The sequence below is a fragment of the Sphingomonas sp. Leaf34 genome (genome assembly GCF_001421805.1).
Taxonomy (GTDB): domain Bacteria; phylum Pseudomonadota; class Alphaproteobacteria; order Sphingomonadales; family Sphingomonadaceae; genus Sphingomonas.
Window position 1 is genome coordinate 55,938 of sequence record NZ_LMLC01000003.1, and the last position, 230,686, is coordinate 286,623.

At 64.6% G+C, this 230,686-nt stretch carries 204 protein-coding genes and 3 tRNA genes (2 of these 207 only partly in view); 93 read left to right on the plus strand and 114 right to left on the minus strand.

Going from position 1 to position 230,686, the window contains the following annotated elements; translation table 11 throughout:
- Window positions 1-781, minus strand: the start of a protein-coding gene (gene recG, locus ASF00_RS08740; RefSeq protein WP_055877423.1) for an ATP-dependent DNA helicase RecG. Its footprint begins 1,271 nt before the window's first position; only the first 781 of its 2,052 coding nucleotides appear in the window; its start codon is at window positions 779-781; its stop codon lies off the left edge, out of view.
- Between the two features lie 72 nt (window positions 782-853).
- Between recG and ASF00_RS08745 the strand changes: the two genes are divergently transcribed.
- Window positions 854-1,120 (plus strand): FAD assembly factor SdhE, encoded by a 267-nt coding sequence (locus ASF00_RS08745; RefSeq protein WP_055877427.1) that lies wholly within the window; start codon window positions 854-856, stop codon window positions 1,118-1,120.
- Window positions 1,121-1,240: 120 nt separating this feature from the next.
- Complete coding sequence (gene mfd, locus ASF00_RS08750; protein ID WP_055877430.1) at window positions 1,241-4,711, plus strand: transcription-repair coupling factor; 3,471 nt, start codon at window positions 1,241-1,243, stop codon at window positions 4,709-4,711.
- A 170-nt stretch (window positions 4,712-4,881) separates the two neighbouring features.
- Here the strand turns inward: mfd and ASF00_RS08755 are convergent, their stop codons facing one another.
- Both ASF00_RS08755 and ASF00_RS08760 read right to left on the minus strand, forming a co-directional pair.
- Window positions 4,882-5,508, minus strand: coding sequence for a CC0125/CC1285 family lipoprotein (locus ASF00_RS08755; RefSeq protein WP_055877433.1), 627 nt, complete (start codon window positions 5,506-5,508; stop codon window positions 4,882-4,884).
- 123 nt (window positions 5,509-5,631) lie between these two features.
- A complete protein-coding gene (locus ASF00_RS08760) occupies window positions 5,632-6,048 on the minus strand; it encodes a secondary thiamine-phosphate synthase enzyme YjbQ (protein WP_055877435.1) in 417 nt (138 codons plus the stop codon).
- Window positions 6,049-6,249: 201 nt separating this feature from the next.
- Here ASF00_RS08760 and ASF00_RS08765 point away from each other — a divergent pair, with 201 nt between their 5' ends.
- A complete protein-coding gene (locus ASF00_RS08765; RefSeq protein WP_055877438.1) occupies window positions 6,250-7,131 on the plus strand; it encodes a polysaccharide deacetylase family protein in 882 nt (293 codons plus the stop codon).
- A 16-nt stretch (window positions 7,132-7,147) separates the two neighbouring features.
- Here the strand turns inward: ASF00_RS08765 and ASF00_RS08770 are convergent, their stop codons facing one another.
- On the minus strand, window positions 7,148-7,618 hold the full coding sequence (locus ASF00_RS08770) for a nucleoside deaminase (protein ID WP_055877441.1): 471 nt from the start codon (window positions 7,616-7,618) through the stop codon (window positions 7,148-7,150).
- Window positions 7,619-7,924: 306 nt separating this feature from the next.
- Here ASF00_RS08770 and ASF00_RS08775 point away from each other — a divergent pair, with 306 nt between their 5' ends.
- A complete protein-coding gene (locus ASF00_RS08775; RefSeq protein ID WP_055877445.1) occupies window positions 7,925-9,208 on the plus strand; it encodes a DEAD/DEAH box helicase in 1,284 nt (427 codons plus the stop codon).
- Window positions 9,209-9,478: 270 nt separating this feature from the next.
- Here ASF00_RS08775 and ASF00_RS08780 read toward each other — a convergent pair whose 3' ends face one another.
- Entirely contained in the window at window positions 9,479-10,492 is a 1,014-nt protein-coding gene (locus ASF00_RS08780; RefSeq protein WP_055877450.1) for a zinc-dependent alcohol dehydrogenase family protein, read from the minus strand.
- 37 nt (window positions 10,493-10,529) lie between these two features.
- Window positions 10,530-11,732 (minus strand): MFS transporter, encoded by a 1,203-nt coding sequence (locus tag ASF00_RS08785; protein ID WP_235525705.1) that lies wholly within the window; start codon window positions 11,730-11,732, stop codon window positions 10,530-10,532.
- Window positions 11,733-11,837: 105 nt separating this feature from the next.
- Between ASF00_RS08785 and ASF00_RS08790 the strand changes: the two genes are divergently transcribed.
- The gene (locus ASF00_RS08790) at window positions 11,838-12,533 is read left to right on the plus strand and encodes a TetR/AcrR family transcriptional regulator (protein WP_082463339.1); all 696 of its coding nucleotides are present in this window, start codon (window positions 11,838-11,840) and stop codon (window positions 12,531-12,533) included.
- 139 nt (window positions 12,534-12,672) lie between these two features.
- Here ASF00_RS08790 and ASF00_RS08795 read toward each other — a convergent pair whose 3' ends face one another.
- Together ASF00_RS08795 and ASF00_RS08800 are read right to left on the minus strand one after the other, a co-directional pair.
- Window positions 12,673-13,407, minus strand: coding sequence for a SapC family protein (locus ASF00_RS08795; protein WP_055877453.1), 735 nt, complete (start codon window positions 13,405-13,407; stop codon window positions 12,673-12,675).
- The gene (locus tag ASF00_RS08800; protein WP_055877457.1) at window positions 13,404-14,978 is read right to left on the minus strand and encodes a tryptophan halogenase family protein; all 1,575 of its coding nucleotides are present in this window, start codon (window positions 14,976-14,978) and stop codon (window positions 13,404-13,406) included. Before ASF00_RS08800 ends, ASF00_RS08795 begins: the two co-directional genes overlap by 4 nt.
- Before the next feature lie 124 nt (window positions 14,979-15,102).
- Here ASF00_RS08800 and ASF00_RS08805 point away from each other — a divergent pair, with 124 nt between their 5' ends.
- Entirely contained in the window at window positions 15,103-17,949 is a 2,847-nt protein-coding gene (locus tag ASF00_RS08805) for a TonB-dependent receptor (RefSeq protein ID WP_082463340.1), read from the plus strand.
- Between the two features lie 97 nt (window positions 17,950-18,046).
- Window positions 18,047-21,328, plus strand: a complete 3,282-nt coding sequence (locus tag ASF00_RS08810; RefSeq protein ID WP_055877463.1) for a glycoside hydrolase family 2 TIM barrel-domain containing protein — start codon at window positions 18,047-18,049, stop codon at window positions 21,326-21,328.
- A 124-nt stretch (window positions 21,329-21,452) separates the two neighbouring features.
- Here the strand turns inward: ASF00_RS08810 and ASF00_RS08815 are convergent, their stop codons facing one another.
- The 4 genes from ASF00_RS08815 to ASF00_RS08830 are packed head-to-tail and all read right to left on the minus strand — an operon-like array spanning window position 21,453 to window position 27,038.
- Window positions 21,453-23,471, minus strand: coding sequence for an MGH1-like glycoside hydrolase domain-containing protein (locus ASF00_RS08815; protein ID WP_055877466.1), 2,019 nt, complete (start codon window positions 23,469-23,471; stop codon window positions 21,453-21,455).
- 35 nt (window positions 23,472-23,506) lie between these two features.
- Window positions 23,507-24,433 (minus strand): Gfo/Idh/MocA family protein, encoded by a 927-nt coding sequence (locus tag ASF00_RS08820; protein ID WP_055877471.1) that lies wholly within the window; start codon window positions 24,431-24,433, stop codon window positions 23,507-23,509.
- Window positions 24,434-24,435: 2 nt separating this feature from the next.
- Window positions 24,436-25,428: an AraD1 family protein gene (gene araD1 / locus ASF00_RS08825; RefSeq protein WP_055877474.1), complete on the minus strand. Its 993-nt coding sequence runs from the start codon at window positions 25,426-25,428 to the stop codon at window positions 24,436-24,438.
- Window positions 25,429-25,484: 56 nt separating this feature from the next.
- Window positions 25,485-27,038, minus strand: coding sequence for an aldehyde dehydrogenase (NADP(+)) (locus ASF00_RS08830; RefSeq protein WP_055877481.1), 1,554 nt, complete (start codon window positions 27,036-27,038; stop codon window positions 25,485-25,487).
- 184 nt (window positions 27,039-27,222) lie between these two features.
- Here ASF00_RS08830 and ASF00_RS08835 point away from each other — a divergent pair, with 184 nt between their 5' ends.
- Complete coding sequence (locus tag ASF00_RS08835; RefSeq protein WP_235525706.1) at window positions 27,223-29,481, plus strand: alpha-galactosidase; 2,259 nt, start codon at window positions 27,223-27,225, stop codon at window positions 29,479-29,481.
- Between the two features lie 117 nt (window positions 29,482-29,598).
- Here ASF00_RS08835 and ASF00_RS08840 read toward each other — a convergent pair whose 3' ends face one another.
- The 6 genes from ASF00_RS08840 to ASF00_RS08865 all read right to left on the minus strand — a co-directional run bounded on the left by ASF00_RS08840 (window position 29,599) and on the right by ASF00_RS08865 (window position 38,527).
- A complete protein-coding gene (locus ASF00_RS08840; protein WP_055878705.1) occupies window positions 29,599-30,051 on the minus strand; it encodes an SRPBCC domain-containing protein in 453 nt (150 codons plus the stop codon).
- A 119-nt stretch (window positions 30,052-30,170) separates the two neighbouring features.
- Entirely contained in the window at window positions 30,171-30,782 is a 612-nt protein-coding gene (locus ASF00_RS08845) for an ATP-binding cassette domain-containing protein (RefSeq protein ID WP_055877484.1), read from the minus strand.
- The gene (gene modB, locus ASF00_RS08850) at window positions 30,772-31,461 is read right to left on the minus strand and encodes a molybdate ABC transporter permease subunit (protein ID WP_055877486.1); all 690 of its coding nucleotides are present in this window, start codon (window positions 31,459-31,461) and stop codon (window positions 30,772-30,774) included. Before modB ends, ASF00_RS08845 begins: the two co-directional genes overlap by 11 nt.
- A complete protein-coding gene (gene modA / locus ASF00_RS08855; RefSeq protein WP_055877490.1) occupies window positions 31,462-32,217 on the minus strand; it encodes a molybdate ABC transporter substrate-binding protein in 756 nt (251 codons plus the stop codon).
- A 163-nt stretch (window positions 32,218-32,380) separates the two neighbouring features.
- Complete coding sequence (locus tag ASF00_RS08860; protein WP_055877495.1) at window positions 32,381-35,749, minus strand: polysaccharide deacetylase family protein; 3,369 nt, start codon at window positions 35,747-35,749, stop codon at window positions 32,381-32,383.
- 471 nt (window positions 35,750-36,220) lie between these two features.
- Complete coding sequence (locus tag ASF00_RS08865; RefSeq protein ID WP_082463388.1) at window positions 36,221-38,527, minus strand: TonB-dependent receptor; 2,307 nt, start codon at window positions 38,525-38,527, stop codon at window positions 36,221-36,223.
- Between the two features lie 294 nt (window positions 38,528-38,821).
- Here ASF00_RS08865 and ASF00_RS08870 point away from each other — a divergent pair, with 294 nt between their 5' ends.
- Window positions 38,822-39,052 (plus strand): hypothetical protein, encoded by a 231-nt coding sequence (locus ASF00_RS08870; RefSeq protein WP_055877497.1) that lies wholly within the window; start codon window positions 38,822-38,824, stop codon window positions 39,050-39,052.
- A gap of 154 nt (window positions 39,053-39,206) precedes the next feature.
- Here ASF00_RS08870 and lepA read toward each other — a convergent pair whose 3' ends face one another.
- The 4 genes from lepA to ASF00_RS18440 all read right to left on the minus strand — a co-directional run bounded on the left by lepA (window position 39,207) and on the right by ASF00_RS18440 (window position 43,562).
- Entirely contained in the window at window positions 39,207-41,027 is a 1,821-nt protein-coding gene (gene lepA / locus ASF00_RS08875) for a translation elongation factor 4 (protein WP_055877500.1), read from the minus strand.
- 45 nt (window positions 41,028-41,072) lie between these two features.
- Window positions 41,073-41,864, minus strand: coding sequence for a class I SAM-dependent methyltransferase (locus tag ASF00_RS08880; RefSeq protein ID WP_055877502.1), 792 nt, complete (start codon window positions 41,862-41,864; stop codon window positions 41,073-41,075).
- Window positions 41,837-42,847 carry an aminopeptidase gene (locus tag ASF00_RS18435; RefSeq protein WP_156348269.1) on the minus strand — a complete coding sequence of 337 codons (1,011 nt, stop codon included), beginning with the start codon at window positions 42,845-42,847 and terminating at the stop codon, window positions 41,837-41,839. Before ASF00_RS18435 ends, ASF00_RS08880 begins: the two co-directional genes overlap by 28 nt.
- Window positions 42,848-42,986: 139 nt before the next feature.
- Window positions 42,987-43,562, minus strand: a complete 576-nt coding sequence (locus ASF00_RS18440) for a hypothetical protein (RefSeq protein WP_156348270.1) — start codon at window positions 43,560-43,562, stop codon at window positions 42,987-42,989.
- 12 nt (window positions 43,563-43,574) lie between these two features.
- Here ASF00_RS18440 and ASF00_RS08895 point away from each other — a divergent pair.
- Window positions 43,575-43,651, plus strand: a tRNA-Pro gene (locus tag ASF00_RS08895).
- Window positions 43,652-43,821: 170 nt separating this feature from the next.
- Here ASF00_RS08895 and ASF00_RS08900 read toward each other — a convergent pair.
- On the minus strand, window positions 43,822-45,498 hold the full coding sequence (locus tag ASF00_RS08900) for an alkaline phosphatase D family protein (protein ID WP_055877516.1): 1,677 nt from the start codon (window positions 45,496-45,498) through the stop codon (window positions 43,822-43,824).
- Between the two features lie 169 nt (window positions 45,499-45,667).
- Here ASF00_RS08900 and ASF00_RS08905 point away from each other — a divergent pair, with 169 nt between their 5' ends.
- Together ASF00_RS08905 and ASF00_RS08910 are read left to right on the plus strand one after the other, a co-directional pair.
- On the plus strand, window positions 45,668-48,094 hold the full coding sequence (locus tag ASF00_RS08905; RefSeq protein WP_055877519.1) for a TonB-dependent receptor: 2,427 nt from the start codon (window positions 45,668-45,670) through the stop codon (window positions 48,092-48,094).
- Between the two features lie 50 nt (window positions 48,095-48,144).
- Window positions 48,145-50,616, plus strand: coding sequence for a PhoX family protein (locus ASF00_RS08910; protein ID WP_055877524.1), 2,472 nt, complete (start codon window positions 48,145-48,147; stop codon window positions 50,614-50,616).
- A gap of 132 nt (window positions 50,617-50,748) precedes the next feature.
- Here the strand turns inward: ASF00_RS08910 and ASF00_RS08915 are convergent, their stop codons facing one another.
- Window positions 50,749-51,141 (minus strand): MerR family transcriptional regulator, encoded by a 393-nt coding sequence (locus ASF00_RS08915; protein ID WP_055877527.1) that lies wholly within the window; start codon window positions 51,139-51,141, stop codon window positions 50,749-50,751.
- Window positions 51,138-52,823 (minus strand): long-chain-fatty-acid--CoA ligase, encoded by a 1,686-nt coding sequence (locus ASF00_RS08920; protein ID WP_055878711.1) that lies wholly within the window; start codon window positions 52,821-52,823, stop codon window positions 51,138-51,140. Before ASF00_RS08920 ends, ASF00_RS08915 begins: the two co-directional genes overlap by 4 nt.
- Window positions 52,824-52,955: 132 nt before the next feature.
- Between ASF00_RS08920 and ASF00_RS08925 the strand changes: the two genes are divergently transcribed.
- From ASF00_RS08925 to ASF00_RS08940, 4 genes are all read left to right on the plus strand, one after another.
- Complete coding sequence (locus ASF00_RS08925) at window positions 52,956-54,092, plus strand: thiolase family protein (protein ID WP_055877530.1); 1,137 nt, start codon at window positions 52,956-52,958, stop codon at window positions 54,090-54,092.
- Window positions 54,092-56,410, plus strand: coding sequence for a 3-hydroxyacyl-CoA dehydrogenase/enoyl-CoA hydratase family protein (locus ASF00_RS08930; protein ID WP_055878714.1), 2,319 nt, complete (start codon window positions 54,092-54,094; stop codon window positions 56,408-56,410). The genes ASF00_RS08925 and ASF00_RS08930 overlap by 1 nt, the downstream gene beginning before the upstream one ends.
- A 268-nt stretch (window positions 56,411-56,678) precedes the next feature.
- On the plus strand, window positions 56,679-57,089 hold the full coding sequence (locus tag ASF00_RS08935; RefSeq protein ID WP_055877533.1) for a DUF2147 domain-containing protein: 411 nt from the start codon (window positions 56,679-56,681) through the stop codon (window positions 57,087-57,089).
- A 56-nt stretch (window positions 57,090-57,145) separates the two neighbouring features.
- The gene (locus tag ASF00_RS08940) at window positions 57,146-58,480 is read left to right on the plus strand and encodes an OmpP1/FadL family transporter (protein ID WP_055877536.1); all 1,335 of its coding nucleotides are present in this window, start codon (window positions 57,146-57,148) and stop codon (window positions 58,478-58,480) included.
- 345 nt (window positions 58,481-58,825) lie between these two features.
- On the opposite strand, the gene secA is transcribed toward ASF00_RS08940, so the two are convergent.
- The 3 genes from secA to ASF00_RS08955 form a co-directional block, all read right to left on the minus strand.
- Window positions 58,826-61,564 (minus strand): preprotein translocase subunit SecA, encoded by a 2,739-nt coding sequence (gene secA, locus ASF00_RS08945; RefSeq protein WP_055877539.1) that lies wholly within the window; start codon window positions 61,562-61,564, stop codon window positions 58,826-58,828.
- A 98-nt stretch (window positions 61,565-61,662) separates the two neighbouring features.
- Window positions 61,663-61,914, minus strand: coding sequence for a hypothetical protein (locus ASF00_RS08950; RefSeq protein WP_055877542.1), 252 nt, complete (start codon window positions 61,912-61,914; stop codon window positions 61,663-61,665).
- A 63-nt stretch (window positions 61,915-61,977) separates the two neighbouring features.
- A complete protein-coding gene (locus ASF00_RS08955) occupies window positions 61,978-62,592 on the minus strand; it encodes an energy transducer TonB (protein WP_162233580.1) in 615 nt (204 codons plus the stop codon).
- A gap of 46 nt (window positions 62,593-62,638) precedes the next feature.
- On the opposite strand from ASF00_RS08955, the gene argJ reads away from it, so the two are divergent.
- Window positions 62,639-63,856, plus strand: a complete 1,218-nt coding sequence (gene argJ / locus ASF00_RS08960) for a bifunctional glutamate N-acetyltransferase/amino-acid acetyltransferase ArgJ (protein WP_055877549.1) — start codon at window positions 62,639-62,641, stop codon at window positions 63,854-63,856.
- A gap of 9 nt (window positions 63,857-63,865) precedes the next feature.
- Here argJ and ASF00_RS08965 read toward each other — a convergent pair whose 3' ends face one another.
- The 10 genes from ASF00_RS08965 to ASF00_RS09010 all read right to left on the minus strand — a co-directional run bounded on the left by ASF00_RS08965 (window position 63,866) and on the right by ASF00_RS09010 (window position 78,439).
- Window positions 63,866-64,297, minus strand: coding sequence for an avidin/streptavidin family protein (locus ASF00_RS08965; protein WP_055877553.1), 432 nt, complete (start codon window positions 64,295-64,297; stop codon window positions 63,866-63,868).
- A gap of 98 nt (window positions 64,298-64,395) precedes the next feature.
- Window positions 64,396-64,719: a thioredoxin TrxA gene (gene trxA / locus ASF00_RS08970; protein ID WP_055877560.1), complete on the minus strand. Its 324-nt coding sequence runs from the start codon at window positions 64,717-64,719 to the stop codon at window positions 64,396-64,398.
- A 64-nt stretch (window positions 64,720-64,783) separates the two neighbouring features.
- Complete coding sequence (addA, locus tag ASF00_RS08975; protein WP_055877564.1) at window positions 64,784-68,227, minus strand: double-strand break repair helicase AddA; 3,444 nt, start codon at window positions 68,225-68,227, stop codon at window positions 64,784-64,786.
- Complete coding sequence (gene addB, locus ASF00_RS08980) at window positions 68,211-71,171, minus strand: double-strand break repair protein AddB (protein ID WP_055877568.1); 2,961 nt, start codon at window positions 71,169-71,171, stop codon at window positions 68,211-68,213. Before addB ends, addA begins: the two co-directional genes overlap by 17 nt.
- Window positions 71,164-71,919 (minus strand): nucleotidyltransferase family protein, encoded by a 756-nt coding sequence (locus ASF00_RS08985; protein ID WP_055877571.1) that lies wholly within the window; start codon window positions 71,917-71,919, stop codon window positions 71,164-71,166. The genes addB and ASF00_RS08985 overlap by 8 nt, the downstream gene beginning before the upstream one ends.
- Window positions 71,916-72,896 (minus strand): aminoglycoside phosphotransferase family protein, encoded by a 981-nt coding sequence (locus ASF00_RS08990; protein WP_200910523.1) that lies wholly within the window; start codon window positions 72,894-72,896, stop codon window positions 71,916-71,918. Before ASF00_RS08990 ends, ASF00_RS08985 begins: the two co-directional genes overlap by 4 nt.
- Complete coding sequence (gene tsaE, locus ASF00_RS08995) at window positions 72,893-73,342, minus strand: tRNA (adenosine(37)-N6)-threonylcarbamoyltransferase complex ATPase subunit type 1 TsaE (protein WP_055877581.1); 450 nt, start codon at window positions 73,340-73,342, stop codon at window positions 72,893-72,895. Before tsaE ends, ASF00_RS08990 begins: the two co-directional genes overlap by 4 nt.
- 118 nt (window positions 73,343-73,460) lie before the next feature.
- The gene (locus tag ASF00_RS09000) at window positions 73,461-75,836 is read right to left on the minus strand and encodes a PAS domain-containing sensor histidine kinase (RefSeq protein WP_055877584.1); all 2,376 of its coding nucleotides are present in this window, start codon (window positions 75,834-75,836) and stop codon (window positions 73,461-73,463) included.
- A gap of 343 nt (window positions 75,837-76,179) precedes the next feature.
- Complete coding sequence (gene ahcY / locus ASF00_RS09005) at window positions 76,180-77,601, minus strand: adenosylhomocysteinase (protein ID WP_055877589.1); 1,422 nt, start codon at window positions 77,599-77,601, stop codon at window positions 76,180-76,182.
- 277 nt (window positions 77,602-77,878) lie between these two features.
- Window positions 77,879-78,439 (minus strand): YqgE/AlgH family protein, encoded by a 561-nt coding sequence (locus ASF00_RS09010; RefSeq protein WP_055878717.1) that lies wholly within the window; start codon window positions 78,437-78,439, stop codon window positions 77,879-77,881.
- A gap of 109 nt (window positions 78,440-78,548) precedes the next feature.
- On the opposite strand from ASF00_RS09010, the gene ASF00_RS09015 reads away from it, so the two are divergent.
- The 3 genes from ASF00_RS09015 (at window position 78,549) to ASF00_RS18010 (ending at window position 81,251) form a co-directional block, all read left to right on the plus strand.
- The gene (locus ASF00_RS09015; RefSeq protein WP_055877594.1) at window positions 78,549-79,028 is read left to right on the plus strand and encodes a peroxiredoxin; all 480 of its coding nucleotides are present in this window, start codon (window positions 78,549-78,551) and stop codon (window positions 79,026-79,028) included.
- A gap of 199 nt (window positions 79,029-79,227) precedes the next feature.
- Window positions 79,228-80,664, plus strand: a complete 1,437-nt coding sequence (locus ASF00_RS09020) for an AMP nucleosidase (protein WP_055877597.1) — start codon at window positions 79,228-79,230, stop codon at window positions 80,662-80,664.
- A gap of 71 nt (window positions 80,665-80,735) precedes the next feature.
- Window positions 80,736-81,251, plus strand: coding sequence for a hypothetical protein (locus ASF00_RS18010; RefSeq protein WP_082463342.1), 516 nt, complete (start codon window positions 80,736-80,738; stop codon window positions 81,249-81,251).
- Window positions 81,252-81,548: 297 nt separating this feature from the next.
- On the opposite strand, the gene ASF00_RS09030 is transcribed toward ASF00_RS18010, so the two are convergent.
- From ASF00_RS09030 to ASF00_RS09055, 6 genes are all read right to left on the minus strand, one after another.
- The gene (locus tag ASF00_RS09030) at window positions 81,549-83,396 is read right to left on the minus strand and encodes a M2 family metallopeptidase (RefSeq protein WP_055878725.1); all 1,848 of its coding nucleotides are present in this window, start codon (window positions 83,394-83,396) and stop codon (window positions 81,549-81,551) included.
- A gap of 163 nt (window positions 83,397-83,559) precedes the next feature.
- Entirely contained in the window at window positions 83,560-84,321 is a 762-nt protein-coding gene (locus ASF00_RS09035) for an alpha/beta fold hydrolase (protein ID WP_055877601.1), read from the minus strand.
- A gap of 115 nt (window positions 84,322-84,436) precedes the next feature.
- Window positions 84,437-89,149 carry a YadA-like family protein gene (locus ASF00_RS09040; RefSeq protein WP_082463343.1) on the minus strand — a complete coding sequence of 1,571 codons (4,713 nt, stop codon included), beginning with the start codon at window positions 89,147-89,149 and terminating at the stop codon, window positions 84,437-84,439.
- 461 nt (window positions 89,150-89,610) lie between these two features.
- On the minus strand, window positions 89,611-90,636 hold the full coding sequence (locus ASF00_RS09045; protein WP_055877609.1) for an aspartate-semialdehyde dehydrogenase: 1,026 nt from the start codon (window positions 90,634-90,636) through the stop codon (window positions 89,611-89,613).
- Window positions 90,637-90,954: 318 nt separating this feature from the next.
- A complete protein-coding gene (locus tag ASF00_RS09050; RefSeq protein ID WP_055877612.1) occupies window positions 90,955-91,671 on the minus strand; it encodes an MgtC/SapB family protein in 717 nt (238 codons plus the stop codon).
- Between the two features lie 6 nt (window positions 91,672-91,677).
- On the minus strand, window positions 91,678-93,951 hold the full coding sequence (locus ASF00_RS09055) for a S9 family peptidase (protein WP_443024396.1): 2,274 nt from the start codon (window positions 93,949-93,951) through the stop codon (window positions 91,678-91,680).
- A 314-nt stretch (window positions 93,952-94,265) separates the two neighbouring features.
- Here ASF00_RS09055 and ASF00_RS09060 point away from each other — a divergent pair, with 314 nt between their 5' ends.
- The 7 genes from ASF00_RS09060 to ASF00_RS09090 all read left to right on the plus strand — a co-directional run bounded on the left by ASF00_RS09060 (window position 94,266) and on the right by ASF00_RS09090 (window position 101,767).
- Window positions 94,266-94,946, plus strand: coding sequence for a DUF6975 family protein (locus ASF00_RS09060; RefSeq protein ID WP_235525707.1), 681 nt, complete (start codon window positions 94,266-94,268; stop codon window positions 94,944-94,946).
- A gap of 67 nt (window positions 94,947-95,013) precedes the next feature.
- Complete coding sequence (locus ASF00_RS09065) at window positions 95,014-95,868, plus strand: AAA family ATPase (RefSeq protein ID WP_055877619.1); 855 nt, start codon at window positions 95,014-95,016, stop codon at window positions 95,866-95,868.
- A gap of 230 nt (window positions 95,869-96,098) precedes the next feature.
- Window positions 96,099-97,517, plus strand: a complete 1,419-nt coding sequence (locus ASF00_RS09070; protein ID WP_055877622.1) for a hypothetical protein — start codon at window positions 96,099-96,101, stop codon at window positions 97,515-97,517.
- Window positions 97,518-97,566: 49 nt separating this feature from the next.
- Window positions 97,567-98,133 carry a CHAP domain-containing protein gene (locus ASF00_RS09075; RefSeq protein ID WP_055877625.1) on the plus strand — a complete coding sequence of 189 codons (567 nt, stop codon included), beginning with the start codon at window positions 97,567-97,569 and terminating at the stop codon, window positions 98,131-98,133.
- 110 nt (window positions 98,134-98,243) lie between these two features.
- A complete protein-coding gene (locus tag ASF00_RS09080; protein WP_055877630.1) occupies window positions 98,244-100,157 on the plus strand; it encodes a CocE/NonD family hydrolase in 1,914 nt (637 codons plus the stop codon).
- A gap of 12 nt (window positions 100,158-100,169) precedes the next feature.
- Entirely contained in the window at window positions 100,170-101,348 is a 1,179-nt protein-coding gene (locus tag ASF00_RS09085) for a vWA domain-containing protein (protein WP_055877633.1), read from the plus strand.
- A gap of 74 nt (window positions 101,349-101,422) precedes the next feature.
- Window positions 101,423-101,767 (plus strand): hypothetical protein, encoded by a 345-nt coding sequence (locus tag ASF00_RS09090; protein ID WP_156348271.1) that lies wholly within the window; start codon window positions 101,423-101,425, stop codon window positions 101,765-101,767.
- 282 nt (window positions 101,768-102,049) lie between these two features.
- On the opposite strand, the gene ASF00_RS09095 is transcribed toward ASF00_RS09090, so the two are convergent.
- Window positions 102,050-103,165, minus strand: coding sequence for an anhydro-N-acetylmuramic acid kinase (locus tag ASF00_RS09095; protein ID WP_055877639.1), 1,116 nt, complete (start codon window positions 103,163-103,165; stop codon window positions 102,050-102,052).
- A gap of 106 nt (window positions 103,166-103,271) precedes the next feature.
- Between ASF00_RS09095 and rimO the strand changes: the two genes are divergently transcribed.
- Window positions 103,272-104,624, plus strand: a complete 1,353-nt coding sequence (gene rimO, locus ASF00_RS09100; protein WP_055878732.1) for a 30S ribosomal protein S12 methylthiotransferase RimO — start codon at window positions 103,272-103,274, stop codon at window positions 104,622-104,624.
- Between the two features lie 50 nt (window positions 104,625-104,674).
- Here rimO and ASF00_RS18445 read toward each other — a convergent pair whose 3' ends face one another.
- Complete coding sequence (locus tag ASF00_RS18445; protein ID WP_131585347.1) at window positions 104,675-104,821, minus strand: lmo0937 family membrane protein; 147 nt, start codon at window positions 104,819-104,821, stop codon at window positions 104,675-104,677.
- 164 nt (window positions 104,822-104,985) lie between these two features.
- On the opposite strand from ASF00_RS18445, the gene ASF00_RS09105 reads away from it, so the two are divergent.
- Both ASF00_RS09105 and ASF00_RS09110 read left to right on the plus strand, forming a co-directional pair.
- Entirely contained in the window at window positions 104,986-106,377 is a 1,392-nt protein-coding gene (locus ASF00_RS09105; protein WP_055878734.1) for a serine hydrolase domain-containing protein, read from the plus strand.
- Complete coding sequence (locus ASF00_RS09110) at window positions 106,374-107,756, plus strand: leucyl aminopeptidase family protein (protein ID WP_055877642.1); 1,383 nt, start codon at window positions 106,374-106,376, stop codon at window positions 107,754-107,756. Before ASF00_RS09105 ends, ASF00_RS09110 begins: the two co-directional genes overlap by 4 nt.
- A 120-nt stretch (window positions 107,757-107,876) precedes the next feature.
- Here the strand turns inward: ASF00_RS09110 and ASF00_RS09115 are convergent, their stop codons facing one another.
- Both ASF00_RS09115 and tpiA read right to left on the minus strand, forming a co-directional pair.
- Window positions 107,877-108,575, minus strand: a complete 699-nt coding sequence (locus ASF00_RS09115; RefSeq protein WP_055877645.1) for a hypothetical protein — start codon at window positions 108,573-108,575, stop codon at window positions 107,877-107,879.
- A gap of 103 nt (window positions 108,576-108,678) precedes the next feature.
- Window positions 108,679-109,422, minus strand: a complete 744-nt coding sequence (tpiA, locus tag ASF00_RS09120) for a triose-phosphate isomerase (protein ID WP_443024397.1) — start codon at window positions 109,420-109,422, stop codon at window positions 108,679-108,681.
- Window positions 109,423-109,584: 162 nt separating this feature from the next.
- Between tpiA and ASF00_RS09125 the strand changes: the two genes are divergently transcribed.
- Together ASF00_RS09125 and trpE are read left to right on the plus strand one after the other, a co-directional pair.
- On the plus strand, window positions 109,585-111,540 hold the full coding sequence (locus ASF00_RS09125; protein WP_055877649.1) for a peptidylprolyl isomerase: 1,956 nt from the start codon (window positions 109,585-109,587) through the stop codon (window positions 111,538-111,540).
- 4 nt (window positions 111,541-111,544) lie between these two features.
- Window positions 111,545-113,035 carry an anthranilate synthase component I gene (gene trpE, locus ASF00_RS09130; RefSeq protein ID WP_055877652.1) on the plus strand — a complete coding sequence of 497 codons (1,491 nt, stop codon included), beginning with the start codon at window positions 111,545-111,547 and terminating at the stop codon, window positions 113,033-113,035.
- 107 nt (window positions 113,036-113,142) lie between these two features.
- Here the strand turns inward: trpE and ASF00_RS09135 are convergent, their stop codons facing one another.
- A complete protein-coding gene (locus ASF00_RS09135; RefSeq protein ID WP_055877656.1) occupies window positions 113,143-113,547 on the minus strand; it encodes a hypothetical protein in 405 nt (134 codons plus the stop codon).
- Between the two features lie 180 nt (window positions 113,548-113,727).
- On the opposite strand from ASF00_RS09135, the gene ASF00_RS09140 reads away from it, so the two are divergent.
- The 4 genes from ASF00_RS09140 to moaC are packed head-to-tail and all read left to right on the plus strand — an operon-like array spanning window position 113,728 to window position 116,555.
- A complete protein-coding gene (locus ASF00_RS09140; RefSeq protein WP_055878740.1) occupies window positions 113,728-114,324 on the plus strand; it encodes an anthranilate synthase component II in 597 nt (198 codons plus the stop codon).
- Window positions 114,321-115,313 carry an anthranilate phosphoribosyltransferase gene (trpD, locus tag ASF00_RS09145; protein ID WP_055877659.1) on the plus strand — a complete coding sequence of 331 codons (993 nt, stop codon included), beginning with the start codon at window positions 114,321-114,323 and terminating at the stop codon, window positions 115,311-115,313. Before ASF00_RS09140 ends, trpD begins: the two co-directional genes overlap by 4 nt.
- Before the next feature lies 1 nt (window position 115,314).
- Complete coding sequence (gene trpC, locus ASF00_RS09150; RefSeq protein WP_055877662.1) at window positions 115,315-116,091, plus strand: indole-3-glycerol phosphate synthase TrpC; 777 nt, start codon at window positions 115,315-115,317, stop codon at window positions 116,089-116,091.
- Window positions 116,088-116,555: a cyclic pyranopterin monophosphate synthase MoaC gene (gene moaC, locus ASF00_RS09155; RefSeq protein ID WP_055877665.1), complete on the plus strand. Its 468-nt coding sequence runs from the start codon at window positions 116,088-116,090 to the stop codon at window positions 116,553-116,555. Before trpC ends, moaC begins: the two co-directional genes overlap by 4 nt.
- 80 nt (window positions 116,556-116,635) lie before the next feature.
- On the opposite strand, the gene ASF00_RS09160 is transcribed toward moaC, so the two are convergent.
- Complete coding sequence (locus ASF00_RS09160) at window positions 116,636-117,391, minus strand: energy transducer TonB (protein WP_235525709.1); 756 nt, start codon at window positions 117,389-117,391, stop codon at window positions 116,636-116,638.
- Window positions 117,392-117,792: 401 nt separating this feature from the next.
- Here ASF00_RS09160 and ASF00_RS09165 point away from each other — a divergent pair, with 401 nt between their 5' ends.
- Both ASF00_RS09165 and lexA read left to right on the plus strand, forming a co-directional pair.
- Entirely contained in the window at window positions 117,793-118,974 is a 1,182-nt protein-coding gene (locus tag ASF00_RS09165; RefSeq protein ID WP_055877670.1) for a molybdopterin molybdotransferase MoeA, read from the plus strand.
- Window positions 118,975-119,042: 68 nt separating this feature from the next.
- Entirely contained in the window at window positions 119,043-119,714 is a 672-nt protein-coding gene (lexA, locus tag ASF00_RS09170; RefSeq protein ID WP_055877674.1) for a transcriptional repressor LexA, read from the plus strand.
- A 181-nt stretch (window positions 119,715-119,895) separates the two neighbouring features.
- On the opposite strand, the gene ASF00_RS09175 is transcribed toward lexA, so the two are convergent.
- A complete protein-coding gene (locus ASF00_RS09175; protein ID WP_055877678.1) occupies window positions 119,896-121,155 on the minus strand; it encodes a ComEC/Rec2 family competence protein in 1,260 nt (419 codons plus the stop codon).
- Window positions 121,156-121,207: 52 nt separating this feature from the next.
- On the opposite strand from ASF00_RS09175, the gene ASF00_RS09180 reads away from it, so the two are divergent.
- Entirely contained in the window at window positions 121,208-122,989 is a 1,782-nt protein-coding gene (locus ASF00_RS09180; protein WP_055877680.1) for a recombinase family protein, read from the plus strand.
- Window positions 122,990-123,057: 68 nt separating this feature from the next.
- Here the strand turns inward: ASF00_RS09180 and ASF00_RS09185 are convergent, their stop codons facing one another.
- Complete coding sequence (locus tag ASF00_RS09185; protein ID WP_055877682.1) at window positions 123,058-123,246, minus strand: hypothetical protein; 189 nt, start codon at window positions 123,244-123,246, stop codon at window positions 123,058-123,060.
- Window positions 123,247-123,442: 196 nt separating this feature from the next.
- Here ASF00_RS09185 and ASF00_RS09190 point away from each other — a divergent pair, with 196 nt between their 5' ends.
- The gene (locus ASF00_RS09190; protein ID WP_055877684.1) at window positions 123,443-123,784 is read left to right on the plus strand and encodes a hypothetical protein; all 342 of its coding nucleotides are present in this window, start codon (window positions 123,443-123,445) and stop codon (window positions 123,782-123,784) included.
- 139 nt (window positions 123,785-123,923) lie between these two features.
- On the plus strand, window positions 123,924-124,325 hold the full coding sequence (locus ASF00_RS09195; RefSeq protein ID WP_055877686.1) for a DUF2958 domain-containing protein: 402 nt from the start codon (window positions 123,924-123,926) through the stop codon (window positions 124,323-124,325).
- Between the two features lie 107 nt (window positions 124,326-124,432).
- Here ASF00_RS09195 and ASF00_RS09200 read toward each other — a convergent pair whose 3' ends face one another.
- Entirely contained in the window at window positions 124,433-124,990 is a 558-nt protein-coding gene (locus ASF00_RS09200; protein WP_055877690.1) for a hypothetical protein, read from the minus strand.
- A 106-nt stretch (window positions 124,991-125,096) separates the two neighbouring features.
- The gene (locus ASF00_RS09205) at window positions 125,097-125,507 is read right to left on the minus strand and encodes a hypothetical protein (protein ID WP_156348272.1); all 411 of its coding nucleotides are present in this window, start codon (window positions 125,505-125,507) and stop codon (window positions 125,097-125,099) included.
- Between the two features lie 221 nt (window positions 125,508-125,728).
- Between ASF00_RS09205 and ASF00_RS18450 the strand changes: the two genes are divergently transcribed.
- From ASF00_RS18450 to ASF00_RS09225, 3 genes are all read left to right on the plus strand, one after another.
- Window positions 125,729-125,950: a hypothetical protein gene (locus ASF00_RS18450; RefSeq protein ID WP_156348273.1), complete on the plus strand. Its 222-nt coding sequence runs from the start codon at window positions 125,729-125,731 to the stop codon at window positions 125,948-125,950.
- A 58-nt stretch (window positions 125,951-126,008) separates the two neighbouring features.
- A complete protein-coding gene (locus tag ASF00_RS09215) occupies window positions 126,009-126,218 on the plus strand; it encodes a hypothetical protein (protein ID WP_055877702.1) in 210 nt (69 codons plus the stop codon).
- Window positions 126,219-126,551: 333 nt separating this feature from the next.
- Complete coding sequence (locus ASF00_RS09225; RefSeq protein ID WP_055877708.1) at window positions 126,552-127,436, plus strand: hypothetical protein; 885 nt, start codon at window positions 126,552-126,554, stop codon at window positions 127,434-127,436.
- A gap of 124 nt (window positions 127,437-127,560) precedes the next feature.
- Here ASF00_RS09225 and ASF00_RS09230 read toward each other — a convergent pair whose 3' ends face one another.
- The 5 genes from ASF00_RS09230 to ASF00_RS09250 all read right to left on the minus strand — a co-directional run bounded on the left by ASF00_RS09230 (window position 127,561) and on the right by ASF00_RS09250 (window position 130,806).
- Window positions 127,561-127,878, minus strand: a complete 318-nt coding sequence (locus ASF00_RS09230; protein WP_055877711.1) for a hypothetical protein — start codon at window positions 127,876-127,878, stop codon at window positions 127,561-127,563.
- 213 nt (window positions 127,879-128,091) lie between these two features.
- Window positions 128,092-128,559 (minus strand): hypothetical protein, encoded by a 468-nt coding sequence (locus ASF00_RS09235; RefSeq protein WP_156348274.1) that lies wholly within the window; start codon window positions 128,557-128,559, stop codon window positions 128,092-128,094.
- Window positions 128,560-128,639: 80 nt separating this feature from the next.
- On the minus strand, window positions 128,640-128,921 hold the full coding sequence (locus tag ASF00_RS18455; RefSeq protein WP_156348275.1) for a hypothetical protein: 282 nt from the start codon (window positions 128,919-128,921) through the stop codon (window positions 128,640-128,642).
- 52 nt (window positions 128,922-128,973) lie between these two features.
- Window positions 128,974-130,026: an AbiJ-NTD4 domain-containing protein gene (locus ASF00_RS09245; protein WP_055877717.1), complete on the minus strand. Its 1,053-nt coding sequence runs from the start codon at window positions 130,024-130,026 to the stop codon at window positions 128,974-128,976.
- Window positions 130,027-130,107: 81 nt separating this feature from the next.
- Window positions 130,108-130,806, minus strand: a complete 699-nt coding sequence (locus ASF00_RS09250; RefSeq protein WP_055877720.1) for a hypothetical protein — start codon at window positions 130,804-130,806, stop codon at window positions 130,108-130,110.
- A gap of 50 nt (window positions 130,807-130,856) precedes the next feature.
- Between ASF00_RS09250 and ASF00_RS09255 the strand changes: the two genes are divergently transcribed.
- Window positions 130,857-131,450: a hypothetical protein gene (locus ASF00_RS09255; protein WP_055877723.1), complete on the plus strand. Its 594-nt coding sequence runs from the start codon at window positions 130,857-130,859 to the stop codon at window positions 131,448-131,450.
- On the opposite strand, the gene ASF00_RS09260 is transcribed toward ASF00_RS09255, so the two are convergent.
- The gene (locus ASF00_RS09260) at window positions 131,443-132,096 is read right to left on the minus strand and encodes a recombinase family protein (RefSeq protein ID WP_055878747.1); all 654 of its coding nucleotides are present in this window, start codon (window positions 132,094-132,096) and stop codon (window positions 131,443-131,445) included. The genes ASF00_RS09255 and ASF00_RS09260 overlap by 8 nt on opposite strands.
- A gap of 224 nt (window positions 132,097-132,320) precedes the next feature.
- Here ASF00_RS09260 and ASF00_RS18015 point away from each other — a divergent pair, with 224 nt between their 5' ends.
- Both ASF00_RS18015 and ASF00_RS09270 read left to right on the plus strand, forming a co-directional pair.
- On the plus strand, window positions 132,321-133,163 hold the full coding sequence (locus ASF00_RS18015) for a DUF4145 domain-containing protein (protein WP_162233581.1): 843 nt from the start codon (window positions 132,321-132,323) through the stop codon (window positions 133,161-133,163).
- Window positions 133,164-133,270: 107 nt separating this feature from the next.
- A complete protein-coding gene (locus ASF00_RS09270) occupies window positions 133,271-133,534 on the plus strand; it encodes a hypothetical protein (protein WP_055877730.1) in 264 nt (87 codons plus the stop codon).
- 24 nt (window positions 133,535-133,558) lie between these two features.
- Here ASF00_RS09270 and ASF00_RS09275 read toward each other — a convergent pair whose 3' ends face one another.
- Genes ASF00_RS09275 through ASF00_RS18020 form a run of 3 tightly spaced genes read right to left on the minus strand, consistent with a single transcriptional unit; the run spans window position 133,559 to window position 135,529 of the window.
- The gene (locus ASF00_RS09275; RefSeq protein WP_055877734.1) at window positions 133,559-134,359 is read right to left on the minus strand and encodes a hypothetical protein; all 801 of its coding nucleotides are present in this window, start codon (window positions 134,357-134,359) and stop codon (window positions 133,559-133,561) included.
- Window positions 134,352-134,975 (minus strand): hypothetical protein, encoded by a 624-nt coding sequence (locus tag ASF00_RS09280; RefSeq protein ID WP_055877738.1) that lies wholly within the window; start codon window positions 134,973-134,975, stop codon window positions 134,352-134,354. Before ASF00_RS09280 ends, ASF00_RS09275 begins: the two co-directional genes overlap by 8 nt.
- Complete coding sequence (locus ASF00_RS18020) at window positions 134,975-135,529, minus strand: SHOCT domain-containing protein (protein WP_235525710.1); 555 nt, start codon at window positions 135,527-135,529, stop codon at window positions 134,975-134,977. The genes ASF00_RS09280 and ASF00_RS18020 overlap by 1 nt, the downstream gene beginning before the upstream one ends.
- Before the next feature lie 88 nt (window positions 135,530-135,617).
- Here ASF00_RS18020 and ASF00_RS09290 point away from each other — a divergent pair, with 88 nt between their 5' ends.
- The 19 genes from ASF00_RS09290 (at window position 135,618) to ASF00_RS09370 (ending at window position 156,165) form a co-directional block, all read left to right on the plus strand.
- On the plus strand, window positions 135,618-136,994 hold the full coding sequence (locus ASF00_RS09290) for a phage terminase large subunit (RefSeq protein WP_082463349.1): 1,377 nt from the start codon (window positions 135,618-135,620) through the stop codon (window positions 136,992-136,994).
- A gap of 20 nt (window positions 136,995-137,014) precedes the next feature.
- The gene (locus ASF00_RS09295; protein ID WP_055877750.1) at window positions 137,015-138,397 is read left to right on the plus strand and encodes a DUF4055 domain-containing protein; all 1,383 of its coding nucleotides are present in this window, start codon (window positions 137,015-137,017) and stop codon (window positions 138,395-138,397) included.
- 3 nt (window positions 138,398-138,400) lie between these two features.
- Window positions 138,401-139,477, plus strand: coding sequence for a minor capsid protein (locus ASF00_RS09300; protein WP_055877754.1), 1,077 nt, complete (start codon window positions 138,401-138,403; stop codon window positions 139,475-139,477).
- Between the two features lie 60 nt (window positions 139,478-139,537).
- Window positions 139,538-140,167, plus strand: a complete 630-nt coding sequence (locus ASF00_RS09305) for a hypothetical protein (RefSeq protein WP_055877757.1) — start codon at window positions 139,538-139,540, stop codon at window positions 140,165-140,167.
- 131 nt (window positions 140,168-140,298) lie between these two features.
- On the plus strand, window positions 140,299-141,255 hold the full coding sequence (locus ASF00_RS09310) for a hypothetical protein (RefSeq protein ID WP_156348276.1): 957 nt from the start codon (window positions 140,299-140,301) through the stop codon (window positions 141,253-141,255).
- Between the two features lie 72 nt (window positions 141,256-141,327).
- Entirely contained in the window at window positions 141,328-141,714 is a 387-nt protein-coding gene (locus ASF00_RS09315) for a hypothetical protein (protein WP_055877765.1), read from the plus strand.
- The gene (locus tag ASF00_RS09320) at window positions 141,711-142,067 is read left to right on the plus strand and encodes a hypothetical protein (RefSeq protein WP_055877767.1); all 357 of its coding nucleotides are present in this window, start codon (window positions 141,711-141,713) and stop codon (window positions 142,065-142,067) included. Before ASF00_RS09315 ends, ASF00_RS09320 begins: the two co-directional genes overlap by 4 nt.
- Window positions 142,067-142,375: a hypothetical protein gene (locus ASF00_RS18460; protein WP_156348277.1), complete on the plus strand. Its 309-nt coding sequence runs from the start codon at window positions 142,067-142,069 to the stop codon at window positions 142,373-142,375. The genes ASF00_RS09320 and ASF00_RS18460 overlap by 1 nt, the downstream gene beginning before the upstream one ends.
- On the plus strand, window positions 142,375-142,770 hold the full coding sequence (locus ASF00_RS09325) for a hypothetical protein (RefSeq protein ID WP_055877772.1): 396 nt from the start codon (window positions 142,375-142,377) through the stop codon (window positions 142,768-142,770). Before ASF00_RS18460 ends, ASF00_RS09325 begins: the two co-directional genes overlap by 1 nt.
- Window positions 142,771-142,848: 78 nt before the next feature.
- The gene (locus ASF00_RS09330) at window positions 142,849-143,760 is read left to right on the plus strand and encodes a phage tail tube protein (protein ID WP_156348278.1); all 912 of its coding nucleotides are present in this window, start codon (window positions 142,849-142,851) and stop codon (window positions 143,758-143,760) included.
- A gap of 129 nt (window positions 143,761-143,889) precedes the next feature.
- On the plus strand, window positions 143,890-144,321 hold the full coding sequence (locus ASF00_RS09335) for a hypothetical protein (protein ID WP_055877778.1): 432 nt from the start codon (window positions 143,890-143,892) through the stop codon (window positions 144,319-144,321).
- A gap of 80 nt (window positions 144,322-144,401) precedes the next feature.
- On the plus strand, window positions 144,402-144,638 hold the full coding sequence (locus ASF00_RS19335; protein WP_443024404.1) for a phage tail assembly chaperone: 237 nt from the start codon (window positions 144,402-144,404) through the stop codon (window positions 144,636-144,638).
- Between the two features lie 52 nt (window positions 144,639-144,690).
- On the plus strand, window positions 144,691-149,196 hold the full coding sequence (locus tag ASF00_RS09340) for a phage tail tape measure protein (protein WP_156348279.1): 4,506 nt from the start codon (window positions 144,691-144,693) through the stop codon (window positions 149,194-149,196).
- Between the two features lie 20 nt (window positions 149,197-149,216).
- A complete protein-coding gene (locus tag ASF00_RS09345; protein WP_055877787.1) occupies window positions 149,217-149,570 on the plus strand; it encodes a hypothetical protein in 354 nt (117 codons plus the stop codon).
- On the plus strand, window positions 149,570-150,325 hold the full coding sequence (locus ASF00_RS09350; protein WP_156348280.1) for a hypothetical protein: 756 nt from the start codon (window positions 149,570-149,572) through the stop codon (window positions 150,323-150,325). The genes ASF00_RS09345 and ASF00_RS09350 overlap by 1 nt, the downstream gene beginning before the upstream one ends.
- Before the next feature lie 246 nt (window positions 150,326-150,571).
- The gene (locus tag ASF00_RS09355) at window positions 150,572-153,757 is read left to right on the plus strand and encodes a gp53-like domain-containing protein (RefSeq protein WP_156348281.1); all 3,186 of its coding nucleotides are present in this window, start codon (window positions 150,572-150,574) and stop codon (window positions 153,755-153,757) included.
- 20 nt (window positions 153,758-153,777) lie between these two features.
- A complete protein-coding gene (locus tag ASF00_RS09360; RefSeq protein ID WP_156348282.1) occupies window positions 153,778-155,292 on the plus strand; it encodes a hypothetical protein in 1,515 nt (504 codons plus the stop codon).
- Window positions 155,293-155,461: 169 nt separating this feature from the next.
- Window positions 155,462-155,707, plus strand: a complete 246-nt coding sequence (locus ASF00_RS09365) for a hypothetical protein (protein ID WP_055877800.1) — start codon at window positions 155,462-155,464, stop codon at window positions 155,705-155,707.
- Window positions 155,707-156,165, plus strand: coding sequence for a hypothetical protein (locus tag ASF00_RS09370; protein WP_055877805.1), 459 nt, complete (start codon window positions 155,707-155,709; stop codon window positions 156,163-156,165). Before ASF00_RS09365 ends, ASF00_RS09370 begins: the two co-directional genes overlap by 1 nt.
- A 202-nt stretch (window positions 156,166-156,367) precedes the next feature.
- Here ASF00_RS09370 and ASF00_RS09375 read toward each other — a convergent pair whose 3' ends face one another.
- Together ASF00_RS09375 and ASF00_RS09380 are read right to left on the minus strand one after the other, a co-directional pair.
- Window positions 156,368-156,682 carry a hypothetical protein gene (locus tag ASF00_RS09375; protein ID WP_055877808.1) on the minus strand — a complete coding sequence of 105 codons (315 nt, stop codon included), beginning with the start codon at window positions 156,680-156,682 and terminating at the stop codon, window positions 156,368-156,370.
- Between the two features lie 78 nt (window positions 156,683-156,760).
- A complete protein-coding gene (locus tag ASF00_RS09380; protein WP_055877810.1) occupies window positions 156,761-157,000 on the minus strand; it encodes a hypothetical protein in 240 nt (79 codons plus the stop codon).
- Window positions 157,001-157,479: 479 nt separating this feature from the next.
- Here ASF00_RS09380 and ASF00_RS18465 point away from each other — a divergent pair, with 479 nt between their 5' ends.
- From ASF00_RS18465 to ASF00_RS09385, 3 genes are all read left to right on the plus strand, one after another.
- The gene (locus tag ASF00_RS18465) at window positions 157,480-157,965 is read left to right on the plus strand and encodes a hypothetical protein (RefSeq protein ID WP_156348283.1); all 486 of its coding nucleotides are present in this window, start codon (window positions 157,480-157,482) and stop codon (window positions 157,963-157,965) included.
- Window positions 157,966-158,004: 39 nt separating this feature from the next.
- Entirely contained in the window at window positions 158,005-158,280 is a 276-nt protein-coding gene (locus ASF00_RS18470) for a hypothetical protein (RefSeq protein WP_156348284.1), read from the plus strand.
- 311 nt (window positions 158,281-158,591) lie between these two features.
- The gene (locus ASF00_RS09385) at window positions 158,592-159,065 is read left to right on the plus strand and encodes a hypothetical protein (protein ID WP_156348285.1); all 474 of its coding nucleotides are present in this window, start codon (window positions 158,592-158,594) and stop codon (window positions 159,063-159,065) included.
- A gap of 289 nt (window positions 159,066-159,354) precedes the next feature.
- On the opposite strand, the gene ASF00_RS09395 is transcribed toward ASF00_RS09385, so the two are convergent.
- The 3 genes from ASF00_RS09395 to ASF00_RS09405 all read right to left on the minus strand — a co-directional run bounded on the left by ASF00_RS09395 (window position 159,355) and on the right by ASF00_RS09405 (window position 161,464).
- On the minus strand, window positions 159,355-160,323 hold the full coding sequence (locus ASF00_RS09395; protein ID WP_156348286.1) for a hypothetical protein: 969 nt from the start codon (window positions 160,321-160,323) through the stop codon (window positions 159,355-159,357).
- Window positions 160,324-160,694: 371 nt separating this feature from the next.
- Window positions 160,695-161,027, minus strand: coding sequence for an endodeoxyribonuclease (locus ASF00_RS09400; protein ID WP_055877823.1), 333 nt, complete (start codon window positions 161,025-161,027; stop codon window positions 160,695-160,697).
- Window positions 161,024-161,464: a lysozyme gene (locus tag ASF00_RS09405; RefSeq protein WP_055877827.1), complete on the minus strand. Its 441-nt coding sequence runs from the start codon at window positions 161,462-161,464 to the stop codon at window positions 161,024-161,026. Before ASF00_RS09405 ends, ASF00_RS09400 begins: the two co-directional genes overlap by 4 nt.
- 106 nt (window positions 161,465-161,570) lie before the next feature.
- Here ASF00_RS09405 and ASF00_RS18475 point away from each other — a divergent pair, with 106 nt between their 5' ends.
- Window positions 161,571-162,128: a hypothetical protein gene (locus ASF00_RS18475; protein ID WP_156348287.1), complete on the plus strand. Its 558-nt coding sequence runs from the start codon at window positions 161,571-161,573 to the stop codon at window positions 162,126-162,128.
- 22 nt (window positions 162,129-162,150) lie between these two features.
- Complete coding sequence (locus ASF00_RS09410) at window positions 162,151-162,378, plus strand: hypothetical protein (protein ID WP_055877830.1); 228 nt, start codon at window positions 162,151-162,153, stop codon at window positions 162,376-162,378.
- A gap of 168 nt (window positions 162,379-162,546) precedes the next feature.
- Here ASF00_RS09410 and ASF00_RS18480 read toward each other — a convergent pair whose 3' ends face one another.
- Window positions 162,547-162,762, minus strand: a complete 216-nt coding sequence (locus ASF00_RS18480) for a hypothetical protein (protein ID WP_156348288.1) — start codon at window positions 162,760-162,762, stop codon at window positions 162,547-162,549.
- Window positions 162,763-163,063: 301 nt separating this feature from the next.
- Between ASF00_RS18480 and ASF00_RS09420 the strand changes: the two genes are divergently transcribed.
- Together ASF00_RS09420 and ASF00_RS18835 are read left to right on the plus strand one after the other, a co-directional pair.
- Window positions 163,064-163,924 (plus strand): hypothetical protein, encoded by an 861-nt coding sequence (locus tag ASF00_RS09420; protein ID WP_082463351.1) that lies wholly within the window; start codon window positions 163,064-163,066, stop codon window positions 163,922-163,924.
- Complete coding sequence (locus ASF00_RS18835; protein ID WP_055877838.1) at window positions 163,925-166,333, plus strand: collagen-like protein; 2,409 nt, start codon at window positions 163,925-163,927, stop codon at window positions 166,331-166,333.
- A 137-nt stretch (window positions 166,334-166,470) separates the two neighbouring features.
- On the opposite strand, the gene ASF00_RS18490 is transcribed toward ASF00_RS18835, so the two are convergent.
- Entirely contained in the window at window positions 166,471-166,797 is a 327-nt protein-coding gene (locus tag ASF00_RS18490; RefSeq protein WP_156348289.1) for a hypothetical protein, read from the minus strand.
- A gap of 120 nt (window positions 166,798-166,917) precedes the next feature.
- Between ASF00_RS18490 and ASF00_RS18495 the strand changes: the two genes are divergently transcribed.
- Window positions 166,918-167,127: a hypothetical protein gene (locus ASF00_RS18495; protein WP_156348290.1), complete on the plus strand. Its 210-nt coding sequence runs from the start codon at window positions 166,918-166,920 to the stop codon at window positions 167,125-167,127.
- Between the two features lie 80 nt (window positions 167,128-167,207).
- Here the strand turns inward: ASF00_RS18495 and ASF00_RS09430 are convergent, their stop codons facing one another.
- Window positions 167,208-167,924 carry a hypothetical protein gene (locus ASF00_RS09430; protein WP_156348291.1) on the minus strand — a complete coding sequence of 239 codons (717 nt, stop codon included), beginning with the start codon at window positions 167,922-167,924 and terminating at the stop codon, window positions 167,208-167,210.
- Window positions 167,925-168,032: 108 nt separating this feature from the next.
- Window positions 168,033-169,004, minus strand: coding sequence for an HNH endonuclease (locus tag ASF00_RS09435; RefSeq protein ID WP_055877844.1), 972 nt, complete (start codon window positions 169,002-169,004; stop codon window positions 168,033-168,035).
- Between the two features lie 345 nt (window positions 169,005-169,349).
- Here ASF00_RS09435 and ASF00_RS09440 point away from each other — a divergent pair, with 345 nt between their 5' ends.
- Window positions 169,350-169,748, plus strand: coding sequence for a VOC family protein (locus ASF00_RS09440; protein WP_055877846.1), 399 nt, complete (start codon window positions 169,350-169,352; stop codon window positions 169,746-169,748).
- 127 nt (window positions 169,749-169,875) lie between these two features.
- Here the strand turns inward: ASF00_RS09440 and ASF00_RS09445 are convergent, their stop codons facing one another.
- Window positions 169,876-170,901 carry a ComEC/Rec2 family competence protein gene (locus ASF00_RS09445; RefSeq protein ID WP_235525713.1) on the minus strand — a complete coding sequence of 342 codons (1,026 nt, stop codon included), beginning with the start codon at window positions 170,899-170,901 and terminating at the stop codon, window positions 169,876-169,878.
- A gap of 39 nt (window positions 170,902-170,940) precedes the next feature.
- Here ASF00_RS09445 and gltX point away from each other — a divergent pair, with 39 nt between their 5' ends.
- The 3 genes from gltX to ASF00_RS09460 are packed head-to-tail and all read left to right on the plus strand — an operon-like array spanning window position 170,941 to window position 173,885.
- Window positions 170,941-172,371, plus strand: a complete 1,431-nt coding sequence (gltX, locus tag ASF00_RS09450; RefSeq protein WP_055877852.1) for a glutamate--tRNA ligase — start codon at window positions 170,941-170,943, stop codon at window positions 172,369-172,371.
- A 25-nt stretch (window positions 172,372-172,396) separates the two neighbouring features.
- On the plus strand, window positions 172,397-173,680 hold the full coding sequence (locus ASF00_RS09455; protein ID WP_055877856.1) for a citrate synthase: 1,284 nt from the start codon (window positions 172,397-172,399) through the stop codon (window positions 173,678-173,680).
- A 1-nt stretch (window position 173,681) separates the two neighbouring features.
- Window positions 173,682-173,885, plus strand: coding sequence for a hypothetical protein (locus tag ASF00_RS09460; RefSeq protein ID WP_055877859.1), 204 nt, complete (start codon window positions 173,682-173,684; stop codon window positions 173,883-173,885).
- On the opposite strand, the gene ASF00_RS09465 is transcribed toward ASF00_RS09460, so the two are convergent.
- From ASF00_RS09465 to ASF00_RS09475, 3 genes are read right to left on the minus strand one after another with little or no spacing between them, the layout of a single operon-like run.
- Complete coding sequence (locus ASF00_RS09465; RefSeq protein WP_055877862.1) at window positions 173,859-175,238, minus strand: sensor histidine kinase; 1,380 nt, start codon at window positions 175,236-175,238, stop codon at window positions 173,859-173,861. The genes ASF00_RS09460 and ASF00_RS09465 overlap by 27 nt on opposite strands.
- Window positions 175,235-176,329: a DUF2336 domain-containing protein gene (locus ASF00_RS09470; RefSeq protein WP_055877866.1), complete on the minus strand. Its 1,095-nt coding sequence runs from the start codon at window positions 176,327-176,329 to the stop codon at window positions 175,235-175,237. Before ASF00_RS09470 ends, ASF00_RS09465 begins: the two co-directional genes overlap by 4 nt.
- A 35-nt stretch (window positions 176,330-176,364) precedes the next feature.
- A complete protein-coding gene (locus tag ASF00_RS09475) occupies window positions 176,365-177,546 on the minus strand; it encodes a hypothetical protein (RefSeq protein WP_055877869.1) in 1,182 nt (393 codons plus the stop codon).
- 261 nt (window positions 177,547-177,807) lie between these two features.
- Here ASF00_RS09475 and ASF00_RS09480 point away from each other — a divergent pair, with 261 nt between their 5' ends.
- On the plus strand, window positions 177,808-180,093 hold the full coding sequence (locus ASF00_RS09480) for a hypothetical protein (protein WP_082463353.1): 2,286 nt from the start codon (window positions 177,808-177,810) through the stop codon (window positions 180,091-180,093).
- Between the two features lie 101 nt (window positions 180,094-180,194).
- Window positions 180,195-180,974 carry an SDR family oxidoreductase gene (locus ASF00_RS09485; RefSeq protein ID WP_055877872.1) on the plus strand — a complete coding sequence of 260 codons (780 nt, stop codon included), beginning with the start codon at window positions 180,195-180,197 and terminating at the stop codon, window positions 180,972-180,974.
- Window positions 180,975-181,112: 138 nt separating this feature from the next.
- On the opposite strand, the gene ASF00_RS09490 is transcribed toward ASF00_RS09485, so the two are convergent.
- From ASF00_RS09490 to relB, 26 genes are all read right to left on the minus strand, one after another.
- Window positions 181,113-181,394, minus strand: coding sequence for a DUF1467 family protein (locus ASF00_RS09490; protein WP_055877875.1), 282 nt, complete (start codon window positions 181,392-181,394; stop codon window positions 181,113-181,115).
- A gap of 4 nt (window positions 181,395-181,398) precedes the next feature.
- Complete coding sequence (locus ASF00_RS09495) at window positions 181,399-183,036, minus strand: ribonuclease J (RefSeq protein WP_055877878.1); 1,638 nt, start codon at window positions 183,034-183,036, stop codon at window positions 181,399-181,401.
- A gap of 62 nt (window positions 183,037-183,098) precedes the next feature.
- Window positions 183,099-183,875, minus strand: coding sequence for a type III pantothenate kinase (locus ASF00_RS09500; RefSeq protein ID WP_055877881.1), 777 nt, complete (start codon window positions 183,873-183,875; stop codon window positions 183,099-183,101).
- Between the two features lie 10 nt (window positions 183,876-183,885).
- Complete coding sequence (locus tag ASF00_RS09505; RefSeq protein ID WP_235525768.1) at window positions 183,886-184,572, minus strand: biotin--[acetyl-CoA-carboxylase] ligase; 687 nt, start codon at window positions 184,570-184,572, stop codon at window positions 183,886-183,888.
- Between the two features lie 47 nt (window positions 184,573-184,619).
- On the minus strand, window positions 184,620-186,065 hold the full coding sequence (gene nuoN, locus ASF00_RS09510; RefSeq protein ID WP_055877884.1) for an NADH-quinone oxidoreductase subunit NuoN: 1,446 nt from the start codon (window positions 186,063-186,065) through the stop codon (window positions 184,620-184,622).
- Window positions 186,065-187,597 (minus strand): NADH-quinone oxidoreductase subunit M, encoded by a 1,533-nt coding sequence (locus tag ASF00_RS09515; RefSeq protein WP_055877887.1) that lies wholly within the window; start codon window positions 187,595-187,597, stop codon window positions 186,065-186,067. The genes nuoN and ASF00_RS09515 overlap by 1 nt, the downstream gene beginning before the upstream one ends.
- Window positions 187,597-189,705 (minus strand): NADH-quinone oxidoreductase subunit L, encoded by a 2,109-nt coding sequence (gene nuoL, locus ASF00_RS09520; RefSeq protein ID WP_055877890.1) that lies wholly within the window; start codon window positions 189,703-189,705, stop codon window positions 187,597-187,599. Before nuoL ends, ASF00_RS09515 begins: the two co-directional genes overlap by 1 nt.
- A 5-nt stretch (window positions 189,706-189,710) precedes the next feature.
- Window positions 189,711-190,019 carry an NADH-quinone oxidoreductase subunit NuoK gene (gene nuoK / locus ASF00_RS09525; RefSeq protein WP_082441002.1) on the minus strand — a complete coding sequence of 103 codons (309 nt, stop codon included), beginning with the start codon at window positions 190,017-190,019 and terminating at the stop codon, window positions 189,711-189,713.
- On the minus strand, window positions 190,016-190,627 hold the full coding sequence (locus ASF00_RS09530; RefSeq protein WP_055877893.1) for an NADH-quinone oxidoreductase subunit J: 612 nt from the start codon (window positions 190,625-190,627) through the stop codon (window positions 190,016-190,018). The genes nuoK and ASF00_RS09530 overlap by 4 nt, the downstream gene beginning before the upstream one ends.
- 125 nt (window positions 190,628-190,752) lie before the next feature.
- Window positions 190,753-191,238, minus strand: a complete 486-nt coding sequence (gene nuoI / locus ASF00_RS09535; protein ID WP_055877898.1) for an NADH-quinone oxidoreductase subunit NuoI — start codon at window positions 191,236-191,238, stop codon at window positions 190,753-190,755.
- Entirely contained in the window at window positions 191,235-192,281 is a 1,047-nt protein-coding gene (gene nuoH, locus ASF00_RS09540; protein ID WP_055877901.1) for an NADH-quinone oxidoreductase subunit NuoH, read from the minus strand. The genes nuoI and nuoH overlap by 4 nt, the downstream gene beginning before the upstream one ends.
- On the minus strand, window positions 192,278-194,272 hold the full coding sequence (gene nuoG, locus ASF00_RS09545) for an NADH-quinone oxidoreductase subunit NuoG (protein WP_055877904.1): 1,995 nt from the start codon (window positions 194,270-194,272) through the stop codon (window positions 192,278-192,280). Before nuoG ends, nuoH begins: the two co-directional genes overlap by 4 nt.
- Window positions 194,272-195,573 carry an NADH-quinone oxidoreductase subunit NuoF gene (gene nuoF / locus ASF00_RS09550; RefSeq protein WP_055878758.1) on the minus strand — a complete coding sequence of 434 codons (1,302 nt, stop codon included), beginning with the start codon at window positions 195,571-195,573 and terminating at the stop codon, window positions 194,272-194,274. Before nuoF ends, nuoG begins: the two co-directional genes overlap by 1 nt.
- Window positions 195,573-196,241 (minus strand): complex I 24 kDa subunit family protein, encoded by a 669-nt coding sequence (locus tag ASF00_RS09555; protein WP_055877907.1) that lies wholly within the window; start codon window positions 196,239-196,241, stop codon window positions 195,573-195,575. The genes nuoF and ASF00_RS09555 overlap by 1 nt, the downstream gene beginning before the upstream one ends.
- Entirely contained in the window at window positions 196,241-197,452 is a 1,212-nt protein-coding gene (locus ASF00_RS09560) for an NADH-quinone oxidoreductase subunit D (protein ID WP_443024405.1), read from the minus strand. The genes ASF00_RS09555 and ASF00_RS09560 overlap by 1 nt, the downstream gene beginning before the upstream one ends.
- 20 nt (window positions 197,453-197,472) lie before the next feature.
- Complete coding sequence (locus ASF00_RS09565; RefSeq protein WP_055877913.1) at window positions 197,473-198,297, minus strand: NADH-quinone oxidoreductase subunit C; 825 nt, start codon at window positions 198,295-198,297, stop codon at window positions 197,473-197,475.
- Entirely contained in the window at window positions 198,294-198,857 is a 564-nt protein-coding gene (locus tag ASF00_RS09570) for a NuoB/complex I 20 kDa subunit family protein (RefSeq protein WP_056478875.1), read from the minus strand. Before ASF00_RS09570 ends, ASF00_RS09565 begins: the two co-directional genes overlap by 4 nt.
- Entirely contained in the window at window positions 198,848-199,222 is a 375-nt protein-coding gene (locus ASF00_RS09575; RefSeq protein ID WP_055877915.1) for an NADH-quinone oxidoreductase subunit A, read from the minus strand. Before ASF00_RS09575 ends, ASF00_RS09570 begins: the two co-directional genes overlap by 10 nt.
- A 446-nt stretch (window positions 199,223-199,668) precedes the next feature.
- Window positions 199,669-200,481, minus strand: coding sequence for an inositol monophosphatase family protein (locus tag ASF00_RS09580; protein ID WP_055877919.1), 813 nt, complete (start codon window positions 200,479-200,481; stop codon window positions 199,669-199,671).
- Between the two features lie 123 nt (window positions 200,482-200,604).
- Window positions 200,605-201,168 (minus strand): elongation factor P, encoded by a 564-nt coding sequence (gene efp, locus ASF00_RS09585; RefSeq protein ID WP_055877924.1) that lies wholly within the window; start codon window positions 201,166-201,168, stop codon window positions 200,605-200,607.
- A gap of 73 nt (window positions 201,169-201,241) precedes the next feature.
- Window positions 201,242-201,847 carry a M23 family metallopeptidase gene (locus ASF00_RS09590; RefSeq protein WP_055877926.1) on the minus strand — a complete coding sequence of 202 codons (606 nt, stop codon included), beginning with the start codon at window positions 201,845-201,847 and terminating at the stop codon, window positions 201,242-201,244.
- A gap of 4 nt (window positions 201,848-201,851) precedes the next feature.
- Complete coding sequence (locus ASF00_RS09595; RefSeq protein WP_055878760.1) at window positions 201,852-202,865, minus strand: L,D-transpeptidase family protein; 1,014 nt, start codon at window positions 202,863-202,865, stop codon at window positions 201,852-201,854.
- 65 nt (window positions 202,866-202,930) lie between these two features.
- Window positions 202,931-203,620: a thiamine phosphate synthase gene (gene thiE / locus ASF00_RS09600; RefSeq protein WP_055877930.1), complete on the minus strand. Its 690-nt coding sequence runs from the start codon at window positions 203,618-203,620 to the stop codon at window positions 202,931-202,933.
- A 75-nt stretch (window positions 203,621-203,695) separates the two neighbouring features.
- On the minus strand, window positions 203,696-204,616 hold the full coding sequence (locus ASF00_RS09605) for a class I fructose-bisphosphate aldolase (RefSeq protein ID WP_055877933.1): 921 nt from the start codon (window positions 204,614-204,616) through the stop codon (window positions 203,696-203,698).
- A 10-nt stretch (window positions 204,617-204,626) separates the two neighbouring features.
- Complete coding sequence (locus ASF00_RS09610) at window positions 204,627-204,938, minus strand: type II toxin-antitoxin system PemK/MazF family toxin (RefSeq protein ID WP_055877936.1); 312 nt, start codon at window positions 204,936-204,938, stop codon at window positions 204,627-204,629.
- A gap of 14 nt (window positions 204,939-204,952) precedes the next feature.
- Window positions 204,953-205,183: a type II toxin-antitoxin system RelB family antitoxin gene (gene relB, locus ASF00_RS09615; RefSeq protein ID WP_055877941.1), complete on the minus strand. Its 231-nt coding sequence runs from the start codon at window positions 205,181-205,183 to the stop codon at window positions 204,953-204,955.
- Between the two features lie 130 nt (window positions 205,184-205,313).
- Between relB and ASF00_RS09620 the strand changes: the two genes are divergently transcribed.
- Window positions 205,314-205,802 (plus strand): TlpA family protein disulfide reductase, encoded by a 489-nt coding sequence (locus tag ASF00_RS09620; protein ID WP_055877946.1) that lies wholly within the window; start codon window positions 205,314-205,316, stop codon window positions 205,800-205,802.
- Here the strand turns inward: ASF00_RS09620 and ASF00_RS09625 are convergent.
- From ASF00_RS09625 to gap, 3 genes are all read right to left on the minus strand, one after another.
- Window positions 205,799-206,989, minus strand: coding sequence for a phosphoglycerate kinase (locus ASF00_RS09625; protein WP_055877949.1), 1,191 nt, complete (start codon window positions 206,987-206,989; stop codon window positions 205,799-205,801). The two genes, ASF00_RS09620 and ASF00_RS09625, sit on opposite strands and share 4 nt — an antisense overlap.
- A complete protein-coding gene (locus ASF00_RS09630; RefSeq protein WP_055877953.1) occupies window positions 206,986-207,396 on the minus strand; it encodes an MOSC domain-containing protein in 411 nt (136 codons plus the stop codon). Before ASF00_RS09630 ends, ASF00_RS09625 begins: the two co-directional genes overlap by 4 nt.
- Window positions 207,397-207,574: 178 nt before the next feature.
- Window positions 207,575-208,585 carry a type I glyceraldehyde-3-phosphate dehydrogenase gene (gene gap, locus ASF00_RS09635; protein ID WP_055877956.1) on the minus strand — a complete coding sequence of 337 codons (1,011 nt, stop codon included), beginning with the start codon at window positions 208,583-208,585 and terminating at the stop codon, window positions 207,575-207,577.
- A 144-nt stretch (window positions 208,586-208,729) separates the two neighbouring features.
- Here gap and ASF00_RS09640 point away from each other — a divergent pair, with 144 nt between their 5' ends.
- The 4 genes from ASF00_RS09640 (at window position 208,730) to ASF00_RS09655 (ending at window position 210,224) form a co-directional block, all read left to right on the plus strand.
- Complete coding sequence (locus ASF00_RS09640) at window positions 208,730-208,990, plus strand: hypothetical protein (protein ID WP_235525717.1); 261 nt, start codon at window positions 208,730-208,732, stop codon at window positions 208,988-208,990.
- The gene (locus ASF00_RS09645) at window positions 208,990-209,298 is read left to right on the plus strand and encodes a cell division protein ZapA (RefSeq protein ID WP_055877962.1); all 309 of its coding nucleotides are present in this window, start codon (window positions 208,990-208,992) and stop codon (window positions 209,296-209,298) included. Before ASF00_RS09640 ends, ASF00_RS09645 begins: the two co-directional genes overlap by 1 nt.
- A 195-nt stretch (window positions 209,299-209,493) precedes the next feature.
- Window positions 209,494-210,027, plus strand: a complete 534-nt coding sequence (locus ASF00_RS09650) for a 5-formyltetrahydrofolate cyclo-ligase (RefSeq protein ID WP_055877964.1) — start codon at window positions 209,494-209,496, stop codon at window positions 210,025-210,027.
- A complete protein-coding gene (locus ASF00_RS09655; RefSeq protein ID WP_055877967.1) occupies window positions 210,024-210,224 on the plus strand; it encodes a DUF2842 domain-containing protein in 201 nt (66 codons plus the stop codon). The genes ASF00_RS09650 and ASF00_RS09655 overlap by 4 nt, the downstream gene beginning before the upstream one ends.
- A 211-nt stretch (window positions 210,225-210,435) precedes the next feature.
- Here ASF00_RS09655 and ASF00_RS09660 read toward each other — a convergent pair.
- From ASF00_RS09660 to ASF00_RS09675, 4 genes are all read right to left on the minus strand, one after another.
- Window positions 210,436-210,512: transfer RNA gene (locus tag ASF00_RS09660), tRNA-Asp, on the minus strand.
- 85 nt (window positions 210,513-210,597) lie between these two features.
- Window positions 210,598-210,674 (minus strand) — tRNA-Asp (locus ASF00_RS09665).
- A gap of 56 nt (window positions 210,675-210,730) precedes the next feature.
- Window positions 210,731-211,879, minus strand: coding sequence for an AI-2E family transporter (locus ASF00_RS09670; protein ID WP_156348316.1), 1,149 nt, complete (start codon window positions 211,877-211,879; stop codon window positions 210,731-210,733).
- A gap of 311 nt (window positions 211,880-212,190) precedes the next feature.
- Complete coding sequence (locus tag ASF00_RS09675) at window positions 212,191-213,897, minus strand: class I adenylate-forming enzyme family protein (protein WP_055878764.1); 1,707 nt, start codon at window positions 213,895-213,897, stop codon at window positions 212,191-212,193.
- Between the two features lie 193 nt (window positions 213,898-214,090).
- Here ASF00_RS09675 and ASF00_RS09680 point away from each other — a divergent pair, with 193 nt between their 5' ends.
- From ASF00_RS09680 to ASF00_RS09705, 6 genes are all read left to right on the plus strand, one after another.
- Complete coding sequence (locus ASF00_RS09680) at window positions 214,091-215,311, plus strand: serine hydrolase domain-containing protein (RefSeq protein WP_055877972.1); 1,221 nt, start codon at window positions 214,091-214,093, stop codon at window positions 215,309-215,311.
- A 115-nt stretch (window positions 215,312-215,426) separates the two neighbouring features.
- Window positions 215,427-217,457, plus strand: a complete 2,031-nt coding sequence (locus ASF00_RS09685; RefSeq protein ID WP_055878767.1) for a 3-hydroxyacyl-CoA dehydrogenase NAD-binding domain-containing protein — start codon at window positions 215,427-215,429, stop codon at window positions 217,455-217,457.
- Window positions 217,458-217,494: 37 nt separating this feature from the next.
- Window positions 217,495-218,799, plus strand: a complete 1,305-nt coding sequence (locus ASF00_RS09690) for an amidase family protein (RefSeq protein WP_055877975.1) — start codon at window positions 217,495-217,497, stop codon at window positions 218,797-218,799.
- Window positions 218,800-218,803: 4 nt separating this feature from the next.
- Entirely contained in the window at window positions 218,804-219,985 is a 1,182-nt protein-coding gene (locus tag ASF00_RS09695) for an acyl-CoA dehydrogenase family protein (RefSeq protein WP_055877978.1), read from the plus strand.
- Window positions 219,986-220,076: 91 nt separating this feature from the next.
- Window positions 220,077-221,204 (plus strand): acyl-CoA dehydrogenase family protein, encoded by a 1,128-nt coding sequence (locus ASF00_RS09700; protein WP_055877980.1) that lies wholly within the window; start codon window positions 220,077-220,079, stop codon window positions 221,202-221,204.
- A 72-nt stretch (window positions 221,205-221,276) separates the two neighbouring features.
- The gene (locus ASF00_RS09705; RefSeq protein WP_055877983.1) at window positions 221,277-222,164 is read left to right on the plus strand and encodes an acyl-CoA thioesterase; all 888 of its coding nucleotides are present in this window, start codon (window positions 221,277-221,279) and stop codon (window positions 222,162-222,164) included.
- A gap of 19 nt (window positions 222,165-222,183) precedes the next feature.
- Here the strand turns inward: ASF00_RS09705 and ASF00_RS09710 are convergent, their stop codons facing one another.
- Window positions 222,184-223,866 (minus strand): amidohydrolase, encoded by a 1,683-nt coding sequence (locus ASF00_RS09710; protein WP_055877985.1) that lies wholly within the window; start codon window positions 223,864-223,866, stop codon window positions 222,184-222,186.
- A gap of 239 nt (window positions 223,867-224,105) precedes the next feature.
- Between ASF00_RS09710 and ASF00_RS09715 the strand changes: the two genes are divergently transcribed.
- Window positions 224,106-225,365 carry a threonine ammonia-lyase gene (locus ASF00_RS09715; RefSeq protein WP_055877988.1) on the plus strand — a complete coding sequence of 420 codons (1,260 nt, stop codon included), beginning with the start codon at window positions 224,106-224,108 and terminating at the stop codon, window positions 225,363-225,365.
- Between the two features lie 130 nt (window positions 225,366-225,495).
- On the plus strand, window positions 225,496-226,272 hold the full coding sequence (locus tag ASF00_RS09720; RefSeq protein WP_055877990.1) for an arginyltransferase: 777 nt from the start codon (window positions 225,496-225,498) through the stop codon (window positions 226,270-226,272).
- A 58-nt stretch (window positions 226,273-226,330) separates the two neighbouring features.
- Here the strand turns inward: ASF00_RS09720 and ASF00_RS09725 are convergent, their stop codons facing one another.
- The 4 genes from ASF00_RS09725 to ASF00_RS09740 all read right to left on the minus strand — a co-directional run.
- The gene (locus ASF00_RS09725) at window positions 226,331-227,140 is read right to left on the minus strand and encodes a transglutaminase family protein (protein ID WP_055877993.1); all 810 of its coding nucleotides are present in this window, start codon (window positions 227,138-227,140) and stop codon (window positions 226,331-226,333) included.
- Window positions 227,140-228,075 (minus strand): alpha-E domain-containing protein, encoded by a 936-nt coding sequence (locus tag ASF00_RS09730; protein ID WP_055877995.1) that lies wholly within the window; start codon window positions 228,073-228,075, stop codon window positions 227,140-227,142. The genes ASF00_RS09725 and ASF00_RS09730 overlap by 1 nt, the downstream gene beginning before the upstream one ends.
- The gene (locus tag ASF00_RS09735; protein ID WP_055877997.1) at window positions 228,075-229,601 is read right to left on the minus strand and encodes a circularly permuted type 2 ATP-grasp protein; all 1,527 of its coding nucleotides are present in this window, start codon (window positions 229,599-229,601) and stop codon (window positions 228,075-228,077) included. The genes ASF00_RS09730 and ASF00_RS09735 overlap by 1 nt, the downstream gene beginning before the upstream one ends.
- A gap of 137 nt (window positions 229,602-229,738) precedes the next feature.
- A protein-coding gene (locus tag ASF00_RS09740) for a protein-disulfide reductase DsbD domain-containing protein (protein WP_200910516.1) crosses the window boundary here: on the minus strand, window positions 229,739-230,686 show its end. The gene runs 1,104 nt beyond the window's last position; 948 of the gene's 2,052 nt are visible here — the last part of the coding sequence; its start codon lies beyond the right edge, outside the window; it ends in the stop codon at window positions 229,739-229,741.

Below are 230,686 nucleotides of genomic sequence, written 5' to 3' on the forward strand. Positions count from 1 at the left end.
GCGATTGCGCGCCGGTCAGCGTGTAGGGCAGCTTAAGCATGTTCCGCAGCCGTCCGTCGCCGTGCAGCGCCCGCCCCCGCCGCTTGCGCGTGTCGGCGCGGACGAGCGTCATCGCGAGCTGGTTGGCGAACACCTCGTCATAGGCCAGTCGCTCGCGTGCCTTCGCGTCCGACGGGTCGGCATGGATCCGCGCGAGCGATTCGTGCCAGCCGGGCCATTCGCGTTTCGCCTTCAGTCCCGGCTCGATCCATTCGGCGAGGTCGGGCGCACGCGCGACCGCCTGAGTCGTCAGCGCCGCCAGCCGCCGCGAGGTGAGCCCCTCCGACAGCGGATAGATCGGCTCGCGCTCGCGCAACTCCTCGTCCTGCTCGACGATGTCGGGATGGACGATCTGAAGTTCCTGGCCGTACTCATCGAGCCGCCCCGACACGCGCTTGGCCTCGCCGATCGGCAGCAGCTTCTTCGCCCAGCCCGAGCTGCCGCCGAAGAAGACGAGGCTGACATAGTTGCCATGCTCGTCGGTCGCCTGCACGCGTGTCGGGCCTCGGCCCGCGCTCACGCGGTGCTCGCGCGCGGTCAGCGTGATCACGATGATCCGCCCGGCGTCGCTCGCCATCAGCTCGGTGCGGGGTAGCCGATCGACATAGCCGGTGGGCAGATGGAAGGCGACGTCGACGACGCGCGCGAGCCCCAGCCGGTCGAGCGGCTTGGCGAGCGCAGGCCCCACCCCTTTCAGGACGAGGGTTTCGGCGAACAGCGGATTGAGGATTTCGGGTCGCATGACTATCTGCTCCCTATAGCCCAGCCGACGCCCGCCGCCAGCGGTCGCCGGTCAATCGGCGTTGGAGATATCATGGACCACGAAACCCGCCTCAAGCGCCTCGGCTTCCGCAGCTCGCACCGCGGCACGCGCGAAGCCGACATGATGATCGGCGGCTTCTTCGAAACCTATGGCCAGACCTGGACGCCCGAGCAGCTCGACTGGTTCGAGGCGCTGCTGGAGGAGCAGGACGTCGACATCATGGGCTGGGCGATCGGCTCGATTCCGTGCCCACCCGAATGGAACGGCCCGATGATGCAGGCGATGCGCGACATCAATTACGTCACGGTCGTGAAGTAACGCCGCGTAGCACCTCCCCGGCGAAGGCCGGGGCCCAAATGGTGGGCGATCGTAATTGACCGCAGTCCGCCGTTACGACCACCTCTCCAATTGGACCCCGGCCTTCGCCGGGGAGGTAATATGCCAGATCTGAACAGTATTCTCTCCGCGACGACCCCGCTGACGCTGTCGGGCGTGCCGTCGGGGTTCCAGCCGTCGCTGCTCGCCGATCTCGCGCGCGCCGCGAAGACGCGCGCGGTGTTCATCGCGCCCGACGATGCGGCGATGCGCGCGATCGCTTCGACCGCGGCGTTCTTCGCGCCCGATCTCGAGGTGCTGAGCTTCCCCGCCTGGGATTGCCTCCCCTATGACCGCGCCTCGCCCACGCTCCGCGTCATGGCCGAGCGTGTCGCCGCGCTGCAACGCCTGCAAGGCAAACCCAAGGGCCCGCAGCTCCTCCTCACCACCGCGAACGCCGCGACGCAGCGCGTCCTCACCCCGTTCCGCATCCGCCAGCTCGTCGCGCGGCTCGCGCCCGGCGAGCGGATCGGTCGCGACAAGCTCGCCACGCTGCTCCAGGCGAACGGCTATGTCCGCACCGACACCGTCCACGACCAGGGCGAATATGCGGTGCGCGGCGGGATCGTCGATCTCTATCCGTCGGGCGAGGACCACGCGCTGCGTCTCGATTTCTTCGGCGACGAGATCGAAAGCGTCCGCACCTTCGATGCCGCCGATCAGCGCACCACCGGCCGGATCGACGGCTTCGTCCTGCTCCCCGCCTCCGAAGCGCTGCTCGACGAGGACTCGATCAAGCGCTTCCGCACGCGGTACCGCGACGCGTTCGGCGCGACCGCGACGGGCGATCCGATGTACCAGGCGATCTCCGAAGGCCGGCGGATCGCGGGCATGGAGCATTGGCTGCCGCTGTTCGAAGAGAAGATGGCGACGCTGTTCGACCATCTCGGCTCGGATGACGTGCTGGTCCGTGACAGCGGCATCGCGGCGGCGGCGGAGAGCCGGTTCGAGGCGATCACCGACTATTATGCGAACCGCCGCCGTGCGGAGGCCGCGCAACCCGGCAGCTATCGCCCGCTCGCGGCGAAATCGCTCTATCTCGACGAACAGGAATGGTCGGGCGCGCTCGAGGGGTTCGCCGCACATATCGCCACGCCGTTCCACGAGCCGGAAAGCGCGACCGTGCTCGACTTCGCGGTCGACGGCCCGCGCGACTTCGGCCCCGAGCGCGCCGCACAGGCGAACATCTACGAAGCCGTCGCCGACCATGTCGAGAAGCTCCGAAAGCAGGGCCGCAAGCCGATCCTCGCCAGCTACTCGATCGGCGCGCGCGAACGTCTGGGCAGCCTGCTCGCCGACCACGGACTGAAGGGCGGCAAGCACGCCGAGACCTGGCAGGAGGCGCTCGGCGTCGCCGACACCGCCAAGAGCTTCGGCGTCGCACTGATCGTCCTGCCGCTCGATCACGGCTTCACTGCGCCGGGCGTCGCCGTCCTCACCGAGCAGGACATGCTCGGCGACCGGCTGGTCCACCGCAAGAAGCGCAAGAAGTCCGCCGACGCGTTCCTCGCCGAACTCGCCACGCTGACGCCCGGAGATCTGGTCGTCCATACCGAACACGGCATCGGCCGCTACGAGGGGCTCACCTCGATCCCCGTCGGCCAGAGCCCGCACGACTGTGTCGCGCTGAGCTATGCCGGCGGCGACAAGCTCTACGTGCCCGTCGAGAATATCGACGTCCTGTCGCGCTACGGCTCGTCGGAAGAGGGCGCATCGCTCGACAAGCTCGGCGGTGAAGGCTGGCAGCGTCGCAAGTCGAAGATGAAGGAGCGGATCCGCGAGATCGCGGGCGAGCTCATCGCGACCGCCGCCGAACGCGCGCTGCACCCCGGCGACGTGCTCGAACCCGATTCGAGCGGCTACCCCAGCTTCGTCGATCGCTTCCCCTATGAGGAAACCGAGGATCAGGACCGCGCGATCGAGGAGGTTCTCGCCGATCTGTCCGCGGGCAAGCCGATGGACCGGCTCGTCGTCGGCGATGTCGGCTTCGGCAAGACCGAGGTCGCGCTGCGCGCCGCGTTCGTCGCGGCGATGGGCGGCAAGCAGGTCGCGATCGTCTGCCCGACGACGCTGCTCGCGCGCCAGCACTACAACAACTTCGTCAGCCGCTTCGAAGGCTTCCCGATGAACATGGGCCGCCTCTCGCGGCTCGTCACCGCGGGCGAGGCGAAGGCGACCAAGGAGGGGCTGGCGAACGGCACGATCGACGTCGTCATCGGCACGCACGCGCTGCTCGCGAAGAACATCGACTTCAAGCGGCTCGGCCTCGTCGTCGTCGACGAGGAGCAGCGGTTCGGCGTCACGCACAAGGAGCGGCTGAAGGCGCTTCGGGCCGACGTCCACATGCTCACGCTGACCGCGACGCCGATCCCGCGCACGCTGCAGATGGCGATGTCGGGAATCCGCGAGCTGTCGGTGATCCAGACCCCGCCGGTCGATCGCCTCGCGGTACGGACCTACATCATGCCGTTCGACCCGGTCGTCCTGCGCGAGGCGCTGCTGCGCGAACATTATCGCGGCGGCCAGAGCTTCGTCGTGACCCCGCGCGTCGCCGACCTGCCCGAGATCGAGGAGTTCCTGCGCGAACAGGTGCCCGAGATCCGCTTCGTCGTCGCGCACGGCCAGATGTCGCCGACCGAGGTCGAGGAGCGCATGTCCGCCTTCTACGACAAGAAGTTCGAGGTGCTCGTCTCGACCACGATCATCGAGAGCGGGATCGACATCGCGTCCGCCAACACGATGATCGTCCACCGCGCCGACCGCTTCGGCCTCGCCCAGCTCTACCAGCTGCGCGGCCGCGTCGGCCGCTCGAAGACGCGCGCCTATGCCTATCTGGTGACGCCACCCGAGCGGCAGATGACGGTGACCGCCGAGAAGCGGCTGAAGGTGCTGTCCGATCTCGATTCGCTCGGCGCCGGGTTCCAGCTGGCGAGCCACGATCTCGACATCCGCGGGGCCGGCAACATGCTCGGCGACGAGCAGACCGGGCATATCAAGGAGGTCGGCTTCGAACTCTACCAGGCGATGCTCGAGGAGGCGATCATGGACGCCAAGTCGGGCGGCCTCGCGTCCGCGCGCCCGAAGGACTTCTCGCCGCAGATCACGGTCGATGCGCCGATCCTCATTCCCGAGGACTATGTCCCCGATCTCGACCTCAGGATGGGGCTGTATCGCCGCCTGAACGAACTCGACGAGAGCCAGGAGATCGAGGCGTTCGCCGCCGAGATGATCGACCGCTTTGGCCCGCTGCCCGACGCGACCGAGAATCTGATCAAGGTCATCGAGATCAAGCTGAACGCGAAGCGCGCCTGCGTGTCGAAGATCGACGTCGGCCCGCGCGGGGTCCTGGTGTCGTTCCACAACGACACGCCGCCCAATGTCGACAAGCTGCTGGCGTATGTCGAGCGCCTTAACGGCGTCGCGCGGTTGCGGCCCGACAGCAAGCTGGTTCTCCAGCGAGCGTGGGGCGACCCGAAAGCGCGGCTGCACGGTGCGCTACAATTGTCGAAGGGACTGGCCAAGGCGGCGGGGTAACGCCGTTCGGTCTTCGAAGAGTTTACCGTTCTCCTGCGAACGCAGGAGCCCAGGGTCACGAACGCAGTCCTCAGCAACCCTGGATTTCTGCGTTCGCAGGAAACGGCTGACATGAAAAGGCCGGGCCCCCGTGAGGGCGACCCGGCCATTTTACTGCTTTGACAAATGTCTTACTTCGGCAGCACGACACTCGGTCCGATGCTGTCCACAACCTTGCGGGCGTCGAACGCGCGGATGTTGTCGCGCGGGATCGGGCCCTTGCGCATCACGATCTCAGCAGTCGCCTCGTACCGGTCGATCGTGCGCACGTCGAAGTCGTTGCCCCATGGGCCACCACCGAAGCCGCCAAAGCCGCCGCCGAAACCACCGCCGAAGCCGCCATACGGGCTCCAGTTGCGCCAGCCGAAACCGCGCCCGTAATAGCGCCACGACGGGCCCCAATAGCCGCCGAACCCGCCATAGCCGAAGCCGCCACCGATCCCCGGCGTCGAATAGGTGCGCGACTGGAGGTTGGTGTCGCGGTCAGCCATGAGGTAATAGTCATAGCCGTTCTGCAGCGTCAGTTCGGCCGCACGGAAGAACAGATAGCGTTCGACGGTGTCGCGCGACGTGACGCTGTTCCCGGCAAAGCTGACGAGGAAACGGCCTGGCTCGATTTGGCGGTCGCTATAGCCGGTCCGGCTGAACCCTTGCCCGGTTGCGGGCCGATAGGTGGTCTCGGTCGCGCATCCGGCCAGCAGCAGCGCGCCTGTTGCGAGCGCTGCCAATGCGACCTTGCGACCCGGTGTCTTAAACATGGTGTCGTCTCCGTTCGCGGCGAATGCGGCGAAACGCCGCTTATTAGCCGTCAGTGGTGGAACGGTCGATGAACGGGATCGCTCCAATGCGCCACCTCGCTGACGCATTTTTCATAATCTGCGTCAGTCGCCTATGAGGTGAAGCGCCACTGTACGACGATGCGGGCGGCGGCGATGCTCGAACAGGTAAAGTCCCTGCCACGTCCCGAGTGCGAGGCGACCGTCGATCAGCGGGATCGAGAGGGCGACCTGCGTGAGCGCGGTGCGCAAATGCGCGGGCATGTCGTCCGGTCCCTCGTCGTCATGCAGATAGTCGCGTGACTCCGGCGCGATCCGCGCGAAATACGCTTCGAGATCGGTGCGGACTTCGGGCGCCGCATTCTCCTGGATCAGCAGCGACGCGGAGGTGTGGCGGCAGAATACGGTGAGCAGCCCCTCGGTCATCCGCTGTTCGCGGATCCATGGTTCGATGCGGTGTGTAACATCGACCAGGCCCTGCCGGCTGGTGTCGATCGTGAGCAGTGTCGTGGCTTGTCGCATGACGGGATAACGATCGGTCCCGCCGGTTGCTCCAGGGATCGGACCCGACCCTGTCGCGGCAAGCCGAGCCAAGGCGCCGATTCTCGGTTTCGTGCAGTCCCGGATCGGAGTTTGGCTCGCCAACGTCCATGATATCGTGCACCGATCGCCGATGCGTAACGCCGCGCCGCCACCATTGCCCGGGTCGCGCGTTGCACCGGAATGACCCGCTCGCACCATGACCGCTATGCCTATCGCTCGATCGTCGACCGTCCAGACTATGATTGGCCCGGCGGTCGTCGCCTCGCGATCTATTTCGGCGTCAATTATGAAGTGTTCGACTTTGGCGGCGGACTGGGAGCGGAACTGGCGCCTTCGCAGACACAGCCCGACGTGATGAACTACGCGTGGCGCGACTATGGCAATCGCGTCGGGGCATGGCGGTTGTTCGACCTGTTCGATCGACTGGGTCTGCGCACCACCGCACTCCTCAATGCCGACGTGCTCGATCGCTGCCCCGGCCTGGCCGAGGCGTGTCGCGACCGCGGCGACGAGATCGCGGCGCACGGCGCCACCAACGCCACTGCGCAGGGCAGCGTGTCCCGCACACGCGAGAACCACATGATCGCGGACGTGACCGACCGGCTGGCGGCGCTCGGCGTCCGTCCCACCGGCTGGCTGGGCCCCTGGATCTCGGAGAGCCACGACACGCCCGACCTGCTTGCCAAGAATGGCTATCGCTACGTTCTCGATTGGGCGCACGACGATCAGCCCACCAGATTTGCGACCGAGCATGGCAGGCTGCTGTCGATACCCTATTCTCAGGAGATCAACGACCTGCCCGCGATCGTCCAGCGCAAGCAAGAGGCGGAGACGTTCGCGACGATGATCCGCGACGGCGTAGACCAACTCCTGTCGGAATGCGACCGCCGCCCGGTGGTACTCGGCATAGCGCTCCACCCCTATATCATGGGACAGGCGCACCGCGTCCCCGCGCTCGCCCGAGTGGTGACCAAGCTACGCGAGGCGAACGACCCACGTATCTGGTGGACGACCGCGGGCGAGATCGCCGCGCACGTCGACGCGAACGGCTTGGCGGCCTGATCCGCGCGGCGCGCGATTATTTGCGTGCCCGGGCGTGAAGTGCACGGACTTGGTCGGCAAGCGCCGGAACCGGGCCGCTCACCGTCGCACCCGGCACAACGTCGGTAACGCGGAGCGGCGCGATGCCCAGCGGTGGTTTGCCGAGCTCGCGCATCCACTCACCTAACTGCTCGGTGGATGTCGCAAAGACGATCCGCCCGAGCCCCACCAGACCATGCGCCGCCGCGCACATCGCGCAGTGTTCGCCCGAGGTGTAGACGACCGCGTGCCGCCTCTCTTCCGGCGACATATTTTCGGCGGCCCACCGCGCGATCGCGAACTCGGGGTGACGGGTCGGATCGCCGCCGCCGGTCCGGTTGCGATCCTCGAACAGCAGATCGCCCTCGCCCGAGACCAAGCGCGAGCCGAAGGGCTGGTCGCCTGCTTCGACGGCCTCGGTCGCCAATTCGATGCAGCGTCGGAGATGCTGTAGGTCGATGTCGTTCATGCAAGTTCCTCCTTGTACCGTGCCCGCGTTCCTGTCGCGACAAACGAAGGATCAGGCCTCGCGGATCCGGGGCGACGGAAGGGTACGTGTCGACCGCAGGCAGGTGGGTGCAAGTCTTTGACTACGACGCGCGAGGTACGCGCTGCCGACCACTGGCCAACCAGGCCGGGAGAAACGGCTCTGCTCGTGTTCGGTTGCACCTTTCCGCGTTGACGCAGTGCAGCATAAAAACTAACAGCCCGCGCTCTCATACCGCTAAGCCCAAACCGGCGCAGCCTTGCTCAGCGCTGGAGGCGCCGCGTGACCATGACCATAACTTTCGCCGATCTCGCTCTGGCACCATTTCTGCTGCAGGCGCTCACCGAGCAAGGCTATGCGCACCCGACGCCGATCCAGGCCCAGTCGATCCCGATGCTGCTTCAGGGGCGCGACATGCTCGGCATGGCGCAGACCGGCACGGGCAAGACCGCCGCGTTCGCACTGCCGCTGCTCCACCGCCTCGCCGCGAGTCCCCGTCCAGCGCCAAAGGGTGGCGCACGCATCCTGGTGCTTGCACCGACACGCGAACTGGTGTCGCAGATCGCCGCCGGGTTCGAGAGCTTCGGCCGCCATCTGCCGCCGCGCGTGATGACGATCTTCGGCGGTGTGAGCCAGGTCCACCAGGTCAAGGCGCTCGAGGCCGGTGTCGACATCATCGTCGCCACACCGGGGCGCCTGCTGGATCTGATCGATCAGGGGCGGTGCGATCTGTCCGCGCTAGAGGCGCTGGTGCTCGACGAGGCCGACCAGATGCTCGACATGGGCTTCGCCAAGCCCATCGAGCGTCTCGTCGCGACGCTGCCGACGGATCGGCACACATTGCTGTTCTCGGCGACGATGCCAAAATCGATCACCGCGCTGGCCGAGAGCCTGCTTCGCAACCCGGTAAACGTCGAGATCGCCCCGCCATCGACCACCGTCGAGCGGATCGCGCAATCGGTGATGTTCCTTGATGCGGCCGACAAGAAGGCGGCACTGCTCGCGCTGCTGCGCACGCCCGACATGGGCCAGGCGGTCGTCTTCACGCTCCAGAAGAACATCGCCAACGACGTCTGCGCGTTTATCGGCGAGGCCGGTATCACCGCCGAAGCGCTGCACGGCAACAAGTCGCAGGGTCAGCGCGAGCGCGCTCTGGACGCATTCCGCGCGGGCACCGTGCAGGTTCTCGTCGCGACGGATATTGCGGCGCGCGGCATCGACGTCGACACGGTGACGCACGTCTTCAACCACGACCTGCCGAGCCTGCCGGAAAGCTACGTCCACCGGATCGGCCGGACCGGGCGCGCCGGACGCAGCGGCTTTGCCATCACGCTGTGCGATGCCGAGCAGCGCGCCTGGCTGCACGATGTCGAACGGGAGATCGGTCGCGCGCTGACGGTGCAGGACGATCACGAATGGCATTGCGAGGTGGCGCGGCACTCGACCAAGCGCGCACCCGTGCTCGGCGGCGGCGCGGTCAAGCAGGTCAAGCCGGTGAAGGCGCCACGCGAGCGCAAGGTCTGGACCGAAGAAGAGAAGCTCGCCGCACGGATGGCGGCAAAGGCCGCCTGACGCGACGGCATTTGGGTGGCGAGCGGGCGCCGTCTTGCGCCGGCCCGGCCGCCCTGCGGCCCCCCACCTGGACCACGGCGGTGCCTGCCCCCGCGTCGCGGGCGCCGGCAATCTCTGCGTTTCGCAGAACCGATGGGTATCTCGACACGGGTTTGGCGCCATGCCGGTAGCGGCCTTTATCCACGGCGGAGCGTGGCGGTCGTCGTCCCGGCGGACCGCGCGCCGGTCAGGGGCGCGGCGCTGACTTCGTGCCCCTGACGATGGGTAAGGTCAGACCGCGATCATCACCTTGCCAAGATGTCCGGCAACGGCGAAGTAGCGGACCGCATCCGGTGCCTCGGCGAACGGGAAAACACGGTCGACGACGGTTGTCATACCGTTCGCAACCATCGCGTCGAGCAGGTCGACGAACATCGCGCGGCTGCCATTGGCGATCCCGCGGATGGTGACGTTCTTGAGGATGAGCGACAGATAGTCGGGGATCGCATTGCCCTCGCCCGGGGAAACACCGATGACGATGATCCGCGCGCTGGTCGCCGCCGCCGCGATCGACCGGCCCAGCGTATCGGCGCCACCGGTTTCGATCACGATATCGGCTCCCTTCCCGTCCGTCTGCGCGATCACCTCGGCCGCCCAGTCGGGCGAAGTCCGGTAATTGATCGCGATATCCGCGCCGAGCGTGCGCGCGGTCGCGAGTTTGGCATCGTGCGACGAGGTGATCGCGACGCGCGCCCCTCGCGCCTTGGCGATCTTCAATGCGGCAAGCGAGACGCTCCCGGTGCCGAGGCAGAGGACAGTGTCGCCGGGCTTGACGTGACAAATCTCGATCAGGGCATTCCAGGCCGTGAGCGCGGCGGAGGCGAGCCCCGCGACATCGGCATCGGCCAGTGCGTCAGGCACGCGGATCAATGCCGCAGCCGGGAGCACGACGCGCTCGGCGAGCCAGCCATCGTGGGTGATGCCGATATCGTGCGCGAAGACGTCCGACCGGAACGGACCATCGACCCAGCTCGCGAAATGGCCGCAGACGACGCGGTCGCCGATCGCGACCTGTGTTACGCCTTCGCCGATCGCGACGACCTCGCCGACGCCTTCCGACATCGGAATACGCGTCGCCGGCTGGCGAGCGCCGTAGACGCCGCGCAACAGCTGCACGTCGCGGCTGATCAAGCCGACGAGACGCGGTGCCACCAGTGCTTGGCCGGGCCCGGCGACGGGTTCGGGTCGCGTCGTCGCGACGAGGGCGTCGATGCCGTCCTGGGCGCCGATCTGATAGGCTTTCATCGGATTAGTCTCCTGTAAAGTGCGCGCGAAGCGCGCATTATGCGAAGGCCCTGGGACCGGGCTTGAAGGCGTAGCGGCGCGCCTGGACCGCCACCACGAGCGCGGCCAGCGTCGGGATGAGCACCGCCCAGGCAAGCGAGCCGGCGCCGGCATGCTCGAGCATCACGCCACCAATGATGCCCCCCGCCGCGATCGCCCCGTTCCAGACCGTCGTCAGCATCGCGTTCGCAAGATCGACGCCCTCGCCCGCGGCATCGGCCAGCGCCGTCTGAAGCTGCGTCGCGGCGCCGCCGAACGACAGCCCCCACAGGATCGTCGCGACGATCGTCACCGCAGGGACGCTCGCAAACAGCGCGAACGCCAGCGACACCGACGCAAATGCCGTCAGGCTGACCAGCACGAGCGGTCGCAGCGCGCGATCGATGAGCACGCCTGTCACCCAGATCCCGACCAGCGCGGCCACGCCGAACGCGAGCAGCACCAGATCGAGCCTGCGCTGCACGCCCGACAACGCAGCAACCGGCGCGATATAGGTGTACAGGATATTGTGCGCGGTGATCCATGCGAACAGCGTGACGAGCACGGTGCGTACGCCCGGCGTGCGGAATACGCGTACGATCGACAGCCGCTGTTCGGCGGGCTGACCGGGAAAGTCCGGCACCTGCCATAACACCCAGCCGATCAGCGCCAGCGTCGTGATCGACATCAACCCGAACGCCATCCGCCAGCCGAGCGTGGTGCCCAGCATCGCGCCCAGCGGGACGCCGATCGACAGCGCGAGCGGCGTGCCGACCATCGCGATCGCCAGCGCCTTGCCGCGCAACGGCGCGACGACCATCCGCCGCGCATAACCCGCGATGATTCCCCAGCCGAGCCCCGCCGCGACTCCCCCCATAAACCGCGCGACCAGCGTCAGCACGTAGGAGGTCGACATCGCGGTAACACAGTTGAAGATCAGGAAGCCGAGGATCGCGACGAGCAATGTCGGCTTGCGCCGCCAGCCTTGCGTGTACAGCGTCAGCGGGATCGCCGCGAGCAGCGACCCTACCGCATAGACCGTGACGGTCTGCCCGGCGAGCGATTCCGATACCGCCAGCCCTGCCGCCATGTGCGGCAACAGCCCGGCGGGAAGCGTCTCGGTCAGGATCGCGGTGAACCCGGTCATCGCCAGCGCCAGCAGCGCGGAGATCGGCAGCGTCTCGCTCGCGCCGGCATCGGTCGGGATGGGCAATGGCCGCACGGGATACTCACTTCTGGATCGATTGATCCAGTCGGTTCGGCCCCCATCGCCGACTTGTCAACGAATAATGGATCAATTAGTCTAAAACTTCGGGAGCGGAGACCTATGGCACGAAGCGGACGACCGCGCGGTTTCGATCGGCATGCGGCGCTGGACAGCGCGATGCACCTGTTCTGGGAACACGGCTATGAGGGTGCATCGCTGCTCACGTTGCGTCACGCGATGGGCGACCTCTCATCGGCAAGCTTCTATGCGGCGTTCGGTTCGAAGGAAGCGCTCTACCGCGAAACGCTGGCGCGCTATCTTGATCGCCATGGTGGGATCGTCGGCGCGCTCGACGACGACCGGCTAGCGCCACGCGCCCGCCTCGAACAGGCGCTGATGGCATCGGTCGCGGTGCAGACCGACCTTGCGCATCCCAAGGGCTGCATGATCACGCTGTCCGCAACAATCTCATCCGACGCGGGCGCTTCGATCAGGGCCCTGACCAAAGCCGAACGCGAGGTCACGCGACAGGCGTTGCACCGGTGCATCGCCGCGGGTGTCGCCGCGGGCGATCTCGATCTCACTACGGACGTCGCAGGGCTGGTCGCGCTTTACGATGGGCTATTGTTGGGCGTTTCGATCCAGGCGCGAGACGGCGTGGGAGCGGACACGATCCGCGCCGGAATTGGGTATGCGATGGCGGCGTGGGATCGTCATCGCATCGGTTCGCCGGCCCAGCCCGGCAACCCGGCTGCAGCGCCGAACGCGGCGCCGAATGCGGCGCCGGTCGAACGCGGACTCTCGCCCAGAAACTGATAAGTCCCGGAAGCAACAGTCGCGATCACGGCCGCACCAGTATCGGTGTCGGGCATCGTCACGGTAGGCGTATCCCGAACGCGGCCAACCCTCATATCCCAGCCCGGCTGACCGCCGCGAATGCAATGGACGGCAGGAGTCAGAACGCGCCCAGGCCATCGTCGGCTGCCAGGCGGGCGATGCGCAGCGGGCGGCCGCCACGCGCAGTATGGAGTTGGCATAGCCGCTCGACCTGTGCGAGCGACGCGGTGAGCAGCGCGGCCGACGCGAGCGCACCGGACCTGTGCAAGCGCAGGACCGCGTCGTCGCTCAGCTGCATCAGCTGCTCGCTACCGATTGTGTATAGCCCGTCTATGACGTGGTCTTCACGATCGTCATCCTGCAACACGAGATGCAGCGGCCGGATCAGGCGCAGCGCCGCGTAACGCTCGACGAGCTCCCGCGCCGCGCCGATATCGACGACCAGCCGCTCCAGCGCCGCCGCAATGCCGGTTGCGAGCGGAGTCGGCGCGCCGCCCTGGAACAGCGGATCGCCCGCAGCGCCGACCGCGGGATCGCTCGCGTCGACCGCCAATCCGGCGGCTCCGTCTGCATCGAGCCGGAAAGCCGTCAGCTGTAGCGCACGCGGGCAATAGGTCGCGTGGAAGTGGCGATCATGGACGAACAGATTGGCGGGATCGACCAGACCGACCAGTGCAACGAGGTTGAACCTGCCGGTGGTCGCGTCCTTGGCGAGGCAGATCGGCATGTCGGCAGCGACCAGCGGTATTTCGGACAGGCCGATCTGGACGATACGCTGCGCCGGACCGACCACGGTGTGGTCTAAGCGAAGCGATGCGTGATCCGCAAGGTTGAGCGGGCGAACGATACTCATACCCGCTGCAGCCCGTGTTCGCGGACCGCACGCAGCAGATCGCGGTGGCGCGGCATCTTGCTCACCAGCTCGGCGCGCACGCGGGCGTTGCGCGCGACGAGCGCGGCGGCCGAACTACCCTCGGCGGTGGCGGGCTGGCCGCGATAGCTTCCGCCAAAGCGCATCCCGTGAAGGACATATTGGTAGCTCGGCCAGGAGAACACCTCGCGGGCGTGCGCGAAATCCTGCGGTGCAGGCGAATGGTGCGTCCAGAGGTCGAGCCGTTCCTGCAATCCGTCGGGGATCGACGCGGCGGCAACATTGTCGCGCCAGAACGCGGTATCGCGGCGCTGCGTGATGACGTAATGCAGCTTCAGGAACTCGATGATCCGTTGCCAATGGTGCTGGAACGTCGCGTTGAACTGCCGCGCGACCGCATCCATCGTCGATCGCGTCTGCGGCAGGCGGTCGACGAGCGCATCGAGCGAGGTCTCGATCAGCATCAGCGCCGACGCCTCGAGCGGCTCGATGAACCCCGCGGACAGACCGATCGCCACGCAGTTGTTCTGCCAGAATCGTTCGCGGTGGCCACCCTCGAAGGTGATCCTGCGAACCGGCAGCTGCTCGGCGGCAGGCCCGGCATAACGCCGCAACGCCGCCTCCGCCTCGTCGTCGCTGGTATGCGCGCTGCTGTAGACATGGCCGACGCCACGCCGGGTCCACAGCCCGATGTCCCAGATCCAGCCCGCGTCCTGCGCGGTGGAGATGGTGTGGCAGGCAATCGGATCGTGCTCGGTCTGGTAGGGAATCTGCATTGCCAGCGCGCGATCGGCAAACAATATGTCGCGACAGCTGCGGAACGGGACATCGTACACCCCGCCGATCAGCAGCGCGGCAAACCCCGAACAGTCGACGAACAGGTCGCCGGCCAGCCTGCGTCCATCGGCCAGTTCGACATCGGAAATATCGCCGTTGTCCGCCTGGTTGGCACGAACGACATCGCCAAGAACATGCTCGACACCAAGCGAATTGACCGCGTGATCGCGCAGCAGCGTCGCGAATTTGCCCGCGTCGAGGTGGTACGCATAATTGGCGTGGCCGCCATATTCGGGGGCGGTGATAGTCTTGGGGGCGAGTCCCGCGTCGCACAATGCCGCCTGGTAATCGACCCAGTCGGCGAAGCTTGCCGCATCGGCGCTCGCACCTGCGATCGGTCGGCCGAGCCAATAGGGGGCGAGATCGATGTCGCCGGCGCCTGCGGGAGGATTCAAGGGGTGGTAGTAGGCGTCGTCGGCGCTGCCGTCGGTCCAGCCAACGAACCGCGCGCCCTGCTTCAGTGCGGCGTCGCACGACCGGATGAAGGTCGTTTCGTCGATGCCGATTTTGCGCAGCGTGTTGCGCATCGTCGGCCACGTCCCCTCCCCGACGCCGACGCTCGGCACGTTGGTGGATTCGACCAGCCGCACGGTCAATCTGCTCCCGGTCTGGACCGAGCGCGCTGCCAGCCGGCACGCCGCAAGCCACCCCGCGGAGCCCCCTCCGACCACCACCACGGTCTGCACCGCACCTGGGGAATTGTCCGCGTCCGGCATCGCTTCTCCTGTTTTCCGCAGCTTACAGCGCTGCGGTCCCATACGCCATTTTTTGGGTTTGTATTTATAAGATAATACTGTAGCCAATCCTTGTAATCCGCTCAAGCGAAGCGGGACAAGATCAATGTCGAAAGGGAGAGCGATGCGGAAATACGGGCAATCGAAGTATAAGACGCTGTATACGGCGTGTGGCCTCGCCAGCGCGATGGGCGCGCTGATCGCCGCGGTCCCCGCGATCGCGCAGGCAGCACCGGCGGATACCCAGACCACCGCATCCGAAACCCTGCCGGACCAGACCGACGCCGGCCAAACCGACATCGTCGTCACCGGCATCCGTCGCAGCATCGAATCGTCCGCCGCGCAGAAGCGCGACGCCGCCGGTATCCTCGATGCGATCTCGTCCGAGGATCTCGGCAAGTTCCCCGACGCCAACGTCGCCGAATCGCTCCAGCGCATTCCCGGTGTCGCGATCGACCGCAGCAACGGCGAAGGCCAGTCGGTCACGGTCCGCGGCCTTGGTCCGAACTTCAACACCGTCCTGTTCAACGGCCGCAGCTTCGCCTCCGATAATTACAACCGGTCGTTCTCGTTCGACCTTCTGCCCGCCGAACTGATCAGCGGCGCGCAGGTGTACAAGAGCTCGCAGGCGTCCCTGCAGAGCGGTGGCATCGGCGCGACGATCAACCTCCAGACCCCCAAGCCGCTCGCGCTCAAGGGTTTCAAGGGCGTCTTCACCGGCAAGGCGAATTACGAGAAGAACAGCGACAAGTTCACGCCACAGCTGTTCGGCCTGCTCAGCAACACGTTCGCCGACGGCAAGCTCGGCCTGCTCGGCTCGGTGTCGTACCAGCGCCGGAAGGCTGCAGTCACGTCGATCACCACCGATGGCTATATCCCGAACACGACGGTCGGACCGACCGCCACGCCGCTGTTCACCAACGTCTACGCGCCGCGCAATCAGAATGTCGGCACCACCACCGACGACCGCACCCGCCTCGGTGCAACGCTGGTGGCGCAATACGCGCCGACCGACGAGCTGACCTTCACCGTCGACGGCCTGTTCAATCGCTTCAAGAGTGATAGCCAGACGCATGCGCTCGGCAGCTGGTTCGAACCGTCGAGCTACACCGCGGCGACGATCGACGGCAATCGCTCGATCACATCGCTGACGACCAACGGCAACGCCGATTTCATCTCGTCCGGCGCGGTTCGCGAAACCAAGACCTACGAAGGCGGCTTCAACGCCGAATGGCGGCCGAACGATCAGGTCCACATGGTGTTCGACGCCACCTGGTCGCGCGCGAAGAACGCGGGCGGCGGCAAGAGCTATTTCGCGGTGATCGGGACGCCAACCGCCTATTCGTTCACCGCCGCGGGCGACGACGATATACCGTCGACCTTCGGCTATACGGCCGGCGCGCTGACCGATCCGTCGCGCGGCAAGACGCACATCGCCGGGATCAACGGCAACGACGTCACCGAGAAGGTGACCGAATATCGCTGGAACACCGACTGGAAGCCCGGCTGGGGAATTATCGACACCATCCGCTTCGGCCTGAACCGCACCTCGCGCGACAAGAGCAACGTGCCGATCACCTCCGATCCGAACGTCGGCTGCGTCTATTGCGGCTATTCGACCTCCGCCGACCCTGCGCTGCTGAGCCCGTATTCGCCAAATTCGCTAGGTGCCAGCAGCGGCCAGGCGCCCACCCAGTTTCTCCAGTTCGATGCCAATCGCTATTTCGCGTTCCTGACCAGCGCGTCGGCTGCGGCCGCGCTCGATCGCGCGCGCAACCAGCCAGTGGGCACCACCGCTGCACTGTTTGCGGCCAGCAACGGCTATGCGGTGTCACGCCAGCCGTCCAACCGCGTCAAGGAGATCGTCTATGCGAGCTATGCGGACATGGACCTCGACGGCGACGTCGGCGGGATGCCGTGGTTCGTCAACGTCGGTGCGCGTTATGAATATACCGAATTGGTATCGGGCGGTCAGCAGCTCCTGCTGACCGATCTGCTGCCGGTGCAGGGCGACCCGACGATCTATAACGGCGTATATGCCAACAATCGCGTCGGCGTCTCCGTCAACAGCCGTTCGACCTACAATAACTTCCTGCCCAATCTGAACGCGAAGCTGAGCTTCACGCCGAAGTTCCAGATGCGTCTGGCGGCGTACAAGACGCTGACCCGCCCGGCGATCGGCGATCTGGCGCCGAGCCTCAGCTACGACACGCTGCGTCCCGCCACGCTGACCGCGAGCGGCGGCAATCCGAACCTGAAACCCTATCGCGCGACGAACTACGACGCGTCGCTCGAATGGTACCCGACCAGCACGACGACGCTGTCGGCGGCCGTCTTCCACAAGACGATCGACGACTTCATCGTCCAGAGCTTCGGCGAGGAACTGTTCCCGATCGCCAACGCGGGCAACATTCCGGTCGGTGGTCTGATCGTCGGCCCGAACACCGCGAAGTTCAGTGTCCGCCGGCCGCGCAACGCGCAGTCGCTCAAGGTCAAGGGGCTCGAGCTCAACCTCGTGCACACCTTCGACTGGCTGCCCGGCGTGCTGAGCGGCTTCGGTGTCCAGGCGAACGCGACCTTCGTAAAGACCAACCGCGAATTCGACGTCACGCAGGTCGGCACGTCGTTCGCCGCGGAAGGCATCGGCAATTCGCAGAATGCCACCGTCTTCTATGAGAAATACGGCATCTCGGCGCGGATCGCCTATAACCGTCGCGAGCGGTTCCTTCAGACGCTGGCCGGCGGGCCAGGCAACGAGCCTGTGTTCGTGCGCGATTATGGTCAGTTCGACGGCAGTGTCGCGGTCAACGTCACGCCGTTCGCGCAGGTCTTCCTGGAGGGAACCAACTTGTTCAACGCGAAGTACATCACCACCGGCCGGTTCGACAATCAGGTGCTGACGTACCAGAATTTCGGACCGCGCTATGACGCAGGTGTGCGCTTCTCGTTCTGATACCCCAAAGACCAGCGCGGGGGCGGGATCGGGTGACGATCCTGCCCCCGCCCTCTACGCTCGGTACAAGAGCGACTGACAAGGACCAGATCTCGGCATGAAAAAATTCGGTTTCCTCGGTGCGGTCGCGATCGTCGCGATCGGTGACTTTGCCGCTATCGGCGCCGCACGCGCGCAGGTCCCCGCCGGGGCTCCCGCCGAGCTGCCCGCAGAGCTGCCCGGCGCCCAGCCGCCGCGGGTCCAGCCGGTGCAGGTCGATCCGACGCGGCCGGACTGGGAGAATCCTGCGGTGTTCGCGCGCGGCAAGATGCCGGCGCGCGCGACCGGATTTCCGTTCGAGACGCGCGATGCCGCCATCTCGGGAGATCGTACGAAGTCCGCGCGGTTCCAGTCGCTCAACGGGGCGTGGCAGTTCCAGTTTTCGCCAAGCTCGGACGCGGTGCCGACCGGCTTCGAGCGCCCCGATTACGACGCCTCCGCGTGGAAGACGATCAAGGTTCCCGCCGACTGGCAGACCGAGGGGTATGACCAGCCGCGCTACAACAACATCACCTACCCCTTCCCCGCCAACCGCCCGCTGATCCCGCACGCAACGAATCCGGTCGGCTCCTACCGCCGCGACGTCGTGATCGCGCCGGGTTGGCAGGGCCAGGACATCATCCTCCATATCGGCGCGGCGGGCTCTGCATATCAGGTCTGGGTCAACGGTCAGCCGGTCGGCTATTCCGAGGATTCGAAGCTGCCGAGCGAGTTCGACGTCACCCGCTATGTAAAGCCGGGCCGCAACACCGTCGCAATCCAGATCCACCGCTGGTCCGACGGCAGCTATCTCGAGGATCAGGATTTCTGGCGCGTGTCGGGGATCGAGCGCGAGGTCTTCCTGATGTCCGCGCCGCCAACGCGGATCCGCGACACGTTCGTCCATGCCGCGCTGTCCGATGACTATCGCGACGGCGTGCTCGGCCTCGATCTCGCGGTGACGCCGGGTCTCGCGAGCAGCGCCCGCTACGTGCTGATGGACGGCGACCGCCAGGTGCTGGAAGGCCGCGTCGCGGTCCCTGCCGGCAAGGACGCGCGCGCCGTGACGCTGGCCGGTCGAGTGCCCGGCGTGAAGCCCTGGACCGCGGAAACGCCCAATCTTTACCGGTTGCTGGTCGAGCTGACCGATGCAAAGGGCCGCCTGATCCAGTCGACCGCGCAGGCGATCGGTTTTCGCACCGTGGCGATGAAGAACGGGCAGGTCACCGTCAACGGCAAGCCGATCACGATCCGCGGAGTCAACCGCCACGAGCATGATCCCGAGACTTTCCACGTCGTCAGCCACGAATCGATGGAACGCGACATCAGGCTGATGAAGGGCGCCAATATCAATGCGCTCCGCACCTCGCACTACCCGAACGATCCGTACATCTACGAACTCGCCGATCGCTATGGTCTGTACGTCATGGACGAAGCGGATATCGAGAGCCATGCGTATATGGAACAAGGCAACCGGCACCCCGAGTCCCGCGCCAAGTTCCAGGTCGGCTTTGATCCCGCGTGGAAGGATGCGCATGTCAGCCGCGTCGTCAACATGGTCGAGCGCGACAAGAACCACCCGTCGATCATCTTCTGGTCGCTTGGCAACGAAGCCGGCATCGGCCCCAATTTCGAGGCCGCTGCCGCCGCCGCGCGGGCGCGGGATCCCAATCGCCTGATCAGCTATCTCGGCTGGGGCACCTATGAGGGCGTCAGCGACCATCGGCCCAATTATTACGCGGACATCTATGCGCCGATGTACGATCCGGTCGTCAAGCTGGAGGATTACGCGACCAACTGGAACTTCAAGCAGCCGATGATCCAGTGCGAATATGCGCACATGATGGGCAATTCGGGCGGCAACCTGAAGGAATATTGGGACACGATCTACGCGCACCCGAACAAGCTGCAGGGCGGGTTCGTGTGGGATTGGGTCGACCAGTCGATGTATCGCTACACAAAGGACGGCAAGCGCTATTGGGGCGATGGCGGAGAATACGGCCCCAATCCGGGCGGCGACATCGAATTTGGCGACGGCCTGCTTCAGGCGGATCGCACGCCGAACCCCGCCTTCTATGAACTTCGCAAGGTTTACGCACCGGTCCAGTTCGACGGCTTCGATGCGGCAAGCGGCAAGGTCGTTGTCCGCAACAGGCATGACTTCCGCGACCTGTCGGGGTTCGACTTCGACTGGACCATTCAGGAGAACGGCATCGTGGTCGCATCGGGCAAGCTGCCCGGGCTGACCACCGCGGCGCGCACCGCCGAGACGATCACGTTGCCGGTCGCGACGGTCGCTCGGCGCCCCGGTGCCGAGTATTTCGTGACCGTCAGCGTCCGCGCGAAAGACGGCGCGGTGCCGTTGGTACCGGGCGGCACGATGCTCGGCTTCGAGCAGTTCGCACTGTCGTCGGCGCCGACGGCCGTGCCGACCGCCGAGGCGAACGGGGTTGCCGTGCGTCAGACGAACGCTGGCCTGACGCTGGCCGCGAACGGCGCGTCGCTCGCAATCGATCGCAAGACCGGGCTGGTCACCGCCTATATCAAGGACGGTCGCACCCTCGCCAGCGGCGGTCAGCCGCATTTCTGGCGCGCAGTCACCGACAACGACATCGGCATTGGCACCGACAAGCAATTGGCCATGTGGAAGACGATGAGCGACGCCCGGAAGGTGCGGTCGGTCGTGGCCTATCGCGGTGCCAACGCGATCGTCACGACCTTCGATCTGGGCGATGGCGCAGCGTCGTTCGAGACGCGCTACACGATGGCGGCAGACGGATCGGTCGGGGTCGCCGGCCGTTTCGTCCCGATCAAGCAAGACCTGCCCGGGCCGTTCCGCATCGGCATGGCGTTCGCGATGCCGACCGATATGACGACCGCCGAATGGTATGGTCGCGGGCCACACGAGAGCTATGTCGATCGCAAGACCTCGGCGCCGATCGGCCTGTGGCGCGGTGCGATCGCGGCGCAGAACCACGATTATATCCGCCCGCAAGAGACTGGGAACAAGGTCGATGTCCGCTGGATGGAACTGTCGGGTGCCGCGGGCGGCGTCCGCGTCCAGGGCGACCGGCCGCTGATGATGAACGCGCTGGCATTCCCCTATGCCGATCTCGACCGCAAAACGCCGGGCAGCTGGAAGTCGTCGGACGTGGTCGCACACGGCCAGGTCACATTGCTGGTCGACGCCGCGCAATGGGGTGTCGGCGGCGATACGGAATGGAGCGAGGTTGGCAAGCCCTTCCCCGCCTATCGTGTTCCGCTCGCGCCTACCGCAGTGACGTTCCGCCTGACCCCGTTCGCGGGCGAGGGCACGACGCCCGACAAGGCGAGCCCGGCGACCGCCACCACGGGAGAGTGAACGCAGCCACGGGGGACGGGTCGTCGGCCGATCCGCCCCCCAGATCCGGCGGCATGACGCCCGGGGAACGCTGGCGTATTGTCGTCCGCGACCTGGTCCGCCCGGCAGCGTTCGGGACGACCGCTCAGAAGATCTTGATTTCGGCCAATCGCGTACGTTTGCCGCTCGGCTGCCGGATCAGGAGCCGGACTTTGCTGGTCGTCATGCCCTTCCACCGCGCACGGGTGATGCCGTTGCCGATCGGGCGATCCGAGACCGCGTCGATATCGCGCCATCCCTCACCGATCCAGGCCTGGAGCCGATAGGCACTGGGCGCGCTGAAGGTCTTGGCGTCGGCGAAGAAGGCGAGTTCGGCGCGTGATACGGCTACCGGCTTGCCAAAATCGACCGCGTACCATTGCGTCGCCGGCGATGGTGCGGACGACCAGCCATTGGGCAGTTCGGGGAAAAACCAGAGACGGCCGTCGATGGCATCGTGAACGGCTTCGGGGTCCGTGTTGCTCGACGCGCTCCCCTTGGGATAGCCATTGCGGACGAGTTGCACCGCTTGGTCGATCGGGCGATCGATGATGGGTGCGCGCACACGGGTCACCGGCACGCTCAGCCGTCCCAGATCGTCGCGGTGCGCGACGCGGCGGCCATCGACCTCGATCGTCAACCCGGCCCCGCCGCGATAATGCCGGCCATCGACATCCCACGTCACCGCGACGCTGTGTCCGTGGTACGGCACGTCCTGGATACGGAACCAGGCGAGCGCCTGTGGATCGCCGGCGGCGGGCAGCAGCGGATTGACCTCCAGCACGTCGTCCATGCGCGGGCGGATCCCGACAAGCCCGGTCAGGATCAGATCGGCGAACCCCGAGTGAAAATAATGGTGGCTGCGCGCAAGGCCGACGATCGGGCGCCCAGTGTCGGGGTGATAATCCTCTTCCAGATCAAGCCGATCACCCTGGTAGTGCAGCGCAACATATTGCCGCAGCAGCCGCATGTAATCGCTCCGCGTCACCACCGATTGCCGGTAGTGATCGAGCAGATTAGCCATGCCGGTGAGCACCTGCGTGGTCTGGAACGGCCAGATCGGGCCGTTCCACTGGCACTCTTCCTGCGTGCCTTCGTACCGATATTGCCGCATATAATACTGGTAGGACGGCTCGACCGTGCGCAGACCCGCCGGGCCTCGCAATTCGTCGGGCTTGATCATATGGGCCCACGCCCCCGCATAGCGCGCGCCGTCATCTGGCAGGTCGAAGGTCCAAGGAAGATAGCCGACCAGCTCGCGTCCGCGGATCGGCTGCCAGTATTTCACATACTCGTTGTTGACCTTGTACCGATCGATGAAATGACCGAGCGTCGGGCTCCACAGGTCCCGCTGGACACGCGCCTTGATGGCGTCGGCACGCGCCACAAAATCGGCGGCGCCCTGTGTGTCGCCGACCATCCGCGACAGCGCGGCGATCGCGCGGGCGTTGGCGTACATATAGGCGTTGATCGAAGGGCGGAACGAATCCCCGCCGCGGAAGCCGTCCTTGCCGCCCGACGCGTCGATCGACGAGATCGTGTATTCGGTCGCGTCGAGTAGCGGCTCGACCCAGTAGAGCCCCTTGCTCGCATCATAATGATCGTCCCACGCGCGATATAATCGCCGCATCGCCGCCAGATAGCGGGTCGCGCCTATGCGGTCGCCATCGGCCAGGAACCGGCCATAGACCGCGTCCGCCATGTAATCGGTGAAGTGGCGGTCGTTGCCGCGTGCATACATGAACGCGATATAATCGTCCGCGTACCGCCGGTCGCGCAGCCAACGCCCCTCGCCAAGGTGGAAGCCGGTTGCGTCGTTCAGGCTGGCATAGGGCTCGAGCTGCCAGCTGACGTCGTCGAGAAATTCAGTCGAGATATAGCCATCGGCGCCCAGATCGCGCTGATGCGCACGGAACAGTGCCCAGCGGTAGTAATAGACTGCATCGATCTGCGGATCGGCGGACTCGAACAACGGGATGCGGTCGACATACCAGGGCGCATCGTTGCCGAAGCGCGCGTGCGCGATTCGCTGGACGTCGAGGCCCGCGGCGGCGAGCGGTGTGCCCAGCCCCGCCAGCGCCAGAGCCAACAGCGCGAGGCGCTTCGCCGGTCGACCGTTCCGCATCCTATTCTCCTTCGTCGTGAGACGCCGCCCGCGCCTCAATCGTCGAACGCTTCGACGGTCTCGCGTCGCGCCCGCAGATAGGCGTCGGCAACCAACTGGAGCGGACGCGTGTCGACTTCGCTACGACGCTCGTGAATCAGCGTCGCGAACCGCGCGTACAACCCCGGATATTCCTCGTCGTCGGCGTGCTGAACGCCGTCCGGCAGCGTCAGCACCGCGCCGCCCTTGGCCAAGCTGAGCGTGCCAGCGTCGGTTTCGACGACCACGTCCCAGCTTTGCGGGCCGGTCTGGCGCCAGTCGAGGTCCATCGAAATCGGTGCCCCGGTCGTGTCGCGGAACGCCAGGTCGGCGGCGATCGGCGCGGCCCGATTGGCAGGCGTCGACAGCGTGGCGGACGACAGGAAAAACGCATTGGGCAAAATTTCGGTCGCGATCGACAGCGCGTTGATTCCCGGATCGAACACGCCAAGACCACCCGGCTCCCATATCCACGCCTGTCCCGGATGCCAGACGCGGACATCCTCGCGCCATACGATCGAGACGCGCACGATCCGCTTGTCTGCGAGCCACGCCTTGGCAGGCGCGACACCCGCCGCGAACCGCGAATGCCAACCGGCGAACAGCGTCGCCCCGGTCTTCGCGGCCGCCTCTTCGAGCGCGACCACCTCGGCGAGTGTCGCGCCGGGCGGCTTTTCGAGGAAGACGTGCAGCCCCCGTGCGAGCGCCGCGACGGCTAGATCGTAGCGCACTTGCGGCGGGGTGCAGAGCGCGACCGCATCGACGACCTGCCCATCGGCGAGCAGCGCGTCGAGCGTCTTGTAGTGCGCGATACCCGCGACGCCGGGATCGTTCGGGCTGACGGTCGCGGCGAAGGTGAAGTCGGGGTTGCCGTGGATCGCGGGCAGATGCTGGTCGCGCGCGATCTTGCCCATGCCGACGATGCCGACCTTGATGACGTCCATGTTCACAGGCTCCGTACGGCGATAGTGGCGGCGGTGGCCTTGGCCAGCGGATTGCGCAACGGCAGCGTAAACGGCGCGGCTTCGATTTCGAACACATCGCCCTCGCGTGTCGTCACGCCGTCGGCAAACGACAACGTCGCGGTGCCGAAGAAGTGGACGTGGACGTCACCCGGTCTGCGGAACAGCGCGTATTTGAAATGATGCGCCTCGAGATTGGCGAGCGTGTGCGACATGTTCGCTTCACCCGACAAAAACGGTTTTTCCCAGAGCGTTTCGCCGTCGCGGAAGATCCGGCTTGTGCCCTCGACATGATCGGGCGGCGTGCCGACGAGCAGTTCGGGACCGAGCGCGGCCTCACGCAGCTTCGAATGCGCCAGCCACAGGTAATTGTGGCGCTCGGTCACGTGATCGCTAAATTCGTTGGCAAGGCACAGCCCGAGCCGGAACGGCGTACCGTCCGGACCGATCAGATAGATGCCGGCCAACTCAGGCTCCTCGCCGCCGTCTTTCGCGAACGCGGGCATGGTCAACGGCGCGCCGGGGGCAACCAGGCCCGATCCGTCGCCCTTGTAGAACCATTCGGGCTGCTGCCCGGTTTCGCCGGCGCGCGGCTTGCCGCCTTCGACCCCCTCCAGGAACATCCGCATCGAGTCGGTCTGTCTCTCGGCCGCGGTGGCATCGCGGTGCATTTTGTCGCGTCCCTCCGCCGATCCCAGATGCGTCAGGCCCGTGCCCGTCATGATCAGGTGCGCGGCGTCGTCATGATCGATCGGCGACACCAGTCGACCCGCAGCGAGTTCCGCGGCGATGTCGACCGTTGTACCTAAGCCGCAGGAGTCGATGGCGCCGGCCAAGTCGGTCCCGGCTCCTATCGCGCGTGCGGCGAGCGCACGAACGCTGTCCACGCCGGTCACGAAGTGCGCCGCATCGGCGGTCGCCGCGATCACCGATCGCGTGCCATCGGCTGCGCGGTGCTGCAAAATGCGCAAAGTCATACTTTCTCTCCGTTCGAACGGCGCCGTTGTTACGGTGCGCCGTCGCAGTCTCAGGGTCAGGCGGGAACACCGTCGATCAGGCGCGGCGCGTCAGTGTCGTCCCGCAGCACCGCAGGCAGCAAGGCCGCACTCAGATTCTGGTAGGATACGGGGCGCAAGAAGCGATCGATCGCCAGACTGCCGACCGACGTCGTGCGCCCGTCCGACGTCGCCGGGAACGGCCCGCCGTGCACCATCGCATGCGCCACCTCGACACCGGTCGGCCAGCCATTGGCGAGGATCCGCCCAGCTTTCCGCTCCAGCACCGGGATCAGCCGCGCGGCCAGATCGGTGTCGCCCATGTCCATCTGAAGGGTCGCGGTCAACTGCCCCTCGGCCGCGACCAGCACGGCACGCATCTCGGCCTCGTCACGGCAGCGCACCAGCAGCGACGACGCGCCGAACACCTCATGCCCCAGCGCCGTATCTTCGAGGAACTGCGAAGCGGTCGTCTCGAACAGCGCAGCCTGCCCCTGCGCGATGCCCTCGCCGACCTTGCCCTGCGCGACGGTCTTCACCGCGTCGTGGCCCGACAGCGCGGCGACACCCTTTTCATAGGCGGCGTGGATGCCACCGGTGAGCATCGTTGCTGCGCCAGCCTCCGCCATCGCCTTGGCTGCGGCGACAACGAAGACGTCGAGGTCTGCGCCATCGATCGCGAGCACTAGCCCGGGATTCGTGCAGAACTGTCCCGCCCCCATCGTCAGTGATCCGACGAACGCGGTTCCCAATGCGTCCGCGCGGGCCGCGAGCGCCTCAGGCAGCAGCAGCACGGGGTTGATGCTCGACATCTCGGCATAGACCGGGATCGGCACCGCGCGCGCCTGCGCCAGTTTCACCAGCGCTAGGCCACCGCTGCGCGACCCGGTGAAGCCCACCGCGGCGATCCGCGGATCCTGCACCAGCGCGGCACCGAGATCATTGCCCGGCCCGACCAGATGCCCGAACACACCATCGGGCATGCCGCACGCGACGACCGCCTTGCGGATCGCGTCGGCAACCAGCGCGCCCGTCGCCGGATGCGCGGGGTGGCCCTTGACCACGACCGGGCAGCCTGCCGCGAGCGCGGAGGCGGTGTCGCCACCTGCGGTTGAGAAGGCGAGCGGGAAGTTGCTCGCGCCGAATACCGCGACCGGGCCCAGCGGAATCATCCGCAGTCGCAGATCGGGACGCGGCAGCGGCGCGCGATCCGGCAGGGCCGGATCGATCCGCACGCCCATCCATCCCCCGCGCCGGACGACGCCCGCGAACAGCTTCAGCTGGCCGACGGTCCGACCGCGCTCACCCTCCAGACGCGCGCGCGGCAAGCCGCTCTCACGCATCGCGGTCTCGATCAGCACATCACCGATCGCCACGATCTCGTCGCCGATCCGTTCGAGGAACGCGGCGCGCGCGTCGTTGTCGGTCGCGCGATATGCGTCGAACGCCGCCTCGGCCGCGGCGCACGCCGCCGCGACGGCGGCCACATCGTGGACCGCAAAGGCGTCGCCGACAGGCTGGCCAGTAGTCGAATCAATGGAGAAAAACCCGGCTGTATCGGTCGGGCGTTCGCGTGTCTGCGCATCGGTCATAGCGGCAACTCCTTATTACTCGGACATATCGGGCGCCATCCGGTTTGGCAATCGCAGCGCGTGTCGAGCGCACAAAACAGAGGGCATGCGCATCACGCTTGCCATCCTATCGGGATTTATCATACCACGACCTCAATCGTTTGCAGGGCCGTATCGGACCCATGCGACACAGGGGGGACAGGGCATGCGGAACTCGGGATCGGTCGTCGCGTCGGGGATCATGACGGCGGTGTTCGCGACCACCGCCTTCACCACCGCGGCGGAGGCGAAAGTGTCCGCCCCGCCGGGTGCCAGGATCTTCCGGCTCGACGGCGCCGGCGTCACCTATGCGATGGGCGTCGACGACAAGGGCTATCTCCAGCCGCTATACTGGGGTGCCCCGCTTGCGGCCGGCGACCCGCTTGTCTCGACCGATCCGGTCAAGACCGGCGACCCGGTGCTGGTCAAAGCGCCGGGAGAGTTGTCCGGGTTCGATCCCGCGGGCTCCGTCACCCTGCAGGAATATCCGGGCCAGGGCGAAGGCCTGGTCAACGATCCGGGGATCAAGACGATCTTCGCCGACGGCAACCGCGACTTGGTCCTCAAATATCGCTCGCATTCGGTGCAGGGCGAGACGCTGATCATCGAACTCGCGGACATCCGGCGTCCGCTCAGCGTCACGCTGCGCTACACGATCGATCCCGAGACGGGCGTGCTCGCGCGGTCGGCATCGGTGCGTAACGGCGACAGCCGCCCGGTGCGCGTCGACCAGATCGCGTCGGCGGTCTTCACGCTGCCGGTCGGCGACGATTATCGGCTGCATTACCTGACCGGCCGCCATGCCGCGGAGTGGCAGAAGAAGGACGTCGCGATCACGCCGGCGCTGACCGTGCTGGAAAGCCGGCGCGGATCGACCGGTCACGGCAACAATCCCTATTTCGCGATCGGCAAGCAGGGGGCCACCAGCGAAGCGCACGGGCCGGTCTGGTTCGGCGCGCTCGCCTGGTCGGGGTCGTTCCGGATCAGCGTCGGCCAGGACAATCTCGGCCGCATCCGCGTGATGGGCGGGTATAATCCCTACGACTTCTCGTGGTCGCTAAAGCCTGGCGAGACGCTCGACACGCCGATCTTCTATGCCGGCTATTCGGATGCCGGCATGGGTGGTGCCTCGCGGATATTCCACAGGTTCGAGGTCGCGCACATCATGCCCGGCGGCGTCAAGGCGAAGCTCCGCCCCGTGCTGTACAACAGTTGGGAAGCGACCGCGTTCGACGTGACCGAGGCGGGGCAGGAAGCGCTTGCCGAGAAGGCCGCGAAGATCGGCGTCGAGCGGTTCGTGGTCGACGATGGCTGGTTCGGCGCGCGCAACAGCGACAAGGCCGGGCTTGGCGACTGGACGGTCAACCGGACGAAGTTTCCGAACGGAATGAAGCCGCTGATCGACAAGGTCCATACGCTCGGAATGGATTTCGGCCTTTGGGTCGAGCCCGAGATGGTCAACGTCGACAGCGACCTGTACCGCGCGCATCCCGACTGGGTGCTGAACTACACCGGCCGGCCGCGGACCGAGGGACGCAACCAGCTGGTGCTCAACCTCGCGCGGAAGGATGTCCGCGACCATCTGCTCGGCGTGCTCGACACGCTCGTCAGCGAGAACGACATCGCGTTCCTGAAATGGGACTATAATCGCAACTGGACCGAGGCTGGCTGGCCCGCCATGCCGGTGCAGGATCAGCAGCGCGTCTATGTCGACTATGTCCGCAACCTCTATCACATCCTGACCGAGCTACGGCGACGCCACCCCAAGCTCGAGATCGAGGGCTGTTCGGGGGGCGGCGGCCGCGTCGATCTCGGCATCCTGGGACTGACCGACGAAGTGTGGCCGTCGGACAATACCGACCCCGCCGACCGGTTGATGATCCAGGACGGCTTCACGCAGGCCTATCCGACATCGGTGATGATGGCGTGGGTGACGGACAGCCCCAATTGGGCGAATACGCGGGCGACGTCGCTCGATTACCGCTTCCTCTCGTCGATGCAGGGCGGTCTCGGCATCGGTGCGAACCTGGACAAGTGGCAGCAGGAGGATTTCGCGACCGCGACGAAATGGGTCGCCGCGTACAAGACGATCCGGCAGACGGTGCAGCGCGGCCAGCTCTATCGCATCGATCCGCCCTCGACCGACAATGCGACGTCGGCGACGATGTACGTCGCGCAGGACCGCCGCCAGGGCGTGATGTTCCAGATGCTGCACTCGTCGATGTGGCGCGACAATCCCGCGCCGAACCATCCGCAGGGTCTCGATCCGAGCGTCATCTACCGCGTGTCGATCCTTGGCGGTGGCGTGCTGCCCGAGGGCGTTCCTGCGCGCGCGAGCGGTGCATATTGGATGGAGCGCGGGCTTCGCGCGCCGCTGAAAGGCGACTTCGTCGGTGCCGCGTTCGTGTTCGACGCGGCGAAATGACGGCCGCGGGCTCTGCGTCGATCTCGAGCATGATCGCCGCAGAGCCCGCAGCGAGACGACACATCGGCCAGAATCGCCCGTCATCATCGCGACGACCGGTCGCGCCCCGGCCGCGTCTCAATCCTGTTCGGCCAACGCCTTCAATTGGTCCGCCGCGGCACCCCAGCCCTCTTCGAAGCCCATCGCACGATGCTGTTCCATCGCCTCGCGCGTCCAGTGTCGCGCGCTGGCGTGATAGCGCGTGCCATCACCATCGGGTTGGACCTCGAACAGCCCTACCATCATCGGTCCGGCGGGTAGCCAATCCCCGGTAAACGCATCGGTGACGACGAACCGCCGGTTAGGCTCGAACGCCAGCACGATGCCCTCGTTCGGCATCTCCTCGCCGTTCGGGCCGTGCATCACGATGTGGCTGCGTCCGCCCGCGCGCCATTCCAGCATGCGCGCCTCGGCGCGCCAGGGCTTGGGGCAGAACCACTCCTCGAACCGGTCGATCATCGTCCGCCACACCGTCTCGAGCGGCGCGTCGATGTACCGCTCGATTGCCAGTTCATATCGTTCGCCCGTCATCATCACGCTCCGTTCCAAGCAACGGACCCCGCGACATCGCCGCGCCGGCGCGTCATGGGAGCCGGCGGGATCCTATCATAGTTCGGCGTGACATCTACCGCGTGGCGACAACGCCGGCCTCACATCCGGACGACCCGCGTACCGATCCGCTCGGCTTCCGCCGGGTCGTGCGTGACCATCAGGATCGGCAGTTCGAGCACATCGCGGACATGCTCGATCGCTTGCAGGACTTCTTCGCGACGCGCGCGATCAAGAGAGGAGAGAGGCTCGTCGAGCAACAGGAAGCGCGGACGGCTCAGCAGTGCGCGACCGATCGCGACGCGCTGTGCTTCGCCGCCGGATAACGTGCGCGGCCAACGGTCGAGCAAATGGCCGATACCGAGAAAACCGATCGCCTCATCAAATCCGTCGATCTTGCCGCCCGCCCCGTACAGGAGGTTCGCCCGCACCCGGATATGCGGGAACAGCCGCGCCTCCTGGAAGACATAGCCCGCGCGACGGCGTTCGGGGGGGACATCGACGCCGCCGGCCCGGTCTGCATCGAACAGCGTGTCGCCATCGACCGCGATGCGACCGCGATCAGGCCGAAGCAGTCCGGCGACCATGTTCAGCACGCTCGACTTGCCGATACCCGAGGGGCCGAACAACACGGTCGCCCCCTCGCCGGCTTGCAGCGTCAGCGAGACGTGCGCATCGCCGAGCCGTTTTTCGATATCGATCTCAAAGGACATGGAGGCCCCGTCCCGCCCGGCGCGTCAACAATTCGGATCCGATCAGGGCGAGCAGCGACAACGCGACGGACACGCACGACAATCGCCAGACCAGCGCATCGGCGCCAGGCTGTTGCAACGCCGAGTAGATCGCGAGCGGCAGCGTCTGCGTTTCACCGGGAACGTTGGACACGAACGTGATCGTCGCGCCGAACTCGCCGATCGACCGCGCGAAACCGAGCACGGCACCGGCCAGTACGCCGGGCACACTGAGCGGTAGCGTCAGCGTCCAGAACACGCGCCACGGCCCTGCCCCCAGCGTCCGCGCGGCATTTTCGAGCCGCCGGTCGACCGCCTCGATCGAGATCCGCATCGCGCGTACCATCAGCGGCAGCGCCATCACGCCCGCGGCGATCGCGGCGCCCGTCCATCGGAACAGCACGGTCACACCGAACCAGTCGCGCAACCACGCGCCGATCGGGCCATTGGGCCCGAACGCGAGCAACAACAGCCATCCGGTCACGACCGGCGGCACCACCAGCGGCAGATGGATCGCCGCGTCGACGATGACCTTGCCCGGAAACCGGACGCGGGCGAGCAGCCACGCCAGCGCGAAGGCGATCGGCAACGTCACCAGCATCGCCACGCCGCCGACCTTGAGTGACAGCGCGACGATGTCCCATTCGGCCGCGTCGAGCATCTAGCGCGCGGAGAACCCGTAGCGGGTAAAGATCGCCTTGCCGGCACGCGAGACCAGGAACCGCCGGAACGCCTCCGCCTCGGGGTTGGTCGACGTCTTCAGGCGCGCGACGGGATAGGTGATCGCAGGGTGGGTGCGCTCGGGGAAAACGCCCGCGATCCGGACCTTGGCAGAGGCCTTCGCATCGGTCGCATAGACGATCCCAAGCGGTGCGGCGCCGCGCTCGACCAACGCCAGCGTCGCGCGCACATTCTCGGCACGCACCACGCGCGGCGCGACCTGCGCCCAGACGCCGAGCGTCTCCAGCGATGCCTGACCATATCGACCCGCCGGTACCGCCGTATCCGCCATTGCCAGCGGTCCGGTCGTCAACACGCGGGCGAGCGCCGCGGGAGGTCGTACGGGGATACGTCCCCTGCTCCCTGCCGGCGCTGCCACGACCAGGCGGTTGCCGAGGAACGTCACGCGGGTCGAGGCAACGATCAGGTTCTTCTTCGCGAGTGCGTTCATCCACTCTTCGTCGGCCGAGACGAACAGGTCGGCCGGCGCGCCCGCCTCGACCTGCCGTGCGAGCGCGGACGAGGCGGCGAACGAGACGGTCGGCTTGACATGGCCCTGCTTGGCCCATGCGTCGGTCGCCGCCGTCAACGATTCCTGCAACGATGCGGCGGCGAGGACGAGGGGCGGCCGCTGTGCCTGTGCGCCGCTCGCCACGAGGCTGGCCCCTATCGCTGTCGCGACGATCGAATACCGCATTCACTTACCCCGATGATCAGCGCCCATGATCGCCAGGGATATATGGGCCGCGGTCATAACGCCATCGACGCTGATATGTTGCGCGGGCGAAATGGTGGTCGACGGTCGACGTGGCGACGCTTCGGCTTCTTGTCCTTGCGGGGAAGGTCGGACCGGCGCCGCGTCAACGCGCAGTCACGCGACCGGTTCGCGCCAGCTTGCCCCAGCCGACCAAAGGCCCGCGCAACGCCTGTGCGATCGCCTTGAGCACGACATAGTACATGACCTGCCGGTAGCCGATCCGTTGCGGGATCAGCAGCCACAGCAACCGCCAGCGTTCCTTGCGCTCGAGAGCGAAGGCGATGGTCGCCGCGAGCAGGTCGATCGCGGTGAAGATCAGCCAGTAAGCCAGCATCGTGTAGACGTCGTGGCTGGTCTGCTCCCAGCCATGCGCCTGCACCGCGACATAGGTGGAGGCAAAGCTGACCAGCAGCGCGAGGTCGATGATCGGCGAGATCGCGGCGAGGAGGATCTGGAAGACGATCGCCTGCGGCAACCCGACCCAGCCGAGTCCGCGCGGATGCGAACGGCCGATCGCCGAGCGATGCTTGTACAGGCATTGCAGCGTCCCGAACGCCCAGCGGAAGCGTTGCTTGGCAAGCGCGCGCATCGTCTCGGGCGCCTCGGTCCAGGCGATCGCGAACTGGTCGTACTGCACCGTCCAGCCATGCCGCTGGATCGCGATCGTCAGGTCCTGATCCTCGGCGAGCGTATCGTCGGGATAACCGCCGACGCTGCGGATCGCCTCGAGGCGCCATGCGCCGACCGCGCCCGGGACGACCGTCATCGCGTTGAGGCGGGCCAGCGCGCGACGTTCGAGGTTCTGCGCGGTGATATATTCGAGCGCCTGCCATTTGGTGATCAGGTTGACGCGGTTGCCGACCTTCGCGTTGCCCGCGACCGCGCCGAGCTCGGGATCGACGAACCAGCGCGCGAGCCGGGCGATCGTCGTCGGCTCGAACTGCGTGTCGGCGTCGAGCGCGATGACGATCTCGCCGCGCGCGAGTTCGAGCCCGCGGTTGAGCGCGCGTGCCTTGCCGCCGTTCTCCAGCGTCAGCAGGCGGACGCGGTCGTCGCCCGCGAACGCGTCGGATACCACGCGGCTGGTGCCGTCGCTCGAACCGTCGTCGATCACGATCACCTCGATCGCGACGTCGGTCGACGCGAGCACGCCCTGTACCGCGCGGACGATCACGCGCTCCTCGTTGAACGCGGGAATCATCACGGTGACGAAGCGCGACGGATCGATCGCCGGGAACACCGTCTTCAACTCGCGCCGTGCCTGGATCAGCGCGAGCGCGGAGAGCGCCAGCGCGCGGAGGATGCCGATCGTGATCGCGATCCCGAAGATCCAGCGCAGCGCGACGACGATACCGCCAAGCGTACTGAACAGCGCGAGATCGGCGACCGCCGCGACTCGGTCGCTCGACGAGATTACCGGCATCGACTGGTTGCGCGACAGCCCGGCCAGCGTCGAGACGGGGACGAAGCTGTAGCCCATCGCGCGCAGCCGCTCGATGATCACCGGCAGCGCGGCGACGGTCTCGGCGCGATTGCCGCCGGCGTCGTGGAGCAGGATGACGTTGCCGCTGCGCTCGGGGTTGCCCGCTTCGACGCCGGCGATCGTCCGGTCGATGATCGCCTGCACGCCTGGCCGCTTCCAGTCGTCGGGATCGACGTGGAGGCCGACCGAGATATAGCCGCGCTGCTGCGCTTCGAGCGCGGGCAGGATCTCGTCCGCGGTGCTCGGCTCGGCATCGCCGAAATAGGGCGCGCGGAACAGGCGGAGCGAGCGCCCCGTGAACGCCTGGAACAGCCGCTGCGTCGCGTTGAGCTCGTACTTCACCTGCCGTGTCGAGACGTTGGCGAGGTTGGGGTGCGTATAGGTGTGGCTACCGATCTCGTGGCCCTCGGCGACCATGCGTTCGAGCAGGGGGCGCTGCGTCAACGCATTCTCGCCGATCACGAAGAAGGTGGCCGGCGCATGCTCGCGCTTGAGCACGTCGAGGATCTGCGGCGTCCATTCGGGATCGGGGCCGTCGTCGAACGTCAGCGCGAGCTGTTTGGGGCGATAGCCGGTCCGCACCACGACATAGGGCGACGGCATCCGCGTGAAGTTGACGTCGGCGATCGTGCCGTCCTTGGCGGGGACCGCGTCGCGGATGCCGGTGACGGGTTCGGCGGCGATCTTGAGGATCTCGCCGCTGCCCTCGATATCGACATTGGTGCCCGCGGGCATCGCGTCGATCGAATCGGGAACCGGCAATTTGCGGTGATCGCGGCCCCAGATCGACCAGAGCCCGGGATCCTCCGAGCCGAGACGCCACAAGGCAACGCTGCCGAGCCCCGCCTTTTGCAGGAACGCGATCTGGTTGTACGCCGATGCCGCGTCGAGCAGCCAGACCTGATGCTGCACGCCGCCTTCCGAATAGGCGAAGCTGCTGTTGCCGCTGGCCTTGTCGAAGGTCGGCATCGTGCCCGAATCGGCGGCGTTCTGCCACGCCTCCTCGACGTCGAGCGCGTCGCCCTTGCCCGCATCGGCGCCGGCATGCCAGTCATAGGCGTAGGAGCCGATCGCGACGACCAGCTTGGCGGGTGGGATACCGCGCGCTGCGTCGGCGACCATCCGCGCGAACCAGCGCTGCGACGCGATCGGCCCGGGGGCGCCGCTCGTCTCGTGCTCGTCATACGCCATCAGGAAGATCTTGTCGGTGACCTTGGCGTAGGCCGGCAGGCTCCAGTCCGGATTGGCGACCGGCGCGGCGATCGCCACCACCCAGCCGCGCGGCGCGAACCGCGCGCGCGTCTCCGCCAGGAACGCACGGTAATTGGGCTGCGCGGTGACCGGCAGATCCTCGAAATCGTAGAACACGCCGCCCGCATGGTTCGCGCTGAGGAACGGGACGAGCTTGTCGAGGAACGCCGAACGCGCCTTCGGGTCGGCGAACAACGCCGCACTGCCCGCGCCGTCCCAGTTTCCGTCGACCGCATTCTGCACCATCGGCAGGATCATCGGGCGGTGGACCGCCTTGTTGAGGATGTCGCGCCCCGCCTGGTCGCGGAACACGGTGATGTGGTGATCCTTGCCGGTGATCGAGACCCAGCCGGGGATCAGCCAGTCGAGTTGCTCGACATGCCGCGCGAGACTGGCGGTGCTCGCCTCGTCCCATGGCGCGTGGAAGGCGATCGCGAGTTGCGGGTTGGCGCCATTGCCGACGCCGGGCTTCGCCGCGCTCGTCCCGAACAGTTGCTTCGCGTAAGAGTTCAGGTCGCGGCGCGTCTGGCGAAGAATGCCACCCCGCGGGGCCGGCAGCTTGTGCAACGCCGGATGCTCGGCCTCGATCGGCAACAACGGCGCCGCCGGCACGGCGCCGATCGAGACAGCGAACACCGCAATCGACAGCAGCAACAATATGACGAACGCAGCAACGCCGAAGGTGAAGCGCCGACGCCGACGGCCACTGGCATCATAGAAGACGGGATTGAGCGACATGGGACGAATATCAACCGGCGGAAGGGAAACGGCAAATTGCTTTTCCAGGCCGCTACAGTGCGTGAAAGACGTACGCTGCTGACAAATGCGTCACGGTACCGTTAAGAACAGGCCGGGCCGTGCCGCGATGCGCCGAACCGGGCAGCCCGCCTATTGATTCGAAGCTATCCTCACCCGCCAGCGGGAGGTGGCGCCGGAGGCAGACACGTCACGTCTGTATCGCATTCCTCCCCCTCCGTCTGGCAAGTGCCAGCCACCTCCCCCTTGCGGGGGAGGATTGATGGCCTCCCCCTCCGTCTGGCAAGCGCCAGCCACCTCCCCCTTGCGTGGGAGGATTGATGGCCTCCCCCTCCGTCTGGCGAGCGTCAGCCACCTCCCCCTTGCGGGGGAGGATTGATGGCCTCCCCCTCCGTCTGGCAAGCGCCCGCCACCTCCCCCTTGCGGGGGAGGATTGATGGCCTCCCTACCCGATCAGCGGAACTTGCCACTCAGCGACACGCCGATGATCCGCGGCTCGTTGAACACCGCCGCCATGTAGTTCTCGATCACGCCCTTGAGATTCTTCTCGTTCGTGATGTTGCGTGCGAACACCGACAGTTCATACGCATCGTCGGGTGCTGCATAGCCGATCTTCAGGCCGCCCTCGAAGTTGCCGTTCGCGGTGAACTCCTTGGTCTTGTACAGCACGAACTGCGTATAGCCCTGAATGTTGAAGTCGCCCGCGATGAACGCGCGACCGCCATTGCCTAGCGGCTGGTCGTAGCGCGCGGTGAGGTCGACATTGTATTCGGGCGCGTTCGGCAGCGGTTCGCCGTCGATCTTGACCAGATACGTCGTGCCGAACGCGCCGGGAACCGCGCGCGGCGTTCGCGACGGCGTGCAGACGACGACATTGTTGAGCGCGCAGACCTGCACCTCGGTCGTCTTGTCGCGGATCTCGCTGTGCAACAGGCTGAGCCCTGCGCCGAGCGTCAGGTTGGGCACCGGCTTCCAGTTCGCCTCGGCTTCCATGCCGTACGCGTCGGCCTTGTTGCCGTTGAACAGGATCCCGTTGCCGTTGACGTCGTTGCCGTTGAGCTGGATGTCGTTGACGCGGTAAGCGAACACCGTCGCGTTCAGCGTCAGCGTGTTGTCGAAGAGCCGGCTCTTCACGCCGGCCTCGCCCGACAGGATCGTCTCGGAATTCGCGGTCGAGAAGTCGGAGTTGAAAACCGCCGAACGCCCCTGGATCGTCGGTCCGCGGAAGCCTTGCGCGACGCGCGTGTACACGCTGACGTCCGGGGTCGCCTGATACAGGAGACTCGCATCCCAGCTCGGCTTGGTCGCCTTGAGCGTCACGTCGGTGCGGAAATTGGCCGGATACTGGCTGACACCGGCGACGTTCTGCACCGGCTTCAGCAGCTGCGTGCGCTTTTTGTCCTCGGTGATGCGACCGCCGAGCGTGAGCGTCAGCTTGTCGACCAGCTCGTAGCTGACCTGCCCGAAGCCCGACCACGACGTGTTGACGTCGTGCAGACGCACCCAGTTGTTCGGGTTGCGCTGTGCGGTCGTCAGGAAGAACGTCCGCTGGTAGAAGTCGGTGATGTCGCGGTTGTCGAAATACAGGCCGCCGACCTGCCAGTTGAAACGGCCGCCGGGCGTGCCGGCGACCCGCACTTCCTGCGACCACTGATCGAGATCGCGGATCTGGCCCTGCGACTGGCCGAAGCCGTTGGCGCCCCCGCGCACGGGGAAGTTCGCACCCGCACCGCCATCGGTATCGCCGCGGCTGAAGCCCGACGTCGTCTCGTACGCGGTGATCGACGTCAGCGCGGCCGGACCGAAGTCGTAGGTCGCGCGGACCGAACCGCCATAGGTGGTGTAGCGCTGCGGGTTATCGTTGCCTTCGTCGAGCGACACCGTGTTGCGCGGCTCGGCGGAGACGTCGTTCGAGCCCTTCTTGAGCGCGGCGCGGTGGAACAGCGTCGAGGTGCCGTCATACCAGCGCGCATGGCCCGACAGGTCGAGCGAGAAGGCGGTGCCCGGAGTCAGCGCGAGCTGGAGGCGGACGTTGCGATCGTCGAAGCCGCCCATCGCGTCCTTGCGCGGCGTGGCGGTGCTGTCCTGGCTGGTGCCCGCGAACGCGTTGTCGATATAGTTTGCGCGGTGCTGGATCAGAGTCGACAGGCGGATCGCCAGGAGGTCCTTGATCAGCGGGCCACCGACACCGGCGTCGAGGCTGACGCTGTTGTACGAGCCGACCGAGGCCGAGGCGCGGCTGTCGAAGTCGTTGGTAGGCTTGTTGGTGTCGAACTTGATGATGCCGGCGGTGGTGTTGCGGCCGAACAGCGACCCTTGCGGCCCGCGCAGCACTTCGACCTGGCGGACGTCATAGACCGGGTTCGACTTCAGTACGACATGCTCGAGGATCACGTCGTCCTGAATGATCGTGACCGGCTGCGACGCACCGAGGTAGAAATCGATGTTGCCAAGTCCGCGGATGTAGAAGCGCGGGAAGATGCGGCCGGTCGTCGATTCGACGTACAGGCCCGGGACACGGCCCGACAGCGCGAGCAGCGTGTCATCACCACCGGCGGTGTAGGCGCGCAGTGCATCGCCCGATGCGACGCCGACCGACAGCGGCACCTTCTGCAGGTTCTCGGAGCGACGCTCGGCGGTCACCACGATGTCGCCAAGGCCTTCCTCGGGGGCTGCCTGCGTAGCCTGATCCTGAACCGCCGCGACCTGCGCGAACGCGGCCGTGCCACCCACAACCGAACCAAACGCGACGCCGAGCATCAGCGCCGACTTAACGACCGAAATCTTCAAGATGATATTCCCCAATCGTGCGGCGCCGTCCCTGACGACCGGCCGCACATCCCAAAATACAACGTCGCGGCTTGCCCTCGCCCGCCCTCCCCGGACGACGCGCGGACGCCTCGCGACGCTCACTCCCCAGGCCGGCGGTTAGGCGGGGATTGTGTTAGGATGATGACAGTTGGTGACCGCGCGGCCGGGCAAGCACAGCTTTGCAACACGGTGCGATATTTTTGCCGATGGCGACTGGCCGAGACGGCATGCTAGCCTCGCCACATGGACCTGTTGATGCGATTTTGGCTGACCGTCCGCCACTCGGGCTGGTTCGAACCGAGTGCGACCGGCGGCATCTTCCCGTTCCCTTTCGCGTGGCAGGCCTGGGCGATCACGGCCGGATGGATCGTCGCAATCGCGACCACCGTCGTTCTGCATGGCGAGATCGCCTGGCTGTCCCGAATCATCCTGTGCATCAGCTACATCGCACTTGGCATGGCGACGTATGAATGACGGCACAGTGGTGGCAGGCGAACCAGCCACCCGCCCGTCGGTCCGGCGCGCGCTAGCGACTCCCGGCTTCAGCTAGCCGCGCGCACTCGGACGAAACTCGCGGCGGAACGTTAGCGTCGTCCCGCCCCCCAATGTGGAAAATTGGCGGCCTCGCCTACGCGTCGTCGCCCATGCGAAGCGCGGCGATGAACGCTTCCTGCGGGATGCTGACCGAGCCGTACTCGCGCATCTTCAGCTTCCCCTTCTTCTGCTTTTCGAGGAGCTTCTTCTTGCGGCTCGCGTCACCGCCATAGCATTTGGCGGTCACGTCCTTGCGCATCGCGCTGATTGTCTCGCGCGCGATCACCTTGCCGCCGATCGCCGCCTGGATCGGGATCTTGAACAGATGCCGCGGGATCAGGTCCTTCAGCCGTTCGACCATGCCGCGACCACGCACTTCGGCAGTGCCGCGGTGGACGATCATGCTCAGCGCGTCCACCGGCTCCTCGTTGACGAGGATACCCATCTTGACGAGGTCACCCTCGCGATAGCCGATCTGGTGATAATCGAAGCTGGCATAGCCCTTCGACATCGACTTCAGCCGATCGTAGAAATCGAACACCACTTCGTTGAGCGGCAGCTCGTAGGTCGCCTGCGCGCGACCGCCGACATAGGTAAGGTTCTTCTGGATGCCGCGGCGATCCTGGCACAGCTTGAGCACGCTGCCGAGATATTCGTCGGGGACGTAGATCGTCGCTTCGATCCACGGCTCGCTGATCGTCGCGATCTTGTTCGGCTCGGGCATGTCGGCGGGGTTGTGCAACTCGATATGCGTCGTGCCCGCGGGATCGGGGTGGGTCAGCTCGATCTCGTACACCACCGACGGCGCGGTCGTGATCAGGTCGAGGTCATATTCGCGCGTCAGGCGCTCCTGGATGATCTCCAGATGCAGCAACCCCAGGAACCCGCAGCGGAAGCCGAAGCCCAGCGCCGCCGACGTCTCCATTTCGAACGAGAAGGACGCATCGTTCAGCCGCAGCTTGGAGATCGACTCGCGCAGCTTCTCGAACTCGGCGGCGTCGACCGGGAACATCCCGCAGAACACCACCGGCTGGACTTCCTTGAAGCCTGCCAGCGCCTCGAGTGCAGGCCGCTTGGCATCGGTGATCGTGTCGCCGACGCGCGTCTGTGCGACCTCTTTGATCTGCGCGGTGATGAAGCCCATCTCGCCCGTGCCGAGCTCGGTCAGCTGCTCGATCTTGGGGCGGAAACAGCCGACGCGGTCGACGAGGTGCATCGTCCCCGTCTGCATGAACTTGATCTGCTGGCCCTTCTTCAGGACGCCGTCGATCACGCGGACGAGGATGACGACGCCGAGATACGGATCGTACCAGCTGTCGACCAGCATCGCCTTGAGCGGTGCCTCGGGGTCGCCCTTGGGCGGCGGGATCTTCGTGACGATCGCCTCGAGGATGTCCTCGATGCCGATCCCCGACTTGGCCGACGCGAGCACCGCGCCGGACGCGTCGATGCCGATCACGTCCTCGATTTCCTTGCGGACCTTCTCGGGCTCGGCGGCGGGCAGATCGATCTTGTTGATGACCGGCACGATCTCGTGATCATGCTCGATCGACTGGTAGACGTTGGCCAAGGTCTGCGCCTCGACGCCCTGCGCCGCGTCCACCACCAGCAGCGCGCCCTCGCACGCGGCGAGACTGCGGCTCACCTCATAGGCGAAGTCGACATGGCCCGGCGTGTCCATCAGGTTGAGGACGTAATCAAGACCGTCCTTGGCCTTGTAGGCGAGGCGCACGGTCTGCGCCTTGATCGTGATCCCGCGCTCCTTCTCGATGTCCATATTGTCGAGCACCTGCTCGGACATTTCGCGCGCGGTCAGCCCGCCGGTCTGCTGGATCAGGCGGTCGGCGAGCGTCGACTTGCCATGGTCGATATGGGCGATGATGGAGAAATTGCGGATGCGGTCGAGCGGAGTCATGCCGCGCTCCTAGCAGCGACGCCGCGCGCGCGATAGACGGTGGCCTTATGTCTTGCGTGCAATGAGGTGATAGCAGCGCGCGACCTGCCGATACGGATCCTGCCGGCCCGCCAGCCATTCGGCGCGCAGCACCTCCTGTGGATCATCCGCGACGATCGCGCCGCTATGGTGATCGGTGAAGATGCCGATTCCCGACCATGCGACGACCGCGGCGCCCGCCGCGGCGAGCAACGCCACGATCGTCTCGCGTGCGTGGTTGCGGCTCGCGGCATAGGGGCCGTGCGCGTCGTCGCCCGTCTCCAGCGCGATCCGTGCCTCGCGCCACCGTCCCGCCAGCCCGGCGCGCATCGCGGCGGCCGCCGGATTGATCGCGATGATTGACACGAGCCCGTCGGGTTTGCACAGCGCGACGATGGTGCGGACCAGCGGCGCCGGATCATCCTCGTACATCAGCACGCTGTGGCAGCAGACGAGATCGGCTATCCCGACCTGATCCGCCGCGATCGTTGCGCCGTCCGCGCAGATCAGCCGGATCCGATCGCGAATCGCGCGCGGGTGTCGCGCGAGCCGTTGCTCGCCGCGCGCGATCATGTGCGGATCGATATCCTGCGCCACCACCGCATGGTTCATCGCCGAGAGCCGAATCGCCAGCACCGCATCGCCGCCGCCCAGATCGACCACGCGCAACGGCCGATCGGGCAGGATCGCCGCCAGCGTGCGGATCGTCAGCTCGAGCGGGACGCTCGTCGCGCCGTCGGCACCCGCCGGTCCGAACGCGTGCGCGAGACCGGGCGCGGCGGTCCAGTAGTTCACGCCGCGGCCAGCGGTACCGGGCACGGCGTCAGCACGCCGTCCGCCAGCAGCCCGCAGCAATCGCCGTCCTCGATCGACAGCGCGTCGGGCGAGAAGACGTCCTCGTCGCGGGTGCTTTCTGGGTGCGGCGCGTCCGATGGTACCAACTGCTCGAGATCGATCACGTCGCCCCCACCATCGACCACGACGATCCCCCCACGCGCGATCAGATCGAGGTGGATCGCACACTGATAGCCGACCACGCCGGGATCCTGGTTGTGCTGACCAAGCCCGAGATGGACACCCGCACGACGCTCGTTGATGTGCGAGTTCATCGCGATCGGTTCGCCGATCCCGAAATTGGTCCCGAAGCCGAGTTCGCCGACATTATACGCGCAGTGCGTCGTCAGCGCGGCGTCGAGGAACCGCATCGTCCGCGCATCCTCGCAGCGATACGCGACGACCCGCCCGCCGTCGATCTCGATCGTGACCGGGAAGCGCTCGAGCCGTACATCGTCCTCGGTGATCGCGTTCACGTTATAGGCGAAATCGGCGACGTGGACGCCCGAAATCCGCGCGGGGAAGGTGGCCACCTCGCCGGCCGGCAGGATCACCGTCCCGCCATCGCGCGCGCGCCCGCGGTTGCTGATCCAGCGGTGTCTGGCATCGAGCGTCACGTCAAGATCGGTGCCACCCCGCGTCGTGATCCGGAGATGCCGGGCGCGCGTCAGCCGCGTCAGGAGCGCGACGTTGCGGCGTGAGAGGTCCTCGGGCGTCGCCAGCAGCGCATCCGCGAAAAGACTGTCGCTCGCGCTGATCGAACGGAAAATCCGCAGCCGTGCCGGTGGATAGGCAGCGAGCGCCCGCGTCAGCGCACCGGTATGCGAGAAGGTGTCGCGCTCGAACGACAACAGGATGAGGCGCCCGCCGAACGTGTCGATCGCGGGCAGTTCGGCGCGCAGTCGCGCCTCGAACCCCGCATCGACGAGCGGCGCCATCCATACGCGGGCGGCCGCGATCCCGCGCATCTCCAGCGCGGCGCAGACGAGGGCGGCGGACCGGTGGCTATCGCTGGTATACAGGATAACCGCGGTGTCGCCGCCGGCGATCCGGACATAGGCGTCCAGCAGGGACTGAACCCCGCGCCAGATCTTCTCGTCCGTCGCCCTAGCTCTTCTTTTCGATGCCGCGCTCGGTCATCGTCGGCTTCGACGTGCTGTAGCTGATCGACCATGCCACCTGGTCGACAGGATTGATGCGCGATGCGTCGAGCTGCGCCGACGTGGTGCTGTAGGTAACGCTCCAGGCTTCGTCGCGGCCCTTGGCGAGCTCGGTCACGTGCGCGCTGAGATCGCCGATTCGAAAGACCTTCTCGTTGGTCTTCGCTTCGCTCATCACCTGCGCGGAAACGCGGGCGACGATTTCCTTGATCTCGGTCTCACTAGGCATGTCTGCTCTCCTATCGTCGAGGGAACGCGACGTCGGATCGTGCCGGCCTTCCGCGTTGCAAGGACGCTGCGCCCGCGCGATGCCGTGAACAATCGCCGCCCACTCCGTTTCGGAGGCAAAACGCGCGGGGATGGCGGGGACGCGGCGCAGGTACCCGGATGACCTTGAAAAAGAACCACCATCCCGGTGCAGCTTCCCCGACTCGGCAGTCCCGGATCGTCGCCGACGGCAGATGTCGGCCGCGCGGCGGATATTTGTCTTGATCGCAATCGGGCGCGCGGCTAGGGCGCTCACCGGCAATGTTGTCGGGGCGTGGCGCAGTCTGGTAGCGCACTGGTCTCGGGGTCCAGGGGTCGTAGGTTCGAATCCTATCGCCCCGACCATTGCCGTTTTTTTCGGGGCCTTTGCCCCCCTTCCCCGAGCACGACTTTCGACTGACGCAACTCGGTACCCGAAAGGGTACGCGCCAGGGCAAGCGGCGGTCGTCGTCCGGTCGCCATTGACCAGCGCCGAACCTGATCCTCCCCATGCCAAGGGAGGATCGTCGGTGGGTTCAGCCGATCTTTTCGAGTGGCGCCGAGGGGCGATCCGCATGCGCACGGAAACGTGCGGCGGTGGCTTGCGTGTAGGGCTTGGCCATCACCGTCGATACCGTGATCGAATCAGCCGTCGCGTACTCGGGTGTGAGCGTCAGCATGGTGAAACCCTTGCCGACCTGATCGCAGAAGCGGACTTCGCCCTTATTGGCGTCGGCGATCTGCGCGCCGATACCCGGGAGCAGCGAGCCATAGGACGGGCTGGTGATCGCCGTGCACCCGAACTCCGCGGCGACCAGCCTGCCCGATTCATCGTGCAGATCGTTCGCCCACGCCGCGTGACTGTCCCCCGACAGCACGATCGGCCGCGACTTCGCGCGCTTGAACGCCGCGTACAGCCGCTCGCGCGCAGCCGGATAGCCGTCCCAACTGTCGAATCCGAACGGCAGGCCGGCGCGATACGAGGCGATGCTCGCGGTCAACCGCTCGCGCCAGATCGCCGGCAGCGTCGCCATCGTCTCGGCGAACTTCACCGGCCCAAGCTGGCGTTCCATGTCGGGGCCGGCGACCTTGGCCATCACCACCTGATTGCCGAGCACCTGCCACGGCTTGCCCGCCGCGACCGACGTCGCCATCGTCTTCTCGACCCAGGCGAGCTGCGCGGGGCCGAGCAGTTCGCGATCGTCGCGCGCGCGTTCGGCCAGCATCGGCGCATAGTCGGCAGGCGTGATCGCCTCACCCTTCGACGCGACCTGTTCGCTGCGCGCAAGCAACCGTGTCTCGACCATCACCAGCGTCGCGAGATCGCCGAAATCGAAGCTGCGGTTGATCGCCGCCCAGGGCTGGCCGGGCTTGGGATCGCGGATCGGCATCCATTCGAAATAGGCCTGCATCGCCGCCGCCTTGCGCGCGTCCCAATCGCCCTCGGTCTTGGGATCGTGGTTCTCGGCGCCGTGCATCCAGTCGTCGTTGGCAACCTCGTGATCGTCCCACACGCAGATGAACGCGGCCCGCGCATGCGCGGCCTGCATGTCGACGTCGCGCTTCACCTGCGCGTGGCGCATCCGGTAATCGGCGAGGCTGACGATCTCGTGGCGCGGCTCGACGAAGCGGCCGATCTTCTTGGCGATGTCCGCGCCATAGCCGTCGACGCCATATTCGTAGATATAGTCGCCGAGATGGAGCACGGCGTCGAGCCGGTCGAGCTTGGCGATCGCGTCATAGGCGTTGAACAGCCCGCCCGCGTAGAGCTGGCACGAGACCACCGCCATCACGACGTCGGCGACCTTGCCCTTGGGCAGCGTGCGGAACCGCCCGACGGGCGAGCGCGTGCCGTCCGCGGCATCGAACCAGTAGCGATACTCGCGGCCTGGCTGGAGCCCGGTCGCGTCGACCTTGGCCGTGAAGTCGCGGGCCGCGCGGGCCGTGACGGTGCCCGAGCGGACCGCCTTGCCCCCCGCGGTCTCGGCTACGTGCCAGGTAAGCGCGATATCGCCGGCCTGGGTCGGCTCGACCGGCGTTGCGCGCGTCCAGAGGATTGCCCCGTCCACCGCGGGATCGCCGCTCGCCACCCCGTGATCGAAACCGATCTTGGCGGTCCCGGCCGCCTGCGTCACCGCGGGCAGCACGAGCGTGGCGCTCGAGCCGGCAAGCTTCAGGGCGGTCTTCAGGGCCTCGCGGCGGTTGATCGTCATCGTCTCGTGCTTTCGTAACGGGTGTCGCCGCCTGCTAGCGACGGTCGAAGACAGCGCGGTGGCAGCGATGTGACACGCTCGTTACGAAACCGTCATCATCGCTTCATCATCACGACGTCGAAACGTCACGCAGCGTCCCTACTGCCTCACCATCGACACGGGGGACTTCATGACACGTATCTTCACGCGGCTCGCACTTGCGATGCTTGCCACGACCTGCTCGACCGCAGCCTTGGCGCAAGCCGGTACGCAGGCCGGCACGCAAGCCGGCACGCAGGCCGATGCGCGGGCGGGTGGGCAGTCCGCCGGCACGGCCGGCGACGAGATCGTCGTCACGGCGCAGAAGCGCGAGCAGCGGATCGAGGACGTGCCGGTTACCGTCACCGCGGTCACCAGCGCGAAGATGGCGTCGATCGGCGTCAATTCGCTGAGCGAGGTCGCCGCGTATATCCCCGGCCTCCAGATCCAGGAGCAGAGCGCGAATAACCCCGGCTTCGTGATCCGCGGCATCACCTCGGACAATGGTTCGTCGCAGCAGGGCGCACGCGTCACGCTCTATTACAACGGCATCGACATCAGCCGGTCGCGCGGCGCGTATCAGGACCTGTTCGACCTGGCGCGAATCGAGGTCGTGAAGGGCCCGCAGGCCACGCTGTTCGGCACCGCTGCCGCGGTCGGCGCGATCAGCGTGATCTCGGCGAAGCCCGAAGCCGGGTTTTCGGGCGCGATCAACGGGACATACGGCAATTTCGACCGCACGCAGGTGTCGGGCTTCCTGAACGCGGGCAACGACGTGCTCTCGGGCCGCCTCGCCTTCGCGTATAAATATCGCAAGGGCTATGTCCGCAACATCGCCGGCGACGCGAACGTGCCGAACCAGAATCAGGGCGGCGTCGATCAGGACGATCTCAACGGGCAGGATCAGCGCGGGCTGCGCGGCTCGCTGCGCTATCGCCCGAGCGACAGCATCACCGCCGATCTCGTCCTCACCTATGACGGCCAGCGCAACCCCGGCACCGCGTTCAAGAGCCGCGCACATGCCCCGACCGGCGGCCAGACCGGCGACTATGGCTATGCCGAACTCTCGGGGTCGCCCTACAGCGCGGCCACGCTCGGCGCGCGCAAGCTCGGGCTGACCCGCAACGTCTATGACGCCAATCTGACGATCACCGCGGACCTGTCGCCGGGGATCACGTTCACCACCGTCAACGGCTATCGCCGGTTCGATTCGAACGAGGTGTTCGATGCGGATGGCGGCCCCGCCGCGTATCTGGAGTTCGCCGAAGACGCCAAGGGCGACCAGTGGAGCCACGAAAGCCGGTTCGCCTTCGAAGGCCCGAAATACCGCGCCTCGGTCGGCTGGAACGCGTTCTTCGAAAACGGTTTTCAACGCGTGCCGTTCGCAACGGAGGAAGGCACGTATCTCGCCTGCTCGGTAAACACGAGTTTCGCGCAGATCCGGTCCGCGCTGAACGCCGCCGGCATCCCGACCGGCACGTCGTGCGTGGCGCCCAACGGCACGATCCCGGCAACCCGCGCGACCGCGGTCCTGACCGGCGGCCGGGCAACCGCGATCCCCTATTCGTCGGTGTTCACCAACTTCGGCAACAACGACACCTATTCGGTGTTCGCCGACGCGACCTACATTCCGGTGCCGGCGCTCGAGCTGACCGCCGGCGCACGCATCCTGATCGAAGATCGTCAGTCGGGCTATACGTCGGTCCAGCCGAATTCGGTCATCCTGGCATCGCTCGGCGTCCGCACCAGCCTGCTCGGCACCGCGAACACGAACGGCAACAAGTTCGTCGCCGAAAAGAGCTTCACCGCGATCCTGCCGCGCTTCAACGCGCTGCTGAAGCTCGACGACGACGTCAATCTCTACGCCACGATCAGCAAGGGGCGCCGGTCCCCGGTCGTCCAGCTCGCCGCGCAGACCACCGCATTCGGCGTCGGCCCGAACCTCCAGGTCGTCCCGCAGGAGAATGTCTGGAACTACGAGGGCGGCATCAAGGGGCGGGTCGGGCCGTTCAGCGGCGCCGCGTCGGTGTTCTATCAGACCTATGACGGCTTCCAGGTCTCGGTGACGCAGCCCGACGGCTCGGCACGGACGCAGAGCGCGGGCTCCGCGAAAAATCTCGGCGTCGAGCTCGAAGGCAATCTGAAGCTCGCCTCGTACCTCTCCGTATTCGCGACGTTCGCGTATATCGATGGCGGGATCGCGGACAAGCCCGCCGGCTCGTTCGCAGGGAATCGCTTCCGCCTCCAGCCGGATACGACGGCGTCGGGCGGCCTGATGCTGCGGCTGCCGGTCGGTGGCGCGACGCTCTATGCGACGCCAAGCATCAACTACCGGTCGAAGGTGTTCTTCGAACTGCCGAATAACCCGGCGATCAGCACGCCCGGCTACATGCTCGTCAACGCGCGTGCCGGGCTCGAGTTCGCGCAGGGTCGCTACAGCGTCGGCGGGTTCGTCCGCAACGCCGCCAACAAGCGCTACCTGATCGACGCGGGCAACACCGGCGGCGGCTTCGGCATCCCGACCTACATCGCCGGCGAGCCGCGCTTCTACGGCATCGAACTGGGCGCGAAATTCTGATTGCCACGCATCGTTTCACTACCACGCAACCATCCCTGGGGGGACCAAGCATGACGTTCGAGACCATCTACACCGACGGCGATATCGACACCAATCCAAGCGCCAACCCGCATCTCAACGACCTGATCGCGGTGCGCTATTCCCGCCGCCAGACCTTGATGGGCGGGATGTCGGCAACCGCCGCGGCGGTGTTCGGCGGCATGCTGCTGACCGGCTGCGATGACGATAATGACGGCGGCTCGGACCCGGTGACGGTGACCGCGACCGCCGGTGGCAGCGCGACCGCCGGGCGCGTCGCGACGCTGACCGGTGCTGCGATCGGCCAGGTCGACAGCGTGAGCTGGTCGCAGACCGCAGGTCCGGCGGTCACGCTCGCCGGCGCCACCACCGCCACCGCAACGTTCGTCGTTCCCGGCGCTCCGGCCGGGACGGTCCTGAGCTTCGTCTTCACCGCCGTGTCGGCAAGCGGATCGGTCACGGCGACCACCAGCGTGACGGTCGGCGCGGCATCGCTCGGCTTCACCGCAGTCGCGAAGAGCCTCGCCGACGTCGTTGCCGTGCCGTCGGGCTATGCCGTGACGGTCCTGTACCGGCTCGGCGACCCGATCGGCAGCGGCGTCGGCGCCTATGCCAATGACGGCACCGACGCGACCTTCTCGAAACGTGCGGGCGATCATCACGACGGCATGAGCTATTTCGGCCTGTCGGCGACCGGGACTCCCGATGCGAACGGCAACACGCGCGGGCTGCTCGTGCTGAACCACGAGAATATCACGCAGGCGTATCTGCATCCGAACGGCCCGACCAACACCGGTGGCGTTCGCCCCGAGGCCGAGGCGCTGAAGGAGATGGAATGCCATGGTGTGTCGGTGATCGAGATCAACCGCGCCAGCGCCTGGAGCTATACGACCGCCTCGTCGTTCAACCGTCGCATCACGCCGCTGACGCCAATGAGCTTCTCGGGGCCGGTCCGCGGTGCCGACAGCCTCAAGACGCGCTATTCGCCCGACGCGACCACGGGCCGCGGCACGATCAACAATTGTGCAAACGGCACGATGCCGTGGAACACGTACCTGACGAACGAAGAGAATTGGGTTGGCTATTTCCGGCGCGAAGTTGGCGACGGCGTGCGTCGCGCGGCGAGCGGCCCGGCCGGCGTGAAGGCCAACACGTCGCTGGCGCGCTACGGCAAGTCCGAGAGCAACACCGGCGGGAATTACGGGTGGTCGACGGTGACGCCCGCGGACACCACCAGCACGCTCTATGCCCGCTGGAACATCACCGCACAGGCCGGCGCACCGGCCGATGGCACCGGCGATTTCCGCAACGAGATCTTCCAGTATGGCTGGGTGGTCGAGATCGATCCGTTCGATGCCAATTCGACCCCGCGCAAGCGGACCGCGCTGGGCCGCATGAACCATGAGGGGTGCCAGATCGGCCGGACGATCGCTGGCGTGAAGCCCGCCTTCTACATGGGCGACGACGCGCAGAACGAGTATATCTACAAGTTCGTGTCGGCGACGCCCTGGGCGACGGCGGATGCCACCGCGGCAAACCGTCTCGCGATCGGCGACAAGTATCTCGATACGGGAACGCTGTACGTCGCGAAGCTTGCAGCCGACGGCAGCGGCCAGTGGCTGCCGCTGGTGTTCGGCCAGGGGCCGCTCACCTCGGCCAATGCAGCCTATCCGTTCGCCAGCCAGGTCGACGTGTTGATCAACACGCGCCTCGCCGCGGATGCGCTGGGTGCGACGCGGATGGATCGGCCGGAGTGGACCGCGGTCAATCCCGCCACCGGCGAGATGTACTGCACGCTCACCAACAACTCGTCGCGCACCGTCGCGACCGCGGATGCGCCCAACCCGCGCGCCTATGTCGATCCGAAGACGACCGGCGGACAGACCACGGGCAACGCCAACGGACACATCATCCGCCTGCGCGAGACTGGGGATACGTCCGAGGCGACGACGTTCGTGTGGGACATCTATGCGTTCGGCGCAGGCTCCGATCTGGATGCGACCAACATCAACCTGTCGGGTCTCGATGCGACCAACGACTTCTCGTCGCCCGACGGTCTGTGGTTCGGCCTGCCGAGCAACGCGTCGGGGACGATCGCGCCGGTGATGTGGATCGAGACCGACGACGGCGCCTTTACCGATGTCACCAACTGCATGCTGCTCGCCTCGGTGCCGGGCATCGTCAACGACGGGGGCACGCGGACCGTGACCAACACGATCGGTGCGGCGACCGGCTCGGTGACGACGCGGATCGGCAAGGCACCGGGGGCGGCGCTGCGGCGCTTCCTGGTCGGGCCGAAGGAGTGCGAGATCACGGGCATCCACTCGACCCCCGATGGCCGGTCACTGTTCGTCAACATCCAGCATCCGGGCGAGAATGGCGGCCCGACCAACATCACCAGCAGCTGGCCGGCGAACCAGGCGGGCACGGTGACTAGCCCCTCGCGGCCGCGGTCGGCGACGATCGTGATCACGAAGAACGATGGGGGTGTGGTGGGGCTTTAAGCCTCGCTGCCCGCGGACTTTGCCGAGCCTCCCCCACAAGGGGGAGAACCAGCAATTCACCACCCCGGCGGAGGCCGGGGTGGTGGCGTAATCAGAGGCTTGCCGATCGTACCTCACGAACGGTCTGAGGTGTCAGATCGCCTCGTTCGGGATTCGCGCGAGCGCCTCCTGCTCGATCTTCTCCAGTTCGTCGCGCGTCTGGACGATCGCGTCGCGTTGCGCATCGAGGAGGTCGATGCGCTGGCGGCAGCGTTCGGCCAGCGCGCGCATCTGTTCGACATGCTGCGGATCGGCGTCGTAGAGGTCGAGGAATTCCTCGATGTCGCGCAGCGTGAAGCCCAGCCTCTTGCCGCGCAGGATCAGCTGCATCCGCGCCACTTCGCGCCGCGTGTAGACGCGCGTCGTGCCGATCCGGCACGGCTCGATCAGCCCCTTGTCTTCGTAGAATCTGAGCGTGCGGGCGCTCACGCCGAGCGTGCGCGAGACCTCCTGTATGCCGGTAAGATCGTCCTGTCGGTCGTTCACGCGTTCACTCCCCTCGCCTCCGACGCTGCGGCCTTGGCGGCCTCTTCTGCGACAAGTTCCTTTTTGGATAGCTTGCCGATCAACGTCTTGGGCAGAGTGTCGCGGATTTCCACCTCGCGGGGAAGCTCGATCTTGCTGATCTTGTCGCGCAGAAAATCACGCAGTTCTAGCGGGGTAGCCACCGCCCCTTCGGCCAGCACGACAAAGGCCTTGGGCGCTTGCCCCCGGTATTTGTCGGGCACGCCGATGACCACCGCCTCGAGCACGGCGGGGTGTTCATACAACGCTTCCTCGATCACCCGTGGATACACGTTGTAGCCGCCGGCGAGAATCAGGTCCTTGATCCGGTCGACGATGAACAGATAGCCGTCTTCGTCGAGGTGCCCCACGTCGCCCGTCCGCAGCGCCCCGTCCGCGAACAGCGCGGCGGTGGCCGCCGGCTTGTGCCAATAGCCTTGGGTGATCTGGGGACCGCGCGCGCAAATCTCGCCATTCTCCCCGATCGGGAGCAGCCGGGTCGGGTCCTCGCGGTCGCGGATCTCGATCGTCGTGCCGGGGAACGGCAAGCCCGCCGAGCCCGGCTTGTTGACGCCGTCGATCGGGTTGCAGGTGATGATCGGCGAGGCTTCGGACAGGCCATAGCCCTCGACGAGCTTGGCGCCAGTCGCCGCCTCGAACGCGGTGCGGACCTCGGCGGGGAGCGGCGCGCCGCCCGAGATGCACGCGTGGATCGAGGACAGGTCGATCTTCTGCGTCTCGGCAGCGGTCGTAATCGCGGCGTAGATCGTCGGCACCGCGGGGAAATAGCTCGGCTTGGTGCGGTCGATCGTCTTGAGCAGCTGACCGAGTTCGAAGCGCGGCATAAGGATCATTTCTGCGCCCGCGCGGATCGAATAGGTCAGCACCGTCGTCAGCGCGAAGACATGGAACAGCGGCAGCGCGCCGAGCACCCGGTCCTGATGGGGCTGCTCGCCGCCGACGAACACCATCATCGCATCGGCGTTCGACACCAGATTCGCGTGGCTGAGCATCGCCGCCTTGGGCTCGCCGGTGGTGCCGCCGGTATATTGCAGCACCGCGACCTCGTTCGGCGAGACCGAGACGGGGGTTGGCGCACCTTTTGCCTTCAGCAGAGAGTCGAACGTGCAATGGCGCGCATCGCGGGGCGCGTGGCCGATCTCAGCGCGCTTGAAGATCCGGTAGGCGATCGACTTCAGCGTCGGCAGCGCGCCGGCGATCGGGCAGGTTATGACGTGCTTTACGCCCATCTGCCCGGCGACCTTGAGCACGCGCGCATGAATTTCGGCGATGTCGCAGGTGGCGATGATCGTCGCGCCCGAATCCTCGAGCAGATGCGCCAGCTCGCGCTCGACATAGAGCGGGTTGACGTTGACGACGATTCCGCCGGCCTTGAGGATCGCGAAGAACAGGATCGGATAATACGGCGTGTTGGGCAGGCAGAGCGCGACGCGTGTCCCCTTTGCGACGCCGAGATCCTGAAGGCCCCGCGCGGCGCGGTCGACCGACTCGCCGAGCTCGGCATAGGTCAGCGTGCGCCCCATGAAATCGAGGACGTTGCGCGACCCGAACCGGCGGACCGACGTATCGAGCATGTCGCCCAACAACCGCGGTTCGCCCAGCAATGGCGCGCCGATCGCTTTGCCCCCGGAAGTGTCCTGCATCTCGCTCTCCATAACTCGATGTGCGTAAGCCATCTTGTCGGCCGCTTCACCTTGACGTAAAGGTGAGGTATCGCACCTTAAGGGTAACCCGCAAGCGTCAATGCGGGGCGACCGCAATATGAGAGGATCATCGTGACCAACGTCGTCATCGCCGGGTACGCCCGTTCGCCGTTCCACCTCGCCGGCAAGGGCGAGCTCGCCCGTGTCCGTCCGGACGACCTCGCCGCGCAGACGATTCGCGGGCTTCTCGACAAGACCGGCGTCGATCCCGCAGAGATCGAGGACATCATCCTCGGCTGCGCCTTCCCCGAGGGCGAGCAGGGCCTCAACGTCGCCAAGCTGATCGCGCAGATCGCCGACCTGCCGATCTCGGTCGGCGGGATGACGGTCAACCGGTTCTGCGGCTCGTCGATGAGCGCGATCCACATCGCCTACGGCCAGATCGCGGTCGGCGCGGGCGAGGCGTTCATCTGCGCCGGGCTCGAATCGATGAGCCGCGTGCCGATGGGCGGCTACAACCCCCTCCCCAACCCCGCGCTCGCGAAGAAGAGCGCTGGCGCCTATATGGGCATGGGCGAAACGGCCGAGAACGTCGCGCGCCAATACCAGATCACGCGCGCCGAGCAGGACGCATTCGCGGTAAAGAGCCAGGACAAGGCCGCTGCGGCGCGCACCGATGGCCGCCTGTCCGACGAGATCGTGACGATCCAGACCAAGGGCGGCCCCGTCAGCCAGGACGGCACGATCCGCGCCGGCACGACCACCGAGGCGCTCGCCGGCCTGAAGCCCGCGTTCAGCGCGGAGGGTTCGGTCACGGCCGGCACATCGTCGCCGCTGACCGACGGCGCGTCCGCGGTGCTCGTCACCTCGGAAGAGTTCGCCAAGAAGCATGGCCTGACGATCCTCGCCCGCATCAAGTCGATCGGCGTATCGGGGTGCGCGCCCGAAACGATGGGGCTCGGCCCGATCGGTGCGTCGAAGAAGGCGCTCGAACGCGCCGGGATCACCGTCGCCGACCTCGACGTGGTCGAGATCAACGAGGCGTTCGCCAGCCAGGCGATCGCCTGCATCCGCGATCTCGGGCTGAAGGACGAGACGATCAATCTCGACGGCGGCGCGATCGCGATCGGTCACCCGCTCGGCGCGACCGGCGCGCGGATCGTCGGCAAGGCGGCCGCGCTGCTGGCCCGCGAAGGCGGCCGCTACGCGCTCGCGACGCAGTGCATCGGCGGCGGTCAGGGCATCGCAACGGTGCTGGAGCGCGCATGATGGTCGATCAGGTGAAAAAGGTCTGCGTCATCGGCGCAGGCGTGATGGGCGCGGGCATTGCGGCGCAGGTCGCCAATGCCGGCATCCCGGTGCTGCTGCTCGATATCGTCCCCCGCGAGGGTGACGACCGCGATGCGGTCGCCAAGGGCGCGGTCGCCAAGATGCTCAAGACCGACCCCGCGCCCTTCATGTCGAAGCGCGCGGCCAAGCTGGTCGAGACGGGCAACATCGACGACCATCTCGACCGCGTCGCCGAGTGCGACTGGATCGTCGAGGCGATCGTCGAACGGCTCGACATCAAGCAGGCGCTCTACGCCAAGCTCGAGGCGCTGAAGCGTCCGGGCACCGCGGTCTCATCGAACACCTCGACGATCCCGCTCGGCAACCTCGTCGCGGGGCGGACGGACCAGTTCAAGGCCGACTTCCTGATCACGCACTTCTTCAACCCGCCGCGCTACATGCGGCTGGTCGAGATCGTCCGCGGTGCGCACACCGACGTCGCTGTCGCCGAGAAGGTCGAGGATTTCGTCGATCGCTTCATGGGCAAGCGCATCGTCCGCGCGAAGGACACGCCGGGCTTCATCGCCAACCGGATCGGCACCTATTGGCTGGCGATCGCGATCAACGCGGCGATGGACCAGGGGCTGACCGTCGAGGAGGCCGACCAGATCGGTGGCCGCCCGATGGGCGTGCCCAAGACCGGGATCTTCGGCCTCGTCGACCTCGTCGGCGTCGACCTGATGCCGCTGCTGTCGAAGAGCCTCTCCTCCACGCTGCCCGCGGGCGATCCGTATTTCGATACAGTGCGCGACATGCCGCTGGTCGACAAGATGATCGCCGAGGGGTTCACCGGCCGCAAGGGCAAGGGCGGCTTCTACCGGTTCGACAAGGCGACTCGCACCAAGCTGTCGCTCGACCTCGCGACTGGCGAGTATCGGCCCGAGGCCAAGCCCGCGGAGCTGCCCGGCAAGACGGGCAAGGATCTCGCCGCGCTGATCGCCGAGCCCGGCAAGATCGGCACCTATGCCTGGACGATTCTCGGCAACACGCTGTCCTATGCGGCGATGCTGGTCGGCGAAGCCGCGGACGATGTCGTCGCGATCGATGACGCGATGAAGCTGGGGTACAACTGGAAATACGGGCCGTTCGAGCTGATCGACCGGATGGGACCGGGCGTTCTCGCTGCGCGTCTCGCCGACGAAGGCCGCGACGTTCCCGCGATCCTGACCACGGCCGGCGATCGTCCGTTCTACCGCGTCGAGAATGGCCAGCGTCAGTATCTCACGACGGGCGGCGATTATGCCGACGTGCCGCGCGCGGACGGCGTCGAACTGCTCGAGGACATCAAGCTGCGGTCGCAGCCGATCCTCCAGAACCTGTCGGCGTCGCTCTGGGATGTCGGCGACGGTGTCGCCGCGCTCGAATTCCACACCAAGATGAACGCGCTCGACGATCAGGTCGTCGCGCTCATCAACGAGGCGATCCCGGTCGTCCGCGAGCGTTTCAAGGCGCTGGTGGTGTATAACGAGGCGGCGAACTTCTCGGCGGGCGCAAATCTCGGCGCGGCGATGTTCGCGGTCGGCGCGGGCCTGTGGGACATGGTCGAGGCCAGCGTCAAGGGCGGGCAGCAGGCGTACAAGGCGCTCAAATACGCGCCCTTCCCCGTCGTCAGCGCCCCCGCGGGCCTCGCGCTCGGCGGCGGGTGCGAGGTGCTGCTCCATTCGGACGCGGTGCAGGCGCATGCCGAGACCTATGCAGGGCTCGTCGAATGCGGCGTCGGGCTCGTCCCCGGCTGGGGCGGCAATGGCGAGATGCTCGATCGCTGGACCAAGTCGGGTACGCTCCCCAAGGGCCCGATGCCGGTGCTGACCAAGGTGTTCCAGGCGGTCTCCACCGCGCAGGTCGCCAAGTCGGCGGCCGAGGCGAAGGAGATGATGATCCTGCGCAAGGACGACGGCATCACGATGAACCGCGACCGGTTGCTGGCGGACGCCAAGGCCAAGGCGCTGGCGCTGGTCGAGGGCTATGTCGCGCCGGAAGCGCCGACCTTCCGCCTGGCGGGGGCGAGCGGTCGTACGGGGCTGAACATGGCGGTCGCGGACTTCCACAAGAAGGGCATGGCGACCGAGTACGACCTCGTCGTCGCGGATCGTCTTGCCGAGGTGCTGACGGGCGGCGACGCCGATCTGGTCGACACCGTCACCGAGGACCGGCTGCTCGATCTCGAGCGCGCGGCGTTCATGGCGAGCGTGAAGGATCCGCGCACGCAGGCGCGCGTCGTCCACATGCTGCAGACGGGCAAGCCGCTGCGGAACTGACGATGTTCCCCCGCGAAGGCGGGGGCCCAGGGTCAAGCGGCGCTACGTGCGTTACCCTGGGCCCCCGCCTGCGCGGGGGAACGATGAACTCATGACCACTATTTCACCGGTCGGAATCAGTAAGAAGACTTGACTTGTCTTCCGACGAAACTAGGGCGGTTTCATGACTGCCGTATACGGTAACAGGGTCGCGCTAACGTCGTTGGCCTTACGAGAAATTGTCGACCGTACATATACGGCGACCCCAAATTCTAGGAGAGGATCGAAGATGTCCCTGTTGATCGCCACCGCCCTGCTCGCCGGCGCGTCTGCCACGCCCGAGACCGTCGTCGGTCGCTGGAAGACCGAAACCCGCAACGCCATCGTCGAGATCGCCCGCTGCGGCCCGTCGATCTGCGGCAAGATCCTGACCTCCGACGCGCTGCGCGCCAATCCGTCGATGAAGGACGCGAACAACGCGAACACCGCGCTGCGCAACCGTCCGATCCAGGGCATGCAGATGCTGAGCGGCTTCAAGGCCGACAAGGACGGCGTATGGAGCAGCGGCCAGGTCTACAATGCCGAGGACGGCAAGACCTATAGCGGCAAGATCACGCCCGTCGGCGCGAACCAGCTGAAGCTCCGCGGCTGCGTCTTCTTCCCGCTCTGCAAGACGCAGACCTGGACGCGCGTGCGCTGAGGCGCCGCCGCCACACTGAATTTCTCCCCGATCATTTCCAGTACAGAGTCTGTTTCATGTCCTTGCGTATCAAAGCCCCACTTCTCGTCGCCTCCGCCCTCGTCGGCACCGTCGGCTTCGCCAGCACCGCCTATGCCGACGCCTTCTATCTCCAGGCGCAGTCGGCACGCGGCGCAGGCCGTGCGTTCTCGGGCGAAGGCGCGGATACCGGCCCTGACTCGCTGTGGTGGAACCCGGCGGCGATCGCCGGCATCCGCGACGGCAGCGCGACGCTGAGTGCAACCGCGATCCTGCCCAAGGGCGACGTCGTCGATACCGGGACGGTCATCGGTCGTCCGACCTTCTCGCCGACGACCGGTCGGCCAACCGGCCTGAACTACACCCCGGTTGGCGGCAACGGCACGTCGAGCGATCCGATCAACAAGGGCGTCGTCCCATCGGGCGCGATCGCCTACCCGCTCACCGACCGGATCGCGATCGGCCTTGCGGTGACGTCGCCGTTCAGCTTCACCACCAATTACGAGGCGAATAGCTGGGCCCGCTACAGCGCCGACAAGACGCGGCTGCGCACGATCGACGTCCAGCCTTCGATCGGTGTGGTCGTCACCGACTGGCTCCGCGTCGGCGGTGCGCTCAACGTCGAATATACCGACGCGATCCTCAACAACGCGCTCCCCAATCTGTCCGCGGCGTTGCCCGATGGGCATCAGGAGTTGAAGGGCGATGGCTGGGACTTCGGCTGGACCGCGGGCGTGCAGCTGCACAACGACTTCGCGACCGTCGGCATCAGCTACAAGTCGAGCATCCGGCATAACCTGAAGGGCGATCTCACGGTCAGCGGCCTCGTCGGTCCGCTCGCGTCGTCGAACACGACCGTGTCGGGCGCCAAGGCCGCGTTCAACACGCCGGGTCAGGTGATCGTCGCAGGCCGGTTCCGCGGCACCGACAAGCTGACGCTCAACGCACAGGTCGTCGCATATAACTGGAGCAAGTTCGACACGATCGATCTCGGTGCGCCGCTGAATACCGCGATCCCCGAAAACTACATGGACAGCTGGAGCCTCGCAGGTGGCTTCGACTATGACGTCACGCCCAAGCTCACCGTGCGTGCCGGCGTGCAGCGCACCAAGTCGCCGACCCAGGACGGCCAGCGCGACGCGCGCGTGCCCGACGCCGATCGCTGGACCTATGCGGCCGGCGGCTCCTACCAGCTGTCGCCGCGCATCGCGCTCGACGCCGGCGCGCAATATGTCGACTTCGCCAACACGACGATCGACCGCAACACGGCGGCCTATGCCGGCACTGCGGTGCAGACCAATATCCTGACCTCGGGCGCGCTGCGCAACGCCTCGGCGGTCGTGCTGTCGCTTGGCGGCCGCGTGAGCTTCTGACGATAGGGGGGGCGCCGCCCGTTCGGCAGCGCCCCCCAACTAATCGATCACTTCCTATCGATGCCGGCGATCTCCGGCTCGCGGCAACGGCCTTAGCGTCAGCGTGCTCGCGCTCGAAAATACTCTATCCTCCTTCGCCCGGACGAAGTGCCGCGCAAGGCGACTCTAGAGGATAATACGCGACAGCGGGCGAGCCGAACGCTCCCTACCAGGCAGACGCCCCCCCCGCCGGGGGATGATCCAACCACCCATCCGTGCGACGCTCGCGATCGTGACCGGTGTCAGCCAACCCGACATGCCGGTCAGCGTGCCGGGCGCCCGATACGCCCGGCCTCGTTCAGCCGGTCACACCGCGCCGTGGCACTGCTTGTACTTGCGGCCCGAGCCGCACGGGCACGGCGCGTTGCGGCTGACGACGCCTTCCCAATTCGCCGGATCCTCGCCGATATCGGCCTCCTGCGGCTGCGGGATCTGGAGCGGCGGCATCGTCGACGTGATGTGGCCGCGCGTGCCCGCATCGAAGTCGTTCGAATTGTCCTCGCCCGTGAACGGGTCGAAATGCGTCGTGATGAAGTCGGGCAGCTCGGGCAGCCCGACCGGCGCCTGCATCTGGAACTGCGCATGCGCGATCGTCTTGGTCACGTCCTCGCGGATCGTCTCGAGCATCCGCTGGAACAGCGAGAACGCCTCCTGCTTATACTCGTTGATCGGCGTCTTCTGCGCGTACGCACGCAGATGGACGACCTGGCGCAGCGCGTCGAGCGTGGCCAGATGCTCCTTCCAATGATGATCGAGATTCTGCAGCAGGATCGACTTCTCGACCGACGTCCACGTCTCGGTATCCAGATCCGCGGCCTTCGTCGCGATCGCCTCGTCCGCCATCACGCGGACCCGCTCCTCGATCACCTCGGGGTCGACCGACTCCTCCAGCAGCCACGCGTCGATCGGTGGCTCGAGGTTCATCACCTCGGCCAGCCGCGCCTTCATCCCGGCGACGTCCCACTGCTCGGGGTACGAGTTGGGCGGGCATGCATCGCCGATGATTACGTTGACCGTCTCCGCGCGCATGTCGGTCACCACGTCGCCGACGGTCTCGGCATCCATGATGTCGGCACGCTGCTCGTAGATGACCTTGCGCTGCTCGTTCATCACGTCGTCATATTCGACGACCTGCTTGCGGATGTCGTAGTTGCGCGCCTCCACCTTCTTCTGCGCGGTCTCGATCGCCTTGCTCAGCCACTTGCTGCCGATCGCCTCGCCGTCCTCGATATTGTTGCGCATCATCTTGGCGAACAGCGTGTCCGGCCCGAAGATCCGCAGCAGATCGTCGTCGAGGCTCAGATAGAAGCGCGACAGGCCCGGATCGCCCTGACGCCCCGAACGCCCGCGCAGCTGGTTGTCGATGCGCCGGCTCTCGTGCCGCTCGGTGCCGAGCACGAACAGGCCGCCCGCGGCGAGCACCGCCTGCTTCTCGGCCTCGATCTCGATCTCGATCCGCGCCGCTTCGGTAGCATATTCCGGCGTGCCCTCGACCAGGTCGGGGTGCTCGTCGAGCATGCGGAATTCGAGGTTGCCGCCGAGTTTGATGTCGGTGCCGCGGCCCGCCATGTTGGTCGCGATCGTCACCGCGGACTTGCGCCCGGCCTGCGCGACGATGTGCGCCTCCATCTCGTGGAAGCGCGCGTTCAGCACCTTGTGCTCGACCTGTTCGCCGACCAAGAACTCGCTCAGCAGCTCGGACTTCTCGATCGACACCGTGCCGACGAGCACCGGCTGGCCGAGATCGGCGTGGTGCTTGATCTTCTTGGCGATCGCCGCGAACTTGTCCTTGGTGTCCTTGTAGAACTCGTCTTCCTCGTCGACGCGCTTGACCGTGACGTTGGTCGGGATGCTGACGACGTTGATCTTGTAGATGTCGTAGAACTCGGCCGCCTCGGTCGCCGCGGTGCCGGTCATGCCGCCGATCTTGGGGTACATGCGGAAATAGTTCTGGAAGGTGATCGAGGCCATCGTCTGGTTCTCGGGCTCGATCTGCACGCCTTCCTTCGCCTCGACCGCCTGGTGCAGGCCGTCCGACCAGCGCCGGCCGTCCATCATGCGACCGGTGAACTCGTCGATGATGATGACCTTACCGTCCTTGACGATGTAGTCGATGTCCGACTTGAACATCACGATCGCGCGCAGCGCCTGGTTAAGGTGATGGACGACCTGCGTGTTCTCGAAGTCGTACAGATTCTGCCCCTCGAGCAGCCCCGCCGCCTCGAGCATGCGCTCGACCTTCTCGGTGCCGTCCTCGGTGAGGATGATCGTCTTCTGCTTTTCGTCCTTGTCGTAATCGGCGGGATCGAGCTGCTTCACGACCGCGTCGACCTGCATGTACAGCTCGGACTTGTCGTCGGTCGGGCCGGAGATGATCAGCGGCGTACGTGCCTCGTCGATCAGCACCGAATCGACCTCGTCGACCACCGCGAAGTTGAAGGGGCGCTGCGTCATCGCGCTGCGCTCATACTTCATGTTATCGCGGAGATAGTCGAACCCGAACTCGTTGTTCGTCCCATAGGTGATGTCCGCGGCATAAGCGGCGCGGCGCTCCTCGTCCGACAGGTTCGGGATGATGACGCCGATCGTCATGCCGAGGAAAGTATAGACCTGCCCCATCCACTCCGCGTCGCGCGCCGCGAGGTAATCGTTGACGGTGACCACGTGGACGCCGTCGCCGGGCAGCGCGTTGAGATAGGTAGCGAGCGTGGCGACGAGCGTCTTGCCCTCGCCGGTCCGCATCTCGGCGATCTCGCCGCGGTGGAGGACGATGCCGCCGACCATCTGCACGTCGTAATGGCGCTGGCCGAGCACGCGCTTAGCGGCTTCACGGACAGTCGCGAACGCTTCCGGAAGCAGGTCGTCGAGCTTCTCGCCTTCTGCGAGCCGCGCGCGGAACTTGACCGTCTGGCCTGAGAGTTCGTCGTCCGACATCGCCTGGAGCGACGGCTCGAACGAGGCGATCTTCGCGAGGATCGGGTTGAGCGACTTGACGTAGCGGTCGTTGGACGAACCGAACAAGGATTTGGCGAGGCCACCGAACATGGGCTGATTTCCTGGATATGAGACGCGGCGGCACGCTTTGCGCCCGCACGCGGAAGAATAGGGAGCGGCCCGCAGGCCGAGGGATCAGGCGCCCGACGCTATACGCGCCGACGGTCCGCCCAGATCGGGGTGGTGCCGAGGTCGATGGCGCGCGGCGTCGCGGAGACGGCAATTTCCGCCAGCGAGGCGAGCCTCGCAACCGGCCGCACCGCGACCTTCGCCACCGCGACCACGGCGGCCTGTGCGCAGATGCTGCCCTGCGCCACCGCCTGCGCCGACTGCCCACGCACACCCGGTACCGCGCCGGTCAGCGCGGACAGGAGGGCGGAAAGGAGAAGCAGCAGGTTCATGCGTCCCGATCCATTATGGCAATGCTGTTGTGACGTCCATCCTGTAGATCGACTTAAAGACGCTCAGTCGGCGGGCTTGGCGACTGCCGAGTAGCGGTAATGTACAAGGGTGCGGGATGGCTGGCCATTACGGACATAGGTGCCGTACGTCGGCGATCCTGGAACGAGCTTGGCACAGGGATCCGGCTGCGCCGCGTCGGATTTCGTGATGACGCGGCAGCTCACGATATTGCCATCCGTCCCGATAACGCTCTCGAATTCCGTCACCTGTTCGAACTTGCCCGACGTCAGGTCGATCGGCGGCGCGGAGTCCGGCACCAGCCAGTTGACAGGCATATGATAAGTGCCAGCGGTCGGTCGGCCTTTCAGGTCCGTCGCAGGGTTGAACCGTCCGCGTTCCATGACGATCTCGCACGTCTTCAGATCGAGGCTGGTGGTGCCACTCGACTCGCTGACTTTGCACGATATGACTTTTCCGTCGGAGCCGACGTCGACGTCTGCGACGACCCGTCCAGATCGATTGGCTCGAACGGCCTCAGGCGGATAATCATCAGCCGTTATCCACGTACCCGGGTTGCCGATCGGAACCGGCATCATCGGCCGCTGCGCCGCGGTTGCAGTGGTTACCGAGCAAATTGCGAAAGCTGCCCCAACCAATCGCTTGCCTGTCAATGTCATGTTGCTACCCCGCTGCCCGACCCAGAAGTAACCTAGGCGATCCCGCATGTCATCACCGCTCGCGCTCCCGTTCCCGTCAGCACCTGCCATTGCTGGGGTGACCGCATATGTGGCCCGCGCACGGTACAAGGCGTGGGACAGGTGCGACCTGACATTCGTGACGCTCGATCCGGGGACAGTAGTGGCGGGCGTGCTGACGACGAGCAAATGCCCGTCGCCCGAGGTGGAATGGTGCCGTGCGGCGCTGACGCTTGGGCAGGCGCGCGCGCTGGTGGTGAATGCGGGCAATTCGAACGCGTTTACCGGTTCGCGCGGCAGAGCGGCGGTCGAGGCGATCGCGGCGCGGACCGCGGCGCATCTCGGCTGCCAGCCTTCGGACGTGTTCGTGTCCTCGACCGGGGTGATCGGCGTACCGCTGCCGATCGACAAGGCCGAAGCCGGGCTGGATGCCGCGTTCGCCGCCGAGCCGTGCGGCTGGGAGAATGTCGCCTCGACGATCATGACGACCGACACCTTCACCAAGGGCGCGGTGACGACCGTGGTGATCGACGACCGCACGGTCACGCTGGTCGGCATCATCAAGGGGTCGGGAATGATCGCGCCCGACATGGCGACGATGCTCGGCTTCATCTTCACCGACGCCGCGGTCGAGCCAGCGTTCCTGCAGGCCGCGCTGTCGCAGGCGAATGCGCCGAGCTTCTCGTGCATCACCGTCGACAGCGATACCTCGACCAGCGACACGGTGCTGGCATTCGCCACGGGCAAGGCGGGTAATACGGTACTCGCGGACGATGACAGCGTCGGCGCCGACGCGTTCCGGGCGGCGCTCGCTGACCTCTGCCATCAGCTGGCCATGCTCGTCGTCCGCGACGGCGAAGGCGCGCAGAAGCTGATCGAGATCCAAGTCACGGGCGCCGAGAGCGACCGCAGCGCGCACCGCGTCGCGATGAGCATCGCCAACTCGCCATTGGTGAAGACCGCGATCGCGGGCGAGGACGCGAACTGGGGGCGCGTCGTCATGGCGGTCGGCAAGGCCGGCGAACCCGCCGATCGCGATACGCTGTCGATCCGGTTCGGCAATACGCAGGTCGCGGAAGGTGGCTTGGCGCTGAGCGGCTATGACGAGGCGCCGGTCGCTGCACATCTGAAGGGCCAGGAGATCGAAATCGGCGTCGATCTCGCGCTAGGCGAAGGCCGCGCCACCGTGTGGACCTGCGACCTGACGCACGGCTATATCTCGATCAACGCCGACTATCGTAGCTGACCGAGGCGATTAGTTTTGCTTGATGAAAACGTTGCCGCCGCAATGTGCGAGCAACCAGCCATATTCGGCGGCATGGTTCGGAGACGAAAGCGTTGGCACAAGATGCCATAATGTCCGGATCGACGTCAGCGGATCGCCTTGATCGAACGTGCCATCGACTCGCTGGTCGGGAAGATACTGGCCTGCCCACGAACAGACGGAACGATGTTCCCCGTCATCGTCGATGCGATTGTAGCTGACGCAGAATGTAATCAGATCGCCCGTGACGAAACCCGTCATGGGGAAGAATTCACCGTTGTTCTCAACACCTACGCACGTACGATAGGTACCCTCGATGCGCAGATGTGACAGTGTGGAAGAGGGCAAGGACAATGGATCGGCACGCGCGATCATCATTTCGGACCCGAGATCATTAACCCAACTGCCGACGAATGCGTTCATGACACCCTCCCCGTTCAGGAAAGACGTTACCGCATTGCCGGCAGCATGAGAACAGTCTTCTTATACCTTAGCCGCGCAAGTACTGCACGACTTGGGGATCAGGCCAGTTCGCCCTCAAGCCAGGCCTTGAGCCGGCCCTTGGGCTCGGCGCCAACCTTGGTCGCGGCCGGTGCACCGCCCTTGAACAGGATCATCGTCGGGATGCCGCGGACGCCGTACTTGCCCGGCGCGTCGGGGTTCTCGTCGATGTTGAGTTTGGCGATCGTCACCTTCTCACCCAGTTCTTCCGAGATTTCCTCGAGCGAGGGTCCGATCATCTTGCACGGACCGCACCATTCCGCCCAGAAATCGACGAGCACGGGCCCGTCCGCGTTCAGGACGTCCGCATCGAAGCTGGCATCGGTAATCTGCTTGGTCGCCATCGTGAATTCTCCTTCGTTGAATGCAATCTAGGATCGCGCGTGTGTCCGCTCAACCACCGAGGCGCTAGCTTTGCTCCGTGGGCCGATAGTGGGGCTTGTTGGCGGCCAGCGTCGCATCGCTCAGCACGATCAGTCGCGGCCCCGCGGTGTAGAGCAACGCCGCCTCGACCGCCCGCCCCGGAAAGATCACGCCCAGCGCCTCGGCATAGGCCGCCATCTGCTTCAGATGATAGTCGGGCACGTCGTCCAGCCCGCCCGGCGCGCGCCGCCCGGTCTTGAAGTCGACGACGCGGATGCGGTCGGCCTCGATCAGCAGGCGATCCACCGTGCCCGACACGACGATGCCGTTCGGCAAGGTCGCGGCGATCGGCGCCTCGGCGAGCGTATCTGCGCCGAACAGATCGGCGAAGCGCGGATCGTCAAGCACCGCGACGACGCTGCGCACGATGTCCGCGCGCGCCGAGGCATCGTTGACGCCGCCCGCTTTCGCCAGCCAGCGATCCGCCGCGGCGGCGCGATCGGGGGCAGCAACCGCCGGCAGCCGCTCGAACAGCGCATGGATGAGCCGGCCCCGCTCCGCCGCAACCCGCATCGCAGGCGTCGGCGGCGGATCGGAGACGGCGTCATCGCCCAGCGCGGACGGCGACAAGGGACGCGGCGGACGCGCCTCGAGCGGCGCCGGTTCGTGCGCCCAGGCCGGGAGATGCGCATCCGCCGGACGTTCGGCCAATGCCGATGCCTTGGCGCTCACCGCGGGCTGCGGATCGACCCCGACGAAACGCCGTTCCTCGCCGCTGCCCTCCTCGGAGGGCGGCACGGCAAGCGCGGTCAGCGCACGATCGGCCGCCGCGTACCAGCTATTCTCCGGCGGCATGCCCTTCGCGCGAGTCCCGAGCGCCCCCGCGATCACCAGCCGTTCCTCCGCGCGCGTCGCCGCGACGTAGAACAGCCGCCAATGCTCCTCGAGTTCGCGCTGCTCGGCCGCGGACACGACCGCATCGAGCGGCCCGCCGCGCTCGTTCGATCGCGGGCGGAACACCGGGATCGGCGCGGCGCCGGGCTCGGGCGCCCATTTCAGGATCGATCGCGGTGCCGCCGACGGATCCGCCGTCGCATCCGCGAGGATCACCAACGGCGCCTGCAGGCCCTTCGCACCATGCGCCGTCATCACGCGCACCGCATCGAGCGGCGCGGACGGATCGCGGACGATCTCGACATCGCCGCGATCGAACCAGTCAAGGAAGCGCTGCAACGACGGCGTCGTCGTGCTTTCGAACGTCAGCGCGGCGTTGAGCAGCTCCTCGATCGGATCGCGCGCCTCGGTCCCCAGCCGCCGGATCAGTTTCCGCCGTCCGTCGAGCGGCCCCGACAGCAGCTCCTCGAGAAACTGATACGGCGTGGCGATGTCGGCGCGCGCGAGCATCGCCAGCAACGGCGCGAGCCGCGCAGACGACTGCGTGCGTTGCAGATGGCGCCACAGCGGCCCCGCCTCGCGCGGCGCCGCCGCCATCAGCTCGTCCTGCGTCCACCCGATCAAAGGCGACACGAGCAGCGCCGCGACGCTCAGATCATCCTCGGGCTGCAACACGAAGCGAATCGTCGCGAGCAGATCCTGCACCGCCAGCGGCGCGTTCAGCCGCAACCGGTCGACGCCCGCCACCGGCACGCCCTCGGCATAAAGCCGCGCGACGATCAGCGAAGCGAGGTCGCCGCGCCGCTTGACGAGGATCATCACGTCCTCGGGGCGCAGCCTGCGCCCCTTGCTCTCGAGCATCAGCCCCGTATCGGGCGCGAGCCACCGCTTCACCGCGCGCGCGATGTCGCTGGCGAGTTTCCGCACCGCGTCGTCGACCCAGCCCTCCTCGTCGTCCTCGCTGCCGCCCGCCGAGACCGGCGGCCACAGCGTCACGGTGCCCGGCCCAGCCACTTCGCTGGCATGACGCTCGACCTCGCCCGCGATACCGAGCCCCGGCTCGCCGATCGCGTCGATCGCGGCATCGACGAACTCCAGCACGGTCCGCGTCGACCGGAACGAATGCCGCAGCGACAACCGCGCGAGCGGCAGCCCGCGCTCCTCCTCGGGCCAGTCGTCGTCGCCCAGCGCCTCGGTCGCACGCCCGCCGAAATACTGCTCGGCCGCCTGGAAATTGAGCGGGTCGGTCCCCTGGAACCCGAAGATCGCCTGTTTGTAATCGCCGACCGTGAACAGCGTCCGCGTCGACGGCGCATAGATGCCGCGACCGACGAAGAACTCGTCCGCCAGCGCGCGCACGATCCGCCACTGATGCCCGTTGGTGTCCTGCGCCTCGTCGATCAGCAGATGCTCGGTCGCCTGGTCGAGCTTGTAGCGCACCCACTCGCCGATTCCCTGCTGGTCGAGCAACGCCACCGTCGTCGCGATGAGGTCGTCGAAATCGACCGCGCCCGCGCGTCGCTTGGCCTGCGCATAGCCGCGCGCATAGTCGCGCCCGACCTCGAGCCCGTCGCCGAGCAGATCGCAATAGGTCGCGCGCTGCACCATCGACAGCACGTCGGTGCACGCCTCGCCCAGATCGCGCGCGAGCACCTCGTAATCCGGATCGGCATCGATCAGCTTCTTCGACGCTTTCCGCGGCTCGCCCTTGCCCGTCAGCACGACGGCGGCGAGATCGGCCAGGGTCGCCGCGCGATCCTCGGAATCGAGCCAGCGCTGCACGGTCGCCGCTGCCGCGAGCCCCGTCGCCGTCCCCCAGGCACGATTGGCCGCCGCAATCCGCGCGATCGCATTCAGATCCAGCGCGTCGCACCACTCGGCGATCGCCTCGTCGATATCCCCCGACGGCAGCCCGAGTTCGCGCCGAAGCCATGGCTGGATCCCGACCGGCAGCGCCTCCAGCGCGGGCAGCGCACGCGCGCACGCCAGCAGGAACGCCTCCGCCCCGCCCTCGCCCATCCGCAGGCTCAGACGCCCGACGATCTCGACCGGACGCTCGCGCCCCTCGCGCTCGGCATCCGACAACAGGCTCGCCAGCGCCTCGCGCGCGAGCCCCGCCTCTTCGCGCGCCTCGAGCGGCCGGAACCCCGGCGTCAGCCCGGCCTCGACCGGGAACGCGGCGAGCAACCCCTGGCAGAAACCGTGGATCGTCTGGATTCGCAGCCCCCCGCCCGGCGCGTCGAGCACCTTGGCGAACAGCGTGCGCGCGCGATCCTGCAACGCCTGTACCGGGCTCTCGCCGAGCGCGATCAGATCGGCCGCCAGCGCCGGCGCGGGCATCCGCACCCACGCGGCGAGCCGCCCGTTGATCCGCTGCGCCATCTCCGCCGCGCCCGCCTTGGTGAAGGTCAGGCACAGGATCGCACCCGGATCGACGCCGCGCAGCAGCAGCCGGAACACGCGCGCCGCCAGCACCTGGGTCTTGCCGGTGCCCGCCGACGCCGACAGCCAGACGTGCGACGACGGATCGCTCGCATTGGCCTGCGCACCTCTCAGCCGGGGCAGCGTGGCGAGCGCATCACCGCTCACGGCCATACCATTCGTCGCGTCGCATCAGCTGGTCATACTCGGCATAGGGGGCGTATTCGGGCACAAGCTTGGCGGTGAACGCGGCGCTGCCCGTCAGCCATTCGCCGACGACTTCAGTGAAGTTGTGCGCGGCGATCGACGTGAACTCGGCGGTCGGGATCTTGTCGCGCTTGCCCTCGGGATCGACCGGGCTCTCGATATAGCCGAACGCATCGCGCTTCTTGCCGAGCGACCAATATTCGAATGCGCCCGCGGTGCCCGAGACGTCGGCGAACCCGCCGCGCTCGGCGATCAGCCCGAGCAGGCCGAGCTGCAGGCTAAAGCCAGCGCGCACCGCGGTCGGCGATGGCGGCTTGCCCGTCTTGTAGTCGATCACCGCGAGGCGGCCATCGGCGAGCCGGTCGATCCGGTCATAGCGGCCGGACAAGGTGACGCCGGCGATCTCGATCTTGCCCTTGCCCTCGGCACTGGCGACGCTGCGGCCGTCCTCGCCTTGCGCGACGATCGCGCCTGCGATCCAGTCGATCGCCTCGAGCAGTCGCGGCTGCCACAGCGCGCGCATCATCGGATGCGTCCGCTCGTCGTCGAGCATCGCCTTAGCGCGCAGCCGCAGCGTGTCGACGGTGCAGCCGTCCTGCTTCCACCATTGTTCGAGAATGTCGTGTACCGCGGTCCCGCGCCAAGCAGCGCTCGGATCGGCATCGACCGGATCGAGCGGCATCAGCCCGAGCACGCGCCGCGCGTAGAAGGCATAGGGATCGGCCTTCAGGCGATCGACCTCGGTGACGGAAATGACCCTGGGCCGGAGCAGCGCGGGCGGTGACGGCGCGGGACGATCGGCGGGCAGATGCTCGCCCGGATCGTCGAGCGCACGCGTCCAGCCCTCCAGCGCCGACGCGCGCTCGAACCGATCGCCCGCCAACGCCTGCAACCGCAGCCAGAGCCGCGACGCCAGCGCCGGCGACTTCGCATCGCGCCGCGCGCGCGTCACGACCGCGCGGGGGGCGCCAAGCGCCTGCGCGAAATCATGCGCCGCAGTGCCGACACGCCGCTCCAGCCCCGGCAGGCCAAGCTCCATCCGGATCCGCGGCGCGAGCCACGGATCGGGCGCAGGCCGCCCCGGCCACACGCCTTCGTTCAGCCCGCCCAGCACCATCACGTCGGCGGTCTGCAACCGCGCCTCGATCAGGCCGTAGATCGCCAGCCGCGGATGACCGCCCGGCGCCGGCCGCACCGCGACCTCGTCGAGCAACGTCCGCAGCAAATGCGGCACTTCGCGCGGATCGATCCGGGGCGGTCCGGCGGGCGCTTCAGCCTCCAGATCGGCGAGAAACTCCGCCGCGGCACGACCCGCGAGCCCCGACCAGAGATTGTCGCCACACAAGGTCTGCGCCGTCTCGCGCAGGCAGGCGAGCAATGACGCCAAGGGTTGCGGTCCCTGATCGAACGCGCCGGCCAGCGGCATCAGCAGCGGCTGAACGTCGGCCCACCACGTCTCCGCGGTGCCCTTGCGCTCCTCAAGATGCCCGGCAATCCCGTCGAGCCCGGCCGCCGGTCTCGGCCCGCGCAACCGTCGGTCGAGCGCGCGCGCGCCGTCGAGCCACGGCAACCGATCCTCGCCGCTGCGCACCAGCGGGTGCTTCAGCAGTGCCAGCAACGCGAGCGGCGAGAAGCGCTGCGCAGCGGCCTCGGCCAGCGCGAGCAACAACGTCCCCGGTGGCAGGATCGAGAGCGGACGGCCCGCGCTGTCGTCGATGCCGATGCCCCAGCGCCCGAGGTGCGCCGCCACCCGTCGCGCCAAAGCCCGATCCGGCGTCACGAGCGCGGCTGTCCGCTCCGGCACTTCCAACGCTTCGCGCAACACGAGCGCGATCGCCTGTGCTTCTTCCGCGGGCGTGGCGAGTTCGGCGGCCGTGACCCCCTTCAGGCGGCGATCCTCGGCCGCGATCTGCGTCCACTTGCCCGTGAAATCCGCAGGCGCCAGCGCATTGGCGATCGCCCGGCCCCGCGCGGCGTCGGCGTCATGCCCGCCGCCCTCGCGCCAAATCTGCACCTCGCCGCGCGCGACGCCCATGCGCAGGAGCATCAGCTTGGCATCGAACTGCGGATGCGTCTCGATCGAGCGCCGCGTGAGCCCCGTCACCGGGTGCGGATCATGCGGCCCGAGCGCGTCCCATTCCTCGTCAGGCAGCGCGAGGTCTAGCCCGGCGAACACCACCATCCCGTGCGGCATGTCGGCGATGCAGCGGAGCAGCCGTGCCACCGCGGGTGCGGAATCGGTCACGCCTGCCGCGCAGACGATCCCGGCGGGCGGGGCGTTCCGCCAGTGCTGCGCGAGGCGGTCGAGCAACGCCGAGCGCCGCGTCGCCGCATCGATCCGCTCGAGCCGCACGAGTTCGCCCGGCCAGCGTTGCAACACGATCTCGAACGTCGCCAACGCGCGGCGCCAATGCTCGGTGAGTTCGGGGCCAAGCTCGATATCGCGCAACCTGGTCGGCGGCACCTCCTCGACCAGCAACTGATCGAGCGTCCGCGCGAGTTCGCCCGCGAGCCGCACCGCTTCGGCCGCATCGACCGGATGGCCTTCGCGGGCGCGCTCTTCGGACACCAGCCGCGCGAGGATCATGCGGCGCTGATAGGGCGGCACCGCGGGCAGCGGCGGATCGATGTCGTCCGCCGGATCGAGCGCGGCGCCGACCGCCTCGCCCATCTCCGGATCGCCCAGCGCCACCAGCCGCGGCAGCACGAGCCCGCCGCCGCTCGCGCGCACGAACGCCTCGGTCACCGCCTTCACCGCGCGGTTGTTCGGCAGCACGACCAGCGCACGCGCCAGCGCCAGCGGATCGCGCCCCGCATGCCGCATCAGCCCGGCGACCAGCGCATCGGCAAACGCCCGGTGCGCGGGGATCGTGTACAGCGTCGGACGACCCGCCGTGGCGCTATCAGCCATCCGCGAGGATCGCCTCGGTCCGCGGGATCGCGGCGGGCGTGCCGACGTCGAACCACAGGCCCTGGTGGACCTGGCCATAAGCGCGGCCCGCCGCGATCGCGCGATCCCAGAACAGGTTGGTCGAGAACGGCCCCTCCGGCCAGTCCGCGATCAGCCGCGGGTGGAGGATCTGGATGCCGGTATAGGCGAACGGCGCGAGCCGGCCCGACTTGCGCCGCCCACTGATCCGCCCATCGGCAGCGAGATAGAAATCGCCCGGCCCGCGGTGATTATGCGCACGTGCGAGCGGCACCATCAGCAGCAGCGCATCCATCTTGGCATCGTCCCAGCGCGACGCGAGCAACTTGATCGCATCGACCGGCCCGTCGATCCAAAGATTGTCGCTGTTGACCACCAGCACCGGCGCCTCGCCGAGCAGCCCGCGCGCCTGCACCAGCCCGCCCCCCGTCTCCATCAGCATCTTGCGCTCGTCGGAGATCACGACGTCGATCCCCTCGAACCGGTCCGTGACGTGCGCCTCCAGCGTGTCCGCGAGGTAATGGACGTTGACGACCGCCCGCTTGATGCCGGCGGCCTGCAACCGTGCGAAGACGTGATCGATCAACGGCTTGCCGGCCACCTTGACCAGGGGCTTGGGCCGCGTCGCGGTGAGCGGCCGCATGCGCTTGCCGAGGCCTGCCGCCATCACCATCGCCGTCTCGGGGACGGTGCCATGCGGGACGGGGCGGATCGTCTGCTGCCGGGTCATGCCGCGACGACCAGCGGATCGCCGCGTACCGTCGTCGGTATGTTGGCCGCGAACCACGCCGCGACCGGCGCCATCACCGGCTGGGCGAGGTCGCGCTCCAGATACGCCCAGACGCGCGGGCACATCGTCGCGTAATGCGGCTTGCCGTCGCGCTGCCACAGTCGCGTGAAGATGCCAAGGATCTTGGCATTCCGCTGCGCACCGAGCACGTGATACGCATCCATAAACGCCGCGTCTGCGCCGGTGGCGGCGCGATACCGCTCGAGCATCGCCGCCTCGACCGAGGGATCGACCGTCCGCCGCGCGTCCTGCAACAGCGACACGAGATCGTAGGCGGGATGCCCCGCAAGCGCGTCCTGGAAGTCGAGCAGCCCCAGCGATCGCTCGGGCCCGACCAGCATCAGATTCTCGGCATGATAGTCGCGCAGCACGGTGACCGGCGTTTCGGCGATGGCATGGTCGAACACCGACTCCCACGCCGCATCCCAGCCTGCCAGATCGGGCGCGATCCCGACCGCCGGACAGTACCACTCCACGAACAGCCCCGCCTCGCGCTTCAGTACCGCGCGGTCATACGGGGGGACAGGTCCAGCGGGCTCCGCACGCAGGCGGACCAGCAGGTCGATCGCCGGCGCATACAGCGACAGCTCCTCCTCCGGCGCCACGTCGACCGCCTCGCGCAACCGATCGTCGCCGAAATCCTCGATCAGCACGAGCCCCTGGTCGAGATCGCACGCCAGGATCGCCGGCGCCGCGAAGTCGCGTTCGACCAGCCATTCCGCCACCGCGATAAACGGCCGCGGGTCCTCATGCGGCGGCGGCGCGTCCATCAGGATCGCCCGACGGCTTCCCTCCTCGGCACCATGCACCGCGCGGAAATAGCGCCGGAACGACGCGTCGCCCGCGACCGGAAGGATCTTCGCCCCTCCCCAGCCATGAGCGTCGAGAAAAGCGGCGGCGCCAGGCGGCGGGGTCATGTCGGCCATCGCGACCTCCAAGCTTCCGGCACGCCGATAGTCAAGCCGCGCGTGCCATCCGGCTCGATCGTCAGGCTCAGCCGAAGCGCATCGGGCCAATAGTCGGGCCCTGCGCGCTCGGGCCATTCGACCAGCAGCAGCGAATCATAGCGTGCGTCGTCGAGCGCGAGTTCCTCGATCTCGGCGGGGTCGTCGATCCGGTAGAGGTCGACGTGCAACACCGGAAAGCGGACTTCGGGCGGCTCATAGGGCTGGACGATCGCAAAGCTGGGCGACGGCGCCTCGCCGACCAGTCCGAGCGCGGCGAGCAGTCCGCGCGCGACGCTCGTCTTGCCCGCGCCGAGCGTACCTTCGAGCGTGATGACGTCGCCGGGACGAACACGCTCGGCCAGCAGAGCGCCGAACGCCTCCGTAGCTTGTGGATCGGGTAGCAGGATCATGTGCATGAGCGCTCTCCCCTGCGGGGAGAGGGTTGGGTGAGGGGCTGTTCGGGGCGCAGCACTGCTTGGCAGCCCCTCACCCCGACCCTATCCCCGCAGGAGAGAGGGAGCAGAAGTAGTGCGCTCATCGGCGCGGCAGTTCGACGGTAATAAGCGTGCCCTCGCCCGGCTCGGACACAAGCTCGATCGTCCCGCCATGCGCCTCGACGAACTGCTTGGCCAGCGGCAGGCCCAGCCCCAGCGCCCGATCCCCCATCGGCTTGGACTCCGCAAACCGGTCGAACGCATGCGCGACCGCCTCCGCATCCATGCCTACCCCATCGTCCGACACCACGATCCGCGCCGAGGTCGCATTGCCGTCGGTATGTAGCAGCACGCGCCCGCCATCCTGCGTCGCCGCGACCGCATGCCGCAGCAGATGCTCGACGACCTCCTTCAACCGCTTGGGATTGCCGTTCACCCGTCCGGTCGACCGCGCCACCTCGACCGCGAAGTCGAGCTTGCGCCGCTTGGCGGACGGCAGGATCGTCTCGGCTGCAGCACGTACGGTGCCCGCCAGATCGACGTCGCTCCGATCGGTCTCCTCGCGGTCGCTCTCGGCGCGCGTGAGGTCGAGCACGTCGTCGACCAGCAGGCCGAGCCGCTCGACCGATTCGAGGATCGCGCCGACATAGGCCTCGGCCTGCGGCGTCATCTCGCCCGCATAACCGCCGTGGAGCATCTCGGCGAACCCGCTGATCGAGGTGAGCGGCGTGCGCAATTCATAGCTCATGTTCGCAACGAACGCGGTCTTCACCTTGTCCGCGGCCTCCAGAGCGTTCGCGCGGTCGCGCAACGCCTGCTCAGCGCGCCGACTGTCGGTGATGTCGAGCATCGTGAACAGCGCATTCCCATCGGGCAGCGGCACGCCCGCGAACTCGAAATGTCGGCCATCGGCAAACGCCACGCGCCCGCCCCGCTGCTGCCGCTCGACGGTCGCCGAGCGCACGAGATCGGGAATCAGCGCGGAGCGACTGGGGGTCAGCAGCTTGCCCCCCGCCGCCTCGGCAAACGCATCGACGCGCGGGTGCGATGCCAGGAACTCCTCCTCGAGCCCCCACAACAGCCGGAACCGGTTGTTCCACAACTGCAACCGCCCATCCGCCGCGAAGACGCCAAGCGCCTCGAACAAATTGTCGAACGTCGCGGTGCGCACGCGCAGCAGCGTATCGCGCGCGCTTGCGAGCTGGACCTGCTCGGTGCGATCCTCGAAGATCAGCAGCAAGCCGCCATCGGGCAAGGGCTGTGCCACCACGCGTAGATGCGTGCCGCCGCGCAGGTGCCAATTTTCCTCCATCGCGCCGCCGCCCTGCCCGCCGGCCTGCGCCGCGCCGGTCTGCATGAACCAGTCGCGTCGCTCCGCCTTCCAGCTCGGAAAGTCGCGGACCTCGGGCAGGCGATTCGCCTCGCGCATGCGTTCGAGCACCCGGTCGAACTCGGGCCGATCGGCGAGCCATTCGCTGCGCATCGCGAACATCCGCCGGAACGGCTGGTTGCAGAAGACCAGCGACCGGTCCCCGCCGAACTGCGCGACGCCTGCCGACAAGCGGTCGAGCATCGCCCGCTGCGCCTCGGCAAACCGCTTGGCGCCCGACCGCGCCTGCTCAAGTTCCTCGATATCGATCGCAAACCCCGCGACCCCGCCGCTCGGCAGCGGCACGTCGTAGATCTGTAGCGAGCGGCGCGCGCCGTCGATCGTCGCGGGCAGGACCTGCTGATGCGGCCGCCCCTGCTCGCGCGCGACCGCGGCGCCGGCCAGCGGACCGCCGCGCCCCGACCCCTCGACCAGTTCAAGCCCGCGCGCGACGACATCGGCGGCATCGCGGCCCTCGACCGCGTCGACATAGGCGGTGTTCACCATTGCCAGCCGCAAATCGGTCGCGCGGTACCACATCGGCATCGGCGCCGCTTCGATCAGCCCGGTCAGCGAGTCATAGGCCGACCTCAGCCGGATGGTCTCCGCGGCGAGCCGCGCGATCTCCGCCTCGCTATCGGTCGCATCAAACGCCCAGAGCAATACCGCCCCGGTCGCCCCCATCTCCCCGGGTGCGCGCGCACCCCGGAACGTGATCGCACGGGTCGATTCCGCCAGCCGGACGGACCGCACGAATGCCCGCCCCGACCGCTGCGCCGCCGTCACGTCCGCGATCAGCCGCGCGGCATCATCGGGCGAAAGCCCCGTTCCACCGCTTGCCAGTTCGGCGACCGCGCGCGGCGGCACGTCAAATCCGAGCCAGTCCGCCATCCGCTGCGACATCTCGATCCGCCCACCCGACCGGATAACCGTCACGGTCGCCGGAGACCCGTCGAGCAGGGTCTTGAAATGCGCATTCGCCTGCGTGGTCTCAACCGCGGCATTACGCGCACGTAGACCGAGGAACAGCAGCACCGACCCAGCGACGACAAGCGCCAGCAGAAGTGCGCTCGCCGCTACGGCCGCCCCGGGGCCTAATGTGATCATCGCGGATACAGCGGGGGGCGAGGCAATGTCATTGCCCCCGTCTAGGACAGATAGAACCGTCCGGGAAAGCCATCCGCACCGAAAACCTTTGCCTTATGCGAAAGGCGAGCGTGATGAGCATCGAACCCGCCCATCGCGCGCGTCACCAGCTCAGCCCAGCCACCGTTGTCAAATATCTGTCCGGCCAGTCAGGACAGCGGGTCTGCGCTGCAGGTGCCGCGATCGGAAATGCCGCTCGCGGGCGGACGTCCGCCGCAGCCCGAAGATAAAGGCCGCACACCGAAAAAGCCGCGCCCGCCTGATGGCGAACGCGGCTTTCGAGAACTCTACGGGATCGTGAGGATCAGTAGCGGTAATGATCGGGCTTGAACGGCCCCTCGACGGGCACGCCGATGTAGCCGGCCTGCTTGTCCGAAAGCTTCGACAGCTTCACGCCGAGCTTTTCGAGGTGGAGCATCGCGACCTTCTCGTCGAGGTGCTTGGGCAGAACGTAGACTTCGTTCTTGTAGTTCTCGCCCTTGGTCCACAGCTCGATCTGCGCGAGCGTCTGGTTGGTGAACGAGGCCGACATCACGAACGACGGGTGGCCGGTGGCGCAACCCAGGTTCACCAGGCGACCCTTCGCCAGGATGATGATCTGCTTGCCGTCCGGGAACTTCACCAGGTCGGTGCCCGGCTTCACTTCGGTCCAGTCATAGTTCGACAGCGCGGCGATCTGGATCTCCGAGTCGAAGTGGCCGATGTTGCAGACGATCGACATCGGCTTCATCGCCTTCATGTGATCGGCGGTGATGACGTCGGCGTTGCCGGTCGCGGTGCAGAAGATGTCGGCGCGGGTCACCGCCTCTTCCATCGTCACGACCTCGAAGCCCTCCATCGCGGCCTGCAATGCGCAGATCGGATCGACTTCGGTGACCATCACGCGTGCGCCGCCGTTGCGGAGCGACTGGGCCGACCCCTTGCCGACGTCACCGAAACCGGCGACGCAGGCGACCTTGCCCGCGAGCATGACGTCGGTCGCGCGACGGATCGCGTCGACCAGCGATTCCTTGCAGCCGTAGAGGTTGTCGAACTTCGACTTGGTGACCGAGTCGTTGACGTTGATCGCGGGGAACGGCAGCTCGCCCTTCTTGGCGATCTCGTACAGCCGGTGAACGCCGGTGGTGGTCTCTTCCGAGACGCCCTTCAGGTTCTTGACGGTCTCGGTCAGATAGCCGGGGTTCTTTGCGACATACGCCTTCAGCGCACGCTGCATCTCGACCTCTTCCTCGTTCTCGGGCTCGGGCATCGTGTGGCCGGCCTCGAGCTTGGCGCCCCAGAGTGCGAACATCGTCGCGTCGCCGCCGTCATCGAGGATGATGTTGGCGGTCTGGCCCTCGACGTCGCGATCCCACGAGAAGATGTCGCCGACATAGTTCCAATAGTCCGCGAGGCTCTCGCCCTTGATCGCGAACACGGGGACGCCCGACGCGGCGATCGCGGCAGCGGCATGGTCCTGCGTCGAGAAGATGTTGCACGTCGCCCAGCGGACGTCGGCGCCGAGCGCGGTCAGCGTCTCGATGAGCACCGCGGTCTGGATCGTCATGTGCAGCGAACCCGTGATGCGCGCGCCCTTGAGCGGCTGCGCTGCACCGAATTCGGTGCGCAGCGACATCAGGCCGGGCATCTCGGTCTCGGCGATGTTGATCTCGGCGCGGCCGAAATCGGCAAGGCTGATGTCGGCGACGACGTAATCGGTCTTCGCCGGTGCAAGTGTGGTGGCCACGATGGGTCTCCTGGAATTCTATTATCGGCGAGCCTCATGCCCGTGCCGGATACCCTTCCACTTAGCCGATCGGGGCGCTCAGGGCAAATATAAAGATATCTTTATATGACAGCTTGGCCCCTCGAGGCGAGCTCGCAAGCGTGCACACTATCCTCCCCCGCAAGGGGGAGGTGGCGCCAAAGGCGACGGAGGGGGAGGACACGGAGCGGAGGTTTCCCTCTCCTCCCCCTCCGTCTGGCAAGTGCCCGCCACCTCCCCCTGGCGGGGGAGGATCGAGCTACGCCCGCCCCGTCTCCGCCACCAGCAACCGCGGGTCCACGCCCGCCTGCGCGAACGCGTGCGTCCAGCGATCCTCCGCCGCGGTCTCGAATACCAGTCCGGTATCCCCCGCCACATTGAACCACCCCGGCCGCGACAGCTCGCCCTCGAGCTGCCCGCCGTCCCAGCCGGCATAGCCCAGCGCCACCACCCATTGCGACGGCCCGCGCCCCTCGGCGATCGCGCGCAGCACGTCTACCGTGCTCGACAGCTTCCACCGCCCCGCGACGTCGACGCTATCCTGCCCGCCCCAGTCGGACGAGTGCACCACGAACCCGCGCCGCGGCTCGACCGGGCCACCGAAATGCACCGGCGCGTTGGGCGCATCGCCGGGCTCGATCCCGAACTGTTCGAGCAGGTCGTGAAAGCCCAGCCCGTCGATCGTCGCGCCCAGCCCGATGCCGATCGCGCCATTCTCGTCATGGCTGCACATCGCGATCACCGCGCGGGCAAAGCGCGGGTCGCTCATCCCCGGCATCGCGAGCAGGAATTGTCCCGAAAGAAAGGCCGTCTTGTCCATGCGTTGGAACATAGCGGCGCAGACCGGCGCCCGCCACGCTTGAAATACGTACGCCTGAGTCCAAGGTACGGCTCGCGCGCGACCACTTCGCGGCGACAGGAGATTTCAGATGACGATCAGCGTCGGCGACCGGCTTCCCACCACCAACCTCGTCAAGGCAACGGCAGACGGCCCAGACCAGGTCGATACCGACAGCTTCTTCAAGGGCCGTAAGGTCGCGCTGTTCGCGGTCCCCGGCGCGTTCACGCCGACCTGCTCGGCCAAGCACCTCCCCGGCTTCGTCGAGAAGGAAGCCGAGCTGAAGGCCAAGGGCGTCGACGAGATCGCCTGCGTCTCGGTCAACGACGCGTTCGTGATGGGCGCATGGGGCAAGTCGGCGGGCGCCGGCGACATCACGATGCTCGCGGACGGCAACGGCGATTTCGCCAAGGCGATCGGGCTGACGATGGACGGCTCGGGCTTCGGCATGGGCACGCGCAGCCAGCGTTATTCGATGCTCGTCAACGACGGCGTGGTCGAGCAGCTCAACGTCGAGGCCCCCGGCGAGTTCAAGGTCAGCTCGGCCGAGCATCTCCTCAGCGAGATCTGATGTAAAAGGGCGGGCGCAATGCCCGCCCTTATTCCCACCCCGGCGAATGCCGGGGCCCAATTGGCAGGACCGAGGTAACTTCGGGCTGTCCGCCGTTAAATCTGTTCCCCAATTGGGCCCCGGCCTTCGCCGGGGTGGTTTCAAACCGGAGGTCGCCCGCAGTCTTGCCACCGTAACCTGCGCCACCTAACACTGCGCGATGACACTCGCATCCGACCTCGTCGCCGACCTCGACCGCCTCTACCGCGCCTCCGTCGAACGCCTCCAACGCGCCATGAGCGCCTATATCGCGGACGGCACTGTCCCCGATCCCGCCAGCCGCACCGATGGCTCGTTCGCCTATCCCGAGATCCGGCTGACCTATAAGGGCGGCGTCGACCGTCCCACTCCGCTGCGCTCGTTCGGCCGCATGGTCACGCCCGGCCAGTACAAGATCAGCGTCACCAAGCCCGCGATCTTCGCCGAATATCTGATCGAACAGCTCACCTTGCTGATCGAGGATTACGACGTCACCGTCGAAGCCGTCGAAGGCCGCCAGGAGATCCCGTTCCCCTACGTCATCGATCCCGGCCACGCGCTGAGCCTCGACGAAGTGTCCGCCACCGAATTGTCGCGCCACTTCCCCGCCACCGAGCTCGCGCATATCGGCGACGAGATCGCCGACGGTATCTGGGTCGCGCAGGACGATACGCGCCCGCTCGCGCTGTTCGACGGCTTACGCACCGATTTCAGCCTCGCGCGCCTGCGCCATTACATGGGCACGCCCGCCGAGCATGCGCAGCGCTTCGTGCTGTTCACCAACTATCACCGCTATGTCGACGAGTTCGTCCGCTGGGCCGGCACGCAGCTGGGTGAAGGCAGCCGCTTCACCAGCCTGTCGGGCGCGGGCGGGATCACGATCTCGTCGGGCGACGATATCGACAAGATCATCTCCGACAGCGCATGGCGGCGGCACCAGATGCCCGCCTATCACCTGATGGCGGACGATCGCACCGGCATCACGCTGGTCAATATCGGCGTCGGCCCGTCGAACGCGAAGACGATCTGCGACCATCTCGCCGTGCTGCGGCCCGAGGCGTGGCTGATGATCGGGCATTGCGGCGGCCTGCGCCCCAGCCAGCGGATCGGCGACTATGTGCTTGCGCACGCCTATCTGCGCGACGACCATGTCCTCGACGACGTGCTGCCGCCGGAGATCCCGGTGCCCGCGATCGCCGAAGTCCAGGTTGCGATGGCCAAGGCGGCCGAGATCGTCTCGGGCCAGTCGGGCGAGGAGTTGAAGCGCCGCCTGCGCACCGGCACGATCGTTACCACCGACGATCGCAACTGGGAACTGCGCTATTCGAAGTCCGCGCTGCGCTTCTCGCTCAGCCGCGCGGTCGGCATCGACATGGAGTCGGCGACGATCGCCGCGCAGGGCTATCGCTTCCGCGTCCCCTACGGCACGCTGCTGTGCGTCTCGGACAAGCCGCTCCACGGCGAATTGAAGCTGCCGGGCCAGGCCAACCGCTTCTACGAGCGCGCGATCAGCGAGCATTTGCGGATCGGCATCGAGACGTGCGAGCAATTGCGGCTTGAGGGCGCCAAGCTCCACAGCCGCAAGCTGCGCGCGTTCGACGAGCCGCCCTTCCGCTAAGCGCGCAAATACGGAGCGGATCGCGTACCAATGCGTTACGCATCCGCAATCATTTCTGAGGGAGCATAGCCGTGGCCGACACCGACCCACCCGAGACGGACGCCAAGAAGCCCGTCACCCGGCGCCGTGCCCCTCGCAAGACCAGCGCGCCCAAGTCGGTCGCGGCGACCTCGACCGCCAAACCGGTCGCGCCGTCGAAACCGACTCCGGTGAAGCCGACATCCGAGGCAAAGTCGTCCGCGGAGTCGCCCCCACGAAAGGCAGTGCCGAAGCCTGCCCCAAAACCGCGCTCGACCAAGCGCAGCACGCCGCGTCCAGCCTCGGCGCGCCCGATCGTGCCGCTCGCTGCAGTTATAAAGCCCGCAGAGAAGGCGCGTGGCAAATGGGGTGCCGCAGCGATCTTCAGCGGTGTCGCCGTCGCCGGCGCCGCGATCGGCGCGCTGCTCACCCTGCGCGGCAGCACGCCAAAGCTTCCCAAACTGCCAAAGCCAGAGACGGCGCCCGAGCACGCCCATCAGGCCGACGGAACCGACTCGTCGAAGTCGTTCGCCGCCGGCATCGCCGATCCGGGCTCGGTCCCGGAATAACCGCGGTCGGGCACTCGCCCCCGCTACGGCTCCCGGCTGCCACCACCACCCCGGCTGCCACGACCACCCCGGCTTCTACCACCACCCCGGCGAAGGCCGGGGTCCAGGTGGAACGTCCTGAGTAAGAACGCGCATCGCTCCGTTAGCCCGGTCCCCCAACTGGACCCCGGCCTCCGCCGGGGTGGTGATGGGTTATCTAGATCGCATGCTCCCCCGCGGAGGCGGGGGCCCAGCTAAAACCAAACACGGCACACGTGGCCCTGGATCCCCGCGTTCGCCGGGAAACAGGTAGGCTGCTCACCACCCAGTCGGCTTGCCCTTGTTCTGCACGTCGAGCCACGCCTTCAACGGCGCGAAATACGCCACCAGCGCCGCGCCCGACATCTGCCGGCTGCCCGTGAACACCTGCAGCGCATCCGGCCACGGCTTCGACTGCCCCATGCTCAGCATCGCGTTCAGCTTCGTGCCGACCGCCTTGTCGTCGTAGAACGAGCAGCGATGCAGCGGCCCCTTCCAGCCCGACTGGTCGCACGCCGCCTTGTAGAACTGGAACTGCAGCACGCGCGCCAGGAAGTAGCGCGTATACGGCACCGCCGCCGGGATATGGTATTTGCCGCCCGCATCGAACTTGGTCTCGTCGCGCGCGACCGGTGGTTTGATCCCCTGATATTGCAGCCGCAGCTGATCCCACGCCGCCTGATAACCGGTCGCCGGGATCTGCCCCGAGAACACGCCCCAACGCCATTTGTCGATCAGCAGCCCGAACGGCAGGAACGCGACCTTGTCCATCGCCTGGCGCAGCAGCAGGCCGATATCCTTGTCCGCGCTCGGCACCTTGGCCGCATCGAGCAGGCCGATCTTAACCAGGTAATCGGGCGTGATCGACAAGGCGACGGTATCGCCGATCGCCTCGTGGAAGCCGTCGTTCGCGCCGTTCTTGTACAGGAACGGCTGCGCCTTGTACGCGCGCTGATAGTAATTGTGGCCGAGCTCGTGGTGGATCGTGACGAAATCGTCCGCGTTCACCTTGGTGCACATCTTGATCCGGATATCGTCCTGGTTGTCGAGATCCCAGGCCGAGGCATGGCAGATCACGTCGCGGTCGGCTGGCTTGGTGATCTGCGACCGCTTCCAGAACGTCTCCGGCAGCGGTGCGAAGCCCAGCGACGAATAGAACCCCTCGCCCTGCTTCACCATCCTGAGCGGATCATAGCCCTTCGCCTTGAGCAGGTCGCCGGTATCATAGCCGACGTCGCCCGCCCCCTTGGGTGCGACGATGTCGTAGATATTGCCCCATTCCTGCGCCCACATGTTGCCGAGCAGGTCGCTGCGGATCGGACCGGTCTTCGCCTGCACCGCGTCGCCGTACTTCTCGTTCAGCTTCCACCGCGTGTAGGTGTGGAGCGCCATGTAGAGCGGCTCGACCTCTTTCCAGATCTTATCGGTCAGCGCGGCAAACTGCTCGGGGGTCATGTCGTAGCCCGACCGCCACAGCGAACCGACGTCCTTGTAGCCGAGCTCGCGCGCGCCTTCGTTCGAGATCGCGGTCATCTTGGCATAGTCGCCGCGCATCGGTGCGCCGACCTTGTCGTTCCAGCTCGCCCACATCTCGGTCAGCTTGGCCGGATCGCGCACCGAGCCCATCGCCGCCTCGATGTCGGATCCGTTGATCGGCTTGCCGTCGAGCGTGCCCATGCCCTTGCCGTAGGACGACGACATCTTGGTGGTGAGCGTCGACAATTCCTCCGACGCGCCCGTCTGCGTCGGCGCGGGCAGCGTCAGTCCGCCGCGCAGCAGATCGAGCTTGCGCCTGGTATCGAACGACAACCCCGGCACCGCCGCATAGCGCGCGGCCCCCAACGCGTACTTCACGCCAAGATCGGTCATCTCCGCACCCGACTTCGCCGCCAGCGCATCGGTGTCGTCGGTGATGTAGGTCGCGTTGACCCACGCCACGCGGTTCGCGTCGATCGACGCGGCGGCCATCACGCGCTCGGCCTCGGCGACGAACGCATCCGCCTGCGCGACAGTCGGCTTGCCCGCGGGAGTCGGGGTCGCTGCAACGGCAGCCTGCGCGCCGGCGACGGACGGCACTGCACACAGTGCCCCAGCCAGAGCGAACATCGAAACACTGAACCGAACCATCATCATCCCCTTTTATGCGGGGCACTGATGGCGGCTCGACCGCGCCGTGGTCAACCCGCGATCACAAATGTCAGCCCCGTCCCCGCCCCGCCCGCCCCCCGTCATCCTGACTTTCGTCAGGTGACGGAAGATGTGGCGGAAAGGGTGCCGGTCCCCGTGCGCGTCAGCGCGCCAGGAAGTCGGCGATCGCCTGCCCAAGCTCGGGCTTCACCACCGCGCTCATATGGCCGCCGGGTGTCTCGACATACTCCCCATGCGGCAGCGCCGCGGCTAGGTCCGGTGCCGACCCGTTATCCTGGTCCTCCGCCCCGCACACGACCAGCGTCGGCTGCTGGATCGCCTTGACGGACTCGATCGGCGTGTCGACGAACGTCTCGAGAATCCCGAGCAGCGCGACCGGGTCGCCGCCGGTGGTCTTCAGGAACGCCTCCGCCAGCCACTCAGGCGTCCCCTGCACATGCTCGCCGAGCTTGGTCAGGATATTGCGGAAATGGCCAGCGCGCCGCGACGTCTGCGTCAGCCCCGCAAGCCCCATCCCCGAGAAGATCACCCGCCGCGGCGTCGCCCCCGTCGCGAGCATCCGCGACGTCGTCCGTGCGCCCAGCGAATAGCCGCCCAGGTCATAGTCCGTCAGCCCCAGGTGCGCGACCAGCGCGTGTCCGTCCTGCGTCAGCGCATCCGCCGGATACGCCTCCAGCCCGTGCGGCTTGCCGCTGTCGCCATGCGCGCGCAGGTCCGGCATGATCACGCGAAACCCCTTCGCGGCGATCTTTGCGGCGTGGCCGTAGCGGATCCAGTTGGTCTTCGCGTCAGAGAAATAGCCGTGAATCAGCACCACCGGCCGGCCCTCGCCAAGCTCGTGCCACGCCAGCCGCGTGCCGTCGAAGCTGTCGAAATACTGGGTCTCGCTCGGGGTGCTGGCCACGGTCTCATCCTGCTATGGTTCGCGGCCAGTTCGGAGCGCGCGCGCCGTCTGTCAACGCCCCCGAACGAAAACGGGCGACCCGACGGCCGCCCGCTCGCGCATATCTCCGGGGGTGTCAGAACTGATACCCGATCCCCCCCGACGCCCCGGCCTTGCCCTGCGAGTCATAGGTGCCGCTCAGCTTCACCACGGTATGGCCGTCGCCGAACGCCTTCGACATGCCGACCGCGACCGCCGATTGCCCGGCATAGGTGCCGCCGCCGATCGCGACCATGCCCTTGCCCGCTTCGTACGCCTGCGGGAGCCCAGCGGCGGCCAGCGCACCCGACGTCCCGGCATAGCTGTCGCGGCGGACCGAACGAATATCGAAGTCGAGCGCCGCGATCCGTCCGTCGGTATAGGCGTTGGCCTGCGTCACCGCCGAATTGATGCCCGAGTTGAGCTGCCCGACATTGACCGCGTCGGTGGTCGAAACGCCCGCCGCGACGTTGCTCAGCACGGTGGCCTGACCGCCCGTATTGAACGTCACGTTGGTGCGCGACGGACCATATTGCACCGAGTTGTTGCCCAGCGCGAGCGCACTGTCGGCGGTAACCTGTGCCGTCGCGGCCGCCTGATTGGTGGTATAGAGCTGGCCACCATTGACCGCGTCGGTCGAGCCCGCGGCGAGCGTCGCCGGGGCGACGTTGGTCACCTTGACCGGGGCGGCCGCGTTACCACCCGTCAACGTCACCGTATTGGTCCGCGCGCCGTTCGCATCGGTGCCGTACGAGACCGCATTCACCGTCGTCAGCGCCAGCGCATAGACCTGTCCGCCATTGACCGCATCGGTCGAGCCCGCAGCGATCGAACCGCCCGCAACATTGTGCAGCCCCACCGGCCCCGCCGTCGCACCGACCAGCGTCAGATCGTTGGTCTTGGTGCCACCGTTAGGCGTGGTGGCACTTCCGGGGTTCGAATATTGCACCGGCCCGGCGGCGCCATTGGCGACCTGATTGCCCAGATTGGTGATCGCGGTGGTGTTGTTCGCGACTTGGGCGTTGGTCGCGGCAAGCTGCGCGCCGTTGATCGCATCGGTCGAGCCGGCCGCTACCGTGCCCGCCGCGACGTTGGTGATGACCGTCCCCCCGGTGCCGCCGCCGAGCGTGATCGAGCTCTTGGCGGCGTTGTCGTACTGGACCGTGCTGCTGCCAAGCGCGGCGACCTGAGCCGCGACGCCCGCGACCTGGCCGACATTGGCGGCATCGGTCGCCGCGGTACCCGCGGCGACATTGGTGATCTGCCGCTCCGCACCGACCGAGCCGACCGACACCTCCCCCACAGCGTTCTGCAACCCGCCAAGTCCCAGCGCCGCATAGCCGAGTGCGCCACCACGAACGGCGAGGGATCCGGTGCCCAGCGCGACGCTATTGCCCGCGGTGGCAGTGGCTTCGGGCCCGATCGCGAGGCTGTCGGTGCCCGTCACGCTGCCATCGGCGCGGGTCGAGAGGACGTGGAAGTAGCGGATCCCCGCACCGCCATTGATCGCTCCGTCGACCGCGTCGAACACCGACTGGACATTGCCATATTGCGTGCCACCGAAGCCGAACGAGGCAAGCACGCTGTTGGTCGCCGGATCATAGCGCGACAGGCCTCCGAGGCTCGCTGCGACCGAGGTGCCAAGCCCGACGAGTTGGCCACCGTTCACCGCCTCGGTCGAACCCGCCGCGAGCGTTCCGGCGGCGACGTTGCCGAGCACCACCGGTGCTGCGCCGACGCCGCCGAAGCTGACCCGGGTACGCGTTGCGTCGTCATATTGCACCGACAGCGCGGCGAGGTTACCGAGCTGACCGGACACCGTCGCGAGCTGCCCGCCATTGACCGCATCGGTCGAGCCTGCCGCGACCACGCCATCGCCGACATTGTGCAACGCGACGGCGCCGGCTGCACCGCCGACCAGCGTCACGTCGTTCGACGGCACGCCCCCGTTCGGCGTCGTCGGCGCACCCGCGCTCGAATATTGCAGCGCACCGATCGCACCATTGGCGATGCTCGTCGTAAGGTTCGTGACATTGGTGTTGGTCGCGAACAACTGGCTGCCGTTGACGGCATCGGTCGAGGCAGCGCCAAGCGCGCCCGCCGCGACGTTGCTGAGCGCGACGGGGGCCGCCCCGGTCCCGGCGCCGCCGAGCGTTGCGCGCGTCCGTGTCGTATCGTCGTACTGGACGGCCAGCGCCGACAGGCCGCTGACCTGGCCCGAGACGCTCGCCAGCTGGCCGCCATTGACGGCATCGGTCGATCCGGTCGCGACCACGCCATCGGCGACATTGTGCAGCCCGACCGGTCCCGCCGTCGCACCAACCAGCGTGACGTCGTTGCTCGGCACGCCGCCATTCGGCGTCGTCGGCGTCGCGGCGTTCGAATATTGCACCGCACCGATCCCGCCATTGGCGATGGTCGTCGTCAGAGTGGTCAGGGCGGTGTTGGTGTTGGTAACGTTGGCGTTGGTCGTGAACAGCTGGCTGCCGTTGACCGCCTCGGTCGAGGTCGCACCGAGCGTCGCTGCCGCGACGTTGCCGAGCACCACCGGCGCTGCGCCGACCCCGCCGAAGGTCACCCGGCCGCGCGTCGCATCGTCATATTGCACCGCCAGCGCGGACAGGCCGCCAAGCTGGCCCGATACCAGCGCGAGCTGACCGCCATTGACCGCGTCCGTCGAGCCGGTCGCAACGACGCCGTCACCGACATTGTGGAGCGCGACCGTCCCCGCCGCGCCGCCGACCAGCGTGGCATCGTTCGACGGCACCCCGCCATTGGGCGTCGTCGGCGCGCCCGCGCTGGAATATTGCAGTGCGCCGATCCCGCCGTTGGCGATGCTGGTCGTCAGGTTGGTGACGTTGGTGTTGGTCGCGAACAGCTGGCTGCCATTGACCGCATCGGTCGACGTCGCGCCGAGCGTGCCTGCGGCGACGTTGCCGATCGCAACCGGTGCCGCCCCCGTCCCGACGCCACCCAGCGTCACTCGCGTCCGCGCACCGTCGTCATACTGGACCGCAAGCGCCGACAGCCCGCTGACCTGGCCGGACACGGTCGCCAGCTGCCCGCCGTTCACCGCATCGGTCGAGCCTGCAACGACGGCGCCATCGGCGACGTTGTGCAGCCCGACCGGGCCTGCCGACGCACCGACAAGCGCCGTGTCGTTGCTCGGCACCCCGCCGTTCGGCACGGTCGGCGTCGCGGCGTTCGTATATTGCAGCGCGCCGATCCCACCATTGGTGATGCTGGTCGTGAGGTTGGTGATCGCGTTGCCGTTGTTGGTGACGTTGGTGTTGGTGGCGAACAGCTGGCTACCATTCACCGCCTCGGTCGACGCGGCGCCGAGTGCGCCCGCCGCGACGTTGCCCAACGCGACCGGGGCTGCGCCCGTGCCCACACCGCCCAGCGTCGCGCGCGTCCGCGTCGCGTCGTCATATTGTACCGCGAGCGTGCCGAGCGTCCCGAGCTGCCCCGATACGGCCGCCAGCTGCCCGCCATTCACCGCATCGGTCGAGCCCGCAACGACGACGCCGTCGGCGACGTTGTGCAGCCCGACCGGGCCTGCCGCCGCACCGACGAGCGCGGTATCGTTGCTCGGCACCCCGCCGTTCGGAACGGTCGGCGTCGCGGCGTTCGTATATTGCAGCGCGCCGATCGCGCCGTTGGCGATGCTGGTCGCCAGATTGGTGACATTGGTGTTGGTCGCGAACAGCTGGCTGCCATTCACCGCCTCGGTCGATCCGGCCCCGAGCGTCCCGGGTGCGAGGTTGTCGATCGTGGTGCCCGCGGCCCCTGCCAGCGTCACGCGGTCCTGCGCGGCGGTGTTATATTGCACGGCACCGGTTGCGAGCGTGCCGATCTGCGCCTGCACGCCGGCCAGCTGCCCGACATTGACCGCGTCGGTCGCCGCGGTCCCGGCGGCGACGTTGGTGATCTGCCGTTCGAGCCCCGCGGAACCGACCGACACCTCGCCGGCCGAATTCTGCGCGGCGGCCAGTCCGATCGCGGTATAGCCGGTTTGCGGTGCGCGCGTGGCGACGCTCCCGGCGCCGAGCGCGACGCCGTTGACGCCGGTCGCTCTGGCATCGGTGCCCAGCGCGATCGCCCCGGTTGCGCCCGCGCCGACGGTCGCGCGCGTGCCGAACGCGATCGAGCCCGCCGCGGTCGCCGCGGTCGCTGCCGAATTGCCGAACGCCACCGAATTCGCCTCGCCTGCCAGCGCCTCCAGCCCGGTCGATCCGAGCCCGGTGATCCGGTTGCCACCGATCGCAATCCCGGCGGGGGTCCGCAACGAGAAACTGTCCGCCTGCGTGTCGCAGCGATCAGCAGGACCGACGATCGTGCCGTTGGCGTTCAGGACCTGCAGCGTGATCGGACTGCCGTTCGCCGCATTGTCCAGCAGGCCGGTCGCGTTGATGTTGAGGTTGGAGACGGCCAGCGGCGGCACGAGCACCGAGACGAGCGGCACCGAGATGACCGCGTTGACGCTTCCCAGGATCGGATTGACCGTCGACTGGATCGGATCGACGACGCCGTTGATCACCGGCCGCAGGATGTCGGTCACCACCGACCGTGGCAGGCTGATGCCCGAGCACGCGCTGACGATGTTGGGCGTCGCCGTTTGCGCCGAGGCGGTCTGCGTGGCGAACAGCGTGGTGGCCGCCACGCCGATCAGCGACACGCCGGCGCGCAACCGCCGCAGCGCGCGCGCGCCGCGGTCCGACCCGCCCCCGATCGGCTCGACCACGGGCGGTGCCGTACCGCCATGAGTGATGGAACTGCGGAACACCGGGCGAACAAACGCATGAGACATCGAACAATCCTCCACTGGCGACTGCGACGGCAGCGCTGACTTTCCAAGTCGCCGGCCTTTTTCGGCTCGACTACAGGAACGGACGGATTTTGATCTCGCGTGTACTAACAGTAAGTTACCGCGTTAAATAAGAAATATATGGGAACAGTAGTTTTTCACAAACGTTACTGGCATGAATAGATATTCAATTTGAGTATGACTCAAATCCGTTTTGATTTTACTTTGCTTGAAAGTCAGCTTTTCCTGACGATGCGGCCATGAGTGATCGTTAACCGTCGAACTCAGATCGGCGACTATCACGCCCCCCGACATCGGATAGGCGCAAAATGGATCGATCATGCGGTCGGGGGCGCGCCCGCGAAAACCTTGCGAATCGCAAACGCCGCGCCGTCACGGGTGTGACGACGCGGCGTTTTCATGGACCAATCGGATAGGGAAACGCAGCGTGCCGCCGCTCGACCTTACGCCTTTTGCAGATGCCTGCGGCCGAGCAGTTCGGCGATCTGCACCGCGTTCAGCGCCGCCCCCTTGCGAAGGTTGTCGCTGACGCACCACAGGTTCAGCCCGTTCTCGACGGTCGGATCCTCGCGCACGCGGCTGATATAGGTCGCGAAGTCGCCGACGCATTCGATCGGCGTGATATACCCCCCGTCCTCGCGCTTATCGACCAGCATGATGCCCGGTGCCTCGCGCAGGATGGTCTGCGCTTCCTCGGCCGAGATCTCGTTCTCGAACTCGATGTTGATCGCTTCCGAATGGCCGACGAACACCGGCACGCGCACGCAGGTCGCGGTAACCTTGATCTTCTTGTCGAGGATCTTCTTCGTCTCGACGACCATCTTCCACTCTTCCTTGGTCGAACCGTCGTCGAGGAAGCTGTCGATGTGCGGGATCACGTTGAACGCGATCTGCTTGGTGAACTTCTTGGGCTCGGCGGGATCGCCGACGAAGATGTTGCGGCTCTGCTCGAACAGCTCGTCCATCCCCGCCTTGCCCGCGCCCGACACCGACTGATAGGTCGAGACGACGACGCGCAGGATCTTCGCCGCGTCGTGGAGCGGCTTCAACGCGACGACCATCTGCGCGGTCGAGCAGTTCGGGTTGGCGATGATGTTGCGGACCTTGTAGCCGTCGATCGCCTCGGGGTTCACCTCGGGCACGATCAGCGGCACGTCGGGGTCCATGCGGTACAGCGACGAATTGTCGATCACGACGCAGCCGGCGGCGGCGGCGATCGGCGCGTAGACGGCCGTGCCTTCGGAGCCGATCGCGAACAGCGCCATGTCCCAGCCATTCCAGTCGAAATGCTCGATATTCTGGCATTTGATTTGGCGGCCGGTGTCGCCGTAATCGACCATCAGCCCCTGGCTGCGCGACGACGCGACGCAGGCGATCTCGTCGGCAGGAAACTCGCGCTCCGCCAGGATATTGAGCATCTCGCGCCCGACATTGCCGGTCGCCCCTGCGACCACCACCCGATAACCCATGTCATAACTCCGATTGGACTTGGCCGCGCAGTACCGACGTTGCGCGGGCAGGTCCAACGGCTTTCGACTTGTTGCGCGGATAGTGGGGGTTTGGGGGCGGCGCTCCCAGGGAATGCCGTCCTCCCCCCCTTGTTCCCCCGCGAAGGCGGGGGCCCAGTCTGGACCCCCGCCTTCGCGGGGGAACATTCTTTTACTGCACCACCCCGGCGAAGGCCGGGGCCCAATTGGAAAGGTCGCAGTAACTAAGCGCAGCGCTCAGTTATCGCCGTCCCCCAATTGGGCCCCGGCCTTCGCCGGGGTGGTTACGGTGCTCCCCCCTCAGTCGTGAGTCCGCGCCTGCCACGTCGCATGCTCGATCCTGTGGACCTGCGCCAGATGATCCGTAATCGAATCCAGCTCCTCCGCCGGCACGTTCGTCGCCACCAGCGTCACCGCGATCTCGACCCGGTCCTCCCCCCGCTCCGTCACGTCCAGTTCCGCCACCTGCAGCTGCACCGCCTCGAGATGCTCGACCACCAGGTCGCCGATCGGCCCGGCATCCGCCGCCGCCGCGGTCACCATCACGCTATAGGTCGCCTCGATCGTCCGCCCCTCGGTCGGAATCCGGTTGATCCCGTCGACCAGCGGCCGGAGCGCGGTGTTCGCCAGCAGCACGACGAAGGTCAGCAACCCCGCCTCCGCGATCATGTCGCTCCCCGCGCACGCCCCGACCGCCGCCGAGCACCAGAGCGTCGCCGCGGTGTTGAGCCCGCGGACGTTCATCCCCTCCTTCATGATCACGCCCGCGCCGAGGAACCCGATCCCCGACACGACATAGGCGATGATCCGGATCGACTCGACGTCGCCGCCCAGCCGCTGCCCGAGATCAACGAACGCCGCCGATCCGAGCGCGACCAAAGTGTTCGTCCGCAATCCCGCGGTCCGCTGGCGATATTGGCGCTCCGCCCCGATCAGCGTTCCGAACACGAACGCGGCGGCATAGCTCACCACCGTGTCGAGGAACGGCCACAGGTGAAACGTCTCGACGAACCGCACCGGCGTTTACTTCACCGGTGCTGGCGCCGCCTCGGGAACCGGCTTGTCCTTCACCGTCCGGTCGAGGAAGTTCAGGATCGTCCCCCAGACATGCTCGCTGATCCCCGGCCCCGCCACGCGGTGCGTGTAACCGGGGTAGAACATCATCTCGAATGGCGTCGCGGTTGCCTGCATCCGCGCGGCCACCTTGGTCGAATTGTCGAGGAACACATTGTCGTCCGCCATACCGTGGATCAGCAGCAGCGGGTCGACGATCCTGTTCGCCTCCTCGACCGCCGCCGAGGTGGAATAGCTCGCCGGGTCCTTCGCCGGATCGCCCAGATACCGCTCGGTATAATGCGTGTCGTACAGCTGCCAGTCGGTCACCGGCGCGCCCGACACCGCCGCCGCATAGACGCCCGGCGTCTTCTCCAGCATCTTGAGCGACATATAGCCGCCATAGGACCAGCCATAGGTCGCGATCTTGCTTGGCTCGACGAACGGCAGCGACTTCAGATAGTTCGCGCCCGTCAGCTGGTCCTCGACCTCGACCGTGCCCATCGCGTGATAGATCTGGTCCTCGAACGCCTTGCCGCGGTTATACGAGCCGCGATTGTCGATCTTGAAATAGATCCAGCCGCGATCGACCAGATATTGCGGCAATCCGCCCTGCCAGCCGCGCGTTACCTGTTGGCCGGTGCCGGGGCCGCCATAATGTTCGAAGAACACCGGGTATTTCTTGCCGGGCTCGAGCGGCGGGGTGATCATCTCGTAATAGAGCGTCATCCCGTTCTTGGCCTTCAGCGTCCCGAACTTGGTCTCCTGATGGCTCTGCAGATACGGGTAATAGGGATGCCCCTCGACCACCGCATTCTCGTTGATCCACGACAGCCGCTTGCCCGTCGCGTCCGCGAGATAGACCTGCGTCGGCTGCCTGGTGTTCGAGCGCGAGATGATGAACCGGCTTGCGGCCGCATCCATCGTCGCGCTGTTCCACCAGCCCGCCTCGGTCAGCCTGGTGATCGCGTTCGGCTTGACGACGTCGACCGAATAGAGCTGCTGCTCGAGCACGTCGTCCTTGTTGCCGAGGAAGAACAGCCGTCCCTTGGCTTCGTCGACCCCCACCAAATCGGTGACGACCCAATCGCCCTTGGTCATCTGCGTCCACTTGCCCGACGCGAACCGGTAGAGATGGCCATAGCCGCTGCGCTCCGACCGCCAGATCAGGCTGCCGTCCTTGAGCACGTGATAGGCGTCGGACAGGTTGAGCCAGCTCTTCACGCCCGATTTCTCGGTGAACAGGACGGTCGACTTGCCCGTCGCCGGATCGACGCGGAGCATCTCGAGCAGCTTCTGGTCGCGGCTCTGGCGCTGGACCAGCAGCATCCGGCCATCGGGTGTCCAGTCGACCCGCGCCAGATAGATATCGGGGTTGGTGCCGAGATCGACCTTCACCTGCCCCGAGCCATCCGGCTTCATGATATATAGCTCGACCAGCACGTTCGGCGTGCCCGCGGCGGGGTAGCGCTGCTCGTACACCTTGGTCCCCGTCGCACCGATCGACGCGCGCGTGGCGGTGTGCACCGGCGCCTCGTCGAACCGCTCGACCGCGACATAGCGCTCGTCGGGCGACCACCAGTATCCGGTGCGGCGATCCATTTCCTCCTGCGCGACGAACTCCGCCTCGCCGAAATGCACCGTGCCGCCGCCGCCGGTGGTGACGGCCCGCGCGGCGCCCCCGCCCAGCGGTTGGACGAACACGTTCTGGTCGCGAACGAACGACACGAAGCCCCCCTTGGGGCTGACTACCGGGTTCAGCTCGCCGCCGGGCGTGTTGGTCAGCCGGGTGACCTTACCGTCGAGCCCGGCGAGATACAGGTCGCCGTCGAGCGGCACGAGGATCGACTTGCCGTCGGGCGCCCAGTCATAGGCGACGATCCCCTTCTGCCCGCCGATCCGCGCGCGCTCGCGCTGCATCTTCTCGGCCTCGGTGAGTTCCGCGCCGCTGCCGACGGTCTTCGAATCGACCAGCATCCGCGCCTGCCCGGTGGCGGTGTCGACGGCCCATAGATCGAACCGCTCCTTCTCGTCGTCGCGGTTGCGCAGCGACGTCAGCAGCGTGCCGTCGGGCGACAGCCGCACCGCGCGCGGCTGCGATCCCGACAGGTCCGGATTGCCGAACACGCGCGCCATCGTCAGGTCGCCCGGCGTCGCCGCCTCGACCGGCCGCACCGGCGCTGGCTCGGCCACAGGCGTCGCAGCCGCAGGCTTTGGGGCCGGCGTCACCTGATCAGCAGCCATCGCGACGGTTCCGACCGAGGCAAGCGCAAGTCCGAGCAACCATGTTCGCATCCTGTAGACTCCGTGGGATCATCCCGCCGGATACGCCCCGACGGCCCGAAGATATTCGGTGGCGCGTTATCGCGATGGCATGCCGGCACGTAAAGGGCGGATCGCAGCGACGATTCTTGTGCGGAGGCCCGCGGCAATTCTCGCGTTGAGGACGGCACGCGAATTGCGCGACGGCGTAAACCGCGTCTTTACGCGCGTCGTGTAATCGCACCGACGGGCACCTTGCCGTGGGCGATTGGTCCATGGTGCAGCACGAGCGGAGTATGATGGTTTCGACTGCGATACCAATGGGCAGCGAGGCCGCAGGCGCACCCGACGCATGGCAGGCGCTCGTCCGGCTGGGCGAGGCCGACGGCAGCGCGGCGCACCCGCATTTTCGGCGGCTGGTCAGCGGCGGTCAGGGCGCGCGCAACCTGTCCGACGCAGTCCATGCGCTGTGCTCGGTCCATGGCGACCATCCCGGGCTGATCGCCGACGTCATGGCTCGCGCGGTCGAGCCCGACGAACAGGAATGGCTCGCCGCCGCCGCCGCCGGGTTCGTCGACGAACGCAGCTATCTCGCGCAGCTGACCGCCGCGGTGGGGCCGCTGCCATCGACGCCCGGCCAGGCGGAAACCGAGTCGGCGCTGGTCGGCGAACGCCACGCGCTTGAGATGCTCGCCCGGTCCGAGCGACGCGGCTGCGCGACGGGCGCGGTCGCGGCGTTGCTGCGCGACTGGACGGCGATCCGCGCGATGCTCGATGTCGCCGCCGACCATTTCGGTCTCGCCGTGCCTGCCCCGACACTGCCCAGCACGGCCGATACCGCCGCCGCCATCACCCGCCTCGGCCGCGCACCCGGCCCGCAACGCGCGATCCTGTTCGGCGCGCAACAGCTCTTCGCGCAACATCGCGGGCTATGGGCGCTGCTCGAAGCGCGGGCGAGCGCGCGCGGCGATCTGTAACGCGCTTGCGCTGGACAACGCTTCGCCTCTATCCATACCCGGTATTCAGAACCGGACGGGATATCGCATGAAGCGCTTCGAAGGCACCCAGAGCTACGTCGCGACCGACGATCTGAAGGTCGCGGTCAACGCCGCGGTCACGCTGCGCCGTCCGCTGCTGATCAAGGGCGAACCCGGCACCGGCAAGACCGTGCTCGCCTATGAGATCGCGAAAGCGCTCGGCGCGCCGCTGATCGAGTGGAACATCAAGTCGACCACCAAGGCACAGCAGGGCCTGTACGAATATGACGCGGTCGCCCGCCTGCGCGACGGCCAGCTCGGCGACGCGCGCGTCCACGACATCGGCAACTATATCCGCAAGGGCAAGCTCTGGGAGGCGTTCACGCAACCCGCGCCGCCCGTCCTGCTGATCGACGAGATCGACAAGGCCGATATCGAGTTTCCGAACGACCTGTTGCAGGAACTCGATCGGATGGAATTCCACGTCTACGAGACCAAGGAAACCGTTCGCGCGGTCGAGCGCCCGATCGTGATCATCACCAGCAACAACGAGAAGGAACTGCCCGACGCGTTCCTCCGCCGCTGTTTCTTCCACTATATCAAATTCCCCGATCGCAGCACGATGCAGGCGATCGTCGACGTCCATTTCCCCGGCATCCAGAAGATCCTGGTGAGCAAGGCGATGGACCTGTTCTACGACGTCCGCGACGTGCCCGGCCTCAAGAAGAAGCCGAGCACAAGCGAGCTGCTCGACTGGCTGAAACTGCTGCTGCATGAGGACATGCCGCTCGACATCCTCCAGAACCGCGATCCGACCAAGGCGATCCCGCCCTTGCACGGCGCGCTGCTCAAGAATGAGCAGGACGTGATGCTGTTCGAACGTTTGGCGTTCATGGCGAAGCGACAGAAGAACCAGGGATAAGGACGTCCTTAACGACCTGGCGTCATAGCCTGCGCACGACGCAGCCCGCATTCCCGATCCTCCCCCGCCAGGGCAGGGTGGCAGGCGCGGCCTGACGGAGGGGGGAGGACACGAAACCGATGGTGCCGCCAACCGCCGCTTCCGACAGGCTAGGCACGCCACCTCCCCTCGAAGACGCGCGACACTCCGCGCCCCGACCGCGGGAGGCACTGGCAGCCCTCGCAGCCATAATGCTGCTCGGCCTCGCGCTGCGCCTGTGGAACGCGCGCGGCGGCCTTTGGGTCGACGAGGCATGGTCCGCGCAGTTCGTCGCGCAGGCCGGCTCCGCCTGGGGAGTCGTCTGGCGGATCAACCACGACAATAATCACTATCTCAACAGCCTGTGGATCCTGCTGGTCGGTCCCTATGCGTCACCGCTGCTGATCCGTGCGCTGTCGATCGCGACCGGCACGCTCTCGATCGCGGTGGCCGGCGCGATCGGCTGGCGGCGCGACGCCACGACCGGACTGATCGCCGCACTGCTTTTTGCCGTCTCGCCGATCCTCGTCGCTTATGGCGCGGAGGCACGTGGCTATGGTCCGATGCTGCTCGCGATGCTCGTATCGGTCCTGCTGATCGACCGCTGGCTCGACCGCGACCATCATCATGATGGCGCCCCGCCCGCCTGGTCGCTCGCTGCGTTGACGCTGGCGGGTCTGCTCGCCCAACTCACCTATCTGTTCGCGCTCGCGGCGTTCGCCGGCTGGATCGTTACGGCGCGCAGCCGACGCAGCTCGATCGACTCCGCGGTCGCCACGACCGCGCGCGCGCTCGGTCCTTCGGCCGCAATGCTGGCGCTGGTCCTCGCCTTCGTCGTCGTCGCCGCCGCTGCCAGCACGACCGGATTCCAGGCTGGCGGGTATCCAGGCTTTACACTCGCTGCAGTCGCCGACGTCCTGGCCGAGACGGTTGCCTACACCATAGGGTTCGCGTTGCCCGCCGCGTGGCCGACGATCGGCGTGACGCTGGTCGCGATCGCCGCGCTGCTGATCCGCGCGCATCCCGATCGCCGGCCCTTCTATTTCTTCGCGACGATCGCCTTCTCGCTGGTCCTCGTCGTGGCGCTCTGGCGGATCGGCAATGCCGGGTTCGCACGCTATTATCTGGTCGCCGTCGTCGGGATCCTTCTGCTGCTGGCGGATTCCGCGGGCGCCGCGATCCGTCGCGGCGGCTGGCGCAGCGGCGTATCCATCGTCCTGACCGTGCTGGTGATCGTCGGATGCGTGCGCCGTGACGATGCGCTCGCTCGTGCGGCGCGCGGCGACCCGGACCGCGCCATCGCGACGATGCGGAGCCGGATGCCGCTTGGCGCAACCGTGCTGATCGACACGATCCGCCCGATCCCGGTGCTTGACATCGCGGCCCGCCGCACCGGATACGCGCTCGCAATCCACCGGACCTGTCTCGCACCAGCGCCCGCGGCGACCCCGGCTCCAGCGTTCGCCTTCATCGATCTCGAGCGCCGCGCATCTCCGATGCCGTCGATCGCACGCTGCGGCACTGCGTACATCCTCGTACAAACCGGCCGCCATCTCGCCCTGTCCGGTCTGGACTGGGCGCTCTACGCAAGCGCCGATCCGCCCGAAAAACGCGGCCAAGCCATGCGTTAACCAAAACGCGAAACCGACCAGTCACCGACCGCTGCCTATCCTCGGCGCTATGAAGCGAATCCCCCGAACGCTCCTCAGCCTCGCGATTGCCGCCACCGCCGCGACCAGCGCCAATGCCAGTTCGCTGCTCGACTATGTCGGCCAGTGTGTCCCCTTCGCCCGCGCCGCGTCGGGGATCCAGATTTACGGCAACGCCTGGACCTGGTGGGAACAGGCCGACGGCCGCTACGAACGCACGCACAAGCCCAAGGAAGGCGCGGTAATCGTGTTCGAGAAGACCAAGCGCCTGCCGATGGGGCATGTCGCGGTCGTCAGCCGCGTGGTCGAGAAGCGCGTCGTGATGCTGACGCACGCCAACTGGTCGCGCCAGAACGGGGAGCGCGGGCATGCCGAACAGGACGTCACGTTGTTCGACGTGTCGCGCAACAACGACTGGAGCGACGTAAAGGTCTGGTACAAGGACGTCGACGGCCTCGGCGGCGGGGTCTATCCGGTGTACGGCTTCATCTACGGCCATGCGCACGCCGCCCCCGAACTCACGAGCCGCAACCCCGACTATGTCGGTGCGCTGATCGACGCCTATGTCCCCGGCAGCGGCGAACCGATCGCGCGCTGAGCCCCCCGGTGCCGTCATCCTGACGAAAGTCAGGATGACGGCGTGAGCGGTGTTGCCGCCACCCGCCAAACCGTGCCACCACCGTCTCCGAAAAGACGGTGAGGATGACGATGCGGTTCAAGGCTTTCACGACGATCACGCTCGCGCTGCTCGCCACGTCCGCGCCCTCGATCGTCGGCGCGCAAAAGGAAAAGGCCCCGCCCCCCGGCGGCGACATCCCCGCCAAGTTCGTCCCCGCCAACAGCAACTTCGATTTCGACCGCCGCGAGGTCGATATTCCCATGCGCGACGGCGTCACGCTCCACGCGGTCATCGTCCAGCGCAAGGGCCTCACCGACGCGCCGATCCTGCTCCAGCGCACGCCCTACAACGCCGACAGCGTCGCCAGCCGCTCCTCGAGTTCCAGCGGCGCGATGAACCTGCGCGCGTCCGACGCGATGTTCTTCGACGCAGGGTACATCCGCGTGTTCGAGGACGTCCGCGGCAAGAACGGCTCGAACGGCGCCTATATCAACGAACGCCCGCTGATCGGCCCGCTGAATAAAACCAAGGTCGACCACTCGACCGACGCCTACGACACGATCGACTGGCTGGTAAAGAATCTCAAGAATTCGAACGGTCGCGTCGGCATCATCGGCGGCAGCTATGACGGCATGATGGCGGCGATGGCGCTGGTGAACCCGCACCCCGCGCTCAAGGCCGCGGTGCCGATGAACCCGGTCATCAACACCTGGAAGGGCGACGACGACTTCCACGGCGGCGCCTTCCGCCAGATCGGCTACGACTATTATTACAGCCAGGACGCCGCGAAGGGTGAGGCCGGCGACCTGTGGCGCGACGCATACGACGATTACGACACGTTCCTGCGCGCCGGATCCGCGAGCGATTTCGTGAAGAGCCGCGGGCTCGGACAACTCCCGTTCGTCAACCGGATGCACGATCACCCGGCCTACGACGCGTTCTGGCAGGGCCAGGCGCTCGAGACGATCCTGCCCAAGCAGCCGCAGACGGTGCAGACGCTCTGGGTCGCCAGCCAGTGGGATCAGGAAGACATTTACGGTGCGGTCGCAGCGTATGAGGCGGTGTCGAAGGTCGATCCCAACCACGTCAACCACTTAGCGCTCGGCCCCTGGGCGCATGGCGGCGCGAACGGCGACGGCTCCACGCTCGGCGCGATCCGCTTCGATGCCGACACCGCGCTCTGGTTCCGCAAGACCGTCCTGCTCCCCTTCCTCGACGGCGCGCTCAAGACCGGCGCGACGCCCGCGCCGCTCGCCCCCGTCACCGCGTTCCAGACCGGCACGAACCAGTGGCAGACGCTCGCCGGCTGGCCGAGTTCGACCGCCACGCAGAAACTCTACTTCCAGCCCATGAGCGGCCTCGCCGCGACGGCGCCCGTGCAGGACGGCCATGACGACTATATCTCCGATCCCGCCAAGCCGATCCCGTACCGCCTCCGCCCGATCCGCCCGACCTATGCGAGCGGCTCGACATGGCGGCAGTGGCTCGTCGACGACCAGCGGCCCTTCTCCGACCGCACCGACGTCCTGACCTACCAGACCCCGCCGCTGACCAGCCCGGTCGCGATCGCCGGCGCGCCCGTCGCGGATCTGGTCGCCAGCACCACCGGCACCGATGGCGATTTCGTCGTGAAGCTGATCGACGTCTACCCGGCGGAATATTCCGACAAGCCCGAAATGGGCGGCTACCAGCTCGCGGTCTCGATGGACATCCTGCGCGGCCGCTACCGCGACGGCTTCGACAAACCCACCCCGATCGTCGCCGGCCAGCCGACGCACTTCCGCATCGTCCTGCCCAACGCGTCCCACGTCTTCCTGCCCGGCCACCGCATCATGGTGCAGGTCCAGTCGAGCTGGTTCCCGCTCTACGATCGCAACCCGCAGACCTATGTCCCCAACATCTTCGACGCGAAGCCCGCCGACTATCGCAAGGCGACGATCAGCGTCTTCCATGCGCCGACCCAAGCCAGCGGCATCGAACTGCCGATCGCCGCGGCGAAGTGAGGAAATGACGCCATGTTCCTGAACTTCCTCGACGAACTCCGCAGCGCCGGCATCCCCGCCAGCCTCAAGGAGCATCTCATCCTGCTCGAGGCGCTCGACGCCGAGGTGATCGAGCGGACGCCGGAGGATTTCTACTACCTCTCGCGCGCGGTGTACGTGAAGGACGAGGGGCTGCTGGACAAGTTCGACCAGGTCTTCGCCAAGGTCTTCCGCGGCCTCGCCACCAGCTACGGCACCGCTCCCGGCGAGGTGCCCGAGGACTGGCTGAAGGCGGTCGCCGAAAAATTCCTGACGCCCGAGGAGATGGCGGCGATCAAGTCGCTCGGCTCGTGGGACGAGATTATGGAGACGCTCAAGAAACGTCTCGAGGAGCAGAAGGAACGCCATCAGGGCGGCAACAAATGGGTCGGCACCGGCGGCACGTCGCCCTACGGCAATGGCGGCTACAACCCCGAAGGCGTCCGCATCGGCGGCGAGAGCACGCACAAGCGCGCGCTGAAGGTCTGGGACCAGCGCGAGTTCCGCAACCTCGACAACACGCGCGAACTCGGCACGCGCAACATCAAGGTGGCGCTCCGCCGCCTGCGCCGGTTCGCGCGCGACGGCGCCGCGGACGAACTCGACATCGACGGCACGATCGCCGGCACCGCGCGCCAGGGCTATCTCGACATCGTCATGCGCGCCGAGCGCCGCAACGCGGTCAAGCTGCTGCTGTTCCTCGACGTCGGCGGCTCGATGGACCCGTTCGTCAAGCTCTGCGAAGAACTCTTCTCGGCCGCGACGACCGAGTTCAAGAACCTCGAATTCTTCTACTTCCACAACTGCCCGTACGAAGGCGTGTGGAAGGACAATATGCGCCGCTTCGCCGAGCGTACCCCGCTGTGGGACGTGCTCCACAAGTTCGGCCATGATTACAAACTCATCTTCGTCGGCGACGCATCGATGAGCCCGTACGAGATCACGCATCCCGGCGGCTCGGTCGAGCATTTCAACGAGGAGCCGGGCGCGGTGTGGATGCAGCGGCTGACGACCACCTATCCGGCGGCGGCGTGGCTGAACCCGGTGCCCGAGACGCAATGGGGCTATTCGCAAAGCGTCCAGATCATCCGCGAGTTGATGACCGACCGCATGTACCCGCTGAGCCTTGCCGGGCTCGACGACGCGATGCGCGAACTGACGCGCAAACGCTAGGCGGACGACCGTAACGGAACCGTCATGGTGGCGGTCGGTTTAACGTGCATCATTTCCAACCCAAGGAACGCCTGATGTCGTCGATCCCCAACTCCGCCATGCCGCATGCCAAGGTCCATCACGACGACGATCACAAGCCGAAGCCGCCCAAGCCGCCCAAGGCTGGTGCGAGCGACTGGGTCGAGGACGCGACCGACGCGGCAAAGGCCGGGCTGGCGACGGCGACGGACGCGGTGAAGTCGCACCCGAAGACCGCGATCGCGGTCGGCGCGACGGTGATCGCCGGGATTGCAGCGGCGATCGCAGCGCCTGCACTGCGCGCAAAGGACGGGGCCGAGAAAAAGGCCGATCCGAAGAAGAAGTCATCCCCGCACAAGCCAGAGCCGAAGAAGCCGGCCAAGGCGACGAAGCCGCACTGATCCGCCGCTTGAGAACATTGCAGGGGCGACAAGGGGGATGCCCCTACCCCACTGCACCACCCCGGCGAAGGCCGGGGCCCAAATGGAAAGGTCCCACTAACGAGGCACGCGCTCACCTAGCGGCGTCCCCCAATTGGGCCCCGGCCTCCGCCGGGGTTGACTGAGGATCACGTGGTTAATGGCAGGCGATAGCCAAAACGGGCAGCCGGGCCTTCTTGTTCTCCCGCGAAGGCGTGAGCTCAGTCCGGGCTCCCGCCTTCGCGGGAGACCATACTCAGCGGGTCAATGTGAGGTCTTACCCCCCACGACTGAAACCCGGTCTACGACCCCGCCAGCCATCGCCACCGGCACCCCCGTCGTCCCCGGAAAACTGATCGGCAGCCCCTTGAGCGTCCGCACCGCCATATAGGCGAACCCCTCAGCCTCCAGCGCATCGCCATTCCACCCCAGCGTATCGGTCGACTCGACCACCAGCCCGGTCCGCTCGGCGATCATCGCCAGCATCGTCGGGTTATGCCGCCCCCCGCCCGCCACCAGCAGCCGCACCGGCCGCGCGGGCAACTGCCGCACCGCGTCCGCCACCGTCGCAGCCGTGAACGCGGTCAGCGTCGCCGCCCCATCCGCCGCCGACAACCCCCGCGCCGGCTGGATCGTGAAGTCGTTGCGGTCGAGCGACTTCGGCGGCGGCGCATCGAAAAACGGATGATCAAGCATCGCCGTCAGCACAGTCTCGTCGACCCGCCCCGACGCTGCCAGCGCGCCCCCCGCATCGTAGCGCGCGCCCGTCTCCGCCTCGACCCAGCTGTCGATCAGCCCGTTGGCCGGCCCGGTATCGAACGCCACCAGTTCTTCCGCCCCGCCGGGAATGAAGGTTATGTTCCCGACCCCGCCAAGGTTCAGCACCGCGATCGGCCCCTCGAGCCCCGCCGCCAACGCCGCATGATAGACCGGCAGCAACGGCGCCCCCTGCCCGCCCGCCGCGACGTCGGCCGAGCGAAAGTCCGAGACCGTCGTGATCCCCGTCGCACGCGCGACCGCGGCACCGTCGCCGATCTGCCAGGTCCAGCGCCGGTCGGGCCGATGCGCGATCGTCTGGCCGTGAAAGCCGATCACCCCGACGTCCGCCGCCGCCACGCCCGCATCGGCGAGCAGCTTGTGCACCGCGAACACATGCGCGCGCGTGATGAGCTCGCCCGCCGCGACGACCGGCGGGCTCGCGCGCGGCCGTTCGAACGTCAGCGCCATCCGCGTCGCCTCGGCCAGCTGCGCCCGCGCTGCATCCGAATAGGGCTCGCCGCGAAACGCTATCGCCCGCACGAACGCCTCGCCGTCGGTTTCGATCAGCGCGGCATCGATCCCGTCGAGCGACGTTCCCGACATCAATCCAATGGCCAGCATTTCAAATCCTTCCCGGGCACCGCGTCTCGCAATCGGCCCTCCCATGGATGATGCCCCTTGCACCGCCTAGAAAAAACCGAACTTTGCGCCTATGTGCGCGGGCTTCATGGCAACAACACTCCCCTCCCCGCCGAAAATCGGCATGGTCTCGCTCGGCTGTCCGAAGAACCTGGTCGATAGCGAACGGATCCTCACGCAGCTGCGCGGCGACGGCTATCAGATGTCGCCCGATTATGCCGGCGCGGACATCGTGCTCGTCAACACCTGTGGCTTCCTCGATTCGGCAAAGGAGGAAAGCCTCGAGGCGATCGGCGAAGCCATCGCCGAGAATGGCCGTGTCATCGTCACGGGCTGCATGGGCAAGGAAGCCGAGGCGATCCGCGCGCGCTTCCCGCAGGTGCTCGCGATCACCGGCGCGCATGAATATGAGCAGGTCGTCGGCGCAGTCCACGAGGCCGCCCCGATGCCGCCATCGGCGTTCCTCAACCTGATCCCCGACGCCGGGCTGAAGCTGACGCCGCGCCACTACAGCTATCTGAAGATTTCGGAAGGCTGCAACCACCGTTGCTCGTTCTGCATCATCCCGTCGTTGCGCGGCGACCTGGTCAGCCGCCGCCCCGACGCGATCCTGCGCGAGGCCGAAAAGCTCGTCGAAGCGGGCACCAAGGAACTGCTGGTCATCAGCCAGGACACCTCGGCCTATGGCGTCGACCTGCGCCACGCCAGCTGGCCGGTGAAGTCCGGCGGCCCGATGTCACGCAGCGAGGCCCGCGAGGTCCGCGCGCACATGACCGATCTGTCACGCGAACTCGGCAAGATCGCCCCCTGGGTGCGCCTCCACTACGTCTACCCCTATCCGCACGTCGATCACGTCATCCCGCTGATGGCGGAGGGTCTCGTGCTGCCCTATCTCGACATCCCGTTCCAGCATGCCGCGCCCTCGGTGCTGCGCCGGATGAAGCGCCCCGGCAACGACGCCAAGGTGCTCCAGCGCATCCACAAATGGCGCGAGATCGCGCCCGACATCACGATCCGCTCGACCTTCGTCGTCGGCTTCCCCGGCGAGACCGAGGAGGATTTCCAATATCTGCTCGACTGGCTCGACGAAGCGCAGCTCGACCGGGTCGGCGCGTTCCGCTTCGAACCCGTCGAGGGCGCCGCGGCCAACGCGCTGCCCGACCATGTGCCCGAAGAGCTCAAGGAAGAGCGCTACGCCCGGATCATGGAAAAGACCGCGGCGATCTCCGCGGCGAAGTTGCAGGCGAAGATCGGCCGCACGCTCGACGTGATCATCGATGCGGTCGACGAAGAAGGCGCAACCGGCCGTTCCAAGGCCGATGCGCCCGAGATTGACGGCGAAGTCTTCCTGCGCGACGCCGGCCATCTGACGGTCGGCGATATCATACCGGTTACGATCGAGGACGCCGACGACCACGATCTCTACGGCGTCCCGGTCTAAGCTATAGACCGTACAGGCCGCTCTCCCGCGCAAGCGGGAGAGCGGCTAGCTCAGACGACGCTGCGCCCGGTGAACAGCTTGATCAGCACGACGACGACGGCGATCACCAGCAGGATATGGATGAGCCCGCCCGCGACATGGAAGGCGAACCCGGCCAGCCAGAGGATCAGCAGGATGACGGCGATGGTATACAGCATGGTTCTAGTCCCCTCGGAAGTGACGGGCTCCCGGCCCCGCAATGAAACGTCGCTCTATTGATCCATGTTCCGTCAACATTTCTGCCATAGTCTAACCCGTTCTACTGCCGCGTAATTAAAATCGCGGCGTTGCACCGACGACCCGGTTCTGCTTCGTTGTGGCGATGTTGACCCGCTTTCTCGCCGTCGCCGCGCTGCTGCCGGCTCCCGCCATCGCCCAATCGCTCACCCCCGCCGAGACCGCGCAGATCGACACGCTCGTCGCCGGCGCGCTCGGCGATACCGGCGTGCCTTCCGCCTCGATCGCGGTGGTTCGCGGCGGGCGGATCGTGTTCGCCAAGGCGTACGGCAAACCCTCCGAAGCGATCGCCAAGGCGGACCCGAAGCTCCCCTACCAGATCGCCTCGATCTCCAAGCAGTTCACCGCCGCCGCGCTCCTGCTGCTCGAGGACAAGGGCAAGCTGAGCCTTGACGACACCGTCGCGAAGTACATCCCCGGCATCACCGGCGGCGACCGCATCACGATCCGCCAATTGCTCAGCCACACCTCGGGGCTGCAGGATTACTGGCCGCAGGATTACAGCTTCGCCGCGATGGCCAAGCCCGTCACGCCGCAGCAGATCGTCGACCGCTGGGCAAAGAAACCGCTCGATTTCGCACCCGGCACGCAGTGGCAATATTCGAACACGGGCTATGTCGTCGCCGGGATGATCGTCGAGAAGGTCTCGGGGCAACCGCTGCTCAACTTCCTCCAGCAGCGCATCTTCAAGCCGCTCGATATCCGCGCGCTCGACCAGGACAAGGCGATCGGCAAGGCGTTCCCGCAAGGCTATGGCCGGTTCGCGCTCGGCCCCGTCCGCGCCGAGACGCCAAGCGCGGACGGCTGGCTCTACGCCGCCGGCGAACTCTCGATGAGCGCCGAAGACCTCGCCAAATGGGACGTCGCCCGCCTCACCCGCACCACGCTGCCCGCCGACGACTGGGCCGCGCAGGAAACCCCCGTCAAGCTCGCCGACGGATCGAGCAACGGCTACGGCCTCGGCGTTTTCACCGGCAGCGCGGACGGCCGTCGGTATGTCGAGCATAGCGGCGAGGCGGTCGGCTTCCTGTCCGAGAACATCGTCTACCCCGACGACAAGGCCGCGATCGTCGTCCTCACCAACAGCTGGTTCAGCGACGCGGTCGGCCGCATCTCCGGCGGCATCGTCAAGATTGTCCTGCCCCCCGCGCCCGCCAATGCAGAAGACACCGCCGCGCTCGCCCGCGCGCGCACCGTCTACGACCAGCTCCGCACCGGCACGCTCGACCGCAAGGGGCTGACCGAAGACGCCAATTACTACTTCAAGCCGGTCGCGCTCGCCGACTACAAGACCAGCCTCGGCGCGCTGGGCGAGCCCACCGCATTCGTGCAAACCGGCAAGACCCGCTTGCGCGGCGGCTTCGTCAACCGCACCTATCGGATAACCTATCCCGACCGCTCGCTCTCGCTCAGCACCTATGCCGAGCCCGGCGCGAACGGCCGGTACGAACAGTTTTTGGTGGCACCCGCTTCATGACCGACTTCGCTTCGATGCTCCTGCCCGACCGCGGCCAGCCCGCGCGGACCATCCACGTCGTCCATCCCGACGCCTACGACGCCTGGCTCGGCACGCAGCCGCAGCGCGTCCGCACGACCGTCGCCGCACACCGCCTGACCGGAAAAGCGGGCGACCGCGCCGTCCTCCCCGGCGACAGCGCCGAAGACTGGTCGATGCTGCTGGTCTGCAACGAAGCGCTGACGTCGCCGTGGCGGATCGCCTCGCTCGGCGCGTCGCTGCCCGCGGGCACTTATCGCCTCGCCGACGGCCCGGTCGGCGCCGCCGGGCTCGGCTGGATGCTCGCCCAGCACCAGTTCACGCGCTACGTGAAGCCCGATCCGATCGGCGCACGCATCCTGCTGACCGCCGACGCCGCACCGATCGACGAGACCGTGCGCCTCGCCGAGGCCACGGCTATGGTCCGCGATCTGGTCAACACCGGCGCCTCCGACATGGGCCCCGCCGACCTCGAAGCCGCCGCCGAGACGCTCGCGAAACGGCACGGCGCGACCGTCACGGTCACGCGCGGCGACGCGCTCGCGACCGGCTACCCGATGATCCACGCGGTCGGCCAGGCCGCCGCCAAGGACCGCGCGCCGCGACTGATCGAGCTCGAATGGGGCGACCCCGCGCACCCGCGCATCGCGCTGGTCGGCAAGGGCGTCACCTTCGACACCGGCGGGCTCGACATCAAGCCGTCCGCGGGCATGCGGCTGATGAAGAAGGACATGGGCGGCGCCGCGCACGCGCTCGCGCTGGCGAGTCTCGTGATGGCGGCCAAGCTCCCCGTCCGCCTCCACCTCCTGATCCCCGCGGTCGAAAACGCGATCGCGGGCAACGCCTTCCGCCCCGGCGACGTGCTGGCCACGCGCCAAGGCCTGACGGTCGAAAACACCAACACCGATGCGGAGGGCCGCCTCGTCCTCGGCGACGCGCTCACCAAGGCAGGCGAGAGCAACCCCACGCTGATCCTCGACTTCGCCACGCTCACCGGCGCGGCGCGCGTCGCGCTGGGTCCAGACCTCCCGCCGCTGTTCACCGACAACGAAGCGCTCGCCGCCGACCTGCTCGCGGCCGGGATAGCGGAGACAGACCCGATGTGGCGCCTGCCGCTCTGGAACGCCTATGACGAGATGCTGCGCTCGGACGTCGCGGACATGGTCAACGCCCCCGATGGCGGCTTTGCCGGCGCGGTCACGGCCGCGCTGTTCCTCCGCCGGTTCGTGCCCAAGGGTACGACGTGGGCGCATCTCGACGTGTTCGCCTGGCGTCCATCGGCGAAACCCGGTCGGCCAAAAGGCGGTGAGGCCTATGCCTTGCGTGCCACCTTGGCGATGCTGGCGAAGCGGTTTGGCTAGCCGGTTCCCCCGCTGAGGCCGGGGCCCAGGATTGCGGGCGCTGTCCTGTCAGATCCTGGGCCCCCGCCTCCGCGGGGGAACACGCTACTGTAGTGAGCGTCTCGGCGAAGTCGCCAGGCCTTACCCCGTCGCGAACTGCCCGAACGGCAACAGCTTGTCCGCCAGCGCCTTGGTCGCATTCGCATCACCCGCGCGCAGCGGCACGAGCACCGCCGCCGCCGCCCGGCGGACGAACCCGTCGATAGCCGTCGGCGCCGGCGCCTTGCTCGCCGTCTCGACCAGCGCGCGTCCCCGCGCATCGTTCGGATCGAGCTCCAGCCGCAACAACCCCGCCAGCCCCGCGAACATCGCGCGATTACCGCCGAGCGCCACCGATCTGTCGAGCGCCTCGAACCCGGCCGCCTTCTGCGCCCCCGCGACAGCCCGCCCAACGAACCGCCCAAGCTTGGCGATCACCCCCACATGCCATGCGCCCAGCGCCGCCTGCACCTCGGCATTGCGCGGATACCGCGTGACCAGCGCCTCATATTGTTTGCGCGCGGCGATCGCCTGCCCGCGATTGCCGAGCAGCTTGGCGCGATAGCCGTTCGCCATCGCCTGCATGATCGCCGCCTCTTGGTCGCCCGGCGAACGACTGAGCGCCTGTCCCGCAACCGCGGCCGCCTTGTCGATCCGCGCCAGCGCCATCCCGCGGTCGCGATCGACGAACCCTGCCTGGGTCAGCAGTTCGCGCGGCGTCTCCGCGCTGGCGGGGATCGCCGCCACCACCGCGCAGACTGCGATCGAGGCACCGACGCACCCGCGAAACCACTTGGCCATATCAATCCCCGCCCGAATTACAGCGTCACGCCGCTCAACGAATCACACATTAGTCATAAGAGCATAATGTTTATCGCGACTTAACGCTGTTCGACGCAAGCCTTCACAGCGAAGCCGCGGCCTCGATGATCGGCACGAACTTGGCCGCGGTCAGGCTCGCACCACCGACCAGCGCCCCGTCGACATTCGGCGTATCGAGGATCGAGGCCGCATTCGCGCCCGTGACCGAGCCGCCGTACAGGATCCGCACCCCGGCAGCCTTGTCGCCAATCAGCATCCGCAATTTCGCGCGGGCGATCGCATGGATCGCGGCGATCTCCTCCAGAGTCGGCGTGCGCCCGGTGCCGATCGCCCAGCGGGGCTCATAGGCCAGCGTGAACCAGCTGCCGTCCGCATTGTCCGGCACCGACTTCTCGATCTGCGCCTGCACGACGCGCTCGGCCCGGTCCGCATCGCGCTCGGCCTCGGTCTCGCCGCAGCACAGGATGACGTTCAGCCCCTGCTTGTGCGCCGCCGCCGCCTTCGCCCAGGCGTCGTGGCTGGTCTCGTGCTGGTCCGACCGGCGTTCCGAATGCCCGACGATCGTGAACGACGCGCCGACTTCCTTGACCATCGATGCCGACACGCACCCGGTATGCGCGCCCGACTCCGCCTCGTGAACATCCTCGGCGCCGATCGCGAGGGTCGGCACCCGCTCGGACGCCGCCGCGATCAGCGTGAACGGCACCGCGACCGACACGTCGATCTCGGGCGCAGCGCTTGCCGCCGCGGCGATCGCATCGAGTTCGACGAGCATCGCCCGCGACCCGTTCATCTTCCAGTTTCCTGCTACAAGCTTGCGACGCATCACTATCTCCCGGATATTTCGCCCAGCGATAGCGCCGCACCCGCCGCGCACAAGTCCGCAACGTTCCCTACACGTCCGCACGCCCTTTGCAGCGCCCGACTTGAAGAGCCGCCCGCGCGCCCGTAAAGCAACGCCGTTCCCATCCCTGTCGATCGGCTGTCCATGCTCGCTTTCTTCCGCCGCCTTACCCATTCGAAGGTCGGCGTGATCATCACCTTCCTCGTACTCGGCGTGATCGCGCTCGCCTTCGCGGCGGGTGACGTCACGGGGCTGAGTTCGATGACCGGTGGCGCAGGGATCACCGGCGGCGACGTGGCCACGGTCGGCAAGGCCGAGGTCAGCGCGAACGAGCTCAAGACGCAGGCGCAGACCCAGCTCGAAGGCTTTCGCCAGCAGCAGCCGACGCTCGACATGGCGACCTTCGTCAACCAGGGCGGTTTCGAGGGCACGCTCGACCGGATCATCTCCAGCATGGCGCTCGAACAATTCGGCCGTGCGCAGGGCATGGTCGTCAGCAAGCGCTCGGTCGACGGCCAGATCGCCAGCATCCCCGCGTTGCAGGGGCCGACCGGCAAGTTCGACGAGAATCTTTATCGGCAGGTGCTCGCGCAGCGCAAGCTGACCGACGCGCAGATCCGCAGCGACATCGTCCGCGATACCTTCGCGCAGCAGCTGACGATCCCGAGCACCGGCGCCACGCAGGTGTCGAGCCAGCTCGCGCTCCCCTACGCCTCGCTCCTGCTCGAGAAGCGCACTGGCACGATCGGCTTCATCCCCGCCGCCGTCGTCCCCGCCGGTGCCGCGCCGAGCGATGCGGATCTCAACACCTTCTACACGCGCAATATCGCGCGCTACACCGTGCCCGAGCGCCGGATCGTCCGCTACGCCGTCGTCTCGCCCGACCAGGTCAAGACTCAGGCCGCCGCGACCGACGCGGAGATCGCCAAGACCTATCAGCAGGACCGCGCACGCTATGCGGCCACTGAAAAGCGCACGATCACGCAGGTCGTCGTCGCTGATCAGGCCGGCGCCACCGCGCTCGCCGCCAAGGTGAAGGCGGGCACCAGCCTCGCCGATGCCGCACGCGCCGCAGGCCTCGAAGCCTCGACCCAGGTGGGCGTCGAGAAGGCAGCCTATGCCGGCACCGCATCCGCGCAAGTCGCCGATGCCGTGTTCGCCGCCGCAAGCGGCGCGGTGATCGGCCCGGTCCGCACGCAGCTCGGCTGGACCGTCGCCAAGGTCGACAAGATCGAGAACGTCGCCGGTCGCTCGCTCGACCAGGTCCGCGGCGAGATTGCCGCCGCACTCGGGATCCAGAAGGCCGCCGCCGCGCTGTCCGACATCCACGACAAGATCGACGATTCGCTCTCGAAGAACGCGACGTTCGACGAAGTGATCGCCGACCAGAAGCTCAAGCCCGTCACCACGCCTGCGCTGATCGCCAGCGGCCTCAATCCGGACGACGCGACCAGCAAGCCCGATCCCGCGATCGCGCCACTCGTCGCCGCCGCGTTCCAGGCCGCCGATGGCGATGGCCCGCAGCTGGTCCAGCTCGGCACCGATGGCGGCTTCGCGGTCGTCGCGCTCGGCCGTGTCGTCCCCGCCACGCCGCGCCCGCTGGCACAGGTTCGCGCCGCCGTGCTCCGCGACGTGACCGCTGATCGCTCGCGTCAGGCTGCGCGGAAAGTCGCCGCCGACGTGCTCGCGCGCATCAACAAGGGCATGACGATCCAGCAGTCGCTCGCGCAGACCAAGCTGCCGATCCCCGCCGCTCGCCCGCTGACCGCGTCGCGCGCGCAGATCGCCGCCGATCCGCGTGGTGCGCCGCCCGCGCTCGCGCTGATGTTCAGCATGGCGCCGAACACCGCCAAGACGCTCGCCGCGCCCGACGACAGCGGCTGGTTCGTCATCAAGCTCGACAGCATCGCCAGCGGCAACGCAGCGGGCAACGACGCGGCGATCAAGGCCGCGCGCGCCAATATCGGCCGTTCGGTCGGTCGCGAATATGTCGAGCAGTTCGCCAAGGCGGTCCGCGCCGACGTCGGCGTAAAGACCAACGTGGCCTCGCTCGCGCGCGTCCGTGCCGACCTGCTCGGCCAGGGCGGCACCGGGAACTGATCGTATGAGCGCGCGGGAAGCTTTGGCCGAGGGGCGCCCCGCGCTCGTCTGGCGTCGTCAGGTCGCAGACACCGAAACGCCGGTCGCCGCCGCGCTGAAGCTCATCGAGCCGGGGCGTGGCGACTTCCTGCTCGAATCGGTCGAGGGCGGCGAGACGCGCGGCCGCCACAGCCTGATCGGCCTCGCGCCCGACCTGCTGTTCCGCGCGCACGGCCAGAGCGCCGAGATCAACCGCCAGTGGGCGACCGACCGCGAGACGTTCGAGCCCTGCGGCGTGCCGACGCTCGACGCGTTGCGCGCGCTGGTCGCCGAATGCCGTGCGGACGTTCCCGCCGAGCTCCCCCGCGCGCTCGCCTGCCTCGTCGGCTATTTCGGCTATGAGACGATCGGCCTGGTCGAGACTCTGCCGCAACCCCCGGCCGACGCGCTTGGCCTACCCGACATGATCTTCGTGCGGCCGACCGTGATACTCGTGTTCGATCGCCTGACTGACGCACTGTACCTCGTCGCGCCTGCCTGGCCCGATCCCGCGCGCGATGCCGATTCGATCGTGGCCGACGCCGAGGAGCGGCTCGACGCGGTCGCGGCCAAGCTCGCCAGCACGCCCGTCCCTGCGCCGATCCGCTCCGACGTCGCCGAGCCCGTCTACACGCCCGCGCTGCCCGAGGGCCGCTACGGCGAGATGGTGGCGACCGCGAAGGACTATATCCTCGCCGGCGACATCTTCCAGGTCGTGCTCGCGCAGCGGTTCAGCACGCCGTTCGCGCTGCCGCCGTTCGAGCTCTATCGCTCGCTGCGCCGGATCAATCCGTCGCCGTTCCTCTATCATCTCGACCTGCCCGGCTTCGCGCTGATCGGCTCGAGCCCCGAAATCCTCGTCCGCGTCCGCGACGACGAAGTCACGATCCGCCCGATCGCGGGCACGCGCCCGCGCGGCAAGACCGCCGCCGAAGACGACGCGAACCGCATCAGCCTGCTCGCGGACCCGAAGGAACGCGCGGAGCATCTGATGCTGCTCGATCTCGGCCGCAACGATGTCGGCCGCGCCGCGTCGCCGGGGTCGGTGCGCGTCACCGACAGCTACGGCGTCGAATTCTACAGCCACGTGATGCACATCGTGTCGAACGTCGTCGGCACGCTCTCGCCCGCCAAGGACGCGCTCGACGCGCTGTTCGCGGGGTTTCCCGCAGGCACTGTCAGCGGCGCACCAAAGGTCCGCGCGTGCCAGGTCATCGCCGAACTCGAACCCGAACGCCGCGGCGCCTATGCGGGCGGCGTCGGCTATTTCTCGCCCGACGGATCGATGGACTCGTGCATCGTGCTACGCACCGCGGTGGTCAAGGACGGCACGATTCACGTCCAGGCCGGCGCCGGCATCGTCGCCGACAGCATCCCCGAATACGAACAACGCGAATGCGAGGCCAAGGCCGGCGCGATCCTAGCAGCGGCCCGCGAGGCGGTCAGCCGCGCAAAAGAGCCAAGTTTCGGTCAGTAGCCCAAACCACCCACCGTCATCCTGACGAAAGTCAGCACCCAGAGTCACAAGGACCACCCTCGCGGCTCTGGGTCCTGACTTCCGTCAGGATGACGAGAGAGGCGAAATCACGGCGTGGTCGTCGTCTCGCTGCTCGGCGCCCGACGCTCAGCCGCATACGCATTGTTACGCGCCAGGAAACAGCCCGACTGGCCACCCGTGCCGACCGCCGAACACGTATCCGGCAACCCGCCCGCGACTCGCCCAAGCTGGTCCATCGACGCCGCGCGGTTGACCCAGCTCTGGTTCTGCGCGGCGATCGGCTTGTCCTCGCGCAGTGCCTTGGGGATCCGGTAAGGCTGGTCGAGCGTCGAACACACCACCACTTCGCCGCTCGTCGACGGCGGGCACTTCTGGTCCCCGGTCAGCGTGACGCTGCGGATCCGCTGCGGCGGCGAGGCGACCTGGGCATCCTGCGCGGACGCCATGGCGGGAAGCGCGATCAGTGCGGCAAGGACGACGGTACGAAACATGGGGGAAGGCTCCTTTGAAGGGATAACGTCCGTCACACAGCATTGCTCCGCACTGAATGAAGGTCGCCCGCCTACCGCACATAGCGACGCTTGGCGTCATCGGCGACCGCCCACCGGCACTTTGCGGCACGCCGCCGCCGCGCGCCTTGCATGGCCCCGCGCTTCGGCTATGGCGGCGCCATGATCCTCGTCGTCGACAATTACGACAGCTTCACCTGGAACCTCGTCCATTATCTGATGGAGCTGGGCGTCGAGGTGGAAGTCGTCCGCAACGACGCGATCTCCGCCGGGCAAGCCTTGTCGTCGGGCGCGGACGCGTTCCTCATCTCCCCCGGCCCCTGCACGCCGACCGAGGCGGGGGTCAGCCTCGATCTCGTCGCCGCCTGCGCGGACGCGGCCAAGCCGCTGCTCGGCGTCTGCCTCGGCCATCAGGCGATCGGCCAGCATTTCGGCGGCAAGGTCGAGCGCGGTGGGCTGATGCACGGCAAGACCTCGCCCGTCCTCCACGATGATACCGGGCTCTACGCCGGACTCCCTTCGCCGTTCATAGCGACGCGCTACCACTCGCTGATCGTCAACGACGTGCCGGACAAGCTGGTGGTCAACGCGACCGCGCAGGACGGCACCGTCATGGGCTTCCGCCACGCCACGCTGCCGATCCACGGCGTCCAGTTCCACCCCGAAAGCATCGCCACCGAACACGGCCATGCGATGCTGGCGAACTTCCTGAAGATGGCCGACATCCCGGTAAAGCCGCGCGACGGGTTGCAGCTGTGAGCACCACCACGCTCCTCCCCGACCCGTCATCCCCCCTCTCCCGCGAGTCCGCCCGCGAAGCGTTCGCCGACATCCTCGACGCACGCGCGGGCGAAGACGCCATCGCGACCTTCCTGATCGATCTGTCGGCCCGCGGCGAGACCAGCATCGAGATCGCCGAAGCCGCCCGCGCCCTGCGCAACCGGATGATCCCGATCGACGCCCCCGCCGGCGCGGTCGACGTCTGCGGCACCGGCGGTGACGGCCATCACACGCTCAACGTCTCGACCGCGGTCGCGCTCGTCGTCGCGGCGTGCGGCGTCCCCGTCGCCAAGCACGGCAACCGCGCCGCCTCGAGCAAGGCCGGCGCCGCCGACACGCTCGAAGTGCTCGGCCTGGACATGGACCGCGCCGGCGCCACTGCCGAGGCGAGCCTCAACGACATCGGCATCGCCTTCCTGTTCGCCGCCAACCACCACCCGGCGATGAAGCGCATCACCCCGATCCGCCAGCGCATCGGCAAGCGCACGATATTCAACCTGATGGGCCCGCTCGCCAACCCGGCGGGCACCACCCGCCAGCTGATCGGCATCGCCCGCCCCGATTACGTCGCGCTCTACGCCGACGCGCTCGAACAGCTCGGCACGCAGGCGGCCTTGGTCGTCTCGGGCGAAGAAGGCCTCGACGAACTCTCGGGCGCCGGCCCCAGCATCGTCGCCTCGGTCGGCGGCGTCGCGCTCCCCGCGCGCGTAACCCCCGAAGACGCCGGCCTCACCGCCCACGCCATCACCGACATCCGTGGCGGCGACGCGCATCACAACGCCGACGCGCTCCGCCGCCTGCTCAAGGGCGAAACCGGCGCATACCGCGACGCCGTCCTGCTCAACGCCGCCGCCGCCTTGATGGTCGCCGGCACCGTCCCCACCCTTGAGGGCGGCGTCGCGAAAGCCGCCACCGCCCTCGACACCGGCAGCGCCGACGCGCTGCTCGCCCGCTGGATCGCCTACTGACATGACCATGCTCGACCGTATCCTCGAGACCAAGCGCGCCGAAGTCGCCGCGCGCAAGGCCACCACCTCGCTCGCCGACATCGACGCCGGGATCGCCCGCATGTCCAAACCACGCGGCTTCCGCGCGGCTCTTGACGCCAAGCCCGGCTACGCGCTGGTCGCCGAGGTCAAGAAGGCCAGCCCCTCGAAGGGCCTGATCCGCGCCGACTTCGATCCGGTCGCGCATGCCCGCGCCTATGAAGCCGGCGGTGCCGCGTGCCTGTCCGTGCTGACCGACGAAAAATGGTTCCAGGGCGCCGACGCGTATCTGACCGCGGCCCGAGACGCCGTTTCGATCCCTGTCCTGCGCAAGGACTTCATGGTCGACCCGTGGCAGTCAACCGAGGCGCGCGCGATTGGCGCGGACTGCATCCTGATCATCGTCGCCGCGCTCGACGACGTGCAGATGGCCGAGATCGAGGCGTCCGCGCTCGACTGCGGCATGGACGTGCTGGTCGAGGTCCATGACGCGCACGAAATGGAGCGCGCACTGAAACTCAAGTCGCGGCTGATCGGCGTGAATAACCGAAACCTGCACGACTTCACCGTCGACTTCAACCGAACCTACGAACTCGTCAGCCACGCGCCCAAGGACTGCACGTTCGTCGCCGAAAGCGGCCTGACGACTCGCGCCGAACTCGACGCGATGGCCGAGCACGACATCCGCTGCTTCCTGATCGGCGAAGCGCTGATGCGCCAGGACGACGTCGAAGCCGCCACCCGCGCGCTCGTCGGATGAGCGGCCTCACGCACATCGACGAAGCCGGCGCGGCAAGGATGGTCGACGTCGGCGGCAAGGCCGTCACCGCGCGCGAGGCGGTCGCCTCCGGCCGGATCACCATGTCCGCCGAGGCTGCCGCCGCGATCGGCGAAGGCACTGCGAAGAAAGGCGACGTCCTCGCCGTCGCGCGTGTCGCCGGGATCATGGCGGCCAAGCGCACCAGCGACCTGATCCCGCTCTGCCATCCCCTACCGCTCACCAAGGTCGAGATCGACCTGGCCGTCGACGCGACCGGCGTCACCGCCACCGCCACCGCCTCGACCGAAGGCAAGACCGGCGTCGAGATGGAAGCGCTCACCGCCGCGACGGTAACGCTGCTGACGATCTACGACATGGCCAAAGCGATCGACAAGACGATGGTCCTCTCCGACATCCGCGTCCGCGCGAAATCCGGCGGCAAATCCGGCAACTGGACCGCCTGACAAACCCCTCTCCCCAAAGGGGAGAGGGAAAGACGCCAAAGGCGTCGAGGGTGTGGGCACGCGCGCACCGCCAGCTCCAATCAATCGTTTATCGCCCATTCGTGATCCTCGACGATCGTCGACTCCACCGGCCGCCCCGCCGCATCCAGCGACGAGTCGTACCGAAACCGTTGCTCGATCAGCCGACACGTCAGCGCATCGAGTTCCCGGCTCCCGCTAGACCCGGTAACCCGGCACCGCGTCACGCGCCCATCCGTCCCGACCACATACCGCACCGACACCCGCCCGCGAATCCCCGTTTCCGCCGCCTCGCGCGGGTAGTCCGAATCCTTCAGCCGCCCCTTGCGCCACCGCGGCGGCGTCTCCTCGCCACCCCCACCGTCGCCATCGCCAAACCCACCGCTGCCGGTGCCGTTGCCGATCCCGCCACTCCCGGTCCCCGGCCCGCGCACGTCCGACGCGCCAGCCGTCGCCTGCGCGCCGAGCCCGGCCTTCTCCGCCACCACGACCGGCGGCGGCACCACGATCGGGACGACCGGCGGCGGCGCCACGACCTCGGTCGCTTTCGACTTGAGATTGGGCGGCGATGCAGCCCCCTCCGGCTTACGGCTAAGCGAAGGCCGCGGCTTGACCTTCTCGACGGGCAGCGGAGGCGGTGGCGGCGCCACCCCAAATACCTTCAACGCCTCCCCAACCGCCGCCGGCATCGGCACGACCAGCCCGTTGAGAAGCGCATAGCCAAGCACCCCCGGCAACACGACCGCCCCGATCGCCGCGCCGATCCTGTCTCTCGTCCGTGGCTGCGTCGCGGTCATGTTGTTGATCTGGTGCGTCATTGCGGGCGAGAAAAGCCCCTCCCCGCATGAACGCACGCTGGCCGACGCCCCCGCGAACACCACCCCGGCGAAGGCCGGGGCCCAGTTGGGAAAGCCCAAGTGATAACCAGCGACACCGGCCCAACCCTGTTTCCCCGCGAAGGCGGGGACCCAGACTGGGCTCCCGCCTTCGCGGGAGAACAAGGAAGCAGGTGCCGACCTCGAATAGACCGGAACACCGCCGCTTCACCCCAACAACACCTGTCCTACACGCCAAACCGATGGCACAGCACGGAACATACCGACCCACCCCCGCGCTTCCCATACGACACCCCGCCAAACGACGACCCGCCAAACACCTCCCAGCGTCTGCACTTCCTGAACTTCACTTTTCCGAACCGCCCGAAAACAGAGCCTTACGCATGACCCTAGTCCCCGTCGCCGAAGCCCAGACCCGCCTCTTCGCCATGGCCCCCCGCGTCGGCCATGAGACCGTCGCCTTGCGCGACGCCGCCGGCCGCTGGGCCGCCGAGGACATCCTCGCCCGCCGCACCCAGCCCGCCGCCGACCTCTCGGCAATGGACGGCTACGCGATCCGGTTCGCCGACCTGCCCGGCCCCTGGACCGTCATCGGCGAGAGCGCCGCCGGCCGCCCGTTCGCCGGCACCGTCGCTACAGGCGAGGCCACCCGCATCTTCACCGGCGCCGCCATGCCCGAGGGCGCCGACACCGTCATGGTCCAGGAAGAAGCCGAGCGAGACGGCGCCACGCTGATCCTCGCCGGCGAAGGCCCACCGACGCTGGGCCGCAACACGCGCCGCAAGGGCCTCGACTTCTCGACCGGCACCCGGCTGATCGCCGCCGGCGAACGCCTCAGTCCCGCGCGCATCGCGGTCACCGCAACCGGCGGGCATGGCAGCCTCACCGTCAATCGCCGCGTCCGCGTCGCCGTCGCCGCCACGGGCGACGAACTCGTCCCCCCCGGCTCGACCACCGATGGCGTCGCGCTCCCTGAATCGAACGGCATCATGCTCGCCGCGATGCTTGCCGACATGCCCGTCGACGTCATCGACCTCGGCATCCTCCCCGACACTCTCGACGTCCTGCGCGACGCCTTCGCGAGCGTTCAGGCCGACCTGCTCGTCACCACCGGCGGCGCGTCGGTCGGCGATCACGACCTTGTCCGCCCGGCGATCGAAGCCGCCGGCGGGACAATCGATTTCTGGCGGATCGCGCTGCGCCCCGGCAAGCCGATGATGGCCGGGCGCATCGGTGACATGATGGTGCTGGGCCTGCCCGGCAACCCGGTCTCCGCGTTCGTCACTGCCACGTTGTTCGTAAAGCCCGTCGTCGCGCACATGGCCGGCGCGCGCGATCCGCTTCCCCAATCGACGCACGCACTGCTCGGGGAGGACCTTCCCGCAAACAACGCGCGCACGGACTATCTCCGCGCCGAACTCCGCGACGGCAAGGCCTATGCCTCGACGATCCAGGACAGCTCGATGCTGCTCATGCTCGCGCGCTCGACCTGCCTGATCGTCCGCCCCGGCAGCGCCCCGGCCGCACGCCAGGGCGAATCGGCGGAAATCCTCGTAATTGCGTGATACGAGCGCTTGACGGCGTTAAGGATGTTCCATAGAAGTTCCCAGTCTGTTCCGGACGGAGAACCGCCATGCTCACGCGCAAGCAGCACGAACTCGTCTGCTTCATCAACGATCGCCTCAACGAAACCGGCGTCTCGCCGTCGTTCGAGGAGATGAAGGACGCACTCGATCTGAAATCGAAGTCGGGCGTCCATCGTCTGATCAGCGCGCTCGAGGAGCGCAACTTCATCCGCCGCCTGCCGAACCGCGCACGCGCACTCGAAGTGCTGCGCATGCCCGAGCGCGCGGAAAAAAAGGCGCCGTCAAAGGCATCGACCGTGAAGTCCGCGCCCGTCGCCGTACCGCAGCCCGCGAACGACGTCGTCGAGATCCCACTTCACGGCCGGATTGCCGCGGGCGTTCCGATCGAGGCGTTCGAGGGTAGCACGATGCTCGCCGTCCCTGCCGCGCTGCTCGGCACCGGCGAACATTACGCACTCGAAGTCTCGGGTGATTCGATGGTCGAAGCGGGCATCCTGGACGGCGACTACGCGCTGATCCGCCGCACCGAGACCGCGCGGGACGGCGAGATCGTCGTCGCGCTGATCGAGGACAGCGAAGCCACGCTCAAATATTTTCGGCGCGAGGGCGCCATGGTTCGCCTCGACCCCGCAAACCGCGCGTACGACCCGCAACGCTACGCGCCCGCGCAGGTCCGCGTGCAGGGTAAGCTCTCCGGCATCCTGCGCCGCTACGATTGAATTATTCGCACCGGCCCTGCGTCATCGCGACGCAGAGCCGGTCCGCGGGGCAACCGGAAATCGGCTTGCGCGAAGGCGCAAAGTTGCGAAGATGGTGCCGAGCGATCTGTGTCGACCTGACGTCACGGGCGATCGAGACATCGGCGTCGACGTCTCGGTATGACCGCCCCGACCGTACCACTTAGCGCTGCGCCTTTGCGTGGTTATCCTGATAAAAGCGAGCGCGGTGAGCGCGAGACACCCACCGATCGTCGTGCGATCGGATTTGGCGCGATCCGAACGAATGCACGGTGCGGGCAAGCACAGGTGGATCGCGCCAAGGGTGGCGGTCGCCGGCGTTCAGGATCGTCACGACCGTCCCCGTCCGCAAGGTTAGCGCAACACCGCCCGTCCGCCGAAGGACGCGGCGATCCAGTTTCAACCACCGTGGCACGCAGCGTTTCGGCAGACCGCGTTCGCTGACGACGATGTCGGCGGTGTGGCACGCGGCGATGAACGCTGCGATCGGTACCATGTAGGCGCTGCGTGTCGCCAAGATCCTCCATCTCCGTCGCCGTGCAACGATATCGGTGACGCACAGATCGCGGCTGCACCGCGCATCGGGCTGATCCGCGAGCAGGAGCGGTTCGCCATCAACCCCGCCATTCTCGGCTAACATGTCGCGCGTATAGTCCCCCGCCCGGTCGCGTAGCATTGCCAGCCCCGCCGCCGTCCGAACCGCGACATGGCGCCCGTCGCCCGTGACGAGAACGTCCGGTGGCGGAGTCATGAGCGCCCAGATCGCACCGGCAGCCAGCGGAATCAGCCCGAGCCGTCGCCACCGCGTCCGCCACAGCGCGATCCAGATGCCGCCGACGATCATCAGCGCAAACGCGGCCGTCGACATCCCGGGCAAGGACCGCACCGCGCCGGGCGCGCTGGCAACGATATGCGCTAACCACAGTAGCGCATCGAGCGAGCGCTGCACCAACCACCAGATCGGCGCACCAACGCCAACTGCATCGAGCAGCAACGCCAACGCCTCCAGCGGCATCACGACGAACGTCGTCAGCGGGATCGCGACGATGTTGGCAAACGCGCCGTACACCCCGGCCTTGTGGAAATGATACACCGCGATCGGCATCAGCGCGACTTCGACTAGCAATCCCGTCAGCAGCAGGGACGCAACCGCACGCGCGAGTTTGCGCCCGCGTCCTTCGTCATGCGGACCTAGGACCACGCGGATCACCGGATGTTCGTGCAAGGCCATGATGGCGGTGATCGCCGCGAACGAGAGCTGGAAGCTCGGTCCCGCCGCTGATTCAGGCAGGACCAGCATGACGCACGCTGCCCCCGCGGCGACCAGTCGCAGGGTCATCGCCTCGCGGCCCATCGCCAGCGCCGCCAGCACGAGCAGCGCGGCCACGCACGATCGGATCGTCGGGACCTGGCTGCCGGTCATACTGTAATAGGAGTTGGGAACCTCTTAACCCCTCCCAGCCCACAGAGGGTGTATGACGTTACCGGCAACCATTTACGCGCGTTTCTCCAATGCGGATCAGGCGCAGGGCAACAGCAAGGCCCGACAGCTTACTCTATGCCGCGATATGCTTGAGCGGCATGGTTGGGAAGGCAGTCCGGATCGAGAGCTTATAGACGAGGGTGTGTCCGCCTATAGCGGCGCAAACCGCGCGTCTGGCGGCCTCCTCCACACGTTCGAGCAGGAGGCTCTGGCAGGCCGTTACAAGAACGGCCATGTCCTCGTCGTCGAGAACTTAGATCGTATCAGCCGCCAGGGCTACGATGCTGTCCTGCCTTTCCTCCAGCAGCTAACGAGCCAGGGCGTGACCGTCGCGACCGTCGATGGTGATCGGGTTTATCCCGCTTACGAACGCGTCACGATGGCCAGTGTCATCGAAGCCGTCGTAAAGTCGGAATTGAGCCGCGAGGAAAGCGAGAAGAAGAGCAGGCGCTTAAAAGCTGCCCAGAACAAACGGGTTAGCGATGCCCAAGCCAACGCCGGTCAGCACATCAGTTCCACAGCTACTGTTCCGGCCTGGATCGATACTAGGCGCATCAGCAAAACGTCGGAGCGCCCGATCTACCGCATGTCGCTCAACGCGGCTCGCGTTGCGGTCTTGCGCGAGATATTCCAGCTTACAATCGACGGGTTCGGAACCCCGGCTATTGCGAAAATTCTCAATGGCCGAGGTGAGCCTGTCTGGAAGCATCGTAATATCGCCAGCAAGAACGGCTGGACGGTTGGCTACCTGACCAAAATCGTACTCAATCGAGCGGTGATGGGCGAGTATCACCCTATGAACCGTCCACGCAGTGGTGAAGCCACCAGCAAAGGGGTCGATGTTCTCAATCACTTCCCCCAAGCCATCGACCCGGTGACGTTCGCCAAGGCCGCTGCCGCGCGAGAAAGTCGCAAGGGCACAAGCGGCGCGTGGCAAATCACGCATAATAATCTGTTCAGCGGTATCGCAAAGTGCGGCGTTTGCGGGGGCAGAATGAAACAGGAAGTGGTCGTTAGGAAAGGCGGCAACCGCCGAAACGGTAAGAATCCAGATGCCGTTTATCAGAGCAGACAGGACATCAGCTATCTCAAATGCCACAACGCCCTGAACCGCGTTTTCGATGAGGAACGTGGCCTGCCCCGCTGCTCGAATCGCAATTGGGTTCGCTATGAGAAATTGGAACAGGCTGTCGTCCAGTTCGCAGTAGGCTGGCTCGCACTTAACCGACAAAGCGCGCCATCGGCAGATATCGAAAGCATGGAAGTCAGCATCGCGGATGCTCGCCGTTTCCTCGCGGACAAGCAAAAGCAAGCCGACAATGCGGCAGTCAGCTTTACCCGCACAGGCAGTACGACGATGGAGCGTCTTATGCTCCAGCTTGAGGTCGAAGTTGCCGAGGACCAAAAAGCTATTCAGGTGATCGAACAGCAACTCTCGACCCTGCGCACAAGCGCGCCTTCACCTGACTTCCTCAATCACATCGAGAAGCAACGCACTGCCCTGTACAGCAACGATGAGACTGAGCGGACCACTACCCGCGTGGCGATGAAGCAAACGCTGGGTAGTCTGATTAAGACGATGGAGTGCGATACCGAGCGCAATACGCATGTCATTCTCGCAGGAAACTCACTCTTGTTCTCCTTCGACAACGAAGGTGAGTTGATCGGAAACGAGATGGGCCAGGGAACGATCCACCTCGGCCCTTACGGTGAAATTGACTGGCATCCCGACTTCCCTGATGCCGATTACGCAATCCACCCAGCAGCCCTGTAAGGGGCAGACAGGAAGAGCGGGGTTGGCTCCCCGCTCCTCTCATATGGCCCTGTGAGAGCGTCTGCGGGTTAGCAACGGGGCAGTTTGTGAACCACTGCGCCGACATGGATGTTGAACACGCTGCGCTTGCGCTCGACGTAAACGCGCGCACCCTCAAACGTGACAGCAAATTCGTCCTCCTCAAAGTCGGCCGAGTAATCGAACGTGTTGAGTGCGTAGTTAGCGAAAGCAGCGAGGTCGATCTGGTTGTTAAACATGCATTGTCTCCTTCCCCAGTTATCTGCTTCCAGAGTAGAATCAGAGCGAGTAAAAGAAGACACGATTCGTCGCAAACTGGAGCTATGATTTGCGCCGCCTTTGCTATCAGAAGATTTGAGTAGTATTGAAGTCTGGCGTTGTCCTCCAGGGTCAAAGGCTATTGATAGAGAGTGCGACAAAAAAGGAGCGCACAACATGAAGGATTACTCGTCCTTGCTGGAAATTGCCAAGTCATCACTTGGCAAAAGCTATGATACTTTAATGGCAACGATGGTGGAGGGCCTGGAGCGCAAAATTAGCGACAGCGCAGCGGTTGTTAGCAGTTTTGAAGACGACATAAGCGACACATACGCGGAGGAAGCGCGCAAGCTGGGCGTTGATGAGGAGGATGGACTGTCAGACAGCTTGCTTGCCTCGACAGGCATTAGCAGCGCAGGCAAAGCGCTTGATGCGCTATACGACAACAAAGTTGCCAACGCAGTAAAAGTACAGGCGCTTGCGGACGCAATTGGCGCACGGATATTGTGGAGGCTGTGACGGTAAAGGAGCAGGTTGCGTTACGGCGCAACTTGCTTCGCCACGGCTACCCCCAACTTATTTGCTTTCCAAACAATCTGGTGTTGTCCTCCTGAGCCAAAGGCTATTGATAGGAATGTGGCAACAAGGAGTAAGCCACATGGAAGACAAGCAAGCGCCTACCCTCAACGCAGAACAATTTGCGTTTGTGAACGTGATGTCGGCGGAAGCCCTACAGCAACTTATCAGCAACCACATCGAGCAACAGCCCCTCAAGGGCACGCGCGGCGAACGCGACTTCCCGCCAGTATGTAAGCTGTTCCTGCCCTGGACGTCCGGGACCTGGCTGCTCACCGAACTAGACCCCGATGACGGGCTGGCGTTCGGGCTAGGTGATTTGGGCTTTGGAACGCCGGAACTGGGCTACATCAGCCTGGACGAGATATACGAGATAACCGGACCGGCTGGGCTCAAGGTGGAGCAGGACATTCACTTCACGGCCAGCAAGCCACTCAGCCAGTACGCAACCGAAGCCCGCGAGCATGGCCACATTCGCGCATAGGGCATTTGAATAAATAGGAGTGTAGCAAGAGGTCATTGGCTTGCTGCTCTCCTTAGTTGTTTTTGTGGTTGAAGCCCCGGCGGGACATTGCCGGGGCTTCAATCATGTCATGCGGGTTTGTAGGTTGCTTCAGGCTTGTCGCCAGCTTCGCTGCGAAGAGATTGATCGGGGTTCCTACCCATCGACCACCAACGCCCAAGATTGCGCTTCTGCTGCGCCTCCAAGCCCTCATACGCCGGGTTCAGGTGCTTGGGATACTTGTCCCCGCTTGTCTTGGTAGCGGCCTTTTTCGCCGAGGCGATATGTACTTTGGCCTCGCCCTTACCGTGCGAGGCAATCTCCTCGTCGAACTCGCCGCTCTCAACAGCCGACTTGAACTTGTCCAGGAACTCAGGAAAACGCTCGGCGGGCATGTGGTTGGTCTGTACGCCGTTGATAGTGAACGTGTCGCCAGCCAGCTTGACCGTCAGGGCCACCACATTATTGCTGACCTTCCACCAACGGTTTGGTGCTTTGGTTTGGCCGTTCTCGAACTGCTTCTTGGCACTCGCGATGCCCTTGAGCAGTGGCGATCGCGCCTTCGCCGGATCGTGCGGCTTGATGTTGAACGCCTCGGCCAGCCCGACATTATCGATCAAGCTAAACAGCGTGCTTTTGATGCTCATAGTACCCTCCACAGATGTGCCAGCGCACTTAGGCACGAGGAGTTACCGGCAAGTCAACAAAAAGGCCCCCGCAATGCGAGGGCCTGTGTAGTGGGATGCGTTACCCTTAGCTGGGCTTGGCGTCCTTTTTGGCAGCGCGTGTCAGCTTGAGCTTGCTAGTGCGCTGCTCCTTCTTCTCCGTCAGCGTCACAAGCTGCGCATCATATTCACCGCCCTTGATCCGGTCGGCGTAATAATCCAGCGCCTCGATGAAGTTGGCTTTGGGCACGGTCATTTCCTTGACCTCAACGTCCGTGTCCTGGATTTTCGTGCGCTCCAGCGTGAGCGCCGTGTTGGACACGCGGATCGTGAACGCCATCTTGTCGGCCACGATCTTGAAGTTGACCTTGCCCTCTGCGGCGTCCCCGGCTTTGAACTGCTCCTTCATCTTGTTGATGTTGTCCTGCGCGACCTGCTGAACGCTGCGGGCTGCGCCCTGCTTGCTGAACTCCGGAGCGAGTTGTGCGGGAACCAGCATCGAGGGGTTGAACTTAGTCATGTTATCTAACTCCGATCTAGCAGTGCGCTTAGTTGCGCCCTGTTCCAATCGTATGTTGTCGTACTGCCAATAGAGCGAGCCACTGATTTGCCAGTTTGATAAGAAATGCGACCAACCGTTAGACCACCAGTGTCTTAGGTAGATTGGACCACCCTGCGGCTTTAGCTGTGAACTACACAACGAACCACAGGGGCAACTACATGACCGCGCAAATTATCCCGTTCCCAACTACACCATCTACTCAAGCGCGACTTGCTATTGCGGGCGGTGCGCTTGAACATGCCATCCCGTTACCCAGCCGGGACGCAGAACTTGAACTGCTCGGGCAGATGGCCAGCCGGTTGCTCGACCAGTTGGATGACGAGGATGCTGTCGATAACTTCCTGGCGCGCATCGATCTGTGGACCGCTAACGCCGCCTAACCCGGCGCAATCACTCCCCTCGATAAATAGGAGATAATAACAAACGAGGGAGAGCAGCATGTCAAAGCCGCTATATCAAGAGATTACCACGGAGGTACTTCACAGCACCGCCACTATGGTCGCGGCGGGGCATCGTCACGGCACTATCATGATGAAGCTGGGTGTCAGCCTAGCGGGTATGCGCCGCATTCAGGAGCGCGCCGACTGGGCATCCATCCTGGCATCCAAAGAGGCGGCGATCGCTCGAATGATGACCGGTGATGCGTGATTGCTGCGCATCGCGCTTTTGACGTCCAAACCACCCTCAGTCGTGTGACCCGATTGCGGGTGGACACAAGGAAGCTGGACGACCGGGAAGTCCTGTTCACTATCGGCTTCACCTGGGACTTGGTGCTGGACGAGGATGACCTACGCAAGCTCCACAATGCCACGGACAGCGACAGTGAGTTCAAGGCGGCGCTTGAGGAATTGAAGCCCCGGTGCCTAATTTACAATACATTCCGGTCTAACCGCTGACCTAGAGCCTTAGCGCAATATCAACGAAGCCATTGGCATGGTCCATCCGTTCACCTCAGCACCATGAGGTACGGAGGACAGCAGCTTGCCCGCGAAACCTATCGCCGACGCTGATAAGCGCGACATACAAAACCTAGTCAAAAATTATCAGGCGGCCGGAAAGGAGTCTGGTGGCATCTGGACGCTTGCCGAATGCCAGAACGAACTCGCGGCCCGCAGCCCTCCCAAACTTCGTAAATCTCACGCGGACGGGCGGACGACCGGGGACGAACGCCCGGTACCCGACGAACATATCGAGGTATTGCGCGGCCACGTCGAGCGGATGCGCTTTGAGCTAACGGCGATGAAGGACGCCTCCGTGATATTCGGGGAACATCCGGATTGGCCCTGGACCGGCTTCATCAGTTCCTATGCTACCTATGGCGGGTCAGCTAATTGGACAAAAAATATCGAGCCGCGAATGGAAGAGTTTGGATGGGATCGGGTCTGCGGTCTTGACGACGGCGACCGCGCAGAGCTGTTCTACGCCGTTCCCAATCCGCTGCGTCGATCGCAGACCCTCCCGCGTATTGAGGCAGTGTTTCAGAGCATTCGGAAGGAGGGCGGCCCTGCGAAGGTTCGTGATCGTTTTGCGAAAGCCACGTCGACAGAAGCTTGGATGAATATGCTGCGCGCCTACCCCGGCATCGGTCCCAAATATGCTCGGAATTTTGGTATGGACGTCTACCACCCACTCGTTCGCGATCACTTCGCCGTGGACAGCAGGCTTTTCGACATCCTGTGGGAGTTGACGTTTTCCAAGCCCTTGTTCGATCGCGCCGAAAGTATCCTCAAGGACCTGGCAGTGCGCCTAGACATTGATAACTGGGGATTGGATCGCGTCCTGTATAGCCAGTCGGACGTGATACTCCCCGAGTTGAGAAGTCTGAACGCGATTGCGCCGCCTCCCAACGTCCAACACGAAATTTGAATATCGTTAGCGACTAAAGTTTCCACGCATCCTTTAAATAACACATGACACTACGTGTCATTCTAACCATCAGCCAAGCCCGCGCCACGCAAGCGCAAGACCGAAGAATCTACGGCTGAATTGATTACTCGTTTGGTTCCTGGGCGCGCAGCACGATCAACGGACACGCGCCCTCGGACTTCCATTCCTTCTCGTACATCTTAACGCCCGTCCAATACCGGCACGTCGTAGAAGCATAGGTGGCAGGGACATACTTAGTACCGAACGCGCCATAGGAATAACCCTCGCTACCCGGCGTGTATTCGGTCGACGTCAAAACCCGCACCCCCAGCAGCATCATGAGCAGCCAGAGGGCAATGAGGGGCAACAGGGTTCGCGCTGCCCACCAACGAACAGTGGGATCGTAGGCGAAATCCACGATGCGGGTCAGGGCATTGTTCATTCCACCGGCATACCGTCACGGGGTTAACGATCCCTCGACATATCGGGAGTTACAGCCCCGGCATGACGAACCCCGTTTACGACGCCTTAGCGGCTCACGCCCCCCTAGACGCCGAAGAGGCATTGAGCGGACCAGCTTCAATGCCCCCTGCTGTATCCACAACGGCGAGACACCCGACCGACGCCATCGCGGGAGTATCAAGCTGGCACTGGACTAATTCGCTCCCGCGCGAAATTGGATTGAAAACCGCGCGGCATCAGCTTCGTCTTTGAATGAAATCCCGACCGAGCCATCTGTCTCGTAGCTGCCGAGGAGTGTCGGATCGAATAGGCCTTGCTCCAGCAGCCATTTGCCTTCCGCCGTTTCCAGTACGGCGCGCTGTAACCGCACCCTTAAAAACTCTCGATCAAGCTCAGCTTGATTGTCGCGTGTTACGCGCCGCACCGGATCAGGATAATCCATGCCAGGATACCAGGACTGAAGCGCACCATTGTCGTCAACGTAGGCGTCCCAGCCTTGTTGGGTCAGCCAAGCACGGTGCTGGTCGCGAGCGCGTTCGCTCTGGCGTCCACCATTGGCATCCTCGCCCTCATAGTACGCCTCGTCATCCAGGTTCTCCCGCATGTTCCAAGGCAAACCCGAGATGCGATATTCCGTTGTGCTGATTTGTTCGATGCTCACGCGGTACTCCTCTGGGTACAGACGCTGTGCCGCATAGGGGTAAACGGTTCGCTAAAGGGGCAAAAGAGCCCTGCGAAACCCTATGCGGATTCCAGGGCACGACGGCGAACATCACGCACGATGAGGCGATCAACACGATGCGCTTGCTCGTAGAATTTGGCGCTCAGGGGACTGCTGACGATGTGAGCTTGTTTGTCGGCCTTGAGGTAACGGATGGCACGACGATCCGGCAGGCCTGATACATTGGGCTGGGCGAACAAGGGCAAGGGCTCGCCGTCCCGGATAGCGGCCCAGTATGTGCGCAAGTCCAGGACGGTGTGATTGCTGGATAGGTTCTCGGGTGGCGAGGAATAGGTTGTCATATGCGTAATTATCGTGCGAACCCACCGAGTGCCCGACCACCCATTTCCTAGCCTACATGCGCTTGATGAGACTGACGATCCAGTTCATCGCCTCGTTTATGGCCCAATCGGTTTGCTGCGCGGACAGCAGCGGCATGGGCTTGTTACCCGCTCCGTGACCAAAGGGATTGCGGACCTTGCTGAACAGGTTGACCAGCATGTCACTCTCCCAAACGTCGATAAAGCGAACACCATCAACCTGACGCACCAGATTGCTCACATAGGCGGCTGCGCCATTCTCCGTGCCAATGGATCGGCCCTTGGCGTCCGAAATGATCTTGACGACACTCTCCAAGGCTTTGAGCGCAGCAAAGTGAGCATCCGGCAGTCCCGCGTCCCTTGTGTCCAGAGCCTTCTTCATATCCGTGTCCACGTTGCCCCACATGGGATCAGACACGATCGCCCAGAACGGCTTGCTGACCTGCTGGGATAGAAGTGGATTGTGGACCGCCTGGATCAATCCATTGTGATACTCCAAGGGAATGCGGTTGATTGAAAAACGCTCGTTGAGTTCATCAACGGTTTGCTGGAGTACGTGGTCTACTTTGACGCGATCGACCCGCAACACGGGTGCTTCCAGAATATCGATGTAGATAGCCCGCTCTTCTTGAACCTTTTTGTCGCTGAGTACAGCGGCATGTAGCCGTCGTTCGTAGCTTTCGTCATAGTCCCGCTTGAAGTCGGCAAAGGACGCAAGCACCTGTTCAACCAGAGAAAGACGCTCCGCTAGCCAGTTATTAGGGCCTTGCTGCTGACTTGGATGGATATTCATAAACTCGGTGTAGACGGTATCCCACGCTTTGGAACCAACAGTGCGTCCAGGTACGTTGCGGATGGCAAAGTGACGCTTGACCAGTTCGTTGGTGCCAAGTTCGAGAGCGAGCCGATCATGCGCTGCCTGTAGAGCTTTGTTACGCTCTTCATAACGAATGGCACCCTCCCCGTTTAACCAAAGATCATGCGTGATCAGCCGGAACGCTTGAAAGACAAAAGCGCGTACTCGCTGATCCACAATGCCAATAACTTGGAGGTTTGGATAGCGGCGGTAGAAGACATCGGTGATCAACTGAGCGCACTCCGAGTTTGGTCAGAAGGAAAAGCTGGCGGCAGATACCAGACGGAGGGACTTGCCCTCCGCTTATCGATATCACACGACCCGGCGCATTTTCATAATGCTATCTGGGCTATAGAGCAGTTCCAGAAGTTTATTGGAGCAGTTTTTCAGCGATGCCACATGATGCTCCCGAACAGCGGGCTTGTAGTCACCTATAAGTGGCACGGCTGAGTTTCCAGCCAGCTCACGTGCCTCGTGCGCCTTTTCAACTACACTGATAAAGCTTTTGCGCACATTGTAGTTGGAAAGGATGTGCCAAACAGGATGCTCGGCTTTGACCAGGATCATGTTGGCCGAGACGGTATCATTATCCAGTATGCCGGGCTCTACTAACGCATCAACGGTCTGACGAATGGCATAGGCCAACTGATCAATGGAGGGAGGGTTGAGGCTCTTACGCTCCGAGGGCTGCGCATTTTCGATGACGGAACCCAGTATGCTTTCGCTGGGCTTGGCTTCGTCGAGTCCCCGTTGATACGCAGCAGCAATGCGACGTTCGAATGTCCATCGGGTAATGCGATAGCTCAGGAACCCAAACACCACGGCGGTTAGAAGGAATAGCACGAGCCGCTTGCTGAGGAAGTTACCAAGGCCGACGGGGATGGCGGCAAAGAAGGGCGACCAGCTCTCAGTGTTGGCTTGAGCGGTAGGGTAACTGGTTGCCACGACTAATGCGAATATGGAAATCACGACTGGGATGGACCACAACAACGCTTTCCAGACGATTTTCATGCTTGCCCCTTTGTGCCCACCGCTTGCGACCTTACCGATTAAATATAGGCATGGCCAAGAAAACACAGACAACTCAGACCGTATCCACGCTTTCCAGCGTTATTATGCCGCCAAAAGCGGCTACGGGCACCCCTGCGAAAACCAACCCTAATCAGGCACAGGTTGCTCTAGCGCCCAAGGTAACGAACCTCATCGCCAGTGTGACACGCAGCCGCCCCGGCCAGCCCACAAAGCGCAACGCCCAGATCGAAGAGGAATTGTTACAGCGGATCGCCAGCGGGGAAACGATGGTCGCGGTATGCCAGGACGACCACATGCCCGGCTACAGCACCATACAGGCATGGTGTAAGGGTGACCCCTCATTGCTTGAAGCCATCAACGACGCTTACGAATGGCATGCCCGTGTTCTGGATGACATCGTGGACGATATGCTGGCTGGTGGCCCAACGAGTACGGGGGACTTCCGCCGCGATGAAGCGAGGGCCGGTCATATCCGTTGGCGCTTGGGTAAACTCAACAAGAGGTTCCGCGACAAGACGCAAGTGGAACAGACATTGCGAGTACAAACGCCCGTAATGCCAGACTGGTTCTTCTCCAACGTCGTAGATGGACAGCTAACCGATGGCAGCGATCCTACTATTTGAGCAAGCGAGCGATACTTGCTGGATACCAAGTGCCGCCCCGTGCTGTCGTTATGTGGAGGGCGTTGAGGTAGTCGGCTATTGCCTGGAGTGTTGATGCCCCGGCTACTCGCGCAGCTTCCACATGAGGCATTAGCGCAGCGCGCCGGTCCACCGCCCTCGCCCCACGTACTGCCATGCTTCTCTGACGCCCAACGGCGCTCACTGCGGGCAAGTTGCCCCGATCACCCCCAAGGATGCGTCCACGGGCTCGGGCTGCTGTGAGAGCTTCTTTGGTGCGCTTGCTGATGACCTCCCTCTCCCACTGCGCCAACTGCGCCATCATCCCTACTGTTAGTCGATCGGCGTGCGGCATGTCCGCGAACACAACGGATTGTCCGCTATCCATAAGCGTATTGAGGAAGGCCGCGTTGCGGCTAAGTCGGTCCAGCTTGGCAACGACGAGTGTGGCCCCGGTTAGCTTGGAGTATGCCAAAGCCGCTTGTAGCTGCTGGCGATCGTTGCGCTTGCCGCTCTCCACTTCTGTGTACGATGCGATTGGCTCGACACCAGCGAGGTAGCGCAGCACGGCGCACTGCTGGGCTTCTAATCCCAGGCCACTTGCTCCCTGTTTGGCAGTGCTGACCCGATAGTATGCGACGAAGTTCATCTTTACACCTTGAAGCATTGCCCGTTGCTTCAATGCGTAAAGCCGCTGCCACAGATGTACGACCACTCAATGGGGCTCATCACGACGTCTCATTGGCGCAGGAGCAGCAGGTATGCTGATGGGGTGCTTTGACCCTGTGTGGGCGTCTGCGGGGCGGCATGACCCTGCCCAGACCCAGGGGGTATATACCCTCGCCCCTGTGGAGGGTGGGTGTGGGGCTAGAAATGGATTTTTACCATTTCAGGATCCAGTTTGGTCCAGATTTTCCTTCAACAGTATCAAAATCCAGGTATCGTGTCCGCATGACAGTTGATCGCTCGCTTTACGCCATGACCTTCGTCACTCTGCCTGAGTGGCCGTGCCCAACTTGCGGCAAGGGACATCTCAAAAGCAGCAAAGGATCGATATTGAACGCCGACACTGGGCCCAGCAAAGCAGCTCGCGAGCAGGACCCATCTTGGGAACCAGAAGACTCAGAGGCTCGGTTCGCAGGCCTCCTTACTTGTGACTTTGCCAACTGCGGCGAGATTGTGGCCGTCTTAGGCGACGTGTACGTCTTTGAATATCACGACTACGACGAAGATGGGCAGCTAACACAGGGATATGGGGATCGGTTTAGGCCACGAAGCCTGTCACCCGCCCCCTTGCCCATCAGGCCACCAGAAGAAACGCCAGCATTGGTAACAGGAGCCTTGCGAGAGGCCGCAGGGCTATTGTGGCAAAGTGCCGAAGGTGCTGCCAACCAGATACGGCAAGCAGTCGAGCATTTGATGGACGAGCAAGGCGTTACGAAGGCTGTCGCTCCAGCATTCAAAAGCCTTCACAGTCGCATCGAGGAGTTCAAACTCACCGATCCAACAAACGCCGAGATCTTGCTTGCTATCAAGTGGCTGGGCAACTCAGGTAGCCACGCTGGTGGCCTTACACGCACCGACGTATTCGACGCCTTTGACTTTATCGAGCACGCTCTCGTCAACTTATATGATACGACCACCGCCGAACTAATTGCCAAAGCTAGAGCAATCAACACCCAGAAGGGGCCGGTCAAGCCACCTTCGTTTTCATAACTAAGGCGGTGGTTTCGAAGTGGACAGGCTAGTTTCAGATAACTAGCCTAACGCGTATGTGGCCTTTCAAGAAAAAGCCGTCTCCCGCAGACGCAGCGATTGCGGTCATGGACGATGCGATCGACTTCGCGGCTGACCGATGGCTTCACTTCTGCCGCGCACGGCCCATGCGGGCGGACGTGCCGCTAGTGGATCGCATTGGCTCGTTCTTCGTACCGTTCGAGGACGGGTTAAAAGCCAACTTTCCTGCTCTAGCCAAAGCGCCTGGCCCCCTGCCCCTCTTGATCGTTGCTTTTGGCATCAAGCAATCTGGTACCCACACCCAAGCGCAGATCGAACAGGCGCTCGGCCTTCAGATGCCAAACCGCTGACCACTTCGCCCTGACGAAACACGCCTACCTGTTTCCAACGTCTAGCCCCGGCCCCTTCATATAATCCGCAAAGGATTCCAGATCCTCCTCCGTGGGCACCTCCATGCTGGGGATGGCTCTCAGGCTATCCGCAATGTCACGACGGCTGACAAACCCCATGCTGTAGATGCCGTTGTCCAGTTCGTAGTCCAACGAGCCGCACCAATAGTTTATTCTGCCGTAGCCCGGTGACAGTGCGGATATTTTAGCTTTGCCGCTGACCTCATGCTTGGCCAACGACACCCTCAGATATTCCATGCGGGTGAACGTAAAATACGTTCGCTTGAGATCATCGTCGAGCCGTCCGATCACCGAAGGGTCGGCCAGAACGTCCCGGATCATCGAAGCACGGCGCTGTTGCCCATGATGGGTCGCGTTGTCGCCCTTCTCCAGCGAGTCCAGCTTTTGCTGTAGCCCTCCGCATCGGTGCCATTTCATCACGTCGTTGGCACGCTGCCTCCATGTCCGCATCGCCTCGTATGCCGCGAATATCCACATCTGTGATTGCGCATTGAGGAATGCCGCCTCGGCAGGAGTGCGCTCCTCATCAAACAGCTTGCGCGCAACGACGCGCTCCAACTGGTTCAAGAACACGTCAACCATTGCCAGATTGAAAGCCTGGAGCCGCAGGTATGTGTCATCGAACAACGTCAGCCCAATCAAGGCGTGAGCCAGTTCCGATCCGTCTAGTAACGAGGCGTCCTCATACCTTGGCGCTTCGTCATGCGCGCCATAATAATCATCTTCCATTTCCGCGAAATCGCGCTCTTCCGGTTCGTCAGTCATCGACTCTGACCTCCAGCAACATATAGCGTAGGTTGTTCGTACCAACGGCCCATTCGAACCTGTAATCGCGCTTTAACGTGATTGGATCACCATACGGCGTCGCCTTCCGATAAACCAACTCCGTACCGCCTTTGTATGTTCGACCATCCCTAAAGTCGAAATCTTGTGTATCGAGAGCATAGACAGCTTTATCGATGTAATGAGTGTGATCGGTTGCGACGAGCATGTACCCGATATCAGCGACATCCTTACACCCTTCTAAACGCAGCATGTCTTTGAACACGTCATATCGATTGTTGGGCTCGCGGTGGTTGGCGCGTTTAAAGAACTTTAGCTCCATTGCGCAGCGCCAAGCTATCCCGGCATCGTCCGTAAGGCGAAACCATATGTCGATTTCGCCCCGCTTCTCCCGATCACCCCGCAACGGCTTTTCCAACTCGATGGAGAATGCCTCGAGCGGTGTAACGGCCGCAAGGTCCGCGACCGTCGTGATTACTCGACCAAGATGTAATTGAAGTGAGGCCTCGCTTTCACAAACCACGCGCCCGCCCTGAATCTGGGCAAACAGCGCGGGAACGGCAGCGTTGACGATATCTCGGAGGCGTTGGACGGACATCAGCGCGCCAGCACCTTGGCTTTCTGAGCCGCAAATTCCTCGTCGGTGAGGATACCTTTGGTCTTCAAGTCTGCCAGCTTGGCCAACTCGTCCGCCATCGACGGCGCCGCCGCCGTGCCGACGCCACCATTTGTTGGGGTCGCGAACGCCGCTTGAATGGGGACAGGCGGCGATCCGTCATCGCATTCGCTGGTATAGCCAATCACGGCATCGGTTTTCATCGAACCGTCCGGCTTGAGCAGGACGAACTTCTCTTCAATCCCCACATAGCCGCCCAAACGGTTTTTGCTGTTCAGGCCAACGCAGCCCAACCAGCCGTACTCGCGCTTGCTCCATAGCTGGAAAGTCTTGACGTGACCCCAACGCCAGCCCCCGCGCCACGTAATCTGCGCTGCCTGTGGATCAAAAAGGTCCCGCGTTAGCAGGGCTTCCGCCTGCTTTCTCACTGCCGACCAATCGGGCTCCTGCGCAGGAGCCGGCGGTGGAGCCTTCTTTTCAGCCGCACTTAGCGGGCTGGCCAACACAATTAGCGCCACCAATGCCGACTTGATCATCATCTTCCCCCTGTTCAATTTCAGCGCTCATTAGAGCCTTAAACCGCGCTGTCATCAACCGGCTACTGCTCATCCAGCTAATTACTGGGTGAAACAGCTAAACAATTTCAAGCCTACCGCCAGTCAACTTCAAGCCATCGACTTGCTCAAGACAAGTGGAGCGGATCGCTTTCTGGCGCGTGGCGGTCGCCGTAGCGGCAAGAGTGTAGCATGGTCCTTCGCGGTCGCGGGTCGCGCCCTGATGTACCCGCGCAGCAAGCACGGCGTATTCCGCAACACGCTCAATACCTGCCGCCAGTTGCTGTTCCAGGGCACGTTCATCGAAGTCATGGACTTGGCATGGCCGGGATACCTTGAGCGCGATGATGTAACGATCAACAAGCAGGACAGCACGATCACCTTCCACAATGGCAGTGTGATCTACTTTCGCGGCCTGGATGAAAACCGTACATCACGTTTGCGAGGCAGCGAGTTCGCAACGATCTGGCTCAACGAATGTAACGAGGTACGGGATTACGAAAGTATCACCGTTCTGGAGTCCTCGCTCAACCACTCCACACCCATGCTGAATGAAGACGGTTCGCCAGTCCTCCGTGACGGCAAGCCGCTGATGATCAAGCCCAAGTTGCTCTTTGATTGTAACCCGCAACTCAACAGCGACTGGGATGCGCTGGCATTCAAGTTTCTAAAAAATCCTGCCAGCGGACTTCCCCACAAGCGGCCCGATCGCTGGCGTGAAATCAAAATGGACCCCGAGGGCAACTTGGAGAACCAAGCTGCTGGCTACCTGGAGGGTTTGTACGACAGCTTCGACGGTATGCCGGGAGCGATGAGCACGTTCATTCTCGGAGAGTGGCGTGACGATAATCCCAACGCCCTCTTCCACCCCAACAAGATCAAGCGCGAGATCATCGACCGCAACGAGATTGTCCGCATCGTCGTGGCACTCGACCCCACGACCACGGGGCACGACAAAAGCGATGAAGCCGGTATCGTCGTCGCGGGCAGGCTTAAGGATGGTCGGGCGGTCGTGCTGGCCGATTACAGCGTTCGTGGCGTTCCAGATGTGTGGGCGGCAGCCACGGTTCAGGCTTACGACGACTGGGAAGCCGACAGCATCGTTTATGAAAAGAACCAGGGCGGTCTCATGGTCGAGAGTACCCTACAGGGTATTCGGCGCAACCTGCCCTGCGTGGCAGTCCATGCCAGCAAGGGCAAAGTCAGCCGCGCCGAGCCAGTTTCCATTCAGTACACCAAAGGCCGGGTTATCCATGATGGCAACGAAACGGACAAGTTGAAGACGCTGGAACAGCAGATGTTCGACTTCGAAGCTGTGGTGGATCGCAAGGGTAGTTCGCCCGACCGCGTTGACGCACTCGTTTATGCCATCACGGCCATCCTGGACTTGAACGGCGATCAACCCAACACGGGCAAGATGTTCAAGATCGCAACGAACCTCTGGTAAGGGCGTCCAATAAATAGTGGATGCCTAATATCGAAGACATTCACCCCAAGCTCGCTGTCAAGCACGCGGACGTTCAACTCATTCGTGACGTGATGGCAGGTGCCCGCACGATCAAGCGCAAGCGAACGGAGTACCTTCCGTTCAGTCGTACTGCGCAACCTGTCGAGGAGTACGATCGGCTGCTTCAGTACACCAGCTTCTTCCCCGCCACGTCCCGTACTGCGCAAGCCAAGCGAGGACTAATGACGGCCAAGAATGTGGTGCTGAACGCGCCCGTGTTGGAGCCCATCAAGGATGTGATCACGCGCAACGCAGACAGCGTTCGTGATCTAGCGGAAGAGGTCATCTGGGAGACCTTCCAAACCAACTTCACCGGCCTACTAGCTGACCACCCCGAGGCACCAGACGGTGTAAGCCTCAACGCTGCGAATGCGCTTCGCCTCAACTACCGTCCTTTCATTCACCTCTTCCCCCTCGAGAGCATTCTATGGATTGATTACGGGATCAAGGGACCTCTCCGTACCTTCGAGCGCGTGGTACTGCGCGAACGTGAAGACCGCATTCTTGAACTCGTGATGGTCAATGGCATTTACGTACAGCGCGTGTGGGAGAAGAAAGACGGTCTTGGCTTCGAGATCACGGAAGTTCGGGAACCTCGCAAGGACGGCCAGAGGCTGACCTCCATCCCGTTTACGGTCGTCAGCGACAACACTAAGTCCTGGCCACAGGATAGCGAACTCAAAGACCTCGCCGAACTCAACTTGGATCACTATAAAGTCAGCGCTCGTATCGCGAATATCCAGATGTTCGCCAGCGGCGTTGTCCCCGTGTTCTCGGGCATCAAGCTACAGAAGGATGATGACGGCCAGGACATTCCACCCAACCTCTACATCGGTGCCGGTGGTGTCGTAGTTTTGGAAGAGCCAACCGCCAAGTGGGGCTTTCTGGAACCAGAGGGCCACACAATGGATGGCCTCATGAAGACGCGAGACGACTTCCAAGAGCAGATGGCCAAAGTGGGTGGCAACCTCATTGCCAGCGAGCGAAACAAAGCGCCAGAAAGCGATACCCAGTCGGCTCGGCGCGGTGCTGGTGAGGATAGCGCAGTTGCGAGCCTAGCGCTGGTTTACGCACGTCGCATCAGCGATGCCCTCTCTTGGTGTTCCTGGTGGATGGACGGCAGCAAGGCGGTTTTCACCCTCAATACCGATTACAAGATGGGTGGTATGACCGCACAGGAGCGCACGGTCGCGCTGGCGGAACTCCAGGCGGGTGTAACGTCCTGGGATACATGGTTCCTGGAACGCAGGGACAAGGGCGTAGTCAACGCCAGCCTCCTACCCGACGAGGAGCGCGCTCGTATCGATCAGGACAATATCGACCGTCCTACTGCCGAGATTTAAGCCGTGGCGCAGAACGTCAACAGCGTCCTGCGTGACCGCGCAATCCGTCACGCCCTCGCGCTCAACCAATACGGCACTTACCTTGCGGATCGCATGGTGCGCTTGCTCAATCGTGGCGACGCCGCGATCGTCGAAAAACTCGCGGCTGGCCTCGCGCAGATCGAGGAGCGCGGCGTCGGCATGAGCGCAGCAGCTAGGAAGCGGCTGGAAACGCTGCTCAGTCAGGTGGGCGACCTCAACACCGCCGCGTATGCCGATCTCTCAATCGCCCTTGTGGACGAGCTGGAGCAGTTTGGAGGCAATGAAGCCTCGTTCCAACGTCAGAGCCTTGCGACGGCTGTTCCCGTGGACGTGGCAATCGCTGGCCCCTCGGCCAAGCGGTTGAGCGCAATCGTCTCCAGTGAGCCTTTCGAGGGTCGCATCCTCTCTGAATACCTGAGCGATATGGAAGCCGGTCGCGTCAAGCGCATGAGCGCAGCGGTCCGCGAAGGCATGAGGGCTGGTGAGACAACCGATCAAATCGTGCGCCGCATTCGTGGAAGCAAAGCGGCGCGGTACAGCGACGGCGTTCTAAATATCAGCCGACGCAGCGCTCAGTCCATCGTTCGCACTGCCGTCAATCATGTCTCCAACGTGACGGCGCAGGAAACGTGGAAGGCATCAAGCAATGTCGTGAAGGGATGGCAGTTTCTAGCCACCCTGGACATTCGAACCACTCACACCTGTGCGGGCTTGGACGGCAGTGTTCATCCCATCGGACAAGGCCCTATACCGCCACGCCATTTGCGCTGCCGCTCAATCAGCGTGGCCGTCACGAAGTCGTTCCGCGAACTTGGAATTGATGCCGACGAGCTACCAGAAGCCAAGCGCGCGAGTATGGATGGACAGGTAGCCGGAGGTAGCAAGTTTAGCGATTGGCTACGTGGCAAGGACGGCGCAACTCAGGACAAGGTACTGGGTAAGACACGCGCAGAGTTGTTCCGAACTGGCAAACTTGACTTGCGAGACTTCATCAGCGGTGACGGCACGGTCCTTACCTTGGACGAACTAAAAAAGGTTCATGGAGACATACTCCAATAAATACTGCCGGAAGCGGCAGTCCTGCTTCCCTGATGGCCCAGTCGGCCACTGGAGAAAAACATGACCCTAGAAGAACTAACCGCCGAAGTCGCACGACTTTCCGGCGAACTGACCGCTGTCAATTCCAACAAGGACAAGCTGGTCAAGGAAAAGCGCGACGCACTCACGCGCGCAGAGGCAGCAGAAGCCGCAATCGAAACCGCTAACTCCGCAACTCTGTCCGATCTGGACAAGGCAAACAAGCGGGCAGTTGACGCCGAAAAGGCACTCACGGCGGAAAAGGAACGTGCGGACAAGTTGGAAACCACTCGCCGCAACGAGCGTGCTGACACTCTCATTCTCAAAGCCCTGAACGGCGCGAACGTGGACGCCAAGCACACCCCCATTCTCAGCAAAGCACTGCGCGGCGATGTCCAGTTCAACGATGACGGCGAGCCCCTGATTGACGGCAAGAGCGTCGATGACTTCGCCAAGACCTACTTTGGCAACAAGGGCGAAGGACATGGATACGTCCGCGCTCCCGACAATGGCGGTGGCGCAGCCACAGGCCATGACGGCACGAAAGCTCCGCGCATGACCAAAGATAACTTCAACTTCACAGAGTTTGCCAAGATTCAGTTGAAGAATCCAGCAGAAGCAAACGCAATCGCAGATGCGGTGGGTAGGCCAAACCTCAAAACCTCAGTTTAAGGGGGCAAGTAGAGCGGGCCATATAAATACTGGGCGACCACGGATGCGTCGCCCGGCTCCACTTACGGACCGGATGGTACCACAAGTGGAGAAATTAATTTATGGCATATGATCGCGCCCACGTTCTTACGTTGGACGACTTCAAGAAGCTAAACCCTAGCCTTGTCTGGGGCGCTATCGATGAAGCGTACAACGCAGGAACCAATCCTTTCCGCACCGCTGGCGTGATGACCAGCAGCCCAGCTATCGCAGCAACGCTCAACGACGGCGCTGGCATCCGCACAGAAGTGGAAGCTTGGAACGACCTACAGTACGTCGAGAGCAACGTCTCCAACGACGACCCAACCGACCACGCCGTTCCACTGAAGATGGACACAAAGCTGTGGGGCGCAGTTCGCAACCACCGCAACGTCGGCGTCTCGGGCATGAACTTGGTTCAGGACTTCGCTGGTATGGACCCGATCGCAGCACTTAGCTCGCGTATCGCCAACTACCGCAACACCGATGAAGTGAACCTGTTCTTCGCAGTGCTGGATGGTATCACCAAGTCCACCGACGCGGAGACCAAGAAGCTTATCAAGACGATGGACGGCTCGTTTGACGTTGCCCAGCTTCTCAAGGCGGTTCAGGCAGCAAAGGGTGACAACGCAGGCGTCGTGACGGCAATCGGCATGTCCTCGGCTAACTATCTGACCCTTCAGCTTGCCAACCTCATCACCTACCGTGCTGGTAGCGAACAGGTCATCCGCATTCCTCAGATTGCCGATCTCGACGTAATCAAGGACGACCGCTTTGGCGACCGTATCGTTGGCATGGGCGCAGGTCTGTTCCACTACAGCGTTGCTCCTCAGAGCCGTAAGCCAGTTGCCGTCGAAAGCGACGAGAGCGCAGGTCACGGTTCGGGTCAGGATACTGTCTGGTTCCGCTGGAAGCAGATCATCCACCCAATGGGCTTCGACTTCACGGGTTCGTTCACCAGCAAGGGCGGTCCTACCTTTGCGGACTTGAACAAGGCTGGTGCTTACACGCTGGCAACCGACTCCAAGAAGGTTCCTCTGGTAATCCTAAAGCCAAAGCCAACCGCTTAATCCCGGTTTGCCTTCGGCAACTGACACCCCGGCGCAGCAATGCGCCGGGGTTCGTCGTCAATAAATAGTCACATGGACTTGGAACTAGCAGACAGCATGGCCGCCGTGCGCGGCTTCACGGATTGGACCGGCGACGATCGCGCGCAAGCGCTCGTCAACGCGTCTGATTATATTCGCACCTATAGGTTGCGACCAACGCTCACCCCGCCCGAGCAAGACACGGTGAACCTCGCAACGCTGCTCATCGCCATAGACCTCCTGGACAATCCCGCCCCGGCGTTGCGAAGCGCACCAGCCGTCAAGCGCACAGAGAAACAGCTAGGCAACCTCAAGACGATTGCCGAGTATTTTGAAGCGTCCAACGACCCCTATCCTCGGATTACCGAAATGCTCGCACCGTTGCTGGTACGCGCGGGAGCGGGCGGCGGTGGTATCTACAGCGGCATCCTGTTCCTATGAACGCCCGCGACGAATTCCTCCCGGCGGCGCGGGAGTTGCTAGACGAGTTCGGCACGTCCGCGACGGTCACGCGATCGGGCATCGCGGACGCGCCCCTGGCTGCGCAGAAGTTCAACAAGGCATCGCGCACCAAAGAAGCGGTGGAAACGATCAACACCAGAGCTGTGATTGTCGATCCCGAGACGGCTGGCAACAACGAGGGGCAACGCACCGCGCAGTCCGTCGCGATCATGCTGGTTGAGCCCGTTTCAGGCGACACCCTTACCATCGGCGACAGCATCTACCGCATTGGCAAGGTCACGAAGATCGCACCGCAAGGCCAAGCAATCTACTTTGAAGCCGAGGTATCCTGATGATCGATCTAAGCGACCTCCTCAACAAGCGCGGCCTTATCGACAAAGTCATGGAGGACAAGGTTCAGGAAGTAAAAAGTAAAATCGTCCTGGATGTACATCGTGGCGCAGTCGAGGGCTCACCTGTTGATACCAATGAGTTTCGCGGACACTGGGAAGTCAACGTGCCCGAAAAGCCGTTCGCAAGCGGCAGCATCACCAACACAACTCCGTATGGACCATACTTGCTTGAAGGTCACTCCAAGCAAGCACCGCGGGGTTGGTTGGACAACGTGGTGGAAGCCGCAACAAAGTTGGGAGGCAACTAATGCTGGCACTAGACGAAGCTGCGCTAAATGAGCGCTTTTCTGCCAACATAGATGTGGAGCAGTTTCAGGTTCTCGTTGAGAACCAGCCTGACGAGGCAGTGGATAGCACGCGCATTTACTGCCGATGGTTTATCGAGCCCGGTTCGAGCGAACTCGTACAATCGGACAATACGCACCACCAGCTTGGCACGGCTGTGTTCCAGATTATCGCGCCAAAGGAAACATGGACCGACGACGCGGATGCGTTGCGCGACCAGTTCCTTGCGCTATTCCGCCGCTGGCGCAGTCCGGATCACTGCCTCCGAGTTTACAAGATGGAATCCAGCAAGCCCCGGCAGGATGACTGCTACCAGCTCAACTGTAAAGTGTTCTGGGAAAGCTACCGCCGCCCCTGAAATCCGCTCAAAACATGATGCCTCGCGTAAATACTGCGGGGCCAGCTTTCGGCTCACCCAATTAATTAGGAGAGCCAGATGGCACGAGTATTTTCCGCAGACATCACTCACAAGATTGTTCCCGAAACCGTGTTTGGCACCACGCCAACGGCATCTGCCACGATGAGTGAACTTCCACTAAGCACTGACCAGAACCTACTGGTCGCCGAAGCAACTTCCATCAAGAGCAACACCAAGCGTCCAAACAACGCAGGCAACGGTAGCCAGCGTGGTATGAGGGCTGTTTCGGGCGCACTGAACATGCGCGGCTATTACGGCGTCGTTCCCAACATGCTCATGGAAGGTTTGCTCCGTTCCGCATTTGCTTCGAAGGTTCTCAAGGCCGGTACCACGGACAAGAGCTTTTCGATCATCCACAAGCTGGCCAGCGATCAGGTCAAGACCAATGTCGGTTGCGTCGTTAAGGGCCTAACCATTGATGCCAAGGCCAACGACGTTGTGAACTTCGATTTCGACGTGATGGGTATCGATCAGATCGTCGGTGCCACCGACAACGCTCTCGCAGTTGTACCAACCGCATACGTTGGTCCGGGCGAGTATGAGGGCAGCGATGTCGTCAGCATCAACGTCGCGGGTCAGACGGTATCGTTCTCGGAACTCAGCTTCCAGATTACTGCTGATCGTACCCAGTCGCCCGTCCTCGGCAGCACCACCGGTCTAGCGTTCGGCTACAATGGTGCGCGTGAGATCAAGGTAACGATCAAGGCATACAGGGACAGCCTCGCGCTGGACCAGAACCTCACCGGTCTGGCACAGGCGTTCAGCTTCAACCTCGGCACAACCGGTGCGGGCTGGTCGTTCTCCTGCCCGACTATGTTCTTCGATATCCCCAAGGATGAGCAGAACAACGGTTCGGCATACGTGACGATCACGGGTACTGCTGGTTACGACAACACGGCAGCTTCGGACGTCGTCATCACCCAGCTTTAATCTCAGAGTTAGGCTGCTCGGTCCTCCTCCTATTTCACCCGCAGCTTGGCATGGCGTGAGACCTAACCGTCTCACGCCATAGTCGTATCAATAAATAGTTGCGGTCAAGGAAATAGGAGGACCGCAAGTATGTCTCAGTTCGAGTTTGATTTTGTAGAGCGTTACGACGCTGAACTAGCCGACGAAGGCCGCGAGTTTGATGTTTATGCCGAGAACGGCAGTGTGATGGGCAAGTTTACCTGCGCTCTGTACTCGCAAGAAAACCGCCGCGTTAAGCTCGTCACCGAGCGTGTTCGCCGCAAGCACATGAAGGACCTGCGCCTCAAGCCTGACGACAACGAACTGAACGAGCGCATCGCTCGGGAGATTTTCGTTGAAGCCGTTCTGCTTGGCTGGTCGGGTATCACGTCGGGCGGCGAGGAAGTGCCTTTTAGCAAGGAAGCTGCGCTGGCCTACTTCTCCCACGAAAAGGGCAAGTTCGTGTTTGGCAAGCTACTGGCCGAGAGCATGGACCCGCTGAACTTCCAGGCAGAGGACAAGGCTGAAGTATTGGGAAACTAATCAGCTACAGCGATTGGGCGAACGGGGATGGACCCAGCCTGATCGCTGACGCGGCTACGGGGAATCCTTACGCCGCCAAGATAGTCGCGAACGCACCCAAGCTGGAATACCGATACCATTATGATGCCTTCAACGAGCTATCGAGTGAACGACATTACGCAATGGGACCAGCACCAATCCCCGTAAGCATCATTGAAGCATACGCGCGACGAGATGAACTGACGAGGATTGAAACAGACATTTTCGTCTATGTGATCCGTTGCCTGGATCACTATTTCCTCAAGCAAATAGCAGACAGAAACAAGGCGGCTGGCTGAGAGGTCAGCCCCTTCCACGAGTAAATACACTATAATTTTGGAGGTGTATTTCGTGGCTGACGCAACGGCAACCATTCGTATTGATGTAAACACGTCCGGTGGTGAAGCCAACGTCCGTCGTCTCAATCAGGAACTCAACGGTCTCACTCGATCCGCTGCGAGCGGGCGTGCGGCCAACGACAATTACAACAACAGCATCAACCGCGCAGCCGGTGGCATGGGTCGCGCCGCTGGACAGGGTAACCTCCTCTCTCGATCGATCGATGACATTCGCCAGCGTGCCGCTGGTACGAACCCAATTCTCGGTACGATGGCTGACCGTCTTGGTGGCATCAGCACCAAGGCCGCAGCCGCCGGCGCAGCCATTACCGTTGCCGTTGGCGCAATGGTCCAGGCCACGAGCGCTGCGAACAAATACGCCGACGTTCTCGCCAAGATCAGCACCAACGTAGACACCAGCAAGTTCAACATGAAGGAGTTGAGCGACGGCATTCTCGCGCAGAGTGCCGCGTTCGGCGGCATGCCGGTCGATCAGGCTGAAGCAGCCTACGACATTATTTCGGCTGGCGCGGACAGCGCATCGCAAGCCCTCGACATCCTCAGTGCGTCCAATGGCCTAGCTGTTGGCGGCATCACCAAAGTGGGTGTCGCTGCCGACGGCCTAACGAGCATCCTAAACAGCTACGCGGGCAAGGGTCTGACCGCTGCCGCTGCCAGCGACGCCATGTTCATCAGCGTCCGCGACGGTAAGACGACGATCGAGAAGCTTTCCAGCGAAGTCGGCAAGGTAGCCCCGTTGGCCGCAACGATGGGCGTGAGCTTCGATGAGGTGGCCGGTGCGCTGGCTGTTCTCACCAAAGGCGGCATTAACACCAGCGAGAGCGTAACCGGCGTCCGAGCCATTCTCTCCGCGATCACCAAGCCCAGCGACGAAGCCAAGAAGGCAGCAAAGGGACTGGGGCTGGAATTCAACGTGGCTGCGCTACAGGCCAAGGGCCTTCGTGGCGTCCTACAGGATATGGCCGACAAGACCGGCGGCAGCACCAGCAAAATGGCTGTTTTGCTTGGCGGCGTTGAAGCGCTCGTTCCCGCGTTGGCCCTCACCTCCAACAAGGGCAACGAGTTTGCCACAACAATGGATCACATGGCCACCAAGGCCGGTGCGACTAAAGCGGCAGTCGACAAGATGCTGGAGGGCTCGCCAGCAGCGCAATGGGCGCGTGTCACGGCATCGGCTAACGCAGAGCTGGTCAAGCTTGGCAGCACGGCTTCCACGTTCGCGGCTCCCGCATTCAAATTCCTAGCCGACAATCTCAGCACCATCGTTACGCTTATCGAGGTAGCAGTCATTCCGCTGTCTCTTCGCATGGTGGCGATCTGGGGTACGGCGGCTGTTCAGGCCATCACCACGTTGGCGGCGACGGCAGCAATGCGCTTTGCCTCGATGGCGGCGGCGCAGGGCGTCCTTGCTGCTAGCACGGCTACATTGAGCGCAGGCTTCTCAGGCCTACTCAGCATGTTCGGTGGCCCCCTTGGTATCGCGATCGGTGCCGCTGCCTATGGAATCTATACCCTCGCCAGCAATTCCAGCAGCGCCAACGCCGAGATCGAGCGACTGGCCGCAGCAGCAGGCAATACGGCATCTCAGGCCAGCAATACCAACGTCCAATCCCTCCAGGCAGCGCGCGGTGTCAGCACGTTCGGTGGACAGGCTGGCAAGGCAGCGGAGCAGCTTTGGAACATGGCAGCGGCAGCAAAGGCCGCTGCCGTTCAGACCGCTCGCCTCCAGCTTACAAAAAGCCTGGGTACTTTCCGCGAGGTCAACGATCTCACGGACCGTGGCTTTGGTCGCGCACAGGCTCGCGATCAGCGCACCGTAACGGATCCCAATGCCAGCATCGGCGAACGCGCTAGCGCTATCGGATCGCAGGTACAGCGCGGCTGGAATAAGCTGTGGGCTCCTCGTCAGGAAGTGGTCGTCGCAGCACGTAACCGCGCAATGGGTGACGTTCGCGCGGCGCAGGCCGCTCTAGCTGCCGCGCAGGGCAGCAAGGAAGAAAGTTTCCTTCCCAAGCCCGTTGCCACCGACAAGCCATTTGCCGACAAGCCCGATAGCAAAAAGGACAAGGGCGCTGACGATGCTGCCCGCCGTCTCAAGCAGGAAACGGAGTTCTGGCAGAAGCTGAACGACGAGGTTGATGCCGCAAAACTCTTCGGTATCGAGCAGCAGAAGATTACCAAGGAGCAGGAACTTCACAAGTTGCTGGCTCGGGACCTAACCGCTGCGGAGAAGCAGCGCGTGGATACTGCCGTCATCGATCTTGCCAATGCCAAGGCTGTCACGGACCTCAAGCAAAGCGCTTTCGAACTCACCAACAAAAACCTGCTTCTTCAACAGCGGGCAATCAGTCTATCTGATGAAGAGGTAGCGGTTCAGGATGCCCTAGATAGCAAGAAGCTGGCAGCTCTCAACGCGGGCGTGAACCTCCAGGATGCCGCCTATCAGGCAGAGTTGAAGAACTACGAGGCGGTAGTTCGTACCAACGTCCAGCAGGAGAAGCGCAACGAACTACTCAAGCAGGCCAACGACATTGCCAAGCGATACAGCACTACCTTTGCCTCGCAAACTGACATGGCGCAGCTTGAAAAGGAACGTCTCGCAGTTGTGGAGGCATACGCAAAGGGTGCCTTGAAGGACGCACTTGGCCAGAACGTAACCAAGACAATCTTTGACAGCATCATCGCCGGGTTCGATGCTGCCGCTGTTGAGATTAGGAACCGACCGCTTGAGGTAGTTGCCAACTATACCGGCGACGGCAGCTACGCGGCACAGATTGGCGCGATCAACAAAGAGAATGCCAACTATGCGAGCGCCAAAGCCGCTGTTGCTGCTAGCGGATTGGACGCGGAGTCGCAGAAGCGACTGAGCGCCGACGTTGAGCGCGCTCACGCGCTTGGGATGACCAAAGCCACCCGCACTGTTGCCAACAAGTTTGTTGACGACATGACTGCCGGTATCAGCGAACTTGCCGACTTGTTCGGTGGCGCTATGGGTGAAGTGCTTAATGGCTTTAGTCAGGCCATTAAGAGCATTCAGGGCAACGCAAACGGCACCAGCGGTCTATCGCAGATGTTTACGTCGTTCAGCAGCAAGCTGGGCGAAGGGTTCAAGAACGGCAACGCTTCCATGCTCGACGTGGGCAAGGGTCTCAAGAACTTGGGCAATCCCCTGGGCGACTTGAAGAAGTCCTTTGATCCAGCAGCAGGCGGCGGCGCGCTCAAGGGCATTGGCACCGCTGTCGGTGGTGCGATGGCTGGCCTTCAAATTGGCGAGAAGATCGGCCAGCTTGGAAAAGCACTGGGCCTCAAGGGCAGCGAAACTGGCGCAAAAATCGGCGGCGCTATCGGCGGACTCACGGGCAACCCTTTGATTGCGGCAGCGGCATCCGCTGTGGGCGGTCTCATCAGCAGCATATTGTACAAGCCCAAGTACGGTACAGCTTCGATCACTGGTGGTTCAGCATCGAGCGTCAGCGTCACGGGCAACAAGTCGTCCATGAAGGACAATGCCAGCGGCGCAGCAGGTAGCGTACAAGCTGGACTTGCCGACATCGCGGCCAAGCTGGGTGGCGCAGTTGGTAGCTTCTCCGTTGCCATCGGCCAGTATGACGGCAAGTGGCGCGTTCGTGACGATGCCTACAGCGGCAAGCTCAAGTTCAAGGGCGCAGCACAGAACGGCCTCCACGACTTTGGCAAGGATGGCGCAGAGGAAGCTATCGCATACGCGATCCAGAACGCAATCCAGGATGGCGCAATCACGGGCATCGCTGACTTTATCAGCAACGCACTCAAAGACGCGGGCGCGGAGTTCGCAGTGTCGTTGATGAACGCCGTAAAGAATATCAACAGCGAACTTGATGGTATGCTTGACCCAATGGGTGCTAGCGTTCGCGAGGTTATCGACCCAGTCAACGAACTCATCACGCAGATGAAGAAGTATGGCGCGACCTCGACCGACGTTGCCAAGCTGGAGCAATACAAGACGGAGAAGATGAAGCAGTTGCTCAAGGAGCAGACGGCCAACTTCCGTTCCATCCTGGACGACCTAAACGGGTCTGCTGGTGGCTTCACAGCCCTAACTCAGCTTACGGCGGAAATGGATCAGCTAAAAAAGTACCAGGGTGATCTAGCAGCGGGCAAGACGGTCGATCAAGGCGAGTATGGCTCGCTGATCGACAAGATCATGTCCAACGCTCAGTCGGTCTATGGCACCAACAGCACGGACTACCAGAACATCGTTGGACAAGTCCGCGATGTCACGACCAGCGCAATCACGGCTGTTACCAACGCCATCAACTCCGCAAGCGGTAACTCACTTGCCGACCCCACAAGCGCCATCACTGCGCAGACCGATACGCTGGCAAGCCTACAGGGCGTAGCCAATGACTACGCGGCTCAGCAAGTCGAGATCATGACCGAAATGCGCGACAGCATCCGTGACCTCAAGAGCGGTAACGGAGTGTACGCGTACAACGGTCGCTTGGCCGTGGCTTACTAAAGGGAGGCTTAAATACAAACATGCCAACTCAATTTGACACCGACCACGCCGCTTTCGTTAGGCAGGAGTATCGACGCGCCACTGTGGTAGCCACCGCAGTGAAAGCGCGCAATGCTACTGCCCGCGAAGTCACACTGGATACCAACTTGGATCAGGCAAATGCTACACGTATCGCCAACAACATCCTTACTGACAACGTGAAGCCTCGCGCCTTCGAAGTCGAGTTTGAGGGAACCCTACCCGCAAACGCGATTCAGGGTGGCCCCCCAGCTTTCATTCTCAACAGCCGCCGCCTCGCCAATTACACGGTTAAAGCCTTCTCGATCGTTGAGGATTACGAGAAGAACACAACGACCATCCAGGTGCGCGGCTAATGGCAACCGTCCTATGCGCCCCGCAGAGCTTCAGCGTGAACGCCTCAAGCGAGCAGGCTACTGCTCCCGCATCCAACGCCCTTACGCCCTTCCCAGGGGTTGTATGGCGCTCCAACGGGCTTTCGACGGTGTACGTAACACTAGCAACGTCGGGCGCACCGATCGACCTTATCGCTCTTGCGGGATCAAATCTCCGCAGCACGGATACCGTGCGCGTTCGCGGTAGCAGCGCAGCGGCAATGACCAGCCCGGTATTCGATGTAACGGTTTCCGCTTGGTCGGGCACGGCTCCCAATCGGGGTGCGACAACACTGATCCAGCTTGCCAGCGCGGTTACGCCCGCATTCGTCCGCATCGATATTACGAGCACTGGCAATCCTGTCGGATATGTCGAGGTTCAGCGGCTTGTCGTGGGCAAGAAAGTGGTTTGCGATGGCGTGGATATTGGCTGCGAGCATGGCTTGGAGGATCAATCGCAGTCTGAGGATATCTTGGGCTCGACGGTCTTTGACGAGTTCCGAGTGCGGGATAGTTGGAAAGCAACTATCAGCAACGTAAAGGAAACTGATTACTGGACTATTTGGGTTCCGTTCCTCCGTGGAATTGGCAAGACGCGCGACTTTCTGTTCGTGCCCGAAACAGACCCGGCATTTCTCCAAAACCAAGCGATCATGGGGCGGATAACGTCAAACGCCAAGGGTAGCTATCGGAGTAGTGACCTGCTGCTAGTGGACTTGAACATCCTCCAAGTGTGATAAGTCCGACTCCTCCAACGTGTAAATACACGCATGAGGACCATTCTACTTGAAGTCTCGCCGCTACTGAACGGCGTTCCCACTGCTGTTCGCCTTTGCGGTACCGCATCGGGATCGGCCACCACACAGCTTAACGGCGTCCCGTGGCTCCCCTGTATCACAAAGCGTCACACGCGAAGCCGTAACTTCGGTCGAGACGGCGTTCTAAGCCCCATCGACACCAGTTGGGGCAGCGTGGAGTTCTGGTTGAACAAGGACTTTGGCAACGAGACTTGGGGTGGATACGAATGGAGCGGCGCGGCTGCTCGCATTTTCGTTGGTGAAGAAGGTCAGCCTTTTGCCAGCTATACCCAGCAGTTTGAAGGCAACGTCAGTAGCCTAGACCGCACTGGTAACAAAGCGACTATCGCGCTCCTCGGTCCCGAGAGCAGCCTAACGGTACCTCTCCTGAACCTGACTTATGGCGGCACTGGTGGTGCCGACGGCATGGTTTCCATGAAGGGCACGCTCAAGCCCCGCGCCTTTGGTACCTGCGAAACCGTCGCCCCCGTACTCGTTGATGGCGCGAAGTACATTTATCAAGTTCACGGCTACGGTCCCGTTTCAGCCATTCCTTACGTTTACGAGTTCGCGCAGGCATTCGACTCTGCCAAGTTCAAGGGCGACGTTGCCAGCTATGACACACTCGCGGCCCTAACCCTCCTACCAGCGGAGTATGCTACCTGCCTGGCGCAAGGCATGTTTCGTATCGGCGGCGCTCCTCGCGAAAAAATCAGCGCCGATGTTGTCGTTGGCAATACCGACGTGGCGACCATCGCACGCGTCATGCTGGGCGTTGCGGGTATTCAACCGGCCAATATTGGCAACCTGTCCATCTTCTCCGGTACCAACTGGAGCCTCTACCTCACCGATCAAGCGGAGGTGTTGGACACTGTTCGCAACATGGTGTTCCAGGCCGGTGGCTACATCTACGCAGACGGCACAGGCATTTGGCAGGTAGGCGATTATTATGCGCCACAAACTGCGATCGTCCTGAACGACGATCGCAGCACGTTCCCGCTTGTACGCAGCATCAAAGAACTCAACGCCAATGGACCCGTTTACAAGGCGAGCGTTGGATACCGCCGCTGCTGGAACGTCCATAGCGAAGGCGAAGTCAGTCCCGCACTTGCTCAGATCAGCGATGCGCAGATTGCCGCCGCTGCGCAAACCGCTGCCGCCTTGGAACTGGCGCAGCAGGTACGCGACGACAGCAAGGTCGCCAAGGATCGTCTAGACGCAATTGTTAACGATGGTATCTTGGATCGATCTGAAAAGGTCCAGCTAGTTCAGACCTTTTCTGCCGAAAGCGCGCAGCAAACGGGTCTCCAGAACCAGAGCACCAATGTGGACGTGCGGTTTGAACGCGCCATCCTCTCGGACGCGTTCGCCAATCTCAGAAGCTACCTGGAGGGCCTGGCACCCAGCTACACCAATACCACCCTTGATACGCCGATTGATCGCGCCGCCTTCGATGCTCGCTGGCGGGATTACTGGCTGGCCAAGCAAAACCTGCTCAACGCATTGGCTGGTCGCTCGGGCTTTACGGCGACCTGGGACGGGACAACAGGACCCAATAAGCCACAGGATAACGCAACCGTTGGCGCCCCTGTTGGTACGAACGTGGGCGGTCGCCCTGTCGTCCAATTGCTGTCCGACACTGACCAAGCCAAAGCTGACGCCGCCAAGGCCGCACTTGATGCCGCAAACGCCAAGACCGCAGCCGATCAGGCTGCTGCTGACACCGTAGCTGCCAAGCTTCGCCTCACGGCCATCGAAGCAGACGGCATTCTCGATCGCAGCGAGAAGGCAGATGTGGTTTTGCGGTTTGCCAACGCGACCGCCGAGCGGATGGGATTGCTAAACAAGGGTGCGGAGTTCAGCCTGTCCGTTGAACGGACGGCATACAGTGATGCCTACGACGCCCTGGTCTCGTACCTCAACGCCCTGAACCCTGCGTATAACGACAGCACGCAGGACACGCCCATCGACCGTGCGGCGTTCAACGCCGTCTGGACCCGCTACTTTACGAGCCGCCAAGACCTCCTCAACGCCATTTACACCAAGACGCGCACGGCTGCGGAGGCCGCACAGGCAAACTCCGACAAGGCGGCGGCGGATGCGGCAGCGGCGAAGCTGGCAGCAGATGCCGCCAAGGTAGCAGCAGACGCAGCCAAGGCCGCTGCCGATGCCACAACGGCCAATTTTACCGCAGCCCGCCTAACCCAGCTCCTTCAGAAGCCTATCGACGACATCGCCAAGGTCACGCTGGATTATGGCGCGCAAAGCCTCACGACTAGCAAAGACCTGTTCGACCGCAACGAGCGATCTGTTCGCAATCTCGAAACCCTGATCCTCAACGAAGACGGCACAATCCGCATTGAGAAAATCAGTGAACTTAGTGCCCGCATCGCGGCTGGCGTGGCCGGTGAGGCAACCATCCGTGATGCCCAGATCAAGGACGTGAAGCGGCTCTATCAGGCTGGCGACGCCATCGTTGCCGCAGATATCTCGACGCTGGGTGGCAGGATCACAAAGGAAGTTGGCGACGTGAAGACCGCCTACGAGGGCGCAATCCGGGATACTCGTCAGGCGGTCATTGATGGCGACTATGCGCAGGCACTTCGCGCAGACGCACTGTCTGCTTCCATCACGGGTTTGGTTCAGCCCGGCGGCAACATCTATAATCTGGAAGCAGCAGTTCAGCGCATCGACAAAGCGGAAGTCGATAACAACGGGGCACGCGCACAGGAAACACTCAACCTCAAAGCGCGATTGGATAACGTAAACGGCGCGTCTCTTGAGCAGTCGTTTACTACCTACGCCAACAAGGTAGACGGCATCGGTGCCCAGTATGTTTTGAAGGTACAGAGCGAAGCCAACGGCGTCGTTGCGGTCGCCGGTATGGGGCTGGCTTCTAGCAACGGCAAATCCGCCGTCGTGTTCAACGCGGATGCTTTTCAAATCAATGTACCGGGCGCTGGAACGATGCCGGTCTTCCAGGCCGATGCTCAGGGCGTCTACATGCCCAACGTCCGTGCCGATAACATCAAAGCCGGTGCCATCGACTTCGAGTTCATTAACAAGCAGTCACTCCTAGATCCCGCTGGCGGATATCAGGCATTGCCCGGCGGAATGTACATGATGTGGGGTCGGTATCGTCAGACCATCCGAAACGAAGCGGTGTTCTACGTCAGCTTTCCAATCGCCTTCCCGTCGATTTGTTTGAGCTTCCAGGCGACCCCGTACCTAAACACGTTCAACAACGAACGGGACTTGTGGATTCAGATCATCGGTCAGCCCAGCCAGTACGGTGCCTCTGTCGCAACACAGGCCGCGCGTCGGGACGACCAGTACCTGGACGGCTTCGACTGGTTCGCGATTGGAAGATAACGTGTCCGCTTAAATAGTGGATGGCGATATTCGAAACAGCAGGAACGATCAACGTAACTACCGGCTCAACGGCAGTCACGGGCAATAACACAAACTGGATTCCATCTTACGATGGAGTGGCACTTGTCATCGCGGGCGGCTTCTATCCCGTAGCGTCGATCAATAGCCCAACTAGCATCACGCTCCTGGAGCCCTACAACGGCCCCACTGCCAATGCGCGCAGCTACGTCGTTGCGCCGATCGCAGCAAACAACCTGGATTTGACCAAGCAGACCCTCAGCGTGTTGAAGGTCGCCAGCGATCTAACGCGCATCGGTGTTGGACCGGCTGGCCCCGCTGGTCCCGCTGGCCCCAAGGGTGGCGACGGAAACAGCGAGAATGTCGTCCAGGCCATCGAGGGTGCGCCGAGTAAAAACAAGCCGTCCGTTCAGGATGAGGTCGCGATGATCGATAGCGAGGACAACAGCAAGTTGAAGCGCGTCCGCTTTGACACGCTCCGCAGCACGCTCGCAAAACCAAACACCATCACCAGCCTGTTCGTCTATTACGGCTACCCGATTGCGCTCAACGGCTTGTACAACGTCGATGCCGTTATCGCAGCCATCAGCAAGTACGATATCTGGGTTTGCGGAGACACCTATCAGCATCCCACGCAGGAGGTGTATGCCTCAACCGTCCAGATCATCAAGGGAGTGCGAGCCAAGGGAACGAAGGTTTACGGCTATGTGCCAATGGGCTTTAGCCAAACCATCGCGCAAAAGATTGAGGGCATCGACCAGTGGCATGACATTGGCGTCGATGGCATCTTTCTCGATGAGTACGGTTTCGACTATCAGGTAACTCGTGCGCAGCAGATTGTTATCGTGGACTACGCGCACTCGCGGGGACTGCCCATCTGCGCCAACGCCTTCATCTTCGAGGATGCCGTCTGCGACAATATCAACGAACTCGTATGGCCCAGCAACGACTTCCGATACCAGAACTTTGCCAATATGAACCCCAACAATCTGCCTTCGCCTCATAAGCCCGGTGACAGCTATCTGATTGAGAACTTCGTTTACAACTACCTCGGCCCTGCGAACAAGTTCGATGTCCAGGAGCGCAACCATTTGATCGCGCTTCGAAACAAGAAGCTGAAAAGTCCTATGTTGATTTGGGGACTGGCCGTGTTTCCCGAGCGCACCGACGCCTACGGCACCATCGACTTTAGCAAGATGGGTTCACTACCCTACTCCGATGTGCCCGACTACATTGCGGCCAATGCCTTCATGTTCGATCTGGATGCCGTTGGCGCGGGCGCATACACGTTTGGCGCGGGCAGTAAGCCAGTTGAGATGTTCTTTCCTGGACTGCCACCGGAAGTGAACACGGCGGAGATGGCGCAAAATCCCGTGTTCTCAAACCTTGTCACAGCAGTGGCGTATCGGGACTTGTCGCGGGACTACCGACTGACAATCACCAACAGCGACACCAAGCAAGCCGTGACGATCAGCAGCGCGTCTTCCAAGCTGTTGAAAAGTACGTCCAACGGGTGAGCGGGCGGTCTGACGTTAAATAGTAGCGAACGCCACTCTTGGGGGCCTCTCTGGAGGACGATCGCATGAAATTAACTGGACTCAAAAAGCTACTCAAGTCGGAACTGGTTCGCAGCATCGCTCGCGAAGTCGTAACCGTCGTCGTACTCAAGAAGTCGACCACGCGTAAGTGAGCGAGCGTCAGACCCTCGTTGCGTTTGCGGTGCTGGTCGCCGCGATCTGCTACCTCGCGACGATCGCCGCCGTATTGGCCTTCTACGGGAAATATGCGGAAGCGTTGGGCTTTGGCGGCCTCACAACCGGCCTCGTCGGCGTCCTGGGCACGTTTAAGCCCCGCACGACCGAGCCGGATCAACCTCAGCCGGTAAAGGTGGCAAATGGCCCCCAGGACCCCGTACCCGTGGAGGGCGCGTGATGAGCGGCAATAACCAGAACAACGACAAGCCGGTCACGCTCAGCGAAATCATTCAGATGATGGCGGTGATGAACCCGACACCCGCGCCCGTCGCTGTCGTCGCTCCTGCGGTAGATCGAGACGGTGACGCTGGGGTCACAAAGCTAATCGTCGGAGGTATCGTCGTATTGATCGGCGTCATCATGCTTGGCGTGTTTGGCTGGGTCGGATCGAGCGTCAACGGCCTCAACACGACGGTGACGAAGATGAGCGCCAACGTGGACCAGCTTCAAAAAAGCATTGCAGACCTCCAGCAGACGCAAGGAACGGCCACGCAGCAGCTTTCCGACATCAGGACCCAGAATGCCCGCCAGGATGCCCGTGCGGACGCCGTTGAAGCCGATCTAAAGCGCATGAAAGAACGCATCCGCATGGCGGAAGGTCAAAGGCCTCTGACCGGTGATACCGGCGATCTATGACGAAAGCGGACGCGCAGCGGATCCTTCTGCGAGCCTTTGTATCGACGGGTGAACTGCCCCCGGATATCGAGGACGTATTACGGCAGTTGCTGACTATAACGCAGCCCAAGCGGAAACGCTGACATGACGAAGCCCCGGTCCAACATCCTGGACCGGGGCTTCGTGTTCAAATTAGTTTGTAAGGTCGCGAGGTGAAAACCGGTTAAGCCTCAAACTCAGCATCCAGATCCATCATGGCGTTCAGCTCGCAAATATCCCGCGCTAACTGAACGGCATCATCGTCGTTCATCGGAAATAGCGTGTTCTGATAACTGCCGTCGTAGGGGCCGGTCTCTGTGGCGCTGGCGCGCTGGAAAATGCTCTGCCATTGCTCAAGCCGCTCCCCCTCAAAGTCGCGGTCACTGACGGCACTCATAGCAATCATCGCATCTACAAGCCGCCGCTGGATCGTTTCTGTGCCCGTCGCGAGCGAATAGACGGCGTTGTTCAACTTCTCGCGTGCGTAACTCGCGCCCATGACAGTCTCCCTTTTGTTGAGGGGTGAAGATAGGCGTGATCAGTTGGATGGCAACGCCCTGGGCTTCACCGTGATCGTTTATGGAAAGATCGTCGCCTTCCCGCACCGATAAAGGATTTTGTCGAGCCACGCCGCTTGCGGGTTGCTGATATTGAAACTGGGACTGGCGCTCTGCTGCGCCATTCGTTCAACGAATTCGTGTTCGCCGTCCTTGATGCGCGGATCACCGACCAGGGATCGGATGCGTTCGCTAAGGTCTTCGTACTCCCACACGTCCACCAGCCAGTACGTTTTGCCGTTTCGGTTCATGCTTTTCATTTGTTGCTCCTTGTCGGGTTGTTCCGATCTTTCTACGCCGCCGCCGCGCCTACTCCCTGCCAACTTCTCTTTCCTCGTCCTGGGTGAGCGAGCGAGCCCAGGCGAGGCGAATGCCTCTAGCTCTGGCGGTCAAGTCCTGGGTTGGCGAAGCCCAGGCTTACGAGCGGAGCCAGGCCATTTGCGAACGTAAGGGAGCGGCCTGAGCGCCGCGCTATCGTTTCTTATCGTAAAGTAAAGTAACGTAGCGTAGAGGGTTCAAAAACCGCAGATTCTCTAGTGGTCTAGGGTCTATTTTTTACTAAACGCTCACTGAACGCCTACTAAACGCTTACTGAATCTTACTGAACGCTTACTGATTGACTACTAAACGCTCACTAAGTTTAGCCATTCAGTAAATCCGCTCACTGATTGATTACCAGTCGTACGCCTTGATATCGTCGTACATCCTGGCAATCAACCCGTCTCCCGGAAGGGAGACCGTGCTGTCACGCAAATGCGAGAACCTTCTCGCTTCGTTCGACGGACGCGTGCCGGACTCAGAGAAGGGCAAGTTTAGGCCGTACATTGATGGCGACCCCGACAACTGGGATGACCGCTGGCATAATACGCGCGACTGTTTCTTTCCGCTTTTGGAAGTTGGCTTCAAAGGGTCCGCACCAGTTCCAAACCCGCTGGGCGAGGCTCAACTTCGAGTCCTGGCAAGCCTTGTCGAGCCGGACGGCCAGGATCGGTCGGTAATTGTCCAACGCCTCGGGGGCATCCTTCAACAGTACACCGAAAAGGGCCGACTAGCCGAGGAGGCTCGCCAGAACCGCGAGCGTAAAGTGCACGTTAGCAGCGCGAAGAGCGAAGCTGCCCAAAAACGGAAAGCAGCTCGTGCGGCAAAAATTGCTGCGGGCGATCAGAAGGCAACGAAGGCCTTGCGGGGGCGAAAGCTAAAAACCGTTCCCGGAATAGTATCCTAGGCAGACCAAAAGCCTACCGCCATAAAAAAAGGAAAGTCCATGACATACAAGTTCTCCGATACCAAGATTGTAAGCATGTCCACGATAGGAGGTGGTACCTATACACTTGCGTACAGTCAGCAGTGCCAAGACGAGCGCAACGCCGGATACTCATTGCGGCATTACCCAGGCCGCTTGGAAGTGAGCCCTTATACCGACGATTGCGAGGAGGTAATCGACTTTGCCGATCGTGCTGAAGCTGCGCCGCTGCTGCGCAATTTCCCAGCGTTAGACCGGGACCAGCTAACCACATGGCTCAGTGAGAATGTGCGCTAGTCCCGACTAGCGGGTCGTACAGGGCCATAACGGGATCGGGGCTAGTTGCGTATCCCTCATGCGCGCTGGCCCCGTAGCGGGGTTCACAGGGGCAGGATTGCGACGCCTGAACTTGTGGGTCCCGCACTTGCAGAGCATTTCTATAATGACGCCGATTTAGGGCAGATCGTATAAATAGTCGGTGAGCAGCAGGGTCCAAAAGCTGTCGCTCATGACAGCGGATACCTGATGCTCTTCTAATCGCGAAGAACTTTGACCCGCTTGTGTCCTGGACCCGCACAAGCGGGTTCTTCTGTGATTAGGAGACTACTATGCTTCATATTATTGCTGACAATGCGTCAAACGCAACTACTGTTCGTCCGCGCGTTCAGAGCCCTCGCTGGCTATCCCTGGCAATCCAGTTGCTCGATGGCGCGGCGGACAGCCATCGCAGTCAGAAAAGCAACAGCGACACGATTCGCCATACCAAAGCCTACATCAAAATTCTGCTCGACGGTCTTCCGCTCAGCGATGCGCAGAGCAAGACATTTGTCGAGAACATCAAAAACCGCATTCCAGGCAAGAAGGAGTTTGGGTGGGACGGCCAGCAGATCAAGCTGACGACCAAGCAGGTCACTGATGCCAAGTCCAACCCGCGCTATCAGGCGATCGTTCAGGAGTTTCACGAGGTCAGCACCTGGAAGTCGCACCTTCATGCTGTCCTGGATTCCAAGCTGCGCGAGATGGAAGCCGGTTGTAACGACGTTGAGGAGTACCAAGCGTTGGCCAATACCATCCCGCCATAACTAAGCGTAGCTTGAGCCTCCCGCCAATAGTCAGCCGCGCTGGCCGACAGCAAACTCCCACCGTCTTGTTTGGCTGCCCTATTGGCCGCGACAAAATCGGCTTTCAGCAAGGCAACTTGTGCTGCGGCGTCATCACCCGCGATACGCCGTATGAGATCAGCGCTATGTTTGTGCGCCGGGTCTTTGACAAGCGCATCCAAGGCGCGTGCGATGACTGCGCGCTCCACGTCATTTAGTGTCATGGTATCCTCCGTAGAGTATGGAGCGAGTTTCCTCGCTCCACGTGGTCTCAGGCTGCGCTCTGCTTGGTGACCGCCCGCGTTTCGGCAAAAGCAGCTTTGGCCGTTTTGCTGACCCGCAACATCATCGCCTTCCGTGCGTCCGGAGTCATGCCGCCAAGCAATTGCTCCTTCTGCTCTGCTAGTCGGCGTTCAATCTCGCGCTCGTTGCGCTCGGCCTGCTCACGCAGCGTTTTCCTCTGCATAAGATCGCTAAACTGCTCCTTGGCCAGCTTGGCGAGCGCAGAATTGGCGTTCTTGTCCGCCACGCCCAACACTTCGAAATCGATAGTGTCCGCGATATGACGTACCAGGATGGTCGCATATTCTCCCATATCGTCAGGAAGATCGATGTTGATCGACACGGTTTCCCGCATAGTTTCCTCGAGGAAAACCGCGCACTTTTGCTCGGAGATCGCTGATGCAGCTTCCCTGCGGTCCTTGCTCAGAGATCGCTGCCGCTCCTTGGCCATAACGAGCGACCCCTTGGACGCCATGATGATTTTCGCGACCGCTTTGGCATCCTGAGTCTCAACTCCGCGCTCGGCCAGCGCCTCCATTGTATGGTGGTAGATCTCCATGCTGCGATCGGGCACCCACAGCGCACGCTTGGTACCGGTGCCATCCTTGAAGGTGGCACCGTTCAAATCATGCTCACCCCACTGAACCTTGATCCAAGGTGTGTATACGGACGTTTCGTTCGAAGCTGCCGGGACGCCATGCTCGTCCAGAATAGCTGCCTGAGTGTCGGCAGTCGCATTCGCGAGGATTTTGCGGATCGCAATATACGCTGTCGCAACCATCAACGCGAGCGCATGACTACCTCGGGACTTTTGAAAGGTTGTCTGCTGCGCCGAAACCAGCGCACGCACAGATGCGTCGGTGTTCAGAGCCGGATCGACAAACGTGCCTGGTTGGGCAAGGCCAACAGCCGTGGGCTGGTGAGCGGTTGGCGTGGCAGTGAGGGTAAGGTCGGACACGAAAATGATCTCCTAAGAAACCACCTCCCGCAAGCAGACATGCCTACGGCACGCCGCGCTATATAAGCACGGACGTACGGAACTCGGTGGACGTTCTCGGAGACATTCTCAGGGACTCGAACCCTCTCTCGATCCGCAGATCGGATGCCCCACTGGCAAAGCGTCGTTTGTCGTTAGTGACGACGAGGACCCTTCTAGCCGATGTTCGGGGCTTGGCAAGCAATATTTTAGCGTTAACCAAACAAAATCGGGACACCACGCAGTTCTGCCATTTTCGTTCGTAGAAAAGCGCCGCTCCACAACTGTAGAACGACGCCCCGGAAAGGATAACGCGACTTGAGCAGCCCTTGTTAAGCGTTGCGTCATCACACCTATTTACGCGGACCTTGTTTGACGATGAAGCCATGCTTCTCGCACCATGAACGATAGGTCGTCTTACTGGCTTTGCTGATCGTCTTGTCCGGGTTGGTGAACCACATTTCGATTGTGTACTCCGGATAGGCACGCTTGACGGCCAGCATCTTGCGGCGATCCCCGGCATCAAACAAACCCTTGGCCTCAACGATGCGCTTGCTTTGCTGATCGATAAAATCCGGCAGGTAGGTACATTCGAGGACATACGACAGCTTGACCGCCTCGTAGGCGAAGCCGGGTCCCAGGTCGCGACCGCAACGCGCTTCGAATGGATTGCGGTAGCCGCTCACTTGAGAAACAGCGCAGCTTCAGCAGCACGGCGCTTTGTCAGCCCCGGCAATGCCCTCAGAACCCCGTTAACGCGTGCCTTGTCCCAAGACGCAAACTGCGCAGCGGCACCCTTGTAGTTGCCCGCGTTGAGCTTCCTGAGTAGCGTAGAACCCGCGAGAGCGCCCGACCCCAAGTTGTATGCGAAGCTGACAAGCGCGCCCAGTTGGTTGGCCGACACAGGCACGCGCAACAGCTTGCGAACTGCCGCTTCGAACTCATCATACTCCTGCCCAACCCAAGTGTCGGCTTGAACTTGCGTGATCTGCTGGCCGAGTTTGACGCCGCGCGTCCTGCCGTATCCGATAGTTGGGACGCCCGCGGGGCAAAGATAGGCAGTAAGTTTACAGCCTTCGAATGTCTTTACGAGGCCAAGACCGGCACGGAATGAAGTTTCCATCCCGTATCTATCATTTCGCGCACTTGGCTACTTGTGTGCGTACTTAACTCGGTAAGTCAGAGAATAAATAGATTGGAGAACAGAAAACTACTCCGTGGAGGAGCCAATGACAAAACTACGCAAGAAGGATTTCAAAGTCGAATACGACGCACTGGTCAACGCAAGGCACCGTTGCTCCAACTCCAAGAACGCTCAGTACAAGGACTACGGGGGTCGCGGACTTCAAGTACATGAGTCCTTCCTTGGCCCAGATGGCTTCTGGAACTTCCTAGCCTCAGTTGGACGCAAGCCAAGCGCCGACCTTACGCTCGATCGAGTGGACAACACCAAAGGCTATGAACCGGGCAACCTCGCTTGGACCTCACGCAAAGTCCAGCAGCGCAATCGCCGTCCTACCAAACCCCGCATCATCGACCTGGGATGGGGCTCAAAAACTCACACCGTCTTTTGCTACGATGGCAAGAAGACTCGTACTTTTGACAGTCCGCTAGTCACACTCAATGACCAGACCCTCAGCCTATACGAGTGGTCAAAGCTGCTGAACATCAACGCCAGGACGCTGCGCCAGCGACTACAGCGCGGCCTAACTCCAGCGCAGGCACTCGTACCAACGCTGTTCGATACCTGGGGCAAGCCACGCGATGGCGGTCCAACGATCCACTAAAACCAAGAGGAGCAAACTCCCAATGACATTCGAAGAAGAAACCCGTCAGATGTTCAGCAGCCTCATCGAGCGCATGAACCGCATTGAAGCCAATGTTGCGCACATCAAGCCACTAAAGCCTACGATCCCCGAATCCATCAAACGGGTGATCGACGATACAACTAAAGCGCTTGATGCCGTGATGGCCGCTTACAATCAGCAGAGCCAAGCGTACAAAGTAATCGTTGAGGACCTACGCCGTGGCCGCTGAACTAACGCTGGAAGAGCAAATCGACGCATACCGCCAGGACATAGTGGCGCTGTTACGCAAAGACCCGCACTGTCCAATCGCCCAGCTACTTGGGCAAGCGCTCATCGACTTGTACTTGGAACTCTAACGCATGGCCGGGGCAACCCGGCCATTGCCATGACTGCCCTGTCAATAAATAGACGTATGATTGACGCCTTGGGAAACATCACACTCAATCGCGCTGCTGACGAATATATCCCCTTGAGTTGGGTAGATGACCAGGGCGTAGAGATCGACATCAGCCAAGCGGACCTCCGCTTTATCGTAGACAAGGGCTTTACCCTCGTCCCCGACCGCGATCCCAACAAGGCCAAAGGCCGGTTGCTCCACTTCACGGAACTTCACGCGCAGAGCCTAACCAAGCCGCGCCAATACGTCCTCCTGCTAACTCAGGGATCGGACAACACAGTTCTCCTAAGCGGCACGATCGATGCCACGGGGTTCAAGCCGTGATCCAGATTCGAACTGTCCGTCAAACAATTCAACTTCAAGGCAAGTTGGCTCCCAAACTCACAATCGGTTCGCAACCCTCGCAATCGATCAAGCTGGTGAGCAGCGGCCCGCCCGGGCCGCAAGGCGTTCGCGGCGAAACCGGCCTTTCCGGCACGGCTCTCATTCCAACAATCCTCGATGGAGGTAATTTCTAATGGCAACTACACTACGCATCAATCGTCGCGTCACTGGCGCTGCCGGCGCTCCATCGAGCCTCAAGTCCGCCGAACTGGCCTATAACATGGTCGATGGCATCCTGTATGCTGGCTTTGGCGATGACGGAACAGGCACCGCAACCAGCATCCGGGGCTTCGCGAAGGATGATTACGACGCCAAGCACCGCCTGCCCCTCAACGGAGCGTCCGGTCAGGTCCTCAGCGTAGACGCCAACGGCAACCCCGTTTGGGGACCAGCGCCACAGACGGGAACCAATTACACGGCTGGATCGGGCATCACGATCAATAGTGGCACGATCGCCGCCGACACCGCCGTCGTGGCGACCGTTACAAGTGTGGGGCTCAAGGCCGATAAGGCATCGCCCACGTTTACAGGTACGCCAGCCGCTCCAACAGCATCAGCAGGTACGAACACCACGCAACTTGCGACGACCGCGTTTGTCAGCACGGCAGTCAGCCCTAAGGCCAACAGCGCCAGCCCTGCGTTCACCGGCACGCCAACGGCTCCAACGGCAACGTCGGCAACCAACAACACTCAGTTGGCGACTACGGCGTTCGTCGGCACGGCTATTAGCAACCTCATCGGTGGCGCGGGCGCGGCATACGATACGCTCAGCGAGCTACAGACGCTTATCCAGAACGACATGAGCGGCCTATCGGCGCTGACTACGACCGTTGACGGCAAGCTGACCAAGGCCAGCAACCTATCGGACCTCACCGACTTTGCTGCCGCGCGCACCAATCTCAGCCTGGGCACGATGGCTGTTCAGAACGCATCGGCTGTGGCGATCACGGGCGGATCGATCAACGGCGTGACGTTGGACGGAGGCACATTCTAAATGGGTCGCAACTCCACTATCCGTTTCATCAGGACAACACGGGCAAACCTGAACGCGCAAGCTACTGCTCTCGCGCTGCTCGCGGGTGAGCCCTACTTTATCACGGACGAGAACCGTTACGCGGTTGGTACGGGCACCAGCAGCTATCAGACATTCGCCAAACAAGGCGAAGCCGAGCAAGCCGTCCGCAATGCTCCCCTCAAGTCCGAACCCAGCAGCGCCGATCAAATCGTGTTGTTGGACTCGAACTCTGCGACGACAAAGAGCGTGCGCTTCGACAGTCTGAAGACCGCTGCCGCTCAGCCACTGCGCAAGCCGTCGGTGCTATTCTACTATGGCTACCCCATTGGCTTTAAGGGCATCTGGGAGACCAACGCGGTCATCGACGCGATGTCCAAGTATCAGGTTTATGTCTGCGGTGCGGGGTATGAGAATCCAGATCAGGAGGTTTACGCCTCCACTGTTCAGATCATTAACGGGCTCAGGACGCGCGGTACGAAGGTTTATGGCTACGTCCGCATGGGACCCAGCAACACCGATGCGCAGCGGAAAACCGCAATCGACCGCTGGGCGACGATCGGCGTCGATGGCATTTTTCTAGATGAGTACGGGTTTGATTTTGCTGTTACGCGCAGTCAGCAGATTGATATTGTGGGCTACGTCCACGGCAAACAGCTACCTGCGACGGCCAACAGTTGGATTTTTGAAGAGGCTGTCGTTGATACCAAAGCGCAGTTGCCTTGGTCGTCCGACGATGCGCGGTATCAGCGTTTCGTTCAGTACAACCCGAACGACTTGCCCAGTCCGCTTCGCGCTGGCGACAACTACCTAGTTGAGAATTTCGCATACGACCGCAACGGCGTCACGAACAAGTTCAGCGCGCAGGAGCGTTTTGAACTGATCCGCCAGCGGAACAAGAACCGTGCTGCGCCTCTAGCTTTGTGGGCGCTTACCGTCCTGCCCGAGAGCAGCCCCGGCGTACTCGATACCTCCAAGATGGGATCACTGACGCTCGATCAGGCCACTCACTATATTGCCGCGAACGCGTGGATGTACGACATCGACCTCCTGGGTGTTGCGGGCGGTTCGATTGGCAGCAGTTCCATGGTTATTGAAGCCAATATCCCCGGCTTGCCAGTTGCGGTGAACATCTCCAGCCTCGCCACATATCAGCCGGTCAACAACCTCGTCACGGAGGTATTCACCCGACGTTTGAGCCCGTCCTATCAGCTTACCGTAACGAACTCATCGACGGCGCAAACTGCCTCGGTCACGAACGATTATGGCGCAGTCATTAGCAACACGCCGGGAACTTCCACCAGCGGCGGAACTGGTGCGAAGGGAGATAAGGGCGACACCGGAGCAATGGGACCGCAAGGTATCCAAGGCATTCAGGGCATCAAAGGCGATACCGGCGCGACCGGTGCGACAGGCACGAATGGTACCAACGGAGCCAAGGGAGATACTGGCGCGCAAGGTATCCAAGGCGTCAAAGGCGACAAGGGCGACACCGGAGCGACGGGCGCAACAGGTGCCAGTGGCGTGGCAACCGCCGCCGGTGACAACAATCAGATCCAGCTAAACGCCAATGGCAAACTGGGTGCGAGCTATTTGGCTTTTGATCCGGCAACCGGCATCATGGACATTGGCGGTGGTGCGAAATTGCGTGGAGCGAACCCGGCGCAGCACGGCATTCTCCAAGTCAGCGACCCTTACGCTCTGGCACCGTGGCGCGCACTCGGACCTCACGCCGGTTATACCAGCACCCGCGAATGGCAGCCTGTGACTGGAACGACGGTTTACAACAAAGCCATGTCCACTGCCGCAACGGGAACGGCCACCACCCAAAACATCAGCAATAGCCGATGGCTCGCAGAACCCGCGCTCAACTATGTGGCGGCGGCAACGGCTGGAACGCAGGCCACGTTCAACGTGACCAATGCGGTTGTGACAAGCAGCACCGCGAACACAGGCGGCTGGCTTGTTACGATCCGCATGAGCGTGAAAAACTGGGCGGCTGGCAAGCGTTGGTTCGTAGGTATGGCAATGAGCACCGCCACACCGGGCAACGTCGAGCCCAGCAGCATGACGAACATCTTCGGCATCGGCTGCGATAGTACGGACAATAACGCCTACCAGATGTCGCGTGGCACCGGCTCGGTTACAAAAACGTCCATCACCGTGCCGGGCGATCTCGGTGGCGAGAATGTGACGTTCTCGTTCAAGTGTAATCCCGGCTCCACGCAGATGTTCAGCGGCCTGAACCAAGGCGGTTTCGCTTACGCACACAGCACCATCGGTACAGCGGGCCTTTGGTATCCAGTCGCTTGGGTCAGCAACGCGGCCTCGGCCACCACGATCACGCTGAGTATGAACCGCGTTTACGTGGAATACCTGACGGATTTCTAACCGAGACCGATTTCGCATAACCCTTGCCGAATCATGTTCCCTTTTTGTACCACGAGACATGGACGGTTTCACTACCCTGGCTCATTACGTGAAGGCCCGCGCCGATATGCGGGTAAAGTGCAGGTGTGGCCGGGAGGTCAATCTGCCATCAGCCACGCTTGGGGCGATGTTCGGCGCTTGGCTGACCATCGAGCAAGCCACAGCACGGCTGAAATGTAAGCGATGCTTTCAACGCGGAGCAGCCACCGTAAGCCCGTCACATGGCCGCTGACCGACTGCTCATCGACCTGTTGGAAGGCAACACACACGCCAACATCCGATGCCGCTGTCACCGAGTCGTTACGTGGCGCAGCAGGGAGTTGATTGAGAAATTCGGTCAGGATGCCACCGTACACAAAGCGCAAACGCGCATGATCTGCCAGCAGTGCCGTTGCCGGGGCTGGGCACGGATCGAGCCAGCGCAACGCTAGTCATCCTCGCCAGCCAACCTTGATTCTATCTGAGGTTAAACACTTTCACGATTTTTCACGGAAACTCATGTTACCCAAAGTGTTCCTAAAACAGGAGTATTTTGGGAGCGGCGCGTGACCAGTCTGATTCACGAAGAACCATCTGATGTGAAAGCCGAAGCAGGCAGCGTTCACATTTCTGGTCCGGGCGGAGTTGTGGTCAGCCTAAGCGTCGAAGCTGCCGAGGAAACGTCCGAGCGCATTCTTCAATGCGCGCTTGAGGCTCGCGGCCAACAAATCTTAGGCGAGGGCTGTTGCCACGCGGCTAAAAAAAAGCCCCAATAGCCTCGGAAAACCGCGGAAAACTCTGGTGTTGACTCCTATAACGCGCGGGTCAGAAGCGTGTCGCCGTTAACCAAACTCTGCTACGGTAAATTTCGTGCAATCTCCGAGCATCTTTCGAACATCGCGCCGATAAAGTCGGCTATTCCGAAATAGTATCGTTGAGTAGGCAATTCTAACGAACTAATTTCTTCTCCAGCATGCGGTGCAAAAAAGGCGGACTGAGCTAAGCTCTGACCAACTAATCCCGAATGCTTGATGGCATTATTGACGCGGCGGCACTCGTCCGCGTCGGGAAATGAGTCAAGCGCGGGAAGATCGACGCCGCACGCCTGAAACCCGGCTTGGATGTCTGGCCATCTATGACTGCCCGCCGCAGGAAGCGCTAATAAGGCTCTTAGCTCAGTCAGCCCCCTATTCAGATTTTTCTCCGCGAACGCCCATGCAGCCACAGTCGTAACTTCGTCTGCGTATCGCGATATGGCTTCGACTTCCATCTCACCGGAAATTACGCCATCGCTGGCCCGAGACCACATGATCTGGAACAACTCCACCTCATCCTCGTCTTGAGGCTCAACCCAACTTCGGATCTCCTTCGAACGCTCCTTTAAAGCTTCACGTCGCCGCAGCACGTCCGAATATGCAGCTTGGTTGAAAAGAGCGAGGTTCTCCAACTCCCAATGCGCTGTGTGCCACACGTTCTGAAACGGCGGAATCATGTCCATAATCCGAATGTCTAGCGGCGCCATGCCGCCATGAACTACTGGCCACTGCATCGGTGACAAAATCGGGTGCCGCATTATCCCTCCACTTTTGTAGCGGGGTCTACGAGATAGCTGCGAAAAGCAACGATCTATCTCAACTTGACTCCTATAACGCACGGGTCGGCAGCGTGTCGCCGTTAACCATCAATGGGTCAGCAGTGCCTTTAACTCCGCCACCGTAAGCCATGGTTTCGCCTTGTGGATAACCCGATGGCAATTGGAGCAAACCAGGGCCAAGTCGTCGGGCGCGGTCTCGTCACCTTCGACCATCGCGTGGACCGGATTGGTATGATGCGCCTCGATAAAGCCGTATCCACGCGGGCCATACGTGGCAACGAAGTCAAATCCGCACGCCTCACATTCTAATTTGCCGTGAGCTTTGAGAGCAGCGGACTTCCTGATTGCGACGACCTTTCGATCGCGCTCCAGCGTCCGGTGAAGGCGATAACTTACTTTTCCTTCTTTGGCCTTGTAGCTTTGGACCTCATCCAAGGTGTCCTCGTCCATTCTGGCGAACGTGCTTTCGCGGATCGCTTCAGCAGCTACAGCGAGGTCTTGAGGCTTTCCGAAGAATTCGGCCCAAATGGCTTTATCCAGCTTGCTCGCTCCGCCGAGCCCCTTACCCCCTTTGCTCGTGAACGCAGGGTCAACGCTGCGGAAGTTCATCATCTTCATGATGACGCCGCTCGGATTGCGGTAGGTGGTCAAGCCGACCTCTGTCGCCATTTGACGTAGAAGGGCCGACACCTCAGTCACATCTGGATGACTGACGCCTGGATCCCGCCCCTTGTGCTTCACGTATAAGTCGAGAGCGAGGATCACCTGGTCGCGGGTCCAAAGCGGGTTCTTCAGCTTTTCGGTGATGGCCAGCTTCGAACCCTCGGGGGCATCAAATGTGAAGCCCTCTCTGAGCAAAGGCCGGATCGACGGCTGACCGCCGTAAAACTCGTCGGACTCGAGGGCGCCAGTCTGTCCAGGCAGGTAGCCAAACGCAGCGCCAACTATCGCTTTGCTGTCGTAGCTGCGACCTTCGTGCCAGACCAGATGGGTGCGAGCTTCCCTAAATCCATATTTCTCAAGGAAAGCGGCTCGCCCGATGCCGTCGTGCTCAGCCATGGCAGAGAGAACGCTGTCGCGCGTTATCGAAGTCGGTTTCCGTTCGATTGGCATTGCTGGCCCTACCTATCCTACTTTTATAGGTTCTAACCTTTACGCCTCGCGAGTGTCCAACCGTAGCTATCACGGACGCAGCCGCGCAAAACTGCGGGAAATCAGGGCTTGACTCCTACAACGCACGGGTCAGGGCGTTGTAGCCGTAGCCTACTGCCGCGCGATTTTCTCGAACGTCCGCTGACGCCCACTTGCGGACATTCCACGGGCCGGGGTGACTGCGGGTTACGCGCCAGTTAGGTGAGACTGCTAATAGCGATCGAAAGTCGATCAGCCTTCAGGAGAGTGTCTGTGCTTTTTCACACCATGGTCGGATCGAATGACATCGAACGGTCAAAGCGCTTCTACGACACGGTGCTCGCCACCCTGGGTGCAGGCGAAGGAACGCGGAACATCGCCGACAGCGGCCATGCCCGTCTGATCTACAACAATGGTAACGGAACCAACTTCATCGTCAGCCAGCCGATCAACGACGAACCGGCAAGCGTCGCTAACGGCAGCACCGTTGCCTTTTCCTGCGACTCGCCCGAACAGGTGAAGCAGCTTCACGATACCGCCGTTGCCGCTGGCGGGACCTCGATAGAAGCTCCGCCGGGACCGCGCGAAACTGCCTCCATGGGCACCATCGAGCTGGCCTATTTTCGTGACCCCGACGGCAACAAATTGTGCGGAATTCATTTTCCTGCCTGATTCGTTCGATACGGGTCCGCTTCTGTCGATAGCGGACCCCGATCATGCGATCCCGCGAAGATCCGCTTTCCTCCAATCCCGGACATTCAGTGGCCGCGCAAATCTGCCAAAAATAAGGGTTTGACTCCTATAACGCACGGGTCAGCAATGTATAACCGATCGCCGCCGCCGCACCCGCCAGCGCGGCGATCAACGGCAGGCGGGCGTGCAGCCCCAGCCACGGACTGAGCGCCAGCAGACGCAGCACGATCACCATCGTCGCCGCCACCGCGGCCGTGATATGCAACCCACTCACCGACAAAAGATGCGCGAGCCCGGCCCGGCGCATCGCCTCTGAATCCTCCTCGCTGATCGCGCCGACGTCGCCGGTGGCGAGCGCTGCAGCGATACCGCCTGCGCTACCGTCCAGTCGCGACACGATATGATGCGACAGCGCGACGCGGACGCCCGCGCCCGAGTCGCTCGGCGTCGTAACGATGACCGGTGCAAAGCCGCGCCCCGTCGCACCGATCCCGCCGAACCACGCGACGCGCGCAAAGTCGTAGGCGCCCGGCACGGCGGGGAGTGGCGGTGGCATCAGGCGAGCCCGAAGATGCACGACCGCCCCGATGCCCAGCAGGTGCGGTGCATCCGCTTCCGCCAAGTTGACGCGAACGCGATAGGGCAAGGCAACGGGCTGCCCATCGGTTTCCACGCCCTTGCCAATGGGCAGCACCGTCAACCGGACGAGCTTGCGCGCGACCAGCGGCTCGATTCCCTCGACCTTTGCCGAGAAGCTTGCGATCGTCGGGCCGGCCAGCACCGGTCGCGCCACCACTTCAGACCGTGCCCAGACCAGCCCCAAGCCGAGCGCGCTTGTGAGCAAACCGACGGCCAGAGCGCGCGCCGCTCGTCCGCCACGCCCCAGGGCCAGACACGCAAGCCCGCTCGCCACCAACAGCAATATCGTCACGCACCACGCCGCCGGGTCCGGCAGCGCGAACCACAACGCGATTCCGCCACCCAGCATGACCGGCAACCATAACACCAACTGGTCGCGCTCCGCCTCTAGCCGGCGCTCGACGGCGAGCCCGACGACAGCCCCCCATCGCGGCACGCCCATTTGTCGCCGCCAAGGACGCATGCTAGGGGCGGCGACGGCTGTCATGGCCATCGTTTCTCCATTGTTTCATCAGTCTGGGAGCACCCGCGGTTGGGCGCAATATCTGATACGGGCACCGCCAATTCGGCCGCACCCGTGGTTACCCGTTTCGCTCCGTCACCGACGGGGTTCCTGCATCTTGGCGGCGCGCGCACCGCGCTGTTCAACTGGCTGTTCGCAAAGGCGAATGGCGGCAAATTTCTGTTGCGGATCGAGGATACCGACCGGGTCCGCTCGACCCAGCCGGCGATCGACGCGATTCTCGACGGGATGCGCTGGCTCGGGCTCGACTGGGACGGCGACGTCGTCATGCAGTTCGCCGGCGCCGAGCGCCACGCGCAGGTAGCCCATGAGATGGTCGCCAACGGCCATGCCTATCGCTGCTACATGACCGCCGAGGAAATCGCTGCGATGCGCGCCGAGGCGCAGGCGGCGAAGAAGCCCTTGCGCATCCGCAGCCCGTGGCGCGACCGCCCGGCGAGCGAAGCGCCCGACCTGCCCCACGTCGTCCGCCTGCGCGCGCCGCAGGAGGGCGCCGTCACGATCGAGGACCGCGTTCAGGGTGCAGTTACGGTCAAGAACGAAGAGATCGACGATCTCGTCCTGCTCCGCTCGGACGGCACGCCGACCTATATGCTCGCGGTCGTCGTCGACGATCACGACATGGGCGTGACGCACGTAATCCGCGGCGACGATCATTTGAATAACGCGTTTCGCCAACTGCCGATCTATCGTGCGTTGGGCTGGCCCGAGCCAATCTACGCGCATATCCCGCTGATCCACGGCCCCGACGGCGCCAAGCTGTCGAAGCGTCACGGCGCGGTCGGCATCGAAGCGTATCGCGACGAGATGGGCATCCTGCCCGAGGCGTTCGATAACTACCTGCTCCGGCTCGGCTGGGGTCATGGCGACGACGAGATCATTAGTCGCGCGCAGGCGGTCGAATGGTTCGACCTGTCGGGCGTTGGCAAGTCGCCGTCGCGCTTCGACCTGAAGAAGCTTGAGAACCTCAACGGCCACTACATCCGCGAGGCCGACGACGCGCGGCTGGCGCAACTGGCGGCCGATCGTCTCGGCCACGGGCTGCCCGACGGCGGACTCGATCTTCTGACTCGCGCAATGCCCGTCCTGAAGCCGCGTGCAGCAAACTTGAACGAACTGGCCGAGGGTTCGAATTTTCTGTTCAGCCAGCGCCCGCTGGCGATGGACGACGCCGCGGCGAGCCTTTTGCACGGTGAAGCGAGCGCAATTTTGGTCAATGCCCATGCCGAACTTGACGCGCTCGCCGAGTGGGATACGGAGGCGCTCGAAGGCGCGGTACGGCGCGTGGCAGAAGCGCGGGGCGTCAAGCTCGGCCAGGTCGCACAGCCGCTTCGCGCCGCGCTGACGGGACGCAAGACGTCGCCGGGGATCTTCGATGTGCTCGATCTGCTCGGGCGCGACGAGAGCCTCGGTCGGATCGCCGACCGGATGGTGAGCTGATAAGATTTCGAGGAAGGATACAAGCATGAGCGAGACCGCAACCCTCAAGGTCGACGGCAAGGATTTCGATTATCCGGTGATGTCCGGAACGATCGGCCCCGATGTCATCGATATCCGCAAGCTGTACGCGCAGACGGACAATTTCACCTATGATCCGGGCTTCACTTCGACGGCGTCGTGCCAGTCGACGCTGACCTATATCGATGGTGACGCGGGCACGCTGCTGCACCGCGGCTACACGATCGGCGAGCTGGCCGAACAGTCCAACTTCATGGAAGTCGCCTATCTGCTCCTCAACGGCGAACTGCCGAGCAAGGACGAGTTGGCAACCTTCTCGAACACGATCACGCGCCACACGATGGTGCACGAGCAGCTCGCGCAGTTCTTCCGCGGCTTCCGTCGCGATGCGCATCCCATGGCGATCCTGTGCGGCGTTGTGGGCGCTCTCTCGGCCTTCTATCACGACTCGACCGACATCCATGATCCGGCGCAGCGCGTGATCGCGTCGCACCGCCTGATCGCCAAGATGCCGACGATCGCCGCGATGGCGTACAAGTACAGCGTTGGTCAGCCGTTCGTCTATCCGGATAACACGCTGAGCTACACCGGCAACTTCCTGAAGATGACGTTCGGCGTACCGGCCGAGAAGTATGTCGTGAACCCGGTCGTCGAAAAGGCGATGGATCGCATCTTCATCCTTCACGCCGATCACGAGCAGAACGCGTCGACCTCGACGGTCCGTCTTGCCGGATCGTCGGGTGCCAATCCGTTCGCCTGCATCGCGGCCGGCATCGCCTGCCTCTGGGGGCCCGCGCACGGCGGCGCGAACGAAGCCGCGCTCAACATGCTGCGTGAGATCGGCACGGTCGACCGGATCCCGGAATATATCGCCCGCGCCAAGGACAAGAACGATCCGTTCCGCCTGATGGGCTTCGGTCACCGCGTCTACAAGAACTACGATCCGCGCGCGGCCGTCATGCAGACGACGGTCAAGGAAGTGCTCGGCGAGCTTGGCGTTACCGACCCCGTGTTCGACGTTGCGATCGAACTCGAGCGTCTCGCGCTCAGCGATCCGTACTTCATCGAGAAGAAGCTGTTCCCGAACGTCGATTTCTACTCAGGCGTGATCCTTTCTGCGATCGGCTTCCCGACCTCGATGTTCACCGTCTTGTTCGCGCTCGCGCGCACGGTCGGCTGGGTCGCGCAGTGGAACGAAATGATCACCGATCCCGACCAGAAGATCGGCCGCCCGCGCCAGCTGTACAACGGCCCGGCCGAGCGGGACTACGTTCCGATGGACGCACGCTAAGATGACGACGCTCCGGCCGATCCTGATTGTCGTCGGCGTGCTCTGCGCGCTGATGGGTCTGCTCTGGATCGGCCAGGGACTCGGTTACGTCCATTGGCCGCAGTCGAGCTTCATGCTCGATCAGCGGCCCTGGGCGGATCGCGGCGCATTCCTCGCCGCGTTCGGCCTTGCGCTGATCCTAGTGGCGCGCCGGATCCGCCGGTAACGTCAGCATGAACCGCGCGCCGTCGCCGGGCGCGCTTTCGACCGTGAGATCCCCCTGCATCGCGCGTGCGAGACGCCGCGCGATATACAGGCCGAGCCCATTGCCGCCGGCCTCCGAGGGATCGACACGCTCGAATTTCTCGAAAATCCGCGCCTGATCCTCGGGTGCGACGCCCTTGCCGGTGTCCGCGACCACGACGACCGCGTGGTCGTCGATCCGCGTCGCGGTGACGACGACCTGTGCCCCGCGCGGGGAATAGCGCACCGCATTGCCGACGAGGTTGACGAGAATCTGCAGCACCCGGCGGAAATCGCCGAGCGCTGCGATGCGCACGTCGACCGCGGGCCGGGTGATCGTGACGTCGGCATTGGCCGCACGGACAGACAGGAGCCCCGCCGCGCGGCGGGCGACATCGGCAAGATCGATCGGCTCGGGCACAAGTGCGAAATCGGGGCGCTCGACGGCCTGGAGATCGACCAGATCGTCGACCAGTTCGAGCAGATGGCGCCCGGCGCTGGCGATATCGGCGGCATAGTCGGCATAATCGCCTTGCACCGGTCCATCCGCCTGCGCGTTGATGCTGTCGGCATTGGCGACGATCCGCGCGAGCGGTATCCGCAACGCCTTGTCGAGCCCGCTGGTAAAGGTCGGCGACAGCGTGTCCGTCTGGGCCGGTACCGCGACATCGTCGACCACCATCCGCACCGCACCGACGAACCCGGCGAAATCGCCCGAGGCATCGTTGCGTACGCTGGCCGTCAGCGTCACGGCACGCCCCGAGCTACGCAGCCGCGCGGGCTGCGCGATCATCGGCCGCCGGCGCGCGAGCGAATCGAGGATCGGCAACGTTCCGTCGGATCCGGTATCGAGCGAAAACATCGCCGTCAGCGGCTGGCCGAGCAGCGCGAACGCGTCGAAGCCATGCTTGGGCCCTGCATCGAGCGTGACAAAAGTCAGCCGCAGCGCCGCATCGGTTTCCCACCGCCAATCGGTGTCGCTGCCAAGAAATGCGTCCTGCGCATCGGGCGAGGCGCGCACCGGGCGCCACGCAGCAATTTCGCGCCAGCCGCTCACCGTCAGTCGCACATTCTCGCCATCGGGTTGCGCGCGCACCCAGAGATCGACGTCGGTCTCGTCATCCGCAACCACCACGCCGCGCGAGACGACGATACCAAGCCGACGCGCCAGCCGCGCGATCGTCGCAAGTTGCGGCACCGCCAGCGGCGCGCCGCGCATCCCGCCCGCACGCTGGTTCAACGCGATCAACGCGGGGTCCGCGAACGACAGCGAACCGTCGGGTGCGACGATCGCGTGCGCGATCGGGCTTTCGGTCGAAGGGTCGAACGCGCTCATCGGCGTTCCGTACGCGCCAGCGCGCGCAACGCCATGCGAAAATCGCGGTTGAGTGCGAGCGGCGCGATCGACGCCCGCGCGTCCTCGACACCGATCGACACGATCGCGTCCAGCGCGTCCGCGAACGCCTCGATATCGCGGCGCGGGTCAGCTTCCGACAGCGCGAGCCCGATCCTGGCGATGGTCGGTCGATCCATGTCGAGCGCGCGCAGCGCGAGCCAGAGCCGGTCTCCCTCGGGATCGAGCGCGATCGCGCGCGCCTGATCGAACCCAATGCCCAGCGCATGCGCCAGCACCGCGACGAACAGCGACAGACGCCGATCGCCGATCGACTCAACAAGCACAGCGCCCAGTTCGTTAGGTCGCGCATCGAGCGCCGCCGCCAGCCGCGTGGCCACCGCGTCGGGACGCTCGCCTTCGTCATGCGCGGCCAAGCTGCGCTGTGCTGCGTCGGTGATCGCGCGGTCGCTATCGCGTGTCGCGGTTTTCAGGCCATCACGGATCGCCGCGGCCACCCACCAGACCAAGCGATGATGCAGTTCCGCGGGCAATTCGCTGCCCCCGACAGAGCCCTGCTCATTCGCCATCCGCCGCCGACTTTCCGCAGCCAGCAGCGCCGAGGCCGCCGATGCGACGACGCTGTCGGGCACGCCCGCCAACCGCACGAGCAGGCTCGCTTCGTCGGGTGCGGCTACCTCGACCGGCAGCGATGCCGCGATCAGGTCATGACGGACCCGCGCGATAAGTTCTTCCATCAGCTCTTCGTCGCGCAGCAGTCCGGCACGCGTCAGCCGCTCGAGCACGGTCCCCGCCCCCGCCTTCAGCATCGCTTCGCCTGCTTGGGTCGCGCCCCCACCGGCCAGCAATCGCGACGCGTGCCGCCTTATGTCCCACTCAATGGCACCGACGATCGCGCCGAGCACCTGCGCGAGCATCAACCGCGTGCGATCGTCGAGCCGCGCGTCCGCATCGAGGAAAAAGTCGGCAATTGTCCCCGCCAGCCGCGTTTCGGCGCGCCGACGCGCGAGCTCGGCTCGTTCCATCGGATCATAGGACGGCATAGCGTCTTGCATCGTGGGGCCGGCCGACATGTTCCCGTCTGTAGCCCCCGGTCGTTAAGGTCCGCCTAAAGCGGGCGACGCAATCGTTCAATCGCCACCGCCAGCGTAGCCATGGCGTAGCCCGCCGTCACGCCGAGTCCGAACACCGGAAACCCGACCAGCGCAAAAACCGCAACGATCAGCAGATACGCGGCCGGACTACCCCACCAGAGCCGGCGCTCGCGTTCGCGGATGGCGCGCTCCGCCAACCCACCAAGCGCAACCGTCGCGGTCCCGATCGCCAGCGCGGTATTGTCGCCTGCATAGCCACTAACGAAGAAGGCGAAGACGAGAATCGCAGCCGCAACGACGCCGCCGATCGCCAGCGTCTGCCAGCGTGCCATCGGTGTCTCGTCGCGAAGCCCGCTCAGCACCGAACCGAGCGCCAGTGCGATACATCCGACCAGCACCAGTACCAGCCCCGTCGACGACAGGCCGAAGCCGATCGTCACCAAGCCCGCGACACCGAGCGCAAGCCCGGCCGCGCCGACGGTCGTTCCCGCCGCACCGCGATCGACCAGCAGCGGCAGCGCTAGCCGCGCGATCGGCGCGAGCACAAACCGGTCGAACCAGCCCCGCCGCCCCGACACGATCGTCATGAGCACGGCGCGGCCCCGCTCCTCCAGCGTCCGCGCCTGTCGCTCGATCCCGTGGCCGCCGCGCACCGCATCGGTGGGCAGCAGCACGTGGATCGCACGCGACTGCACAGCCAATCGGAGAAGCGACGACTGGAGATCATAGTCCTGCGGCAGCGCCGCCACCTCGGCGATCCGGCTCGAGCTTAGTCGCGCCACGCCGGCCCATGCCATCTGTCCACCGACGCGCTCGAAACCGGGCCCCGCATCGCTCTCGGGTACGACGAGCAGGCAATCCCCCTCCTCGCTCGCCATCGCCTTCACGATCGCGTCGGTCGTGACCAACCCATCGCCCAGCATCAGGACGCGCGCGAGCGGGTGCAATTTCTCCACCGCTTCGGTCGCGGACCGCACCGTATCGACGCTCACGCCGCGCCGACCGATGCGGTTGATCGCACCAAGCAGTTCGGGCGTCATGCGCGCGACGACGATGATCACCTGCGACACACCCGCCGCGATCAGCAACCGCGCCTGATATTCGATAAGGGTAACGCCGCTGAACGGCAGCGTCGCCGCCAGACGATCGGGACGATCGTCGGCGTCGTGAATTGCAAATAAGAGGCCGGCAAGCATCGCTGGCTGTTAGGCCGTACACGCCGTCCTGCAAAGCCCGCGTTCGGCCAAACCATCGTACACCGTGGTTCGGTTCGACGTGACGCCTGCAAAATCGCGTGGGGAAAGCGCTCTGGACCCCCGCGGAAGCTTCGCCAACGCGGCTCTGATTGGGCCGTGCCGCCCTCATTACCCGACGGATGCGTAACGGATCATCGCATCATCCGTTTTGTCCGGCTGCAATCCGTGATACCTCCACGGTTCATGAACGGGGGTTCGTCAATGATCGGGTTTCGTGCGGCGGCAGGCAATGCCCATCCCATTCGCGCGGACATCGTGATGGATCCGGTGATAGAAGACATGTCCGAAGCCGTCACCGACCAGCAAACCGACGAAGGTTATCAAGAGCCTGCATCTGAACGTGTCGCGCTTTACGCCGGTATCGCCGTCGCGATCATGGTCGTCTGGCTTGCTGCCATGCTGTGGATCGCGCGCGGTGCTCTTGGGACGGCGGGGCCCATCGCGCTGGTCCAGTTTATCGCCGCGCTGTGCGTCGTCCCGGCGCTTGTCGGGATCGTCTGGTTGCTCACGATGCGCACCAGCCGTGCCGAGGCGCACCGGTTCGGCATCACCGCGCAGGCGATGCGTGACGAGGCGGCCAGCCTCGAGCGCACCGTCGCCGCGCTGTCCGACACGATCGACGCCAACCGGGCACAGCTTGCACAGCAGCTCGAAGCGCTGATGGCGATGGGCGGCGGCGCGACCGAGCAGCTCGCGGCAATCGGTCGCGGGATGGTGTCGGAAATCGACCAGGCCGCCGCGCACGCGCGCAATCTCGCCACATCGACCGCCGGCGCGCAGACCAGCCTCGGCGTCCTGATCGCCACCCTCCCCCGCGCGCAGGCAGATATCGACGACGTCGCCAAACGGCTCGAACGCACCGGTCTGTCGGCGAGCGAACATGCCGCTGCGCTCGACGCGCAGATCGTCGCGCTGGCCGAACGCGGTCGCGAGGCCGACACGATGGCAAGCGGCGCGGCGCAGCGCCTCGCCGCACACATCGTCCGGATGGAGGCGACCAGCCAGACCGCGGGCACACATCTCGAATCGGTGACCGATGGCATGTCGGGCGCGGTCGACGCGTTGCTCAACCGCACCGCCGACGCGGTCGACGAAGCCCGGAAAGGCATCGCCGCACAGGGCGACGCGATGCTGGCGATGGTCGGCGCGAACCAGGCGGCGCTCGACACCGCCGCGCGCGACAGCGCCGAAGCGCTCGCCCGCCGTATCGCCACCGTCGAAGACGCGATCGAACGCGTCGCTATTCGCCTCGACCTGCAACGCGGTGCGGGTGAGCGGATCGTCGACGATCTCCACACCGGGCTCGGCGAAGTCGAAGCGCGGATCGAAGCGCTCCACACCCACGGCACCGAACGCACCCGCGGTCTCGCCGCATCGATCAGCGCGCTCGGCGGCTCGGCGGATGCGATGACCGAAGCGCTGCGCGCGGGTGACGACATGGCGCACCGGACGATCACCACGACCGAAACGCTGCTCGTCGCGCTCGACGCCGCCGCGCGCGAAATCGACGAAACGATGCCCGAGGCACTCGGCCGGCTCGATGCACATGTTCTCGCCAGTAAAGGGATCGTCGTGTCGGCGCGTCCCGACCTACTGGCGCTGGTCACTGCCGCGGAGAGTACACACGATGCGATCGAGGCGATCGCAGGCGTCATCGGCGAACAACGCCAGGTCCTCGACACGCTGTCGACCGACCTGCTCAACACGCTCAATACCGGGCGCGCGAAGGCGGATGCGCTCGGCCAGATGGTCGACGAGGCAATCGGCCGTACGCAACATTTCGCCGAAGACGCCGCGCCGCAGCTCATCGAAGCCCTCCACCGGGTCCGCGAGACCGCCACGGTCGCCGCCGACAAAGCGCGTGAGACGCTTTCGAAAGTTATTCCCGAAGCTGCCGCCGCGCTCGGCGCTGCGAGCGCAGACGCCATGCGCCGCGCGACCAATGACACCGTCGAACGCCAGGTCCGCGCGCTCACCGACGCCACCGACGCGGCCGTTGACGCCGCGACCGGCGCGACCGAGCGGCTCGCGCGCGAAGTCCAGGCGATCGTCGATTCGACCGCTATCGTCGAAACCCGGATCGAAGAGGCGCGCACCGAACGCGAGGAGGCGGACAGCGACACCTTTGCGCGCCGCGTGTCGCTGCTGATCGAAGCACTCAACTCCGCCTCGATCGACATCACCAAGGCGATCGCCCCCGAAATCTCGGACAGCGCGTGGGGCGCGTATCTCAAGGGCGATCGCGGCGTCTTCACACGCCGCGCCGTCCGCATCCTCGACGCGAGCGAAGTGCGCGAGATCGCCGGCCTCTACGACGACGACGAGACGTTCCGCGAGATGGTCAACCGCTACATCCACGACTTCGAGGCGATGCTCCGCGCGATCCTGACGCAGCGCGACGGCTCGCCGCTTGGCGTGACCTTGTTGTCGTCGGACATGGGCAAACTGTACGTAGCCCTCGCGCAGGCGATCGAGCGGCTGCGCTGACCCGTATCAACCAGGAGTTTTCGAAATGATCCAGCGCCACCGCTAACGCGGCCCTCGCCAGCGGAGCACTCCGCCGACCGGACTCACATTTCGAGACTCCTATGCAAAGATTGATCAACAAGACGTGCGTCGTCACCGGCGCAGCGCGTGGCATCGGCCGCGCCATCGCCGAGCGTTTCCATGACGAGGATGCCCTCGTCATCCTGACCGATATCGACGAAACCGCCGGCCTCGAGGCCGCCGCAGCGATCGGGTGCCGCTTCCAAAGACTCGACGTCCGGGACGAGGCGGATTGGCAGCAGCTGGCAGACCGCGTCCCGATCGTCGACGTCATCGTCAACAATGCGGGCGTGACGGGGTTCGAGGGCGGCATGGGCCGCCACGATCCCGAGCACGCGAGCCTCGCGGACTGGCGCGCGGTCCATGCGGTCAATCTCGACGGCACGTTCCTCGGCTGCCGCTATGCGATCGGTGCGATGAGGGCGGCGGGTACCGGCGCGATCATCAACATCTCGTCGCGCTCGGGACTGGTCGGCATCCCGCTCGCCGCGGCCTATGCATCGTCCAAGGCGGCAATCCGCAACCACAGCAAGACAGTCGCGCTCTACTGCGCGCAGCAGGGGTGGAAGATCCGCTGCAACTCGGTGCATCCCGCCGCGATCCTGACGCCGATGTGGGAGCCGATGCTGGGCACTGGCCCCGATCGCGAGGCACGGATGCACGCGCTGGTGGCCGACACGCCGCTCAAGCGGTTCGGGATGCCCGACGAGGTCGCCGCCGTCGCAGTCATGCTAGCCTCGGACGAGGCGACCTATATCACCGGCACCGAGATCACCATCGACGGCGGCCTGCTGGCCGGCTCGGCTGCGTCGCCGGGGTGATGCCCCTCCCTCGATCCTCCCCCGCAAGGGGGAGGTGGCACCGAAGGTGACGGAGGGGAAGGACACGGAACAAAGGTTCGCGCGTACCGCCCCCTCCGTCTGGCAAGTGCCAGCCACCTCCCCCTGGCGGGGGAGGATTTAGCGGGTCACCATATGACCGCGGTCGAACAGATCGACGCTCTGCGGCGTGATCCACCCATAATAATAATTCAGCTGGAACAGCACGAACAGCACTGTCGCGACCACGGTCACGCGCAGCGCCGTCCGCCCCGACCGGAACTCGTCCGGCGCGCTCTCCGCCTGGCCGGGGACGAGCTCGCCCCCGGCCTCTGGCGTCGTGCGCACGCCGAACGGCAGGACCAGAAACACCGAGAACGCCCAGAACAGGACGTAGATCGCGAGTGCCGAGGTCCAGCGCACGCGGTCAGCCCTCGATCAACAGAACGTCGACGATCGGCTGCTTGCCGGTCCAGCGCTTGGCGACCTTGCGCACCGCGAGCCGGATCTGCTCGCGCATCTTGTCGCTCTCGCGCTTGCCGCCACGCACCGTGTCGGCCGCTGCCTGGACTGCATCGGCGATGAATGCCGCGCGATCTTCCTCGACCGGTACGCCCTGCACGCGCACCTGCGGCTGGCCGACCATGCGACCATCCTTGCCGAGTGCGACGCCCACCGAGATCTGGCCGTTGATCGCCAGCTTGCGACGTTCGTTGAGCGTCGCACCCTCCGCCGGCAGGATCACGTCGCCATCGAGCACGAGGCGCCCGACGGTCGCGTTGCCGATCTTCACCGGGCCCTTGGGCGCAAGCCGCACGATGTCGCCATTGCTCTGCACCAGCGCGCGCGGGATACCCTGTTCGAGACCGAAGCGCGCATGCTCCATCATGTGACGCATTTCGCCGTGCGTCGGGATCAGCACGTCGGGACGCAGCCAATCATACATCTGCGCAAGTTCGGGGCGGCCCGGATGACCCGAGACATGCACGTGCGCCTGGCGCTCGGTGATCATGCGGATGCCCTTGGCCGCCAGCGTGTTCTGGATACGGCCGATCTGGACCTCGTTGCCCGGGATCTGCTTCGACGAGAAGATCACCGTGTCATCGGCTTCGAACGTGATCGTGTGGCTGCCATTGGCGACGCGCGCGAGCGCCGCGCGCTCCTCGCCCTGACCGCCGGTGGCGATGATCAGCACCTTGTTCTTCGGCAGGCGCATCGCCTCGTCAGGGCTGATCGTGTCAGGGAAATCCTTCAGATAACCCGTCGCGCGCGCGACCTTGATGATCCGGTCGAGCGAACGACCCGTGACGCACAGCTTGCGCCCGGTTTCCTTGGCGACTTCGCCGAACGTGTGCAGACGCGCCGCGTTCGACGCGAAGCTGGTGATCATCACCCGGCCCTTGGCCTTGGTCACTTCCTCGAACAGACCCTTGCGCACGGTGCTTTCGCTGCCCGACGCCTTGTCGTTGAGGATGTTGGTCGAATCGCAGACCAGGACGTCGACGCCCTTGTCGCCGATCGCCATGAAGCCCTCGGGCTTCGTCGGGTTGCCGATAACCGGGGTCGCATCGAGCTTCCAGTCGCCGGTGTGGAACACGCGGCCAAAAGGCGTATCGATCAGCAGCGCGTTCGCCTCGGGGATCGAATGCGACATCTCGACGAAGGTGAAGCCGAACGGCCCGAGCTGGAAGTTGCCGCCCATCGGGATCATCTTGAGCTTCACGCGATTGGCGATGCCCTCTTCCTCGAGCTTGCCGCGGATCAGCCCCATCGTAAACGGGGTCGCATAGATCGGCACGCCAAGGTCTTCGGCCAGATACGGCAGCGAGCCGATATGATCCTCATGCCCGTGCGTGATGACGATGCCGAGCAGGTCATCGATCCGGTCCTCGATAAAGGACAGGTCGGGCAGGATCACGTCGACGCCGGGATATTGCGGATCGGCAAAGGTGATGCCCAGATCGACCATCACCCATTTGCCTTGGCAGCCGTACAGGTTGACGTTCATGCCGATTTCGCCGGAGCCGCCAAGGCCACAGAAAAGCAGTTCGTTCTTCGGAGTCATTGATTACTTTCAGGATTACACAGGAATATGGCCCTCAGGCCGGTGGCGCGAGCCAAATGGCCCTAGATATGGTGACGGTCCCACATCATCGCCAGCCCCTGGATCGTCAGGTCGGCTTCGATGACGTCGAACACGTCGGTCTGTTTCTCGAATAAGGTGGCAAGGCCGCCGGTGGCGACGACCTTCACGGGTCGGCCGATCTCGCGCTTCATTCGCGCAACCAGCCCCTCGATCATCGCCACATAGCCCCAATAGATGCCGATATGCATCTGCGAGACCGTGTTGAGCCCGATGACGCTCGTGTCGGTGGGCGCCTCGATCGCGATACGCGGCAGTTTAGCCGCGGCGGTGACGAGCGCGTCGAGCGACAGGTTGATGCCGGGCGCGATGATCCCGCCCTTGTACGCGCCGCTATAGTCGACGACGTCGAACGTGGTCGCGGTGCCGAAATCGATGACGATCAGGTCGCCCGGATGCAGCGCATGCGCCGCGATCGTGTTGACCGCGCGGTCCGCGCCGAGCGAGGCAGGCTCGTCGACATCGATCGCGATCCCCCATTCGACCGGCGCATGCCCGGCGATCAGCGCGTCGGTGCCGAAATATTTTGACGCGAGCACCTGAAGATTGTGGAGCGCGCGCGGCACGACGGTGGCGACGATGACGCCCTCGACCGCGGTACGATCATGCCCGCCGAGCTGCATCAGCTGGCTCAGCCACACCGCATATTCGTCCGCCGTACGCCGCGGGTCGGTCGCGATCCGCCACCGCGCGACGATCTCGCCGCCCTTGACGAGCGCGAACACGACATTGGTATTGCCGGCATCGATCGCGAGCAGCATCAGCGGGGCCTCAAAGCAGGAAAACGTCGGCAGCGTGAATGACACGTCGCTCACCAGACGCCAAGCGGAGGATCAGCGCGCCATCGGTGTCGAGACCGACGAACAGCCCGTCGATGGCGGTCCCGTCGGGCAGCCGTGCGGTCAGCGCGGTGCCGGCGGGGTGCGCACAGTCGACCCAGCGCTCCCGCACAGGCGCGATGCCTTCGGTCCGCCAGCGACCGATCCAGCGCGCGACGCTGTCGGCGAGAATGTCGAGGAACATCGCCGGATCGACCACCACGCCATGCGCCGCGAGATCGGTCGTCGCGCGGTCGGGAAGATCGGGATGATGCGCGATGTTGACGCCATAGCCAATGATCACCGCATCGCCCGACCGTTCGAGCAGGACGCCCGACAGCTTGGCATCCGCCAGCAACAGGTCGTTGGGCCATTTGAGCACCAGCGTCGCGCTGGCATCAGTCGTGCCTTGGCAGATCCCCGAGACCAGGAAGGTCGACACGGTCTCCTGCAGCGCGACCGCGGCGACGAGCGCGAGGCTGGCGGCCGGTGGGTCGGTCGGGCGCAACCGGACGAGCGTGCTCGCGTAGAGGTTACCCTCGGGCGACTGCCACTCGCGCCCGAGACGCCCCCGCCCCGCAGTCTGCCGGATCGCACGCAGCCACAGGCCGTCTTCGGCACCGCCGCGTGCGAGCTCCATCAGGTCGGCGTTGGTCGATCCTGTTTCCGCGACGGTGCGGATGATGCTCAGAACAGCGCCCGTGCGGCCGTCATCGTCCACGCGCCGAGCACGGGGATGAGAAGGTAGCCGACTGGCGACACGAACACCGCGGCGATGGCGATCAGGCCACCCTCGACCTTGCTCTCCAACGGCGCGAACGCCGGCGCCGGATCGTCGAAGTACATCGTCTTGACGACGCGCAGATAATAATAGGCGCCGATGACTGAGGCGGCGATGCCGACCACCGCCAGCGGGAACAGCCCGGCGTCGACCGCCGCACTGAACACCGCGAACTTCGCATAGAAGCCGAACAGCGGCGGGATGCCGGCCAGGCTGAACATGAAGATCGCGAGTGCCGCGGCGAGCGCGGGCTTGGTCCGCGACATGCCGGCGAGGCTGTCGATCGTTTCGATCGGCTGGCCATCGTCGCCACGCATCTGGATCACGACCAGGAACGACCCCAGCGTCATCGCAACGTAGATCGTCAGGTACATCAGCACGCCTGACACACCCTCGGGCGTGCCCGCGGCAAGACCGATCAGCGCGAAGCCGACATTGTTGATCGACGAGTACGCGAGCAGTCGCTTGATGTTGGTCTGGCCGATCGCCGCAACCGCCCCCAGGATGATCGAGGCGAGTGCCGCGAAGATCACGATCTGGCGCCACTGATCGGTGGCAGGCCCCATCGCATCGACCGCGACCCGCACCGCCATCGCAAGCGCCGCGACCTTGGGGGCCGAGGCGAAGAACGCGGTGACCGGCGTCGGTGCGCCCTCGTACACGTCGGGCGTCCACATGTGGAACGGCACTGCGCTGATTTTGAACGCGAGGCCTGCGAACACGAACACCAGCCCGAACAGCAGGCCCAGCGACTTCGTGCCGGCATAGGCGTCGGCGATGCCCGAGAACAGCGTCGTGCCGCTGAACCCGTAGACCAGCGAGATGCCGTACAGCAGGATGCCGCTGGCCAGCGCGCCGAGCACAAAATACTTCAGGCCCGCTTCGCCCGAACGCCCGTCGCGCCGCATGAAGCTGGCGAGGACATAGGCGGCAAGGCTCTGGAGCTCGAGACCGACATACAGCGTCAGCATGTCGCTGGCCGAGACCATGATGCCCATGCCGCACGCCGACAACAGGATCAGCACCGGATATTCCGGGCGCAGATCGTCGCCATGCGAGCGCGCGAAGAAGCTCGGCGCCATCACGATCGCAACCGCCGAGGCGATGTAGATCAGCACCTTGGCGAACGCACCGAATGCGTCGGCACGATACAGCCCGTCGAACGCATAGCCGCCCGACGATGCCGGACCGACCAGCGCGATCCCGGCACCGACGAGGACGAACACCGACGCGATCGACACGGCGCGCGTCGACTTGTCCCCGCCCCAGGCGGAGACGAGCATCAGGGCGATCGCACCCAACGCCAGCACCAGTTCGGGCAGCGTCATTGCGATGTTAGCGGCGTATTCCATCAGTGTGCCTCCCCGTGCGCGGCTTCATGCACGGTGGCGGGCTTCCCCGCAGTTGGGTTCGAATCGCTGGCGGGCTTGGCGCGGTCGACGCGGGCGAGCAGCACGCTCACGTCCTTGCGCATCGGTGCCAGGAAGCTCTCGGGGTACACGCCCATCCACAGCACGACGGCCGCGATCGGTGCGAGCAGCCAGAACTCACGGGCCGACAGATCGACCATGCCGCGGACCTCGTCCGACTTGATCTCACCGAACACCACGCGCCGATACAGATACAGCATATACGCAGCGCCGAGGATGATGCTCGTCGTGCAAAGCAACGCCGTCCAGGTCGAGACCTGATAGGTGCCCATCAGCGACAGGAACTCGGCGACGAAGCCGCTGGTGCCCGGCAAGCCGATCGACGCCATCGTGAAGAACAGGAAGAAGATCGCGTAGCGCGGCATGTTGATCGCGAGGCCACCATAACGCGAGATCTCGCGCGTATGGAGCTGGTCGTAGATCACACCGACGCACAGGAACAACGCACCCGATACCAAGCCGTGGCTCAGCATCATGATCATCGCGCCTTCGATGCCCTGGCGGTTGAACGCGAACAGACCGATCGTGACGATCGCCATATGCGCGACCGACGAATAGGCGATCAGCTTCTTCATGTCCGACTGCACGAGCGCGACAAGCGACGTGTAGATCACCGCGACCGCCGACAGGCCAAAGATCAGCCAGGTCAGCTGGCCCGACGCCTCGGGGAACATCGGCAGCAGGAAGCGCAGGAAGCCGTATCCGCCGAGCTTCAGCAGCACGCCCGCCAGGATCACCGACCCTGCGGTCGGCGCCTGCACGTGCGCGTCGGGCAACCAGGTATGAACCGGCCACATCGGCATCTTGACCGCGAACGAGGCGAAGAACGCCAGCCACAGCCATGTCTGCACATGCGCCGGGAAGTCGTAGTTGAGCAGCGCCGGGATGCTCGTCGTGCCCGCGGTCTTCGCCATGTAGAGCATCGCGATGAACATCAGGACCGAGCCGAGCAGCGTGTACAGGAAGAACTTGTACGACGCGTAGATCCGGTTCGCGCCGCCCCAGATGCCGATGATAAGGTACATCGGGATCAGGCCGGCTTCGAAGAACACGTAGAACAGGAACAGATCCTGCGCCGCGAACGTGCCGATCATCAGCACTTCGGTGAACAGGAACGCCGCCATGTACTCAGGGACACGCTTGGTGATCGAGCGCCAGCTCGCCCCGATGCAGATCGGCATCAGGAACACGCTCAGCATGATCAGCATCAGCGCGAAGCCGTCGATGCCGAGCGACCAGCCGAACGGGCCGAAGATGCCGGGAGCATGCTCGACGAACTGCCACTGCGCGCCGCCGATGTCGTAATTCATCCACAGCATGACGCCGAGAACGAAGTCGATCAGCGTCGCCGCGAGTGCCAGCATCCGTGCCGTGTTCGCCGTAACGAACAGGCACGCAATGGCCGCGATCATCGGGACCGCGATCAGGACGGAGAGGATAGGAAAGCCGGTCATCAATAGAGTCCGATCGCCCAGGTGACGGCTGCGGTCAGGCCGATCAGCATGACAAAGGCATAGGTGTAGAGATATCCCGTCTGGAAGCGGCCAGCGACGCGCGCGCCGATCTGAACCAGCCACGCCGACCCGTCGGGGCCGAACCGGTTGATCGTCTTCTCGTCGCCGCGGTGCCACAGGAACCGACCGATCGCGAAGGCGGGACGGACGAAGATCAGGTCGTACAGCTCGTCGAAATACCACTTATGCAGCAGGAAGTCGTAGAGCACGCCGAACTGTTCGACGACCTTGGCCGGGAACGACGGGTTCTTGATATAGGCGTACCAGGCGGTCAGCAGGCCGAGCAGCATCGCGATCGTCGCCGACAGCTTGATGAGCAGCGGCACGCCGTGCATCTCGTGCATCAGATGTTCGCGGAACGCGAGTGCGCCCTTCCAGAACTCTTCGCCCGCGCTCGGCTCGATGAAGTAGCCGTGGAACACGAAGCCCGCCAGCACCGCACCGATCGACAGGACGATCAGCGGGATCAGCATCGGCAGCGGGCTCTCATGCGGGTGATACCCGCCATCGCCTTCCGCCGGCGCATGCGCGGCGTCGTGATGATCGTGCGGCGCATGCCCTGCGTCCTCGGCCTTGGCCGGGTTCGCATGATGGTCGTCCGCATGATGCGCGTCGTGCGCATGGTCGTCATGACCATGGGCGTCGTGGAGCGCATGCTGGATATGCTCCGATGCGGCCCAACGCGGCTTGCCCCAGAAGGTGAGGAACATCACGCGCCACGAATAGAAGCTGGTCAGCAGCGCGACGAGCACGCCGACGAACCACACGCCCGGCTGACCTGCGGCCCAGCTCGCCTCGATGATCGCATCCTTCGAATGGAAGCCTGCGAACCCGAACGCGGTGTTGCCGAAGATACCGGGGATGCCGACGCCGGTAATCGCGAGCGTGCCCGCCATCATGCCCCAGAACGTCACCGGGATCTTCTTACGCAGGCCGCCATAATAGCGCATGTCCTGCTCGTGGTGCATCGCATGGATCACCGAGCCGGCACCCAGGAACAGCAGCGCCTTGAAGAAGGCATGCGTGAACAGGTGGAACATCGCCGCGCCATACGCGCCGACGCCGGCTGCGAAGAACATATAGCCGAGCTGCGAACAGGTCGAATAGGCGATCACGCGCTTGATGTCGGTCTGGACGAGGCCGCAGGTCGCGGCGAACAGGCAGGTCGCGGCCCCGACCGAGGTGACCACGGTCAGCGCGACCGGGCTCATCTCGAACATCGGCGACAGGCGGCAGACCATGAACACGCCCGCGGTGACCATCGTCGCCGCGTGGATCAGCGCCGACACAGGCGTCGGGCCCTCCATCGCGTCCGGCAGCCAGGTGTGCAGGCCGAGCTGCGCCGACTTGCCCATCGCGCCGACAAACAGCAGCAGACAGAGCACCGTCATCGTATCGAGGCGGTAGCCGAGGAAGCCGATCGTCGAGCCCGCCATTCCGGGAGCCGCAGCGAGGATCTCAGGGATCGAGACCGTGCCGAACACCAGGAACGTGCCGAAGATGCCGAGCATGAAGCCCAGATCGCCGACGCGGTTGACGACGAACGCCTTGATCGCGGCAGCGCTGGCCGACGGCTTGCGGAACCAGAACCCGATCAGCAGGTAGGAGGCGAGACCCACGCCTTCCCAGCCGAAGAACATCTGGACGAGGTTGTTCGCGGTCACCAGCATCAGCATCGCGAAGGTGAACAGCGACAGATACGCGAAGAAGCGCGGCTGGTCGGGATCCTCGTCCATATAGCCCCAGCTATACAGATGGACGAGCGCCGAGACCGACGTGACGACCACGAGCATCACCGCGGTCAGCGCATCAACGCGCAGCGACCACGCGACGTTCATGTCGCCCGAGTGGATGAAGTCGAGCAACGGCGCGACGGTCGCGGTGCTGGTACCCGCCATGAAGCCGAGGAAGATCGGCCAAGACAACAGGCACGACGCGAACAGCGCGGCCGTGGTGACGATTTTCGCCGGCACGTTGCCGATCGCGCGATTGCCGAACCCGGCAACGATCGCGGCCAGTAACGGCAGGAAGACGATAAGCTGGATCAACCGTATTACCCCTTCATCCGGTTGACGTCGTCGACCGCGATGGTGCCGCGACCGCGGAAATAGATGACGAGAATGGCGAGACCGATCGCGGCCTCACCCGCGGCGACCGTCAGCACGAACATCGCGAACACCTGTCCGACGAGATCGTGGAGGAACGCCGAGAACGCGACGAGATTGATGTTCACCGCCAGCAGGATCAGCTCGATTGCCATCAGGATGACGATGAGGTTCTTGCGGTTCAGGAAGATGCCGAGCACCCCCATGGTGAACAGGATCGCCGCGACGACCAGATAATGGACGAGACCGATCGTCACAGTTCGACTCCCTGCCCGACGACCGGGCTCGTGTTGCGCGTGGCGTCCTGCGGACGACGCGCGTTCTGGCGGCTGATGTTCTGCGCCTTGACGCCGCCACGCTGACGGTGAGTCAGCACGATCGCACCGATCATCGCGACGAGAAGCACAAGACCTGCGCCCTCGAACACGAACAGATAGCGCGTGTAGAGCAGGTTTCCGATCGCCTGAATGTTGGGGACCGTATCGTCGATCGGTGCCACGCGCCGCGCGAGCTGGATCGGGCCGGTGCTCCAGGCGCCGATCGCAATCATTACCTCGGCCGCCAAGGCGACCGCGAGCGCCAGACCGATCCCGAAATACCGCGCCACGCCGGCACGCATCTCGGCAAAATCGATGTCGAGCATCATGACAACGAACAGGAACAGCACCGCGACCGCACCGACATAGACGATGACCAACAGCATCGCGATGAACTCGGCCCCGACGAGGATCATGAGGCCCGCGGCGTTGAAGAACGCCAGGATCAGCCACATCACCGAGTGAACCGGATTGCGCGACGCGATCGTCAGCGCGCCCGACAGGACGACGACGAAGGCGAAGAGATAAAAGGCTAGGGCCTGGATCACGCGACCACCCTCCCCGTCGCCCCAGCGAACGCCGGGGTCCTAACGTTGGTGAGTGCGCCTGTGCGGCACGAGATCCCAGCCTGCGCTGGGATGACGGAGTTGATCTGTGTCATCGCGGCGCTCGCTTAACGGTACGGCGCATCGGCGGCAAGGTTCGCCGCGATCGCGCTTTCCCAACGGTCGCCGTTATCGAGCAGCTTCGACTTGTCGTAGATCAGCTCTTCGCGCGTCTCGGTTGCGAACTCGTAGTTCGGGCCCTCGACAATCGCATCGACCGGGCACGCCTCGGCGCACAGGCCGCAATAGATGCACTTGGTCATGTCGATGTCGTAGCGCGTGGTGCGGCGCGAGCCGTCGTCACGCGGCTCGGCCTCGATCGTGATCGCCTGGGCGGGGCACACGGCCTCGCACAGCTTGCACGCGATGCACCGCTCTTCGCCGTTCGGATAACGCCGCAGCGCATGCTCGCCGCGGAACCGCGGGCTGACCGGGTTACGCTCGTACGGATAGTTGATCGTCGCCTTTTCCTTGAAGAAATAGCGAAGCGTCAACGCGTGCGCCTTCACGAACTCCCACAAGGTGAACGACTTGATGATCTGAGCAACGCTCATGAACCCACTCCAACGCGCGTCAGCATGAGATAGCCCGACACGAGGAAAACCCAGAACAACGACACGGGCAGGAAGACCTTCCAGCCGAGACGCATCAGCTGATCGTAGCGATAGCGCGGCACGGTCGCCTTCACCCAGCTGAACAGGAAGAAGAAGAACAGGATCTTGGCGAACAGCCAGATGATCCCCGGCACGTAATAGAACGGCGCCCAGTCGACCGGTGGCAGCCACCCGCCCCAGAACAGCGTCGCGTTCAGCGCGCACATCAGCAGCACGTTGGCATATTCGCCGAGCCAGAACAGCGCGAACGACATCGACGAATATTCGGTCTGGTACCCGGCGACGAGCTCGCTCTCCGCCTCGGTCAGATCGAACGGCGCACGCTGCGTTTCCGCCAGTGACGAGATGAAGAACATCACCGCCATCGGGAACATCAGCGGATTGAGGATATAGCCGTTGAAGATCCAGACATGCGACTTTTGCGCGAGCACGATCGCGGACAGATTGAAGCTGCCCGTCCACAGCACGACCGAAATCAGGATGAAGCCGATTGCGACCTCATACGACACCATCTGCGCGGCCGCACGAAGCGCCGAGTAGAACGGATATTTCGAGTTCGACGCCCAGCCCGACAGGATGATCCCGTACACACCGAGCGATGACGCCGCGAGCACGTAGAGCAGGCCGACATTGATGTCCGCGAGCACGACGCCGACGCCGAACGGCACCACCGCCCACACGATCAGCGCAACCGTGAAGGTGATGATCGGTGCCAGCAGGAACAGCGCCCGGTTGGCGGCAGCAGGAACGATCGTCTCTTGCAGGAACACCTTCAGGCCGTCGGCAAAGCTCTGCAACAGGCCGAACGGCCCGACGACGTTCGGGCCGCGACGCAGCGCCATCGCCGCCCAGATCTTACGATCGGCATAGATGATCATCGCGACCGCCAGCATCAGCGGCAGCGCGATCACCAGGATGTCGATGATCGTCGCAAGGAAGAACGCCCAGTCGTAACCGAGCGAGGATTCGAACCAGGAGATCATTCGGCGGCCTCCGCAAAGTCTTCCCCGTGGAGAAGTTCTGCCGAACAGCGCTGCATCGTCGGCGACGCACGGCAGATCGCGTTGGTCAGGTAGAAGTCCTTGATCGGATAGCCGGCAAGAACCCCCTCACCGGCACCGCTGAGCGCCGGCGGGTTCCACTCGAACGTCGCGAGCGCCTGGTGACGCAGCGCGGGGACGGCGGCGAACATCTCTTCGCGCAGACCCTCGAAGCTGTCGAACGGCAGCGTGTGGCCGAGGGTGTCGGACAGCGCGCGGAAGATCGACCAGTCGTCGCGTGCATCGCCGGGGGCGAACACCGCACGCTCACCGCGCTGGACGCGACCCTCGAGATTGACCCAGGTGCCCGACTTCTCGGCATAGGTCACGCCCGGCAGGATCACGTCGGCCGCGGCCGCACCCTTGTCGCCGTGATGCCCCACAAACACCTTGAAGCCTGCGAACTGGCTGAAATCGACCTCGTCGGCGCCAAGGAAGAAGCCGAGCTTGGCCCCCATCACGTCGGCGATGCCGCCCGTCTGCGCATAGCCGAGCATCAGCCCGCCCATCCGCGACGCCGCCATATGAACGACGTTGAAGCCGTTCCAGTCCGCTTTCACCAGACCGAGCGTGTCGACGAGCTTCAGCGCAGCCGCGTGGCCGCCCTTCAGCGCGCCGCCACCGACGATAACCATCGGGCGTTCTGCTTTCGCGAATGCCTCGGTCACCGCGTCGGGCAGGTTGCCGAGCAGTGCCAGATCGTCGCCGAGCCACTCGACCTTGTACGTCAGGTCCGTCTCCGGCCCGATCGCGAAGACCTTCGCGCCCTTCTTGATTGCTTTCCGCACCCGCGTGTTCACCAGCGGCGCTTCCCAGCGCAGGTTGGTGCCCACCAGCAGGATCGCGTCGGCGCGCTCGGTGCCGGCAATCGTCGTGTTGAAATTGACCGCAGCGATATTCGACGCGTCATAGGCCATGCCGGTCTGGCGGCCCTCGAGCATCGTCGAGCCCATCTTCGCGAGCAGCGCCTTGGCGGCGTACATCGTCTCGCAATCGACCAGATCGCCAGCGACAGCAGCCACGCTCGACCCGGCGTTCACCGCCTTGATCGCCGCGAAGGCCTCGTCCCAGGTCGCGGGAACAAGCTTGCCGTTCACGCGGACATAGGGCTTGTCGAGACGGCGACGCACGAGACCGTCGATCGCGTGGCGCGTCTTGTCGGTCGCCCACTCCTCGTTCACGTCCTCGTTGATCCGCGGCACGCAGCGCAGCACCTGGCGACCGCGGCTGTCGAGCCGGATGTTGGTGCCGACCGCGTCCATGACGTCGATCGTCAGCGTCTTGCGCAATTCCCACGGACGCGCCTCGAATGCGTACGGCTTCGACGTCAGCGCACCGACCGGGCACAGATCGACGACATTGCCCGACAGCTCGCTCTTGACCGCGTTTTCGAGATACGAGGTGATCTGCATGTCCTCGCCGCGGAAGATCGCACCGATCTCCTCGACGCCCGAGACTTCCTCGGCAAAGCGGATGCAGCGCGTGCACTGGATGCAGCGGGTCATGACCGTCTTCACGATCGGCCCCATATACTTCTCGGTGACCGCGCGCTTGTTCTCGTCATAGCGCGAATGGCCGCGGCCATAGGCGACCGACTGGTCCTGCAGATCGCACTCGCCGCCCTGATCGCAGATCGGGCAATCGAGCGGATGGTTGATCAGCAGGAATTCCATGATGCCCTCGCGGGCATTCTTGACCATCGGCGAGTTGGTGAAGATCTCCTGCTTGTCCGCCGCCGGCAGCGCGCACGACGCCTGCGGCTTGGGCGGACCAGGCTTCACCTCGACCAGGCACATCCGGCAATTGCCGGCGATGCTCAGGCGCTCATGGTAACAGAAACGCGGGATCTCCTTACCGGCAAGCTCGCACGCCTGCAGCACGGTGGCACCCTGCGGCACCTCGATCTCTACGCCATCGACTTTGACTGTAGGCATTACTCTGCGGCTTCCATCATCGGCGCGGTGTCGCCACCACGTTCACGGATACGGCGTTCCATCTCGGGGCGGAAATGCTTGATCAGGCCCTGGATCGGCCAGGCTGCGGCGTCGCCGAGCGCGCAGATCGAGTGACCCTCGACCTGCTTGGTGACCTGCTGGAGCATGTCGATCTCGGACAGCTCGGCGTCGCCGGTGCGCATCCGCTCCATCACGCGCCACATCCAGCCGGTGCCTTCGCGGCACGGCGTGCACTGGCCGCAGCTCTCATGCTTGTAGAAGTACGAGATGCGGCTGATCGCGCGGACGATGTCGGTCGACTTGTCCATGACGATGATCGCCGCGGTGCCGAGGCCCGAGCCGACCGCCTTCAGGCCATCGAAATCCATCGCGCAGTCCATGATCTGCGCGGCGGGGACCAGCGGCACCGAAGAGCCTCCCGGGATCACCGCGAGCAGATTGTCCCAGCCGCCACGGATACCACCGCAATGCGTCTCGATCAGGTCGCGGAACGAGATGCTCATCTCTTCCTCGACGACGCAGGGCTTGTTCACATGGCCGCTGATCTGAAACAGCTTGGTGCCGCGGTTGTTCTCCGCGCCGAAGCTCGAGAACCAGGCCGCACCGCGCCGCAGGATCGTCGGCGCGACCGCGATCGACTCAACGTTGTTGACCGTCGTCGGGCAGCCATAGAGGCCGGCGCCCGCCGGGAACGGCGGCTTGAGCCGCGGCTGGCCCTTCTTGCCCTCGAGGCTTTCGAGCATCGCGGTCTCTTCGCCGCAGATATAGGCGCCCGCGCCGCGGTGGACGAACACGTCGAAGTCATAGCCCGACCCGCACGCGTTCTTGCCGATGAAGCCGCGATCATACGCCTCGGCGACCGCTGCGAACAGCGTCTCGGCCTCGCGGATATATTCGCCGCGGATGTAGATGTACGCCGCGCGCGCGCGCATCGCGAACCCGGCGATCAGCGCGCCCTCGATCAGCTTGTGCGGATCGTGACGGATGATCTCGCGATCCTTGCAGCTGCCCGGCTCGGATTCGTCGGCGTTGATGACCAAGAAGTTCGGCCGGTCGGGCTTCGGCTCCTTGGGCATGAACGACCATTTCGTGCCGGTCGGGAACCCTGCCCCGCCGCGGCCACGCAGACCCGACGCCTTCATTACGTCGATAATCGCGTCCTGGCCGAGCGCCATCAGGTCCTTCGTGTTGTCCCAATCGCCGCGCATGATCGCCGCGTCGATGTTCCACGGCTGGAAGCCGTAGAGATTGGTGAAGATGCGGTCCTTGTCGGCGAGCATCAGGCCCACTCCCCCCGGTAATCGTGGTTCGCGTCGACCATCGCTTTAAGCGAGGTCGGGCCGCCTTCGGGGCAGCTCGCACGGCGGCCGAACTGCGGCCCCGGCGTCGGCGTGCCGCCATTGGCGAGCGCCTCGAGGATCTCGGTCGTCTTGTCGTAATCGAGATCTTCGAAGTTATCGTCGTTGATCTGCACCATCGGCGCGTTCGCGCAGGTGCCCAGGCACTCGACCTCGGTCAGCGTGAACATGCCGTCGGGGGTCGTGCCGCCCTTGACGAGGCCGCGGTTCTTGCACGCCGCCAGCACGTCGTCCGACCCGCGCAGCATGCACGGCGTCGTGCCGCAGACCTGCACATGATAGCGGCCCACCGGTGCCAGATTGAACATCGTGTAGAAGGTCACGACCTCGTACACGCGCATATACGGCACGCCGATCTGACGCGCGACGAACTCGATCACCGGAACGGGCAACCAGCCCTGAGTCTGCGTTTCCGCGCCGACCTGGCGCTGCGCCAGATCAAGGAACGGGATCGACGCCGACTGCTCGCGGCCCTTCGGGTAGCGCCCGAGGATCTCGTTCGCCTTGACCTGGTTCTCGTCCGTCCAGGCGAACGAACCCCAGCGTGCGCGGGTCTCTGCCTCGTCGGGAATTTTCGGAGCTTCAGCCATCAGCGGTCACATTCACCAAAAACGATATCCATCGCGCCGAGGATCGCGGTCGTATCCGCCAGCATGTGGCCCTTCGCCATGAAGTCCATCGCCTGGAGATGCGAGAAGGCGGTCGGGCGGATCTTACAGCGATACGGCTTGTTGCTGCCATCGGCGACCAGATACACGCCGAACTCGCCCTTGGGGCTCTCGGTCGCGACATAGACGTCGCCGGCGGGCACGTGGAAGCCCTCGGTATAGAGCTTGAAGTGATGGATCAGCGCTTCCATCGACTGCTTCATCTCACCGCGCTTGGGCGGCACGACCTTGCGGTCGAGCGACGCGATCGGCCCCTCGGGCATGTCGCGCAGGCACTGCTTCATGATCCGCGCGGACTGACGCACTTCCTCGACGCGCACCATGAACCGATCATAGCAATCGCCGCGCGTGCCAACCGGCACCTCGAAGTCCATCTTGGCATAGACGTCATAGGGCTGCGACTTGCGCAGATCCCAGGCGATGCCCGAGCCACGGATCATCGGGCCCGAAAAGCCCCACTTGATCGCATCGTCACGGCTCACGACCGCGATGTCGACGTTGCGCTGCTTGAAAATGCGGTTGTCCGCGACGAGCGAAATCGCATCCTCGAACAGTCGCGGCAGGCGCGTGTCGAGCCAGTCGCCGATGTCGGCGAGCAGCTTGAGCGGTGCATCCTGATGCACGCCACCGGGCCGGAAATAGTTCGAATGCATGCGCGCGCCCGAGACACGCTCGAAGAAGTTCATGCAATCCTCGCGGATCTCGAACATCCACAGGTTCGGCGTCATCGCGCCGACGTCCATGACGTGCGACCCGAGGTTGAGCATGTGGTTCGAGATGCGCGTCAGCTCGGCGAAGAACACGCGCAGATACTGCGCCCGCTCGGGCACTTCGAGGTCGAGCAGCTTCTCGACCGCGAGCACCCAGCTATGCTCCATGCACAAGGGCGAGCAGTAATCGAGACGATCGAAATAGGGCAAAGCCTGCGTGTACGTCTTGTACTCGATCAGCTTCTCGGTGCCGCGGTGGAGCAGGCCGACATGCGGATCGACACGCTCGACGATCTCGCCGTCGAGTTCCATGACCAGACGAAGCACGCCGTGCGCCGCCGGATGCTGCGGACCGAAGTTGATCGTGTAGTTCTGGATCGTGACGTCGCCGGTCGTCGGATCGGCCGCATCGCCCTCGCCCAGAAGCTCCTCTACGTAGAGACTCACTGGTTCTGTCCTCCACCCTTGGTCGGGATCACGTCAGGGTTGGCCGGCTTCGGCGTCGCATCGGACTCCGACTTGCCGATACCCGTCTGTGCGGTCGACTCGGTGCTCTTGGGTTCGCTCGGCGCCTGGGTCGGCGACTGCGCGGCCCCGGCCTTCACGATCGCGTTGGCGCTGAGCGGCGTCTGCGCACCCTTGGCCTGCGGCAAAGACCCCTTCTCGTCGCCCGGGAGCACGTAATTCGCGCCCTCCCACGGACTCATGAAGTCGAACGTGCGAAAGTCCTGCGCGAGCTGCACCGGCTCGTACACGACGCGCTTGGCTTCTTCCGAATAGCGCAGCTCGACGTAACCCGTCAGCGGGAAGTCCTTGCGCTGCGGATGCCCGCGAAAGCCGTAATCGGTCAGGATGCGACGCAGGTCCGGGTTGCCGCTGAACAGCACGCCGTACATGTCGTACACTTCGCGCTCGAGCCAACCTGCGACCGGCCAGATGTCGGTCACCGACGGCACCGGTTTTTCCTCGTCGGTCGCGACATGCACGCGCAGGCGGTGGTTCCGCGTCAGCGACAGCATGCAATAGACGACCTCGAACCGCTCCGCGCGATCCGGATAATCGACGCCGGCGATCTCCATGAGCTGCTGATAGGCAAGCCCCGGCGTGTCGCGCAGCGCGATCATCGCGTCGTAAAGGTCTTCGCGACGAACGTGCAGCGCGACCTCGCCGACATGGTCGACCGCGTCGAGCAACATGCCGCCGAGCGCCGCGCGTGCCGCGTCGATCACGCCGTCGTTCGACGCATAGGCTGGTGCGGGCGCCCTCAACGCTCGATGCTCCCGGACCGCCGGATCTTCCGCTGCAACTGCATGATGCCGTAGAGCAAAGCTTCCGCGGTCGGCGGGCACCCGGGGACATAGATGTCGACCGGCACGATCCGGTCGCAGCCACGCACGACGCTATAGCTATAATGATAATAGCCGCCGCCGTTCGCGCACGATCCCATCGAGATCACGTATTTCGGTTCCGACATCTGGTCGTAGACCTTGCGCAGCGCCGGTGCCATCTTGTTGCACAGCGTGCCCGCGACGATCATCACGTCCGACTGGCGCGGCGAGGCGCGCGGCGCGGCACCGAAGCGCTCCAGATCGTAGCGCGGCATGTTCACATGGATCATCTCGACCGCGCAGCAGGCGAGCCCGAACGTCATCCACCACAGCGAGCCGGTACGGGCCCACTGGAACAGCTCCTCGGTCGAAGTGACCAGGAAACCCTTGTCGGTCAATTCACCGTTGAGGCCGTCGAAAAACCCCTGGTCGGGCGGCACGATCGCGCCACCGCCGGCGGGTGCCAGCAGACCATTTTGGGGCGTGAGCTCTACTCCCAATCGAGTGCTCCCTTCTTCCATGCATAGGCAAGGCCAAGGGCCAGTTCGCCGATAAAGATCATCATCGAGATCCACGCAGTCCAGCCGAGCGTGAAGACCGAGACGGCCCAGGGATACAGGAACGCGGCCTCAAGATCGAAGATGATGAAGAGGATGGCGATCAGGTAGAAACGCACGTCGAACTGGCTGCGCGGATCCTCAAATGCGGGAAAACCGCACTCATATTCGCTGAGCTTTTCAGGCGTGGGCTTGTGCGATCCGGTCAGCCGCGAGACGGCCATCGGCAGGAACACGAACGTGCTCGACAACGCGATGGCGACCCCGAGGAACAGGAGGATCGGAAGATAGTGCGACAGGTCGACCAAATGGCTTCTCGCATATGCGAACAGATGGGGAGCCTTTAGGCCGATGGGCCCGGTGGGGCAAGGCTGACAACCCGTGAGAATCACTCGCAACACGAGGACGAACCCGGCAGGAAACCTGCGTTACCCGGCACGCGGCAACGTCCGCCGGAACGGGCCCGAAATCGCAGAATCGAAATCGTCCGATCCTCCCCCGCCAGCGGGAGGTGGCAGGCGTCAGCCTGACGGAGGGGGAGGAAACGGAAACGCCTGTTGCGCGTCCTCCCCCTCCGATGCCTACGGCGCCACCTCCCCCTGGCGGGGGAGGATCGAGAGCCCCGTCATCCTGACGAAAGTCAGGACCCAGGGTCGTCAGGGGCACCGTTTGGAACTCTGGGTCCTGACTTTCGTCAGGATGACGGAAGAAGAACCCAATCAGTCCTGAAGACCGCCGTCATGATCAGCAGGCGTCAGCGCAGCGCGTTGGCGACCAGCTTGTGCAACCGCGAATGGAGCGCGTCGTTCGCGGCGAGGAACTCGTTGCGCTCCATCGCGCGCTCGCCGCCGCGGAAATCGGTGACGAACCCGCCGGCTTCCTTGACCAGCAACATGCCGGCCGCGACGTCCCAAGGCTTCAGGTTCGATTCCCAGAAGCCGTCGAAACGCCCCGCCGCGAGCCATGCCAGGTCGAGCGCGGCCGCACCGAGGCGACGGATGCCCGCAACCTCGGGCGCAACCGCACCGAAGATCCGGCTCCACTGCGCGAAATCGCCGTGGCCGAGGAACGGGATGCCCGTTGCGATCAGCGATTCGGAAAGATCCCGACGCGACGATACGCGCAGACGCTGGTCGGTGAGCCACGCGCCGCGGCCCTTCTCGGCCCAGAAGCTCTCGTCGGTCAGCGGCTGATAGACCAGCGCAGTGGTAACCTCGCGCTTGCCGTTCGCCATCGGCTCCTCGACCGCGATCGAGATGCAGAAATGGGGGATGCCGTGGAGGAAGTTCGACGTGCCATCGAGCGGATCGACGATGAAGCGCGGCTTGTTCGGATCGCCGGCGACCTCGCCGCGCTCCTCCATCAACATGCCCCAGTCGGGGCGCGCATGGCTCAGCTCTTCGAAGATGGTCTGCTCGGCGCGCTGGTCGGCCTGGCTGACGAAGTCCGCCGGCCCCTTGCGGCTGACCTGCAGCTGCTGGACCTCGTTGAAGTCGCGGCGCAGGCGCGGCGCGGCCTTGCGGGCCGCGCGCTCGATGACGGTCATGATGCCGGAATGGCTGGGCATATCTTTTACCTTAAGCCCTCTCCCCTCAGGGGAGAGGGTTGGGAGAGGGTCTGTTCCGGGCGGTGTCTTCTGGGGCCGCCCCTCACCCCGCCCCTCTCCCCGGAGGGGAAAGGGAGATGCGTATCAGTCCGCGCGCCGCACGTAGGTCTGCTCGTAGACATCGACGACGATCCGCGTGCCGGCGCCGATATGCGGCGGTACCATCACGCGCACGCCGTTCTCGAGCACCGCGGGCTTGTAGCTCGACGAGGCGGTCTGCCCCTTCACGACGGCGTCCGCCTCGACGATCAGCGCCTCGATCGTGTCGGGCAGCTGGACCGAGATCGGCCGCTCTTCCCAGAGCTCCATCACCACGTCCATGCCGTCCTGCAGGAACGCCGCGGCGTCGCCCAGAATGTCGGCGTCGAGCGTGATCTGCTCGTAATTGACCTTGTCCATGAAGGTCAGCGCATCACCGTCGCGGAACAGATACTGGAAATCGACCGTGTCGAGCCGCACCTTCTCGACGCTCTCGGCGGAGCGGAAGCGGACATTGTTCTTGCGGCCGTCGATGAGGTTCTTCATCTCGACCTGCATATAGGCACCGCCCTTGCCGGGCTGGGTGTGCTGGATCTTGACCGAGCGCCAGATGCCGCCCTCATATTCAAGGATGTTGCCGGGACGAATCTCGACCGCGTTGATCTTCATGACCGATTCCTGCTGGAAAGAGCTAGGGGCCGTCCGCGAAGCAAAACTCTGCGGAAACCCGAAGCGGCGGGCTTTAGCGGGACGACCCGGTTCCGGCAAGCATCGGGTACGGGTTCACGTTCTCGCCCTGGTACCAGCGGTCGCCCGGCTGCATCCGCGTGAGGCCGAAATGCAGGTGGTAATTGCCCGCCCCCGCATCACCGGTATCGCCGACATAGCCCAGCGTGTCGCCGGCCTTCACCGGCAGCCCCTCGCGAATGCCCGCGGCATAGCCGGCGAGATGCGCATAATAATAGGTCCAGCGACGATCCGGCGAGCGGACGTACAGCGTGACGCCGCCGAGACCGCTCTGGAACAGCTTCTCGATCCGGCCCGGTGCGGCGGCGACCACCGGTGTGCCGCCCGCCGCCATGATGTCGGTCCCGTGATGGCCGCGCGTGCCACCGCCACGCGAATCGTTCCAGCTGTCCGCGATCGCCTTGCGGGGAACGCCAGCCACCGGGACGGCGAGCTTGCCCGTCGTCACCGGGCCGGCTGCGACCTCGGCAGGCGGCGCGGACTTGCGCCACTTTATCCGCCGCACGCTCCCTGCCCCGCCGTCGCCGAACGACACCATCGATGCGAACCCGCCGGCGACCACCACGATCAGCCCGAGAATGATCCAGAACGTCCGCGTCATCGTCTTACGCCTGGAAGATCGCCTTGGTCCCCGGCTTGATCATCATCGACAATCGCGCGGCATCCCAGTTCGTCAGGCGGATACAGCCATGGCTTTCCGCACGCCCGATGGTTTCGGGATTGGGCGTGCCGTGGATGCCGTAATGATCCTTCGACAAATCCATCCAGACCACGCCGACCGGACCGTTCGGCCCAGGCGGCAGCATCTCCTTCTGCTGCCCCTTCTTCGCATCCCAGAACAGCGCCGGGTTGAAGTGAAACTTGGGATTATAATCGGAGCCCTTGATCGTCCACGTGCCCAGCGGCAGCGGATCGTGGCTTGAGCCCATCGTCGCCGAGAACTGCGCGATCAGCTTGTCGTTGGCATCGAGCACGCGGAGCACGCCGTCCGACTTGTCGACGACGACATGATCCGCCTTGGGCTGCACCGCGTCGACGTTGAGCGTCGTGAGCGTGGCGATCCAGTCGGGCTTCAGCTTCGGATCATAGGCGCGCGACGTCGGCAGTGCGTTCGGGAAGACCACCTTGGTGCCAGCCGACAATTTCGTGCTCGGCGAATTGAGTGCCATGATCACCGCGGGCGTGGTGTGGAACATCTCACCCAGCTTCTCCATCACGGTCTTGTAGCCGAGCGAGGGGAGCTCGGCCTGCTTGGCCGGATCCTTGGGCAGCGGATTGACGAACGGTCCCGCCAGCATCTCGGGGGTCAGCGTGACGGCGACCGTCGGCCGTGCGGCACGGTAGGGATATAGCGCCTGCAACGTCCGAGCATCCGCTTTGCCCGTGATCGGCAGCCCCTTCGCCTCCTGGAATCCCTTCAGTGCCGCGACCAGCGACTGCCCCCCACGGCCGTCGAGCACGCCCGGACCAAAGCCGAGATGGTCGAGGATCACCTGCACGTGCAGAATATTGCGATCGATCGGGACGGACTTGGCGGGCGCGGTCTGCGCCAATGCGGGCGCCGCCGCGCCGAGCAGGCATATCGCAAGAACCGAAGTCTTCGTCACAAATGCTGTCATGCCCGTCATCCCAAACCGTTACGCTTGAGCATCAAACGGTCGGGACGACGGTTGTTTCCACCGGTTCAGCGCTTCGCGAGAACCTCGGCGAACGCCTTGATCGCCGCGACCTCGTCGCCGCCCCAGACCGCACTCGACACCGCGATGAAGTCGGCACCAGCGGCAACCAGCGGCGCGGCGTTCTCGGGCGTAATGCCACCGATCGCGACGCAGGGCATTTCGAACAGCGTCGACCACCAGGATAGGATCACCGGCTCGGCGTGATGCTCGACCACTTTGGTGGTCGTCGGATAGAAAGCGCCGAACGCGACATAGTCGGCCCCCGCCTCACCCGCTTCCATCGCGAGATGGCGGCTGCCGTGACAGCTGACGCCGATCTGCGCATTGGGGCCAAGCTGCGCGCGCGCCTCGCGCGGATCGCCGTCGTCCTGGCCAAGATGCACGCCATCCGCGTCGAGGCGCTTGGCGAGCCCGATATCATCGTTGACGATGAACGCGACGTCGCGCTCGGCGCAGATCGCGCGCAACGGCTCGCCGAGCGCGGCCGCGGCATGCTGGTCGATGTCCTTCACGCGGAACTGGAAGGCGGCCACCGGCCCGGCATCGAGCGCACGCGCCAGACGCTCGGGGAAGTCGCCCCCGACATCGAGCGGCGACACCAGGTACAGCTGGCACGGCGGCCGGCGCATATCGCGGCGGAAATTCTCGGCGAAATTGGGGTCGAGCGGGCCCAGCGGATCTTCGAATTCGGTCATATCCGCCCCCTAGCCGCTCGCGCCTGCCACGTCACCCCGGCGCAGAGCCGAGGTAACGCGCAGGCCGACCGCGGCTTATTCCTCGTTCTTGTAGATGCGGATGATGCGGTCGAGCATGGCCAGCGCCTCGTCGCGCGGACGCTGGAAGGTGTTGCGGCCGATGATCGAGCCGTTGCCGCCACCGTCGCGAATGTCGCGCGCGTCCTGGAACACCGCATCCTCGCCCTTCGACGCGCCGCCCGAAAACACGTTGATGCGCCGTCCGGCAAAGCTCGACTGGACGACATGCTTCACGCGATCCGCCTGCTTCGACCAGTCGGTGCCGGCATAGAGCGACTTGCATTCCTTCTGCTCGATATGATCGGTCGGCAGCTTCGTCTTGATGATGTGCGCGCCGAGCAACGCTGCCATGTGCGCCGCATAGGCACCGACGTCGAGCGCGAGTTCACCGTCCTTGGTCAGCTCGCCGCCGCGCGGGTAGGACCAGATCACGGTCGCGATACCGACCGACTTGGCCTCTTCGCTCAGCTCGCGGATTTCCTCGACGAGTTCGAAGAACTGGTCCGCCCCCGGATAGATCGTAAAGCCGATCGCCGCCGAGCCGAGCCGCACCGCGTCGGACACGGTCGCGGTGACCGCCTGGTCGATCGACGTCGCCCAGCTGTTCGAACTGTTGCACTTCAGGATCGTCGGGATCTGCCCGGCGAACGTATCCGCGCCTGCCTCGAGCATGCCGAGCGGCGCCGCATAGGCGCTGAGCCCCGCGTCGATCGCGAGCTGGTAATGGTAATGCGGATCGTACGCCGCCGGGTTGACCGAGAAGCTGCGCGCCGGGCCATGCTCGAAGCCCTGGTCGACGGGCAGGATCACCAGCTTGCCGGTACCGCCCAGCTTGCCCTGCATCAGGATGCGCGCAAGGTTCGCCTTCACCGCCGAACTGGTGGCTTCATACTTGTCGAGGATGGTCTTGATCTGCGGTGTGATCGTCGTGGTCATGATCGTTCCTTCAAAGCTCGAGCCAGCGGCGCAACGCATCGTCGACGCTGGTCATGGTGGTGATCGGAATGGTGCCGACAATCTTCACGATCGCGCCGCGCGCGAGCGTATCCAGCTTGTCGACCTGGATTTCTGCGGCGTCCTGAAGCCCCGTGCCCGGGGATGCCTCGAGGGGCACGCGAAACAGATTGGTATCGCTGGTCACACAGGTCAGCGGACAAACGGAAACCGTCGCGTGATCGGCAAAGACATCCGACTGGACGACGAGAAATGGCCGCGGTTTGGGCGAGATATCGCCGCGACCCGCCCCAGCGACGATCATGCCACGCAGGATCCTCACGCGGGGGGCGCCGAGATCAGGAAATCCCAGGTCTCATCCTGTACCTCGCGGTCGCGCGCAGCGGCCTTCATGGATTGCCGCCGCGCCTCCGCAAGAAAAGCCTCGTCATGGCGTTCGACATAGCGCCGCACGGCTTCGCGTGCGATATCGCTCTTGCTGCGCCCTTGGGTACGCGCAACCGCCGCGAGTCGCTCTTCGAGTTCGCTATCGAGCCTGACGCCAAGCACCCGTGTCTCCGTTTAACATGTTAAACATAGGCGCAGTGGCAGCCGCGATCAATCCCCTGCCCGCTCGTTTGGCCGCGCAATTGACCAACACTCGTCCAACGTCGAGACTGGGCGAAAGGGGATAAAGGCGATGCTAGTCTTCCGTGGGATCATGGCGTGCGCGGTGCTGATGGCGGCGTCCGCCGCACCGGCAGCGGTGAAGGTCGGCGAGCGCGCGCCCGACTTCGAACTGACGCTGATCGACGGCAGCAAGGTACGCGGTAACGACCTTCACGGGCAGGTCGTGGTGCTCAATTTCTGGGCGACGTGGTGCGCACCGTGCAAGACCGAACTGCCCCTGCTCGATACCTATTACCGGCTCCGAAAGGACAAGGGCCTGCGCGTCTTTGCGATCGCCACGGAGGATTCGCTGCCCGTGTACAAGCTGAAGCCGCTGTTCGCAGCGATCGCAATCCCGTCCGCGCGCCGGATCAAGGGGCCGTTCGCGGCGATGGGTGCGCTGCCGACCAACTACATCATCGATCGCGCCGGGGTCGTTCGCCATGCGAAACCCGGCGCGTTCGACCTAGACGACCTCAACGGCCTGCTGGTCCCGCTGCTGCGGGACCCCGCCCCCTAGCGCGTCAGCGCGGCGACCCCGGGAAGATCCTTGCCTTCCATCCATTCCAGGAAAGCGCCCCCCGCGGTCGACACGAAGGTGAACGCCTCCGAGACGCCAGCCTGGTTGAGCGCGGCGACCGTATCGCCGCCGCCTGCGACCGAGACGAGCGAACCGCCCTCGGTCAGCGCCGCCGCGGTGCGAGCAAGCGCGACGGTCGCGGTGTCGAACGGCGGCGTCTCGAACGCGCCGAGCGGACCGTTCCACACCAGGGTCCGGCAGTTCTTGAGCACGTCGCCGAGCGACTCGACCGCTGCCGGGCCGAGATCGAGGATCATCTCGTCAGCCGCGACCTCGTGCACGTTGACGGTGCGCGTCGCGGGGTTCGGCTTGAACTCCTTGGCGACGACGACGTCGTACGGCAGGTGGACGGTGCAATTCGCCTTGTCCGCGGCTTCCATGATCTGTTCGCAAGTGCTGGCAAGTTCATGTTCGCACAGGCTTTTGCCGACATCGATACCACGCGCGGCGAGGAAGGTGTTCGCCATCCCGCCGCCGATGATCAGGTGATCGACGCGCGTGACGAGATGCCGCAGCACGTCGAGCTTCGAGGACACCTTGGCACCGCCGACAACGGCTGCGACCGGATGCTCGGGCGCGCCCAGCGCCTTCTGGAGCGCATCGAGCTCGGCCTCCATCGCGCGACCGGCAAAAGCAGGGAGGACGTGCGCAAGACCCTCGGTCGAGGCATGCGCACGGTGCGCGGCGGAGAAGGCGTCGTTGACGTACAGATCGCCCAGGTTCGCGAAGCGCGCGACCACGGCCGCGTCGTTGGTCTCTTCACCGCCGAAGAAGCGCGTGTTCTCGAGCACCGCGATATCGCCGGGCTCCAGCGTCGCGACCGAATCCTCCGCGCCTTCCCAATCGATGTAGCGCACTTCGCGACCCAGCACTTCGCTATATGGCTTCACGACCTGCGACAGCGAGAAGTCGGGGCTCGGTTTGCCCTTGGGACGGCCGAAATGCGCGAGGACGAGGACGATCGCGCCCTTGTCCGCAAGTTCGCCGACGGTCGCGACGGTCGCACGCAGGCGGGTGTCATCGGTAACGCGGCCCTCCGCCATCGGCACGTTGAGGTCTTCGCGGACGAGCACGCGCTTGCCCTGGATTTCGCCCATATCGTCGAGCGTCTTGAATGGCTTGCTCATGGTTCTTCGATCCTGATCTCATCACCGACGGCGATCCTGCCGCCCATCAAAACGCGGGTACAGGCCCCGCCCCGCCAGTCGGGCGTGAGCGCGGCGAACAATCCTGGCGCCAGGGCCTCCATCCGTTCGCACGGATCGGTGTGGCGCGTCACTTCCAGCACGACGTCCGCGCCGATGCGGAGCTGCGTGCCGGGTATTTGGGGAAGATCGAAGCCGTCGACGAGGAGGTTCGCGCGGCGTTCGTACCAGGGAATGTCGCAGCCGACGTCGGCCATCGCGGCGTCCCAGTCGGCGCGTTCGAGCAGTGTCACCTGGCGCCGCCCCTTGCCGCCGGGCCGTACATAGCCGCGAAAGTCACCGTGCAGGCCGGCCTCGATGGTGATCTCGACCGTGTCGATGACCTCCATCGGAGCTTTCGCGCGCGCGTGCCGCGCGATGCCGGCGATCCTGCCTGCTTGCTTCAAGGTAGAGGCCACCGCTCCCTCCCCGTTCGTGTCGAGCGCAGTCGAGACACCATCTGTCACAGGAGGCGGCTTCTCGATTGCGCTCGAAGCAAACGGAAGAGGGGGTGCATGGATCGCAGCCTCAGATGAACTTCGCCATCGCGGTGGCCGTGTCGACCATGCGGTTCGAGAAGCCCCATTCGTTGTCGTACCAGCTGACGACACGGACAAGCTTGCCGTCGATCACCGCGGTCTCCATGCTGTCGATCGTCGACGAGGCCGGGGTATGCTGGAGATCGATCGAGACGAGCGGCTCGTCCGACCAGTCGAGCACGCCGACCAGCGGGCCGCTCTCGGACGCCGCCTTGAGCACCGCATTCACCTCTTCGCGCGTCGTGTCGCGTGACGGGGTGAAGGTCAGGTCGATCAGCGAGACGTCAGGCACCGGTACGCGGATTGCCGAGCCGTCGAGCTTGCCCTTCAGTTCGGGCAGCACTTCGGCGACGGCGCGCGCAGCACCGGTGGTGGTCGGGATCATCGACATCGCCGCCGCGCGCGCGCGACGCAGATCGGGGTGGATCTGGTCGAGGATCTTCTGGTCGTTGGTATAGGCGTGGATCGTCGTCATCAGCCCGCGCTCGATGCCGATCGCATCGTTCAGCACCTTGGCGACGGGCGCGAGGCAATTGGTCGTGCACGACGCGTTCGAGACGATCGTGTGCTCGGCGGTCAGCTTGTCATGGTTGACGCCGTACACGACGGTCAGGTCGACGCCTTTGCCCGGTGCCGAGATCAGCACCTTCTTCGCGCCCGCATCGAGATGCTTCTGGCAGCTCGCCTTGTCGGTGAAGAAGCCGGTGCATTCGAGGACGATGTCGACGCCCAGCTCGGCGTGCGGCAGATTGGCGGGATCGCGCTCGGCGGTCACGCGGATGCGCTTGCCGTCCACGACCAACTCGTTGCCCTCGGCCGAGACCTCGCCGGGATATTTGCCGTGGACGCTGTCGCGCTTGAACAGCCAGGCGTTCGACTTGGCATCGCCGAGATCGTTGATCGCGACGAGTTCGAGTGCGCCGTTCGACTGTTCGAGTACCGCGCGGGCGACGAGACGGCCGATGCGCCCGAAACCGTTGATCGCAACCTTGACCGTCATTGCTGTATCTCCGCTAGCGCCCGAGAGTCCGTTCCGGGCGCGCAGCCTTTGCGGGGCGGTGGGGCGCCCTGTCAACACCGTGGATCGCGGATTGACCCGGCGAAACCGGCTTGTCGCACACCCCGGCCATGCTATCTCGATCGCATGCCAGATACTCCAGACACGATATCGGATCGGGCGTCCGCCCCGACGCCAGAGATGACGCCAGACATGCCACCAGAGACGATAGCGGATACGGCGGCGGTCGATCGGATCGACGCAGCGATCATACGGATCGAGGCCGCGATCAACGCCCGCACGCGCAGCGGCGACGCGCTCGCCAAGCGCCATGCGGCCCTCAAGGCGCGGATGGCCGAAGCCGTCGCCGCGCTCGACGACGTCATCACGCGCGGGAGCCCGAACTAATGGCACAGGTCATGCTCGATATCGGCGGCCGTCCCCATGCCGTCGCCTGCCGCGATGGCGAGGAATCGCGCGTCCGGTTGCTCGGCGCGATGCTCGCCGAACGCTGGCCGATCGCGGACCGTGCGGCGGGCGGCCTGAGCGCCGAACGCGCGATGCTGTTCGTCGCGCTGATGCTCGCCGACGACCTCGACGAAGCCGCGCATCGCCCGCCCGAAGGCTCGGCGGTCAGCGAGATCGCCCTGACGCGGATCGCCGATCGTCTCGAAGACCTTGCGGAGGCCCTTGAGCTAAGCCCCCCGAGCGCCTAGATTGGCGATGGCGGGTTCTGCCCGGTACGAGCCTTTATTATCCCTGAGGCTATTCATCATCCATAGGGGGCTGTCCCTGTTAGGATCCTGGTCCGAAGCACATGGTCCCCACCTGACGTACCGTGCGTCAGTGGATAACCCGGCACACGGCCATGGTGGGCCCGCCACACCACCCTATTTCGATGGCTCGCGCGCATGACCGACAAGAGCGTGCTCAGGGCCTCCCTACGCGCTGCGCGCGACGCGTGCGCCCCAGTCTCCATCCCCGTGCCGTCGGCGTTCCTGACGCGACTGAAGCCGGGCATGACCGTCGCCTCCTATGTTCCGTTCGGCGGAGAGGCCGACCCGTCGCCATTCGCGCGCGCCGCGGTCGACGCGGGCTGCGTCATCGCGCTGCCGCATGTGGTGCGCCGGTCGCTGCCGATGCGTTTTCTGTCATGGGATACAGAGGCAGCGCTGATCGCCGGACCGTTCGGCCTCCACCAGCCCGCCGAGGACGCGGCCGAACTCGCGCCGGACATCATCCTGACCCCGCTCGTCGGCTTCGATCGCAGCGGCAACCGAATCGGCCAGGGCGCCGGCTATTACGACCGCGCCTTCCTCGCACACCCCGATGCGTGGCGCGTCGGCATTGCGCTGTCGGTCCAGCAGGTCGATAGCCTGACCCCGGACCCGTGGGACGTCCCGCTCCACGCCATCGCCACCGAACTCGAATGGATCACGCTATGACGCCCACCTGGCGCAAACCCGTCGGGATGCTCGGCATCCTGCTCTTGATCATGCTGTGGTGCGTGGCGATCGTGAGCCTGTCGAATATCGTCGGCAGCTGGCACTGGCTGGCGCAGCTGGTGTTCTACCTGTTCACCGGGCTGATCTGGATCGCGCCGTTGAAACCGGTACTGCGGTGGATGGAGCTCGGGCGGTAAAGTCCGCTTCCGTTCGTCCTGAGTAGCCGTCGAGTAGTCGCCGCAGGCAGCGTATCGAGAGGGCGTATCGAAGGACAGGTTGGCGCGCGGCTACGGTGCGTCGATACGCTCCTGACGGAGCTACTCGGCCTCTACTCAGCACGAACGGTATGTGGGAGGAATGCTCGCAGCACTCAAAAATCTGGAAGGGTCTCGGCCACCCCATCAAGGGTGGCGCGAGTGACGGGACTCGAACCCGCGACCTCCGGCGTGACAGGCCGGCGCTCTAACCAACTGAGCTACACCCGCATTCCCAATGACGAACCACGGCATCCCGAGGGACCCTGCGGCAGGCTCGTCAAAACCTCAACACTCTCTCGAACCATCTGAACGATGGCGCGAGTGACGGGACTCGAACCCGCGACCTCCGGCGTGACAGGCCGGCGCTCTAACCAACTGAGCTACACCCGCTGAAACAGCGTGGAGGCGGCAACTAGGCGAGGGTTCGGATACCGTCAACCCCCATTTCAGCCACCTGTTTCACGTTGTGCCTCGGGCGGGTCGCCACGCCAACGATTTCGCCCCGCCTTGGGCTGCACGAGCGTCCCGTGCTCGAACAGGAAGCCGGCAATATCGGGCTTGCCCGCCGCCTTGATGACCGTCTGGAGGATGATGAGCAGCGGGACGGCCAGCAGCGCGCCCGATGTGCCCCACACCCAACCCCAGAAGCTCAGCGAGATCAGGATCAGCAGCGGGCTGATCGTCAGCCGGTGACCGACGACGAACGGCGTGATCGCGTTCGCCTCGATCAGATGCAGCCCGTACATCAGCGCGGGCGGCAGCAATGCCATCCAGATGTCCGAAAACGTCATCAACCCGCCGAGCGCGAGCAGGAACGCACCGATCACCGGCCCGAAATACGGAATATAGTTGAGCAGCGCGACGATCCCGCCCCACATCGCGGGATAGGGCATGCCGATGAACCACAGCGCGGCGCCCGTAACGATCCCGAGCAGGATGTTGATCACCGTGATCGTGCCCAGATAGGCGGACACGTCGTCGACGATGTCCTGGATCACGCGCGCCGTCGCCATCGCGCCGTCGAAGCTGGTCCGCCCGGTGATCGTCTGCCGCCGCATCCGCGTCCAGCCGGACAGGAAGAAGAACACGATCAGGACGCCGAACAGGAACTGCACGATGACCGCAGGCGCGGACGTCGCGGCGAGTTCGAGGATCGAGCCTGGTGCGGCGACGCCCGCGGTGGCCGGCTGCTTGATCGGCGTCGACGCGACCTGGCGCAGCGTCTTGTTCACATATTTCTCGAGGCTCGAATACAGATCGAGCAGTGGCGCAAGGTTGCTCTGGATCCGGTCGAGCCGGGTCGGCAGCAGCCGGAAGAAATCGGTCGCAGGCACGAGGATCGCGGCGATCGCGATATTCGCGGCGATCAGGAAGACGAGGATGCATAGGATCGCGGCCAGCGGCGACGGCACGTGGCGACGCTCGAGCCATTCCAGCACGGGCACGAGCGCGACCGAGATCACGAGCGCGATCGTGAGCGGCAGGAAGAACTCCGCCCCCGATTTCAACGCGAACGGCATGGCGAGGATGAGGCCGACACCGGCGGTCAGCGTGAGCGCCGCGAGCAGGCGATCGCGACGCTGCGCGATTCGCATCGCATCCTCGACCCCGACCGCGATCGGCAGTCCGAACGCACTTTCGGCCGGCGGGCCTTCCGCAACGGCGCCGCCCCCGCCGTTTGGCTGGCTTGGTTCCTGGCGAAGTCCCTCGTCCGTCATGGCAATTCCTTTGCCACCCCATCCCGTAATCGCGGTCGGCATTCAAGCCGGACGAGAGCCGCACGCATAATCTATTTCGCCTCCCGTCATCCTAACGAACGTCAGGATGCAGAGCCGCAAAGGATGCCCTACGGTACCCTGGATCCTGGCTTTCGTCGGGATGACGCGGAAGTCGTGATCGCCGAGGTCTAAGCCGTCACACCGACCCGATCCGCGAACAGCCCCTGCAGGTCCTTCTTCAGGATCTTGCCGTTCGCGTTTCGCGGCAACGTCTCGTGCACGAACCGCACCGCGACCGGCGTCTTGAACGCCGCCAGATGCTGCCGCACCCAGCCCTGCAATTCGGCCTCGGTCGTCACCGCGCCCGGCGCGAGGTGCACCACCGCCGCGGGCTCCTCGCCCAGGATCCGGTGCGGGATGCCGATCAGCGCCGCATCCGTCACCGCCGGGTGCGCGTATAGGACGTTCTCCACCTCGCTCGAATAGATGTTCTCGCCGCCGCGGATGATCATGTCCTTGGCGCGGTCGACGATGTAGCAGAACCCCTCCTCGTCGAGCCGCGCCAGATCGCCGGTGCGCACCCAGCCGTCGACGAACGTCGCCGCGGTGGCCTCGGGCTTGTTCCAGTATCCCTTCACGATCATCGGCCCGCGCGCCCAGAGTTCGCCGATCTCGCCTACCGGCAGCTCGGTCACGCCGTCGTCGGCGACGATCTTGAGGTCGGCGACCGCGACGGGTGGCCCTGCGCTGGTCGGGCGGTTGAGATATTCCTCGGCGCCGTGATGCGTGACGGTCGCCATCGTCTCGGTCATGCCCCAGCCATTGCCGGGCATCGCGCCGAACTCGGCATGGATCCGCTTCACCAGCTCGGGCGCCGCGGGCGCGCCGCCATAGGCGATCGATTCGAGTGACGAGAGGTCGTATTTGTCGCGATCGGGATGTTCGAGCAGCTGCCACGCGATCGTCGGCACGCCGCCGGTGATGTTGACCTTTTCGCGCTCGATGATCTCCATCGCGCGGATCGTGTCCCATTTGCGCATGAAGATCATCGTGCTGCCCGTCGCGATCACCCCCATCATACCCGCGGAGCACGCGGTGACGTGGAACAGCGGGATCACCGTCAGCGTCACGCGCGGCGTCGGCTCCGGCGGCGCCTCGCCACGCCGCAGGAACGAGCGCGCCGACGAATAGCCGCCCGACAGGATGTTCGACATCATGTTGCGGTGCGTCCCCAGCGCCCCCTTGGGGGCGCCGGTGGTGCCGCTGGTGTAGAAGATCGTCGCATCGTCGTCGGGCGCGATCGTCGCCTCGGGCAGGCCGATATCGGGCAGCGCCGCCCAATCGTGCGGCGTGCCGATCACGTCCTCCAGCCGCGTGACGATCCCGGTCAGCGGCTCCGTGGCGCGTGCGACGAGCACATGCTCCAGCGCGGGTAGCGTCGCATACGCCCCCTCCAGCCGGTGATGCCGCTCATCATCGGTGATGAGCACGCGCGCGCCCGAATCGGCGAGGCCGTATTCCATCTCCGCGCCGGTCCACCACGCATTGAGTGGCACCATGATCGCGCCGATGCTGGCGCCGGCAAAGAACGCCACCGGCCATTCGGGCAAATTGCGCATCGCCAGCGCGACGCGGTCGCCAGCGCCGATCCCCATGTCGCGCAACCGGTGCGCCAGCACCGCAATCGCTCGAAAATTCGCCTCGTAGGTGACACGCTCGTCCTCATACGACGTGAACACCCGCTCGCCATGCGCGCGCGCCGCCTCGGCCAGCCAGCGCAGCGACGGCGGCGCGTTCTTCCAGATCCGCGTCTCGACGCCGCCGATCGCCAGCGTCTCCATCTCGAATTTCGCGCCGGGCGCGGTCAGGAGTCGCCCGGCATCGGCGAGCGACATCGCCGGCCAGGAGGGATCGGATGCGATGATCGGTTCGCTTGCCAAGACCGGTTGACTCCAGAGTTGAATTTCGGGTTTGGCTTATCGCCTGTTCGAAGACAGGTTATAGTTGATTCCTGCTTCGCTCAAGGCAATAGAGGCATTAACTTCGAACTAGGGGTATGGAGCGAGCCGTGACGGGGACGATCGAAACATGAAAACCGCCAAGCCCTCGGCACATGGCTTCGACGCGAGCCGTCTGGCCGCGATCGATGTGCTGCTCCAGACCCGCTATCTGGATTCGGGCAAGCTACCCAACGCGCAGCTGCTGATCGCGCGCGACGGCGAGGTGGTGCACTTCTCGCATGCCGGCGCCGCCCGCGAAGACGGCAAGACGGTCGACGAGGGATCGCTGTTCCGGATCGCGTCGATGACCAAGCCGATCACCTCGGTCGCCTTCATGATGCTGGTCGAGCAGGGCCTCGTCGCGGTCGATACGCCGGTCCATCACGTGCTGCCCGAATTCAAGGATATCGGCGTCTATAACGGCGGCGGCGCGGGCGTCCCGTTCGTCACCAAGCCGACCGCCGAGCCGATGCGGATGATCGACCTTCTCCGCCACACTGCGGGGCTCACCTACAGCTTCCAGAATCGTTCGAACATCGACGCCGCCTATCGCGAAGCCAAGATCGAGAACTGGCATGGCGGCCATGATCTCGACGGCTTCGTCGCCGCGCTGGCGCAGATCCCGCTCGAATTCTCGCCGGGCACCGCCTGGAATTATTCGGTCGCGACCGACGTACTCGGCGCGGTCGTACAGCGCGTGTCGGGGCTGCCGCTCGACCAGTTCTTCAAGACGCGCATCTTCGCACCGCTCAAGATGAAGGACACGTTTTTCCAGGTCCCCAAGGGCAAGATCGACCGCCTTACGGATTGCTACACGCTTGTGCCCGGCAAGGGCCGCGTGATGTACGATCGCGGCGCGGACAGCGGGTGGAGCCGGATGCCGAAGCTCGTCTCCGGCGGCGGCGGACTCGTGTCGACCGCGCTCGATTACCACCGGTTCAACACCATGCTGCTGAACGGCGGCGAACTCGACGGCGCGCGAATCCTCGGGCGCAAGACGCTCGCCCTGATGACGCAGAACCACCTGCCCGGAAAATCCGATCTCGCGACGATGTCGAAGTCGCTGTTCAGCGAGGCGTCGAACGCGGGCACCGGCTTCGGCCTCGGCTTCGCGATCACCGACGACGTCGCCAAGACGATGGTGCCGGGCTCGCAGGGCGAATATTACTGGGGCGGGATGTTCTCGACCGCGTTCTTCGTCGACCCGGTCGAGCGCGTCTCGATGGTGTTCATGACGCAGCTCTCGCCCAGCAGCCTCTATCCGATCCGCCGCGAGCTGAAGACGATGATCTACGCCGCGATAACCTGATCCAGACACGGCCGTCATCCCGGCGAACGCCGGGACCCAGGGCCGCACGCACACCGATTTTGGCTCTGGGTCCCGGCGTTCGCCGGGATGACGGGGCCAGCACCAGGAGAGAATGATGACCAGCCCGATCCGCACCGAACGCCATGACGACGTCCTCGTGATCATCTCGAACAACCCGCCGGTAAACGCGCTCGGCGCCGCGGTCCGCCAGGGCCTCGAAGCCGCGATCAACGAAGGCGTCGGCGACGACAGCTTCACCGCGATGGTCATCCGCTGCGACGGGCGTACCTTCTTCGCCGGCGCCGACATCACCGAGTTCGGCAAGGAAATGGTCGAGCCCGGCCTGCCGACCGTCGTCGACATGATCGAGGCCTCGTCGAAGCCGGTGGTCGCCGCGATCCACGGCACCGCGCTCGGCGGCGGGTGCGAGGTCACGCTCGGTTGCCATTACCGCGTCGCCGTCCCCTCGGCGAAGATCGGCACGCCCGAGGTGAAGCTCGGCCTGCTCCCCGGCGCAGGCGGCACGCAGCGTATCCCGCGCATCGCCGGCGTAAAGCTCGCGCTCGAAATGACCGCGAAGGGCGATCCGATCTCGGCGAAGAACGCGCTCGACGCCGGCCTGATCGACAAGATCGTCGGTGAGGACTCGCTCGAGGCCGACGCCGTCGCGTTCGCGCGCGAGATCGCGACCAAGCGCCCCCTGCCCCGTGCGTCCGAGAAGACGGCGCCGGCCGATCCGGACGCGGTCGCTGCGTTCAAAAAGGAGAACGCCCGTCGTTTCCGTAACTTCGACGCGCCGGCCGCGAACATCGCCTGCGTCGAGAAGGCCGCCGACGGCTCCAGCTTCCAGGAGGGCATAGCGTTCGAGCGCCAGGAGTTCATGAAGCTGATGACCGGCGTTCAGTCGGCAGCCCAGCGCCACATCTTCTTCGCCGAACGCCAGGCCGCCAAGATCGACGACGTCCCCGCCGACACCAAACTGCGCGAGATCAAGCGCGTCGGCGTGATCGGCGCGGGCACGATGGGCGGCGGCATCTCGATGAACTTCCTGTCCGCGGGCATCCCCGTCACGATCGTCGAGATGCAGCAGGACGCGCTCGATCGCGGCACCGGTGTCGTCCGCAAGAATTACGAGGCGACCGCCGCCAAGGGCCGGATGAAGCCCGAACAGGTCGAACAGGCGATGGGCGCCCTGAAGCCGACGCTCGACTTCGCCGATCTCGCCGAGTGCGACCTGATCATCGAGGCGGTGTATGAGACGATGGAGGTGAAGAAGGACATCTTCACCAAGCTCGACGCGATCGCCAAGCCCGGCGCAATCCTCGCCTCGAACACCTCCTATCTCGACATCGACGCGATCGCGGCCTGCACGAAGCGTCCCGAGGACGTCGTCGGGATGCACTTCTTCTCGCCCGCCAACGTGATGAAATTGCTCGAAGTGGTGCGCGGCGACAAGACCGCGGACGACGTGCTCGCGACCGTCATGGCGCTCGCCAAGAAGATCAAGAAGGTCGCGGTCGTCGCGGGCGTCACCTACGGCTTCATCGGCAACCGCATGCTCATGCCGCGCCAGGTCGAGGCGACCAAACTGTTGCTCGAAGGCGCGAGCCCCGAGCAGATCGACAAGGTCCACGTCGCGTTCGGCATGCCGATGGGCCCGTTCCAGATGAGCGACCTCGCCGGCGTCGACATCGGATGGCATCGCGACCCGAGCCGGATCGAGAACATTCGCGACGCACTCGCTGCCGAAAACCGCTGGGGGCAGAAGACCAAGGCGGGCTTCTACGATTATGACGAGAAGCGCACGCCGTCGAATTCCCCCCGCGTGACGGAAATCATCGACGATTTCCGCGCCAAGTCGGGCGTCACCCCGCGCGAGATCAGCGACGAGGAGATCGTCGTACGCACGCTCTACACGATGGTCAACGAGGGCGCGCTGATCCTCGAGGAGGGCAAGGCCCAGCGCGCGTCCGACGTCGATGTGGTCTGGATCTACGGCTATGGCTGGCCGGTCTATCGCGGCGGCCCGATGTTCTGGGCGCAGTCCGAGGGGCTGGCGAAGGTCGTTGCGGGGCTCGAGAAATACGGCTTCCCGGTGGCGAAGTCGCTGAAGGACGCAGCCACCTCGGGCGGTCGCCTGAAGTGATCGCGCGCGGCCGCCTCGTCCGGGCGATCCCACGCTGATGGACCGCTCCGCGCTCCAGACCGCGGCGGCGATCCGTGCGGGCGAGACGACCGCGCTCGCCGAGTGCGAGGCGGCGATCGCGCGGATCGAGGCGCGCGACGGTGCGATCAACGCCGTCGTCGTCCGCGATTTCGCCCGGGCGCGGGAGGCCGCCAGCGTGCTCGACGCGGAAGGTCCTGACGAACGGCCGCTGTTCGGCGTGCCGATGACCGTCAAGGAATCGTTCGACGTCGCCGGGCTGCCGACCAGCTGGGGCGTCGGGGTCCACCGCGACAACATCGTCGACCGCGATGCGGTGGCCGTGACACGACTAAAGGCGGCGGGTGCGGTGATCCTCGGCAAGACCAACGTGCCAGTGCGATTGAGCGACTGGCAAGCCGACAATCCGATCTATGGCCGCACCAACCATCCGCTCGATACCGCGCTCACCCCCGGCGGATCGTCGGGCGGCGGCGCGGCCGCGCTCGCCTCGGGCATGGTGCCGCTCGAGCTCGGCTCCGACATTGGCGGCTCGATCCGCGTACCCGCCGCGTTCTGCGGTGTCTGGGGGCACAAGCCGACCTATGGCGTGCTGTCCGACATCGGCCACCGCGTTCCCGGCACCGACGGGGCAAGCGCCGTCCTGGGCGTGATCGGCCCGCTCGCGCGCGATTCCGAGGATCTGGCCGTCGCGCTCGACATCCTTGCCGACCTCCCGCTGCCCCGCCCGAGCGTCGACCTCGCCCGGCCGCGGATCCTGCTGCTGACCGCGCATCCCGCGGCGCGCGTGGATTCGTCGATCGTGTCGGCGATCGAGCATGTCGGGGAGGTGCTGGGCCGCGCAGCTGCCATCGTGTCGCACGCCGCGCCGGCGATCGACCTGGCGGCGCAGCATGCGGATTACATGCGGATGCTCGGCATCGCGATGACGCGCGGCGGCCCGGCGCGTGACGGCAAGGTCGCGACGCTGTCGCACTGGTTCGGCCTGCTCGATTCGCAGGCGCGGCTGCAGCGCGCATGGGGCGCGCTGTTCGAAGAGTTCGACGCGGTGATCGCGCCCGCCAGCGGCGTGAGCGCCTTCGCGCACATCGCCGAGCGCAATGTCGCGCGACGCACGCTGTCGATCGACGGCGAGGACACCCCGTTCGGCGTCCAGTTCGCCTGGGCGGGTCTCGCCACCTTCCCCAATCTGCCCGCAACCAGCGTGCCCGTCGGGATCGACCCGCGCGGCCTGCCGATCGGCGTGCAGGTCATCACCAACCGTTACCGCGACCACGACGCGATCGCCGTCGCCGCGCTCGCCCACCGATTAAGCAGGAGCTGATCCGATGTCCGACCTCGACACTTTCCGGTCCGAAACCCGCGCCTGGCTCGCGGAAAACTGCCCGCCCGAGATGCGCAAACCTGTGCGCTCGGAGGACGATGTCTGCTGGGGCGGGCGCCAGTTCAAGCCGTCGAGCCCGGCGCAAAAGGAGTGGCTCGACAAGATGGCCGCTAAGGGCTGGACCGTCCCTGACTGGCCCAAGGCCTATGGCGGCGGCGGGCTGTCGCCGGCCGAGACCAAGATTTTGCGCGAAGAGATGGCGGCAATAAAGGCGCGCAACCCGCTCAACTCGTTCGGTATCTCGATGCTTGGACCGGCGCTGCTGAAATATGGCACCGAGGAGCAGAAGCTCGATCACCTGACCAAGATCGCGCGCGGCGAGATCCGCTGGTGCCAAGGCTATTCTGAGCCGAATGCGGGCTCCGACCTTGCAGGGCTTGCCACCTCGGCGGAGGACAAGGGCGACCATTATCTCGTCAACGGGCAGAAGGTGTGGACCTCCTACGCCGACAAGGCCGACTGGATCTTCTGCCTCGTCCGCACCGACAAGACGAGCAAGCAGGGCGGGATCAGCTTCGTGCTGTTCGACATGGCCTCGCCCGGCGTGTCGACCAAGCCGATCCTGCTGATCAGCGGCAATTCGCCGTTCTGCGAGACGTTCTTCGACAATGTCGAGGTGCCCAAGATCAACCGCGTGTACGACGAGAACAAGGGCTGGGACGTCGCGAAATATCTGCTCGGGCATGAGCGCGAGATGATCTCAGGCATGGGCCTCGCGTCGAGCGGCGGCAATCCGCTGATCGACGGCGCGATCGCCACCGTCGGGCTCGGCCATGACGGCCGGCTCGCGGATCCGCTGCTGCGCGCGTCGATCGCGGTGTTCGAGGTGCGCGCGAAGGCGTTCGGGGCAATGTCCGAGCGGTTCATCGACGAACTGAAGGCGGGCAAGGCGCACCCAGCGCAGCCGAGCATGATGAAATATTACGGCACCGAGCTGAACAAGTCGCGGTACGAGCTGATGATGGCGGCGGGCGGTTCGGACGCGCTCGAATGGGACAGCGACCGATCGCGCGGCGGGGCTGTCCCCCGGTCATGGCTGCGCACCAAGGCGAACTCGATCGAGGGCGGAACGAGCGAGATCCAGCTCAACATCATCGCCAAGCGGATCCTCGAACTGCCCGCCTGACCTTTGACCGTTCTCCCGCGAAGGCGGGAGCCCAGAATCATGAACGCTGCGCGTGGGGCTCCTGGGCCCCCGCCTCCGCGGGGGAACCAGAATGCCACTCTATCTAGACGACGACCAGACCGCCCTGCAGGACACCATTCGCGATTTCGTCGCGGAGCATGCGCCGGTTAGCCATATGCGGGCTTTGCGTGACGCCGACGACACAACCGGCTTCTCGCGCGACCTGTGGAAGCAGTTCGCGGAGATGGGCTTTACCGGCATCCTGATCGGCGAGGATCAGGGCGGCCTCGGGCTCGGCCATGTCGAGGCGGGCGTGGTGCTGGAGGAGATCGGGCGCAACCTGTCGCCTTCCCCGTTCCTTTCCACCGCGGTCGCGGCGGTCGAGGCGCTCAAAGGCACGGGCCAAGCCGAACGCTGGTTCCCCGGGATCATCGCCGGCGAGACCGTCGCCGCGCTCGCGATCGACGAGCGCGCCAAGCACCGCGATACCGTCGCGATGAAGGCCGAACGGTCGGGCAACGGGTTCCGGCTGACCGGTGAGAAAAGGTTCGTCACGCACGGCCACACCGCCGACCTGATCATCGTCGCCGCCCGCACCGCAGGATCGGACGACGACAAAGACGGCATCACCTTGTTCGCCGTCCCGAAGGACGCCGCCGGGCTGTCCGCACATGCCGAGCGCCTCGCCGACGCCAGCCTTGCCGCGCGCCTCGAGTTCGACGGCGTGGAGGTCAACGCGGATGCGGTGATCGGTGAAGTCGATGCCGGCCGCACGCCGCTCGATAGCCTGCTCCGCGCGGGGCGTACCGCCGCGTCGGCCGAGCTGCTCGGCGTCGGCGGCGGAGCGATGGATATGACGGTCGGCTACATGAAGCAGCGCAAGCAGTTCGGGACGCTGATCGGCAGCTTCCAGGCGCTCCAGCACCGCGCCGCGCATCTCTATTCGGAGATGGAGGTCGCGCGTGCCGCCGTCCTCAAGGCGCAGCAACTGCTCGACCAGGGCAGCGACTGCGCGGACGAGGCGGTGTCGGTGGCCAAGGCGATGACCGCGCTGGCGACCACGCTCAGTGTCCAGGAGGGCGTGCAGATGCACGGCGGGATCGGGATGACCGACGAATATGACATCGGCTTCTACATGAAGCGCGCGCGGGTGCTCGCCGAGATGTTCGGCGACGCCAACTTCCACGCCGATCGTTTGGCGCTCGCTGCCGGCTATTGACCAGAACTTGTGCCCCCGCGAAGGCGGGGCCCAGACTGGGCTCCCGCCTTCGCGGGAGAACATGGAGGTCAGATGAGCTTGGATACTACCGATACGTCCCCCGAAGCGCTCGCCCAGGGTCTCGTCGACCTGCTCGAGATCGAGGAGGTCGACACCGACCTCTATGTCGGCAAGCGGCAGCCCGGTGGCGTCGGGCGCGTGTTCGGGGGCCAAGTCATCGCGCAGGCGCTGCAAGCCGCGCAACGCTCGACCGAAGGCCCCAAGGCCGCCCACTCGCTGCACGCCTATTTCATGCGGCCGGGCAACGAGGACTATCCCATCGTCTTCCGCGTCGTCCGCGATTTCGAGGGCCGCAGCTTCGCGACGCGGCGCGTGATCGCGATGCAGAAGGGGCAGCCGATCCTCAACATGGCGGCATCGTTCCAGATGCCCGAAGAGGGCCTGCACCATCAGCACGCGATGCCCGACGTGCCCGCGCCCGAAACCTTGCGCTCCGACCGCGACCTGCGGCTCGAGACTATCGACGGCATCCCCGAGAAGTTTCGCGCGCACATGCTGCGGTGGCGGCCGATCGAGGTCCGTCCGGTCAACCCGCGCAGCTGGATCGATCCGGCGCCGCAGGATCCGCACTACGCCAACTGGTTCCGGCTCTGCGCGCCGATCGGCGACGATCCGGCGATGCACCGCGCGATCCTGGCATACGCGTCCGACATGGCGCTGCTCGGCACCGCGCTGCTGCCGCACGGCAAGAACTGGATTACGCCGGGGCTGCAGACCGCCAGCCTCGATCATTCGCTATGGCTGCACGAGGATTTCCGCGCCGACGACTGGCTGCTCTACGCCTGCGACAGCCCGTGGTCGGGCCATGCGCGCGGCTTCAACCGCGGCAAGATCTACGCAAGAGACGGCCGCCTCGTCGCCAGCGTCGCGCAGGAGGGCCTGATCCGGATGCGCCAGTAACCCCCCCGCGGGATCGCGGTTACTTGCGCACCCAGACCTTCTCGCCACCGATCCACGTTTCCTGCACCACGGTCGCGCGCAGGTCGGTCGGCGAGGCGGTCGTCGGATCGCGGTCGACGATGATGAAATCCGCGCGCTGGCCGGGGGCAAGCGCGCCGAACTGCTTCTCGGCAAACCCGGCATAGGCCGCAGCCCCCGTCATCGCCCACCACGCCTGTTCGCGCGTGACGATTTCCTGCGGTTGCCACCCGCCCTGTGGCTGGCCATCGGCATCCGCGCGCGTGAACGCCGCGGCCCAGGTCGCGAACGGATCGGGCTTTTCGACCGGGAAGTCGGTGCCGAATGCGAGCTTGGCGCCATTGGTCAGCATCGATTTCCACGCATAGGCGCCTGCCAGCCGGTTCGGGCCGAGCCTGGCCTCCGCCATCGTCCGGTCGCTGGTCGCGTGCGTCGGCTGCATCGACGCGATCGTGCCGAATTTGCCGAATCGCGGCAGGTCGGTCGGATCGACCACCTGCGCATGCTCGATCCGCCAGCGCCGATCGCCGGTATAGGTCTCGCTCTCGACCTGGATCGCGTCGAGCACCATCTGGTTGGCCTTGTCGCCGATCGCGTGGACCGCGACCTGATAGCCATCCATCGCCGCCCGGCTCATCTGGTTCTGGAGCTGGTCGTCGGTGAGGAAGCCGAGACCCGACTGGCCGGGTGCGTCGGCATAGGGCTTGAGAAGCCACGCGCCCCGCGAGCCGAGCGCACCGTCGGCATAGAGCTTCACGCCCCCCATCCGCAGGCGATCGTTATAGAGCCAGGGCGTCGGCCCCTTGCCACCGATCCGGCTCGCGGTCTCGACGCCCAGCGCATAGCTCATGATGCGGACGCGAAGCCCGCCGATATCCGCCATCCGCCGATAGGTGAGCCAGTCGTCGAGCGTCGTGCCCATATCGGCGACCGCGGTGACGCCGTAGCGTAGCAGGATGCTCTGGGCGGTCAGGAACGCGGCATCGCGCTCCTTGGGCAGCGGCTGCGGCACGACCTTCTCGATCAACGCCTGCGCGCCATCGATGAACACGCCTGCGGGCGCGCCGCCGGTCTTCTCGATCCGTCCGCCCGCCGGCGAAACGGTCGACGCGGTGACCCCCGCCTCGCGCATCGCCTCGCGGTTCGCCCAGCCGGCATGACCATCGGCGCGCGACAGCCAGATCGGGTGCCCGCCCGAGACCGAATCGAGATCCGCCGCGGTCGGGAAACGACCCAGCCCCCACGCCTCCTGGTTCCAGCCGCGCCCGATCACCCATTTGCGATCGGGATTGCCGGCGATGTAGGCGGCGATGCGCGACTTGGCCTCGTCGAGCGACTTGGTCATCGACAGATCGAGCGACAAGGCGCCGAAGCCCATCTCGATCACATGCCCGTGCGCATCGACGAATCCGGGCAGCACGGTCTTGCCACCCATGTCGACACGCCAGTCGTAGAGCGGCTTGCCCGCGTTTTTCTTCAGTTCCTTGCGGCTGAGCTTCGGCGCCTCTTCGCCCGGGGGAACAAGTCGCGTGACCCGGCCGTCCTTGTCGATCAGGATCGCCTTGAAATGGATCACCCGGCCGCCGTCGGCGACCGTGATACCGTTGACGTTATCGACGATGCCGTCGGCCATGGCCGGGGACGTGGCGAGCGCGACGACCGCCGCAGATACAAGAAAACGCATCACTTCGCCACTCTCCACGCATGATCACTGGTCGGCCGGCAGTGTTCCCGGGACTTTACGCCCGATACCAAAGCCTTGGCATTCGCGCCCCACGATACGCACGCGGAACGCGCGGCCCGTACCGACGACGTCCCCCGCAAGGTGTGCTGTACGCGCGCTGTGCCGAAAACCGATTTTGCCATTGGTCCCGCGCATAAGCGGTGTTCCCCCCTTGCGCCAGATGGTCTAGCGGGTCGGACATGGCTACCCACGCTGCCGTAGCGGCACCCACCCTCCCCGTCTCGATCGACGATGTCCGCGTCGCGCATGACCGGATCCGCGCATCGATCGTCCGCACGCCGACGCTGATCAGCAAGACGCTGAGCCAGATGACCGGCGCGACGGTGTATCTGAAGTTCGAGAATCTTCAGTTCACCGCGGCGTACAAGGAGCGCGGCGCGCTCAACACGCTGTTGCAGCTGTCGCCGGAGGCCTGCGCGAAGGGCGTGATCGCCGCGTCCGCGGGCAACCATGCGCAGGGTCTCGCCTATCATGCCAACCGGCTCGGCATCCCGGCGACGATCGTGATGCCGGTCAATACGCCGACCGTGAAGGTGATGCAGACCGAGGGCCACGGGGCCAATGTCGTGCTCCACGGCGAGACGTTCGACGCGGCCTATGCGCATGCCCGCATCCTCGAGGGCGAGTGCGGCTTTACCTTCGTCCATCCGTTCGACGATCCGCGCGTCATCGCCGGCCAGGGCACCGTGGCGGTCGAGATGCTGGAGGACGTGCCGCAGATCGACACGCTCGTCATCCCGATCGGCGGCGGGGGGCTTATCTCGGGCATGTCGACTGTCGCGCGCGTGGCGAGCCAGCAGCCTGGCGGTCATCCGATCGAGGTTGTCGGCGTGCAGGCCGAGCTGTTCCCGTCGATGTTCAACCGGATCAACGGTACCGATATGCCCTGCGCAGGCGATACGCTGGCCGAGGGCATCGCGGTCAAGGAACCGGGCGCGATCACCTCGAAGATTGTTGCCGAACTGGTCGACGACATCCTGCTGGTCAGCGAACGCAGCCTGGAAGAATCGGTCAGCCTGCTGCTCCAGATCGAAAAGACCGTCGTCGAGGGTGCCGGCGCCGCGGGCCTCGCCGCCTTGCTGTCGCATCCCGGACGGTTCGCGGGGCGCACCGTCGGTATCGTGCTGTGCGGCGGCAATATTGATACGCGGCTGCTCGCCAACGTGTTGTTGCGCGATCTGGCGCGCTCGGGTCGGCTCGCGCGGCTTCGTATTCGGTTGCAGGACAAGCCCGGTGCGCTGTTCCACGTGGCGCGGATCTTCGATCAGGAACGCGTCAACATCATTGAAATCTATCACCAGCGCGTCTTCACGACATTGCCGGCAAAGGGGCTGATCACCGACATCGAATGCGAAACGCGCGACCGTGCGCATCTCGATCGGCTGGTGGGTGCATTGCGCGCCAGCGGGTACGAGACATCGACCGTCGAGCTCGCATAATTATCACGGTGATCCCGCTATTTAGCGTGTTAACCCATAATCGTGGTAAACGCGCTTTTCAGGATTGCATGACGCGACCATATACGGCGGAACGCGATCTTTCGCGCTTTCCTGAAGGACATCCGGTTCGGTGACTGCGCCTTTTCGTTTCCCGCGCTTCTTCGTCACCAGCCCGTCGCCGTGCCCGTATCTGCCGGGCCGGCAGGAGCGCAAGGTGTTCACCGAGTTGACCGGGCCGCATGCCAGCGAACTCAACGATGCGCTCGGGCGGATCGGGTTTCGTCGCAGCCAGGGGGTCGCCTATCGACCGTCATGCGCCGGATGTACCGCGTGCGTCTCCGTCCGCGTGGTGACGAATGCGTTCACGCCCAATGCGACGCAGCGTAAATTGCTCAGGCGTCACGGCGATATCGAAGTGACCGCGTGCAAGGCGTGGGCGACCGACGAGCAGTTCCAGTTGCTCCGCCGCTATCTCAGGACGCGCCACCCCGGCGGCGGCATGGCGGGCATGGACGAAGACGATTACGCCGACATGATCGAGCATTCGCCGGTCAATTCGGTGATCGTCGAATATCGTGAGCCTTCGGTCGGCAGCGCTCGCGGGCGGTTGGTCGGCGCATGTCTGACCGATCGCCAGGCGGACGGGCTGTCGATGGTCTACAGCTTCTTCGCGGCCGACGAACACGGCCGACCGGGGTTTGGCAACTTCATCATCATGGACCACTTGACCCGCGCACGCGAGGCGGGGCTGCCATATGTGTACCTCGGCTACTGGGTGAAGGGTTCGCCGCGGATGGAGTACAAGACGCGCTATCGGCCGCTCGAGGTGCTTGGGCCGGCGGGATGGCGGCGGCTGGAGGATGCCGACCTCGTGACGCAGACCACTGCTGTTGCGGCGGTTCCCTAATCGAGATCATTTTCTAGCGCGAACATGGCGGATCCCCGCCTTTGCGGGGCAATAGTCTTCAGTCCTCGCGCTGTACCACCACGTCGACATCGAGTTCTTCACCGCCCTCGCCCAGCCGCGAACCAGCCACCGGCGCCGCGCCGGCGGCATCGAGCGCCATCGCGACGCGAACATAATGCTCTTCGGGCGACATCCCCGTGCAGGGATCGAACCCGACCCAGCCGAGCCCGTCGACATATGCCTCCGCCCAGCCATGTGGCGTGGGCAGATGCACCACTTCGAAATCATTGTGATGATAGCCCGAGACATAGCGCGACGGCGCGCCGAGCGAGCGCGCCGCGACCGCGAAGATCTGTGCCATGTCGCGCGGCGTGGCGCTGTCCTTGCGAAACGCCGCGCCGGCAGTGAGCCCCGGCTCGGGCCGCCCGGTATCGAACACGAACCGCGCGTGCAGCGCGCGGTTGAGCCGGTGCAGCGCGCCGACACGGTCGCGCGCGCCGACCACCGCGTCCGCCGCGAACGCGGCGATTGCGGGGTCATGCGCCGTCGCCTCGGTCGACCGCAGGAACAATGCGGGCGGCAACGTCTCGTGGACGCCGTGCAGGACGCCGTCGGAGTGACTGGTCAGCACCTCGCCCTTCACGGTGATCTCGATCCCGTCGACCGGCCCTTCGGCGTAGAGCATCGTCACCGCGTTGCCGAAACCATCGCGGCCGGGGCGCAACCGCGCGTCGCAATCGACGTCGATCCGCCACGACGCGACCGTCTGATCATGCGTGTTCTCCGGAGTCAGCCGGAGCATCTGCACCAGCCGGCCCTGCGGCTGGGTGAAGCGGTAGATCGTGTGATGATCGATCGACAGCCGCATCAATGAAACTTGAACTGGCGGCCGATCGCGCCGTGGAGCAAGGCGTTCTCGGCGATGAACGCCTGCAGATACTGATGCAGGCCGGAGGCGATGACCTCGCCCGACCGCGTCTTGCTCATCCGGCTTGCCCGCATTCGCGCCATCCTGTCCGCCTCCCCGTGATTGCCCGTGCGTTTCGCCAGCAGGTTGAGCACGTCGACAGTCTCCTCGACCGAGGCGGCCAGACTGCGTGGCAGTTCGGCGCGGGCGATGAGCAGATCGATGACGTCGGCAGGCCGCAAACCATCGCTATAGAGCCAGCGATAGGCAGTCACCGCAGACACGGTCTGAAGGATCGTCGTCCACTGATCGCGGTCGATCGCACCACCGATCTTCTGCCCCTCAGGGAGCAGTATGTGGTATTTCACGTCGAGCAGCCGCGCGGTGTTGTCCGCGCGCTCAACCGCCTGCCCGAGCCGGATGAACCATGTCGTCTGGTTGCGCAGCATCCGGTGGATCGCGCCCTCGAACCCGCGCGTCTCGGTCTTCACCGCTTCGACCAAGTTCATCTGCTCGGTCGTGCTGCGCGGCGTCGACCGGATCTCGAACAACAGCCACGCACGGTTGATCGCAGTCCACGCCTCGCGGGTCAGCGCGGTGCGGACCGCCTTGGCATTGTTGCGCGCCATGTCGACGCAGCGCACGATCGAGCCGGGGTGGCTCGAATCGAGCGTCAGGAAACGCACGACCTCGGTCTGGCTGAGATTGCCGCCGAGCGTCGCGAACGGCTCCTCGGTTTCGGTAACGGCGAGCGCAGACGCCCACGCCGCCTCGCCCGCGGGTTGCGAGGACAACACGTCGAGGCGGACGGTGGCTTCGACCAGCCGCGCGATAAAATCCGCGCGCTCGAAATAGCGGCCCAGCCAATAGAGCGACGATGCGGTACGCGAGAGCATCAGGACTCCGCTCCCGACGGCGGAAGCATTGCGCCAAGCGTCTGCGACATACCACCCATCGTTTGCGTCATGCCGCCCGGCCTCATGCGTTGCGTTTGGTCCGCCATCAGCACGAAGCTGTCCTTCGTGCCGCCGCCTTGGCTGGAATTGACCACCAGCGACCCCTCCTTGAGCGCGACGCGCGTAAGTCCGCCCGGCACGACCTGGACACCCTTTGACCCACTCAGCACGAACGGACGGAAATCGACGTGCCGCGGGCTGAGGCCGCCGTCCGCCATCGTCGGTACGGTCGACAACGCGAGCGTCGGCTGCGCGATGTAGCGATGCGGTTCGGCGATAAGCGCGGCCCGGAAATTCTCGATTTCCTGCTTCGACGCAGTCGGTCCTACGAGCATCCCGTAGCCACCCGAACCATCGACCAGTTTCACGACGACGTCCTTGAGGTTGTCGAGCACGTACTTCAGCGCCTGCGGCTCGCGGCAGCGCCAGGTTTCGACGTTGCGCAGCTTGCACTCGCCGCCCGAGTAGAATTTCACGATGTCGGGCATGTAGCTGTAGATCGCCTTGTCGTCGGCGATGCCGTTGCCCGGCGCGTTCATGATCGCGACGTTGCCGGCCGCATAGGCCGCGATCAGCCCGGGGACGCCCAGCGCGGAATCTGGCCGGAACACGAGCGGGTCGAGATAATCGTCGTCGATCCGGCGATAGATCACGTCGACCTTTACCCGCCCCGCGATCGTCCGCATCCAGACGATATCGTCGTCCACGACAAGATCGGCGGCTTCGACAAGTTCGATTCCCATCGAATCGGCGAGGAAGCTGTGCTCGTAATAGGCCGAGTTATAGTGCCCAGGAGTCAGCAGCACGCAGGTGGGATTCGCCCCGGTACCGTGCGGCGCGACCGATTTCATAGTCTCGAGCAACAGGTCGGGATAGCTATCGACGGCCGCCACGCGGAACTCGCGAAACAGCTCGGGACACAGCCGCAGCATCGCCTCGCGGTTCTCCAGCATATAGCTGACGCCGGACGGCGTGCGGGCATTGTCTTCGAGCACGAAGAAATCGTCCGGGCCTGTGCGGACCAGATCAATCCCGCAGATATGCGCCCATACCCCGTGCGGCGGGCGGATGCCGGCAATTTCGGGGCGGAACTGCGCGTTGCCGAGCACAAGGTCTTCGGGAAGAATCCCTTCCTTCAGGATACGGCGCTCTCCGTAAATATCATCGAGGAACGCGTTGATCGCTTCGACGCGTTGGACCAGCCCTTCGGAGAGCCGCGTCCACTCGTCATGCAGGAATACGCGCGGGACGATGTCAAACGGGATTATCCGCTCGGCCGCTTCGTTTTCGCCGTAGACGGCGAAGGTGATACCAAGCTGACGGAACGTCGTCTCCGCGGCCTCTTGCCGGCGACGCAGCTCGGCATCGGGCGTCTCCTCGATCCATGTGCCGAGGGCCGCCAGTTCGGGTCGCGCGGTCGTATCGCCCGGCGTGCCCATGATCTCGTCGAACGCTTGTTTCCCCATCGAAACGGTCAATTCCCTAGCAAGCGTTGCGGTTCCATGCTGCAACGCATTGCTGCGCCGCACAAGGCTAGATTACGGTCCGTCATGCTGCAATTGCCCTCACCGTGACGAAAGTCGAGATTAGGGAGCGCTCGGACTCAGGCGCCCAGCCCTTCCAACAGGGCCGGCGTCAGGACCTGTGGCAGGACGGTCGGCTCAGCGGCACCGGGCGCATAGTAGAGGTACAGCGGCACCCCCGCGCGGTTATGCGCCTGGATGAAGCGGCCCATCACCGGATCGCCATCGGTCCAGTCACCGATGAGCGCGGCGACTTTGTTCTTCGCGAACGCGTCGCGCACCCCGGCGGTGTCGATCGCCGCCTTCTCATTGACCTTGCACGTCAGGCACCAATCCGCAGTGAAGTACACGAACACCGGGCGCTTCTCGGCGCGTAGCGAAGCGAGCCTCGCCTCGGTGAACGCCTCATCGCCCGAGGTCGCGACCTTGGCGGACACCGGCGGCGCGCGCGCGATCAGCACCGCGCTGCCGACGAACACCGCCAGCAACAGGGCCTGCGCGACGACGCCGAACGCCTTGCCCTTGCGCTGGCGCGTGCCGCCGATCCAGAGCACCACGCCCACCGCCAGCACCGCGATCAGCGCGAGCGTCAGCGTGTCCACGCCGGTCTGCCGCCCCAGCACCCAGCCGAGCGCAATCGCAGTCAGGAACATCGGCACCGACAGGATATGGCGGAACGTCTCCATCCAGACGCCGGGCTTGGGCAACCAACGCCGCCACGACGGAATAAACCCGATCGCGAGGAACGGCAGCGACAACCCGATCCCGAGCCCGCCGAACACCGCGAGCGCCGCCGGCCATGGCAGGACAAGCGCCGCACCGAGCGCCGCGCCCATGAACGGGCCGGTGCACGGCGTGGCGATGAATGCCGCGAGCGCGCCCGTCGCGAACGCACCGCTCGCACCGCTTTCGCCAGCAAAGCGCGGCGTCGGCACCTCGAACAGTCCGGCGAGGTTGAACGCGATCGCCGCGCTCAACAGCAGCAGCACGACGATGGCCGCGGGATGCTGCAACTGGAACGCCCAGCC

What these genes read in the sequence shown, in the direction of transcription:
- ASF00_RS08745 (WP_055877427.1), top strand. Translation starts at nt 854, where the DNA reads ATGGACCACGAAACCCGCCTCAAGCGCCTCGGCTTCCGCAGCTCGCAC.
- mfd (WP_055877430.1), top strand. Translation starts at nt 1,241, where the DNA reads ATGCCAGATCTGAACAGTATTCTCTCCGCGACGACCCCGCTGACGCTG.
- ASF00_RS08755 (WP_055877433.1), bottom strand. Translation starts at nt 5,508, where the DNA reads ATGTTTAAGACACCGGGTCGCAAGGTCGCATTGGCAGCGCTCGCAACA.
- ASF00_RS08760 (WP_055877435.1), bottom strand. Translation starts at nt 6,048, where the DNA reads ATGCGACAAGCCACGACACTGCTCACGATCGACACCAGCCGGCAGGGC.
- ASF00_RS08765 (WP_055877438.1), top strand. Translation starts at nt 6,250, where the DNA reads ATGACCCGCTCGCACCATGACCGCTATGCCTATCGCTCGATCGTCGAC.
- ASF00_RS08770 (WP_055877441.1), bottom strand. Translation starts at nt 7,618, where the DNA reads ATGAACGACATCGACCTACAGCATCTCCGACGCTGCATCGAATTGGCG.
- ASF00_RS08775 (WP_055877445.1), top strand. Translation starts at nt 7,925, where the DNA reads ATGACCATAACTTTCGCCGATCTCGCTCTGGCACCATTTCTGCTGCAG.
- ASF00_RS08780 (WP_055877450.1), bottom strand. Translation starts at nt 10,492, where the DNA reads ATGAAAGCCTATCAGATCGGCGCCCAGGACGGCATCGACGCCCTCGTC.
- ASF00_RS08790 (WP_082463339.1), top strand. Translation starts at nt 11,838, where the DNA reads ATGGCACGAAGCGGACGACCGCGCGGTTTCGATCGGCATGCGGCGCTG.
- ASF00_RS08795 (WP_055877453.1), bottom strand. Translation starts at nt 13,407, where the DNA reads ATGAGTATCGTTCGCCCGCTCAACCTTGCGGATCACGCATCGCTTCGC.
- ASF00_RS08800 (WP_055877457.1), bottom strand. Translation starts at nt 14,978, where the DNA reads ATGCCGGACGCGGACAATTCCCCAGGTGCGGTGCAGACCGTGGTGGTG.
- ASF00_RS08805 (WP_082463340.1), top strand. Translation starts at nt 15,103, where the DNA reads ATGTCGAAAGGGAGAGCGATGCGGAAATACGGGCAATCGAAGTATAAG.
- ASF00_RS08810 (WP_055877463.1), top strand. Translation starts at nt 18,047, where the DNA reads ATGAAAAAATTCGGTTTCCTCGGTGCGGTCGCGATCGTCGCGATCGGT.
- ASF00_RS08815 (WP_055877466.1), bottom strand. Translation starts at nt 23,471, where the DNA reads ATGCGGAACGGTCGACCGGCGAAGCGCCTCGCGCTGTTGGCTCTGGCG.
- ASF00_RS08820 (WP_055877471.1), bottom strand. Translation starts at nt 24,433, where the DNA reads ATGGACGTCATCAAGGTCGGCATCGTCGGCATGGGCAAGATCGCGCGC.
- araD1 (WP_055877474.1), bottom strand. Translation starts at nt 25,428, where the DNA reads ATGACTTTGCGCATTTTGCAGCACCGCGCAGCCGATGGCACGCGATCG.
- ASF00_RS08830 (WP_055877481.1), bottom strand. Translation starts at nt 27,038, where the DNA reads ATGACCGATGCGCAGACACGCGAACGCCCGACCGATACAGCCGGGTTT.
- ASF00_RS08835 (WP_235525706.1), top strand. Translation starts at nt 27,223, where the DNA reads ATGCGGAACTCGGGATCGGTCGTCGCGTCGGGGATCATGACGGCGGTG.
- ASF00_RS08840 (WP_055878705.1), bottom strand. Translation starts at nt 30,051, where the DNA reads ATGACGGGCGAACGATATGAACTGGCAATCGAGCGGTACATCGACGCG.
- ASF00_RS08845 (WP_055877484.1), bottom strand. Translation starts at nt 30,782, where the DNA reads ATGTCCTTTGAGATCGATATCGAAAAACGGCTCGGCGATGCGCACGTC.
- modB (WP_055877486.1), bottom strand. Translation starts at nt 31,461, where the DNA reads ATGCTCGACGCGGCCGAATGGGACATCGTCGCGCTGTCACTCAAGGTC.
- modA (WP_055877490.1), bottom strand. Translation starts at nt 32,217, where the DNA reads ATGCGGTATTCGATCGTCGCGACAGCGATAGGGGCCAGCCTCGTGGCG.
- ASF00_RS08860 (WP_055877495.1), bottom strand. Translation starts at nt 35,749, where the DNA reads ATGTCGCTCAATCCCGTCTTCTATGATGCCAGTGGCCGTCGGCGTCGG.
- ASF00_RS08865 (WP_082463388.1), bottom strand. Translation starts at nt 38,527, where the DNA reads ATGCTCGGCGTCGCGTTTGGTTCGGTTGTGGGTGGCACGGCCGCGTTC.
- ASF00_RS08870 (WP_055877497.1), top strand. Translation starts at nt 38,822, where the DNA reads ATGGACCTGTTGATGCGATTTTGGCTGACCGTCCGCCACTCGGGCTGG.
- lepA (WP_055877500.1), bottom strand. Translation starts at nt 41,027, where the DNA reads ATGACTCCGCTCGACCGCATCCGCAATTTCTCCATCATCGCCCATATC.
- ASF00_RS18435 (WP_156348269.1), bottom strand. Translation starts at nt 42,847, where the DNA reads ATGCGCGGGATCGCGGCCGCCCGCGTATGGATGGCGCCGCTCGTCGAT.
- ASF00_RS08900 (WP_055877516.1), bottom strand. Translation starts at nt 45,498, where the DNA reads ATGACGATCAACCGCCGCGAGGCCCTGAAGACCGCCCTGAAGCTTGCC.
- ASF00_RS08905 (WP_055877519.1), top strand. Translation starts at nt 45,668, where the DNA reads ATGACACGTATCTTCACGCGGCTCGCACTTGCGATGCTTGCCACGACC.
- ASF00_RS08910 (WP_055877524.1), top strand. Translation starts at nt 48,145, where the DNA reads ATGACGTTCGAGACCATCTACACCGACGGCGATATCGACACCAATCCA.
- ASF00_RS08920 (WP_055878711.1), bottom strand. Translation starts at nt 52,823, where the DNA reads ATGCAGGACACTTCCGGGGGCAAAGCGATCGGCGCGCCATTGCTGGGC.
- ASF00_RS08930 (WP_055878714.1), top strand. Translation starts at nt 54,092, where the DNA reads ATGGTCGATCAGGTGAAAAAGGTCTGCGTCATCGGCGCAGGCGTGATG.
- ASF00_RS08935 (WP_055877533.1), top strand. Translation starts at nt 56,679, where the DNA reads ATGTCCCTGTTGATCGCCACCGCCCTGCTCGCCGGCGCGTCTGCCACG.
- ASF00_RS08940 (WP_055877536.1), top strand. Translation starts at nt 57,146, where the DNA reads ATGTCCTTGCGTATCAAAGCCCCACTTCTCGTCGCCTCCGCCCTCGTC.
- secA (WP_055877539.1), bottom strand. Translation starts at nt 61,564, where the DNA reads ATGTTCGGTGGCCTCGCCAAATCCTTGTTCGGTTCGTCCAACGACCGC.
- ASF00_RS08950 (WP_055877542.1), bottom strand. Translation starts at nt 61,914, where the DNA reads ATGAACCTGCTGCTTCTCCTTTCCGCCCTCCTGTCCGCGCTGACCGGC.
- ASF00_RS08955 (WP_162233580.1), bottom strand. Translation starts at nt 62,592, where the DNA reads ATGACATTGACAGGCAAGCGATTGGTTGGGGCAGCTTTCGCAATTTGC.
- argJ (WP_055877549.1), top strand. Translation starts at nt 62,639, where the DNA reads ATGTCATCACCGCTCGCGCTCCCGTTCCCGTCAGCACCTGCCATTGCT.
- ASF00_RS08965 (WP_055877553.1), bottom strand. Translation starts at nt 64,297, where the DNA reads ATGAACGCATTCGTCGGCAGTTGGGTTAATGATCTCGGGTCCGAAATG.
- trxA (WP_055877560.1), bottom strand. Translation starts at nt 64,719, where the DNA reads ATGGCGACCAAGCAGATTACCGATGCCAGCTTCGATGCGGACGTCCTG.
- addA (WP_055877564.1), bottom strand. Translation starts at nt 68,227, where the DNA reads ATGGCCGTGAGCGGTGATGCGCTCGCCACGCTGCCCCGGCTGAGAGGT.
- addB (WP_055877568.1), bottom strand. Translation starts at nt 71,171, where the DNA reads ATGGCTGATAGCGCCACGGCGGGTCGTCCGACGCTGTACACGATCCCC.
- ASF00_RS08985 (WP_055877571.1), bottom strand. Translation starts at nt 71,919, where the DNA reads ATGACCCGGCAGCAGACGATCCGCCCCGTCCCGCATGGCACCGTCCCC.
- ASF00_RS08990 (WP_200910523.1), bottom strand. Translation starts at nt 72,896, where the DNA reads ATGACCCCGCCGCCTGGCGCCGCCGCTTTTCTCGACGCTCATGGCTGG.
- tsaE (WP_055877581.1), bottom strand. Translation starts at nt 73,342, where the DNA reads ATGCACATGATCCTGCTACCCGATCCACAAGCTACGGAGGCGTTCGGC.
- ASF00_RS09000 (WP_055877584.1), bottom strand. Translation starts at nt 75,836, where the DNA reads ATGATCACATTAGGCCCCGGGGCGGCCGTAGCGGCGAGCGCACTTCTG.
- ASF00_RS09010 (WP_055878717.1), bottom strand. Translation starts at nt 78,439, where the DNA reads ATGGACAAGACGGCCTTTCTTTCGGGACAATTCCTGCTCGCGATGCCG.
- ASF00_RS09015 (WP_055877594.1), top strand. Translation starts at nt 78,549, where the DNA reads ATGACGATCAGCGTCGGCGACCGGCTTCCCACCACCAACCTCGTCAAG.
- ASF00_RS09020 (WP_055877597.1), top strand. Translation starts at nt 79,228, where the DNA reads ATGACACTCGCATCCGACCTCGTCGCCGACCTCGACCGCCTCTACCGC.
- ASF00_RS09030 (WP_055878725.1), bottom strand. Translation starts at nt 83,396, where the DNA reads ATGGTTCGGTTCAGTGTTTCGATGTTCGCTCTGGCTGGGGCACTGTGT.
- ASF00_RS09040 (WP_082463343.1), bottom strand. Translation starts at nt 89,149, where the DNA reads ATGTCTCATGCGTTTGTTCGCCCGGTGTTCCGCAGTTCCATCACTCAT.
- ASF00_RS09045 (WP_055877609.1), bottom strand. Translation starts at nt 90,636, where the DNA reads ATGGGTTATCGGGTGGTGGTCGCAGGGGCGACCGGCAATGTCGGGCGC.
- ASF00_RS09055 (WP_443024396.1), bottom strand. Translation starts at nt 93,951, where the DNA reads ATGGCTGCTGATCAGGTGACGCCGGCCCCAAAGCCTGCGGCTGCGACG.
- ASF00_RS09060 (WP_235525707.1), top strand. Translation starts at nt 94,266, where the DNA reads ATGATGGTTTCGACTGCGATACCAATGGGCAGCGAGGCCGCAGGCGCA.
- ASF00_RS09065 (WP_055877619.1), top strand. Translation starts at nt 95,014, where the DNA reads ATGAAGCGCTTCGAAGGCACCCAGAGCTACGTCGCGACCGACGATCTG.
- ASF00_RS09070 (WP_055877622.1), top strand. Translation starts at nt 96,099, where the DNA reads ATGCTGCTCGGCCTCGCGCTGCGCCTGTGGAACGCGCGCGGCGGCCTT.
- ASF00_RS09075 (WP_055877625.1), top strand. Translation starts at nt 97,567, where the DNA reads ATGAAGCGAATCCCCCGAACGCTCCTCAGCCTCGCGATTGCCGCCACC.
- ASF00_RS09080 (WP_055877630.1), top strand. Translation starts at nt 98,244, where the DNA reads ATGCGGTTCAAGGCTTTCACGACGATCACGCTCGCGCTGCTCGCCACG.
- ASF00_RS09085 (WP_055877633.1), top strand. Translation starts at nt 100,170, where the DNA reads ATGTTCCTGAACTTCCTCGACGAACTCCGCAGCGCCGGCATCCCCGCC.
- ASF00_RS09090 (WP_156348271.1), top strand. Translation starts at nt 101,423, where the DNA reads ATGTCGTCGATCCCCAACTCCGCCATGCCGCATGCCAAGGTCCATCAC.
- ASF00_RS09095 (WP_055877639.1), bottom strand. Translation starts at nt 103,165, where the DNA reads ATGCTGGCCATTGGATTGATGTCGGGAACGTCGCTCGACGGGATCGAT.
- rimO (WP_055878732.1), top strand. Translation starts at nt 103,272, where the DNA reads ATGGCAACAACACTCCCCTCCCCGCCGAAAATCGGCATGGTCTCGCTC.
- ASF00_RS18445 (WP_131585347.1), bottom strand. Translation starts at nt 104,821, where the DNA reads ATGCTGTATACCATCGCCGTCATCCTGCTGATCCTCTGGCTGGCCGGG.
- ASF00_RS09105 (WP_055878734.1), top strand. Translation starts at nt 104,986, where the DNA reads ATGTTGACCCGCTTTCTCGCCGTCGCCGCGCTGCTGCCGGCTCCCGCC.
- ASF00_RS09110 (WP_055877642.1), top strand. Translation starts at nt 106,374, where the DNA reads ATGACCGACTTCGCTTCGATGCTCCTGCCCGACCGCGGCCAGCCCGCG.
- ASF00_RS09115 (WP_055877645.1), bottom strand. Translation starts at nt 108,575, where the DNA reads ATGGCCAAGTGGTTTCGCGGGTGCGTCGGTGCCTCGATCGCAGTCTGC.
- tpiA (WP_443024397.1), bottom strand. Translation starts at nt 109,422, where the DNA reads ATGCGTCGCAAGCTTGTAGCAGGAAACTGGAAGATGAACGGGTCGCGG.
- ASF00_RS09125 (WP_055877649.1), top strand. Translation starts at nt 109,585, where the DNA reads ATGCTCGCTTTCTTCCGCCGCCTTACCCATTCGAAGGTCGGCGTGATC.
- trpE (WP_055877652.1), top strand. Translation starts at nt 111,545, where the DNA reads ATGAGCGCGCGGGAAGCTTTGGCCGAGGGGCGCCCCGCGCTCGTCTGG.
- ASF00_RS09135 (WP_055877656.1), bottom strand. Translation starts at nt 113,547, where the DNA reads ATGTTTCGTACCGTCGTCCTTGCCGCACTGATCGCGCTTCCCGCCATG.
- ASF00_RS09140 (WP_055878740.1), top strand. Translation starts at nt 113,728, where the DNA reads ATGATCCTCGTCGTCGACAATTACGACAGCTTCACCTGGAACCTCGTC.
- trpC (WP_055877662.1), top strand. Translation starts at nt 115,315, where the DNA reads ATGACCATGCTCGACCGTATCCTCGAGACCAAGCGCGCCGAAGTCGCC.
- moaC (WP_055877665.1), top strand. Translation starts at nt 116,088, where the DNA reads ATGAGCGGCCTCACGCACATCGACGAAGCCGGCGCGGCAAGGATGGTC.
- ASF00_RS09160 (WP_235525709.1), bottom strand. Translation starts at nt 117,391, where the DNA reads ATGACGCACCAGATCAACAACATGACCGCGACGCAGCCACGGACGAGA.
- ASF00_RS09165 (WP_055877670.1), top strand. Translation starts at nt 117,793, where the DNA reads ATGACCCTAGTCCCCGTCGCCGAAGCCCAGACCCGCCTCTTCGCCATG.
- lexA (WP_055877674.1), top strand. Translation starts at nt 119,043, where the DNA reads ATGCTCACGCGCAAGCAGCACGAACTCGTCTGCTTCATCAACGATCGC.
- ASF00_RS09175 (WP_055877678.1), bottom strand. Translation starts at nt 121,155, where the DNA reads ATGACCGGCAGCCAGGTCCCGACGATCCGATCGTGCGTGGCCGCGCTG.
- ASF00_RS09180 (WP_055877680.1), top strand. Translation starts at nt 121,208, where the DNA reads ATGACGTTACCGGCAACCATTTACGCGCGTTTCTCCAATGCGGATCAG.
- ASF00_RS09185 (WP_055877682.1), bottom strand. Translation starts at nt 123,246, where the DNA reads ATGTTTAACAACCAGATCGACCTCGCTGCTTTCGCTAACTACGCACTC.
- ASF00_RS09190 (WP_055877684.1), top strand. Translation starts at nt 123,443, where the DNA reads ATGAAGGATTACTCGTCCTTGCTGGAAATTGCCAAGTCATCACTTGGC.
- ASF00_RS09195 (WP_055877686.1), top strand. Translation starts at nt 123,924, where the DNA reads ATGGAAGACAAGCAAGCGCCTACCCTCAACGCAGAACAATTTGCGTTT.
- ASF00_RS09200 (WP_055877690.1), bottom strand. Translation starts at nt 124,990, where the DNA reads ATGAGCATCAAAAGCACGCTGTTTAGCTTGATCGATAATGTCGGGCTG.
- ASF00_RS09205 (WP_156348272.1), bottom strand. Translation starts at nt 125,507, where the DNA reads ATGCTGGTTCCCGCACAACTCGCTCCGGAGTTCAGCAAGCAGGGCGCA.
- ASF00_RS18450 (WP_156348273.1), top strand. Translation starts at nt 125,729, where the DNA reads ATGACCGCGCAAATTATCCCGTTCCCAACTACACCATCTACTCAAGCG.
- ASF00_RS09215 (WP_055877702.1), top strand. Translation starts at nt 126,009, where the DNA reads ATGTCAAAGCCGCTATATCAAGAGATTACCACGGAGGTACTTCACAGC.
- ASF00_RS09230 (WP_055877711.1), bottom strand. Translation starts at nt 127,878, where the DNA reads ATGAACAATGCCCTGACCCGCATCGTGGATTTCGCCTACGATCCCACT.
- ASF00_RS18455 (WP_156348275.1), bottom strand. Translation starts at nt 128,921, where the DNA reads ATGACAACCTATTCCTCGCCACCCGAGAACCTATCCAGCAATCACACC.
- ASF00_RS09250 (WP_055877720.1), bottom strand. Translation starts at nt 130,806, where the DNA reads ATGAAAATCGTCTGGAAAGCGTTGTTGTGGTCCATCCCAGTCGTGATT.
- ASF00_RS09255 (WP_055877723.1), top strand. Translation starts at nt 130,857, where the DNA reads ATGGCCAAGAAAACACAGACAACTCAGACCGTATCCACGCTTTCCAGC.
- ASF00_RS09260 (WP_055878747.1), bottom strand. Translation starts at nt 132,096, where the DNA reads ATGAACTTCGTCGCATACTATCGGGTCAGCACTGCCAAACAGGGAGCA.
- ASF00_RS18015 (WP_162233581.1), top strand. Translation starts at nt 132,321, where the DNA reads ATGGATTTTTACCATTTCAGGATCCAGTTTGGTCCAGATTTTCCTTCA.
- ASF00_RS09270 (WP_055877730.1), top strand. Translation starts at nt 133,271, where the DNA reads ATGGACGATGCGATCGACTTCGCGGCTGACCGATGGCTTCACTTCTGC.
- ASF00_RS09275 (WP_055877734.1), bottom strand. Translation starts at nt 134,359, where the DNA reads ATGACTGACGAACCGGAAGAGCGCGATTTCGCGGAAATGGAAGATGAT.
- ASF00_RS09280 (WP_055877738.1), bottom strand. Translation starts at nt 134,975, where the DNA reads ATGTCCGTCCAACGCCTCCGAGATATCGTCAACGCTGCCGTTCCCGCG.
- ASF00_RS18020 (WP_235525710.1), bottom strand. Translation starts at nt 135,529, where the DNA reads ATGATCAAGTCGGCATTGGTGGCGCTAATTGTGTTGGCCAGCCCGCTA.
- ASF00_RS09295 (WP_055877750.1), top strand. Translation starts at nt 137,015, where the DNA reads ATGCCTAATATCGAAGACATTCACCCCAAGCTCGCTGTCAAGCACGCG.
- ASF00_RS09305 (WP_055877757.1), top strand. Translation starts at nt 139,538, where the DNA reads ATGACCCTAGAAGAACTAACCGCCGAAGTCGCACGACTTTCCGGCGAA.
- ASF00_RS09315 (WP_055877765.1), top strand. Translation starts at nt 141,328, where the DNA reads ATGGACTTGGAACTAGCAGACAGCATGGCCGCCGTGCGCGGCTTCACG.
- ASF00_RS09320 (WP_055877767.1), top strand. Translation starts at nt 141,711, where the DNA reads ATGAACGCCCGCGACGAATTCCTCCCGGCGGCGCGGGAGTTGCTAGAC.
- ASF00_RS18460 (WP_156348277.1), top strand. Translation starts at nt 142,067, where the DNA reads ATGATCGATCTAAGCGACCTCCTCAACAAGCGCGGCCTTATCGACAAA.
- ASF00_RS09325 (WP_055877772.1), top strand. Translation starts at nt 142,375, where the DNA reads ATGCTGGCACTAGACGAAGCTGCGCTAAATGAGCGCTTTTCTGCCAAC.
- ASF00_RS09330 (WP_156348278.1), top strand. Translation starts at nt 142,849, where the DNA reads ATGGCACGAGTATTTTCCGCAGACATCACTCACAAGATTGTTCCCGAA.
- ASF00_RS09335 (WP_055877778.1), top strand. Translation starts at nt 143,890, where the DNA reads ATGTCTCAGTTCGAGTTTGATTTTGTAGAGCGTTACGACGCTGAACTA.
- ASF00_RS09345 (WP_055877787.1), top strand. Translation starts at nt 149,217, where the DNA reads ATGCCAACTCAATTTGACACCGACCACGCCGCTTTCGTTAGGCAGGAG.
- ASF00_RS09350 (WP_156348280.1), top strand. Translation starts at nt 149,570, where the DNA reads ATGGCAACCGTCCTATGCGCCCCGCAGAGCTTCAGCGTGAACGCCTCA.
- ASF00_RS09360 (WP_156348282.1), top strand. Translation starts at nt 153,778, where the DNA reads ATGGCGATATTCGAAACAGCAGGAACGATCAACGTAACTACCGGCTCA.
- ASF00_RS09370 (WP_055877805.1), top strand. Translation starts at nt 155,707, where the DNA reads ATGAGCGGCAATAACCAGAACAACGACAAGCCGGTCACGCTCAGCGAA.
- ASF00_RS09375 (WP_055877808.1), bottom strand. Translation starts at nt 156,682, where the DNA reads ATGGGCGCGAGTTACGCACGCGAGAAGTTGAACAACGCCGTCTATTCG.
- ASF00_RS09380 (WP_055877810.1), bottom strand. Translation starts at nt 157,000, where the DNA reads ATGAAAAGCATGAACCGAAACGGCAAAACGTACTGGCTGGTGGACGTG.
- ASF00_RS18470 (WP_156348284.1), top strand. Translation starts at nt 158,005, where the DNA reads ATGACATACAAGTTCTCCGATACCAAGATTGTAAGCATGTCCACGATA.
- ASF00_RS09385 (WP_156348285.1), top strand. Translation starts at nt 158,592, where the DNA reads ATGCTTCATATTATTGCTGACAATGCGTCAAACGCAACTACTGTTCGT.
- ASF00_RS09405 (WP_055877827.1), bottom strand. Translation starts at nt 161,464, where the DNA reads ATGGAAACTTCATTCCGTGCCGGTCTTGGCCTCGTAAAGACATTCGAA.
- ASF00_RS18475 (WP_156348287.1), top strand. Translation starts at nt 161,571, where the DNA reads ATGACAAAACTACGCAAGAAGGATTTCAAAGTCGAATACGACGCACTG.
- ASF00_RS09410 (WP_055877830.1), top strand. Translation starts at nt 162,151, where the DNA reads ATGACATTCGAAGAAGAAACCCGTCAGATGTTCAGCAGCCTCATCGAG.
- ASF00_RS09420 (WP_082463351.1), top strand. Translation starts at nt 163,064, where the DNA reads ATGGCAACTACACTACGCATCAATCGTCGCGTCACTGGCGCTGCCGGC.
- ASF00_RS18835 (WP_055877838.1), top strand. Translation starts at nt 163,925, where the DNA reads ATGGGTCGCAACTCCACTATCCGTTTCATCAGGACAACACGGGCAAAC.
- ASF00_RS09430 (WP_156348291.1), bottom strand. Translation starts at nt 167,924, where the DNA reads ATGCGGCACCCGATTTTGTCACCGATGCAGTGGCCAGTAGTTCATGGC.
- ASF00_RS09435 (WP_055877844.1), bottom strand. Translation starts at nt 169,004, where the DNA reads ATGGCTGAGCACGACGGCATCGGGCGAGCCGCTTTCCTTGAGAAATAT.
- ASF00_RS09445 (WP_235525713.1), bottom strand. Translation starts at nt 170,901, where the DNA reads ATGGCCATGACAGCCGTCGCCGCCCCTAGCATGCGTCCTTGGCGGCGA.
- ASF00_RS09455 (WP_055877856.1), top strand. Translation starts at nt 172,397, where the DNA reads ATGAGCGAGACCGCAACCCTCAAGGTCGACGGCAAGGATTTCGATTAT.
- ASF00_RS09460 (WP_055877859.1), top strand. Translation starts at nt 173,682, where the DNA reads ATGACGACGCTCCGGCCGATCCTGATTGTCGTCGGCGTGCTCTGCGCG.
- ASF00_RS09465 (WP_055877862.1), bottom strand. Translation starts at nt 175,238, where the DNA reads ATGAGCGCGTTCGACCCTTCGACCGAAAGCCCGATCGCGCACGCGATC.
- ASF00_RS09470 (WP_055877866.1), bottom strand. Translation starts at nt 176,329, where the DNA reads ATGTCGGCCGGCCCCACGATGCAAGACGCTATGCCGTCCTATGATCCG.
- ASF00_RS09475 (WP_055877869.1), bottom strand. Translation starts at nt 177,546, where the DNA reads ATGCTTGCCGGCCTCTTATTTGCAATTCACGACGCCGACGATCGTCCC.
- ASF00_RS09480 (WP_082463353.1), top strand. Translation starts at nt 177,808, where the DNA reads ATGATCGGGTTTCGTGCGGCGGCAGGCAATGCCCATCCCATTCGCGCG.
- ASF00_RS09485 (WP_055877872.1), top strand. Translation starts at nt 180,195, where the DNA reads ATGCAAAGATTGATCAACAAGACGTGCGTCGTCACCGGCGCAGCGCGT.
- ASF00_RS09495 (WP_055877878.1), bottom strand. Translation starts at nt 183,036, where the DNA reads ATGACTCCGAAGAACGAACTGCTTTTCTGTGGCCTTGGCGGCTCCGGC.
- ASF00_RS09500 (WP_055877881.1), bottom strand. Translation starts at nt 183,875, where the DNA reads ATGCTGCTCGCGATCGATGCCGGCAATACCAATGTCGTGTTCGCGCTC.
- ASF00_RS09505 (WP_235525768.1), bottom strand. Translation starts at nt 184,572, where the DNA reads ATGGAGCTCGCACGCGGCGGTGCCGAAGACGGCCTGTGGCTGCGTGCG.
- nuoN (WP_055877884.1), bottom strand. Translation starts at nt 186,065, where the DNA reads ATGGAATACGCCGCTAACATCGCAATGACGCTGCCCGAACTGGTGCTG.
- ASF00_RS09515 (WP_055877887.1), bottom strand. Translation starts at nt 187,597, where the DNA reads ATGACCGGCTTTCCTATCCTCTCCGTCCTGATCGCGGTCCCGATGATC.
- nuoI (WP_055877898.1), bottom strand. Translation starts at nt 191,238, where the DNA reads ATGAGCGTTGCTCAGATCATCAAGTCGTTCACCTTGTGGGAGTTCGTG.
- nuoH (WP_055877901.1), bottom strand. Translation starts at nt 192,281, where the DNA reads ATGATCTCCTGGTTCGAATCCTCGCTCGGTTACGACTGGGCGTTCTTC.
- nuoG (WP_055877904.1), bottom strand. Translation starts at nt 194,272, where the DNA reads ATGCCTACAGTCAAAGTCGATGGCGTAGAGATCGAGGTGCCGCAGGGT.
- nuoF (WP_055878758.1), bottom strand. Translation starts at nt 195,573, where the DNA reads ATGCTCGCCGACAAGGACCGCATCTTCACCAATCTCTACGGCTTCCAG.
- ASF00_RS09555 (WP_055877907.1), bottom strand. Translation starts at nt 196,241, where the DNA reads ATGGCTGAAGCTCCGAAAATTCCCGACGAGGCAGAGACCCGCGCACGC.
- ASF00_RS09580 (WP_055877919.1), bottom strand. Translation starts at nt 200,481, where the DNA reads ATGCCCAGCCATTCCGGCATCATGACCGTCATCGAGCGCGCGGCCCGC.
- efp (WP_055877924.1), bottom strand. Translation starts at nt 201,168, where the DNA reads ATGAAGATCAACGCGGTCGAGATTCGTCCCGGCAACATCCTTGAATAT.
- ASF00_RS09590 (WP_055877926.1), bottom strand. Translation starts at nt 201,847, where the DNA reads ATGACGCGGACGTTCTGGATCATTCTCGGGCTGATCGTGGTGGTCGCC.
- ASF00_RS09595 (WP_055878760.1), bottom strand. Translation starts at nt 202,865, where the DNA reads ATGACAGCATTTGTGACGAAGACTTCGGTTCTTGCGATATGCCTGCTC.
- thiE (WP_055877930.1), bottom strand. Translation starts at nt 203,620, where the DNA reads ATGACCGAATTCGAAGATCCGCTGGGCCCGCTCGACCCCAATTTCGCC.
- ASF00_RS09605 (WP_055877933.1), bottom strand. Translation starts at nt 204,616, where the DNA reads ATGACCACGACGATCACACCGCAGATCAAGACCATCCTCGACAAGTAT.
- ASF00_RS09610 (WP_055877936.1), bottom strand. Translation starts at nt 204,938, where the DNA reads ATGATCGTCGCTGGGGCGGGTCGCGGCGATATCTCGCCCAAACCGCGG.
- ASF00_RS09620 (WP_055877946.1), top strand. Translation starts at nt 205,314, where the DNA reads ATGCTAGTCTTCCGTGGGATCATGGCGTGCGCGGTGCTGATGGCGGCG.
- ASF00_RS09625 (WP_055877949.1), bottom strand. Translation starts at nt 206,989, where the DNA reads ATGAGCAAGCCATTCAAGACGCTCGACGATATGGGCGAAATCCAGGGC.
- ASF00_RS09630 (WP_055877953.1), bottom strand. Translation starts at nt 207,396, where the DNA reads ATGGAGGTCATCGACACGGTCGAGATCACCATCGAGGCCGGCCTGCAC.
- gap (WP_055877956.1), bottom strand. Translation starts at nt 208,585, where the DNA reads ATGACGGTCAAGGTTGCGATCAACGGTTTCGGGCGCATCGGCCGTCTC.
- ASF00_RS09640 (WP_235525717.1), top strand. Translation starts at nt 208,730, where the DNA reads ATGCCAGATACTCCAGACACGATATCGGATCGGGCGTCCGCCCCGACG.
- ASF00_RS09645 (WP_055877962.1), top strand. Translation starts at nt 208,990, where the DNA reads ATGGCACAGGTCATGCTCGATATCGGCGGCCGTCCCCATGCCGTCGCC.
- ASF00_RS09650 (WP_055877964.1), top strand. Translation starts at nt 209,494, where the DNA reads ATGACCGACAAGAGCGTGCTCAGGGCCTCCCTACGCGCTGCGCGCGAC.
- ASF00_RS09655 (WP_055877967.1), top strand. Translation starts at nt 210,024, where the DNA reads ATGACGCCCACCTGGCGCAAACCCGTCGGGATGCTCGGCATCCTGCTC.
- ASF00_RS09670 (WP_156348316.1), bottom strand. Translation starts at nt 211,879, where the DNA reads ATGCGAATCGCGCAGCGTCGCGATCGCCTGCTCGCGGCGCTCACGCTG.
- ASF00_RS09675 (WP_055878764.1), bottom strand. Translation starts at nt 213,897, where the DNA reads ATGTCGCTCGCCGATGCCGGGCGACTCCTGACCGCGCCCGGCGCGAAA.
- ASF00_RS09680 (WP_055877972.1), top strand. Translation starts at nt 214,091, where the DNA reads ATGAAAACCGCCAAGCCCTCGGCACATGGCTTCGACGCGAGCCGTCTG.
- ASF00_RS09685 (WP_055878767.1), top strand. Translation starts at nt 215,427, where the DNA reads ATGACCAGCCCGATCCGCACCGAACGCCATGACGACGTCCTCGTGATC.
- ASF00_RS09690 (WP_055877975.1), top strand. Translation starts at nt 217,495, where the DNA reads ATGGACCGCTCCGCGCTCCAGACCGCGGCGGCGATCCGTGCGGGCGAG.
- ASF00_RS09695 (WP_055877978.1), top strand. Translation starts at nt 218,804, where the DNA reads ATGTCCGACCTCGACACTTTCCGGTCCGAAACCCGCGCCTGGCTCGCG.
- ASF00_RS09700 (WP_055877980.1), top strand. Translation starts at nt 220,077, where the DNA reads ATGCCACTCTATCTAGACGACGACCAGACCGCCCTGCAGGACACCATT.
- ASF00_RS09705 (WP_055877983.1), top strand. Translation starts at nt 221,277, where the DNA reads ATGAGCTTGGATACTACCGATACGTCCCCCGAAGCGCTCGCCCAGGGT.
- ASF00_RS09710 (WP_055877985.1), bottom strand. Translation starts at nt 223,866, where the DNA reads ATGCGTTTTCTTGTATCTGCGGCGGTCGTCGCGCTCGCCACGTCCCCG.
- ASF00_RS09715 (WP_055877988.1), top strand. Translation starts at nt 224,106, where the DNA reads ATGGCTACCCACGCTGCCGTAGCGGCACCCACCCTCCCCGTCTCGATC.
- ASF00_RS09725 (WP_055877993.1), bottom strand. Translation starts at nt 227,140, where the DNA reads ATGCGGCTGTCGATCGATCATCACACGATCTACCGCTTCACCCAGCCG.
- ASF00_RS09730 (WP_055877995.1), bottom strand. Translation starts at nt 228,075, where the DNA reads ATGCTCTCGCGTACCGCATCGTCGCTCTATTGGCTGGGCCGCTATTTC.
- ASF00_RS09735 (WP_055877997.1), bottom strand. Translation starts at nt 229,601, where the DNA reads ATGGGGAAACAAGCGTTCGACGAGATCATGGGCACGCCGGGCGATACG.